A 162,987-nucleotide genomic window follows, 5' to 3' on the forward strand; every position below is an offset into this window, starting at 1 on the left:
CACCCGACCGGATCGCCGACCAGAACACCTGCTGCTGCTCGCGAAGAAACACCCCACGCCACCACCTCGAACTCAAGGTGTTGCAACCACCCCCTGACGCCAAGACCGGGGAATGCGACGTCTTCTGCTCCATCGTCGCTTCGGAACCGTGCCCGTCCCGGAGCCGCGCCCGTGCCGGAACCGCGCCTGCCGCGTGTCAGCGCCGGACGAGCACCGTCCCCGCGATGCGGTCGTGCGCACCCCGGCTGTCCCGGTCGATGATGAGCGCCGGCACCACGATGCACAGCAGCAGCGTCCGGACCACCGGGCGCCACACACCCACGTACCCGCCGCGGATCGGCACGACCCGCAGCCCGACGCACAGGTGCCCGAACGACCCCGAGAACGTGCAGATGAACAGCACCTGCAGGACCGCGAAGATGGCGAGCTGGATCCAGGTGTGCGTGATGTCCCCGGACCCTGCGACCGGCGACCAGACACCGGTCACGAACGCCACGAGGTCCGCGAGCACACCGTCGATGAGCAGCGCGACGATGCGTCGGCCGATGCGACCGACGCTCCGCGGCCCCTCCTCCGGCAGACCGAGGTCCTTCCCGGGCCACCCGTCCGGGTGCGCGCCACCGGCGTTCGGGGCGGCGGCGGAGGGCGGAGTGGTGCTGGGAGCCATGCCTCCAGCGTAGGCGACCCCCGGGACGTAACACGCGCGAAACAATGCAGTCATGTCCGGGAAACTCGGTGTCAATAGCCTCGTCGGAGGGTGCACCCGGTGGCACTCGAAGACATCCCCCATACCCCCAGGAGATCGACACACATGTTCAGCGATTCCTCCGAGGTGCTCGCCTTCATCAAGGACACGGACGTCAAGTTCCTCGACATCCGGTTCACGGACCTGCCCGGTGTCCAGCAGCACTTCAACATCCCGGCGTCGACGGTCGACGAGGACTTCTTCTCCGTCGGCCAGCTCTTCGATGGTTCGTCGATCCGCGGCTTCGCATCGATCCACGAGTCGGACATGCAGCTCATCCCGGACGTGACGACGGCGTACATCGACCAGTTCCGCGCCGAGCGCACGCTGATCATGATCTTCGACATCTACAACCCGCGGAACGGCGAGATCTACGGCCGTGACCCGCGCCAGGTCGCCAAGAAGGCCGAGAAGTACCTCGCCTCGACCGGCATCGCGGACACCGCGTTCTTCGCCCCCGAGGCCGAGTTCTACATCTTCGACGACGTCCGCTACTCGGTCACCCAGAACAAGTCGTTCTACTCGGTCGACTCCGAGGAGGGCGCCTGGAACACCGGCCGCGAGGAAGAGGGCGGCAACCTCGCCAACAAGACCCCGTACAAGGGCGGCTACTTCCCGGTCTCCCCGGTCGACAAGACCGCTGACCTGCGCGACGACATCACGCTCAAGCTGATCGAGGCGGGCTTCGAGCTCGAGCGCTCGCACCACGAGGTGGGCACCGGCGGCCAGCAGGAGATCAACTACAAGTTCGACACGATGGTCCACGCCGCGGACGACATCCTGAAGTTCAAGTACATCGTCAAGAACACGGCCGACCAGTGGGGCAAGGTCGCCACGTTCATGCCGAAGCCGCTCTTCGGCGACAACGGTTCGGGCATGCACACCCACCAGTCGCTCTGGAACGACGGCAAGCCGCTGTTCTACGACGAGAACGGCTACGGCGGCCTCTCCGACCTCGCACGCTGGTACATCGGTGGCATCCTCAAGCACGCCCCGGCGCTGCTCGCGTTCACCAACCCCTCGATCAACTCGTACCACCGCCTGGTGAAGGGCTTCGAGGCCCCGGTCAACCTGGTCTACTCGGCCGGCAACCGCTCCGCCGCGATCCGCATCCCGATCACGGGCACGAACCCGAAGGCCAAGCGCATCGAGTTCCGCGCGCCGGACGCCTCGGGCAACCCGTACCTCGCCTTCGCCGCGCAGCTGATGGCGGGCCTCGACGGCATCCAGAACCGCATCGAGCCGCACGAGCCGGTCGACAAGGACCTCTACGAGCTCCCCCCGGAGGAGGCCAAGGGCATCCCGCAGGTGCCGGGCTCCCTCGACGAGGCGCTCGAGGCGCTCGAGGCGGACCACGAGTTCCTCACGAAGGGCAACGTCTTCACCGAGGACCTCATCCAGACGTGGATCGACTACAAGCGCGAGAACGAGATCCTCCCGCTCGCGCAGCGTCCGCACCCGTTCGAGTACGAGCTGTACTTCGGCGTCTGATCCGCAGGTCCAAGGGCCCCGCACCGAGACTCGGTGCGGGGCCCTTCTGTGTGCCGGCGCTTACCGTCCGGCAGGTGGTACACGGAGGCGACCCAGCCTGGAGGCGCGGGGCGGCCTGGCGGACGCACGCCGCGCCTCCAGGCCGGTCGCCATGTGCGTTCCTGCCCATAGCACCCGTTATGGGATGCCGAATCGCGCATTGCAGGCCGGGAGGAACGACCCACCTTGCGCGGATCGGCCTCCCACGCGCGGAACGGCACCCGACGCGCGGGACGGCACCGCGCGCACCCCGCGCGCCGCGCGCGCCGCACGCACGCCAGCGCGCACGAAGACGGGGCCCGCGCCGGCCCGGCACGGGCCCCGTCTCGGGGCGGTGGACGCCTAGCGCGCCGTCGCCAGCACGTCGGCGGCACCCGCCGCGGGGCTCACGGGTGCACCCGTGACCGGCGTGGGACGTCCCAGGGAACGGACGGACCACCCCGCCTGGACCCAGTCGGCGACCGGGAGGCAGTTGCGGGCGTCGATGACCGCGCGACGGCCGACGAACGCGCCGAGGGCGACCGGGTCGGCGCCGGTGATGTCGTCCCACTCCGTCAGGACGAGGACGACGTCGGCACCCTCGACCGCGGCCTCCTTCGACCCGGCGTACGTCAGGGTCGGGAAGGAGCGGCGGGCGGTCTCGTTCGCCTCCGGGTCCCAGAGCGTGACCTGGGCGCCCCGCAGGTGCAGGGCGGCCGCCACGTTGAGTGCTGGCGAGTCGCGGACGTCGTCGGTGAGGGGCTTGAACGCCGCGCCGATGACCGCCACGCGACGGTTGAGGACGGACCCGCCGAGGGAGTCGATCGTCATGTCGATGACCCGCTCGCGCTGGCCCATGTTGATCTCGTCGACCTGCTGCATGAGGCCGACGACCCGGCCGGCACCGAGCTCGTTCGCGCGGTGCATGAGCGCGCGGATGTCCTTCGGCAGGCAGCCGCCACCGAAGCCGAGCCCGGCGTTCAGGAACTTCCGGCCGATGCGGGCGTCGTGGCCGAGGGCGTCCGCGAGCGTCGTCACGTCGGCGCCGGTGATGGCGCACATCTCGGAGATCGCGTTGATGAACGAGATCTTCGTCGCGAGGAACGCGTTGGCGCTGACCTTCACGAGCTCGGCGGTCGCGAGGTCGGTCGTGATGACCGGGGTGCCCTCGGCGATCGGTGCGGCGTAGACCTCGCGGATCACGGCGTCGGCCGCGGCGGAGGCACCACCCCAGACCAGGCGGTCCGGGTGCAGGGTGTCGTCGACGGCCTTGCCCTCGCGGAGGAACTCGGGGTTCCAGATGAGCTCGGCGTCGATCCCGCTGGGTGTGAACTCGCGGACGATGCCGCGCAGACGCTCGGCGGTGCCGACCGGGACGGTCGACTTGCCGACGATGAGCCCCGGGTGGGTGAGGTGCTCGGCGACGCCGCGGGTGGCGCTCTCGACGTAGGACAGGTTGGCGGCGTGCGAACCGGCCTTCTGCGGGGTGCCGACGCAGACGAAGTGGACGTCGGCGGCAGCGACGGCCTCGGCGATCGAGGCGGTGAAGCGGAGCTTGCCGGTGGCGACGTGCTTCGTGATGAGCTCGGGCAGGCCGGGCTCGTAGAACGGGACCTCGCCGGCGGACAGTGCCGCGAGCTTCGCGGGGTCGACGTCCACGCCGATGGTCTCGAAGCCCATCTCGGCCATGGCCGCCGCGTGGGTGGCGCCGAGGTACCCGGTGCCGATGACGCTGATCACCGGTGCGGGACGGGTGTCGGCGGACGGGGTGCTTTCCTTCTTCGGAGCGGTCACTTCGAGACCTCCTGCAGGTCGTAGTCGATGTCGTTGCGTGCGATGCCCTTGACGAACGTCGCGAGGCTGTCGGCGCGGGAGTCGAGGCGCCAGTCGTTGGTGGTCCTGGTGCCGTCGACGATGGTCGTGGCGACCTGGCTGAAGTACGCGAAGCCGATGATGTCCCGGTTCGCGGGGTCCGCCAGCGCGTCGAACAGCGAGGTGATCCACTGGGACTTCTGACTGTCGGTCACGGTGCCGCCGGTCTCGGTCGCGCCGATCTCGTTGAGGACGATGCCCTTGCCCGGGGCGATCTTCCGGATCTGCGCGAGCGTGGCACCGAAGGTCGTCTGGAACGTCGGCTGTTCGGTGGCGGTGCGGTAGTAGCCGGACATCCCGACCCAGTCGACGTACTGCGCGCCCGGGTAGTACTGCCCCATGTAGTCGAGCGTCTGGTACTTCGGGTTGCCGAGCTTGTCGATGCGCGAGGGCGACCAGTTCCAGATGACGTAGTCGTTCGCCCCGTTCGCCTGGAAGACGTTCCAGACGTGCTGCCACATCGCGACGTAGGAGCCGGCGGCGTTCTGTTGCTTCGTCCCCTCGGACCAGTTGTACCAGGAGCCGTTCATCTCGTGGTCGAGCCGGATGACGAGCGGCATCCCGTTCGCCTTGAGGTCCTGGGCGTACTTCGTCAGGTAGGCGTCGAACTTGCCGGAGACGACGTCCTGGTTCGTGTAGCCCGGCACGAAGGCCTGGTCGTTGCCGGTCTTCGCGGGGACGGTCTCCCACGTCATCATCGGCAGGCGGCCGTTCGCCCACGAGCGCTGGACCGCGGTCTGGTTGAAGTCCTGGTCGAAGCCCTGGAAGAACCCGACCATGTTCGTGGCCTTGCCGACCTCCTGCGAGACGCGGTCGTACTCGGACCAGTTGAACGGCGCCTGCGTCGTGTACAGCCCGTACCACCGGGACTGCTGCTCGAGGACCTGCGCCTTGGACGGGGTGCTGATCGGCTCGGTCGTCACCGGGTCCTTCGAGGGACCGGTGTTCGGCGCGGCGGCGTTCCCACCGTGCGCGCCGTCAGAACCGGAGCCGGAGCCGCCGGTCCCGGAGCCGGAGCCGGAGCCGCCCTTCTTCCCCGCAGCCGCAGCCTGAGCCGCTGCCGCGGCGGACCCGGCAGCGGCGCTCTTCGCAGCACCGAGGTCGGACTGCAGCGAGGCGATCTGCTGCTTGAGCTTCGCGATCTCCTCGGCGCGGGAGCCGGCCTGGGCGCTGGACGAGTCGAGCTTGCCCTGGAGCGCCCAGACCTGCTTCTGCGCTGCCGTGAGCTTCGTCTGCAGCTCGGTCGCGGAGACCTTCTTCGCGGCGGGCGGCGTGACACCGAGCGCCTCGCTGACGGCGGTGGAGACCGGACCGGAGGGCGACACCCACACGGTCCAGGTGATGAGACCGAGGACGAGGACGATCGCGGTCGTCCCGATCGCGGTGCGACGGGCGTGCTTGCTGGACTGGGCCCACCACGTGCTGGTGGATCGGATGAGGTCAGACAATGAGGAACGCCTCCAGGGCGAAGATCGCGAACCCGATGCAGTACGGGATCGCCGCGTAGGGGTTGTAGCGACGGGTCTTCGTCGGGGTGGGTCGGGCGGCGGACGACGCGGTACCGGCCGGAGCAGCGGCGGCGGCCGCGCGCCGGGTGGTCAGGACGGTCGCGGTCGACCCGGTGGCGGTGCCCGGGAGTGTTCCGGACCCCGTGGCACCGGACGCCGTCTCCGTGCCGAAGATCTCGTCGAAGGCTCGGTCGGCCGCGGCCTGGTCGGGGTCGACGGCCGCCGGCAGGGCCGCGTCCACGGGGCTCACCGGAGCAGAGCCGAGCGCGCCCTGGGGCTGCGCCGGGTCCTCCTCCATCGGCCCGCCGGCGTAGGCACCGGCCCGGGTCCCCCAGCCGGACGCGTGCGCCAGGCGGAAGAAGCCGATGAGCCGGATCGGCATGAGGAAGAACGTCGACACGATGATGAACATCGGCAGGCGGAAGAAGTCACTCGGCTTCTCGGCGAGGTGGCGCATCTGCCGGATCGCCATGCTCAACACGCTCGACACGACCATCAGGCCGGCGACGTAGAGGAAGCCCGTCGAGAAGCCGTACTGCTGCAGGATGCCCTGGTACAGGTTCTCGCCCTGCCCGGTCAGCCCGCGGTAGATCCAGCCGGCGATGACGCCGAACAGCATGAACGGCAGGATGATGTCGGTCAGGAAGAAGACCGCAAGGATCGGCGCGTGGCCGAGCATCCACGGCAGCATCCGCAGCGTGTTGTACTGCGAGCCGCGGGCCCAGCGGAGCTGCTGCTTGAAGAGCTTCTTCACCTGCAGCGGGGCGTCCGTGTACACGAGCGACGTGTACTGGTAGACGGTCCGGAAGCCCTCCTTGAGCGTCAGGTTCGTCAGCGTCCGGTCGTCGGACACCTCGAGGAACACGCCCATGAACTTCTCGTGCATGAACCGGTCCATGACCCGGACGAGGATGCTCCGGCGGAACGCGATGGTCCGTCCGGGCAGGCAGCCGATCTGGCCGAGGACGCTCTGCGCGGGCATCGAGTACAGCGCGCGGGAGTTCTCGAGCCAGTCCGCCCAGCGGGTGATCCACGAGCGCGTCGGTTCGAGGATGCGCTGGCGGGTGGTCACGCCACCGACCGAGTCGTCGGCGAAGGGCTTGAGGAGCTCCTCGAGCGTGCCGTCGGTCCAGACGGTGTCGGAGTCGACGAGCACGGTGATGTCGCCGGTGGACATCTCGGTGCCGACCTTGACCGCGTTGCGCTTGCCCGGGATGGGCGTGTGGGTCCAGCGGACGAGTGGGGCGAACTCGTCGCAGACCGCCTCGAGCGCGGCGTTCCGGGCGCCGTTGATCACGACGATGATCTCGCCGGGGCGCTGCTCGACCATGCGGCCGATCACGTCACGGAACAGGTCGATCGGCTCGTCCACCACGGGGACGACCACGCTGGTCGTGCCGGTGAAGGTGCCGGTGTAGGGGCGGTAGCGGGCGGACAGGACGACCTTGAGCAACCAGAGCAACCAGATCACCGCGGAGTACACGGCGAACAGGTAGAACTCGGGATGCCCTTCGACCATCTGCCGGATCTGCAGAATGAAGGTGAACATCGATCCCTGCTTCAACGTTCGAGGTGGGGATTCCGCTCCATCGAGGAACCTTGGGCCGGTTCGGGTGACCTCATTGAGACAGAACCTGGACGTCCTCGCAACGCGTCCCCCGTCCGGGGGCATTTCCGGCAGGTTACGGGGTACATGAATGTCCTCCTCTTGAGGTCGCACCCGTGTCCGCACTGCTGCTGACAGCAACAGGGTGGACCGGTCCACGCGGGCGGCACGTCACGACGTGGTCGCCAGACGACCGGGAGGCACGGTGCACCTCGACGAAGAACCCCCGGTCAGCAGGTGGTCACCCCTGTTCGGGGGTATCCGCGGGAACGTTCCCCGACACGGTCCGGACGACTCTGGTCACGGTGCGGTCACGATCCCCCCTGCGGGAGCTGACGGGGTACACCGCGGGCAACGACGGGGGACGTCGCGCGACATCGCGAATTCACTTTCGACGACACGTCACCTTGCGCCGAAACGTGTCGGCCCGGGCGTGTCGCGGTCGGTGCGACGCCGTGTCAGGCGCCGTAGAACTCGCGCTCGAAGACCTGGCGGGCCCGCCGGGTGACCCCGAGGTAGTCGTCCTCGAGCTGCGACGCCGAACCCGGCGGGTACTCCATGAGCCGCGCGACGCCCTCGAGCTGCACCCGGTCGACGGGCAGCACGTCGGTCGTCTTCCCCGACCAGAGCACCAGCGCGCTGCGGGTCCGCGACGCGAAGCGCCAGGCGGCCCCGAGGCGCTCGGCGTCCTCCGGCCCGATGAACCCGGCGTCCGTCGCGGCGGCCAGGGCCTCGAGCGTCGAGGTCGTCCGGAGCCCCGGGACGTCGGTCGCGTGCTGCAGCTGGAGGAGCTGCACGAACCACTCGACGTCACTGAGCGACCCGCGTCCGAGCTTGAGGTGGCGGGCCGGGTCCGCGCCCCGGGGCAGCCGCTCCGACTCCACGCGGGCCTTGATGCGGCGGACCTCGCGGACCTCGCGCTCGTCGATGCGCTGCGGGTAGCGAGTGCGGTCCGCGAGGTGCTCGAAGTCGCGGAGGAGCGCCGTGTCCCCCACGGATCCCCGGGCGCGGAGGAGCGCCTGGGCCTCCCACGTGAGCGACCAGCGGGCGTAGTAGGCGCCGTACGAGTCGAGCGTCCGGACGACCGGCCCGTTCTTGCCCTCCGGGCGCAGGTCGATGTCCAGGTCGAACGGGTGGATCGCGTCGTCGGTGAGTCGTGCGACCTCGCGCACGATCGCCTGCGCCGCGCGCGATGCCTGCTCGCTCGGCAGCGACTCGGGTGCCCGGTGGACGTAGAGCACGTCGGCGTCCGAGCCGAAGCCGAGCTCCCGGCCGCCGAAGCGACCCATCGCGATGATCCCGAACTCGAGCCCGTCGGGGGCGTCCCGGCGCGCCAGGGTCAGGGCGCCGGCGAGCGTGGCCTCGGTGACGTCGGTCAGCGCGGGTCCGAGGGCGTCGACGTCGAGGTGCCCGAGCACGGCGGCCATGCCGAGGCGCAGGGTCTCACGGCGGCGGGCGGAGCGGACGAGCGCCGCGGCACCGTCCACGTCGTCCCCGTGCCGGGCGGTCGTCGCGGTGACCTCGGCGAGCAGCGACTCGAGCGGCCGCGGGCGCAGGAGCGCCTCGGGTTCGTCGAGCCAGGCAACGGCCTCCGGGAAGCGTTCGAGCAGCCCGGCCAGGAACGCCGACTCGGACAGCACGGTCGTCAGGGAGTGTGCGGCGCCGGACGAGTCCCGGAGCATCCGGAGGAACCAGCTCGACTCCCCCAGGGTGTCGCTGAGCCGGCGGAAGGCCAGCAGCGCCCGGTCCGGTGCCGGACCCTCGGCCATCCAACGGAGGAGCACCGGGAGCAGGTTGCGCTGGATCGTGGCGCGCCGGCTCGTGCCCTGGGTGAGCGCGCGGATGTGCCCGAGCGCGCCGGCGGGGTCCGCGAACCCGATCGCCCCGAGCCGGTCGGCCGCCTGGTCGCTCGTCAGCACGATCTCGCCGTCGGTCGCGGCCACGGCGGACAGCAGCGGTCGGTAGAACAACCGCTCGTGCAGCCCTCGCACCTCGAGCTTGACGCCGCGCCAGCGCTGCTCGAGCGCGGCGGCCGAGGTCGCGAGGCCCGTCGACCGGGCGAGGACACGCAACTCCTCCTCGTCGCTCGGCATGAGGTGCGTGCGCTGGAGCCGCCGGAGCTGGATGCGGTGCTCGAGGAGCCGCAGCAGGGCGTAGTCGGGACCGAAGCGCGCGGCCTCGGGACGACCGACGTACCCGGCGGCCGTCAGGGCGTCCATCGCCTCGAGCGTCGAGCGCACCCGCACGCTCTCGTCGTCCCGCCCGTGCACGAGCTGCAGCAGCTGCACGGTGAACTCGACGTCGCGCAGGCCGCCGGGCCCGAGCTTCAGCTGCCGGTCGACCTCGGCGTCCGGGATGTGCTCGGTGACCCGCTCACGCATCCGCTGCACGGACTCGACGAACCCCGGTCGGCCGGCCGAGCTCCAGACGAACGGGGCGACGGAGGCGGCGTACCGCGCACCGAGGTCCCGGCTGCCCGCGATCGGCCGGGCCTTGAGGAGCGCCTGGAACTCCCACCCCTTCGCCCAGCGCTCGTAGTACGCCACGTGCGAGTCGAGCGTCCGGACGAGCGCGCCGTCCTTGCCCTCCGGGCGCAGGTTGGCGTCGACCTCCCACAGGGCCGGCTCGGCGGAGAGGTCGGTGATCGCGTGCGTCGCCGCGATCGCCAGCCGAGTCGCGATGAGCACCGCGCGGTCTGTCCCGACGCCGGTGTCCGCGTCGTCGTCGCGCGTGGGTTCGGTGACGAAGATGACGTCGACGTCGCTGACGTAGTTGAGCTCGCGCGCACCGGCCTTGCCCATCGCGATGACGGCGAGCGGGGTCGCGGCGACGTCGGCCGCGGGGAACGGGACCTCGCGCCGGGCGACGTCGACCGCCGTCTGCAGTGCGGCACCGGCCAGGTCCGCGAGTCCCGCCGCGACCGCCGGGAACGCCTCGGTCGGTGCAGGGTGCAGCACGTCGAAGAGCGCGATCTGGGCCAGGTGTCGGCGGTACCGGACGCGCAGCCGGAGTCGGGCGTCCTCCCCGATCGTGCCGTCGACGGCCTCGGCGAGGGACGCCTCGTACGCCTCCTGCGTCCACGGCGCCGTCACCGGGTCGAGCAGCAGCGCGGTCTCGGCCGGACGACGGAGCAGGAACTCCCCCAAGCCGACCGAGGCACCGAGGAGCCGGACCAGGCGCTCGGTCGCGGCCTCGTCGGCCAGGACCGGCCGGACCTGGTCCGGGGCACGCTCGAGCAGCCGCTCGAGCGCGCGCAGCGCGCCGTCCGGGTCGGCCGTCGACTCCCACAGGGCCGGGGCGTCGCTGACCGGCACCCGCACGTCGGGGCCGAACCGTGCCTCCAGGCCGGCGATCCGTTCCAGGCTCTCCGACAGCTCCGCGAAGCCCAACCGGGCCATCTCGGAACGGGACGTCCTCGTCCGACCGGTCATGTGGTGCTCCGGGTCGGGCTGCTAGAGCGCGCCGAGGTTGGTGTCGAGCTCGAAGGGCGTGACCTGGTCGCGGTACGCCTTCCACTCCTGGCGCTTGTTGAGCAGGACGTAGTTGAAGACCTGCTCGCCGAGCGTCTCCGCCACGAGCTCGGAGTCCTCCATGAGGCCGAGGGCGTGGTCGAGGCTCGCCGGGAGCTGCTTGTAGCCCAGGGCGCGGCGCTCGGCGTCGGACAGGCTCCAGACGTTGTCCTCGGCCTCCGGCGGGAGTTCGTAGCCCTCGTCGATGCCCTTGAGCCCGGCCGCGAGGAGCAGCGAGTACGCCAGGTACGGGTTCGCGGCGGAGTCGATGCCGCGGTACTCGACCCGGGCGGACTGGCCCTTGTTCGGCTTGTAGAGCGGCACGCGGAGCAGCGCCGACCGGTTGTTGTGGCCCCAGGTGACGAACGAGGGGGCCTCGTCGCCGCCCCAGAGGCGCTTGTACGAGTTCACGAACTGGTTCGTGACCGCGGTGATCTCCGGCGCGTGGCGGAGGACGCCCGCGATGAAGTGCTTCGCGGTCTGCGAGAGCTGGTACTCGCCGCCCGCTTCGTAGAACGCGTTCTGGTCGCCCTCGAACAGCGACACGTGCGTGTGCATGCCGGAGCCGGGCTGCCCGGAGATCGGCTTCGGCATGAACGTCGCGTAGACGCCCTGCTCGATCGCCACCTCCTTCACGACGGTGCGGAACGTCATGATGTTGTCCGCCATCGTCAGGGCGTCGGCGTACCGGAGGTCGATCTCGTTCTGACCGGGGCCGGCCTCGTGGTGGCTGAACTCGACCGAGATGCCGAGGTCCTCGAGCATCCGGACGGACCGGCGGCGGAAGTCGTGCGCGCTGCCGCCGGGGACGTTGTCGAAGTAGCCGGCGCGGTCGACGGGCTGCGGGCCGCCGTCCTTCCAGTCACGGCTCTTCAGCAGGTAGAACTCGATCTCGGGGTGCGTGTAGAACGTGAAGCCGCGGTCGCTCGCCTTCGCCAGCGTGCGCTTGAGAACGTTGCGGGGGTCGGCGACGGCGGGCTGCCCGTCGGGCGTCGTGATGTCGCAGAACATCCGCGCGGTCGGGTCGATCTCCCCGCGCCACGGCAGGATCTGGAACGTCGAGGGGTCCGGGTGCGCGAGCACGTCGGCCTCGTACGAGCGGGTCAGGCCCTCGATCGCGGAGCCGTCGAACCCGATGCCCTCGGCGAAGGCGCCCTCGACCTCGGCCGGGGCGATCGCCACTGACTTCAGCGTCCCGATGACGTCCGTGAACCAGAGTCGGATGAACTTGATGCCGCGCTCCTCGATGGTGCGGAGCACGAAGTCCGTCTGCTTGTCCATTGACGCCCTTTCCGTGGAGCAGTTGGGATGCTCAGCCTATTGGTCTTCGTCGTCCCAACGCTCGTTGTTCGCCTCGATGCGGTCGAGGGCGTGTTGCGCCTCCTCGCGCGTCTCGAACGGGCCGATGCGGTCGCGCTGCGGGGACTGCGGGCCCTGCTCGACGGCGTGCGTCTTCTCGTTGAACCACCACTGGGACTCGATGCGTTCGTCGCTCATGGCGCCACCGTACCCACGCGCGGCCCGGGTGGGCCGGGCGCGGCGGCGCGCGGCTGCGCGGCCGCGCGGCGCGGCTGCGCATGGCCTGGGGGGGGTTTCGGGCTGAGCGACACCTCACGCCGTCTGCGCGACGTGAGGTGTCGCTGCGCCCGTGAGGTCGGTGCCGCTCCGGCAGATCGGAGCGGCACCGCCGCGCCCCGCACCCACGGCGACCGCCTGGAGGCCCGGTGCCGGCCGGCCGGACCGGCACCGGGCCTCCAGGCGGTTGTGTCCCGACCACGCCGGTCGGGGGGGGCCGCGCGCGCTCGGATGGCCGTCCCGAGACGCGCGCTGGCGGACGGGACTCGCCTGTCGGAGCGCGAGTCCCGTCCGCCAGCACGAGTCTCACCCGGTCGCACGGCGGGCGCGACGGGCGCGGTGGGCGCGACGGGGGCGCGCCACGCGCGGATAGAGTGGTCGGCATGCCCCGGGACGCACACGGACACCTGACCCCCGGCCGGATCTCCCCGCAGCGGGCGGTGCCCCGGGAGATCGAGCGCCCCGAGTACGTCGGACGGGCCGAGCCGCACGAGCACGGCCTCGGCGACACGTACACCCCGGACGAGGTCGAGCGCATCCGTGTCGCCGGGCGGATCGCCTCGCAGGCGATCGACGCCGTCGGTGCGGCCATCCGCCCCGGCATCACCACCGACGAGCTCGACCGGATCGGCCACGAGTACGTCGTGTCGCACGGTGCGTACCCGTCGACGCTCGGGTACCGCGGGTACCCGAAGTCGCTCTGCTCGAGCCTCAACGAGGTCATCTGCCACGGCATCCCGGACGACACCGTGCTGCAGGAGGGCGACCTCGTCAACATCGACGTCACCGCCTACAAGGACGGCATGCACGGCGACACGAACCGCACGTTCATCGTCGGCGAGGGGTCGCAGGAGGTCCGCGACCTCGTCGACCGCACCCGCACCGCGCTCGAACGCGGCATCAAGGCCGTCGCCCCCGGCCGCCGGGTGAACGTGATCGGGCGGGCCATCGAGGCCTACGCGAAGCGCTTCGGCTACGGGGTCGTCCGCGACTACACGGGCCACGGGGTCGGACGCGCGTTCCACTCCGGCCTGATCATCCCGCACTACGACGCGCCCCACTACGACACGGTCATCGAGCCGGGCATGGTCTTCACGATCGAACCGATGCTCACGCTCGGCGGGATCGACGCGGACATCTGGTCGGACGACTGGACCGTGTCGACGCGCGACAAGTCCTGGACCGCCCAGTTCGAACACACCCTCGTCGTCACCGAGCGCGGCGCGGAACTCCTCACCGTCTCCTGAAAGGCACCATCCCCATGACCTCTCTCGCAGTCGGCGTCGACATCGGCGGTACGGGCATCAAGGGCGCGATCGTCGACGTGACGACCGGTGATCTCCAGACCGACCGGATCAAGAAGGCGACCCCTGAGGGCGGCAAGCCCCACGACATCGTCGCCGTGGCCAAGTCCATCCTCGACGAGCTCGCCCCCGGTGCGGACGTGCCGGTGGGGGTCTGCTTCCCGGCGATCGTCCGCGACGGCAAGACCATGTCGGCCGCCAACGTGTCGAAGAAGTGGATCGGGTTCGAGGCCGAGGCCCTCTTCGAGAAGGAGCTCGGCCGCTCCATCCACTTCGTCAACGACGCCGACGCCGCCGGGTTCGCCGAGCAGCAGTTCGGTGCCGCGAAGGGCAAGGAGGGCCTGGTGGTCGTCACGACGCTCGGCACCGGGATCGGCACGGCACTCATCAACGACGGCGTGCTCATCGTCAACTCCGAGCTCGGGCACCTGGAGATCGACGGGCACGACGCCGAGTCGCGGGCCTCGTTCGCGGCGAAGGAGCGGGACGAGCTGAGCTGGAAGCACTGGGCGAAGCGGCTGCAGAAGTACTACTCGACGCTCGAGGCGCTGCTCTCCCCCGAGCTCTTCGTCGTCGGCGGCGGGGTGTCGAAGCACCACGAGGAGTTCCTGCCCCTGCTCGACCTGCAGGCCGGGATCATCCCCGCGACCCTGCGCAACAACGCGGGCATCATCGGCGCTGCGACCCTGGCCGCGCGGTCGCAGCAGCGCTGAGCGCGGGCGCGGACGCGGGTCGCGCGCCGAACGCGCAGGACACGCCGCGCGTGGTGCGCCGAACGGGCGGTACCGGTCGGGGACGGGCGTCGAGCGCGACAGAAGTGGCACGCTCGGCGGCCCGGCGCAGGGACCGGCGCGCACGGCCGGTAGACTCGGAGGGCGAACGGGTCGGTGAGACGGTCGCGTCACTCCCCCGGGAGTGCCGAGGAACGTCCGGGCTCCACAGAGCAGGGCGGTGGGTAACACCCACCCGGAGCAATCCGCGAGACAGTGCCACAGAAAGCAGACCGCCGGCGGCGACGTCGGTAAGGGTGAAACGGTGGTGTAAGAGACCACCAGGGGTCCGGGTGACCGGATCCGCTCGGTAAACCTCGCCCGGAGCAAGGTCAGACAGAGGACGACGAGGCTGCTCGCTGAGTCCTCGGGTGGACCGCTGGAGGCCGACGGCAACGTCGGTCCGAGAGAGATGGCCGTCACCTCCGCGAGGAGGGACAGAACCCGGCGTACGGCCGGCCCGTTCGCACACAGACCACCGTTCGCACACAGACCACACAGGACGTGCGCATGCGCGCACATGACGGACGGGAGGCACGGTGCCCGCTGGCACCGTGCCTCCCGTCCGTCGCGTGGTCGCGCTGGCTACAGTCCCGACTCGGCGGTCCGCACCAGGATCGCGTCGCTGTCCGGGCAGAGCACGACGTCGTCGGGCGCGGCCTGACGGATGGTCTGCAGGTCCGAGTTGGTGAGCGTCACGCCGGACGCCGTGGACACGCCGCCCTGCAGCAGGGAGGCGCCGAAGCCGTAGCGTGCCCGCTGCCGGTCGTACAGGGCGAGCAGGTCGGCGGGGACCTTCGCAGCGACCGCGGCACGGCTCTGCACCGCGGCGTCGCGGTCGGCCTCGACGCGGGCGATCTCGGTGTCGCGCTCGGCGACCAGGGTGGCGCGCGAGGCCTCGACGTCGGCGAGCTGTGCCTCGATGTCGCCGACCCGGGCGCGGTGCACGTCGAGCTGCTCCATCACCTCGAGCTCGGCCGTCTCGAGGTCGCCGATGCGGCGCTGCAGCGACTCCATCTCGCTCTGCAGACCGGCGGCGTCCTTCGCGTTCGAGACGTTCTGCAGCATGGTGGTGTCGCGCGTCATCCGGGCCTGCGCGGTCGCGGTGTCCGACTCGAGCCGGGCGAGGTCGCGCTCGGCGTCCTCGACCCGGCCGGTCGCGGCGGCGAGCTCGGCGCGGAGTCCGGCGGCGGTGGTGCCGAGCTCGGTCAGCCGGTCACCCTTCTGCAGGGCGGTGATGCGGTGCGTCAGGCGCGTGACGTCGTTGTCCAGGCGCTGGAGGTCGAGGAGGACGACCTGGTCCTCGGGTGCTGCCTTCACGGTCGGTCTCCTTCGGGGGCGGGGGTGGTGGGGGCGACCGGGTCGGCCGCGGGCAGGACGGTGAAGTCCCACGGGTCGGTGCGGAGCTCGCTGACGGTGACGCGGACCCCGGCGGCGCGCCGAAGCTGCTCGGCGGCGACGTCGAGCCAGAGCCACTCGGTGGCCCAGTGCGAGGTGTCGACCAGGGCCGGACCGTCGCCGAGCAGTGCCTGTTCGCGGAACTCGGACGCGGGGTGGTGCCGGAGGTCGCTCGTGACGTAGACGTCGGCGGTCCGGACTGCGGGGTTGCCGAGCAGTGAGTCCCCCGCGCCGGCGCAGAGCGCGACGGTGCGCACCGGCCGGTCGAAGTCGCCGGAGACCCGGACACCGGTGGCGGTCGGCGGCAGCAGGTCGACGAGGGCGCGGGCGAGCGCACCGAGGGTCGTCGGCACGGGCAGGGTCCCGACGCGGCCGAGGCCCGTCGCGGGGTCGGCACCGGGTTCGAGCGGACGCTGGTCGACCAGTCCGAGTCGGTCGGCGAGCACCGCCGAGGTGCCGGTCGTCACGACGTCGGCGTTGGTGTGTGCCGCGAGCAGGGCCGTGCCGCCGCGGACGAGGGTCGCGAGGACGTTCCCCTTGACGGTCGACTCGTCGATGGTCGTCACGCCGCGCAGGAGCAGGGGGTGGTGCGTGAGGAGCAGGTCGGCGCCGGCCTCGACCGCCTCGTGCGCGGTCGCGGGCACGGCGTCGACGGCGAGGTGCACGTGCTCGATCGTCTGGTCGGCGCGGCCGGAGACGAGTCCGACGCTGTCCCAGGACTCCGCTCCCGCGGCGGGCCACAGGTCCTCGATCACAGCCTGGAGTTCGCGGAGCGTCGGCATCCCGTCAGTCTACCGAGCGCGCTGGCGGCCGAGCACCGGGACCCGGGCAGGCACGGGCGCCTGGGTCATCAGCGGCCGAACAGCCCGAGGAGCCGGGCGACGAACCGGGACCACCAGCCCGGGCGGGCGTCGGACGCCTGCTCGTCGACCGTGGCGTCGGACGCTTCCGGTGCGGCCGGCAGCGCGACCGCCTCGGGCAGGACGACGGGTGTGCTCGCCGTCGTGCCGGCGTGGGCCGTGAGCGCGGCAGCGAAGGCGGCGCGGTCGATCACGGTGGGACCGGTCGCGGGCTGGACGAGCGGGGTCGGGCGGGTGTTCGCGGACACCGGGCTGACCACGGGCAGCGACAGCACCGGGCGCACGGGCTCGGCTACCGCGGCGACCGACCGGCCGGTCGAGACGTGCGCGGACACGGTCGGCGCGACGACGGCTCGCGCGTCCGGACGGGCCGGGGCGTCGCGGAGGGGCGTCGGGACGGGCGCGGTCGCGGCGCGACGGGCGGCGGCGCGGTCACGGCGGTCTGCCTCGGCAGCGGCGTCGGCGAGCAGGTCGGCGAAGACGGTGTGCGCGAAGGCGCGGGCGGCCTCGACCTCGGCGTCGTCCAGGTGGGCGACGGTGGCCTCCCAGGCGGCGAGGCGGGCGAGGTCCTCGTCACGACGGCGGACCTCGTCCTCGAGCAGCACGATGCGCTCGACCGTGGTGCGTCCGGTGGCTGCGGAGAGCTCGACGGCCAGGTCCTCGATGCGCAGGGCGAGACGCTCCGGCGGCTCGGGGAACGACGGTGCGCAGGCGGCGACGTGGCGGGCACGGTCGCGGCGGCGGAAGGAGGTGGCTTCGGGTGCGACGGCAGCCTCGGCGGCGACGGTGGCCGGCGCCTCGTCGACCGGCTCCTCGTCGATCGGGTCGGGCTGGGTCGCCTCCGCGTCCGCCGGAGCCGTGTCGACCTCGATGTCCGGACGCTGCACGGGCCCGGTGACCGGCGGCACCACGAGGTCCGCGAGGTAGGGCGTGCGCGTCGTCGGCGCGTCCCGGAGCCACTCCTCGACCTCGCGACCGAAGGGGTCCACGAGGGGGGTGCGTGCGCCGGGCTGCGTCTCCATGTGACGAAGGATAGATATCACGCGGCCGTGAACGGCGGACATCCGCGGTGTGTCGCGGTTCACGGGCCTGCGGACGTGGTGTGCCAGCCCGGACGTGAGCGGCGTGTCGGAGCGCTCAGCAGCGCTCCTCGAACGCAGCCAGCAGCCGCCGGCCCTCGTCCCACCGACCGACGCCGCTCACGACGTTCACGTGCTGCCGGGCGCCCACCCGCAGCACCTCGGCACCGATGGCCGCCCCGAAGCCCGTCGCACGGTGCAGCGAGCAGTACGGGTCGTCGTCGCTCACGACGAGCGCGGTCGGCGTCGACACCCGGGCGGTCGGCGCCCGGAAGCCCGCGGCTGCAGCAGGGAAGGACGGTGCGTCGGGGTCCGGCGGCGCCACGAGGAAGGCCCCGGCGACGCGGTCGCCGTGCGTCACGAGCCAGTCGGCGACCGCGAGCACGCCGAGGCTGTGGGCGACGAGGACCGGCGGCCGACTCGTGGACGCCACGGCGCGCGACAGTGCCTGCGACCAGTCGGCCGGGTCCGGGTCCGACCACGACGTCGGCGCCGTGCGGACCGCCTCGACCCCGGGCTCGGCCTGCCATCGCGACTGCCAGTGTTCGGGGCCCGAGTCCCAGATGCCCGGGACGATCACCCACGGGTGCCGCTGCGGGCTGCCCTCGCTCCGGGCCGACGGCCGTGGTGCTGCGTTCACCCGGGCAGCGTAGCGAGACCCTGGGTCTCAGCGCTGGAGTGTGTCGCGCGGGTACTCGCCGAAGCGCTGGTGGTACGCGGCGGAGAACCGACCGAGGTGCGCGAAGCCCCAGCGCACGGCGACCTCGGCGACCGTCAGCTGCCCCGGGGCCCCGCGCAGCAGTTCCTCGCGGACGCGGTCCATCCGGACGCCGCGGAGCATCGCGTTCGGCGCCGTGCCGACCTGCCGCTGGAAGGCCTGCTGCAGGCCGCGGACGCTCAGCCCGACGTGCTCGGCGACGTCCGTGGTCGAGATCGGGGTGTGGGCGAACGCGTGCATGTACTCGATCGCCGTCCGGACACGGCTCGTCGCCCCCTGCGGCACGGGGACCTGCGGGGCCAGCTGCCGGTGCGGGAACGTGTGCAGCATGGCGAGTGCGGTCGCGCGGGCGGTCTCGGCCATCGCGATCGGCGACACCGGGCCGCTGCCGAGGATCGTCGATGCGGCGCGCTGCACCTGCGCGTTCCAGGTCTGCAGGTCCTCCCGCCGCGGACGCGCTGCCTGGTCGAAGACGAGAGGTCCGGCAGAACCGCCGTGGACCTCGGAGGCGACGCCCTCGAGGAACCGCTTGTCGAAGTGCACCAGGCTCTGCCGGACGTCCTGCAGGTCGAAGGCGAAGGGGCCGTCCGTCGGGAACACCACGGGCGTCCCGGGGCCGTAGCGGACCTCGTCCTGGCCGGAGCCGATGACGCCCCCACCCTCCGACGTCCAGACGACCACGTACTCGTCCCCGGACGATGCCTGCCCCGCCGCACGGGCGTCGAACACCGTCGAGCGGAAGGACATGACGTCGTCGCCCACGACCCGGAAGCGGTACGAGAACGGCCGGTCGGTGTGCCCGCCGACGAAACCGGCCCCCTCGTACGCCTGCCCGAACATGTCGAGTGCGGCACCGAGATCGGTGCCGGCGGTCTCGAACCGGGTGCGCGGGTCGATCGGGGTGTCGATGCTCATCGCGTCCACCGTCCCACCGGCACCGTCCGACGGCCCGCGTGGCGGCGACGGGTGCGCATGGCGGCTCCGCCGGTGCGCAAACCGGATGACCGGGTGCCGTCCGGACAGTCGGTCGAGGGTCGGGGCCGTCCGGGATCCGACAGTCAGGACCCCGTCGTCAGTGCCGGTCGCGCCGCGCGGTCCACCGGTTCTCGTCGCCGACCCGCTCGTAGCGCAGGTCCTCGACGACCATCTGGACGAGCGCGAGCCCGCGGCCGCTCTCGGCGAGCCCCTCGGGCAGGTGCGCCTTCGCCGGGTCGACCGGCACGGGGACCCCGTCGTCGGTCAGGTGGACACGGACCTCGGAGGGTTCCACGTCGAGCCGCAGGGAGCAGGTCACGGAGCGGCCCGCGGCACCGTGCTCGACGACGTTCGAGGCGAGCTCCACGAGCGCGAGCTCGAGCGCCATGCGGTCCTCCGCCGACACGTCGGGTTCGCTCGCCCAGACGTCGGCGAGGAAGGTGTGCACCGCCGTGACGTCGTCCGGCGGACATGCGAGGTCGAGGACGTGCCCGCGCATGGCCAGGGTCATGCCCAGTTCGTCACCGCGGCGTCCCCGTCCGGGTACGTCCGCAGGATCTTGTCGATGTTCGAGAGCTTCAGCACCATCTGGACCTGTTCCGACGGAGCCGCCAGCCGCAGGTCACCCCCGGCCTGCCGCGCGGTCTTCAGGCAGCCGACCAGGGCGCCGAGGCCGGACGAGTCCATGAACTCGACGCCGGACAGCTCGACGACCAGACGCGAACGCCCGCCCTCGACCACCTTGGCCACCGTCTCACGGAACGCACCGGCGCTCACCATGTTGAGCCGGCCGCTGCATTCGAGCACGGCGGTGTCCGCCGTTGCCTCGTGTACGACGATGTCCATGCAGGTGTCCCTCCTGATCACTGCGGGTGCAGCTTGCAACCTACCGGGTACCGTCCGTCAGGTGTTCCGGCCTCGCCGGGTGGCGACGACCTGGACGACGAGCGCGGCGGCGATGAGGACCGCCATCACCCCGCCCATCGCGAGCGCGGTCCCGCCGAGCACGCCGGCCAGCGGGGTCCCGAGCCCGCCGAGACCGAACGTCAGGCCGCCCTGCAGCGCCGCGGCCGTCCCGGGGTGCGCCGCACCGACGTGCTGCGTCCGCGTCATCGCCGCGGGCAGGACGAAGCCCCAGGCGCCGGTCACGACCGCGAGCCCGCACCACACCGGCACCGGCCCGGCACCGGTGAGCGCCGCGACGAGCACGACCGTGCTGCCGACGGTGCCGACGAGCAGCCCGACGGTCAGCAGGGTGTCCTCGGAGACACGGCCGACGACCCGGCGGAACACGAGCGTCGTGACGACCATCATCGTGGCGTTGGTCGCGAACACGAGGGTGTACAGCTGCTCGGAGAAGCCGTACTGCCGCTGGAAGACGAACGAGCTCGTCGCGATGTAGGCGAAGAACCCGATCGTCGAGAGCACCCCGGTCAGGACGTACGCGCGGAACCGCCCGATCGCGAGCAGGTCCCGGATCCGCCGGCCGTTGTCGCGGAAGCCGGTGCCCCCGCGGGACGCCGGGGGCAGCGTCTCGCCGAAGCGCAGCACGACGGCCGCCGCGAACCCCACCCCGAGCACCGCGAGCACGACGAACATGAGCCGCCACGACCCGACGGTGAGCACGGCTCCCCCGGCCAGCGGCGCGACGACCGGTCCGAGGGCGTTGATCGCCGCGAGGGTCCCGAACACCTTCGCCGTGCGGGCCCCGGTGGTGGTGTCCGACACCATCGCGCGTCCGGCCACCGCCGCCGCGGCCCCGGCGAGGCCCTGCAGGACCCGGGCAGCGACGAGCGTGCCGACGTCCGGCGCGACCGCGCAGCCGACCGACGCCAGGGCGAACGCCGTCGTCCCGACGAGCAGGAGCGGTCGCCGTCCGATCCCGTCACTGACCGGTCCGGCCAGGAGCTGCCCCACCGCGAACGCGACGAGGAACGCGGTGAGCGAGAGCTGCACGACACCGGGCGTCGTCCCGAGCTCGCGGGCGATCGCGGGGAGCGCCGGGATGTACATGTCCGTCGCGAACGGTGAGACGCCGACGATCAGCGCGAGCGGCACGATCGGCGGCAGCACCGCTCCGGTGGTCGGTCGGGTCCCCCTGCGCTCCGTCGTCACCCGCGCAACGCTACGCGCCCCGGATCGATTCGACAGTGCGACCGCGGCGGGTGGGTGGTGACCCCACGACGGACGGGAGGCACGTGGCGGGTCCGCCACGTGCCTCCCGTCCGTCAGGGGGTCGCGATCGCGACCCGCGGGGTCACCCGGTGTTCTGCAGGCCGGCGGCCACGCCGTTCACGGTGAGCAGGAGCAGCCGGTGGTCGGCGTCCGTCGGGTCGGTGCTGCCGGAGGTGCGGATCGCCCGCAGCGCGCGGAGCTGCAGGTGCGACAGGGCGTCGACGTACGGGCTGCGCAGGCGGACGGCGCGGGCGAGCACGGGCCGGTCCTCGAGGACGTCGCTCCCGCCCGAGACCCGGAGCACCCAGTCGCGGGTGCGGAGCATCTCGTCGAGGACCTTCGCGGCGAGGTCGTCACGGTCGGCGAGCTCGAGGTACCGTCGGGCGATCTGCTCGTCGGTCTTCGCGAGCGACATCTCGACGTTCTTGATCATCGCGCCGAACAGCGGCCACTCGGCGTACGCCGTCCGGAGCAGCTCGACGTCGCCGACCGCTTCGAGCGCGGAGCCGAGGCCGTACCAACCGGCGAGGTTGATCCGGGCCTGCGTCCACGAGAACACCCACGGGATGGCGCGGAGGTCCTCGAGCGACTCGACGCTCAGGCCACGGCGGGCCGGGCGGGAGCCGAGGGGCAGGAGGCCGATCTCCTCCATCGGGGTGACCCGGGCGAACCAGGGCGCGAAGCCGTCGGCCTTGACGAGGTCGTGGAACGCGGTCCGCGACACGTCGTCGAGCTGCTGCGCGAGGTCGGCGAACCGGGTCGCCGCGGCGGCGGTGCGGTCCTCGTTCGAGGGCGACGACGCGAACAGCGTGGCCGAGGCCATCTGCTCGAGGTGCCGCGCGGCGATGTCCTGGTCGCCGTACTGGGCGAAGATGACCTCGCCCTGCTCGGTGAGCTTGAGTCGACCGTCGATCGACCCCGGCGGCTGGGCGAGGACGGCTTCGTTCGCCGGTCCGCCGCCACGGCCGAGCGAGCCACCGCGGCCGTGGAACAGCGTCAGCTCGACGTCGTGGTCGCGTGCCCAGTCGGCGATGCGGGCCTGCGCGTCGTACAGCGCGAGGTTCGCCGAGACCGGGCCGACGTCCTTCGACGAGTCGGAGTAGCCGAGCATGACCTCGAGCTTCCTGCCCGTCGCGGCGAGCCGGCGCTCGAACGCCTCGGTGTGCACGGCCTCGTCGAGGATGTCGACGCTCGCGTGCAGGTCGGCGAACGTCTCGAAGAGCGGGATGACGTCGAGCACGGGTGCTGCCTCGACCGATCCGAGGGCCGCGACCGCGAGCTCGTGGACGTTCGCCAGGTCCTGGGCGGACTGCGTGAACGAGACGATGTAGCGGTGCGCCGAGCGGACGCCGTAGCGGCGCTGCAGGTCGGCGATGGTGCGGAAGACCGCGAGGACCTCTTCCGTGGTCTCGCTCAGCTCACCGCCGGCGCGGATCTCGGCGAGGGCCGTCCGGTGCACCTGCGAGTGCTGGCGGACCTCGAGCTCGGCGAGGTGGAACCCGAAGGTCTCGACCTGCCAGACGAGGTTCTGCAGCTCGCCGTTCGCGGTGCGGGCGGCACCGGCGGCGACGAGCGAGGCCTGGATGACGCGCAGGTCGGCGAGCAGTTCCTCGGGTCCGGCGTAGGCCATGCCGTCCTGACCACGGCGCGTGGCGCGGATGCGGGCGGCGACGAAGAGCAGCGCCCGACGGTGGGTCTCGTTCGGGGCGCGCACCCCGATGCGCTCGGCGACGGCGGGGTCGAGCGACTCCTGCGCGGCGACGAGGGCCTGGAGCCCGGCGTCCGCCGGGGTCTCGGCGGCGTCGAGCGTCAGCGCGGCGCCGATGCGGGTGGCGGCGCGGGCGAGCCCGAGCAGGATGTGCTCGGCGGCGATGTCCGCGGCCTGCCTGGTGACCTCGGCGGTGACGTGCGGGTTGCCGTCGCGGTCGCCGCCGATCCAGGTGCCGAACCGCACGAACGCCGGTGCCGTGACGGGCACGCTGCCGGCGTCCTCGCCGAGCAGCCGGTCGTCGAGCAGTCGGTAGACCTGCGGCACGATCTCGAACAGCGTCTGGTCGAACACGCTCATCGCCGTGCGGACCTCGTCGAGCGGGGTCGGCCGGGTCGTGCGGAGCGGCGAGGTGCGGAGGAGCGTCGTGATCTCCTCGAGCAACCGACGCTCGTTCTCGGCGCGGGCGGTGGCGTTGCGGGCCGCGTCGCGCTCGTCGATCAGGTCGGTGATGCGCCGGACGGCCGTGGTGACGGCGCGGCGGCGGGCCTCGGTCGGGTGGGCGGTGAGCACCGGGTGGAACCGGAGGTCACGGAGCCGCGCGGCTGCCTCGTCCGCGCCGACCTGCTCCACGAGGGACGCGTAGGTGGCGGGGAACGAGTCACCCGCGACACCGCCGTCGTCGCCACGGGCACGCAGCACGCGCACGCGGTGGTGCTCCTCGGCGAGGTTCGTCAGGTGGAAGTACGTCGTGAAGGCCTGGGCCACGGCCTCGGCACGCTCCGCCGACATCCCCGCGACGATCCGTTCGGCCCGGGCGGCACCGTCGGTGTCGGACCCCTCGTACGCGCCGATCACGGCGGCACGCAGGTCCTCCACGTCGTGCAGGAGTCCGTCTCCACCGGTCTCCCGCAGCACCCGCCCGAGCAGGTTGCCGAGGTACCGGACGTCCGCGCGCAGGTCGCTGTCGACCGCTCCGCTGACGTCGTCCCGTGCGCGCCCGTGGCGCGTCGATCCGTCGATCGCCGTCATGGGTTCCTCTCACGTCCGCCGGGAACGCGGCCCGGGTCCCCAGCAGCGTACCGGCGCGGACACGACCGTGACGACGACCGTCCGGACGGTCCCCGCGTCGGGCTCAGGCGGTCGCCGCGGGCAGGCCGTGGCCGATCGACCGGAGCACGGCGCGGTCGAGTGCGGCGGCCGTCTCGACCTCGGCCAGGACGGCGTCGCGCTCGGCGTCCGTCCACGGTGCGGCGTCGAGCTCGGCGCGGTAGGTCTCCTGGAACGCGGCCGGGTCGGCGACCTGGTCGAAGATCGTGAACAGGACGCCGTTCGTGTCGAAGCCGAACCGCTCCTCGAGCAGCGCGGCGAGGGTCGGACCCCCGCTGAGGTCGCCGAGGTAGCGCGTGTAGTGGTGCGCCACGAACCCGCCCGGCGAGGTCGCGGCGACCTCGTTGAGCCGCCGGACGTACGCGGTCGTCGCGGCGGTCGGGCAGCACAGCTCCGACCAGTCCGGACCGACGAGGTACTCCAGGTCCGCGGTGATCGCGGGCAGCCGGGTGAGCTGGTTCGTGACGAAGGGCGCCGCGACGGGGTGGTCGGCCATCCGCTCGGCGGCCCGTTCGAGGGCGGCGTAGACGTGGGCGTACTGGCCGAGCAGGTCGGCGTAGTCCGCGACGTCGCACTCCCCCGCGAACAGGCCCTGTGCGCCGGACGCAGCCGCCCCGGATGCGGCCGCGTCCGACCGGCCCGCCCGCCGCCGCAGCAGCTCGGAGAACGTCGTCACGGTCGCACCCATGAGGTAAGGCTAACCTCAGTGCTCGGAACGTCAAGCAGTCGACTGACAGGAAGTCCCCCGATGCACCCCAAGCCCCAGCGCCCGCAGCACGTCTTCGTGGTCGAGCGCACCGAGCGGCTCACGCCGCACATGGTCCGCGTGCACCTCGGCGGTCCGGCGTTCGCGGACTTCGTCGCCGCCGCCGACCCGGAGCGGCTCGCGTCGACGGACCGGTACGTGAAGCTGCTGCTCCCCGCACCCGGCTCCGACCTGCGGCCGCCGTACGACCTCGACGCACTCCGGGCGACGCTGCCGAAGCACGAGCTGCCCGCGCGCCGCACCTACACCGTGCGCGCGGTCGACCACGAGGCAGGCACCATCGCGGTCGACTTCGTGGTGCACGGCGACGAGGGGCGCGCCGGCCCCTGGGCCGCCACGGCGCGGCCGGGCGACCTGCTCGCGCTCTCCGGCCCCGGCGGCGGCTACGCGCCGTCCACGGACCCCGCCGTCACTAACGTGCTGCTCGGCGACGACAGCGCGCTCCCGGCGATCGGCTCCGCCCTGGAGGCGCTGCCCGCCGCCGCCACGGGCGTCGCCCTGGTCGAGGTGGCCGGTCCCGCCGACGAGCAGCCGCTCGCCCGTCCGGCCGGGCTCGACCTGCGGTGGCTGCACCGCGACGCCACCGGCGCCGAGCCGGGCACGCTCCTGCTCGCGGCGACCCGGGAGCTGCCCCGTGCCTCCCGGCCGGTCCAGGTGTTCGCGCACGGTGAGCGGACCGCGGTCAAGGCGATCCGTCGACTGCTGCAGGACGAGTGGGGACTCGAGAAGGCGGACCTGTCACTGTCGGCGTACTGGGCACTCGGGCGGGCGGAGGACCGGTTCCAGGAGGAGAAGCGCGAGCCGGTCGGGGTGATCTTCGACTGACCGGAGGCGCGGGCGGGCCGGCGGCCGCCGCCGGGGTCGGAGGCTGCCGGTAGCGTCCGGCGGGTGAGCTCCTCGTCTGCGGCCCGCTGCTGCGTCACCGGGTGCGGTCGCCCCACGGCACCCGGCACGCAGGGCGTGCTGCCGCTCTGTCCGGAGCACCTCGGGCTGGCGGCCGAAGCCGTCGAGGCCGGCGCTGCGTCCGGGCCCGCGTCCGGTTCGGTGTCCGGTGTGGAGGACGTGCTGCCGGGACCGTGCCCGGCGTGCGGTTCGCGGCTCGGCGTGCGGTACCCGTCGGGGATGCTGTGCGCCGTGTGCGAGTGGCGCTGGGGCGAGGTGCCCGACGGCGACCTCGCACCGCCGCGCGTGGACGTCGTCTACTACCTGCGGCAGCGCGACGACTTCGGCGACCGGATCAAGATCGGTACGACGGCGAACCCGCGGCAGCGACTCGCGGCGGTGCCGCACCAGGAGCTGCTCGCGTTCGAGCGCGGCGACCGGACGCTCGAACGGCGGCGGCACACGGCGTTCGCGGCGGACCGCTTCCCCGGGACCGAGTGGTTCCGGACCACGCCGGCGCTCCTCGACCACGTCGACGTCGTCGCCGCGGGCGTGCCGGACCCGTGGGTCCTCCACGCCCGTTGGCGGAGCGAGGCGCTGGCACTGCGGGGCTGAGGCAGCAGCCCGAGCCGATCCTCGGCCCCGGTGGCGGCGCGGGGTCAGGCCGCGGTGGCGGCGCTCCGGGCGCGGTCGGCGGCCGGGTCGTCGCGCAGGAACCGGTCGGCCGTGCGGAGCGAGAGCGCCATGATCGTCAGCGCCGGGTTCGCGATGACGGCGCTCGGGAACACCGAGTTGTCGCAGACCCACAGGTTCGGCACGTCCCACGAGCGCCCAGCCGGGTCGACGACCGAGCTCCCGGCGTCGAGGCCCATCCGCGCGGTGCCGATCGTGTGCGCGGTGCGCTCGAGCACCCGGACGTCGGTCCCGCCGGCCGCCTCGACGATCGCGGTCATCGTCCGGACGGCGTGCGCCCGGATGGCGTCCTCGTTCGCACCGGGCGAGAAGGTCACGCGCGCCCGCGGGACCCCGTGCTCGTCGAGCTCGTCGGACAGCACGAGCCGGTTGTCGTCGTACGGCAGGCACTCCGCGTTGATGCCGACGCCGGCCGTCCTCGGGTAGTCCCGCATCGCCCGGACGAGCTCGGCGCCGCGCAGCCCGCCGCCACGCACGAGCGTGGTGGCGAACGTGAGCGGCTGCACGCCGAGGGACTGGATGAGGTAGCCGCCGGCGAAGTCCGCGTCGGCGGGGCGGACGAAGTCCTCGGTGATGATCGACGACGGGTAGCCGCGGTACGAGCGCATCGATTCGTCGAAGGTCGCCCAGACCTGCGTCGCGCCGTGCGCGGTGAAGTTCCGCCCGACCTGGCCACTGCTGTTCGCGAGCCCGGTGTGGAGCAGGAGCCGCGGGGTCTCCACGCCGCCCGCAGCGAGCACCAGGGAACGGCACCGCTGCCGGCGCTCCTGACCGTCGCGGGTGTACAGCACCGCGCAGACCCGCCCCTCGGCGTCGAGCTCGATGCCGTGCACGAACGACTCGGGGCGGATCTCGGCCCCGAACGCCACGGCCGCGGGCAGGTACGTCGTGTCCATCGACACCTTCGACCCGTTCCGGCAGCCCTGGTGACACGAGCCGCACGACACGCAGGCCTGGCGGAGGCCGTGGTGCTCCTGGACGCGGTCCTCGGTCGTGAGTGCGACGGGGGCGTCGGTCGCGGTGATGCCGAGCGCCTCGGCGCCGCGGACCATCATGTCCGACGAGGCGTTCCGCGGCGGCGGACCCATCAGGTAGCGGCGCTCCGGGTCCCACGGGTAGTGCGCGGGACCCGCGACGCCGACCTCGTGCTCGACGCGCTCGATGTAGGCGGTGAGCTCGGCGTGGTCGACCGGCCAGTCCTCGCCCTGCCCGCTCTCGGTGCGCAGGCGCAGGTCGTGGACGCTCGGCCGGGGCGTGAAGGCACCCCAGTGCAGGGTCGACCCGCCGACGCCGGTGCCGCTGTTGTTCGGACCGAACGCGGTCGGTGCGGACCCGCCGCTGATCCGCTCGTCCATCCAGTTGATGTCCGCCGGGGCCTCGACCTCGTCGGGCAGGTGGTCCTCGGGCTCGGTGTTGCGGCCGGCCTCGAAGGCGACCGCGGTCAGGCCCTCGCGGGCGAGTCGGGCCAGGAGCGGGGCGCCACCGGCCCCCGTGCCGACCACGACCACGTCCACGACCTCGTCGTCCGGGTACCGGCGCTGTGCGTCGAGTCTCATCGTGCTGTTCCCTCCGGTTCCCATGCTTCCCGTTGCCCGGCTCCGAGCAACTGGAAGCCCTGCTTGCGGACGCCGTCGCCACCGTTGGCGAAGCCGTCGTAGTCGATGTCGGACATGGTCGCGGGGTGGGCGAGCCACTGCTTGACCAGGTCCACCCCGGCGTCCTCGAACCACGTCCGGAGCTGCCCGGCGTCGAGCGGACCGTCGGAGCGCAGTCGTCCGGCCGCGGCGTCCTCGAGCGCCGCGGGCAGGTCACCGGAGTCGGCGATCGGCGCGAGCACGTCGAGGGCGGCCCGGTAGGCGTCGGCGTCCGTCAGCATGCCGTCGGCGCGCCACCCGTCCCCCTGACCCGCGGCGAGCTGGGCGTCCAGGCGCAACGCGAGGTCGACCTGCTGCGGACCCGGCTGCGGGACGACGACGCGGGCGACCGCGCGGAGCGTGTCGAGCTGCCGGGCGGTCAGGGCGCGGGGTTCCGTCGCGGGGTCGTCCGGCAGTGCGCGGACGGCCAGGACCCCGCGTGTTCGGGCGCTCACCCGCGGCGACGCGAGCACCCGGGCGGTGTCGGCGGGGACGACCGGGGACGGCGCGACCCGGCGCGACCAGAACTCGCGGACGACGGCGGCCACCTCGACCGGGCGCTCCCACGGCAGCAGGTGGGCGGCGCCGTCGACGACGTGCAGCTCGGCGGCGGGCCAGTGCGGCATCGTCAGGCGTCGCTGGGCGTCGGCGTCCAGGTCGCCGTCCTCGGCACCGGCCAGGACGAGCGCCGGCGCGGGGTTGGGCTCGGCGTCGGTCGACCAGTCCTCACGGCTGCCGCGGAGCAGCCAGTCGCGCCAGGCCCGCGGGTCGGTGCGCTCGGCGTCGTGCACGGCCATCTCGTGCCGGTCCGGCGGCAGCGTGGACGCGGTGTTCGCGTCGACGAACTCGGCGGCGTGGTCGGGTCGGATGCGTCCGTGCTCGGCCCACGCGAGCATCGACTCCCGACGTTCCTCGGCCATCGGCTCGGGAGCGAGGGGCGAGGCCGCGAGGAGCACGACGGCGCGCAGCCCGAACAGGCCGTTCGCGCCGGAGAGCGTGCGGTCCGCGACCACCGTCGCGACCTTCCCGCCCATCGAGTGCCCCACCAGCGCCCACTCGGTGGCGCCGCTCGCGCCGATGGCCCGCTCGACCGCAACGGCCATCTCCTCGACGGTGGTCCCTGCGCTCGCGGGGCTGCGGCCGAAGCCGGGGAGGTCGATGCCGACCAGGTCGAGGTCGCCCGCGAGCTCGGAGCGGAGCAGCGCGAACTCCTCCGAACTCGACCCGAGGGCGTGGAGGCAGAACGCGGTCGCTGTCATCCTTCGTTCCTACCGGGGCGGAACGGCCGGACCCAGACTGGCGTACCCCGATCCTGTACCCCGTGCTGATCCTGTACCCCGCACTGGGTCCGGTCCCCGCGCTGGGTCCGGTCCCCGCGCTGGGTCCGGTCCCCGCGCCGGGCTGCGGTCAGTCGGTCGGGTCGCCCTCGTAGACCGACAGCAGCATCGCGGCGCCGAGGCGTGCCGCCCGTGCGGGCTGGGCGGAGCGCTGCACCGCCGACTCGACGCGGGCGCCCTCGACGAGGAGCGACAGGGCCTGAGCCACGTGGGCGGGCACCCCGGCGCGGGAGCAGAGCATCGTGAGGTGCGCCTCGACGTCGGCGAAGTGCTCCTGGGCGAGCGCGGCGATCGCCGGGTCCTGCCGCCCGAGCTCGGCGTGGCCGTTGATGAACGCGCAGCCGCGCCAGCCCTCGTCGGCGAAGCACTGCTCCAGGTAGCCGAACACCCCGAGGACCTCGTCCCGCGGGTCGTCGGAGGCCGCCGCGATCCCGTCGAGAGCGCGGCGCCAGGCTCCGTGCCACCGCTGCAGCACCGCGACGACGAGCGCACGCTTCGTCGGGTAGGCCGCGGTGAGCTCCGCACGGGTCAGCCCCGCCCGCTCCGCGACGTCGTCGAGGGTGACCGGGGTTACGCCGCGTTCGGTGAACAGGGCGTCGGCGGCACCGGAGGCCCGTCGCTGGACGGACGTCTCGCGGTCGGTCCGGACGAGGGTCGGGGTGACGGTGCTCATGCGCTCTCTGCTGGTCGACGGGGTTGGTTCGGGCGTTCGTGCGGGCTCGCCCGTGCGGTGAGCCTACTGACCGGGCACGCCCGACGTGTCGAGCGCCTCGGCGAGCAGGGCGCGCATGTCGATCGGCTGCGTCGCGGTGTCCGACGCCGCCGATCGACGCACCGGCAGCAGCGTGTCGGCGAGGGACCGGTCTGCCCCAGGGATCGCCCTGGTGCCCCGTGCGACCCGGGACCCGCGGATGCCGAGCTCGTTGCGGGGGATGCTCATGCGGAGACCCCGAGCAGGATCGCGGCCGACGCGGCCACCGTCACGGACACCAGCCCGGTCGTCACCGCGGCGACCTGCAGCCCGTGCTGCAGGCGGGCCTGACGGACCTCGGAGAAGGTGGTCCCCCGGCGGCTCGTCGACGAGACCGCGTGGCGGGCGCTCGTGGGTGCGGTGTCCAGGTCGGCGGCGATGGTCGTCACGGTGGCTTCCTCGTCTCGGGAGGTCCGGCTGGTCCGGACCCGTCGAGGACGACGCTAGGACGCCGTCCGCCGGGACGCGGTGCGGACGCCCGTGGTCGACGATTCCCGGACGTCCGAGCGCGACACCCGACGATCCGTGGACATCGACCGCGACCGCGGACCGGGCGGTCCACCCCCGGACCGGGGGCACGGCGATCCGGACAGGGCCGCGCGGAGCGGTCATCATGCACGAGACCCATGAACCCGACACCTCCGACCCGGATCGACGTGGACGAGCAGAGCTCGGACCTCGACGCCGCCCGCGACCTGCTCGCCACCACGTACGCGGGGAACGAGTGGCGCGCCGACGCGACCGCGATGCCGTTCGCGTTCCGGTTCGCGGCCGTCGGCGACACCGCGATGTCCCTCCGGACGATCCGCTTCGACGGGCACCTGCAGGGCGTGATGACCCCGTCCGAGGACTTCGTCGTGCAGTGGACGACCAGGGGGACCGCCACGATCGGCTCCGGGGACGTCCAGCTCCTGATGGAGCCCGGTCGGCCGCAGCTCTGGCCGCAGCAGGGCGCGGCGTTCTCGTACCGGGACTACGAGCAGAAGATCGTGCAGGTGAACCGGGCAGCGCTCGAGGAGGTCGCCGGCGAACGCGGGACGGCACCGGGGCAGCTCGTCCTGGACCACACCGTCCGCCCCGACGAGCGCGCCCTGCGGGTGTGGCGGAGCAGTGTGCAGCTCATCTCGCACACCGTGCTCGACCGGAAGGCGTCGCCGCTGCTGCAGGCCGAGATGGGACGGCTCGGCGCCCTCGCCCTGCTCGAGCTCTACCCGGTGGTCAGCGCGTCGCTCCCCGACGAGCTGCTGCTCCCCCGCAACGCCCACGTCCGACGGGCCGTCGAGTACGTGCACGAGCACGCGCACCTGCCGATCACGAGCACCGACCTGGCCCGGGTGGCCTCGCTGAGCCTCCGTGCGCTGCAGATCGCGTTCCAGCGGGCGTTCGAGCTCTCCCCCAACGCCTACATCCGGCAGGTCCGGCTCGACCGGGTGCGGGACGCGCTGCTGCAGGGCGACCCGGCGACGACGAGCATCGCCGAGGTCGCGAAGCAGTGGGGCTTCGCGCACGCCGGACGGTTCTCCGCGACGTACCAGCAGCGCCACGGCGAGTACCCGCGGGACACCCTGCGCCGACGAGCGTAGCGCCCGGCCGACGGGTCGGAACCCGGGCGTCAGCGCCCGTAGGCGTCGACGAACAGCGGGCCGCGGACCGTGCGGAGGGTGTCGACGAGCTGGTCGACCGTCCGCCGCGAGATGCCGGAGACCTCGAGGTCGTACGGCCCGAGTGCGGGGAGCCGACCCGTGCGGATCCGCACGACCTCCCACCCGACGGCCCGGACCGCGCGGTCCTTCCGGCGGTCCGTCTCCTGCCGCGGCCCGACGTGCTCGAGCCCGTGTCGCCCCGTGCTGTCGTACTCGATCGCGACGCGGAGCTCCGGCAGCACGATGTCCGGCCACGCCTCGACGTGGTCGAAGAACGGCCGGTCGAGGCGGATCGCGGTGTGGTCGAACGTCAGCGCGAACCGCTCCTGCAGGGCCGCCCGGAGTTCGGCCTCGACCGCTGAGGCCGTCGCGGGGGCGCACACGCTCGGGAAGGACTCCCCCGACGGCAGCCGGGGGGTCTTCGGGCAGATCGTCCGCGGGACGGGCGGTCGTGCGGCCGTCCGCCGTCCACCGCCGCCGGTCGCACCGGACCGCCCGGGTCGCGCACGGCTCGACGCCACGGCACCCGTCGGGACCGCCGTTGCTCCAGTCGGGCCCGCCACACGCGGCGACGGTCCCGCGCCACGCGACGGTGCCGCGCCGCGCGCCGGTGCCGCGGGCAGGGTCTGGCGACCGGTCACGCGCTCGGCCCGCTGCGGCGCGGGCACGGTCGCCGGCCAGTCCGCGGGCAGCACGGGCCAGCGGCGGGGCTGCGCCTGGAGCTGGCACTCCGGGCACCACACCGACCGACGACGCTCCCGGCCCGGCCGCGACCGCTGCTCGGCCGGCGTCGCGACGAAGACGTGGCCGACGTCGCACTCCCACGTGAGCAGGACCTCGGCCGTCGGGGGCACCTGGGTCAGGACGACGCCGTGGTTCCACTCCGGGTGGTACTGCCGGATCAGCACGGGGTAGGACGCCCACGCCGACCGGAACTCGCCGACGGCGTACGGAACCGCGACGCCGCGGGACCACTGCCGGCGGCGCCACCACGCATCGACGGGTTCGACCACCCCGCCACGGTAGGGACGGCCACCGACACCGCGGCCCGTCGACCGTCCGACCGTCCGCCCGTCCGGCCGCGCGACCGCCCGGTCGCGCGCGGCCCTGTCGTCAGTCCTGCGGGGGCGTCGCGAACGTGAAGCGCTCCGGCCCGGACTCCGACCCGTCGTCGAGCACCCGGATCCCGGCTTCGCGGCACGCCGTGACCCCGTCGCGGTGCACGCGCTCCGGACGCGGCCGCCGCGGGATGCCGGCCGCGCCGAACACCGCCCACGCGTTCGCCGCCGACGCGCTCGTGAACCGCGTGCTGTACCGCACCCCGGCGAAGCCCGCCGCGTCGAGGGCCCGTGCCCAGGCCTGCGGCACGCGGTAGTCCCCCATCGTCTGCAGCTCCGCGCCGACGCCCCACCGCACCGCCGCCGGGTGTGTGACGTCCGCGAAGCGACGGCCCCGCGAGGCCCGGGCCGCGACGACGACCATCTCGCGGGCGCGCGACGCGAACACCGTGTTCGTCGTCAGGACGTGGTGCGCGAGGCGCTCACGCACCGCGACCTCGACCGCGTCCGCCCAGTAGCAGGTGCCCCGCGGCACGGCGAGGTCGAACCGACCACCGTCGACCCCGTCGGCGTCCGGCTCCGTGCTCGCGAACCACCACGCGCCGCGGTCGTGCCGCTTCGCCCGGTAGAACGTGGTGCCGCGACTCTCCTCGGCGGGGAAGTCGGTCAGGTCGAGGTCGTCTCGCGGACGCTGCTGGGCGACGTCGGTGCGCCTGGGCGTCACGCGTCGGCCGCCCAGGCCGTGGCGGCACGACGGGCGGCGGCGAGGACCTGCTCGTGCCGGCCTTCGCGAAGCGCCTGCGCCGCGGTGGTGCCGCCGAACTCGTCCGCCACGGTGTGCAACCAGAGCGCGCTGCCCCACGGGTCGATCCGGTCGGGGTCGACGAGCGCGAGCACCTGCCGCAGGTGCGGCAGCGGCGTCCCGGACGCGCCGAACTGGAAGGACGGGAAGACGAGGCTGCCGTCGCCGATCTTCAGGCCGATCAGGTCGCGCTTCGCCACCGCCTTGCTGAGCGCCTGCCGGGTGACCCCACGCCAGGCCGCGAGCGTCGGGGTGTCGTAGAACGGCCCGATGAGCGCGTCGGCCTCGTGCTTGACGGAGGGCAGTGCGGCGAGCATCCGGTCGGCCAGGAGCTCCACGTCGACGCCGGACTCGAGCGCTCCGGCCGCGCGGCCGTCCGCGATCCGCCGGCGCAGTGCGTCGAGCAGGGCCGTCTCGTCCGCCGAGGGGCCGTCCGTCCCCCTGGGCTGCCGTGCGTGGGTCGTCGCTGCCATGGCACCTCCTGTCAACTGCGTCAACCGGATCCTACGCCGGCGCGACAACCGCGTCAACCACCGGCGCGCTGGCTCGGCGGCGCCGCGCTCAGCCGTCCAAGGCGCGCCGGGCGTACCCCACGAGCGCGTTGGCGTGACCGTGGCCGAGCCCGTGCTCCTCCTTGAGCCACGACACGACCTCCATGTGACGGTGGTCGTCGAGGCGGTCGGCGACCAGGTCGAGCCACTCCTGCACCGGCCGGCCGTAGGTCCGTTCGATGCTCGGGAAGTACGAGGCCGGGCCGGAGACCTTCGTGCCGTCGGCGGGCGGCTGCGGCGCGGGGACGCGGTGCGTGGTCACGGTGGTCAGGGTAGCTGCGCGAGGGTGGCACCGACAGGGGTCCCGTGCACGCCGCACCGTCACGCGGGGTCACCGGAGGTCACGCGCGCGACGCTCCGTGACGTCCCGTTCCGTCCCGTGGCGAAGTGTTGCGAGGACCCGTTGTCCGGGTCCGCCGGCCCTCCTACGGTCGCCCCATGACCGACACCACGGACCGCTCGACGCGCAGGTCCGCACCCCACGCGACCGCCCCGGCGACCGCAGCCGGCGCGCGCGACGGGAGCAGTGCCTCCCGTCCGCTCGCCCCGACCGTCGACGCGGCCGCACGCGCCGCGCTCGACCGTCCCGTCCTGCCGCTGCGCCACCCCGTGCGGTGGATCGCCGCCGCGGTCGTCCTGGTGCTCCTGCTGAACGGGGTCGAGACGCTCTTCACCAACCCGGCATGGGGCTGGCCCGCGGTCGGGAAGTGGCTGTTCAGCCCCGCGATCCTGACCGGACTGCAGTTGACGCTCGTCGCGACCGGGCTGAGCGCGGTGATCAGCTTCGCGGGCGGTGTCCTCGTGGCGCTGGCACGGCTGTCCCGCAACCCGGTGCTGTCCGGGCTGGCGTGGGGCTACGTCTGGCTGTTCCGATCGGTGCCGCTCATCCTGGTGCTCGTCTTCCTGTACAACCTCGGGTCGCTGTACCCGACGATCGGGATCGGGATCCCCTTCGGGCCGCAGCTCGAGGTACGGACGGCGAACGTGCTGGGCGACCTGGCGATCGGCGTCCTGGCGCTGAGCCTGAGCGAGATCGCCTACGCGTCGGAGATCGTCCGGGCGGGCGTCCTCGCGGTGGACCACGGTCAGCTCGAGGCGGCGCAGGCCCTCGGGCTCCCCCGCCGTCGGCAGTTCGTGCGGGTCGTACTGCCGCAGGCGCTCCGCTCGATCGTGCCGGCGTTCGTCAACCAGGTGGTCGGGTTGCTCAAGGCCTCGTCACTGCTGTTCTACGTCTCCCTGCTCGACCTGTTCGGCGTCGTCCAGAACCTGTCGAGCACCTACCCGACGGACATCATCCCGCTGCTCGTGGTCGCGACGATCTGGTACCTCGCGTTGACGAGTGCGGTCTCGGTCGTGCAGTACTACATCGAGCGGTGGACGTCGCGGGGGTCCGCGCGGGCGCTGCCGCCGACGCCCCTGCAACGGGTGCGGGCGGCGGTCCGGCGGGTGGGGGCTGTCCGGCCTGGAGGCACGGGTCGTGTCGCGCAGGTCGCCGGTGCCCAGCGGGTGGTCGCGTCGGGCACCAGGTCCGGTGCCGGCGCCGGCGCCGGAACCGTCGAGGTCGTCTCGTGAGCGCGGCCGTCGCGGTCGTCGGCGCGGTGAAGTCCTTCGGCGACCGGCGGGTCATCGACGGGGTCGACCTGGAGCTCGCCGCCGGGAGCGTCACCGTGGTCCTCGGGCCGTCCGGGTCCGGCAAGTCCACGCTGCTGCGCGCGATCAACCACCTCGAACCGCTCGACCGCGGCGTCGTGACGGTCGGCGGCGAGCCCGTCGGCGTGCGGTTGCGGACCGGGCGGGACGGTACGACCCGCTGGAAGGAGCTGCCAGAACGGGTGATCCTGCGGCAGCGGTCCCGGATCGGCTTCGTGTTCCAGCGATTCGAGCTGTTCCCGCACCTGACCGCGCTCGAGAACGTCGCCGAGGGGCCGATCGCCGCCGGAGTGGCTCGCCCGGTCGCGCTCCGTCGTGCCCAGGAGCTGCTCGAGCGCGTCGGGCTCGGCGACCGAGGGGCGTCCCGTCCACGGCAGTTGTCCGGCGGGCAGCAGCAGCGAGTGGCGATCGCCCGGGCGCTGGCGCTGGAGCCCGCGGTCGTGCTGCTCGACGAGCCGACCTCCGCGCTCGACCCCGAGCTCGTCGGCGAGGTCCTCGGCGTCATCCGGTCCCTGGCCGAGTCCGGCACGACCCTCGTCATCGTCACGCACGAGGTCGCGTTCGCCCGCGAGGTCGCCGACCACGTCGTCTTCCTCGACCACGGGCGCGTCGTCGAGCAGGGGCCGCCGCGCCAGGTCATCGATGCCCCGCAGCACCCCCGCACGCGCGACTTCCTGTCCCGCGTCCGCTGAGCCCTTCCTCCCGTTCCCCACCGTTCCCACCAGTCCCACCGTTCTCATCCGAGGAGTCCGCCTTGCCCACCACCGCTCTCTCCCGCTGGCGTCACCGCGCCGGAGCCCTCGTCCTCGCGGCCGGCGTCGTCGTCGCCCTGGCCGGGTGCGCCGCGAACGCCTCCGCCGCCGACGGCGCTGCCGGGTCCGCCGGGTCCGCTGACGGCACCGTGACGATCGGCGCCGCGTCCAACGGCGCCGCGACCGAGACGAAGGTCCGGGTCTCCGAGGACACGAAGCTGCACGACGCGCTCCCCGCCGACGTGAAGTCGTCCGGGAAGCTCACGATCGGCATCGGCGCGCTGCCTGCCGGATTCCCGCCGCTGGCCTTCACCGGGGACGACCAGAAGACGCTGACCGGTTCCGAGCCCGACCTCGGCCGGCTCGTCGCCGCGAAGCTCGGACTCCGGGCGGACGTGCAGAACGCCACCTGGGACAACCTGTTCGTCGGCATCGACGGCGGGAAGTACGACGCCGGGTTCTCGAACGTCACCGTGACCGAGCAGCGCAAGGAGAAGTACGACTTCGCGTCGTACCGGCAGGACAACCTCGCGCTCCAGGTGCTGAAGACCTCGAAGCTGACCTTCGACGGCGACCCGTCCGTGCTCGCCGGCAAGACGATCGCCGTGAGCTCCGGCACGAACCAGGAGAAGATCCTGCTCGAGTGGAAGGCCGACCTCGAGAAGGACGGCAAGACCATCGGCGTCAAGTACTACCCGGACGGCAACGCCGTGAAGCTCGCGCTCGACTCCGGCAAGATCGACGGCTACTTCGGCCCGAACCCGACCATCGCGTACGCGAACAAGCAGAGCGTGGAGAGCGCGCACCCGACGAGGACCGCGGGGACGTACTCCGGTGCCGGCTCGACCCTGCAGGGACTCATCGCGGCGACCACGAAGAAGGACAGCGGTCTCGCGAAGCCGATCGCCGACGCGATCAACGAGCTCATCGCGGACGGGACGTACGCGAAGTGGCTCAAGGCGTACAACCTGTCGAACGAGGCCGTGCAGACCTCGCAGGTGAACCCGGAGGGGCTGCCGCTCGACAACAGCTGAGCACGTCCCCTGTCCGTCGACACCCCTGTGACCGTCGTGGTCGCGGGGGTGTCCGGCGTGCGCGGTGCGGCTCGGTCGGCCGCGGTCACGTCTCGGCCGTGGCGCGGTGGCGGCGGCTCCGCGTCACGGTCGGCCGCGGACGCCCAGAGCGCAGGACACGCCGCGCGTCGCTCGCGCCGGGTGCACGACACGCCGTCCGGCAGCGCCGAGCGGGCCACATGTCGGCAACTCGGCGGGGCAACGCCGGCGCGCCCGACGCAGCGGGTCGCGTCGGCGCCTCCCCGCCCGACACGCCCGACCGCGGACGCCGAGAGCGCAGGACATGCCGCGCATCGCTCGCCCCGGGTGCACGACACGTCGTCCGGCAGCGCCGAGGGTGCCAGATGTCGGCATCTCGGCGAGGCGGCGCAGGCGGGGGCGGGCGCAGCGCGGCAGTGCGGCACGCCCGGGTCAGGCGGCCGGCGCCAGCGCCCGGCGCGCCCACTCGGCGGCGAGCAGCTCGTAGGAGCGGACGCGGGCGGCGTGGTCGTGCGTGATGGTCGTGACGAGCAGCTCGTCCGCCCCGGTCACACGGCGGAGCACCTCGAGCCGGTCGGCCACGTGCGCCGCGTCGCCGACGAACCGCGACACGAGCCGGTCCCGCACGGCGGCGACCGCCTCGTCGGGGAGCGGTGTCGCACGGGCCGCGTCGGGCGTCGGGTACGGGATCGCCCCGACACCGGAGCGGATCGAGTGCACCCACTGGCCGTACCCGAGGGCGAGCTCCTCGGCCTCGGCAGCGGACCGCCCGACGACGACGTCGGCCGAGACCACCACCCGCGGCGCATCGAGCACCCCCGGGCGGAACGACGCACGGTACGCCTCGACCGACGCCAGCACGGTGCCCGGCGACGAGTGGTAGTTCGCGCCGTACGGCAGCCCGAGGGACCCGGCGACGCGGGCGCTCTCGCCGCCGGTCGACCCGTGGATCCACAGTTCGACATCGGCGCCGGTCGCGGGCGGCGCCTCGACGACCTTCCCGCCGCGGGTCCAGGTGCCGGCGAAGAGGGCCCGGACGAGCGCGAGGTCGTCGTCGAAGCGCTCGACGTCGCCCGGCACGCGACCCAGCAGCTCGCCCTGCAGCGCGAACGTCGACCCCGGAGCGACCCGGAAGTCGAACGGTGCGGGGAGGAGCAGGCCGTCGACGACCTGGTCGGCACGAGGCGCGAGCGACGGCGGCTTCGGTGTCCCCGGCGCCGGGGCCCCGGACCGGCCGAGCCCGAGGTCGAACCGCGGTCCGTACAGCCCGGTGAGCGTCCCGAAGGTCTCCGCGATCTGCAAGCCGCGGACGTTCCCGACGAGCGTCGCGGCACTGCCGACCCGGATGCTGGACGTGACCGCGGCCACGGCACCGATCACCACGGTCGGCGCGCTGCCCGCGACGCCCGGGTTCAGGTGGTGCTCGGCGAGCCAGTAGCGGGCGTACCCGGCACGCTCGGCGGCGCGGGCCAGGTCGAGGGTGCGGTGCAGTGCGGTCGCCGACGACGACCCGGAGACGACCGGGACCAGGTCGAGGACCGAGAGCGGGACGGCGGTCACGCGGACACCGCCTGCCGGTCGCGGACGGCCCCGGAGAGGCCGAGGGTGTCGCGGAGCGTGGCGCCCTCGTCGTAGGACTCGCGGTACACCCCGCGCTCCTGCAGCAGCGGGACGACGCGGTCGACGAACTCGTCGAGGCCGTACGGGTTGGTGTGCGGGACGACGACGAACCCGTCCGACGCCCGCTCCTGCACGTACCGGTCGATCTCGGCGGCGATCGACGACGGCGTGCCGACGAACCCGCCGCGCGTCGAGACCTGGATGACGAGCTCGCGGATGGACAGGTGCTCGGCCGCGGCACGGTCGCGCCAGTCCTGCACCAGAGCGCGGGGGTCACGGACGTGGCGCACCCGTCCCCTGGTGATCGTCTCGGCGTCGACGTCCGGCTCGACGTCGGGCAGCGGACCGTCGACGTCGTACGACGACAGGTCCCGGTTCCAGACCTGCTCGAGGAACGCGATCGCCGTCGCCGGGCTGACCTGGGCGCGGCGGATCGCCCGCGAGTGCTCCTCGGCCTCGGCCTGGGTGTCCCCGAGCGTGAAGGTCGCCCCGGGCATCACGAGCAGTTCGGCCTCGGACCGTCCGACGCGCTCGAGCCGGGCGGTGACGTCGTCGTAGAAGGTGCGCGCGTCCTCGAACTCGGTGTGGAGCGAGAAGACCACCTCGGCGTGCCGGGCGGCGAGGTCGCGGCCCTCGTCGGAGTCCCCCGCCTGGACGACGACCGGGTGCCGCTGCGGGCTCCGCGGGACCGGGAACGTCCCGGTGACGTCGAACTGCGGTCCGTGGTGGTCGACGTCCCGGATGCGCGAGCGGTCGGCGAACCGTCCGGACGCCGTGTCCGCGACCACCGCGTCGGCGTCCCAGGAGTCCCAGAGCTCCCGCGCCGTCTCGACGAACTCCGCCGCCCGCGTGTACCGGTCGGCGTGGTCGAGGAACCCACCACGGCGGAAGTTCGCCCCGTGGAACGCGTCCGAGCTCGTCACGACGTTCCACCCGGCGCGGCCGTCGGTCAGGTGGTCGAGCGTCGCGAGCTGCTTCGCGAGCTCCACGGGCTCGTTGAAGGTGGTCTGCAGGGTGCCGACGAGACCGATGTGCGACGTGACCCCCGCCAGGGCCGCGAGGATCGCGAGGGTGTTCGGCCGCCCGACGACGTCGAGGTCGTGGATCCGTCCCTTCTGCTCGCGGAGCCGCAGTCCCTCGGCGAGGAACAGGTAGTCGAAGCACCCGCGCTCGGCGTTCCGGGCGAAGTGCTCGAAGGACGAGAACGCGATCTGGCTCTCGGCTCGCTCGTCGCTCCAGATCGTCGTGTTGTTGACGCCCGGGAAGTGGGCGGCGAGGTGGACCTGACGCTTCGTGCTCATGACGAGACCCCCTGGGTCGGGACGGCGTACCGGCTGACCGCCGGCGCGATGCCGAGCCGCGTGCGCAGGTCGACGGTGGGACGGGACGGCGGGTCGGCGCGCAGGCCGGCGGTGACGAGGGCGGGGACGAGCTGCCGGGCGATCGCCGTGCTGTCGGCGGGCGTCCGCAGCGGGCGGAGCCGGGCCCCGGCGTAGCCGATCGCGCGGAGGTCCGCGATCCTGTCGACGAGGCCCGTCGCGGTGGTGGCGAGCACGGCGGCGTCCGACGCTGCCGAGTACGGCGACCCGGACGCGGCGTCGAGGGCGGCGAGCTCGTCCTCGGCCTCGGCGACCGAGGACCCGAGGAGCACCGCGAGGTCCGCGAGGACCGGACGGACCCTGGCGGACCCGGCCGCCTGCTCGGCGTGACGGACGCGTGCCAGCGCGCCCCGCGCCTCCAGGCCGACACCGCCGACAGCGCTGACACCGCCGACAGCGCCGACACCGCGGACAGCACCCGACGGACCCGACGGACCTGACGAACCCGACGCGCCCGGTGTGACGAGCACCACGTCCGCCGTGTCGACGGCCAGGCGAGCCGCGTCGTCGTCGTGCGCGAGCGCGAACACGGGCGGCCGCCCCTGCGGCGACCGCGGGACGATCGACGCGCCGTGCACCGAGACGTGCTCGCCCACGAAGCGGGCGTCGTGGATCCGGTCGCGGTCGATGAAGCGGCCCGTCGCGACGTCGCGGATGATCGCGTCGTCGTCCCAGCTGTCCCAGAGACGGGAGACGACCTCGGCGACCTCGCGGGCCTCCGCGGCGAGCGTCACCGGGTCGTCGCCGCCGGGGCGGCGGCCGAAGAGCGCGGCCTCGCGGGTCGTCGGGCTCACCTGGATCCGCCACCCGGCTCGCCCCGCGGAGACGTGGTCCAGGGTCTGGAGGCCCGTGGCCACGTGGAACGGCTCGGTGTGCGTGACCGAGACGGCCGGCACCAACCCCACCGAGCGGGTCGCGGGTGCGACCGCGCTCGCGACCAGGAGGGCGTCGAGCCGCCCCACGACGGTCCGGGTGTCGAGGTCGCCGTCGGCGTCGAGGGGACCCGCGGTGAAGGCGTCCTCGAGCGTGACGGCGTCGACGCCGGCGCGGTCCTGCTCGACGACGACGCGGCGCCAGTGCGCGAGCCGGGTGGTGTCGCGGGCGGCTGCGGGGTCGGTGCGCCAGGCGGCCGGGTGCCAGCCGGCGCCCTGGAGGGCCGTGACGAGGATGGTTCGGTCGGGCATGGAGCCGACGCTACGGCCGGGACGGTCCGGCGACGACGGGTGTTGCGGAGGATGACCGGACGTTGCGTCGTGTGACGTCCGGCAGGCTCGTCGGATGGTGTCCTGCTTCCTGACCCACGCCGAGGTGGTCGTCGACCCGGAGGTCCCGATCGAGTCGTGGGGGCTGTCCGTCGCCGGTCGACGCCGTGCCGCAGCGGCCCACCGCCTCGCGTGGTCCCCCGAGGTCGGACGGATCGTCTCGAGCGCGGAGCGGAAGGCCGAGGAGACCGCGGCGGTGCTCGCCCGGGCCGTCGGGCGCGGACCGGACGTCGAGATCGAGATCGAGGTCGAGCCCGCGCTCGGCGAGATCGACCGCAGCGCGACGGGCTATCTGCCACCGGCCGAGTTCGAGGCCGTCGTCGTCGCGTTCTTCGCCCGTCCGGAGGAGTCCGTCCGAGGATGGGAACGTGCGGTGGACGCGCAGGCCCGGATCGTCGCGGCCGTCCGGGCGCTGACCCGGACCGGGGACGTGACGGTCGTGTCGCACGGTGCGGTCGGCGCGCTGCTCCTCGCCGATCTCCGCGGCGTGCCGATCAGTCGGGCGCTCGACCAGCCGGGGATGGGCAGCGTGTTCACGTTCGACCCGCGGCGGTGGCGCGCGTGCTCCGGGTGGGCGCGGGTCGGCTGACCGGGCGGGTGAAGCAGCCCGGCGCGGAGCGGGCGGCGGCGGCCGCGTGCCCGCCGTGGGGCGCACTGCCCCCGCGCAACCGGAAGCACGCCGCACCACGCGTTTCCGCGGTACGACGTGCTCCCGGTTGTGCAGAGCGCAGCACACCGCACCGCAGCACACCGCGGCGCAACACACCGCACCCCGGCGGGCGGCGCAGCCGCGTCAGGCAGGTAGGCGCTCCCCCGCCTCGACCGCGACGTCGAGCCGGTTCTCCCGCGGGGGCAGCGGGCAGGTCGCGTGCGCGGTGTAGGAACAGGGCAGGTTCGTCGCCCGGGTGAAGTCGAGCCGCACGCGGCCGTCCGCACCGGGCGCGGGCACGTCGAGACTCCGCGTGGCGGAGGTCGTCACGCCGCTCGTCCGGTCGGTGAACAGCACGTGCAGCCCGTCACCGTGCCCGTTGAACGCCAGGAGCGTCCGCGGTCCGTCGAGCTCGAACGACAGCGTGCCCCGCGCGGCGAACACGTGCTGCAGGCCGTCGACGACGGAGCCGACCGTGACCTCGCGCGGCACGTCGAAGGGCTCGAAGCGGGCCTCGACGACGAAGCGCTCGTCCGGCGCGAAAGTCGGGGTCCCGCGGTACGCCGTGCGCGTCGGGGCGGCCGGGTCGCGCGGACGGAGGAGGTCGCTGCCGCCGCGCCGGGCGACCTCGACGACGACGTCGCGGTCCTCGAGGTGCCAGACCACGCGGGGTTCTGGACGGTCCTGCAGCCTGCCGAAGCGGTGCGTCCCGGTCACGGTGGTGCCGTCGACCTCGAGGGACTCGTCGGGCGCGAGGGTGACGACGGGCCCGGCCTCGTCCGTCGACCACGCCCCGGGGAGGTCGTCGAACTGCTCAGGCGTCGGCGTGAGCCAGCGCATGCTCGTGATCGCGAGGAACCCGTGCTCGCTCGCCCGCGCGGCTTCGTGGGCGGCGTGCCACTCGGCCCACTCGGCGGCGGCGGTGCTGGCGGCGGGCCCGGTCGTCGTGCTCATGGTCCGACCGTACGGCCTCGGCGGACGTGGCCGGACGCAGCCGGACACGCGCCGTCACGCAAGCGGGCGGAACACGTCGCCCGGACGTGACCGGGGTGACCGAGATGGCCCGCTCGCGACGCCGGTGACGCGACGGGCCGCTCGCGGCGGCGGGTACCAGCGTGGCCAGGATCCGGACGGGAGGCACGGTGCGGGCTGGTGCCGTGCCTCCTGTCCGGCTCCTGCCGCCGACGCGACGTTCCTGCCCATGACACGCGCGATGGGAGGCAGGACCGCGCATGGCAGGCCGGGAGGAACGACCCACCACGAGCGGAACGGCATCCCACGAGCGGAACGGGCGGGGCGGGCGTCAGCGGCGGCGGAGCAGCACCGTGCCGACGAGCGCGGCGACGCCGGCCCAGAGCAGCGGGCGCGTGACCCGCCGGCGCTTCGCGACCCACCCGCCGTCGGTGGCGTTCGCGTGGTCCGCCGGGGCGTAGAGGTTGCCGTCGGTGGGGTCCTGGCGGCCGCGGAGGGCGAAGACCTCGACGGCGGGCCGGGTGATGCGGTGGAACAGCCACGGCACGACGAACTCGGCGGGCACGAGCGCGGCCTGCAGCCGCCCGACGTACCGGTTGCGCTTCGGGTGCAGGGCCTGGGCGACGACGGCCTTCGCGGCGCGCTGCACGGAGACGGTCGGCGGCAGCGGATGCGAGGCCTTGCCGGTGTAGTTCGCGCCGTTCTGGTAGATCGGGGTGTCGATCGTCGAGGGCAGCACGGCGCCGAAGCGGATCCGCGTGCCCTGGTGCTCGTCGGCGAGCACGTCCATCAGGCCGAGGGCCGCGTGCTTGCTCGTGACGTAGGCCGACTGGTACGGCGCGGACAGGAGCGACTGGATCGACCCGACGAGCACGTAGGTGCCCTCGCCCCGCTGCTGCCAGTGCGGGAGCAGGGCCTTCACGGCGTGGACGTGCCCGTGCAGGTTCGTGTCGACGACGCGCTTGAAGGCCTCGGTGGGCGTCTGTTCGAACAGGCCGTAGACGAACAGGGCCGCGTTGCCGACGAAGACGTCGATCCGGCCGTACCGTGCCGTCGTGGTGGCGACGAGGTCGGCGACCTGGTGCTCCTCGGCGACGTCGGTGGGGATCGCGACGGCCTCGGCACCGAGGTCCCGGCACTCCTGCGCCGCGTCCTCCAGGCTCTGGCGGCCCCGGGCGGCGAGCACGAGGGTCGCGCCCTGCCGGGCGAACTCGTGTGCGGCCGCCCTCCCGATGCCGCTCGATGCTCCGGTGACGACGACGATCTTCCCGCGGAACCGATGTGCCATGACCTCGGTGGTACCCGGACGCCGCTCCGCCGTCCCCCAGGCGTCGCGGTCCGCGGCCACGCCCGCACGCGTCGGACGTCGGGCCGAGGTGCCACGCTTCCGCGCGTCGGAGGGAGGTGCCACGATGGGCGCATGCCCCGTGACGACCTGACCGTCGAGGAAGCGACCGCGATCGCCGAGCACGCCCGCTCCGGTTCGCTGCCGCTCGACGACCCCGAGGTCCGCAAGGTCGTCGACCAGGCCAACCGGACCCTGGTGCGCGCGCAGATGTGGGGCGAGGACCGCAGCCCGAAGCTCCGACGGCGCCGGCGCATCATCGCGTTCGCCGCCCTGGCGATGGTCCTGGTCTGGGTCGTGGGGCTGCTCGGCCCGCTGCTGCTCCGGCTCGGTGTCTGAGCCGAAGCGCCTGAGCCGACGCGCCTGAGCCGACGCACCTGAGCCGACGCGCCTGAGCCGGAGCGCCTGAGCCGACGCGCCGCGGAAGCCGTACCAGTCCGACCTGCGCGACACCCCGGCGTCCGGAGTTGCCGAGTGATGCTCGAACCGGTTGACTCGGGCGGGTGACGAGCACCACCGACCGGAGCGGCGTGACGTCGTGGACGACCTCCGTCCGGGACGACACCGGACCGATCGTGCTGACCGGCGTCCGGGCCTCGTGGGAGCCCCTCGTCAAGCAGACCGTCGTCGCGGTCCTGGTCGTGGGCGCCGCGGTCGCGAGCGTCCTGACGCCCTGGCTCGAGGTCACCGACGCGCCGCTGATGTGGACCGCCGTCGGGCTCGTCCTCGTCGGGCTGCTCGGCGGCGGGCTGATGGCCCGCTGGCCGGCCGTCACCCGGGTGGAGCTCCTGCTCCCGGCCCTCGACTTCCTGGCCGTCGGCCTGCTCCGCTACGGCACCGGCGAGACGCGGTCGGTGTTCCTGGCGATCGTCGTCCTGCCGGTCATCTGGATGGCGACGAACCCCGGGCGCCGACACGTGGTCTACCCGCTGCTCGGCACCGCCGCGACGCTGCTCCTCCCCTACGTCCTGGACCCCGTGGCACCGCAGCCGAGCGAGCTGGTGCGGCTCGTGGTGGCGCTCCTCGTCTACGCCGCGGCCGCCGCGGTGACGAACGAGCTCGCCCGCCGTGCGGACCTGCAGCTGAACGCCGTGCAACGGAAGCGCCGGGTGGCCGAGGGTGAGATCGACCGCGCCGCGCTCGTCCAGCGCTCCCTGCTGCCGACGACGACCGCCGGGCTGCCGGACGAGCTGCGGGCCGTCGGGGTCTGCCTGCCGTCGCGGACGGTCGGCGGCGACTTCTACGACTGGTTCCCCACGGGCGAGGGCGCCGCCTTCACCCTCGGCGACGTGATGGGCAAGGGCGTCGGCGCCGGGATGATCGCGGCCGCCGTGCGGTCCCTGATCCGGAGCACCGTCGACGAGACCGACCCCGCGGTCGCCGTCCGCCGGGCGGCCTCCGGGCTCGCCACCGGCGGCTCGGACCTGACGAGCGGGCAGTTCACGACCTGCTTCCACATCCGGATCGACCGGGACGGGCACGCACGCTGGGTCGACGCCGGCCACGGCCTGACCGTCCTGCGTCGGGCGGACGGCTCCGTCCACCCGCTGCGCGCCGGGCACCTGCCGATCGGCGTGGGCACGACGTGGAGCGCGGTCACGACGTCCCTCGATCCCGGCGACGTGGTCGTGGCGGTGAGCGACGGTGTGCTCGACCTGTTCGGCGGCGACCTCGACGCGCTCGACCGGTTCGAGGCCTGGGTCGCCTCGCGCTCGCACGCGCAGGAGATCGTCGACGGGATCGCGGAGCTCGCCGCGTCGGGCGACCACCCGGACGACGTCACCGTCCTCTGCGTCGCGTACCGCCCCTGACCGAGGGACCGACGCGCACCCCGCCGGCCGTCCCCCGCAGGAGGGTCCGTCGAAGTGTGGACTGGTGTACGGTCCGCGTCCGGGCGATGATCCAGCGACCCGATCCGCCCGTACCCCAGGGACCACCCGATGCCCCAGCACCAGACCCCCGCTGCCGCGCGCCCGCTCGACCGGCGCCGTTTCCTCACCCTCGGCCTGACCGGGACCGCCGCCACCGCAGCCGCGGCGACCGCCGCCCTCGCCGCACCGGACGCCGCCGATGCCGCCACCCGCACCGCGGCCACCACGAGCACGACCACCCCGACCAGGCTGCTCGCCGCCGACGAGTTCGACGGCCCCGCCGGCAGCGCCCCGAACCCCGCGATCTGGCGTTTCGACACCGGTGCCGGCGGGTGGGGCAACCAGGAGCTCGAGACCTACACCGACTCCCGCCGGAACAGCGCCCTGAACGGCTCCGGCCAGCTCGCGATCACGGCGATCCGCGAGCCCGACGGCACCTTCACCTCGGCCCGGCTGAAGACCGAGAGCACCTTCACCGCACAGTACGGCCGCGTCGAGGCGCGCATCAGGATCCCTCGCGGGCAGGGCATCTGGCCCGCGTTCTGGATGCTCGGGGCCGACATCGGCCAGGTCGGCTGGCCCGCGTGCGGCGAGATCGACGTCATGGAGAACGTCGGGTACGAGCCGACCATCGTGCACGCCACGGTGCACGGCCCGGGCTACTCCGGCGCGAACGGCCTGTCCGCCGCGTGCACGAACCCGACCGGCGCCGCCTTCGCCGACGACTTCCACGTCTTCGGCGTCGACTGGCGCCCCGACTCGATCACCTGGCTGGTGGACGGTGTCGAACGCGGCACCGTCACCCGCGCCGCCGTGGGCACGAACCCGTGGGTGTTCGACAAGCCGTTCTTCGTCGTGCTGAACGTCGCCGTCGGGGGCACCTGGCCCGGGTCGCCGGACGCGACCACGCGGTTCCCGCAGCAGATGCTGGTCGACTGGGTACGCGTCTGGCAGCTGGGCTGACGCCGGTCGGGAGGCTCGTGGCGGGCGCCACCACCTGCCTTGTGTCCGGTGGTTGGTCGCGTCAGCGACGCTGGCGCGCCAGCAGCCAGAGGTAGGTGCTGTGCCCGGCGAGGGCCAGGCCGAAGAACACGGCGGCGACCGCGTAGACGCGGTCGAGCTTGCCCTGCCCGATCACGAGCATGACGACGCAGAAGACGACCGCAGCGGCGAGCACGCCCACCTGGATCGTCGACCAGATGCGGCGGAAACGGGGCATGCCGGAGTCGCTCACGTCTCCATCCTGCCCCAGTCCGGTCACTTCTCGGGGTCGTGGCCCCAGTTCATGAGCGAGTACCGCCACTTCGAGTCGTGCGTGTCGCCCTTCGGCTCCTGCTTGCCGTGCCGGGCGACGTACCCGACGACCTTCCGCATGTGGGCGTAGTCGTCGTCGGTGTAGTCGGCCTGCTTCTTCTCGAGGATCCGGACGATGTGCCGCCCGCTCTCGTGTCCGGTCGACTCGCCACCGCTCGCGGGCTTCTGGCCGACCTCCTTCGACTCGTCGGAGTCGAGCCACCGCTTCAGCTCCGACGCGGTCATGTTGACGGCGTCGGCGAAGTCGTCCCGGGTCTGCTGCTCGTCGTGCTGCTCGTCGCTCATGGCGGTCACGCAACCCGCGCCGCCTGGGCGCCGACGCAGGAGCGGTTGTCCCCCGAACCGGTGCGCACATCGGACGCCGCTGCAGGTGCTTCCAGGGCCGAACGGGTTGTGTGTCCCCCGAACCCACCACCGAGAAGGAAGCGAGAGCAGCATGCGCGCAGTGGTCTGGCACGGGATCGGCGACATCCGACTCGACGACGTCCCCGAGCCCACCGTCCAGCACCCGGAGGACGCGATCGTCCGGATCACCCGGAGTGCGATCTGCGGCACGGACCTGCACTTCGTGCGCGGGACCATGGCGCCGATGGAGGAGGGCACGATCCTCGGCCACGAGGCCGTCGGGGTCGTCACCGAGGTCGGCGACGCGGTGCGCGGCTTCAGCCCCGGTGACCGCGTGGTGATCAACTCGACGATCTCCTGCGGTGCCTGCCGGTACTGCCGGATGGGCAAGACCGCCCAGTGCGACGTCGCGAACCCGAACGGGCCGCAGGCCGGCACGAGCTTCTTCGGCGGCCCGCAGTCGACCGGCCCGGTCAACGGCCTGCAGGCCGAGTACGTCCGGGTCCCCTACGCGCGGAACACCATGCACCCGCTGCCCGAGAACGTCAGCGACGAGCAGGCGATCCTGCTGTCGGACATCTTCCCGACCGGCTGGTTCGGTGCCGAGCTCGCCGGGGTCACCCGCGGGGACGTCGTCGTGGTCTTCGGTGCCGGCATCGTCGGGCAGTTCGCCGCGGCGTCGGCGTACAAGCTCGGCGCCGGCCGCGTGATCGTCGTCGACGGGGACGAGACCCGGCTCGCGGCGGCCCTGGCGCAGCACTGCGAGGTCGTCGACTACAACCGCGAGGACCCGGTGCAGGCGATCATGGACCTGACGAACGGCATCGGCGCGGACGCCGTGATCGACGCCGTCGGGGTCGACGCCGAGCGCCCGAAGCGCGGCCCGGCAGCGGTGTCCGACGAGCAGGCCTCGCAGTTCGACGCCGAGGTCCAGCAGGTCGCGCCGGACGCGTCCCCGGACGGCTTCGGCGACCTCGAGCAGTGGAAGCCCGGCGACGGCCCGTCGCAGGTCGCGCAGTGGGCCGTTGCCTCGGTCGCGAAGTACGGCCGCATCGGCATCATCGGCGTGTACGGCCCGACGGCGGAGCGCTACCCGATCGGGCAGGCGATGAACAAGAACCTGACGATCCGGATGGGCAACTGCGACCACCACTCGGTGACGCCGCCGCTCATCGACCTCGTGGCGTCGGGGCAGTTCGACCCGACGGCGCTCATCACCGAGCACGAGCCGGTCGGTTCGGCGATCGAGGCGTACGAGGCCTTCGACCGTCGCGAGCCGGGCTGGGTCAAGGTCGAGCTGGAGGTCGCCGAGTGACCGGGCCGATCGACCAGTACGCGTTCGGGGACCCGCGGACGCGCTACCCGGACGTCTCCCCGGAGCCGCAGACCCAGGACGAGCCGGGTCTGCAGTCCGAGATGACCCCCGTGCCGGACCTCGGCGAGGACTCCTACCGGGGCACCGGACGCCTGGAGGGTCGGCGTGCGGTCATCACCGGCGGCGACTCCGGCATCGGTGCGGCCGTCGCGATCGCCTTCGCCCGCGAGGGTGCCGACGTCGTCCTGGCGTACCTGCCCGAGGAGCAGTCGGACGCCGACCACGTGGTCGAGCAGGTCGAGGCGGCCGGTCGTCGTGCCGTGACCGTCCCCGGTGACCTCCGCGACAAGGCGTACGCCGGGCAGCTCGTCGAGCGGGCGGTCGCGGAACTCGGCGGCATCGACACCGTCGTCAGCGTCGCGGGCAAGCAGCGCTGGCAGCCGGACCTGCTCGACATCACCGACGAGCAGTTCGAGACGACGTTCGACGTCAACGTGTTCGGGCTGTTCCGGCTCGTCAAGGCCGCACTGCCGCACCTCGAGCCCGGGTCGACGATCACGACGACCGCGTCGATGGAGGCGTACAAGCCCGCGCCGGACCGGCTCGACTACGCCGCGTCGAAGGGCGCCATCAACAACTTCTCGAAGGGGCTCTCGCAGCTCCTCGTGGAGCGCGGGATCCGCGTGAACGTCGTCGCTCCGGGACCCACCTGGACCGTCCTGCAGCCGAGCGGTGGTGTCGACCCCGAGTCGCTGCCGGAGTTCGGCAGCAGCGAGTCGCCGATGGGCCGCGCCGCGCAGCCCGCCGAGCTCGCCCCCGCCTACGTGTTCCTCGCCTCGCAGGAGTCGAGCTACGTCGTCGGCGAGACCCTCAACGTCAACGGCGGCATGGTCACCCCCTGACCGGGAATGCCGGAGCCGCCTCCGGCGTCGAACCATCCACCGACATGCGAAGGAGCACATCATGACCCTCGACCTCCACAAGGGGAACGGCGTCGACACCGAGCGCCGCTGGAACCCGACCACCACCACGCTGCGTGTGCTGCACGACGAGCCGCAGACGACCTTCGGTCGCTGGCTCGGCCAGATCAACGGACAGCACTGATCAACGGACGGGAGGCGCGGTGCCAGCTGGCACCGCGCCTCCCGTCCGTCTGCCGGTACCGCCTGCGGACCGGCGCGCGTCAGGCGGGGACGCCGCTGATGTCGACGAGCCAGGTGACCCCGAAGCGGTCGGTGAGCATCCCGAACGTGTCGCCCCACGGGGCATTCGTCAGCGGCTCGATGACGGTCGCACCGTCCGACAGGCCCTCCCAGTAGCCGGTGAGCCGGGCCTCGTCGTCGCCGCTCAGCGAGAGGGAGATGTTGCTCCCGGTCGGGGCGGGCATGCTCGACGGCGAGTCCGACGCCATGAGCGTCAGGTCGTCGGTTTCGATCTGGCCGTGCATGACCTTGTCGGCGTCCGCCGGGTCCTGGACCATGCCGCCCTCGGCGAAGGTCATCGTCTTCAGTTCGCCGCCGAAGACCGCGTGGTAGAAGCCGAGGGCGTCGCGGGCCTGGTCGTGGAAGCCGATGTACGGGTTGAGCGTGACGGACACGGGTGGTTCCCTCCGGGTCGGGCGGACGTCGTCGTCCGGTGGGCACCATGCTGGCAGGTCCCGGCCTGCCGCGGAAGTCTCTCGGGCAGCGCCGTCGGTCAGGCCGCGGCGGCGGTGACGTACGCGGAGGCGCCAGGGGTCGCCCACACACGGCCGTCCACCCCGAAGGCCAGGACGTCGACCGAGTCGTCTTCGGTCACCGAGCCGAGGTCGTGCTCGTCGCCCGCGAGGACCGCGGTGGCGAGGACGTCCGCGGTGACGATGTCCGACGCGACGAGGGTGACCTGCCGGAACACCGGCTCGGCCCGGCGCCAGACGTGTTCGCCGCGCTCGGCGGTGCCGGAGGTCGCGACCGCCCGACGGTCGTCGCCGAGCGGGACCACGCCGACGACTCGCGTGCGGTCGAGCGGATCGACGACGCCGACCTGCCAGGGGTCGTCGCCCTGCGTCCCGCTCGCGAGCACGTCGCCGCCGGCGGCGAGCATCCAGTCGGCGGACCCCGCCCGGGAGACGGCGTCGAGGACGGCTCCGGCGTCGCGGATCGCGAGGGCCTTCACGACCCCGGACAGGTCGAGTACGCCGTCCGGTCGGTGCGGGGTGAAGGCACCGTGCGTCCGCTCGCGCCAGTCGAGGGCGAGCGCGTAGGTGTCACGGACGTCCTGCGGTGCGGCCGCGAGCCGGAGCGTCCCGGCGGCGATCCGGCTGAGCGCGGAGTCCGGGTCGTACAGGCTGTACCGGCGGTCGTACGCGACGAAGACGTCCCGGACGGCGAGGGCGGTCGGGGCGTCGGCGCCGCGGAGGCTCACGACCGTGCCCATCGTCTCGAAGGTCCGCACGGCGGTGTCGGCCGCGGGCCCGTCGACGCGGCTCAAAGGCCCGCCTGGTCGAGGGCGGACTGCAGCGAGGTCGTGTAGCCCTCGCTCGTGTAGGTCGCACCGCTGACCGCCTGGATCGTCGCGGACTGCGCCTGCAGGGCCTCCTGCCGGAGGATCGGCGCGGCCTGCTGGCTGATCGCGACCGACCGGCCGTCCCGGTTCGTGAGCTGCAGGGCCTGGACGTCGGTCAGTTTCCCTCCGCTGACGGTCACCCGGACCTGCACGGGGCCGTAGCGGGTCTCGGCGGCGGTGCCGGTGTAGGTGCCGGACGCGCCGCTGCCGCCGGACGCGCTGCCGCCGCCGGCGGACGGGGCGGTGGTGGCCGGGGCGGTGGCGGTCGTGCCACCGGTCCCGGTGGCTCCCGTCGCGCTCGTCCCGCTCGTGCCGCTCGTGGTGCCGGAGTTCGTCCCGGCCGTGGTGCCCGACGCGGCGACCTGGGCGGGCTGGCCGCCGAGCTGCCACCCGATGGCGAGCACCGCGACCGAGGACAGCGCGCCGATGACGACCCCGCGGGTCCGCACGGCGGTCACGAGGCGAACCGTTCCTGGTGGATGCGGTGCTCGGGGACGCCGGCCGCGCGGGCCTCGGCCACGACGAGGTCCGTCCACACCTGCGGGCCGCAGACGTACAGGTCGGAGTCGAGCAGGTCCGGGAACACGCTCCGCAGGTGCACCCCGCGACGCAGGTCGTCCTCGGTCATCCAGCTCTCGACCGACCGGGCACGCGGCCCGACCATGCCGTACACACGACTGCCGGTACGACGGGCGAGCTCGGCGGTCTCCTCCCACAGGTACTGCTGGTCGCTGTCGGAGCCACGGAGGAGCACCGTCGCCTCGCCCGGACGCAGGTCGGCGTCCTCGAGCAGGGCGCGGATCGGGGTGATGCCGATGCCCGAGGCCACGAGCGCGAGCTTCGGCGCGGACCGAGCCTGCTTCGTGAAGACCCCGTACGGCCCCTCGAGCGAGACGGCCGTGCCCGGACGGATCCGACCGAGCCGCGCGGACCCCGCGCCGAGGTCGCGCACCGTGATGCGGGCGCCGTTCCGGCTCGGGACCGCGGAGAACGACACCGGGTGGGCGTGCCACCAGGTCTGCCGGCTCCAGAAGCGCCAGACGCCGTACTGGCCGCCGTGGGCACCGAGCGCGTCGAGGTCGCGACCGGCCATGTGGATGGAGACGACCCCCGGAGCGATCGGCTCGACGCCGACCACCCGGATGCGGTGCCGGAAGGTCACGACGACGGGCAGCACGAACCGGTACAGGGCGACGAGTCCGAACGCGGCGACGTACAGCGCGATCCAGTAGGCCCGCTGCCAGCTCCCCGCGCCGAGGACGCTGCCGGTGAGCATGTGCGGGAACGCGACGAGCACCGCCGCGTAGCTGAGCAGGTGGATCACGTGCCAGGCCTCGTACGGCAGCCGACGACGGACCGCGACGATCGAGGTGCCGACCACGACGACGAACAGGCCGATCGACAGGTACGCCAGCGGCATGTCCTGCGAGCCGAACAGCGCGACGGTCTCGGCGATCGGGCCCGTACCGTCGCCGATGCCGTACCCGAGCGTCAGCAGCGCACCGTGCGCGAGCAGCAGGTACAGGACCGGCTTGCCGAGCGCCCGGTGGTGCGCGATCGCCACGTCCTGCCCGATCAGGCGGTCGATGACCGGCACCCGCGCGGCCAGGACCAGCATGACGAGCACGAGGTCGGTCCCGATCAGCCCGGCGACGATCCCGCCCGCCTCGAGCCAGCCACCGATGCCGGCGACGGTGTGCGACCCCGGGGTCGCGAGCCAGAGCATGACCGCCACGGCCGCGGACAGCCAGGTCAGCACGGTCAGCAGGTCGACCCCGCGCAGGCGTCGACGGGTGGCGGCACGGCGGCGCTCGGCCGCGACGGGCAGCGGCTCCGGGGCCGGTGCTCGGTCGAGTGGTGTGCGGCGGGTGGTCGGCCGCGCGGTGTCGATCATCGGGTCGCTCCTGTCCAGCGGGGGTTCGGGTCCCTCACAGCATCGGAGCGCGACCTCGCAGGGACCTCGGAACGGGACCCGGACTTCGTTCGAGATCTCGAGTGCTCTGAGAACGGCTGTGGGTCGGAGCTCCTGGTCAGCGCCGCGGCAGCCGCACCTCGGCCTCGGCACCGCCGGTCTCCCGGTTGCGCAGTGTCGCCGAGCCGCCGGCGCGCTCGGCGGTGCCCCGGACGAGCGCGAGCCCGAGACCGCTGCCGCCCAGGGCGCTGTTCCGCGACGAGTCCGCCCGGGCGAACCGCTCGAAGGCGTGCGGCAGGAAGGCGTCCGGCACACCGGGCCCGTCGTCCACCACACGGAGCACGAGCTCGCCGTCCCGCTGCGCCAGGTCGACCTGGACCGCGCCTCCCGTCGCCGCGGCGAGGGCGTTCGCGGTGAGGTTGTCGACCACCCGGGCGAACGCCGACCGGCCGATCGCGTACCGGGCGTCGCCGACCGGGACCGCGGTGACGAAGTCGACCTCGGTGGTGACCGCCTCGGGCAGGGCGCGGGCGCGGTCCACGGACGCCATCAGCTCCGAGACCAGCTCGTCCGCCGTCGAGGTCACGTGGTCGTCGGCACCGTCGTCGAGCCGGCTGAGCTCGAGGAGCGACGCGGCGAGCGCCGACAGCCGGGCGGCATCCCGTTCGGCGGCGGTCAGGTCCCCCTCGAGGGCGGGCGCGTCACCGCTGTGCCGGTGGGCGAGCTCGAGTCGGGCGGTGAGGGCGGCGAGCGGCGTGCGGAGCTCGTGGGCGGCGTCGGAGACCATGCGGCGTTCCCGGGCGGCGTTCTCGTGCTGTCGGTCGACGAAGCGGTTGAGGGTCCGGGCGAGGGCGGCGAGTTCGTCCTCGGCGGGTCCGACGGGCAGGTGTCCGTCCGCTCCCCCGTCGCCGAGGTCCTCGGCGCGACGGCGCATCCGGGCGACCGGACGGAGGGCGAGTCCGGTGAGGAGCCAGGCGGTGCCGGCGAACGCGGCGACGGCGAGCAGGGTGCCGACGACGAGCGAACGGTCGACGCGGCGGATGGTCTCCTGCCCGGGGCGGGTGTCCCGTGCCGCCCAGACGACCGTGTCGCCGACCTGCTGCCCGGCGACGACGTAGGTGCGGCCGTCGGCGCGGACCTCGCGGGTCGCCGCGCGGTCGCCGTCCCCGTCTCCGGTGCTCTCCCGTCCGCCGTCCCGGTCCCGGTCCCGGTCACCGTCCCCGTCGCCATGGGACCGGCCGTCCGTGGGACCGGACGTGCCCGTGGTGGTGGGCAGCGCCTCCCGGACGGCACGCGGCAGGGTGTCGACCACCCAGCGGCCGTCGGCTCGGATGCCGACCAGCACACCGCGCGTGGGTTCGTCGGGGAGTTCGTCCGGGTTCTGACGCAGGTCCTGCACGAAGGGCGCCAGGTCGCTCGCGGCGAGCGAGCGGTCGGTGTCCTCGGTGGCGGTCTGGACCTGGTGGTGCAGCGCGACGGAGGCGGCTGACAGGACGACGAGGCCGACCGCGACGCTGCCCAGGGTGATGCGCGTGCGGATGCTGCGGCGGAGGAGCCAGCGCCTCACGGCTGCTGCACGTCCAGGGCGTAGCCGACACCGCGCACCGTGCGGATGGCGACGTCCGCGTCGGCGGCGGCGAGCTTCTTGCGGACGTAGCTGACGTACTGGTCGACGATCGTCGGGTCGAAGTGCTCGGCGCTCCCCCAGACCTCCTCGAGCACGGCCGTACGGCTCCGGGGTTCCGGGCTGCCCTGGATGAGGAACCGGAGCAGGGAGAACTCCTTGACGCTGAGGGGCAGGTCGCGGCCGCGCACGGTGGCGCGGACGGCGACGGTGTCGAGCCGGACGGCGCCGGCCTGCGCCACGGTGGGGGTGCCGGCGGCGCGGCGGCGCAGGTGGGCGCGGAGGCGGGCGTTCAGCTCGGCGATGGCGAACGGCTTGGTGAGGTAGTCGTCCGCGCCGGAGTCGAGCCCGAAGACGCGGTCGTCGACGGCGTCGCGGGCGGTGACGAGCACGACGGGCAGGTCCTTGCCGAGTTCCCGGAGTCGTCGGCACACCTCGAAGCCGCTCATCTCGGGGAGCATCACGTCGATGGCGGCGGCGTCGAAGTCCTCGGCGAGCGCCTGGCCGAGAGCGGCGTTGCCGTCCCGGACCAGGGTGACGTCGTGTCCTTCTCCGGTGAGGCCGCGTTCGACGAGCGTGCCCATCTCCGGATCGTCCTCGACGACCAGGATCTTCGCCATCGTGTGTCCTCTCCTGGTGTCCGTCAGGTGCGGTTCCGGCCGGCGGTGTCGGCCGGCGGTGTCGGTCGCCGTCGGCGCCGACGACGGTCGGTGTCGTGCGGCGCCGGGGTCAGACGACGCCGCTCGTGCCCAGGAGCGATCCGATCAGGAACGTGGCCGCCAGGGCGAGTGCCCCGCCGACGACGACGCGGATGGTCGCCCGGAGGACGGACCCCCCACCGATCTTCGCACCGAGTGCCCCGGTGAGCGCGAGCGCGAGGAGCACGACGACGAACGTGACCGGGACCCGGGCGGCGTCGGGCGGCAGCAGGATCGCGAGGAGCGGCAGGAGTGCGCCGACCGAGAACGCGACGGCCGAGGCGCCGGCTGCGTGCCAGGGACTGACGACCTCGTCCTCGTCGATGCCGAGCTCGGTGGTCAGGTGCGCGCGGAGGGCGTCCCGGTCGGTCAGCTCCGCGGCGACGCGCTCGGCGGTGTCCCGCTGGAGCCCGCGGTCCTGCCACAGGCGGGTGAGCTCCTCGAGCTCGGCGTCCGGGTCCTCGGCGAGCTCCCGGCGCTCCTGCTCGATCAGGGCGCGCTGGCTGTCGGACTGGCTGCTCACCGAGACGTACTCGCCGAGCGCCATCGACACCGCCCCTCCGACCAGGGCCGAGATGCCGGCGGTGGCGATCGCGGGAACCGAGGTCGACGCACCGGCGACACCCACGACGATGGACGCGGTCGAGACGATGCCGTCGTTCGCACCCAGGACGCCGGCGCGGAGCCAGTTCAGCCGCGACGACAGGTCGCCCGTGTGGGCCTCGCCGGGGTGCGGCTCGGCAGCCGATGACTCGGCGGCGCGGGACTCGGGTTCGCTCATGGGTCCGAGTGAACCAGGTCCGACAGCCCGCGTTCGTGTGTGGTTTCGAGTGATCCCGGAGTGCGCTGATCGGCCCGTCGTGCGGGCGGTGTGCGGACACAGCCGGTTGCCTGAGGGCGAGGCGTCGGACGGACCGGCGCGCGAACCGGAAGGCCCCCTCGTGAACTGGCAGTTCGACGGCGTCCCGCTGCACCCCCTCCTCGTCCACCTGACCACGATCTCGGTCCCGGTCGCCGCCCTGAGCGCCATCGTGGTCGCCGCGTGGCCCGTTGCCCGACGGTGGCTCGCGGTCGGTGCGCCGATCATCGCGCTCGTGGCCCTGGTGTCGGTGCCCCTGGCGACGTCGTCCGGCGAGTGGCTCGAGCACCGGGAGAAGGAGAGCGCCCTGCTCGAACGGCACACCGAGCTCGCGGACGGACTGCTGCCGTGGTCGATCGCGGTGTTCGTGCTCGTGACGCTGTGGTGGGGCTGGCACCGGTTCGCCGCACCGCGCGTGACGAACACCGGGTTCGTGCGGGCCGTCGGCGTCGTGGGTCCGGTGCTGCTCGTGGCCGCAGGGATCGGCTCGATCATCGAGGTCGTCGTGATCGGCCACGCCGGCGCCGTGTCGGTCTGGAAGGGCTGACCGCCACACGGCACGACCGGGGCGGTCTGGACGGCCTGACAGCCTCCGACCGCACCCCTCCCGTGCTCCTCCCAGGCGGGGAGCGAAGCGTGGCCACCGGCCCCCGCGTTCCGCGGACAGCATCGAACAGGAGCAGCGTTGAGCGAGAACAGCACGACCAGCAGCAACGGCGACGCGGACCACCGCAACGCCGGACACGGCGGCGCGGACCACCGCGACGCCGACGGCACCGACACCTGCAGCTTCCACATGGCCGGCTCCCTGCCGGCCGGCGGCGATCACCTGGGCGGCTCCTTCGGGCAGTCGCCGACCCTCGAGGCCTGGTACCCCCAGCGGCTCCGCGTCGAGCTCCTGCACCGCAACGGGGTGGACGCCGACCCGCTCGGTCCCGACTTCGACTACGCCGCGGCCTTCGCGACGATCGACCTCGAGGAACTCAAGCGCGACATCAAGACCCTCCTGACGACCTCGGTCGACTGGTGGCCCGCCGACTACGGCAACTACGGCCCGCAGATGATCCGGATGGCGTGGCACGCCGCCGGCACCTACCGCATCGCGGACGGCCGCGGTGGCGCGGGGACCGCGATGCAGCGGTTCGCGCCGATCGGCAGCTGGTGGGACAACGGCAACACCGACAAGTCCCGCCGCCTGCTCCAGCCGATCAAGCACAAGTACGGCAACGCCCTGTCGTGGGCGGACCTCATGGTCCTGACCGGCAACTGCTCCCTCGAGCTGATGGGGCTGCCGACGTACGGCTTCGGCGGCGGCCGGCTCGACGCGTGGGAGCCGGACGACGGCACCTGGTGGGGCCCCGAGGTCTGGGACCCGCACGCCGTGACGAGCATGGACGAGATGGTGAGCCGCGACGAGCGCTGGCACGGCCAGAACGGCGACGCCGACTACGACCTGCAGAGCCCGCTCGCCGCGTCGCACCAGGCGCTCATCTACGTGAACCCCGAGGGCCCGTACGCGAACGGTGACCCGCTCGGCTCCGCCCGGGACATCCGGATCACGTTCACCCGGATGGCGATGAACGACGAGGAGACCGTCGCCCTGATCGCCGGTGGCCACGCGTTCGGCAAGAGCCACGGCATGGTGCCCGCCGCGAAGATCGGCCCGTCGCCGGAACTCGCGCCGATCGAGTCGATGGGGCTCGGCTGGCACAACCCGCAGGGCGCCGGCAACGGCAAGGACACCTCGACGAACGGCATCGAGGGCAGCTGGACGCAGGACCCCACCCGCTGGGACAACAGCTACCTGGAGAACCTGTTCGGCCACGAGTGGGAGCAGACCCGCAGCCCCGCCGGCGCCCTGCAGTGGACGCCCGTCGACGCGGACGCCCCGCGCACGCCGGACGCCCACGTGCCCGGCGAGACCCACGCGCTCATGATGATGACGTCGGACCTCGCGCTGAAGGTCGACCCGGCCTACCGCGAGGTCTGCGAGCGGTTCCTCGCCGACTTCGACCTGTTCACGACCGCGTTCTCGAAGGCCTGGTACAAGCTGACGCACCGCGACATGGGGCCGAAGCACCGCTACCTCGGTCCGGAGACGACGATCTCCGACGAGCTGCTCTGGCAGGACCCGCTCCCCGACGCGACGGGCGCGCCCCTCGGCGAGGCCGACCTCGACACGCTCCGCCAGGCGGTCCGCGACACCGGGATCTCCGCCTCGGACCTCGTCGTCACCGCGTACTCCGCCGCGTCGACCTACCGCGACAGCGACAAGCGCGGCGGCGCGAACGGCGGCCGGATCGCCCTCGCCCCGCAGAAGGACTGGCCGGTGAACCGCCGGACCGTCCCCGTCGTCGAGGCGCTCCGCGGTGTGCAGGCCGACTTCGCCCGCGGCGGTGGCCACGTGTCCCTCGCCGACCTCGTCGTCCTCGCGGGCTGCGTCGGTGTCGAGGACGCCGCACGCGCCGCCGGTGTCGAGGTCACCGTGCCGTTCACCCCGGGCCGCGTCGACGCGACGCAGGAGCAGACCGACGTCGAGATGTTCGAGTGGCTCCGCCCGGTCGCGGACGGGTTCCGCAACCACGTCTCGGATCGCTTCGCGGACTTCGCCCCCGGGGTCGCACCGGAGGCCGTCTTCCTCGACCGCGCGAACCTCATGACGCTCACCGCACCCGAGTGGACGGTCCTGACGGGCGGACTCCGCGTCCTCGGGGCCAACTGGGACGGCTCGTCGACCGGCGTCCTGACCGACCGGGTCGGAGCGCTGACGACGGACTTCTTCGTGAACCTGACGGACACCGACCTGGTGTGGACGAAGACCGACGACACCGAGACGACCTTCACCGGCACGGTGCAGCGCACCGGCGAGGAGCGCTGGACCGCGTCCCGCGCCGACCTGCTGTTCGGCTCGAACGCGCAGCTGCGGTCGATCGTCGACGCCTACGCCGGCAGCGACGGGCACGAGCGGTTCGTCCGCGACTTCGTCGCGGCGTGGGACAAGGTCATGATGCTCGACCGGTACGACGTCAAGGGGCACCGTCGGTACGGACCGATGGCGGCGTGAGCCGTCGACGCAGCGGCGCGAGCCGCGCACGTGGCGCGACCGCGTGACGGACGGGAGGCGCGGTGCCAGCCGGCACCGCGCCTCCCGTCCGTCCGTCGGTCACCATCCACCGTCCGCACTCGCCCCCGGTGTGGGGCATCGACCGTCGGTGGAGACCGGCAGAATGTGGAGGGCATGCCCACCGATGCCGCGCTCCCGCACGACGTCGACCGCCGCAGTACCTCCATCGACGAGGCGGTCGCGTTCTACGAGCGCGTCTACGACAGCCCGGACATCAACGTCGGGCGCGCGGTGGGCGACGGCTTCTCCTGGCGGTACCGGGCGGTCGGCGACGACGAGGTCACCGTCGGCACCTCGTCCGTGGGCGCGAACCGCTGGGGCACGGTCGGCCAGGGGACCGGGTACGTGCTCGCCTGGGCGACGGCTCCCGGGCTGACGCTCGACTCGGAGTCCCGCGACCCCCTGCAGATGCAGCCCGGCGTCCCGGTGATGTACCCGGTCGGACGCGACTTCGCGTTCGAGGCACTGCCCACCACGCAGCACCTCATCCGGTTCGACAGCGACTTCCTCGAGTCCGTCGCCGCAGCCCGTCGCGCCACCGTGCCCGGACCCCTGACGTTCACCAGCACGACGGACGCCGCGCACCTTGCACACCTCCGTGGCCTGATCCGTGCCGCCGCGCCGGAGCTGCTCGACCCCGGCACCGACCGGGACCGCCGCGCGGCCCTCAACATCCTCGTCGCCGAGTCGGTCGTCGACGCGTACGACGCCGCCCCGACGGTCGACGTGGCCCTGTTCGAGGGGCCGGCGACGATGCGGTTCGCGCAGGAGTGGATGATCGCGAACGCGCACCGCCCGATCACGGGTACGGACGTCGCCCGCGCTGCCGGCGTCAAGGCCCGTGCCCTGCAGGCGACCTTCCAGCGGCACGCCGAAACCACGCCGATGGCGTTCCTCCGCCAGGTCCGCCTGCACCGGGTGCGGGCACAGCTGGTGGCCGGTGACCCGACGACCACGACGGTCGCGGCCACGGCGGGCGCGTGGGGGTTCGCGCACCTCGGTCGGTTCGCCGCGTTCTACGCGCAGTCGTTCGGGGAGCGCCCGTCCGAGACGCTCCGTCGGGGTCAGCGCCTGGGCTGACCGGGCTCCACGTCCTCCGGACGGTCGTCGTCGAGGGTCTCGACGGGCGCGAGCGAGTTCACGAACTCGTCCACGAACCGCTGGTGGTCGTGGTCGTGTGGTCCGGGCTGCTGGGAGTGCACCGTGCCACCCTAGGCCTGTTCGCTAGAGCGTCTAGCGATTCGTCCACCCGGCGCGGCGGGCGTGCTGCGCGTCGGGCGCGCTGCGCGTCGGAAGCGCTGCGTTCAGGGCGCGACGAAGAAGTCGCCGTACGTCGGTTCGACCGGCACGTCCTCGTGCAGACGCCGCAGGACCATCGCCGCGATCTCGTCCGGGTGGCTCATCCCGCGGCGGTGCCACTCGACGGCCTGCGACCGGGGGTCCTCGGCGTGCTCGTGTCCGGTCACGCCGGCACCAGGACGACGACGAGGACCGATGCGGCAGCGGTGGCCAGGGCGAGCCCGAGCGCTGTGGCACCCGCGGCGACCAGGCGCAGCCGAGGCAGGCCGCGGTGCGCGACGTGGATCGCGGGGATCGTCGTCGGCTGCATGTCGGACCGCCTCACTGGTGCGCCGGGGAGCGCTCGTCACCAGCATGACCCGTCGAGGTTAGTTTGCCTAACTACGTTCGGGAACCGGATGGCGGGCGACGCGGAGCGCAGGACCCGGACGGATCGGTGTCCCGCATCGCCGCCTACCGATCGGCCGGCGCCCGCACCGAGTCTCGGCCCCAGCGACGAGTTCCGCGTGCCCGGGCACGAGACTCGTCGCACCGCCCGAGACTCGGCCGGCGCCGGTCGCGCACCAGTGGGCCCTGCCGGGATCGAACCGACGACATCCACGGTGTAAACGTGGCGCTCTACCAGCTGAGCTAAAGGCCCCTGCCTCCGATCCTACCGGGACCGGTCAGCGCTGCCGACCCGTCAGGCGTCCCCGAACCGGTCGACGAGCTCCCGCTTGAGCACCTTCCCGCTCGGCCCGAGCGGCAGCGCGTCGAGGACGTGCACGACCCGCGGGTACTTGTAGACGGCGATCTCGTCAGCGACGAAGTGCATGAGCTCGTCCGTGGTGACGGTCGCTCCGTCACGCAGGACCACGGCCGCGGCGACCTCCTGCCCGTGCACCTCGTGCGGGATCCCGAACACGGCGGCCATGGTCACGTCGGGGTGCGACGCGAGGACCTCCTCGACCTGCCGCGGGTACACGTTGTAGCCGTTCCGGATGATCATGTCCTTCGTCCGGTCGACGATCGTCAGGTACCCGTCGTCGCCCTTCGTGCCGAGGTCTCCGGTGCGGAACCATCCGTCCACCATCACGGCGGCGGTGTCCTCCGGGCGGTTCAGGTACCCGTTCATCAGGTTGTGCCCGCGGATCACGAGCTCGCCGATCTCGCCGTTCGGCAGGAACCGGACGGCGTCGGTGACCTCGGGGTCGGCGATCTCGATGTCGACGCCCCAGATCGGCGTCCCGATCGTCCCGGGGTGCGGCGCGGTGCCGACGTGGTTGAAGGACGCGACGGGCGAGGTCTCGGTCAGGCCGTAGCCCTCGTGGATCGGCGCGTCGTACACCTGCTGGAACTTCTCGAGCACGGCGAGCGGGAGCGATGCGCCACCGGAGATCGCGTAGCGCAGGGCCGGGCGGGCCTCGCTGCGGGTGGCGGCGTCGAGCAGTGCCATGTACATCGTGGGGACGCCCATGAAGATCTCGCAGCCGTGCTCGACCATGGCGGCGAGCGCGGCGTCGCCGTCGAACTTCGGCAGCATCACGATCGTCGCACCGGCGCGGAAACCGGTGTTCATGGTGCAGGTCTGGCCGAAGGTGTGGAACAGCGGGAGCGCACCGAGCAGGACGTCGCCGCGGTGCATGTCGAACGTGCTCATCAGGTTCGTGTTGACCTGCTCGAGGAGCGCGAAGTGCGATCCCTCGGCGCCCTTGGGGCGCCCGGTCGTGCCGCTCGTGTAGAGGATCGTGGCCGAGTCGAACGGGTCCCGGGGCACGTACGTGGTGAGGGGCTCGCTCGACCCGGCCAGTGCCTCCAGTCGGTCGTGGCCGTCCGCGGAGTCCTCCGGCGCGAGCACGGTGACCACGTCGACACCCGCGAGGTCGGCGCCGGCGGCGCCCTCGGCGAGGAGCGGGGCGGCGCAGACGAGCAGTCGTGCGCCGCTGTCACGGAGCACGTACTCGATCTCCTTCCGCTTGAGCAGTGCGTGCACGGGGACGACGACCGCGCCGAGCGCGAGCGTGGCGTAGTAGACGCGGGCGAAGTCGGCGACGTTCGGGACGAGCATGGCGACGCGGTCGCCCTCGGCGACCCCTCGGGCGCGGAGCGCACCCGCGTAGCCGAGCGTCTCGGCCCACAGCTCGGCGTAGGTGGTCCGGCGGCCACCCACGACGACGGCGACGTCGTCGGGGTAGCGGCTCGCGGACTCGGCCAGGATCGCGGCGACGGATGCGGTCGCCTGCGTGGTGCGCGTTCCGGCGACGGTGCTGGACGCGGGGTGCTCGGTGGTGCTGGTCATGCTGACCTTCCGTCTCGTGTGACGACTGCTCACGACGGAGCCTACGTCCCGGCCGCGGGCGGCGTCCGTGCGCCCCGCCGGATGCGCCGCGCCGGAAGCACGTGCCGTGTGGGCGCCTTGGGCGCCCACACGAGTCCGGGCCGTCCCGCTCGGACGGTGCCGTGCGCCTGTACCCCGGTGCGGGCGCGGCCCCCGGTACTGTTCGGCGCACCGCAACAGGAGGTGTGATCGTGGCCGAAGGCGACACGTACGACGCGACGGGGTACTGGTACCCCGACCGGCCGTCCCGGTCCGGCGTCGAGGTCCTGACCCTGATGCGACGCTACCGCGCAGCCGAGGTCGCGATGCGCGAACGGACGCGGCGGTCGATGAAGATGAACGCCACGGACATGGAGGCGGTCCGTTTCCTCCTGCGCGCCGGCGAGCGTGACGAGCAGGTCCGCCCCGGCGACCTGGCGGCCCACCTCGGCATCACGTCCGCGTCGACCACCGCGGTGGTGAAGCGCCTGGTCGCCTCCGGGCACGCCGAGCGCCGACCGGACCCTGCGGACGGACGCGGCGCGCTGCTCGTCGCGACGGGGCACACGGACGAGGAGGTCCGGACCGAGCTCACCGACGTGCACGCCCGGATGATCGCCGCCGCCGAGCGGCTGTCACCCCAGACCGTCGACGAGATGGCCGGGTTCTTCACGGAGCTGATCGCCGCGATGGAGGCCGACGGGTCGGAGGCCCGTGATCCGCTGTCCCATATGCGTGCGCATTCAGATCAGTAGTTAGACAAACTAGAGAAACCGGCGCATGCTGGTCCCAGCCACCGCGACGGTGGTCTCCGACGACACGGAAGGGCCGGTCATGAGCACCATCGACGCGACACACTCGCAGTTCTCCGAGGTCCGCGAGGCAGCGAGGGGCCGACTGCTCGCCGCCGTCGCGACGAGTCTCGGCATCGTCGCCGTGACCGTCGCCACCGCTGCCGTGACCGTCGTCACCCTGGGGGCCTGAGAACGATGGTCCACCTCCGCGAACTCAGCGAGCTCCAGCGCCACCCGCACGAGTGGCACCGGCGCGGGATGCGCCACCCGGACGAGATCGACGCCCTCGTGCACCACCGCACGATCGGTGACGTGCCGCAGGAACCGTCGTACGGGGACTTCTTCCGCGCGGTCTGACACCGCGCCGGTCCGACGCCGCGCGGTCCGGCGCCGCGGCCCGCTCGGCTCAGCGCCGCGCGTTGGCTCAGCTCCGCCGGTCGTCCGCCTGACGGCCGACCGACCGCAGCTCCGGGAACTGCTCGTCCCGCCACTCCCCCGCCACCGGCACCCCGTCTGCCACGGCGCGCTCCTCGCGCTCCCGCAGCTCCACGCGCCGGATCTTCCCCGAGATCGTCTTCGGCAGCTCCGCGAACTCGACCCGGCGCACCCGGGCGTAGGCCGGCAGCGACGTCCGGGCGTGCTCGAGCACGGCGCGGGCGGTCTCGGCGGACGGCTCCCACCCGGCGGCGAGCGCCACGTAGGCCTTCACCACGGTGAGCCGGGCGTCGTCCGGAGCCGGGACGACCGCGCTCTCGGCGACCGCCGGGTGCTGCAGCAGGGCGCTCTCGACCTCGAACGGCGACACTTTGTAGTCGGAGGACTTGAACACGTCGTCGGTGCGCCCGATGAACGTCAGCTGTCCCTCGGCGTCCCGGCTCGCGATGTCGCCGGTGTGGAAGGACCCGTCGCGCATCGCGTCGTCGGTGCGGGCCGGGTCGCCGAGGTAGCCCGACATCAGGTTCGTCGGACGCTCGGCCAGGTCGAGGCAGACCTCACCCTCGTCACCCGGCTCGCCGGTGAGCGGGTCGAGCAGCACGACGGAGACGCCCGGCAGCGGCTGCCCCATCGCCCCCGGGGTGACCGGTGAGCCGGGGACGTTGCCGATGATCGCGGTCGTCTCGGTCTGCCCGTACCCGTCGCGGATGGTCAGCCCCCACGCCGCCTCGACCCGCGCGATGACCTCGGGGTTGAGCGGCTCACCCGCCGAGACGACCTCGCGCAGCGCCCGCGGCTTCGGCCCGAGGTCCGACTGCAGCAGCATCCGCCACGCGGTCGGCGGCGCGCAGAAGGTGTCGACGCCGTCCTGGTCGAGCCGGGCGAGGAGCCCCGCCGGGTCGAACCGCGGGGTGTCGTACACGTAGACGGTGGCCTCGGCGATCCAGGGCGAGAAGAAGCAGCTCCACGCGTGCTTGCCCCAGCCGGGCGAGCTGATCGCCAGGTGCACGTCACCAGGGCGCAGCCCCAGCCAGTGCATGGTGCTGAGGTGTCCGACCGGGTACGAGGTCTGCGAGTGCACGACCATCTTCGGCTTGGACGTCGTGCCCGAGGTGAAGTACACCAGGCACGGGTCGGTGGTCAGGGTCGTGACGGCCGGTCGCTGCTCGTCGGCCGGTGCGGGCTCGCCGAGGTCCGTCGGGTACGAGCGCCACCCGTCCACGTCGCCGCCGATCACGATGCGGGACTCCGCCCCGGTCACCCCGTCGAACTTCGGCGTCTCGCCGCGGTTCGTGACGACGTGTGCGACGTCGCCGCGGTCGACGCGGTCCTGCAGGTCCGCCGTGTCGAGCATGGTGGAGGTCGGCAGGATCACGGCGCCGAGCTTGATGACGGCGAGCATGGTCTCCCACAGCTCGAGCTGGTTGCCGAGCATGACGAGCACGTGGTCGCCCTTCCGGACGCCCCAGCGGTCCAGGTGCACCGCGAGCCGGTCCGACCGCGCAGCCATCTCGGCGTAGGTGGTGCGGGAACCGCCGTCCCCGTCGACGATCCACAGCGCCACCCGGTCGTTGTCCCGCGCGACCACGTCGAACCAGTCGGTCGCCCAGTTGAAGGTCGGGCCGAGGTCCGGCCACCGGAACGCACGGCGCGCGGCGTCGGCGCGGGCGGGGTCCTGCTCGTCGAGCACGGCGAGGAGCTCGTCCCGGGCGGCACGGTAGGCGGTGGTCGGGTTCGTGGTGGGCACCGGTCGATCATGCCCGATACGGGCGGGGATGCGCAGCGCTCCCGCACCGGACGAGGGTACGGTCGCTCGCGTGGACGGTGTCGGAGTGGTCGACGAGGCCGGGCGGCTGCGGCTTCTCGGTGCTGCCGTGGCGGGTGCCGCGTTCGGCGGGGTGCTCGCCGTGCTCCTCGCGTCGTCGTGGACGGCCGCGACCATCGGTCTGCTCGTCGGGGTCGGCGTCCCCGCGGGTGCGGTCGGCGCCGGGATCGGCGTGTGGTCGCAGCTCCGCAGTTGGCGCACCGCCGGCGGCTACGAGCAGAGCGTCCGCGCGCAGCGGTGGGTCGCCGACGGCGCCGTGCCGCCCGGTGTCCCCGCCGAGACCTGGGTGCCGCTGCTGCAGGCGCAGGCGGACCGCGAGGGGGCCGGCTGGAGCAAGATCGTGCTCTGCGTCCTGTGGAGCCTCATGACGTGGTCCGCCGAACCGCAGCACGGACCGGTCCTGACGGTCCTGCTCGTCGGCCTGTGGGTCGGCATCGGCGCCTGGTCGGCGCTCTGGGTGATCCCCCGGGCCCGCGCTGCGCGCGCGGTCCTCCGTCGCGGGGTCACCACCGTCCCCTGACCGGGTCGGCCTGGAGGCACGCCCCACCGCCGCCCCGCAGGTGCAGCCGCAGCATGGCCGGTCGGGTCAGCGCGGGGTCCGGGGCCGGACGCGCAGGCGAACCGCCCGCAGGACGAGACCGAGCAGGAGCACGACGGCCCCGGCGACCACCGAGGCGGTGGGCAGCGTCACGACGAGGACGACGCACCCGAGGACGCCGGCGGCTGCGAGGACCCGCGGAAACCGGCGGTGCGCACGGTCCTGTGTCCCCGCCGCGACGTTCGCGACCGCGTAGTAGAGCAGGACCCCGAACGCCGAGAACCCGATCGCACCGCGCAGGTCCGTGACGAGCACGAGCACCGCGACCACGACGCCGAGCAGCACCTCCGCACGGTGCGGGACGCGCGACCGAGGGTGCACGGCCGACAGCCACCCGGGCAGGTCGCCACCCCGCGCCATCGCGAGGCTCGTCCTGCCGATCCCCGCGACGATCGCGAGCAGCGCCCCGAGCGACGCCGCTGCGGCACCCACCCGCACCACGACCGGCCACGGTCCGCCGGGCAGTGCGGCGACGGCCGCGAGCGGCGCCGGCGTCGCCGCCGTCCCGAGCGGGCCGAGCGCGTGCAGGGTCGACACCGCGACCACCGCGTACACGACGAGTGCCGCACCGAGCGCGAGCGTCACGGCGCGCGGGATGGTCCGCGCAGGGTCGACGACCTCCTCGCCCATCGTCGCGATGCGTGCGTACCCGGCGAACGCGAAGAACAGGAACCCGGCGCCCTGCAGCACACCGAGCGGTGCCGCAGGGGGCACCGGGAGCGCGGTCGTCGGCGCGGTGTGCGTCAGCCCCACGACCACGACGGCGGCCAGGGCGACGAGCGACACGGTCACCAGGACGCGGGTGACGAGGGCGGTCCGCGTGACGCCGAGCAGGTTCACCGTGGTGAGCGCGACGACCGCGAGCACCCCGACCGGCTTCGTCCACGGACCCGGCGCGGCGTACGTGGCGAACGTCAGCGCCATCGCGGCGGCGCTCGCGGTCTTCCCGATGACGAAGCACCACCCCGCGGCGTACCCGGCCCACGGGCCCAGCCGCTCCCGCCCGTACACGTACGCGCCGCCGGAGGTCGGGTACTGGGCGGCGAGCTGCGCCGACGACGTGGCGTTGCAGAACGCGACGAACCCGGCGAACGCCAGGCTCAGCAGCAGCCAGCCGTGCGCGGCGGCCGCGGCGGGCGCGAACGCCGAGAACACCCCGGCGCCGACCATGGACCCCAGGCCGATCAGGACGGCGTCCGGCAGGGTCAGGCGGCGGGCGAGGGCGTCGGGTCGCGTGGGTCCGGGTCCGCTCACGGCACGATCCTGCCCTACCGCTCGGACGGACGCGCGGCGTGCCCCCTCGCGTCGGAGGAGATCGACTGGGATCGTCCGTCCGGGACGGCCGGACGGACACCGGGGGAACCGATCGCGGACGAGCGGACACACCAGGGCATGCAGGACGAACAGGACGACGCCGACTGGAGTCGCGCGCTCGGGGGCGACGGCGAGGCGTTCGGTCGGGTCTTCGACCGCCACCGGCACCGCGTGCTGCGCCACTGCCTCCGACTCGTGCCGGAGGGCTCCGATGCGGCGGACACCGTCGCCGTCGTGTTCCTCGAGGCGTGGCGCCTCCGCGAGCGGGTGCGCCTCGTGGAGGGCTCGGTCCTCCCGTGGCTGCTCCTCACCGCGACGAACACCGCGCGGAACCAGTCGCGGGCGGCTCGGCGGTACCGGGCGGCACTCGACCGGTTGCCGCCGCCGGAACCGGTCGCCGACCACGCCGAACGCGACCCGGACGGGCCGGCCGTCCGCGCCCTGCGCTCCCTGCCGCAGCGCGACCAGCAAGTCCTGGTCCTCGCCGTGCTCGAGGGCTACAGCGAACGCGAGGTGGCGACGGCGCTCGGCCTCCCGGCCGGGACCGTGAAGTCCCGGCTCTCCCGCGCGCGGAGGCGCCTCGCCGCAGCCCTCGACACCCCCACCACCCCGCGCACACGACCGAACGGAGCACGCTCATGACCAGCACCGGTGACGATGAGCCGACCACGAGCGAGCGCGACCACCCCACCTCGGCGCGGGATCAGGCGCTCCGGGCACTGCTCGTCCGGACTGTCGAGCAACCGTCGCGACGACGGCGCTGGCGCGCCGGGGCGATCGGCGGCGCGGTCCTCTCCGCGCTCGCCGGGGGCCTGGTCGGTGGCGCGGTGACGGCCGCCGCCGCCCCGGACCCGGAGGCCGCCGCCGCCCAGGCCGGGGCCCGCGCTGCGGTGCTCGGCGCCACACAGCCGTCCATGCACGTCGTCGGGGAACCCCGCGGCGTGATCGGGACCGGTGACGGCGCGCTCCGCGTCGGCTCCGTCCCCACCGGTGCCGAGCTGCTCGTGTGGTCACTGCGGTGCCGGTCGGACGGCGGCAGCACGAGCGTCGGTCCCGCCTCGTCACGGACGTCGGCGACGTGCACGACGGGACGCACCATCAACGGGTCGGTCCGGGTGGCGGACGTCGAGGGAGCCGACCTCACGGTCCGCACCGACGGCGGGACCGCGTGGACGCTCTCGGTCGGGTGGGTCCGGACGCCGCCGATGCCCGGGCCGAGTGCCGCGCAGCAGTACGAGCTCGCCGACGGTGTCGTCACCCGGTCCGAGTACCTCGCGGCCTTCCACCGCTTCCAGGGCTGCATGACCGCACGCGGCGACTCCCTCGGGGTCGTACCGGAGTCGTCGCTGTTCGTCGCCTACGGCGTGGACGACCAGGACGCCGGCGACCGGTGCGGCCGGGCCGAGTTCGACGAGGTCAGTGCCGCGTGGCAGGCGGAGCACCCGGCCCCGGCGGACGACGACGGCACCTGGGGCGCCCAGCCGTACGACCCGGCGGCCGATCCGCGGTACGCAGGATGAGCGGTCGGGGGACGGACAGACCGCGGCGACCCCACGGCGGCGTGACTACGCTCGGCAGCATGCAGAGTCGCACCCTCGGCCGTACCGGCCGCTCCGTGTCCGTCGTCGGTCTCGGCACCTGGCAGTTCGGCGGTGACTGGGGTCCCGTCAGCGAGCAGGACGCGAACGCCGTCATGGACGCCTCCGTCGAGGCCGGCGTCACCCTGTTCGACACCGCCGACGTGTACGGCGACGGGCGGAGCGAGCAGCTCATCGGCGCCTGGCGGCAGGACCACCCCGACGTCCCGCTGACCGTCACGACGAAGATGGGCCGCCGTGCCGAGCAGGTCCCGTCGAACTACGTCGCCGCGCACTTCCGCGAGTGGGTCGACCGCTCCCGGGCGAACCTGCGGCAGGACACCCTCGACCTGGTCCAGCTGCACTGCCCGCCGACGCCCGTCTACGAGGACGGCGCCGTGTACGACGCCCTCGACGCCCTCGTCGCCGACGGGTCCGTCGCCGCCTACGGTGTCTCCGTCGAGACCGCCGACCAGGCGCTCACGGCGATCGCCCGACCGAACGTGGCGACCGTGCAGGTCATCCTCAACGCCTTCCGTCTGAAGCCGCTGGACCGGGTGCTCCCCGCGGCGCGCGAGGCGGGCGTCGGCATCCTCGCCCGCGTCCCGCTCGCGTCGGGACTGCTCTCCGGCAAGTACACGACGGACACGACCTTCCCGGAGCAGGACCACCGCAACTACAACCGGCACGGCGAGGCCTTCGACCAGGGCGAGACCTTCAGCGGCGTCGACTTCGCCGACGGCGTGCAGGCCGCGCAGGCCTTCGCCACGGCGCTCCCGGAGGGCGTGTCGGTCCCGCAGGCCGCGCTCGCGTGGATCATCGCGCAGGACGGCGTCACCGCGGCGATCCCCGGGGCGCGCAACCCGGAGCAGGCCCGCTCGAACGCCGGCGCGGCGGACCTCGGCGAGGTGCCGGGGCTCGACGCCACGGTGCACGAGCTCTACGACCGGTGGTTCCGCGCCGCCGTGCACGACCGGTGGTGACGACCACACGGCCCGGCCGGGCCGGGGACCGCGCCCGAGGCGCCCGGCCGACGGCGCCCCGCGCCGTCGTCGTGACGCTCGTCGCGGCGGTCGCCGTCCTGCTGCTGGCCGTCTGCACGGCGCCGGCGGCGGGGACGACCCGCACCGTGCCTCCCTGGCCGGCGCCCACCGACCTGCAGACGCGAGCCGACGCGGCGGGCCTGCACGACGTGTGGGGCGAGCCGCTCGCGGAGCACGTGCACACGCACCTCACCATCCTGGACGGCGACGTGCCGGTGACGGTGCCGGCGAACGTCGGCCACTCCGACCGCGAACGGTTCGCCGCGGAGCTGCACACCCACGACACGTCGGGCATCCTGCACGTCGAGTCCCCCGAGCGACGGACGTTCACGCTCGGCCAGTTCTTCGACGAGTGGGACGTGTCGCTCGGCGCCGGGCACGTCGGCGGGCTGCGGGGCGAACTCACCGTCTGGGTCGACGGCCACCGATACCTCGGCAACCCGCGCTCGATCGCACTGACCGACCGCCGGCAGATCGTGCTCGCCGTGACCGGGATCGGGCAGGCCCCGCACCTGCCGCAACCGTTCGACTGGCCGCCGCAGTACCGCTGAACCGTCCAGGCAACCAGGGGTGCGCGCCCACGCCGTACGCTCGCACCGTGATGGCCATCCGCACCGGCACCGACCTCGCCGCCGTCGACGACGTCGTCGCGGCCGTCGCCGCACACGGCGAGCGCTACCTGTCCCGCGTCTTCACCGACCGGGAACGTGCCGATGCCGGGGACGACCCGGAACGCCTGACCGCCCGGTTCGCCGGGAAGGAGGCGGTGCTCAAGCTGCTCCGTCCCGCCCGCGACGAGGCGGTCCCGCTCCGCGACGTCGCGATCGTGCTCGACGCGGACGGCGCCCCCACGGTGGAGCTGTCCGGCCGGGCCGCGGCGCTCGCGGACACCATCGGCTGCGGTCCGATCGCGGTGTCGCTGTCCCACGAACGGGGACTCGCGGTCGCGACCGCGGTCGCCCTGACCGAGCGCTGACGACGACCACACCGGCGCCCGTCCCGAGCGGCCCCGCAGGCGTGCGGTTTCCCGCACCCGCACGGCGGCTTCCCGAGGCTCGCTCGTCCCTATGGTGGCGGGCATGGACCAGGACCCGAACCCCGTCGCCACCGCTGTCGCACCCGACGCCAGCGAGGTCGAGCAGGTCGTGCGCGGCGCCCTGGCGGACCACGGCCGGCTCGCCGTGGACGCCCGGGACGTCGCCTCGATCGCGGACCTCTACACGCTCGGTCTGACCTCGCACGCCTCGGTGACCGTGATGCTCGCGATCGAGGACGACCTCGACACCGAGTTCCCGGACGCGCTGCTGCACCGCTCCACCTTCGCCACGGTCGAGGCCCTCGTCGCCGCGGCCACCACGGCGCTCGTCGGCACCGGCACCCCGACGGGGGCGGCAGCGTGAGCGCCCCGGTGCTCGACCGCCCCGCCGGGTCGGGGCCAGCTGCCCCGGCCGCCGCGGTCGCACCGGCCGCCTCGGCCACTCCCGCCGCCGCGGTCGCAACGGCACCGGCCGTCGCGGACGCTCCGGCTCCTCCGGACCGCTTCGCCGAGCGCGCCGCCCGCGTCGCCGAGGTCGCCGCCCGCCACGCGGACGAGGTCGACCGGGACGCCCGACCCCCGCGCGAGGCCATCGTCGCGATGCGCGAGCACGGCCTGCTCGCCGCCGCGGTGCCCGTCCGGCTCGGTGGCGAGGGCGCGACCCTCGCCGAACTCTCCCGCATCGCGACCACCCTCGGCCGCTCGTGCGCCGCCACCGGCATGGTGTTCGCGATGCACCACGGCCAGGCGATGGCGCTCTGGCGACACGGCGGCCCCTCGAACGGGATCGCCCGCACGGTCGAAGCCGTCCGTGACGGGGCGCTCGTGGCGTCCGCGACCACCGAGCGCGGCGTCGGCGGCGACACCCGCCGCAGCACCTGCGCCGTCGAGACGTCCGCCGACGGCCGCGTGCACCTGCGCAAGGACGCGCCGGTGATCTCGTACGCCACCGAGGCCGACGCGGTCCTCGTCACCGCCCGCCGCTCCCCCGACGCGGCGCCGTCCGACCAGCGCCTGGTCGTCTGCCTGCCCTCGGACACCACGCTGACGCAGACGTCGACGTGGGACACCCTCGGCCTCCGCGGGACCTGCAGCCACGGCTGGGTGCTCGACGCCGCTACGGACGCCGACCTCGTGCTCCCGGAGGACTACGCCACGATCTCCGCGACGACGGTCCTCCCGGTCTCGCACGTCCTGTGGGCCTCGGTCTGGCTCGGCATCGCCGCCGACGCCGCCGACCGTGCCCGCGCGGCCGTCCGGAAGCAGGCCCGCGCCTCGCTCGGCACGACCCCGCCGTCCGCCCTGCGCCTCGCCGAGCTGCTCGTCGACCTGCAGGCGCTCGGCGACACCGTCCGCCGGTCGGCCGACCGCTTCGACGAGGCCGCCGACGACCCGGAGACCCTCGGATCACCCGCCCACGCCCTCGCCGCGAACGCGCTCAAGGTCGGCGCCTCCGAGCGCGTCACCGACCTCGTCACCCGGGCCCTCCGCATCGTCGGGATCGCCGGGTACGCCGCGAGCGGCCCGACCAGCCTCGGCCGCCACCTCCGCGACGCGCACGGCGCCGCGGTGATGGTGGCGAACGACCGACTCCTCGCCGCCGACGCCGACCTCGCCCTCATGACGGGAGCACTGCTGTGACCATCACCCAGCCCACCGAACAACAGCACACCGCCCAGGCCCCCACCGCGCTCGACGCCGCGCGCGCCGACCTCCGCGGGCGCCTGATCGCCGACGGGGTCCTGCTCGCCCTCGGCTCCCCCGGTCTCTACGGCCGCACGGGCGTCTTCGAGCGCGTGTACGCCGCCGTCGACGCCGCCGCGGTCCGGAGCCAGGCCGACCTCGACGCCGACGTCCTGCGCTTCCCGCCCGTCGAGCCCCTCGCCGCCTTCGAGCGCACCGACTACATCGCGTCCTTCCCGGACCTCGCGGCCGCGGTGTCGGGCTTCACGGGCGACGACCGCGCCCACCGCGCACTCCTGGCGGCCCGCGACCGTGGCGAGCGCTGGGAGTCGTTCCTCGAGCCGGCCGACCTCATGCTGACCCCGGCGGTCTGCCACCCCGTCTACGGGCTGATCGACGACGTCGTGCCCGCCGGCGGTCGGAACCTCGACGTCCTCGGGGACTCGTTCCGCCGCGAGCCGTCGCTCGACCCGATGCGTCTGCAGGCCTTCCACATGCACGAGTTCGTGCACGTCGGCACCCCGGCGTCCGCCCGGGCGCACCGTGACGACCGCATCCCGGGCATGCGCGCGCTGCTCGAGTCCTTCGGTCTCGGCATCGACGTCGTCCCCGCGAACGACCCGTTCTTCGGACGGGTGGGGCAGGTCCTCGCCCGCAACCAGGTCGAGCAGTCGCTCAAGTTCGAGTTCGTCACGCACGTGTACGGCCCGGACCTGCCCGAGACGGCGATCAGCTCGGCGAACCTGCACGAGGACCACTTCGGCACGTCGTTCGGCCTGCGGACCGAGGACGGCGCGGTCGCGCACAGCGCCTGCCTGGCCTTCGGTCTCGAGCGCATCACGATCGCCCTGTTCGCGCTGCACGGCACCGCTCCGGACCGCTGGGACGGCGACGTCCGCGCGGCCCTCGGCCTGTGAACACGTACCACGGTTGGTCCGGTCGTCCCGCGATGCGGGTCGCCGTCCAGCTCCCCGACGCCGCACGCGCCGGTGTCGTCCTCTGCCCGCCGCTCGGGCAGGAGGGCGTGATCGCGTACCGCACGCTCCGCCTGCTGGCGGACGGCCTGGAGGATCGTGGCGTGGCCTCGGTGCGCTACGACCCGTCCGGACGTGGCGACTCCGCCGACGACCCGGCACCCGACGCGCAGGTGCGGTCGGCCCGGCACGCGGCGGCGCTGCTCCGCCGCGCGGGCGTCGACCACATCGCCTTCGTCGGGCTCGCCTCGGCCGGGCTCGTCGCGGCGACCGCCGCGAGGGACGACGACGCGCTCGTCGTCTGGGACGCCCCGGCCTCGGGCCGAGCATGGCTCCGGGGCCAGCGTGCCCTCGCGGCCGTGTCGGTCAGCGGCGCACTCACGGTGGACGGGGTCGAGTCGCTCGTCGGGATCGACCTCCCGCCGGCCGAGGTCGCGGTCGTCGAGGCACTGACCTACCCGGCGCGGAGCGGTCCGACGATCGCGGTCGTCCGGCCCGGCTCCCGCGCGCCCCGGGCCCTCGGGTCGGCCGAGGTGCTCGAGGTCCCGGGCACCGCGGAGCTGCTCGACGGCACGAGCATCGACGCGCGGATCCCCGGGGCAGCGGTCGCCAGGATCGTCGACCGGCTGGACGCCTGGGCACCCGCGGTCGCGACGTCGACCACGGCGCCGGCGCTCGACGAGGTCCTGGACGTCGACGACCGCGTCGCCGAGCGCATCCTCCGGATCGGCCCGCACGGGCTGTTCGCCGTCGAGACGGTGTCGTCGGCGCAGGACGAGGACGCCCCCGTCGTCGTCCTGCACAACGGCGGCGCCGAACACCGCACGGGCGCCACCGACTACCAGGTCGACCTCGCCCGGGTCCTGGCCCGCGACGGCGTCCGGGTGGTCCGGGTCGACCGCCGTGGCACGGGCGAGAGCTCACCGGTGCACGCGGACGAGCAGGCGTTCCTGTTCGCCCAGGAGTGGCTGGACGACCAGCGAGCCGTCGTGGCCGCGTTGCGCGTGCCCGCCGAGCGACTGGCGATCGTCGGGATGTGCGCCGGCGCCTGGCTCGCCGGCCGGGCGGTCGAGGAGCACCCGCGGCTCGTCGTCGAGATCAGCCCGAACGACTACCGCCGCACCCCGGCCGCGCCGGGGTCGTACGCCGAGACCGCACAGGGGGTCGCGGACGCCTCCCCGCTGCGCCGCTGGCTGCGTGGTCCGTACAACCGCTGGGTCCCGGCCGGTCTCCGCGACCGCATCGCCCGTCGGGGTGCGCTGGGCAGTGTGGTCGGCCACCTCGGACCCGTCCTCGACCGTGGCACCGACGTCGTGGTCGTGGCCACCCCCGAGGACGTCGCACTGTTCGACCGGTTCGGCGGGCGCCGTGCGGTCCGACGGTGGGGCGCCCGGCTGACCGTCGTCGAGGTCCCGGACGGCGACCACGCGCTCTTCTCGCCCGGGATGCGACGGACCGTCGTCGCCGAGGTGCGGTCGCGGGTCGCCGAGACGTTCCCGGCGCGGGCGCTGTCCCGCTGAACGCGTCAGGACGTCCGTCAGGGGGTCGGCAGCAGCCCGGTGAACCGAGCGACGGCGGCGGGGTGCTCGACGTGCGCGAAGTGCCCGCAGTCCTCGAGCACCGCCGTGCGCACGGCGGGCAGGAGAGCGCGCAGGTCGGCGAGGTCCGACGGACGGGCGAACACGTCCCCGCGTCCGACGACCGCGGCGACCGGCACGCTGACCGTCCGCCAGCCGTCGACGTCGTACCCCGCGGCGGCGCGGGCGGTCAGGGCGAACAGCTCCGGGCGGAACTCCTGCACGAACGCATCGAGCACGCTCCGGTCGAGCCGCCGCACGTGGGCGAACACCGGGGCGGCCAGCAGCGGCAGCACCCCGACCCGGGCGAGCCCGCGGAGCATGCCCCGGGCGGCACCACCCGTGACGAGCACCCCCGCGCGGAGCAGCGTGAACGCCGGCAGCGTCCGGAGCGCGCACAGCGGGTGGGCGGCGGCGCGGACCGTCGCCGTCGTGGTCCCGGAGACCAGACCGAGCGAGCGCACCCGGTCGGGGGCCGTGCGGGCCAGGTGGAGCGCGACGAACGCGCCCATCGAGTGCCCGACGACGTCCGCGGTGGCCACCCCGAGCGCATCGAGCACGTCCACGACCACGCGGGCGCCCGCGTCGACGTCCACCGGGCGCTCCGGCGGCGGCGACGCGCCCCAGCCCGGCAGGTCGAGGAGCACCAGGCCCCGGTCGCCGACGCCGTCAGCGGCCCGGAGCACCGGCGTCCAGGTCGTCCACGACCCCGCGACGCCGTGCAGCAGCACGACGGGACGCGGACCCGGTCGGTGGTGCACCACGACCAGGCCGACGCCGGTCGACACGACCGTGCGCTGCAGCGACCACGTGGTCGGGTCGGCCGTCACCGGGTACGGCGCGTAGTGCTCGTCCAGGCGACCGGGGCGGAGGTTCAGCCGACCGGGACGGGCGCGGTGCACGCGGCGAGCCGGTCGAGCGCCGCGCGGTACTCGGCGACGTCGCGCTGCAGTCCGGGCTCGGTGATGATCGACGCCTTGATGCGGCCCTGCACGTCGATGACGAAGGTCGCGCGGGTGGCGAAGCCCTTCTTCTCGAGGAAGACGCCGTACTCCTTCGAGACGGCACCGTGCGGCCAGAAGTCGGCGAGGAGCTCGAAGTCGTACCCGTGCTGCTCCGCGAACGACCGCAGCGTGGCCTTCGAGTCGACGGAGACGCCGATGAGCTCGACCCGCTGGTCCTGGAACATCGCGATGTTGTCCTGCAGGGCGCACAGCTCGTTGGTGCAGCCCGACGAGAACGCGAGGGGGAAGAAGACGAGGGCGACCGGGCGGACGCCACGGAAATCGCTGAGGCGGACGTGCTCCCCGAACTGGTTCGGGAGTTCGAAGTCCGGCGCGATCGAGCCGATCTCCAGGGCCATCGGTGCGTGCTTCTTCCTCGGGCGTGGGGTGTGCCCGTGTCGCGTGCGCAGGCGCGGGTCGCGCGTGCACGATCGGCAATCGTACGCCGACGGCACCCGAATGCAAGCGCGTGTCCACCTGCGCGTCACCATCAGGCTGCCGGTCGGTGGTGGGGCCTAGAGTGGTGTGGGTTTCCCCGCCGGTCGCGACCCGACCCGACCCGAACGGGAACCACCATGTCCACCACCACGAGAACGAACGAGGTCAAGGGTGACGGTGAACGACCAGGACCCGCGCAGCACCGCAGGGACCGACCAGGACCCGGAGGAGACCGCAGAGTGGCGTGAATCGCTCGACGGTCTCGTCGCGACGCACGGCCACCAGCGGGCCCGCGAGATCATGCAGAGCCTGCTGAAGCGCTCGAACGAGCTGCACCTCGGCGTGCCGATGGTCCCGACGACCGACTACGTCAACACGATCGCGCCGGAGGACGAGCCGGAGTTCCCCGGCGACGAAGAACTCGAGCGCCGCTACCGCCGGTGGATCCGCTGGAACGCCGCGATCACCGTGCACCGCGCGCAGCGCCCCGGCATCGCCGTCGGCGGCCACATCTCGACCTACGCGTCGAGCGCCGCGATGTACGAGGTCGGCTACAACCACTTCTTCCGCGCGCAGGACCACGCGTCCGGCGGCGACCAGGTGTTCTTCCAGGGCCACGCCTCCCCCGGCATGTACGCCCGCGCCTACATGGAAGGCCGCCTCAGCGAGGACCAGCTCGACGGCTTCCGCCAGGAGAAGTCGCACGCCGGCGGCGGCCTGTCGTCGTACCCGCACCCGCGCCTCATGCCGCACTTCTGGCAGTTCCCGACCGTGTCGATGGGCATCGGCCCGATCAACGCGATCTACCAGGCCCAGCAGGCCAAGTACCTCACCAACCGCGGCATCAAGGACGCCGGCGACCAGCAGGTCTGGGCGTTCCTCGGCGACGGCGAGATGGACGAGGTCGAGTCGCGCGGTCAGCTGCAGGTCGCGGCGAACGACGGGCTCGACAACCTGAACTTCGTCATCAACTGCAACCTCCAGCGCCTCGACGGCCCGGTACGCGGCAACGGCAAGATCATCCAGGAGCTCGAGGCGTTCTTCCGCGGTGCCGGCTGGAACGTCATCAAGGTCGTCTGGGGCCGCGAGTGGGACGACCTGCTCGCCCGCGACACCGACGGCGCGCTGCTCAACCTCATGAACGCCACGCCGGACGGCGACTACCAGACGTACAAGGCCGAGAACGGCGCCTACGTGCGCGAGAACTTCTTCGGGCGCGACCCGAAGGCGCTCGAACTGGTCAAGGACTACTCGGACGACCAGATCTGGAACCTCAAGCGCGGTGGCCACGACTACCGCAAGGTCTACGCCGCGTTCAAGGCCGCGACCGAGCACAAGGGCCAGCCGACCGTCATCCTCGCGAAGACCGTCAAGGGCTACGGCCTCGGCCCGAGCTTCGAGGGCCGCAACGCGACTCACCAGATGAAGAAGCTCACGCTCGACAACCTCAAGCAGTTCCGCGACGAGATGCGCATCCCGATCTCCGACGCGCAGCTCGAGGAGAACCCCTACACGCCGCCGTACTACCACCCGGGCAATGACGACGAGGCGATCCAGTACATGCACGAGCGTCGTCGCGAGCTCGGCGGGTACGTGCCGGAGCGCCGGACGAAGTACACGCAGTTCACCCTGCCCGAGGACGCGAAGTACCAGGTCGTGAAGAAGGGCTCCGGCAAGCAGGAGGTCGCCACGACCATGGCGTTCGCGCGCCTGCTGAAGGACCTGCTCCGGTCCCCGGACTTCGGCGACCGCGTGGTCCCGATCATCCCGGACGAAGCACGCACGTTCGGCATGGACGCGTACTTCCCGACCGCGAAGATCTACAACCCGAACGGCCAGCACTACACGTCGGTCGACCGCGAGCTCCTCCTGGCCTACAAGGAGAGCCCGCAGGGCCAGATCGTGCACGTCGGCATCAACGAGGCGGGCGCCCTCGCGGCGTTCACCGCGGTCGGCACCTCGTACTCGACGCAGGGCGAACCGCTCATCCCGGTCTACGTCTTCTACTCGCAGTTCGGGTTCCAGCGCACCGGCGACGCGATCTGGGCCGCAGGCGACCAGATGGCCCGCGGCTTCATGATCGGCGCCACGGCCGGCCGCACCACGCTGACCGGCGAGGGCCTGCAGCACGCCGACGGCCACTCGTTGCTCCTCGCCGCGACGAACCCGGCGGTCGTGTCCTACGACCCGGCGTACGGCTACGAGATCGGGCACATCGTCCGCTCCGGCCTCGAGCGCATGTACGGCACGAACGAGGACGGCTCGCCGAAGCACGCCGACCCGAACGTCATGTACTACCTCACGGTCTACAACGAGCCGCTCGTGCAGCCGGCCGAGCCCGAGGGCGTCGACGTCGAGGGCATCGTGAAGGGCATGTACCTGCTCAAGCCGAGCGAGCACGACGGCCCGAAGGCCCAGCTGCTCGCGTCCGGTGTCGCGGTGCCGTGGATCCTCGAGGCGCAGCAGCTCCTCGCCGAGGACTGGGGCGTGTCCGCCGACGTCTGGAGCGTCACGAGCTGGGGTGAGCTGTACCGCGACGGTCTCGACGCGGAGCAGCACGCGTTCCTCAACCCGAACGAGCAGCCGCGCACCCCGTACGTGACCGAGCGCCTGCTCGGCACCGAGGGCCCGGTCGTCGCCGTGAGCGACTTCATGCACCAGGTCCAGGAGCAGATCCGCCCGTTCGTGCCGACCGACTACGCCACGCTCGGCGCCGACGGCTTCGGCTTCTCGGACACGCGTCCGGCCGCCCGCCGCTTCTTCCACATCGACGGCCCCTCGGTCGTCGTGCGGACGCTGCAGCAGCTCGCCCGCCAGGGCAAGGTCGACCAGGCCGTCGTCCAGCAGGCGATCGACCGCTACCGCCTGCACGACGTCACCGCCGGCACGACCGGCAGCGCTGGCGGCGAGAGCTGATCAGCAGGTGAGCACCCCCCGCACCGACACCGCCGTGGGCCGGGAGAGCGATCGCGACCGCGCGCTCTCCTGGCTCCGGCAGGTGTCGGGCGAACTCTCGACCGCGACGATCAAGCGGCTCGAGGACACCCTCCCGTGGTACAGCGAGATGCCCCCGGGGCGCCGCTCGGCCGTCGGGCTCGTGGCACAAGCCGGCATCACGTCGTTCATCTCGTGGCTCGAGGGCAGCGCGTCGACGCCGTGGATCGCAGCCGCCGACGTGTTCGGCTCCGCGCCGCGCGAGCTCCTCCGCTCGGTGAGCCTGCAGCAGACCCTGCAGCTCATCCGCGTGGTGGTCACCGTCGTCGAGGAACGCGCCAAGGACGACGAGATGCTGCAGGAGGCGATCCTGAAGTACTCGCGGGACATCGCCTTCGCCGCCGCCGACGTCTACGCCCGCGCGGCCGAGGCCCGTGGGCTCTGGGACGCGCGGCTCGAGGCCCTCGTCGTCGACTCCATCCTGTCCGGCGAGTACGACGACGAACTGCCCTCCCGCATCGCCGCGCTCGGCTGGCACGGCCACGGCGAGGTCGCGGTCCTCGTCGGCAACGCCCCGAAGCAGCTCGAGGTCGACCAGATCCGGCGGACCGCACGGCACATGGACGCCGACGTGCTCATCGGCGTGCAGGGATCGCGGCTCGTGGTCGTCATCGGCCGTGCCACCCCGCGGGACGACGTCCCCGAGGGCGAGGAACCCGTCTCCTTCACCGCCATCGCCCAGGCCCTCGAACCGTCGTTCGGCGAGGGCCACCTGGTCCTCGGCAACGAGGTCCCCGGGGTCGTCGACGCGTCGACCAGCGCGAAGGGCGCCCTCGCCGGGTTCGCCGTCGCGCGGGCCTGGCGCGGCGCCCCACGCCCGGCGCTGGCGGACGACCTGCTGCCCGAACGGGCCCTCGCCGGCGACCCGCTGGCCCGGTCCGCCCTCGTCCAGCGCATCTACGTGCCGCTCAAGGACCAGTCCACCGAGCTCCTCCAGACGCTCTGGTGCTACCTGGACACCGGTCGGTCGCTCGAGGCCACGGCCCGCGAGCTCTTCGTGCACCCGAACACCGTCCGCTACCGTCTCCGCCGCGTGGCCGACGTCATCGGGTGGGACGCCACGCACGCCCGCGACGCCCTGATCGTGCAGTCGGCGCTCATCCTCGGCGCGATGTCGGAGTCGAGCACCGGCCGACGTCGGCCCCCGACGCGACGATAGGGCGCGACGATAGGGATCGCACAAGGTCTCCGGCGGATCGCTGTCGGAAGTCCACACGCTCCTCGGCCGCCGCGGCAGGAAGGATCGATGGGTGATCGTCGTCGTCGCGCCCGGACAGGGCTCCCAGACCCCCGGCTTCCTCGCCCCCTGGCTCGAGGACGCCGCCGTCCGTGACCGCGTCGGTGCGTGGTCCGACGCGATCGGCGTCGATCTCGCGCACCACGGCACCGAGTCCGACGCCGACACCATCAAGGACACCGCGCTCGCGCAGCCGCTCATCGTGGCCGCGGGTCTGGTGACCGCCGACGCCCTGCTCGCCGACGGCCGCCGTGCCCTCGTCGGCGGGGTCGCCGGCCACTCGGTGGGCGAGTTCACCGCCGCAGCCGTCGCCGGGGTCCTCGAGCCGACCGACGCCGTGTCGCTCGTCGCCGAGCGCGGCCGGGCCATGGCCGACGCCGCCGCCCTCGAACCGACCTCGATGGCCGCCGTCCTCGGGGGCGACCCGGACGCGGTCGCCGCGGCGCTCGAGCAGCACGGCCTCGTCCCCGCGAACCACAACGGCGGCGGTCAGACCGTCGTCGCCGGTCCCGCCGACGGCATCGCCGCCCTCGCCGCCGAGCCGCCCGCCAAGGCCCGCGTCATCCCGCTCGCGGTCGCCGGCGCCTTCCACACGCGGTACATGGCCCCCGCCGTCGCCCGTGTCGCCCCGGTCGCGGCCGCCGCCTCCGCAGACGACCCGAGCCTGCCGATCTGGACGAACGCCGACGGCTCCCGCGTCGACGACGGCCGCCGCTTCGTCGACCTGATGGTCCAGCAGATCGAGAACCCCGTGCACTGGGACGCCGTGATGGAATCCTTCGCCGCCGCCGGCGTCACCGGCATCATCGAACTGGCCCCGGCCGGTGCCCTCGTCGGTCTCGCGAAGCGCGGCCTCCGCGGCACCCCGACCGTGGCGATCAAGACCCCCGACGACCTGCCCGCCGCCGTCGAGCTCCTGGAGCGCGACCGCGACCAGTCCGCAGGCCAGGAAGCAGACGCAACCGCATGACCGACGCGACCACGCCGTCCCCCGCGACCGACGGGACGGCCGTTCCCCGAGCCTCCCGTCCGCTGCTGCAGCAGCGTCGCGGCCACGAGTTCACCCGCATCCTCGCGTTCGGCGCCGCCCGCGGCGAGAACGTCGTGCCGAACGACGACCTCGTCGGCCCGATCGACTCCTCCGACGAGTGGATCCGGCAGCGCACCGGCATCGTGACCCGCAAGCGCGCGGGCGCAGACGTCGAAGCGGTCGACCTCGCCGAGGCCGCCGCGCGCGAGGCGATCGCGAAGGCCGGCATCGAGCCGTCGCAGATCGGCGTCGTGCTCGTCAGCACCGTCACGCACACCGTCGCGACCCCGTCGATGGCGTCCCTGCTCGCCGAGCGCATCGGCGCCACCCCGGCCGCGGCGTACGACGTCAGCGCCGCGTGCGCCGGCTACGCGTACGGCATCGCCCAGGCCGACTCGTTCATCAAGTCCGGTCTCGCCGACCACGTGCTCGTCGTCGGCGCCGAGAAGCTCAGCGACGTCGTCGACCCGACCGACCGTTCCATCTCGTTCCTCCTCGGTGACGGGGCGGGCGCGGCCGTGGTCGGCCCGAGCGACTTCCCCGGCATCGCCCCGACGATCTGGGGCTCGGACGGCTCGAAGTGGGACGCGATCGGCATGACCGCGACCTACAACGAGTGGGCCGCCGGCGCACCCCGACCGACCATGCGCCAGGCCGGACAAACGGTCTTCCGCTGGGCCGTGTGGGAGATGGTCAAGGTCGCCCGCCAGGCACTCGAGACCGCCGGGGTCCGCCCCGAGGACCTCGCCGCCTTCGTGCCGCACCAGGCGAACATCCGGATCATCGACGAGTTCGCCAAGCAGCTCGGCCTGCCGGACACGGTGACGATCGCCCGCGACATCACCACGACCGGCAACACCTCCGCCGCGAGCATCCCGCTCGCCACGCACCGCCTGCTCGAGGAGCACCCGGAACTGTCGGGCGGCCTCGCCCTGCAGATCGGCTTCGGCGCCGGACTCGTGTTCGGTGCCCAGGTGGTCGTCCTCCCCTAGTCCCCCGCGCCTCCGCGCACGGACCGAGCCCGTGCCCTAGGCTGTCCCACGGTCAAACGACACCCCCCTCAAGGAGAACCCTCATGGCCCTGTCCAACGAAGAAGTCCTCGCCGGCCTGGCCGAGCTGATCAACGACGAGACCGGCATCGCGACCGACACCGTCGCCGCCGACAAGTCGTTCACCGACGACCTCGACATCGACTCGATCTCGATGATGACCATCGTCGTGAACGCCGAGGAGAAGTTCGACGTGAAGATCCCGGACGAAGAGGTCAAGAACCTCAAGACCGTGGGCGACGCCGTCGACTTCATCGTCAAGGCGCAGGCCTGACGCGAGCTTCCTGAGCGCCGCGGCCCCGGCGGAACTGCCGCGGGCCGCGGCGCTCGTCTCGTCCACCCCCGGCTCCCCACGCGAGCCAGCTCGTCCAACGAAAGAACACGTCGTTCCATGACCAACAAGACCGTCGTCGTCACCGGGATCGGTGCCATCACGCCCCTCGCCGCGACCGCCCCGGAGACGTGGGAGGCGCTGCTCGCCGGCAAGTCCGGCATCACCCGCATCGAGGACCCGCGCTACGCCGAGCTCGAACTCCCCGTCGAGTTCGCCGGCCAGGGCCGCCGGTTCCTCACCGACCAGCTCACCCGCCCGGAGACGAAGCGCCTCGACCCGTCGTCGCAGCTGTCGCTCGTCGCCGCGCGCGAAGCCTGGGCCGACGCCGGCATCGACCCGGAGACCGTCGTCCCCGAGCGCCTCATCGTCGACTGGGCGACCGGCATCGGCGGCGTCAACACGCTGCTCGACGCCTGGGACACCCTGCGCGAGAAGGGCCCGCGCCGCGTCATGCCGATGACGGTGCCGATGCTCATGGCGAACGGCCCCGCCGCCGCCATCGAGATGGAGTTCGGCGCCCGCGGCGGAGCCCGCACGTACCTCTCGGCCTGCGCGTCCTCGACCGAGTCCCTCGCCGAGGCCTACCGCCACGTCGCGTCCGGCGAGGCCGACATCGTCATCACCGGTGGCGCCGAGGCCGCACTGCACCCGCTGCCCCTCGCCGCGTTCGCCGCGATGCAGGCGCTGTCGCGCCGCAACGACTCCCCCGAGACCGCCTCGCGGCCGTACGACGTCACGCGTGACGGCTTCGTCCTCGGTGACGGCGCCGCGGCGCTGATCCTCGAGACCAAGGAGCACGCCGAGGCCCGCGGCGCGAAGATCTACGCCGAGGTCGCCGGTGCCGGCATCACCTCGGACGCCTTCCACATCACCGCCCCGGACCCCGAGGGCAGCGCCGCCGCCCGCGCGGTCATCACGGCGCTCGAGCACGCCGGCGCCGCCCGCGAGGACGTCGTCCACGTCAACGCGCACGCCACCTCCACCCCGGTGGGCGACGTCGCCGAGTACCACGCCATGCGTCGCGTCTTCGGCGACCACCTGGACAACGTGGTCGTCTCGGCGACCAAGGCGTCCACGGGGCACCTGCTCGGCGGTGCCGGCGCGATCGAGGCCGCGTTCACCGTCCTCGCCCTGCACGAGCGCGTCGCCCCGCCGACGATCAACCTCACGCAGCAGGACCCGGAGATCGTCATGGACGTCGCCACCGCGCCGCGCGAGCTGCCGGCGGGCGACCTGCTCGCGGTCAGCAACTCGTTCGGCTTCGGCGGGCACAACGCCGTGGTCGCGTTCCGCTCCGTCTGATCCCCGGTCACGGCCTGGAGGCCCGTCCTGCGTCCGCAGGGCGGGCCTCCGCCGCGTCGTGGTCGGCCCCGGCACGCCCGTCGTACCCGACGCCGCTGCCGCGAGTTTCGGCCCCGCGGACACTTTCGCGGCTCTGACGCCGCGAAGGTGTCCGCCGGGGCGAGGCTCGTGCGGGTCTGGACAGATCGGCGCGGGCCGGTGGGCACCGGGAACGACGGACGCCCCCCGCTCCGGAGGGAGCGGACGGCGTCCGAGGTGCGGGAGGAACCGTTCGGGTCAGCCGACGCGGTGCAACCAGACGACGGGGTTGCCCTCGGCGGCGTGGCGGAACGGCTCGAGTTCGTCGTCCCAGGCCTGACCGAGCGCGAGGCGGAGCTCCCGGTGCAGCTCGAGGGCGTTGCTCCCGGCGAGCTCCATGGCGTAGCGGACCCGGTCCTCGGGGACGACCATGTTTCCGGACACGTCGGTCTGCGCGAAGAAGACGCCGAGGTCCGGCGTGTGCATCCACCGGCCGCCGTCGGACTCCGCCGTCGGTTCCTCGGTGACCTCGAAGCGCAGGTGCTCCCAGCCGCGCAGGGCAGAAGCGATCGCCGCGCCGGTGCCGACCTGTCCGGTCCAGGTGAACTCCGTCCGACGGGAGCCGTCGAGCGCGGGCTGGTCGAGCCACGAGAAGTTCACGGCGCGGCTCATCGCGCGACCTGCCGCCCATTCGACGTGCGGGCAGAGCGCGCGTGGTGAGGAGTGCACGTACAGCACCCCGGTCGTCGTTCCGTTCACGATTCCTCCGCTTCGTCAGGTGCGACTTCCCCATCGACCTGTGGTGCGGAGCCCCGGAACGGGACATCGGTATCCGATTGTGATGTCCTTGCGAACACGCCCATTATGCATGGCACCGGCTGCGAACGCCACACCCGGGCCGCAGGGATCCCGGCGACGTCAGTGCCCACCGTTCAGTGCAGGACGGCTCCGGTGGCGTCGACCGGGTGGCGCTCCCCCGCGCGGAGCGGGACCGGGATCCGGTTCTGCTCGGGTGGGATCGGGCAGGCGAACTGGTACGAGAACGCGCACGGCGGCAGGACGAGGCGGTCCCAGTCGAGGAGCACCTCGGCACCGGACCCATCGGCGCCGGGACCGTCGGCGCCGGGCGCATCGGCACCGGGGTCGTCGAGGTACAGGAAGCGGCCCATCGAGTACGAGCTGCCGGGGTCGTCCTCGGGCAGGGCGCTCGTGGCGTCCTGCACGATGAGCTGCAGGCGGGCGACCCCGTTGTGGACCGCCGAACGCACCGCCAGGAGCTCCAGCGGGACGCCGTCGATCACGGTCGAGACGGTGCCGGCGACCACGAGCGGATCGCCGGCGGCGTCGACGACGCTGCCACGGTCCTCCTGGCCGGTGGTCGCCCGGAACCTGCCGGAGGTGAGGTGTGTCGGGGACGCATCGAAGCGCGCGATCGTGTCGAAGCGGGTGAGCGCCTCGCTCGCCGGGTCCCAGACGCGCAGCGTGTGTCCGTGCACCGTGGCGGCCGTGCCGTCCGCGAACGCGACCGTCGAGGGGACGACCGCCCGGTCGCCGGCGACGAGCACCGCGCCGTCGACCGGGACGCCGTCGACGACGATGCCGTCCGCAGCGTCGGCCGTGACCGTCAGCCCACCGGGAGCCGGCGCCCACCGCCCCGGCACGGGCCAGACCGGCTGGGGCTGCTCGACGAGCTGCGTCGTCACCAGGGCGAGCGGTCCCCGCGCGCTGCGGGCCCAGCGGTCGCGCTCGGCGACGTGGTCCGCCAGGGACGGCTCGGTCACGACTGCTCCTGGCGGGGGTAGATGACCTTCTGGACGATGATGATCACCGACGCGGCGAACGGGACGGCCACGAGCGCGCCGAGGACACCGCCGATCGTGCCGCCGGCCACCGCCGCGATGACCACGAGGGCCCCGGGGACCTGCACCGCCCGGGACATGATGCGCGGCGAGATGAGGTACGCCTCGACCTGCATGTAGACGAGGTAGTAGATCGCCGCGGCCAGTGCGGTCGCGGGCGAGGCGAACAGGCAGAGCAGCGAGATGATGATCGCCGCGGCCAGCGTGCCGACGAGCGGGATGAGCGACCCGAGGAACGCGAAGGTCGCCAGGAGCACCGGCAGCGGCGCCCCGATGATGAGCAGGAACACCAGGCTGAGGATGCCGTTGATGAGCGCCTGGCTGATCTGCCCGACGACGTAGCGACCGACGGCCTGGGTGATCTGCTCACTGACGTCGATGAAGTTCTCGCGCCGCGTCGCCGGGACGAACCGGTACGCCATCGACTTGAGGCCGCGCATCGACGCCAGGAAGTACAGCATCAGGATGATGACGATCACGGCACCGGTGAGCCCGGAGAGGATCCCGCCGCCGACCGCCAGGATGCCGCCGCCCAGGCTGAGCAGGTTGCCCGGGTCCTCGACGAAGGACTGCAACGACTGCAGGGCGTGGTTGATGTCGAACGAGCCCGCGAACTGCTTCGACAGGTCCTGCACCCACTCCTGGCGCGAGATGTCCTGCACGATCTCGGGGAAGTTCTGGATGAGGTTCGTCGCCTGCTGGATGAGGATCGGGACGACCGCGAAGACGATCCCGGCGAAGGCCGCCAGGACCCCGACGACGACGATCGTGATCGCCGACCACCGCGGGATGTACCGCTCGAGGAACGACACCAGCGGGTCGATGCCGAGCGACAGGAACAGGGCGACACCGATGTAGACGAGCACCGTGCTCAGCTCGCTGACGATCGTGCCCACGAGCAGGGCGATCAGGACACCGAGCGCCCCCGTGAAGCCGATCCGGAAGGCGTTGACCCGGACGCCGGTGCCCGCCTGGGTCGTCTCGAACATCACGTTCGGGGTCGGGCCGTGCTCCTCCGACTCGTCGTGCTTGCGCTTGAACTGCATGGGAGACGGGTCAGCCTTCCTCGGGCGTTTCGCGTAGGGCGGGCGGGACTTGAACCCGCGGATCGTTCGGTTATGAGCCGACTGCCTTGACCAGCTTGGCTACCGCCCCTCGGAGACCGTTCAGGCCACCGCTTCCCCACGATACAGCGACTCGAACGTCGACAGCGTGCGGTTGATGTCGTGTGCCTCGATCATCGCCAGGCTGCGCTCGCGCATCGTCGTGTAGTCCTCGTCCGACGCGGTCAGGACCGTCGTGAGCTTCGCCGCGAGGTCGGCCGCGTCACCCGGGGTGAAGAGGTACCCGTTGCCGTCGATCAGGTGCGGGAGCGCCATCGAGTCGGCCGCCACGACGGGCAGCCCGGACGCCATCGCCTCGAGCGAGGAGATGCTCTGCAGCTCGGCCGTCGACGGCATCGCGAACACGGTGGCGTTCGTCAGCGCCTGCCGCTTCGCCTCGTCGGTGACGAAGCCCGCGAACCGGACCCGGTCGTCGAGGCCCAGCTCGTGCACGAGCGCCGTCAGCTTCGGGATCATCTCGCCGCCGCCGACGATGGTCAGGTGCGCCTGCAGCTCGGCGGGGAGCAGCGGGAGCGCCCGGACCAGGACGTCGAGGTTCTTCTCGGGGGCGACGCGGCCGACGAAGACGATCTCGTTCGTCGCCGGTCGTCCCGGTCGTGGCGTGTAGCGGGAGGCGTCGATGCCGCACGAGATCGCGAGGACCTGCTGCCCGGCGATCGCCTTGCGCAGGTAGTCGGCGGCGAGCACCGTCGGCGTCGTGATCGCGTCGGCCAGCCGGTAGGTCTTGGCCGCGTCGTTCCAGGCGATCTTGAGCGCGATCGGCAGGGTGAACCGACCGAACGGCGTGTACTCGAGCAGGTTCTCGGGCATGAAGTGGTTCGTGCCGACCACGCGGATGCCGCGCTCGTGGGCCTCCTGCACGATCCCGCGCCCGATGACGATGTGGGACTGGATGTGCACGACGTCGGGCTGCACGGCGTCGAGGATCGGGCCGGTCCACTTCCGGACGCTCCACGGCCAGACGAAGCGGAGCCACGCGTGCCACGGCCACTTGTACGACTTCAGGCGGTGCACCGTGAGGGTGACGCCGCGGTGCTCCTCGTCGAAGGTGCCGTGGTGGGCGCTCGAGGCCGGGGCGACGACGTGGACCTCGTGCCCGCGTTCGGCGAGGCCGACGGCGAGCTGCTCGGCGAACGTGGCGGCGCCGTTGACGTCCGGCGGGAAGGTGTCCGCCGCGATCAGGACACGGAGCGGTCGGGAGCCGCCCGTCGCACCCGTCGGTTCGGCGGTGGCGGTGGTGGCGTCCTCTGACACGGCTGGCGTCGTCCTCTCGTGGGCGGGTGCTGGTCGGTCCTCGACGGTACCGCACGGCTCCCGAGGGGTGCGTCCGCCTCGCGGCGGACCCGGGCGGTGGACAGGCGGGGCCGCCGAGCCGCAGCGCGCAGCACAGCGCCGCTGGTCAGCTGCGCGCAGCGACGCTGGTCAGCTGCGCACAGCGCCGCTGGTCAGCTGCGCACAGCGCCGCTGGTCAGCTGCGCACAGCGCCGCTGGTCAGCTGCGCACAGCGCCGCTGGTCAGCTGCGCGACTCGGGGTGGTGCTTTGCGAGCAGGAAGACCCCGGTGATCGCGACGACCGCGGCCACGAGGAACCCGAGCACGGCGAACCAGGGCGCCCCCTCGGCCTCGCCGAGCACCAGGACACCGATGCCGACCGCGACGATCGGGTCGATCACCGTGAGCCCGGCGATGACCAGGTCGGCCGAGCCGCTGGAGTACGCGTTCTGCACGAAGTACCCGCCGAGCGCCGCCGCGACGACGACCCCGACGATCGCGAGCACCGTGAGCCAGTCGAACGTGCCGGCGACGAACCGGTTGAGCACGACCTTCGCGAGCGTCGCGACGAAGCCGTAGAGGACGCCGGCCGCGACGATGTAGTACAGCGCGACCTGGTGCTTCGCGGCGAACCGGAACGAGACGAGCACGACCGCCAGCACCACGACCAGGATGAGCAGGATCGTCGTCAGCTGGGCGGCGTCGATCGCGCTCTCGCGACCGACGAAGGCCGCGATCGCGACGAAGATCCCCACGCCGACGATGCACGTCCAGACGGCACGACGGGCCTGCTGCCCGAGCGGCAGGCCGCTCGACCGGGACGAGAACCACGTCGTGATGACGAGGGCCACCGCCCCGAGCGGCTGCACGACGATGAGCGGCGCGTTCGTGATGCTGAAGAGCTGCAGGACGACCGCGAGCCCGAGCATGAGCGTGCCGAGCACCCAGTACCCGCTGCCGAGCAACGCGAGCACGTGCCGGACCGAGAGCCCCTTGGACTGCCGACCGAGCTTGGCTTCGACCCGCTGGACGCCGCGGCTCTGGAACTGCGCGCCGAGCGACAGGAAGACCGCACCGACGAGGGCGACGGGGATCATCAGGGCCTGGAAGGGTGTCAGGTTCACCGCATCCGGGATCGGGAGGTCCGTCGTCACGCAATGAGGCTACCGGTCGCCGCCGGATAACCTGGGTGAATGGCCGTTCTCCCCATCCGCATCACCGGCGAACCCGTCCTGCACGAGCGCGCAGCCGAGGTCACCGTCTTCGACGACGACCTGCGCACCCTGGTGGACGACATGTTCGAGACCATGGACCTGGCCCCCGGGGTGGGCGTGGCCGGTCCGCAGGTCGGTGTCGGGAAGCGGCTCTTCGTGTACGCATGGACCGATGATGACGAGGTCCTGCACCGCGGCGTCGCGGTGAACCCCGTGCTGTGGACGAGCCCGCTCGTGCCCGAGGCTGTGGAGGAGCTCGACGAGGACGACGAGTCCGAGGGCTGCCTCTCGATCCCGGGCGAGCGCTTCCCGCTGCGCCGCGCCGAGGGTGTCCTGCTCCGCGCCGTCGACGCCGAGGGCACCCCGTTCGAGGTCGAGGCCCACGGCTGGCTCGCCCGGATCTTCCAGCACGAGTACGACCACCTCGACGGCTACCTGTACGCCGACCGGCTCGTGCACCCGTACGCCAAGCAGGCGGCGAAGGCCGTCCGCAAGAGCAGCTGGGGCGTCCCCGGCAAGTCCTGGCTCCCCGGCCGCGACCACCCCGAGGGCTGACGCAGCACGGAGCGGTGCCGGTACGGCGCTCCCGCCGGGCCGGCCTGGAGGCGCGGCTCAGCTCCGGTGGGCGAGCAGCGCCTCCTGCAGACGGTCCCGTTCCGGGTGGCCGGGGCAGTACTCGAGGAGACCGGCGGCGACGCGCGCCTGGTCGTCCGTCTCGACGGCGGCCGTCCACGGTGCGACCCCGCGCTCCGCGCAGGTCGCCGCGAGGTCGCGCAGGTCGACTGCGTCGTCCGCTGCGCGGACCGCGGCCTGCTGCTGCGCGGACATCTCGGTCCCGGTGATCGGCTTCGCGGTGCAGTCCGTGCGGTCGGCCTCCCACGCGGCGGAGTAGGTCGTGTAGGTCTCCGTCGCGGTCCCCTGCCCCGTGCGGCACACGAACGCGAACACGATCGGCGCGCTGCCGGATGCCGCGACCTCGGCACCGGAGGTCGCGTCGACCGAACCGTCCAGTTCAGGCTCCACCCCGGCCGTGCACCCCGCCAGCCCGAGCGCCCCGGCGACGACGACCGTCGTTGCGATGGCGCGGCGCAGGGTGATCACCTGTGAACGCTAACAGGTTCCGTCCGGGCGCCACCTGCGAACCCGGCGCAGCCAGCCCGGCCCGGCCCCGCCCCGGCCGGCTGCCACGAGACTCGGCCCAGCGGACAAGTCTCGCGGCTCCCGACGCAAGTCTCGTCCGCCAGCGCGAGATTCGGCGCACGGGCCACGCGCACGCACGGGCCACGCACACGCACACGCGCATGCACACGCGCGCCGCCCCGGAACGCGAGAAGGCCCCCACCACGAACGGTGAGGGCCTGCCTGCTCCCCGAGTTGGACTCGAACCAACAACCTGCCGGTTAACAGCCGGCTGCTCTGCCAATTGAGCTATCGAGGATCACTGCCCGCCGAGGTGAACCCCCTGCGAACAACGGGTACCAGCATAGCAGGACGCAGCGCCCGCTCCGCGCATCCGCCGCGCATCCCGGGCGCGCCGCACCCGAACTCCGCGACGACCGCGCCCGGTCAGTACCCGGCGGCCGGGTCGACGACCCCGACGAACCCCTTGCCCGCACCGCCCAGGAACGCCGTCGTGTTCGCCCGCACGCGCTCGGCGAGGAGCGGCGCCACCATCTCCGGCGTGTCCGCCTGGTGCGGCGTGATGACGACCCCGGGTGTGGTCCACAGCGGGTGCCCGTCCGGCAGCGGCTCGGGGTCCGTGACGTCCAGCCCCGCGCCGGCGACCTCGCCGTCGTGCAGCGCGGCGACCAGGGCGTCGGTGTCGACCAGGCCGCCGCGGGCGATGTTCACGATCCGGGCGCTCGGCTTCATGCGGGCGAACTGCGGTGCCCCGAGGAGCTTCGCGGTGCCGCTCGTCATCGCCGCGGCGACCATCACGACGTCGGCGTCCAGCAGCACGGCGTCGAGCTCGTCGGTCGTCACGGTCCGGTCGGCGCCCGGGACCGGGTCGCTCGAGCGCCGCACCACGGTGACCGACACCTCGAACGGTGCGAGCAGTCGGATGAACTCGAGCGCGATGCCCCCGGCGCCGATCACCACGACGTTCCGGCCGTACAGGGAGACGCCCTCGGGTTCCGTCGCCCACGAGGTCGCCCGTGCACGCTTCGGCAGGACCCGCAGCGTCGCGAGCGTCAGGGCGAGGGCGTGCTCGGCGACGGGCTCGGCGTACGCACCCTTGGCCGAGGTGAAGAGCACCCGGTCCCCGTGCTCCTCGATGAGGTGGGCGAAAGCGTCCACCCCCGCGAACGGCAGCTGCACCCACCCGACGCCCGGCGCCCGGTCGAGCGCCGCGGCGAGTCCGTCGGGGTCGCGCGCGTCGAGCCAGACGACGGCGCGGGTGTCCTCGTCGAGCGGTGCGACCGTCCCGCCCGCGCCGGTGACCGCGGCGACGTGCAGGTCGGCCGGCGACGGCAGGATCGCGACCGGTCCGGCGGTGGGCGGCGCCACCGGCAGCGGTGCGCCGGCGTCGGTGACGACGGCACGGTGGCCTCGGGTGGAGGTCCCGGTGGTGGTCGTCATGCGCGCTCCTGTCGTTCGGTGCGGGGGCCGGTGCCGGCCGCGGCGACGGGCCGTCGAGGTGCGGCGGACCGGGCCCCGGAGGCCGTGGTGGGTCGACGCTTGACCGGCCGGGACGCCGTCGCCGCCAGGGTCTTGACGTAGGGGTCGACGGGGTTGTCGAGGACCTCGTCGAAGGTGCCGAGCCCGACCACGCGGCCGTCGGCCATCACGGCGACGCGGTCCGCCAGGGCACGGGCCTCGCGGAGGTCGCTCGAGACGACCACGGCGGAGAACTGCCGGCCCCGCTGCAGGTTCGTCAGTGCCTCGAGCACGGACTGCCGCACGAGCACGTCGACACCGCGGGCGGGCTCGTCGGCGACGAGGAGCTGCGGCTCGAGGACCAGCGCCCGGGCGAGGGCGACGCGCTGCCGCTGGCCGCTCGAGAGCTCCCACGTGTTCAGCCGCATGACGCCGAGCGGCAGGTGCACGGCGTCGACCAGGCGGGCCACGATGAGCCCGGCTTCCTTCCGGTCGAAGCGACGGTCGCGCACGTAGATCGGTTCGGCGATCGCCTCGCCGACGGTCAGGTCCGGGCTCAGCCGGTCGGCGCCGTCCTGCGGCAGGTACCCGATCCGGCCGGTCAGCCGGGCTGCCTTGCGCGACGTCGGCCGGAGCCCGCGGACCTTCTGCCCGAGCACGGTGAGCTCGCCACCGGTGATGTGCCGGCGGTGCGCCCCCTCGCCCTCGCCGGTCGCGCCGAGCTGTCCGGCGATCGCCGCGGCGAACGTGGACTTGCCCGAGCCGGACTCGCCGAGCACGGCGAGGATCTCCCCCTGACGGACGGTCAGGCTCACCCCGTCGACGGCCCGGATCGCGGCTGCGCCGCGAGCCCCCCGGTACTCGATCGAGACGTCGTCTGCGACGACCGCCGGGCCGTTGACCGCGATCATGGATCCCCTTCCGCGGCGCCCCTGACTGCGACCGCGCCTGTCGGTCGCGACGGTGCGGTCGCGACGTGGTGCGGTGGAGGTGACCGCCTGGAGGCGCGACCCGCGTCGCGGACGCGGGACGCGCCTCCAGGCTGGTCGCCACCGGATCAGGACCCGGCGTGCTCCAGTTCGACCAGCGTACGCCGTCGCTCGGCCTGTTCCGCCGGGTCCGGGACCGGCAGCGACGCGAGGAGCCGCTGCGTGTACGGGTGCTGCGGCGCCCCGAGCACCTCGGCGGTCGTGCCGGTCTCCACGAGGTCGCCGCGGTAGAGGACCGCGATGCGGTCCGACAGCGCGCCCACGACCGCCAGGTCGTGGCTGATGAACAGCGAGGCGAAGCCGAGGTCCTGCTGGAGCTCGAGGAACAGCTCGAGCACGCGGGCCTGCACGGACACGTCGAGCGCGCTCGTCGGCTCGTCGGCGATGAGCAGCTTCGGCCGGAGCGCGAGCGACCGGGCGAGCGACGCGCGCTGGCGCTGGCCGCCGGACAGCTCGTGCGGGTAGCGGTCGCCGTACGCGGCGGGCAGCTGCACCGCCTCGAGCAGCTCGTCGACGCGCTTCCGGGCGGCGCGGGGGTTCCGGACCTCGCCGTGCACGACGAGGGGCTCGGCGACGCACTCCGCGATCGTCAGCAGCGGGTTGAACGAGGTCGCCGGGTCCTGGAAGACGAACCCGATGTCCTTCCGGTGCCGCTTGAAGTCCCGCTCGCGGTACCCGAGCATCTCGGTCCCGAGGACGTTCAGCGACCCGCCCGTGATCCGGGTGAGTCCCGCGATGGCCCGGCCGATGGTGGTCTTGCCGGAGCCGGACTCCCCCACCAGGCCGAGGACCTCGCCGGGACGGATCGCCAGGTCGACGCCCTTGACCGCGCGGAACGCCGGCGAGCCGAGTCGGCCGGGGTACGCGATCTCCAGCCCGCGGGCCGACACGAGCGGCTCGACGTCCTCGGTGATCGCGGCACGACGGGCGCTCCCGGTCGACGCCTCGAGCCGGGGCACGGCGGCGAGGAGCTTCTTCGTGTAGTCGGCCTGCGGCGCCGCGAAGAGCTCGGCGACCGGGGCCTCCTCGACCACCTCGCCCTGGTACATCACGGCGACCCGGTCGGCCAGGTCGGCGACGACGCCCATGTTGTGCGTGATGATCACGATCGCCGCGCCGAACTCGTCACGGCAGCGGCGGAGCAGGTCGAGGATCTCCGCCTGCACCGTCACGTCGAGTGCGGTGGTCGGTTCGTCGGCGATGATGACGCTCGGTTCGAGGGCCAGGGCGGACGCGATGACGACGCGCTGCTTCTGGCCGCCGGAGAACTGGTGCGGGTAGTGGTCGACGCGCTGCTCCGGGTCGGGGATGCCCACCCGCCGCAGGTAGTCGATCGCCTTCGCCCGCGCCTCCTTCTTCGAGACGCCGCCGTGCGCCCGGAGGCCCTCGGCGATCTGCCACCCGACCGTGAAGACCGGGTTGAGCGCCGTGGACGGCTCCTGGAAGACCATCGCACCGGCGGTCCCGCGGAGCTCCCGCAGCTTCGCCGGGCCGACGGTGACGACGTCGGTCCCGTCGAGGTACACCGCGCCGCCGAGCGTCGCCGTCTCCGGCATGAGGCGGAGCATGCTCCGGGCCGTGACGGACTTGCCCGATCCGGACTCGCCGACCAGGGCCAGGACCTCGCCGGGACGGACGTCCAGGCTGACGCCCTTGACGGCGTCGACGGCGCCGCCGTCGGTCGCGAAGGTGACGGTCAGGTCGTCGACGACCGCGACGGGTGCGTGCTGCCGATCGTTCGCTGCGTCGGTCATGCCGTCGCCCCTTCCGTGCTGGCGGCCTGCTTGCGGGACACCAGCTGCTTCAGCCGGCGACGGGCGCGGAGCCGCGGGTCGGAGATGTCGTTCAGGCTCTCGCCGATGAAGGTCACGCCGAGGACGAGCACGACGATCGCGACGCCGGGGAACACGCCCGTCCACCAGACGCCGGAGGCGACGTCGGACAGCGCACGGCTGAGGTCGTAGCCCCACTCGGCGCCGGCGGTCGGGCCGATGCCGAACCCGAGGAAGCCGAGGCCCGCGAGCGTCAGGATCGCGTCGCTCGCGTTGAGCGTCAGGATGAGCGGGAGCGACCGCGTCGAGTTCCGGAGCACGTGGCGTGTCATGATCCGCCACGGGTTCGTGCCCACCACGCGGGCGGACTCGACGAAGGCCTCGTTCTTCAGCCGGACGGCCTCGGCACGGACGACGCGGAAGTACTGCGGCACGTACACGACCGTGATCGAGATCGCCGCGGCGACGATGCCGCCCGAGTAGCTCGAGTTGCCGCCGGAGATGACGATCGAGACGACGATCGCCAGGAGCAGCGACGGGAACGCGTAGATCGCGTCCGCCACCACGACGAGCACCCGGTCGAGCCAGCCGCCCAGGTAGCCGGACACCATGCCGAGGATCACACCGATCGTGATCGAGACGACCACGGCGACGATGACCACGAGCACCGCGGTCCGTGCGCCGAACACGACGCGGCTGAACACGTCGAACCCGCCGACCGTGGTGCCCCAGATGTGCTCGGCGCTCGGGGCACCGGTGCGCGGGAACCCCTGGCCGTCGGCGCCCTGCAGCTGGCCGAAGCCGTAAGGGGCGATGAGCGGCGCCGCGATCGCGACGATCAGGTACAGGGCGCAGATGACCACGCCGGTGACGAGCATGGCGCGCTGCCAGCCGGTGCTCCGGCGGAGCTGGACCACCACGGGCAGCCGCTTCCAGAGCGGCTCGTGGCGGTCGACGAGCGAGACGTCGGTCATCGCTAGAACCTCACTCTCGGGTCGATGAGCGCCGCGACGACGTCGACGACGAAGTTCGTCACGGCGACGATCACGGCGAGCATCGCGACGATGCCCTGGACCGCGACGAAGTCGCGGGCCGACAGGTACTGGTTGAGCTCGAAGCCGAGTCCCCGCCAACCGAAGGTGGTCTCGGTGAGCACCGAGCCGCCGAGCAGCATGGCGATCTGCAGACCCATCACGGTGATGATCGGGACCAGCGCCGGACGGAACGCGTGCGTCCGGACGAGGCGAGCCTCCTTGACGCCGCGCGAGCGGGCCGCGTCGACGTACTCGGAGCCGAGCGTGCCGATCATGTTGGCGCGCACCAGACGCAGGAAGATGCCGGCGGTGAGCAGCCCGAGCGTCAGCGCGGGCAGGACGGCGTGCGCCAGCACGTCCCCGATGATCTGCGCGTTGCCGGTGCGGAGCGCGTCGACGATGTAGATGCCCGTCGCGCCGGGGATGTTGTCGAGGACGAGCGACACCCGGGTCGACGCGCGGTCGCCGAGCGGCAGCCATCCGAGCCACACCGAGAAGACGAGCTTGAGCAGCAGACCGCCGAAGAAGACCGGCGTCGCGTAGGTCAGGATCGCGAGCGCGCGGAACAGCACGTCCGGCCACTTGTCGCGGACGTACGCGGCGAGCATGCCGAGCGGGATACCGAGGACGAGCGCCACGATGAGCGCCCAGAACACGAGCTCTGCGGTCGCGCCGCCGTAGGTGACGATGATCTCGGTGATCGGACGGTTGTCGGTCGACGTCGTGCCGAAGTCGCCGCGGACGATGTTGCCGAGGTACTCGAGGTACTGCACGATGACCGGCCGGTCGTACCCGGCGGCGTGCAGGCGCTCCTGGAGCTGCGCCGGCGTCAGGCGACCACCGACGGACGCGGTGATCGGGTTGCCGATGACGCGCATCAGGAAGAAGACGAGCGTGACCAGGATGAACACGGTCGGGAAGATGAGGAGGAAGCGGACCAGGATGTACCGGCCGAGCCCGCCGCCCTGCCCGCGGGCACGTCGCTGTGCCTGGGGCTTGGTGGGGTCGGTGGCCAGCTCCGAGGCCGCCTCCGGGGTGCTGAGGGTCACGAGGACGGGTGCCTTTCGGTGCCGTTCGGGACGCGCCCACGGGGGCGTTCCTCGTGGGAACGCCCCCGTGGGCCGACGCCGGTGTTACTTGGAGAGGGTGGCGTAGCGGAACTTGTACGAGGAGTCGAGGACCAGGCCCTTGACGTCCTTCGAGGCGACCGCGACCGACTTGCCCTGCAGCAGCGGCAGCGTCGAGATCTGGGTGGCCTCACGCTCCTGCGCCTGCTCGATCAGGTCGGCACGCTTGCTCTTGTCCGACTCCTGCTGCTCCTGCGAGATCAGGTCCTGGATAGTCGGGTCGTCGTAGTGGTTCTGCACGAAGTTCTCCTTCGTGAAGAACGGCGACAGGTAGTTGTCGGCGTCCGAGAAGTCCGGGAACCAACCGAGCTGGTACACCGGGTAGGCGTCCTTCGTGCGCTCCTGCGCGTACGTCGTGTAGACCGTCGACTGGATGTTCACGGTGAACAGGCCCGAGTTCTCGAGCTGCGTCTTGAGCTCGGCGTACTCGTCGTCCGAGGTCGAGCCGTAGTGGTCCGGCGCGTACTGGATGTCGAGCTGCACCTTGCCGGTGACGCCGGCCTTGGACAGCGTCTCCTTCGCCTTGTCGACGCTCGGGCCGCCGTTGCCGTCGCCGTACAGCTGCTCGAACGGCTTCGCGGCACCGGTCAGGCCCTCGGGGACCATCGAGTACAGCGGCGAGTACGTGTCGTTGTAGACGTCCTTGGCGAGCTTCTCGCGGTCGACAACGTCGGCGACGGCCTGACGGACGGCGAGGGCCTTCGTCTCGTCCTTGTCGGACTGGCTCGCGCCGAACGGCTGCGTGTTGAAGTTGAAGACCAGGTAACGGATCTCGCCGCCGGGGCCGTCGGTGACCTCGAGCTTGGAGTCCTTGCGGAGGTCGGCGATGTCGGTCGGCGTCAGGGAGCGGTACGCCACGTCGACGTCGCCCTTCTGCACGGCGAGCTTGAGGTCGGTCTCCTTGGTGTAGTAGCTGGCGGTGACCTCGTCGGTCTTCGCCTTGCCGAGGAGCCCGTCGTACTTCGGGTTCGCCTTGTACTGGATGGTGTCGTTCTCCTTGTACGAGGTGATCTCGTACTGCCCGGCGAACGCCTTGCCCTTGACGATGTCGGCCGCCGGCGTGAGCTTGTCGGCGGAGAACACCTGCTCGTCGACGATCGGGCCGGCGGGGCTCGAGAGCACCTGCGGCCAGGTCTGGTCGGCGTGGTCGAGGTTGAACACCACGGTCGTGTCGTCCGGGGTGTCGATGCTCTTGAGGTTGGCGAGCAGCGACTGCGGGCCGTTCTCGTTGTTGATCTTCAGCTCGCGCTCGAACGAGAACTTCACGTCGCTCGACGTGAGGTCGTGGCCGTTCGCGAACTGCAGGCCCTTCTTGAGCGTGACGGTGTACGTCGTCGGGTTCGTGAACTCGCCCTTGGTGGCGATGTCCGGCTTCACGTCCGGGCTGTTGACCGGGGTGTTCATCAGGAACGGGAACACCTGGTTCTGCACGGCGAAGGAGCCGTTGTCGTAGGAGCCCGCCGGGTCGAGGGACGTGATCTTGTCCGTCGTGCCGATGCTGATGCCGTTCAGGGCGGTGTCGGAGACGCTGCTGCTCGCGCAGCCCGTGAGCACCAGCGCCGTCGCTGCTGCCCCGGCGCCGAGCGCGAGACCGCGCTTGCCCCACTTGGTCACGGATGCCATGTCCGCTCTCTCTCTGGTGATGGTTGCAAGGGTCCTGGGCAGGGCGGTGGTTCGACTGTGTGCCCGGCCAGGAACGCTCATTGGTACCACCCTGACACGGAATCTCCGGCGCCGGAGGGCATTTGTTTACACCCTTGTAATGCAGGACCGCGTCGCATGGCGCATGATGCGCGCGTGCTCGCTCGGCGTGTCACGCACGATTGTTGCGTTCGGCAACGGAGCGCGCGGGCGCTCCCGGGCGTGCCACTTGTGGCCCGCTCGGCGGTCCGACCCGACACTCATCGACCGCTCGACGTCGAGCACGCGGCCTGTCCTGCCCGTTCGGCGGAGGGCAGACAGCGGGCATACCGGGCAGCGGGCACGCCGGGCGGCGGACATGCCGGACAACCGGCACGCCGGACAGCGGACATGCCGGACAGCGGGCACGCCGGCCAGCGGGCACGCCGGCCAGCGGGCACGCCGGACGAGGCGGACGACGAGTCCCTACGCGGACGCCTCGCCGTCGGCACGGAGCCGCATGCGCTGTGCGTCGAGCTCCACGAGCTCCCGCTGGATCTCCGCGCGGCGGTCGCCCTGCTCGTGCGGGTCGGCACGCTGCAGCTGCCCGAGGAGCGCTGCCTTGCGGGCGAGCAGGTCACGCTCGACCAGGGCCTGCACGATGCTCCGGGCGTAGAGCGCGAGGTCCTCGTCGGTGCGGGCCGGGATCGGCGCGAGCGCGAGCTCTTGCACGAGGCCGCGGAACGGCGCCGGCACGTCCTGCAGCAGCCGGTCGAGCCAGTCCCCCGCCCCGATGGCGTCGACGTTGGCCACGACGGCGTCACGGACGACCGACAGCATCGGCGCCGAGAACGTCGCCGAGGCCGCCAGCCAGATCAGCGGGGTCCCGACGTACCCGGGCTGCTGCACCATCGCCATCACGGCGTCCCGCTCCATCCGGGTCACCGGGTCGTTCGGCAGCAGGCGCAGGCCGGCCACGGGCTCCTCCGCAGGGGTGACCAGCTCGCCACCGGGGCCCGCCTGCCCGACCGGCACCGAGCCTCCTGGCTGGTCGTGGCGAGTCGATCCCTGCCGCTGCCGCGCGTTCTCGACCGCCCGCCGGACCTCCGGGATGTCGATCCCGAGCCACTTGGCGGTCTCGCGCACGTAGGCGCTGGCGAGGGTGCGGTCGCGGATGCCGGCCACGACCGGCGCGGCGTCGCGGAGCCCGGCGACGCGCCCCTCGGCGGTCTCGATGTCGTGGGACGCCAACCGGCGACGGATCATGAACTCGAACATCGGGCGCTTGGTCTCGACGAGCCGCTCGATCGCGGCGTCGCCGCGCGTCAGCCGGAGGTCGCACGGGTCGAGGCCACCGGGCGCGACCGCGACGTAGGTCTGCGAGGCGAACCGGCTCTCCTCGGCGAAGGCGCGTGCCGCGGCACGCTGCCCGGCCTCGTCCGGGTCGAACGTGAAGACGATGTCGCCGAGCTGCGACAGGTGCGCCCCAGCGGAGTCGCCGAGCATCGGCCGCAGGACCTTGATGTGGTCGACCCCGAACGACGTGCCGCACGTCGCGACCGCGGTGGTCACCCCGGCGAGGTGACACGCCATCACGTCGGTGTAGCCCTCGACGATGACGACCTGCTTCTGCTTCGAGATGTCCCGGCGGGCGAGGTCGAGCCCGTAGAGCACCTGGCTCTTGTGGTAGATCGGCGTCTCGGGGGTGTTGAGGTACTTCGGCCCCTTGTCGTCGTCGAGCAGACGACGCGCGCCGAAGCCGATCGTCGCGCCGGTGACGTCGCGGATCGGCCACATCAGGCGTCCGCGGAAGCGGTCGTACGGCGACCGGTCGCCCTGGCCGGCGAGCCCGGCGGCGAGGATCTCGTCCATCGAGAAGCCGCGGCCGCGTAGGTGCTCGCGCGTCGCGTCGTACGACTGCGGCGCGAAGCCGACCCCGAAGTGCTGCGCCGCCGCGGGGTCGAACCCGCGCTCCCCGAGGAATCGGCGGGCGGGTTCGGCGCCCGCGGTCGTGAGCTGCGCCTGGTAGAACGCCAGCGCGGCTTCGTTCACGGCGATCAGCCGCGCGCGCTGGTTGTAGTCGGTGCGGGGCCCGTCGCCTTCTTCGTAGTGAAGGGTGAAGCCGATCTTCGCGGCCATCCGCTCGACGGCTTCCTGGAAGGTCGTGTGGTCCTGCTTGATGATGAACTCGAAGACGTCGCCGTCCTCACCGCACCCGAAGCAGTGGTACCGCCCCACCTGGGGCCGCACGTGGAAGGACGGGGAACGCTCGTCGTGGAACGGGCAGAGGCCCTTGAGCGACCCGACGCCGGCGGACTTCAGCGTGACGTAGTCGCCGACGACGTCGGCGATGTTGACACGCGAGCGGACCTCGTCGATGTCGTTCCGCGCGATCCTGCCAGCCACCCCTCGATCCTAGTTCGTGCCGGTGACCCCGGCGGACGGTCTCGCCCGCCTGTGGACGAGCGTCCGCCTGTGGACGGGTGACGGCCTGGAGGCACGGCGCACGTCCGGCACGACGGCTGCGGTCGCGGGGTGGGCCAGCCCTGAGGCGTCGGCGGCCGCGGCTGCGTCCGCGTCCGTGTCCGGTTCGCCGAGACGGTCCGTTCGTGCCGAGACGGTCCGGTTGCGCCGAGACGGACGCGTGCCACCGAGACGGTTCCGGATTCGGCGGCGTCTCGCGGATTCGGCGGCGTCTCGCGCGCACGAGGGCGTCCCGCGCAGCCGGCGGCGTCTCGCGGAGCCGGCACCGGCACCGGACTCAGACCGGGATGTGCGTCGTCGCCCGCTCGCCGACGACGAGCCGCTTGTGCCACGCCAGGGCCCCCTGGTCGGTCAGGCTCGCCACCTGGTCGACCACGGCCCGCAGCCGCCCGGCGTCGTCGGACGCCGCACGCCAGTCCGCCGCGAAGCCCGGCTCGAGGTCCGCGCTCCCCGTGGCCGCGAGGGCGTCGAGCAGCTCGGTGAGGACGCGACGCTGGTCCTCGTACACCGGCTGGCGGTCGCCCTGGGTCATCACGAAGGCCGCGACGATGCCCTTGAGCACCGCGATCTCGCCGATGATCTCGGGCGGGGTGACGACGGACGCCGCGAACCGCACGAGTGACCCGGACGCGTAGGACTCCCGCGTCGCCGCCGTCGCCGTGCGCGCGAAGCGCCCGATGAGCTGCGACGTCAGGTTCTTCAGCCGCGCCATGTCCCGCCGCGACCCGTCGTACGAGGTCATCCACAGCGGCAGGGAGCGCAGCCGGTCGAAGGCCTCGAGCAGCTCGTCGCGGCTGAGGTCGGACCCCACCCACGCGTGCATCGCCGTGACGATGTCGTTCTCACCGACCCGGTCGCCGAGCGCCGCCACGTCGATGAAGCCCGCGACGACCGCGTCCTCGAAGTCGTGCACCGAGTACGCGATGTCGTCGGACAGGTCCATGACCTGTGCCTCGATGCACCGCTGCCGGCGGGGAGCCCCCGCACGGAGCCACTCGAACGCGTCGTGGTCGTCGTCGTAGAAGCCGAACTTCGTGCGTCCGGACGACGCCTCGGCCACGCCCTGCGCCGCCGGCCACGGGTACTTGCAGCTCGCGTCGAGGGAGGCCCGGGTCAGGTTGAGCCCGTACGGACGGTCGTCGTCCGGCCCGACGCCGTAGACCTTCGGCTCGAGTCGCGTGAGCAGGCGCAGGGTCTGCGCGTTGCCCTCGAACCCGCCGATCCCGGCAGCCCAGGCGTTCACGGCCGTCTCGCCGTTGTGGCCGAACGGCGGGTGGCCGATGTCGTGCGCCAGGCACGCCGTGTCGACGACGTCGGGGTCGAGCCCGAGCGAGTCGGCGAGCTCGCGGCCGACCTGCGCGACCTCGAGCGAGTGCGTCAGACGGTTCCGCGCGAAGTCGAGCCCCGTGGTCGGGCTGAGCACCTGGGTCTTCGCGGCGAGCCGCCGGAGCGCGCTCGAGTGCAGCAGTCGGGCACGGTCGCGGGCGAAGTCGGACCGACGGTTGCCGTGGGTCTCGGGCAGCCAGCGCTCGGCGTCGGCGGGCCCGTACGAGGCGGTGGCGCTCATCCGCCGCTGTGGTGCAGCTCGGCGGCGGCGAGGACCTTCCGGAACGCCTCGTCGACGTCGCGGGACTCGAGCCAGCGGTCCGGCAGGGCCGTGCGCTTCGGGTGCCCGGCGCGACCGCGGGGCCCCTCGACGTCGGCGCCCGGGTACGGGGCCGTCCAGTCGAGCTGCCCCAGCAGGTCGTCGATCTCCTGCAGGCTCGACGCCATCGACAGCGCCGAGCGGACGTCGCCGCCGATCGGGTAGCCCTTGAAGTACCAGGAGACGTGCTTGCGGGCGTCACGGCAGCCGTGGTCCTCGGACCCGAAGAACTCCACGAGCAGCTCGGCGTGCCGACGGAACGCGGTCGCGACGTCGCCGAGGGACGGCATCGCACGGACGTCCTCGCCGCGGAACGCCGCCGCGAGGTCGCCGAACAGCCACGGACGCCCCAGGCACCCGCGGCCGACGACGACGCCGTCGCAGCCGGTCTCGTCGACCATGCGCAGCGCGTCGGCGGCGGACCAGATGTCCCCGTTGCCGAGCACCGGGATGTCCGTGATCGCTTCCTTGAGCGTCGCGATCGCCGACCAGTCCGCGTGCCCGGAGTAGTGCTCGTTCGCGGTGCGGGCGTGCAGCGAGATCGCGGCGACGCCGGCGTCCCGGGCGATGCGCGCCGCGTCGAGGTACGTGAGGTGGTCCGCGTCGATGCCCTTGCGCATCTTGACGGTCACCGGGACGTCGCCGGCGGCCTTGACGGTCTTCTCGACCAGGTCCTTGAACAGATCGAGCTTCCACGGCAGGGCCGCTCCCCCGCCCTTCCGCGTGACCTTGGGCACCGGGCACCCGAAGTTCAGGTCGATGTGGTCGGCCCGGTCCTCGCCCACCAGGATCGTCGCGGCCTCGGCCACGGTGTTCGGCTCGACGCCGTACAGCTGGATCGACCGGGGCGTCTCCGACTCGTGGTGCTGGATGAGCTGCATCGAGACGGGGGTCCGCTCGACCAGGGCGCGCGAGGTGATCATCTCGCAGACGTAGAGCCCCGCGCCGTACTCGCGGCAGAGTCGGCGGTAGGCCATGTTCGTGATGCCCGCCATCGGGGCGAGCACCACGGGCGCGTCGACCTCGATGGGGCCGATGCGCAGGGGCTTCGCCGGTCGGGTCGCCGTCCGGGGCGCGTCAGTGATCGTCATACGTCGTCCATTCTCCCATGCCCGTTCCGCGCCGGTAGCGTTCTCCACATGTCCGACACCGCCATCGCCCGCTTCGACGCCGATGCAGCAGCCAGGGGGCTCGACGTCGAGGTCGTGGAACGCCCCGCGGCCGACTCGCTCGAGCAGGCCGCCGCACTGCTCGGGATCACCCCGGGCGACATCGTCAAGACCCTCGTCGTCAAGCGGCACGACGGCGGCTTCCTGCTCGCGCTCGTGCCGGGCGGGCGGAGCATCGCGTGGAAGAAGCTCCGCGCGGTCGTCGGCGTCAACAAGCTCTCGATGCCCGACGCTTCCACCGCGCTCGAGGCCTCGGGCTACGAACGCGGCACGATCACCCCGATCGGTGCGACGGGTGACCTGCCGGTCGTCGCCGACGAGCGCGTGCTCGGCCGTCGGGTCGCGCTCGGCGCCGGGCGGCACGGCGCGAGCGCGTTCGTCGACGCGGACGCCCTGGTCGCCGCCTACGACGCGACGGTCGCGGACATCACCGACGAGGAAGCCGTCCGGGCCTGACCCGAGCGCCGTCCCGTCAGTCCGGGACCTCGGTCCAGTTCCCCTCGGCACCGGGCACGAAGCAGCTGTCACCTTCGCAGACCGGCGCACCGCCGGAGACGGGGAACGTCAGCAGTGCGGGTCCCGTCGACGGGGTCACTCCGGCCTGGAGGCGCGGTGCGGCCCCGGCGGTCGTCGTCACGTCGCTCACCGGGTCACCGCCGCGTCCGCTGCCGCGTCGTCCTCGGCGCGCTGCTGCTCCGCCGCGAGCTCCTCGGGCGTGGACGAGCGCAGCGCCACGACCTGGCGGAGCACCTGCTCGAAGGCCGCCGGGTCCTGGGCCCCGGAGACGCCGTACTTGCCGTCGATGACGAAGAACGGGACGCCGTTGATGCCGAACGCCTGCGCTTGGGCCTGGTCGGCACGGACGGCTGCGAGCTGGCCGTCGTCGCGCAGGGTCGCCAGGACCTCGTCGCGGTCGAGTCCGACCTCGGCGGCCAGGTCCGCGAGGGACTCGTCCTGCCCGACGTGCTCACCCCGCTCGAAGTAGGCGGTGAAGAGCCGTTCGACCATGTCGAGCTGCTTGCCGTGCTGCTTGGCGAGGTGGATGACCTGGTGTGCCTTCACCGTGTTGGTGTGGTGCATCGCGTCGAAGTCGTAGTCCAGGCCGACGCCCTCGGCGATGCCGGCGACGTGCTGCAGCATCTGCTGCGCCTGCTCGACGGGCATGCCCTTGTGACCGGAGAGGAACTCGGCCTCGGGCCCCTCGAAGTCGACCGGGGTGTCCGGGCTGAGCTCGAACGAGTGGTACTCGACCTCGACCGGCGCGGCGTCGGGGCCGGCGCCGAACGCCGCGGCTCCCGCCTCGAACTTGCGCTTGCCGATGTAGCACCAGGGGCATGCGATGTCGGACCAGACATCGACCTTCACGGAGTCGTTCACGCGGACCTCAACACGGCAGCGGCCCGGGTATTCCCGGGCCGCTGCCGTGTGTGTCTTCCGTGGGTCGGGCGGGCGGTGCTACGCGCCGAGCAGCCGCTGCGCCAGGTAGCCCTGCAGCTGGTCGAGGGACACGCGCTCCTGCGCCATGGTGTCGCGCTCGCGGACCGTCACGGCCCGGTCGTCGAGCGTGTCGAAGTCGACCGTGATGCAGAACGGCGTACCGATCTCGTCGTGGCGACGGTAGCGACGACCGATGGCACCGGCGTCGTCGAAGTCGACGTTCCAGTGCTTGCGGAGGTCGTCGGCGAGCCCACGGGCAACCGGCGAGAGCTGCTCGTTGCGCGACAGCGGCAGGACAGCGGCCTTGACGGGGGCGAGCCGCGGGTCCAGGCGCAGGACGGTGCGCTTGTCGACGCCGCCCTTCGCGTTCGGGGCCTCGTCCTCGTGGTAGGCGTCGAGCAGGAACGCCATGAGCGCACGGGTGAGGCCGAACGACGGCTCGATGACGTACGGCACGTACTTCTCGTTGGCGGCCTGGTCGAAGAACCGGAGGTCCTTGCCCGAGGACTCGATGTGGTTGTTGAGGTCGAAGTCGGTGCGGTTCGCGACGCCCATGAGCTCGCCCCACTCGGACCCGGCGAAGCCGAAGCGGTACTCGATGTCGGCCGTGGCGTCGGAGTAGTGCGCGCGCTCCCCGTCCGGCACGTCGAACCGGCGGAGGTTCTCCGGGTCGATGCCGAGGTCGGTGAAGAACGCGACCGAGTCGGCGATCCACTGCTCGTAGTGCGTGTCGACGTCGGCCGGCGGCACGAAGTACTCGATCTCCATCTGCTCGAACTCGCGGGTCCGGAAGATGAAGTTGCCGGGCGTGATCTCGTTGCGGAACGCCTTGCCGACCTGGCCGATGCCGAACGGGGGCTTCATGCGGCTCGTCGTGACGACCTGCGCGAAGTCGACGAAGATGCCCTGCGCGGTCTCGGGGCGCAGGAAGTTCAGGCCTTCTTCGGACTCGACCGGGCCGAGGTACGTCTTGAGCATCCCGGAGAACTCACGGGGCTCGGTCCACTCGCCGCGCGTGCCGCAGTTCGGGCAGGCGATCTCCGCCATGCCGCCCTCGGGGTCGCGGCCCTTCTTGGCGACGAAGGCCTCGACCAGGTGGTCCTCGCGGAAGCGGTGGTGGCAGTGCAGGCACTCGACGAGCGGGTCCGTGAAGGTCGCGACGTGGCCGGAGGCCTCCCACACCTTGCGGGGCAGGATGACGGCCGAGTCCAGGCCGACCATGTCGCCGCGGCCGCGGACGAACCGCTGCCACCACTGGCGCTTGATGTTCTCCTTGAGCTCGACACCGAGGGGCCCGTAGTCCCACGCGGAGCGCGATCCGCCGTAGATCTCCCCCGACTGGAAGACGAAGCCGCGGCCCTTGGCCAGGGCGATGACGCTGTCGAGACGGGAGGACGGTGCCAAGAGGGACTCCTGTGGTCGCCGGACTGGGTGCCCGGGTCGGAACGGTACCCGGCAAGCGTACCGGCCCGTCGAGTGGGGGCGGACGGGCTACCGCACGCTGTGGACGACCGGCCGCTCCACCGGTCGGAAGCTGCGATGTCCCCCGAGCACCGCGACGACCCGGTCGACGTCCTCGGTGTCGTTCCACAGGTGGAAGGCGAGCCGCAGCCGCCCGGCCCGGCCGCTCGCGGTGACCCCGGCGTCCGCCAGTGCGCGGAGCGCCGTGCCGTCAGGGTCCGGGAACGTCGTGATCGCCTGCCCGGGTCGGGACGTGCCGAGCGCGTCGGCGAGCCGGTCCGCGAGACCGGTGGCGTGCCTCCAGGCCGAGGCCGCGTCGACGGACGCGAGGTGCCGCAGGGCGGCGACCGCCCCGGGCCAGGCCTGCCAGGCCGGGGAGACGTCGAAGCGACGGGCGTCGTCGGCGAGCCGCATGTCGGGTCCGTAGCACGAGGACCACACGTCGGCGCCCGCGTACCAGCCCGCCTGCACGGGGCGGAGCTCCGCGAGCGCGCGGTCCGAGAACGTCGCGAACGCGACCCCGCGCGGTGCGCAGAGCCACTTGTAGGCGTGCGTCACGGTGACGTCGAAGGGTGCCGCGTCGACGGGGAGCACCCCGGCGGCCTGCGTGAGGTCGCAGAGCGTCAGCGCGCCGACCGCCCGGGCCGCGGCGAGCACGGGCTCCGGGTCGGTCACCACACCGGAGGCGGACTGCACGGCGGACCAGGCCACCAGCCCGGTGCCCGGGCGCACGGCGTCGGCGAGTGCCGGGAGCGGGACGCTCCGCACCCGGACGCCGCGGTGGGCCTGGGCGAGGAACGGGAAGACGACCGAGCTGAAGTCACCGTCGGGGACGACGACCTCGGCGCCGTCGGGCAGCGAGGCCGCGACGACGGCGACCATCGCCGAGGTCTGCGAGCCGGTGGCGACCCGCGCCGGGTCGACGCCGACGATGTCTGCGAACAGTGCGCGTCCCTGTTCGACGAGGGCGCCGTAGCCGGTCGGGGTCGTGGCCGCCCGGGACCACGCGTCGAGGTCCGCGCGCTGGGCGGCGAGCGTGCCGAGGGTCGGCAGCCCGGCGGTGCAGGCGGCGAGGTACCCGGAGCCGTCGACGAAGGAGTCCATGCGTCCAGGGTCGACGGCAGGCGGTCATCACACCAGGGCAGTTTCCTTCGGCACCCCATAACATCGTGTTATGGAAGACCTCGATCCCCAGCTGCTCCGTGTGCTCCGCGCCGTCCGGGACGCCGGGTCGATCAGCCGCGCCGCGAACGTCCTCGGGTACAGCCAGCCGGCCGTCAGCCAACTGCTGGCGCGGGCCGAACGTCGGCTGGGCCACGAGCTCGTGCTGCGCGGCGGGACCCGTGGCAGCGGCGGGACCGGTGGCAGCGCCGGGACCGCCGTCGGCGGCCGGGGCGGGCCCGCCGGTCGTGGTGGGCGCGGCGCCACGCTCACCGAGGCCGGCGCGGTGCTCGCCGACCACGCCCAGGCGGTCGAGTCCGCACTGGCCGCCGCCCGCGAGGACCTGGACGCCGTCGGCGGACTCGCCCGCGGACGGGTGCGGTTCGCCGGGTTCCCGAGTGCCTCGTCCACCCTGGTGCCCGCCGTGCTCGCCACGCTCGCGGCGGACCACCCCGGGGTCGTGACCTCGTATGTGGAGGCCGAACCGCCCGAGGCCGTCGAGCTCGTCCGCCGCGGCGAGGTCGACGTCGCCCTGGTCTTCTCGCACGCCTTCGTCGGGCCCGCCGACGACACCACCACGGACCCGACGCTCCGCACCCGGGCGCTCGGACGCGACCCGCTCGCACTCGTGACGCCGAGTCCGGACGGCGGCGAGGGAGCACTGCCGGTCGACTGGTCCGGCGGGAGCGTCGCGGACCTCGCCGACCACCGCGAGGCGCGCTGGATCGGCGGCTGCCCGCGCTGCCGTGGGCACCTGCTCGCCTCGTGCGCCGCCTCCGGGTTCACCCCGGAGATCGTGCTCGAGACCGACAACGCGGCGGCGGTCGTCGGGCTCGTCGCGGCCGGCCTCGGGGTGGCGCTCCTGCCCCGGCTCGCACTCGTGTCGACCGTCATCCCCGCCGGTGTCGCCGTCACCCCCGCCGAGGACGACCTCGCCAGGCGGGTCGAGGTGGTCGTCGCGCGCGGGGCGGACCGGGTGCCGAGTGTGCGTGCCGCACTGGACGCGGTCCGCGGGGCGGCGCACCTGCTCGACTGACGGGGTCGGCCCGTTCCTGGCTGTGGCCGATGCGGGTCGGTCCGCGCCGTTCCGCGTCGGTCCGCGCCGCTCCGCGTCGGTCCGTGTTCGTGCGTGTCGGTCCGTGTCGGACGGGAGGATCGTGGCGGCGCCTGCCACGCGCCTCCGGTCAGGCGGTGGGTGCGTCGACGGCGCCGCCGTACCGGCGGTCCCGGCTCGCGTACTCCTCGATCGCGCCCCAGAGGTCCGTCCGCCGGAAGTCCGGCCAGAGCCGGTCGAGGAACACCATCTCGGCGTAGGCCGACTGCCAGAGCATGAAGTTCGAGGTGCGCTGCTCCCCCGAGCTCCTGAGGAACAGGTCGACGTCCGGCAGCTCCGGCACGTACAGGCGCTTCGCCAGGGCCTTCTCGGTGACCTGGCTCGGCTTCATCCGCCCGGCGGCGACGTCCTCGGCCATGCTGCGGACGGCGTCGACGATCTCGTTCCGGCCGCCGTAGTTCACGCACATCGTCAGCGTGCAGACGTCATTGCGAGCCGTCATGCGCTCGGCGGTCTGCAGTTCGTCGACCACGCTCCGCCAGAGCCGCGGGCGCCGTCCGGCCCACCGCACCCGGACGCCCCAGGCGTGCAGCTGGTCGCGTCGGCGGTGGATGACCTCGCGGTTGAAGCCCATCAGGAAGCGGACCTCGTCCGGGGAGCGCTTCCAGTTCTCGGTCGAGAACGCGTACGCCGAGACGTGCTTGACGCCGATCTGGATGGCGCCGGCGACGACGTCGAGGAGCGAGGCCTCGCCCGCCTTGTGCCCCTCGACCCGGGTCAGTCCGCGCTGGTTCGCCCACCGTCCGTTGCCGTCCATCACGATCGCGACGTGCTCGGGCACGAACTGCGCGGGGATCGCGGGCGGCTGCTCGCCCGTCCAGTCGACGGGCTTCATCGGCTCGGACGCTGCTGACCGGCGTGGGCTCATGCAGGGGCTCCTTCGGGATCGGACGGCACGGTGTCGGTCGGGACGGGGACCGCGGGCGACGGTGTCGCGGCGACCGCGGCGGGGACCCCACCCGGCGTCGGTGCGACCGGTGCCGGCTGCTCGCTGCGGTCGACGTGCGGCAGGGACCGGAGCGATCGTTCCAGGTGCCACTGGGCGTACGCCGCCACCACGCCGGAGGCCCGGGAGCGCGTTCGTTCGTCCGCGACGTCCACGGTCGCCCAGTCGCCCGCGAGCAGCGCTCCGAGCAGGCCGAGCGTGTCGGTGTCCAGGCGCGGGGTGCCGGGCGGCGCCGCCCGGTCGGCCACGACGCCGCCGAGCTGCACGACGAAGGCGGTGTGCGGCCCGGGCTCCCCGGTCACCGCGCAGTCACCGAACGACGGCGCCCAGCCCGCGATGCTCATCGCCCGGAGCAGGTAGGAGTCGAGCGTCGCGCTCGTGACGTGCTCGCGGCGGGACAGCGAGCGCAACGCCCCGACGAGGAGCAGGTACTGCTGCAGGCCGGCGTCCGCCTCGCTCAGGCGGTCGGCGGTCTCGACCATCGCACTCGCGGCCGTGTACGCGCCGTAGTCCGCGACGATCTGGGCGCCGTACGACCCGAGGCTCTCGGCCTGCGTGACGATGTCGAGCGAGCGGCCCTCGTAGAACTGCGCGTCGACGACCATGAACGGCTCGAGCCGAGACCCGAACTTCGACGCGGTACGCCGGACGCCCTTCGCGACGGCCCGGATCTTGCCGTGCTGCCGGGAGAGCATCGTGACGATGCGGTCGGCTTCACCGAGCTTGTGGGTGCGCAACACGACGCACTCGTCCCGGTACAGCGGCATCGCACCAGTATCCCCCGCCCCGCCGACAGCGGGGTGCGGGGGGGCGACCGTTCCGCGCGTCGGAGACCGATCCGCGCGTCGGAGACCGATCCGCGCGTCGGAGACCGATCCGCGCGTCGGAGACCGCGAGTTCCGTCCTCCCATGCGCGATCCGTCCTCCCATCTCGGGCGCGATGGGACGGAACGCACCACGCGACGGCGGGCGCGACGGGTAGGGACGGGACGGCACCACGGACGGGAGGCGCGGTGCGGGTCGGACCCGCACCGCGCCTCCCGTCAGGTGGTCGCGCTGAGCGCGCGGTCAGGCGGAGACCAGCTCCGGCGCGCCGGACGCGGCCCCGGCGCGGACTGCGCGGTTCACCGCCGAGACGATCGCCTTGAGCGAGGCCGTCGCGATGTCCGCGTCGATGCCGACGCCCCACAGGCGGACGCCGTCGACGTCGAGCTCGACGTACGAGGCGGCCTGCGCGTCACCCGAGGCGCTCATCGTGTGCTCCGAGTAGTCGTACAGCGTGACGGCGACGCCCTGGTCGCGCATCACCGACAGGAACGCGTCGATCGGCCCGGTCCCGACCGCCTGCGCCTCGACCGACCCCTCGTCGACGCGCATCGCGACCGAGAGCTTCGTCGTGCCGTCGAAGTCGCTCGACGTCGCCGTCTTCGTGATCTCGTAGCGACCCCACTTGTCCTCGTCCGTGGTCGCGGGCAGGTACTCGTCGCGGAACAGGTCCCAGATGCGCTCAGACGAGAACTCGCCGCCCTCGGAGTCGGTGCGCTGCTGCACGACACCGGAGAACTCGATCTGCAGCTTGCGGGGCAGGTCGATCGCGTGGTCGGTCTTGAGCAGGTACGCGACACCGCCCTTGCCGGACTGCGAGTTGACGCGGATGACCGCCTCGTACGAGCGGCCGATGTCCTTCGGGTCGACCGGCAGGTACGGCACCGCCCAGGCGATCTCGTCGACGGTCGTCCCGGCCGCTTCGGCCTTCGCCTGCATGGCGTCGAAGCCCTTCTTGATGGCGTCCTGGTGCGACCCGCTGAACGCGGTGTACACGAGGTCGCCCGCCCAGGGCTGGCGCTCGGGCACCGGTAGCTGGTTGCAGTACTCGACCGTCCGCTTCACCTGGTCGATGTCGCTGAAGTCGATCTCCGGGTCGATGCCCTGCGTGAACAGGTTCATGCCGAGGGCGACGAGGTCGACGTTGCCGGTGCGCTCCCCGTTGCCGAACAGGCAGCCCTCGATGCGGTCAGCGCCGGCCATGTAACCGAGCTCCGCCGCGGCGACGGCCGTCCCGCGGTCGTTGTGCGGGTGCAGCGAGAGGATGACGTCCTCACGGTGGTCGAGGTTCCGCGACATCCACTCGATCGAGTCGGCGTAGACGTTCGGCGTCGCCATCTCGACCGTGGCGGGCAGGTTGATGATGACCTTGCGATCAGGGGTCGGCTCGAAGACCTCGAGCACGGCGTTGCAGATCCGGACCGCCACCTCGAGCTCGGTGCCCGTGTAGGACTCCGGTGAGTACTCGTAGAACACCGTCGTGTCGTGCTGCAGCGCCGCCTCGGCCGCCTTGCACATCCGCGCGCCCTCGACCGCGATGTCCACGACGCCCTGCACGTCCGTCCGGAAGACGACCTCGCGCTGCACGATCGACGTCGAGTTGTACAGGTGCACGATCGCCTGCTTCGCACCGTCGATCGCCTCGTAGGTGCGGTTGATGAGGTGCTCGCGGGCCTGCGTCAGGACCTGGATCGTGACGTCGTCGGGGATGGCTCCGTCGTCGATGAGCGACCGGACGAAGTCGAAGTCGGTCTGCGAGGCGCTCGGGAACCCGACCTCGATCTCCTTGTAGCCCATCCGGACGAGCAGGTCGAACATCGCCCGCTTGCGCTCGGAGTCCATCGGGTCGATCAGGGCCTGGTTGCCGTCCCGGAGGTCGACCGCGCACCACCGCGGTGCACGGTCGATGCGCTTCGTCGGCCAGGTGCGGTCGGGCAGCTCGACCGCGATCTGCTCGTGGAACGGGACGTACTTGTGGATGGGCATCCCGGAGGGGCGCTGCGTGTTCTGCATCGGTTCGTCGCTTTCGTCGTCAGGTGTGTGTCAGGCCACGACGGACTCCGCGACGAGGTGGGCCGTTGTGTCAGGCCTCGTCGCGGCAGCGAAGGAGGAGGAGTGCCGGGTACATCACCGCCACCGTAGCACTGGTACACCAGCGCGGTGCAAGTGCGTGACGCTGCCGGCGCCCGGGCCTGGGTGCTGCAGTCCTGGCCCGGGCGCTGCTGTCCGGGCACTGCTGCCCGGGCCAGGTGCCGTGCTCAGTCGACGGCGAGCGCCTCGGTCGGCGGGACCCGCATCGCGCGGCGGACCGGAGCGACGGTCGCGACCACCGCCAGGACGAGTGCGCCGACGACGACCACGGCGACGGTGCCGAGCGGCAGCACGGGCGGCACGACGGTGCCGATCGAGCCGAGGAGCGTCTGCCCGCCGACCCAGCCGTAGCAGGTGCCGAGCACGAGTCCGGTCACGACCGCCGCGACGACCATCTGCACGGCCTCGGTCACGATCATCCGCCGGACCTGCGCCCCGGTGAGCCCGAGCACACGGAGCAGACCGAGCTCACGGCGACGTTGGAGCACGCCGAGGGCGAGGGCGTTCACGACCCCGACCGCGGCGATCACGGCGGAGAACCCGACGATCACGCCCACGACGGTGTTGAGCTGCACGAAGAAGTCGCGCTGCGCCTGCAGGACCTCGGGCGTCATCGTGCCGTCGTCCATCGCGGAGAGCTGCTGCTCGAGCACGTGCTGCATGATCCCGAGCGCGACCGCGAACGTCACGAGGAGCGTCACGCCGATGACGAGTCCGATCGTGGCACGCGAGGCCCGCCCGGGCGCCCGCATCGCGTTCCGACCGGCGAGGAGCACCACGGGGTCGCGGGAGCCGATCCGTCCGATCAGCTGCAGGACCGGCGGCATCACGATGGTCGCTCCGACGGCGACGCCCGCGAAGGACACGAAGCCGCCGAGGGCAGCAGGCAGGACCGCGAACGGCGAGCTCACGCTGACGCCCAGCCCGAGCAGCATCAGCAGCGCGCCCGCGGCCATGAGCAGGATCGCCCACACCTTCCGCGCAGTGCCGGACCGGACGTCCTCGTGCGCGGGTTCGACACTCGACGACAGCGCCTGGAGCGGGGTCACCGTCAGGACGCGCCGCGACCCGGCGGCGAAGGCACCCCAGGTCGCGAGGACGACGGCGACGAGCGGCAGGACGAGCTCCCACGGGACGAGGGTGTACGCCGTGTCCGGCAGGAAGCCGTTCCCGCGCAGCACCGCGACGAACACGACCGACAGCCCGGTCCCCACGACGACACCGATCGCACCGCCGAGCGCGCCGACGAGCAGCCCGGTCCGGGTGATGCGGGCGCGGAGCGTGGCGCCCGTGGCACCGACGAGCCGCTGCAGCGCGATGATGCGCGTCTGGCCGGCGATGAGGGTGGCGCAGGTGTTGGCCGTGACGATCGCCCCGACGTACAGGGCGATGCCGAGGAAGAGCCAGCCGATCACCGCGAGGATCGCCCTGACCGGACCGAGGTCGCTCAACCCCGCCGCGGCCATCGCCTGGGTCACGACGCCCGGTGCGATCACGAGCGCCGAGCCGAAGGTGGTGCCGAGCGCCGCGACGAGCACGGTGGGCGCGAAGGCGCGGAGGCCGCTCATGCTGCCGCCTCCATCCCGAGCATCGTGGCGGAGATGTCCGACGCGGTCATCGCCGGACGGTCGTCCACGATGCGGCCGTCGGCGAGGAACAGGATGCGGTCGGCGTTCGCCGCCGCGACGGGGTCGTGCGTGACCATGACGACGCTCTGCCCCCACTCCTGCACGGCGCCACGGAGGATCCCGAGCACGTCGCGCCCGGTCCGCGAGTCGAGGGCTCCGGTCGGCTCGTCAGCGACGACGACGGCCGGACGCGAGGCCAGCGCCCGCGCGATCGCGACCCGCTGCTGCTGTCCGCCGGAGAGCTGGTGGGGACGGTGGCCCAGGCGGTTCCCGAGGCCGAGCATCTCGACCAGCCGGTCGATCCACGCCGACTCGTCCCGCGTGGGCTTCTGCCCACCGAGCAGGAACGGCAGGCGGATGTTCTCTGCGACGTCCAGGGTGGGCACGAGGTTGAACGACTGGAACACGAAGCCGAGACGGCGCCGACGCAGCTCGGTGAGCTCGCGGTCCGCCAGCCCGGTGGTCTCGACCCCGTCGATGCTGATCCGCCCCGACGACACCGCGTCGAGTCCCGCGGCGACGTGCATCAGTGTCGACTTGCCGGAGCCGGACGGACCCATCACGGCGGTGAACTCCCCCGCACCGATGTCGACGCTGACGTCGTCGAGGGCGGTGACCCGGCGCGCGGCGTCGCCGTAGTGCTTGGAGACGTGGTCGAGTCGGATGATCGGCGTCTGGTTGGTGGTCATGGCACCACCATCCCGGTCGGGAGGCACGCCCCGCGTCGGTCCGTCGTCTCCTGTGGATCGTCCGTTCGGCTCGGTTCCCTGTGAAGGGGTCATCCTGTCGGATGACGGTCGGTCACTCCGCCTTCGGCACCAGCCCGTGCTCGTGCGCGAACACCACGAGCCGCACGCGGTCCCGGAGGTCGAGCTTCGTCAGCACGCGCGAGATGTGCGTCTTCACGGTCGCCTCGCTGACGTACTCGTGCTGGGCGATCTCGCTGTTGCTGAACCCACGGGCCGCGAGGTCGAAGATCTCGCGCTCGCGCGGGGTCAGCTCGGCGAACGACGGCGGGACCGGCGCGGACTGCCCGGCGGTGTCGTCGTACCGGCGCAGGAGCTCGCGGGTGGCCGACGCGGCGAACACCGCCGTGCCGGCGTGCACCGTACGGACGGCGGCGAGCAGGAACTCGGGGTCGGCGTCCTTGAGGACGAAGCCGCTGGCCCCCGCGCGGATCGCCTTCGCCGCGGCCTCGTCGAAGTCGAACGTGGTCAGGACGAGCACCTTCGCGGCGTCCGGACCACCCTGCTCGACGATGCGGGACGTCGCGGTGATGCCGTCCATCACGGGCATCCGCACGTCCATGAGCACGACGTCCGCCCGGGTCCGGCGGACGAGCTCGACGCCCGCAGCTCCGTCGCCCGCCTCGCCGACGAAGAGGAGGTCCGGCTGCGAGTCGACGAGCATCCGGATGCCCGTGCGGAAGAGCGCCTGGTCGTCGACGAGCGCGACACGGATCTGGGGGGCGGTGGCCGCGGTGGTGGTCATCGGGTGGTGCGCTCCTGCTGGGTCGAGGTGATCCGGTCGCGGGGCATCTGCCCGCTGGCCGGGACGGCGGGCATCCGGACGGCCACCGTGAAGTCGTCGCCGCGGGGTCCTGCGGTCATCGTGCCGCCGGTCATCGTCGCCCGTTCGCGCATCCCGACGAGCCCGTGCCCGGTGCCCGGGCCGCGGGTGCCGTCGTCGGCGCGCCGGTTCACCACGGTGATCTCGACGGTGTCCGGACGGTACGTCAGCGACGCGTGCACGGGGGCTCCGGGCTGGCCGTGCTTCCACGCGTTCGTCAGGCTCTCCTGGACGATGCGGTAGACCGCGAGCTGCGTGGTGGTGGGGAGCCGTCCGGGGTCGCCCTCGCGGTCGACGCGGACGTCCAGCCCGACGTCGCGCATCTCGCCGACGAGCTTCTCGATGTCGTCGACCTCCGGCGTCGGGGCGGTCCCCTGCTCGTGCCGGAGTGCCCCGAGGAGCTCACGGACGTCGCCGAGGGCTCCGCGCGCCGTGCTCGAGATGGTGCCGAGGGCCTGGTCCGCGATCGCGGGGTCGGCCTTGAGCGCGTACCGCGCCCCGTCCGCCTGGGCGATCACCACCGCGAGCGAGTGCGCCACGATGTCGTGCATGTCCCGGGCGATCCGGACCCGCTCCTGCTCGACGGCGACGGCGCGGTCGGCCCGGGCTGCGTCCCGCTCGGCGACGAGCTGCGCTTCGCGGCTCATGCTGGCGGACCGGCGCGTCCGGACCACGAGGCCGGCGAGCCACGGCAGCAGGAGGAGCAGGAGCGTGACGGCGAAGAACGAGATCGTCACCTGCAGGGACTCCTGCAGCGGCGTCGTCGCCGTGGCCTCGCCGACCCGCACCCCGTAGTCCGTGACCCCCTCGTAGAGCGCGGCCGTGACCGACCCGCCGATGGCGGACGCCAGCCCGAGGCCCCGGACCCGCGGACTGCCGTACGCGCTCGTCGTGTACATGATCGGCGCGATGAACAGGTTCGCGATGCTCGGCGTCTGGCCCGTGACCATCTGGAACGCCGCGAAGACCCATGCGATACCGAGGGCGAGCCCCGGGGAGAGTCGGCGGAACGCCAGCGCGGCGGTCAGTCCGACCACCGTCAGCCAGCTGACCGGGCCGTCCACCCCGCGCGTCGACACCACGAGCACGAGCAGCCCGAGCACCGACGCCGTGACGACGTCGGTGACGATCTGCGAGCGCAGCATGGGACGGAACACCACCCCACGGTACGTCCGGCCGGCCACGAGCGCGTCCGTCCGGCGGATGACGCGGGTCAGAACCCCAGGCGCCCGAGCTGCTTCGGGTCGCGCTGCCACTCCTTCGCGACCTTCACCCGGATGTTCAGGTACACGTGCCGGCCGCCCAGCAGGGACTCGATCTCGGCCCGGGCACGCGACCCGACGTCCTTGAGCCGCTCGCCGCCCCGGCCGATCACGATCGCCTTCTGGCTGTCCCGCTCGACGAACAGGTTCGCGAAGATGCGCAGCGGCCCGTCCGGGTCGTCCTCGTCGTCGGGTTCCACGACGTCCTCGACCACGACGGCCAGCGAGTGCGGTAGCTCGTCGCGGACGCCCTCGAGCGCGGCTTCCCGGATGAGCTCGGCGATGCGGTCCTCGTCGGTCTCCTCGGTGACGGTCGCGTCGTCGTAGAGCTGCGGCGACTCGGGCAGCAGCGAGGTGATCTCCCCGAGGAGCGCCTCGAGCTGCAGGCCCTTCGTGCCCGAGGTCGGGACGATGGCGTCCCAGTCGCGCAGCTTCGAGACCGCCAGGAGCTGCTCCCCCACGGTGTCCTTCGCGGTGCGGTCGATCTTCGTCACGATCGCGATCTTCTTCGCGCGCGGGTACTGGTCGAGCGACTCGTTGATCCAGCGGTCGCCGGGGCCGATCGGTTCGTTCGCCGGCACGCAGAACCCGATCACGTCGACGTCGCCGAGCGTGGACTGCACGAGGTCGTTCAGTCGCTCGCCGAGGAGCGTCCGTGGCCGGTGCACGCCGGGGGTGTCGACGATGATGACCTGGCCGTCGGGTCGGTGCACGATGCCGCGGATCGCGCGCCGCGTGGTCTGCGGCTTCGACGACGTGATCGCCACCTTCTCGCCGACGAGCGCGTTGGTGAGCGTCGACTTGCCGACGTTCGGGCGACCGACGAACGACACGAAGCCGGCGCGGTAGGGGCGCTCGGGGGTGGTCGGTCCGGTCTCGGTGTCGGTCATGCGTTCGTGGTTCCCGTCGTGGTCGGTGTCGTGTCGTCGAGGGCGTCCTCGGCGTCCTGCAGCGCGGCGGTCCGCTCCGCGAGGACGGTGACCAGGTGGCGGCGCTTGCCCTCCACCCGGTCGGCGGTGAGCAGCAGACCGGACACGCTGACCTGCTCGCCGCTCACCGGCAGTCGGCCGAGTTCCTTGGTGAGGAGTCCGCCGGCGGTGTCGACGTCGTCGTCCTCGAGCTCGATGCCGAACAGGTCGCCGAGCTCGTCGATCGGCAGCCGGGCCGCGATGCGCCAGACGCCGGGCTCGACCTCGGTGCGGTCGACGACGGTGCGGTCGTACTCGTCGGAGATGTCCCCGACGAGCTCCTCGATGAGGTCCTCCATCGTGACGAGCCCGGCGACGCCGCCGTACTCGTCGACGACCAGGACCAGGTGGTTCTTCGCGAGCTGCATGTGCCGGAGGGTGTCGTCGGCGTGCTTCGACTCCGGCACGAACTCGGCCGGACGCAGCAGCGTCGTCACGGGTTCCTGCCCCGCACCCTGCCGTTCGTACAGCGCGCGGGACACATCGCGCAGGTACAGCACCCCGAGGACGTCGTCGCTGTCCTTGCCGGTCACGGGCATGCGCGACACCCCGGCGACGAGGAACTGCTCCATCCCGGCCGCGAGGGTGTCGTCCCCGTCGACGGTGAGCATGTCGGTGCGCGGCACCATGACCTCGCGCACGAGGGTGTCGCTGAACTCGAAGACCGAGTGGATGAGCTCCCGGTCGTCCTGCTCGAGCACGTTGCTCTCGGTCGCTTCGTCGACGAGCGACAGCAGCTGCTCCTCGCTCGACACCGTCGACGCGCTGCGACCGCGTCCGGGCGTGACCCGGTCACCGATCGCGACGAGCAGCCCGGCGAGCGGACCGAGCACGATCCGGACACCGCGGACGAGCCCGCCGGTCGCGGCGATGAAGCGCTCGGCGTGCGCCCGCCCGACGCTGCGCGGACTGGACCCGACGAGCACGAACGAGACAGCGGTCATGATCGCCGCGGACACGATGAGCGCCACCCACCAGGTGTCGAACACCGTGACGAGTGCGATGGTCACGAGCACCGCGGCGGCGGTCTCGGCCAGGACGCGGACGAAGTTCAGGGCGTTGACGTGCGCGCCGACGTCGTCCGCGATCGCCTCGATCGCCCGACGGCGGCTGCTGTCCTTCGCGATCTCGTCGAGGTCGGCGCGGGACAGCACCGTGAGCGCTGCGTCGGACGCGGCCAGCAGACCACCGACGACGACGAGCACGAACGCCACCGCGAGCAGGACGGCGACGAGCACCATCAGGTCACCGCCCGCGCTGCTGGGCGGCGAACGCGGAGAGGATCTCGCCCTGGAGTCCGAACATCTCGGCCTTCTCCTCCGGCTCGGCGTGGTCGAACCCGAGCAGGTGCAGGATGCCGTGGCAGGTGAGGAGCAGCATCTCGTCGGTGCTCGTGTGCCCGGCGGTCTTCGCCTGCTCCGCCGCGACCTGCGGGCAGACGACGATGTCCCCGAGGAGTCCGGCGGGCGTCGGCTCGTCCTCGGTCCCTGGTCGCAGCTCGTCCATCGGGAAGCTCAGCACGTCGGTCGGGCCGGGCTCGTCCATCCACCGGACGTGGAGCTGCTCCATGGCGCCCTCGTCGACGAGCACGATCGCGAGCTCCGCGTCCGCGTGGACGTGCATCGCGTCGAGCGCGAAGGCGGCGAGGCGCTGGATGGCTGCCTCGTCGACCTCGACGCCGGACTCGTTGTTGAGCTCGATGCTCACCGGTTGCCTCCTCGGGCGTCGTTCTGGGGGTACGGGGACTGCTGCCGGTCCTGCGGCGGCCGTCCCCGACGCTCGGCGCGGTTCGCTCCGGCGGGGTTGCCGGCGGGCGCGGTGCCCCGACCGCCGGGGCGGTGTCCGGCCTGCTCGGCGAGACGTTCCTCGTCGTAGACGGTGTAGGCGTCGACGATCCGGCCGACGAGCGTGTGGCGGACGACGTCCTCGCTGCCGAGCCGGGCGAAGTGGATGTCCTCGACGTCGCCGAGGATCCGCGTCACGAGCCGGAGCCCGGACAGGTTGCCGGGCAGGTCGACCTGGGTGATGTCGCCCGTGACGACCATCTTCGACCCGAAGCCCAGGCGCGTCAGGAACATCTTCATCTGCTCGGGCGTGGTGTTCTGCGCCTCGTCGAGGATCACGAACGAGTCGTTGAGCGTCCGGCCGCGCATGTAGGCGAGCGGAGCGACCTCGACCGTGCCGGCGGCGAGGAGCTTCGGGACCAGCTCCGGGTCCATCATCTCGTTCAGCGCGTCGTACAGCGGGCGCAGGTAGGGGTCGATCTTGTCGGTCAGCGTGCCCGGCAGGAACCCGAGCCGCTCGCCGGCCTCGACCGCGGGGCGGGTCAGGATGATCCGGTTCACCTCGCGCCGCTGCAGGGCCTGGACCGCCTTGGCCATCGCCAGGTAGGTCTTGCCGGTACCGGCCGGACCGATGCCGAACGTGATGGTGTGCTCGTCGATGGCGTCGACGTAGGCACGCTGCCCGTCCGTCTTCGGACGCACCGACTTGCCGCGGCTCGAGACGATCGGGGTGCCGAACGTGTCCGAGGGCTTGCGGTCGTCGTCGAGCATCCGTGCGGAGACCGGGATGTCGGACGGCCCGATGTCCTGGCCGCGCCGGACCATCCCGACGAGCTCGTCGACGAGCGCGTGGGCGCGGGCGACGTCCCGCTCCGGGCCGGTCAGTGTCACCTCGTTGCCGCGGACCAGGACCCGCACGCCCGGGTACTGCCGTTCGACGGTCTTGAGCAGGCGGTCCTGGGGGCCGAGGAGCTGGACCATCGCGATGCCGTCGACCTGGATGTCGACGGTGACGTCCGACGGTTCGGCGTCGTGGTGGGCGGTCGTGTCAACCGGCAAGGAGGTTCCCTTCGTGCAGTTCGCCCGCGAGCACGTGCGCGTGCACGTGGAAGACGGTCTGGCCGGCGGCTTCGCCGGTGTTGAAGACGAGTCGGTACTGCCCACCCGCGCGCTCGTCGGCGATGCGCTGGGCGGTGGCGACGACGTGGGCCAACAGGTCCGGGTCGCCCGCGGCGAGGGCGCCGACGTCGCGGTACTGCTCGGTCTTCGGGATCACGAGCACGTGCACCGGGGCCTGCGGCGCGATGTCCTCGATCGCGATCACGCGGTCGTCCTCGGCCACGACGGTGGCGGGGATCTCGCGCGCGATGATCTTCGAGAAGACGCTCGGGGTGCTGGTGCTCATTGGTCCATCGTAGAACGCGGGTCCGACGCCGGGCCTTCCCGGTCCACCGCTACCAGCGTCCGAGCCGCGTCTGGAGGACGGCCAGGGCCGCCGGGCCCGCGGTGGAGGTGCGCAGCACCGTGTCGCCGAGCCGTACCCGCACCGCACCGGCGTGCTCGAGCCGGTCGAACTCGGCGCTGTCGATCCCGCCCTCCGGGCCGACCACCAGGACGATCTCGTCGACGTCCGCCGGCGGTTCCCACGCCGACAGCCGCACCGCGCCCACCGGGTCCAGCACGACCAGCGCACGCCGAACCTCCTGGCCGACACCCGACGACGGGCCGACACCCGACGACGGGCCGACACCCGACGACGGGCCGACACCCGACGACGATGCCAGCTGCGCCGTCGTCACCGGCGCGTCCACCTCGGGCACGCGCGACCGGACGGCCTGCTTGGCGGCTTCCTGCGCGATCGCGGCCCAGCGGGTCCGGCCCTTCTCGACCTTCGCGCCGTCCCACCGGGACACGCTCCGCGCCGCTGCCCACGGGACGATGCGGTCCACCCCGATCTCGGTCGCCGCCTGCACCGCCATCTCGTCACGGCCGCCCTTCGCGAGCGCCTGCACGAGCACGAGCGCCGGTCGGGACGCCGACTCGACCGTGACGGCGTCGACGACGAGCGTCAGCTCGTCGCGACCCGTCGAGGCGACCGTCCCGGCCACCACGGTGCCGCGGCCGTCGGCGATGCGCAGGGCCTCGCCGACCCGGACCCGCGCGACCGACACGGCGTGCCGGCCCTCGGGTCCGTCGAGCGTGACGGTGTCACCGACCCCGACGCCGTCGAGAGCGCCGGGGTCGACCAGGTGCAGGGACGCCATCAGAAGTGCAGGAAGCGGTCGCGCAGCTTGCCGAACATGCCCTGCTGGAACCGGGCGAGCTGCGGCTTCGCGGCCTTGTGCGACTTCGCGAGCTGCTCGACGAGCTGGCGTTCCTTGTGCGACAGCTTGGTCGGGGTGACGACCTGCACGCCGACGCGCAGGTCACCGCGACCGTTGCCACGGAGCTTGGTGACGCCTCGGTCCTTGATCACGAGCACGTCCGCGCTCTGCACGCCCGCGCGGAGTTCGAGCTCGACCGGCCCGTCCAGACCGTCGATCGTGGTGTGCGCGCCGAGGATCGCGTCGGTCATCTGGACCTCGAGCGTCGCGAGCAGGTCGTCGCCGTCGCGGCTGAAGACGTCGTGGTGGCGGACCTTCACCTCGAGGTACAGGTCGCCCGAGGGACCGCCGGCCGGGCCGACCTCGCCCTGACCGGGCATCTGCAGCCGGAGTCCGGTCTCGACGCCGGCGGGGACGTCGACCGGGATCGTGCGTCGGGCACGGACGCGGCCCTGGCCCTGGCAGGTCGGGCAGGGACTCGGGATGACGGTGCCGTAGCCGCGGCAGGTGCCGCACGGGGCGCTCGTCACCACGTTGCCGAGGAGCGAGCGGACCTGGCGCTGGATGTGGCCGCTGCCACCGCAGATGTCGCACGTGCGCGGGCTCGTGCCCGGTGCGCAGCACGAACCGTTGCAGGTCTCGCAGACGACGGCCGTGTCGACCTCGACGTCCTTGTGGGTGCCGAAGACGACCTCGTCGAGGTCGACCTCGATCCGCAGCAGGGCGTCCTGGCCGCGCTCGGCGCGGCTGCGCGGGCCGTTGCCCCGGCCGCCACCACCGCCGCCGCCGAAGAACGCGTCGAAGATGTCGCTGAACCCGCCGGCACCGCCGCCGAAGGGGCTGTCCGCCTGCGGTCCGGCGTCGTACCGCCGCCGCTGCTCGGGGTCGCTCAGCACGTCGTACGCGTGCGTCACGTCCTTGAAGCGCTCGGCCGCGTCCGGGCTCGGGTTCACGTCCGGGTGCAGCTCGCGCGCGAGCCGGCGGTACGCCTTCTTGATGTCGGCATCGGAGGCGTCCTGCTGGACGCCGAGGACGTCGTAGTGGTCTGCCACGTATCCCTCAGTCGGTTCGGTCGGTGCGGCGTTCGCCGCCGGTCAGGTCGGTCTGGAGGCACGGATCACCCGGTCGGGGCGTCGTGCGCCCGTCGGGGGCCGGCTCCGTCAATGGTCGCCCAGGAGCTTGGACAGGTACCGAGCGACGGCGCGCACCGCGGCCATGTTCGTGCCGTAGTCCATCCGCGTCGGCCCGAGCACCCCGAGCCGCGCGACCTCGCCACCGCCGGCCAGGTAGCCGCCGGCGACGATGCTCGTGGCGTCGAGCCCGTACTCGGCGTTCTCGGCGCCGATGCTCGCGGCGACCGCGACGTCGTCCACCTGCATCTCGCCGAACAGCCGGAGCAGCGTGACCTGCTCCTCGATCGCCTCGAGCACGGGGAACAGGCCGCCGGAGAAGTCCCGTTCGCTCTTCGCGAGGTTCGCCGCCCCGGCCATCACCAGGCGGTCCTGACGGTTCGCCGCGACCTGCTCGATGAGCGTCGCGACGACGACACCGGCGAGTGTCTGGGCGTCGGGGCGGAGCTGCTGCGGGACCGCCCGGAGCGCTCGGGGCACGTCGTGCAGGAGCAGCCCGACGGACGCACCGTTGAGCACGGAGCGCAGTTCGCCGAGCGCGGCTTCGTCGAGCGCGACGTCGGTCTCGACGACGCGCTGCTCGACCCGGGCGGTGTCGGTGATGAGCACCACCATGAGCCGGGTGTCGCCGAGCCGGACGAGTTCGATGTGCTGCACCCGGGCGCGCACCATCGACGGGTACTGGACGAGTGCGACCTGGTTCGTGAGCTGGCTGAGCAGCCGGACGGTGCGCCCGAGCACCTCGTCGAGGTCGTTCGGGGTGCCGAGGAACGTCTCGATCGCGTGCCGTTGCGCACTGGACAGCGGGCGGGCGGCTGCGAGGTGGTCGACGAAGACCCGGTACCCCTTGTCGGTCGGCACCCGGCCGGACGAGGTGTGCGGGGCCACGATGAGCTGTTCGTCCTCGAGCAGGGCCATGTCGTTCCGGATCGTCGCAGCGCTCACCCCGAAGGCGTGGCGGTCGACGATCGACTTCGAACCGACGGGCTCTCGGGACGCGACGTAGTCCCGCACGATGGCCTTGAGGACCTCGAGGGAGCGTTCGCTGACCATCCGGACCCCTTCCGTTCGATGCTGGCACTCGGACGTCTCGACTGCTGATCCTACGCCCGACCGCCGACGGACCGGGACCCGGGCGGGCCCCTCCCGCTACGCTCTGGGCATGAGCTACGGACAGCAGCCCGGAGGGCCCTACGACCAGCAGCCCGGGGGGCCGGCGAACCCCGGCGGACCGCAGTACCCGCAGGGGTACCAGGTCCCGCAGCCGATGTCGCCGGAGGACCAGCGTCTGTGGGCGACCCTGACGCACGTCGGCGGCATCTTCTTCAACTTCCTCGTGCCGTTGATCGCCTACCTGGTGCTCCGCGACCGTGGGTCGTTCATCAAGGAGCACACCCGCACGGCGCTGAACTTCCACATCACGGCGGCCATCGCGTACATCGTCTCGGGACTGCTCTGCATCGTGCTGATCGGCTTCGTGCTGCTCCCGATCATCGGGGTGCTCGTCATCGTCTTCGCGATCATGGCGGCGATCGCGGCCAACCGTGGCGACCTCTACAAGTACCCGCTCACGATCGAGTTCATCAAGAACTAGGTCACTCGAGCAGCTCGCGGACCACTGCGTCCGCGAGCAGTCGGCCCTGGAGCGTCAGCTCGAGTCGACCTTGCACCGCGGCCGGACCGTCCACGAGTCCGCGCGCGATGAGCCCGGCGACGCGCTCACGTGCCGACGATCGGAGCTCCGCCGTGGTCAGCTCGCCGCGGACCCGCGCGGCGAGCAGGACGCGCTCGACGTACCGGGTCTCGTCGTCGAGCGTCTCGCGGCCGGCTGCAGGTGACTCCCCTGCGAGCACCCGGTTCGCGTACGCGGCCGGGTGCTTCACGTTCCACCAGCGGGTGCCGGCCACGGCCGAGTGCGCGCCCGGTCCGATCCCCCACCAGTCGTGTCCCTTCCAGTACGACAGGTTGTGCCGGCTCGCGTGCTGCGCCGGACCGCCGTCCGCGTCCGCACTGGCCCAGTTCGAGACCTCGTACCAGGCGTAGCCGGCGTCGCCGAGGACCCGGTCCGCCAGCTCGTACATGTCGGCGGCGACGTCGTCGTCCGGCGCCGGGAGCTCGCCGCGGGACACCGCGCGGCCCATCGCCGTGCCGTCCTCGACAATGAGCGAGTAGGCCGAGACGTGGTCGGGTCGGCACGCCAGCGCCGCGTCGAGCGAGGCCCGCCAGTCGTCCAGCGACTCGCCGGGCGTCGAGTAGATGAGGTCGAGCGAGACGTCGAGCCCGTGTTGCTTCGCGAGGTCGACGACGACGGGCACGCGCTCGGGGTCGTGCGTCCGGTCGAGCGTCGCGAGGACGTGCGGCACCGCGGACTGCATGCCGTAGCTCATCCGCGTGAAGCCCGCGCGCTGCAGGGTGCCGATCGCGTCCGCGTCGACGGAGTCCGGGTTCGCCTCGGTCGTGACCTCTGCACCGGGCAGGATCCCCCACGTGTCGTCGATCGCCCGCAGGATCATCGCCAGGTCCGACGCCGGGAGCATGGTCGGGGTACCGCCGCCGAAGAACACCGTGGAGACCGGTCGGCGCGGGACACCGGAGCGGTCGAGCACCTCGGCCGCCCAGGCGATCTCCTGCACCGCGTGGCCGGCGTAGTCGTCGCGGCGGACCCCGCGGAGCTCGGATGCCGTGTAGGTGTTGAAGTCGCAGTAGCCGCAGCGCACCCGGCAGAACGGCACGTGCACGTACACGCCGAAGGGGACGTCGCCCGCTCCGGGCCCGGGGGTGACCAGGCCGTCCGACGGCGCGGGGTCGACGATCGGCAGAGCACTCGGCATGGACTCCATTGTCGGTCATGATGGAGGGCATGGAGCACCACACCGTCCCCACCACGGTGCTGTGGGACATCGACGGCACCCTCGTGTTGAACGCCGTCTCGCCCGGCAACCTGTACCACCTCGCGCTCGAACGGGCCGTCGGTCGCGACCTCGCCCTGCGCGTCGGACACCAGCACGGGCGCACCGACGCGGGACTCATCGCCGAGCACGTCCGGGCGCACCACCTCGACGACGCGCTCATCCCCACCGTCACCGGGCACCTGCGGGACCTGACCGACGAGCGGCACCGGCGGGGTGACCGTCGTTCGCCCGCGCCGGGGGCGACCGCGCTCGTGCAGCGGTTCGCCGCCCTCGGCTGGCGGAACGGGCTGCTCACCGGCAACTCCGAGCACCGGGCGCGCGTGAAGCTCGCCGGCGCCGGGTTCGCCGTGGAGGCCTTCGACTGGGAGCACTCGTTCTTCGGTGACGAGGAGGTCGACCGCTCCGGCGTGACCTCCAGGGCCGCCGCCGCACTGGCGGGCACCCGCGCCGTGATCGTCGGGGACACGCCGCGGGACGGGGAGGCCGCGGACACCGCTGGCATCCCGTTCCTCGCCGTCGCGACCGGGGTCTACGACGTCGACGCCCTCCGCGCGACCAACGCCGTCACGGTCGCGCGGGACTGCGTGCAGGACGCCGGGCTGATCGAGGACGCGATCGCCGCGCTCCCCCCGCTGCGGTAACGCATCCGGCGCGGAGCGGAGCGTCAGTCGCCGCGCAGCGCCTCGAGGTACTTCGCCGCCATGACCTTCTGCTGCCGCTTGAGCAGCGGCGCCAGGAAGCGCCACTTCGGGCTCGCCGGCTGCGAGAACTGCCGGACCTGCAGCCACACCGACCCGTCGGCGGTGCGCTCGACCACGAACGACTCCTCGCCGGACAGCGGATGCCCCTCGAGGGTGCCGTAGGCGAAGCCCTTGCGGTCGGTCTCGTCGATGATCGACACGACCCGGACCGGCGCGTGCACGGTCTGGCCGAACGCGTGCATCTCGAGCGTGGCCGTCGTGCCGGCGGTCAGCAGCGGCGTGCCGTCGGCCGCGAACTTCTCGACGCGCGGCGTCCCGATCGATGCCGGTGCGATCGGCACGCCCCGCTCGTCGAAGGTGACCGGGTTGTACCGCACCTCGTCGTCGTCGGGCTGGTCCTCGACGCGCACCCGGATGCCGCTGCGCTCCTGGATCTGCCAGGACAGCGTCTGTGTGACGGCGGTCTCGAAGCGCTGGTCGCCGTGCCCGATCCGGGCCCGTGACTCCGCCGGGACGAAGCCCTCGGGCGGGTAGGTCATGAGGTCCGCCGCCTGGGTCGCGCCCACGGCGCCGTACGTCAGGGCGGTCCGGTAGCTGCCGCGGGAACTCATGCGGCAAGCCTACCCGGGCGGCTCGGGCGCACCCGCCCGGGCTCCGCGCTACTTCTTCTTCTCTTCGACGTCACCCGAGAGCGCAGCGATGAAGGCTTCCTGCGGGACCTCGACGCGACCCACCATCTTCATGCGCTTCTTGCCCTCCTTCTGCTTCTCGAGGAGCTTGCGCTTGCGGGTGATGTCACCGCCGTAGCACTTCGCGAGGACGTCCTTGCGCATCGCCCGGATGCTCTCGCGGGCGATGATGCGCGCACCGATGGCCGCCTGGATCGGGACCTCGAACTGCTGGCGCGGGATCAGCTTGCGGAGGCGCTCGGTCATGAGCGTGCCGTACGCGTACGCCTTGTCGCGGTGCACGATCGCGCTGAACGCGTCGACCTGCTCGCCCTGCAGCAGGATGTCGACCTTCACGAGGTCGGCCGCCTGGTCGCCGGTGGGCTCGTAGTCGAGGGAGGCGTAGCCCTGCGTCTTGCTCTTGAGCTGGTCGAAGAAGTCGAAGACGATCTCGCCGAGGGGCATCTCGTAGCGGATCTCCACGCGGTCCTCGCCGAGGTACTCCATGCCGAGCAGGGAGCCGCGGCGCGACTGGCAGAGCTCCATGATCGCGCCGACGTAGTCCTTCGGTGCGAGGATCGCGGCACGGACCATGGGCTCGCGGACCTCGACGATGCGGCCGCCGGGGAACTCGGACGGGTTCGTGACCTCGGTCACGGTGTTGTCCTCGTTCGTGACCTCGTAGATCACGCTCGGCGCGGTGGTGATGAGGTCGAGCCCGAACTCGCGGGACAGCCGCTCGGTGATGATCTCGAGGTGGAGCAGACCGAGGAAGCCGCAGCGGAAGCCGAAGCCGAGCGCGACCGAGGTCTCCGGCTCGTAGACCAGCGCCGCGTCGGACAGCTTGAGCTTGTCGAGCGCTTCGCGGAGGTCCGGGTAGTCGGAGCCGTCGATCGGGTACAGGCCCGAGAACACCATCGGCTTCGGGTCGGTGTAGCCCGCCAGCGCTTCGGTCGCGGGCTTCTGCGCGGTCGTGACGGTGTCGCCGACCTTCGACTGGCGGACGTCCTTCACGCCGGTGATCAGGTAGCCGACCTCGCCGACGCTGAGGCCCTTCGTCGGCTTCGGCTCGGGCGAGGACACCCCGATCTCGAGGATCTCGTGCGTCGTCCCCGTCGACATCATCTGGACCTTCTCGCGCGGCTTGATCGTGCCGTCGACCATCCGGACGTAGGTCACGACGCCGCGGTAGCTGTCGTAGACGGAGTCGAAGATCATCGCGCGGGGCGATGCGTCGACGGTCCCCACGGGCGGGGGCACGGAGCCGACGACACGGTCGAGCAGCTCGGGCACGCCGACGCCGGTCTTGCCGGAGACGCGCAGGACGTCCTCCGGCTTGCCGCCGATGAGCTGCGCGAGCTCTGCGGCGTACTTGTCCGGGTCCGCGGCGGGCAGGTCGATCTTGTTGAGGACCGGGATGATCTCGAGGTCGTTCTCGAGCGCCAGGTACAGGTTGGCGAGCGTCTGCGCCTCGATCCCCTGGGCGGCGTCGACGAGCAGGATCGCGCCTTCGCACGCGGCGAGGGACCGGGAGACCTCGTACGAGAAGTCGACGTGCCCCGGGGTGTCGATCATGTTGAGCGCGAAGGTCTGCCCGTCGAGCTCCCACGGCATGCGGACTGCCTGCGACTTGATCGTGATGCCACGCTCGCGCTCGATGTCCATGCGGTCGAGGTACTGCGCGCGCATCGCACGGTCCTCGACGATGCCGGTGATCTGCAGCATGCGGTCGGCCAGCGTGGACTTGCCGTGGTCGATGTGCGCGATGATGCAGAAGTTGCGGATCGACCCGGCCGGGGTCGCGGCGGGCTCGAGTGGCGCGGATGCTTGTGGGCTCACGGTTCCTCAGGGGTCGGGACGGTCGAACGATTGTCCCACGGTTGTGCGCGCGGAGCGCGCAGCGACGGCCGACCTGTGGACGGTGCGCTCCGCACCGGGTGGTGTGGAGGACGGACGGGAGGCCCGTGGCGGGGTCGCCCCGCGCCTCCAGTCCGTCAGACGGCCACCCTGGCGGGGGCGGGCAGCGCGCCGAGGCCGCGGCGGAGGTCGTCCGCGGTGGCGGCGAGGCAGACGCGGATCCAGCCCTCGCCGGAGCGGCCGAAGGCGCTGCCGGGCGCGACCGCGACGTGCTCGCGGTGCAGGAACGCGAGGGCCCACTCCGCGACGTCACCGGCGGCGGCGTGCGACACGTCGACCCAGAGGTAGAACGCCCCTCGGGGGTCGAGGTAGCGGATGCCGGCGGCGTCGAGGACCTCCTTCGCGACGGCGAGGTTCGCGCGGTAGTGCTCGCGGGCGTCCTGCACGGACTGGTGGTCGCCGACGATCGCGGCCAGCGCCGCCCACTGGTCCGGCTCGGCGACGCAGCTGATCATCGCCTCCTGCGTGGTCCGCATCGTCGCGCCGAGGCCCTTCGGTGTCACGAGGTAGCCGACGCGGACACCGGTCATCGCGTAGGTCTTGCTCAGGGAGAAGGCGCTGAAGACGCGGTCGTCCTCGTCGAGGGCGGCGATGCTGACGTGGCGGGTGCCGTAGGTGAAGTACTCGTAGACCTCGTCGCTGATCACCCAGAGGTCGTGCCGCTTCGCGAGGGCGAGCAGGGCGCGCAGGGTGTCCTCGCCGAAGACCGAGCCGAGCGGGTTGGACGGAGAGTTCACGACGAGCGCCCGGGTCCGCTCGGTGATGCTCGCCTCGAGCGCGTCGAGGTCCGGCTCGAAGCCGTGCTGCGGCTCGAGCCGGTACGGCACCGGGGTCGCGCCGAGGATGTGCGCGTTCATCGTGAAGGTCGTGTACCCGGGGTCTGGCACGAGCACCTCGTCGCCCGGGCTGAGGACGAGGGTCATCGCCTGGAACAGGGCCTGCGTCGCGCCGATCGTCATCCAGACCTGCTCGAGGTCGACCTCGATCCGGTTCTCGCGGCGCAGCTTCTCCTGGATCGCGACACGGAGCGGGGCGATCCCGCCGTTCGGTGTGTAGTCGGTGCGGTCCTCGGACCAGGCACGGCGCGCCGCCTCGCCGACGTGCGGGGCCACCGGGACGTCCGGCTCGCCGATCACGAGCATCGCCACGTCGGTGCCGTCGGCCTGGAGCAGGGCGGCCTGCTCGTACACCCGGCGGATGCCGGAGGCGGGGACGGTGTCGATCCGGGGCGCGAGGGAGGGCATGCCGTCACGGTAGCGGCTGCGTGTTGCCGGGCGGTTTCCGACCGCGACGCTCCGGTCTTTGGTGGGACCCCGTCCTGCTGGTAGAGTTGGTGGCTGGCTTCCGCGTTCCCCGCCCACGGGTGGAACGCGATGCGACGGAGGGCCCCTCTACCCAGACGTCGCGACCACCCGGAGAGACGACAAGGAGCAACACGCATGGCGAACATCAAGTCGCAGATCAAGCGCATCAAGACCAACCTGAAGGCCCAGGAGCGCAACAAAACCTACCGCTCGGAGCTCAAGACGGTCATCCGTCACACCAACGAGGCCGTCGCCGCCGGCGACAAGGACAAGGCCACCGCGGCCCTCGTCCTCGCCTCGAAGAAGCTCGACAAGGCCGTGAGCAAGGGCGTCATCCACAAGAACCAGGCGGCGAACCGCAAGTCGGCCATCGCCAAGAAGGTCTCTGCTCTCTGAGATCATGCTCTCTGAGATCCGGCGCTCTGATCTCCTGAGTGCCGCACGAAGGCCCCGCACCGATCGGTGCGGGGCCTTCGTCGTTGCCGGGCTGCGCGGTCGATCGGGCCGGCGGGGGGGCGTGTGTACGAGCCGCGGGCGGGCACGACGCGGCACAGGCGGAAGCACGACGCGCCACGGAAGTGCGCGGTTCGGCGTGCTTCCGGTTGTGCGACCGCACGACGCGCCACGCACAGGCGCCAGCGCCGCGCGGACGAGCGGGCGCGCGCCGTCGCGTCAGCGGGCCTCGCCGCGCCGGGCGATCGTGCGGACCATGACCTCGAGCGCGTAGTGCGCGTCCCGCGAGCCGCCCTTCACCGCGGTGTCCGCCTCGGCGATGCTCGTGATCGCGTTCGCGAGTCCGGCCTCGCTCCACCCGGCGACGTCCCGCTGCGCGCGCTGGACCTGCCACGGCGCCATGCCGAGGGCGGACGCCGCCTGGCCGCTCGTGCCGCGGAAGGAGCTGACCTTCGCCATCGTGCGGATCTTGCTCGCGAACGCCGCGACGATCGGGACCGGGGCCTCCCCCGTCGCCAGGGCGTGCCGCAGCTCGACGATCGCCGGGGCCGAGCGCCCCGCGAGTGCGATGTCGGCGACCTTGAACGCGTTCGTCTCGACACGCCCGCCGTAGTACTTGTCGACGACCTTGTCGGTGATCTCCTCGGCCTCGTCCGCCAGGAGCTGCCGGCACGCGGCAGCGAGCTCCGCCAGGTCGTCGGAGAACGCCGCCACGAGCGTGCGCACGGCCGAGGGCGCGACCTTGCGTCGGGCTGCACGGAACTCAGCGTTCACGAAGTCGATCTTGTCGGTGTCGCGCTTGAGCTCGTCGCACTGGACCTCGACGCCACCGCCGACCCCGCTGCGGATCGTGTCGAGGAGCTTCTTGCCACGGACCCCGCCGCCGTGCCGCAGGACGAGCGTGACGTCGTCCGCCGGACCCTGCAGGTACGAGATGGTCTCGGTGATGAAGGCGTCCGTGCACTTCTCGACGTTGGTGACCCGCACGAGTCGGGGCTCGCCGAACAGCGACGGACTCGCGAGCGTCGCGAGCAGCCCCGGCGCGTACTGGTCGGCTTCGAGGTCGTGCACCTCGAGCGCAGGGTCCTCGCCCACGAGCAGGTCACGCAGGACGCCGATCGCGCGCTCCGCGAGGAACGTCTCCGGCCCGGTGACCAGCACCACGGGCGCGGGGCGGATCCCCGACCACGGCACCTGGTCGATCGCGGCGGAGGCGCGCGAGGGTTTCTTGGCGGGCATGCGGTCCTTCCGTCGCGGGCTGGTCGGGGATCGACGACGCGGTCGGCGGTGTGGTCGATCGGGACCCGCGACGATCCTACGGCCCGCCGCCGACTGCCCGGCGCGCACTTCCCCGGTCGGTCCCGCAGGTGCGCCGTCGTCCGGGTGCTCCGTCCAGACCCGGAGCGCCCCGGAGCGGTCACGGGAGACGACGACCGTCCCCTGCCGGTCGGTCCGGAACGCCGTCGTCCCCGCGGCCCGCAGCAGGTCGAGCGTCCGCTGCGTGGGGTGGCCGTACGTGTTCTCCTCCCCGACGCCGATCAGCCCCACCGGCGCCGCCAGCTGTCGGTAGAGCCCCGGGTCCTGGTCGGCCGATCCGTGGTGCGCGACCTTGACGACGTCGGGGTGGACGTCGAGGTGCGGACGGAGCCGCCGCTGTGCCCGCTCGCCGAGGTCCCCGAGGAAGACGCCGGACACGCAGGTCCCGCACCCGGCGCCCGCGGCCGTCGTGAGCACGACACTCGCGTCGTTGCCCGCCTCGCCCGACCCCGACGGCGGCCACACGGCCCGCCACCCCAGGGCGCCGAGCGTGCCCCCGGTCGTGTCGTCCGCCGTGCCGACCCGCGCGCCGGCGCGGCGCAGGTCCTCGACGACCCGGGCGTCCTCGGCGCGCCCGACCGGTCCGACGAGCGCACGGTCGACCAGCCCCGCGACGGCGGGCAGCGCGCCCACGTGGTCCCGGTCGAAGTGCGTCAGGACGAGCAGCGCCAGCCGGTCCACCCCGAGCAGGTCGAGGCACGCGAGCAGGCGCGGTTGGTCGTCCCCGGTGTCGACGAGTGCGATCGGGCCGTCCGGCGCCCGGACGAGCACCGCGTCCCCTTGTCCGACGTCGCACATGGCCACCGACCAGTCGGCCGGCACGCTCGTCCGCAGGACCGCACGGGGCACCGCGACCGCGCCGACGCCCAGCGCGAGCGCGACCACACCGACGAGGAGCACCGGGACCCGGAGCCGCTCGCGGACGAGCACGGCCCCCGCGACGGCTCCGCTCACGACGACCGCGGCGACGATCCCCGTCCCGCCGGCGGGCCACCCGATCGACGCCGCGGGGAGCGCGGCTGCGGTGTGCGCCACCCACGCGATCGCGGCGGCCGGCGCCCAGGCGACGCCGGCCAGGACCGCCGCCGCCGCGGGCCACGCCGGTGCCACCGTGCACGCGGCGAGGCCGAGGACCGTGACGACCGGCGCGAGCGGCTCGGTGAGCAGGTTGGCCGGCACCGCGTAGGTCGGGAACACCGGGGCGAGCACGATCGTCACCGGCCAGCAGGCCGCCTGCGCCGCGACCGGGACCGCCACCGCGGCGGCCACCGGTGGCCAGAGTCGCCGCGCGAGCAGCTCGGTGAGCGGTGGCGCGAGCACGAGGATGCCGCCGGTCGCGAGCACCGAGAGCGCGAACGCGATCGCCCGCCCGGTCCAGGGGTCGACGACGAGCATCCCGAGCACGGCCAGGGCGACGAGGGGCACGCCGCGGACCGGCCGTCCGGTCAGGCGGACGACGAGCACGACGACGGCCATCACCGTCGCCCGCAGGATGGACGGGTCCGGGCGGACGAGCACGACGAAGGCGACGAGGAGCACCACCGCCGCGACGGCGCGCACGCACCTGGGCGCGCCGAGCCCGCGGCCGACCGCCACCACGAGTGCGACCACCACCGCGCAGTTCGAGCCGGACACCGCCGTCAGGTGGGTGAGCGCCGACGTCTCCATCGCGGCTTCCGTCCCGGGGTCGAGCCCGCTGCGGTCGCCGATCGCGAGACCGCGGAGGAGGGCGGCACCCGGTTCCGGCAGGTCCGCCGTGACGGCGACGAAGGCCCGGCGGACCTCGGCCGTCGCCGCCAGCGCGCCGGTCGGTGGCTCCCGCTCGGGCTCGCCGCGCAGGAACAGCACCGCCGCGGTCGGCGAGCCCGGGTCGTCCGGCTCGACGGTCGCGCGCCCGGTGAGCACGGTCCCCGCGGGCAGCACCGTGTCGGAGGTCGTGACCACCCGCACCGGCACGGCCCCGACACCGCGCCCGTCCACCACGCGGAGCGCTCCGACCACCGAGCGGTCGCCCGGCGCGAGGTCGCGGCGCAGGTCGACCACGGCCCTGGTGCCGTGCCCGACCGCTTGCTGCAGGGCCTCGGGGTCGCGGTGCACCTGCCCGACCGCGATCGACACCGCGACGAGCACGCAGCACGCCCCCGCGGTCAGCACGACGGCGCCGACGGCCCGCACCCGCGGACGGAGCGCCTGGTGCCCGGTGATGACCCCGCCGAGCACGGCGACTCCGGCGGCGACCGCCGCGACGAGGATCGCGGACCCGGGCTGCGCGACCAGGAGCACCGCGACCACCCACGCCACGGCGACCGGGCCGGCGAACCGCAGGTCCGTGAGGACCGGACGGAGGTCGACGGCCCTCACACCCGGACCCGCTCCCGGAGCTCCGCGAACCGGGTGTCGCCGATGCCGCTGACGTCGAGCAGGTCCTCGACCGTGGTGAAGCCGCCGTGCTCGTCCCGCCAGGAGATGATCCGCGCGGCGAGGGCCGGCCCGATCCCAGGCAGGGTCTCGAGCGTCGCCTGGTCCGCCCGGTTCAGGTCGACGACGTCCCCCGCGCCGCCGGCACCGGCAGCCGAGCCGCCACCGGCGCCAGCCCCGGCACCACCGCCGGCGCCGCCCGCCACGTCCGGACCGAGCGCCGCCGGCACCTCGGTCTCGCCCACCGCGGGCACGTACAGCCGCTCACCGTCGACCACCCGGCGCGCCAGGTTCACCCGCGTCAGGTCCGCGACGTCGGTCGCCCCGCCCGCTCGTTCGATCGCGGCCTGCACGCGGGAGCCGTCCGGCAGCTCGACGACCCCCGCGCGAGCGACCGCGCCGACCACGTACACGGAGACGAGCGCCGCCGTCGGTGACGGAGCCGGCCCACCTGTCGGACGCGCGTCGAGCGACCGGGGCGCCCCCGTGCCTCCAGGCCGACCGTCCGTCCCGGCGGACGCGGCCCCGGACGCCGACCCAGACCCCGCGACCGACCCGGCCGGCCCACCGGACACCGTGACCTGCCCCGAGCGCTCCCCCACGGCACCCACGCCGACGATCGCGAGCGCGACCGCGACGACCACCGCCCCGAGCGCCACCGCCGTCCGCGGCGTCAGCGTCCAGCGTCGCCAGCGGGCGTCGGGGACCGGGTCAACAGGAGCCATGCCGGCACGTTAGGAACGCCGGACCGACGACGACGGCCCGGCGTCCGCCCCTGTGGAGGGCGACGCCGGGCCGATGCCTGTGGAGGAGGGCCTCAGCCCTTGATCGCGATGTTCACGAGCTTCGGCGCCCGCACGATGACCTTCACGATCTCGCGCTCGCCGATGTACCGCTGCACGTTCGCCGACGCACGCGCGAGCTGCTCGAGCTCGTCCGCCTCGATCGACTTCGACACCTCGAACGAGTCCCGGACCTTGCCGTTGACCTGCACGACCGCCGTCAGCGTGTCCTGCACGAGCAGCGTCGGGTCGGCCTTCCGCCAGCCGTACGTCGCGACGGTGGCCTCGTAGCCCAGCTTCTCCCACATCTCCTCGCCGGTGTACGGCGCGAACACGGCGAGGGCCAGTGCGACGGTCTCGACGGCCTCGCGCACGGCGGGGTCACCGGCGCCGGGGCCGCTGTCGATGGCCTTGCGGGTGACGTTCACCAGGTCCATGAGCCGCGCGATCACGACGTTGAACTTGAACGACTCCATGAGGCCGGGGGCGTCCGCCAGGAAGCGGTGCGTGACCTGCCGGAGTGCACGGTCGCCGTCGGCCCACACGGCGTCGGGCGACGACGTGACGTCGGTCGCCAGGCGGTAGGCACGGGCGAGGAAGCGCGCGGACGCCGACGGAGAGACGTCCTCCCAGTTGATGTCGTCCTCCGGCGGGCCGGCGAAGCCCATCACCAGGCGGATCGCGTCGACACCGTTCGCGTCGAGCTCGTCGCCGAGCGAGACGCCGCCCTTCGACTTCGACATCTTCGAACCGCCGGACAGCACCATGCCCTGGTTGAGCAGCGCCGAGAACGGCTCGGTGAAGTCGAGGTACCCGAGGTCGAACAGGACCTTCGTGACGAAGCGGGCGTAGAGCAGGTGCAGGATCGCGTGCTCGATGCCGCCGATGTACTGGTCGACCGGGGCCCACTTGCGCGCGACTGCCGGGTCGAACGCCTGCGTGTCGTCGTTCGCGGCCAGGAAGCGCAGGAAGTACCACGACGAGTCGACGAACGTGTCCATCGTGTCGGTGTCGCGCAGCGCCGGCGAGCCGTCCACCGGGTTCGGCACGTTCACCCAGTCGGTGGCGCCGCCGAGGGGCGAGGTGCCCTTCGGCTTCAGGTCGAGGCCCTCGGTCGACGGCAGGCGCACCGGCAGCTGGTCGAACGGCACCGGGTGCTCGGTGCCGTCGGCACCGTGGATGATCGGGATCGGGGTGCCCCAGAAGCGCTGGCGCGAGATGAGCCAGTCGCGCAGGCGGTAGGTCTTCGCGGCACGACCGGTGCCGCGCTCCTCGAGCAGGCCGATCGCGGCGGTGATCGCGTGCTGCTTCGACATGCCGTCGAGCGGGCCGGAGTTGATCATCCGTCCCTGGCCGGTCAGCGCCTCGCCCGTGGACACCGGGTCGAGGGCGGGCAGGTCCTCGAGCGTCGCACCCTCGGGGATCACCGGGATCGCGCCGGTGACGGCGGCGTTGGTGTCGACGACGACCTTGACGGGCAGGTCGAACGCCCGCGCGAAGTCGAGGTCGCGCTGGTCATGCGCCGGGACGGCCATGACCGCACCGTGGCCGTAGTCGGCGAGCACGTAGTCGGCGGCCCAGATCGGCAGACGCTCGCCCGTCAGCGGGTGGATCGCGAAGCGGCCGAGCGGGACGCCCGTCTTCGGACGGTCGGCGTTCTGCCGATCGATCTCGGAGGTCTTCTGCGTCGCCGTCAGGTACTCGTCGAACGCGTCGCGCACCGCGGGCTCAGCGGAGGAGACCAGCGACGCCGCCAGGTCGGAGTCCGGCGCCACGACCAGGAACGTCACGCCGTGGATCGTGTCCGGGCGCGTGGTGAAGACGGTGACCGGCTCGTCGCGACCCTCGATGACGAAGTCGACGTCGGCACCGACCGAGCGGCCGATCCAGTTGCGCTGCTGGGCGATGACCTTCGCCGGCCAGCGGCCCTCGAGCTGGTTGAGGTCGTCGAGCAGGCGGTCGGCGTACTTCGTGATCGCGAAGTACCACTGCGTCAGCTTCTTCTTGACGACGACGGCGCCGGAGCGGTCCGAGGTGCCGTCGGGCAGCACCTGCTCGTTCGCGAGCACGGTCTGGTCCACCGGGTCCCAGTTGACCCAGCTGTCCTTCCGGTACGCCAGGCCCTTCTCGTACATCTTGAGGAACAGCCACTGGTTCCACTTGTAGTACTCGGGGTCCGAGGTGTGGATCTCGGTCGTCCAGTCGAAGGACGGCGCGTAGCGCTTGAACGACGCCTTCTGCTGCTCGATGTTCGCGTAGGTCCACTCACGCGGGTCGACCCCGCGCTTGATGGCGGCGTTCTCGGCGGGCAGCCCGAACGAGTCCCAGCCGATCGGGTGCAGCACGTTGAAGCCCTGCTGCCGCCAGTAGCGCGCCACGAAGTCGCCCAGCGCCCAGTTCTCGGCGTGGCCCATGTGCAGGTCGCCGGACGGGTACGGGAACATCTCGAGGATGTACTTGCGCGGGCGGCTGTCGTCGAGGTCGGTGGTGAAGAGTCCGAGCTCCTCCCACCGCGGCTGCCACTTCTCCTGGATGCGCCGGAAGTCGTAGGCGTCGGGGTCGACGGGTGCCTGCTCGGTGGGGTGCTCGGTGGTCACGGTCACCCAGCGTACAAGGCCTGGAGGCACGGCTCGGCCCCGCCCCGCACCGTCGCTCCCGCCACCGGGTCGCGCCCACCCCGGACCGCGGGCCACATCCGTCACGACGCCCGTCCGGCCCCGCCTCCGGCCCGCGGCTCACGCCGAGACGAGCCGCCCGTCCCGCATCCGCAGCGTCCGGTCCACGAGGTCGGCCGGCACCGGTACGTGCGACACGACGAGCACCGTCCGTCCGGCCGACCGCGCCGCCCCGACGAGGTCGCGCAGCACGGCGTCGCCGAGGTCCGGGTCGACGTCCGCGGTCGGCTCGTCGAGCACGAGCACCGGGAACGCGTGGAGCAACGCCCGCGCCAGGGCGAGCCGGTGCGCCTGGCCGCCGGACAGCAGCGTGCCGCGCTCCCCCGCGGGTGCGTCGAGTCCGCCGCGTCGGGCGAGCCAGCCGCCCAGGCCGACCCGTTCGAGGGCGTCGACGAGCTCGGCGTCGGTCGCGGTGTCGCGGGCGAAGAGCAGGTTCTGCCGCACGGTCTGGTCGAACACGAACGGGTCCTGCTCGACGAGTCCGACCCGGGCGCGCACGGCGTCCGGGTGCAGCCGTCGCGCCTCGACGCCGTCGAGCGTGTACGAGCCCTCGTGGTCGACGAACCGGACCAGGGCGTCGACGAGCGTGGACTTCCCCGCACCGCTCGGCCCCGCGAGGACGACGACCTCGCCGGGTCGCAGGTCGAGGTCGACCCGGTCGACCGCGGGTGTCCCGGCACCGGGCCACCGCACCGTCAGGTCGCGGAGGGCCACGGTCACCGGCCCGTCGACGGTGAGCTCGTCCACGGTCGCGGGCTCGTCCGGCTCGGGGACGATGCCGGCCGGCACCGCTGCCGGGACGACCTGGTCCACCCGCTCGGCCGCCGCTCGGACCCGACGGAGCGTCAGGACGGCGAGCGGCACACCGCCGACGACCTCGAACAGGGCCAGCGGCACGAACACCGCGAGCGCCCACAGCGGTCCGTCGAGCGCCCCGCGGACGACGGCGGGCGCGCCGACGGCCAGGGTGCCGACGACCGCACCGCCGCCGAGCAGCCCGACGATCGCCCCGACGAGCGACTCGACCCTCGCGCGGCGCCGCACCGCCCGCGTGACCCGGTCGTCGAGCGCCGCGATCGTCGCGAGGCGGTCCGGCAGCGTGCCGTAGGCGGCGAAGACGTCGAGCGTGCGCACGGTGTCGAGCACGAGGTCCGCGACGCGGCCGCGCTCCGCGGCGGTCTCGCGGTCGGACCGCCGGGCGACCGCGAGCGTCACGACGGTTCCGAGCAGCGCAGCGGCGCCGAGGGCGAGGAGCAGCACGAGCGCGGCCGGCCACCAGACGAGCGCGACGGCGACCACGGACAGCACGGCGACGACCCCCGCCGACACGAGCGGCCCGACGACGCGGATCGGCAGGTCCTGCAGGCGGTCGGTGTCGGTCACGAGCCGCGTGAGCAGGTCGCCGCGACCGGTGCGGCCGAGCCCGGCCGGGGCGACCGACGCGAGCCGGCGGTACATCTCCGTCCGGACGACCGCGAGCTGCCGGAACGACGCGTCGTGCCCGGCGAGCCGGTCGACGTAGCGCAGGGCGGCCCGACCGAGGGCGAACGCCCGGACGCCGACCATCACGAGCGTCAGGTACAGGATGGGCGGCTGCTCGGCGGCCCGAGTGATCAGGTAGCCGCTCGCCGCGAGGAGCGCGACCGCGCAGAGCGCGCTGGTCGTGCCGGCGGCGACCGCCTTCGCCCAACCCGCACCGTGCGGCAGGGCGAGCCGCAGGACCGACGTGCGCCGTGCCTCCCGGATCATGCCTGCACCGCCCGTCGGGCCGTCACGGTCGTGGCGCCGTCCGCGTGCAGGTCGACGCGCACGTCGGCCGCGGCGAGCACGGCCGGGCGGTGGCTGGCGACCACGACGACCGCCCCGTCGTCCGCGAGGGCGCGCAGGGCGCGCACGACGGTCTGCTCGGCCTCGGCGTCGAGCGCCGACGTCGGCTCGTCGAGCAGGACGAGCGGCGTCCGCTCGCGCCGTGCGCGGTACAGCGCGCGGGCCACCGCGACGCGTTGCGCCTGGCCACCGGAGAGGCCGGCTCCGCCGGGTCCGACCGGGAGGCCCGGGTCGAGTCCCAGCCCCGCCTCGCCCAGGGCGCGGCGCACGTCGGCCGTGTCGGGTCGCGAGTGCAGGGCGACGTTCTCGGCGACCGCGCCCCGGACGAGGCGCGGCCGCTGGTCGGCCCACGTGGTGCGCTCGGCGACCGACCGCGTCGTCGGGACCGTCCGGTCGGTCCCGGCCGGCACGGTGACCGTGCCGGCGTGCGGGAGCACGCCGCGGATCGCGGCGACGAGGCTCGACTTGCCGGAGCCGCTCGGGCCGGCCAGCGCGACGACCGTGCCGGGGGCGGCGCGCAGGTCGAGCGGGCCGATGACGGTGTCGGGGCGGGTCACCGTGAGGCCGGTGAGGACCAGGTCGGTCCCGGGGTCCGCCGGCTCGTCGTGGTCGGGCACGCGGGGGACGACGCCGTGGTCTGCTGCGCGGTCGTCTGCTGCGCGGTGGTCTGCTGCGCGGTCGTCGAGGACGTCGAGGACGGCTGCGGACGCCTCGACGCCGTCCTGGGCTGCGTGGAAGTCGGCGCCGACCTGCCGGATCGGTGCGAAGGCCTCCGGTGCGAGGACGAGCACGAACATCGCGGCGCCCAGGCCGAGCGAGCCGTCGACGAGCCGGACGCCGATCGACACCGCGACGAGCGCGACGGACAGGCTCGCGGCGAGCTCGAGCGCGAAGCCGCTGACGAACGACAGGCGCAGGACCCCGAGGGTGCCGCGCCGGTACTCGTCGGTGACGTCGCCGATCCGGCCGACCTGCCGGCGGGCGCGTCCGAACACCTTGAGCGTCGCCAGGCCCTCGACGGCCTCGCTGAACGCGCTCCCGAGACGGGCGAGGGCATCGGCCTGCCGGCGCTGCAGTGACTGGGTCGCGAGCCCGATGAGCACCATGAACACCGGGATCACCGGCATCGCGAGCACGATGATGATCGCGCTCGTCAGGTCACCGGCCCCGATCGCGAGGAGCAGGACCGGGGTCGCCACGGCGGTGAGGGCGAGCTGCGGCAGGTACCGGCCGAAGTAGGCGTCGAGCGCGTCGAGCCCGGGACCGAGCGTCGTCGCGAACCCGGCGCTCGACCGGTCCTGCAGCCACGCCGGTCCGAGTTCCGCCGCGCGCGCCAGGACGGTCGCCCGGAGCTCGCTCTTCACCCGCGCGCCCGCCCGCGCCGCGAGGTCGTCGGTCGCCCACGCGGCGACCGCCCGCACGACGAACGCCGCGCCGAGCAGGGCGAGCGTGGGCGTGAGCGCGGTCGGGACGACACGGTCGCGCACGCCGTCGACGCCGAGGGTCACGGCGGTGGCGACGCCCCAGGCGATCGCGACGGTGGCGAGCGTCCGGACCAGTCCGGTGGCCGCCGACGCCGCGACGGCCCCGCGCGCCGTGCGCGACAGGCGGAGCAGTCGGGGGTCGAGCGGCTTCACGGCGGTGCCCTCCTAGTGCGCGGCCTGCGCGATGTGGGCCCGGGAGACGCGCTTGCGGAACACCCAGTACGTCCAGGCCTGGTAGGCGAGCACGAGCGGCACGAAGATCAGCGCCACCCAGCTCATGACGGTCAACGTGTAGTTCCCGCTCGACGCGTTGTACACGTTCAGGCTGTTCGCCGGGTCGTTCGACGCGGGCATGACGTCAGGGAAGATCGCGGTGAACATCGCCAGCACGAACGCGGCGATCGTGACGGCCATGAGCGTGAACGCCCGGCCCTCCTTCCCCCACGCCGAGCAGAGCACCGCGAGCACGAGGGCCACCGCCGCGACGACCGAGAGCACGAGGCTCGCCGGGGTCGCACGGACGAACGCCATCGCGACGAGGAACGCCGCACCGACGACGATCGTCAGCACGCCCGCCCGGGTCGCGAGGCGCTTCGCCCGCTCGCGGATCTCGCCCTCGGTCTTCAGCGCGACGAACACCACGCCGTGCGTGAAGAACACCAGCAGGGTCGCGAGTCCGGTCAGGAGCGCGAAGGGGTTGAGCAGGTCGAGGAAGGTGCCCGTGTAGTTGTGCCCGGCGTCCATCGGGATGCCCCGGACGACGTTGCCGAACGCGACACCCCACAGGAACGACGGGACCGCGCTGCCGACGACGATCATCAGGTCGAACCGGCGCTTCCACGCCAGGTGCTTCTCCTGGTGCCGGTACTCGAACGAGACGCCGCGGGCGATGAGCGCCGCGAGGATCAGGAGCAGCGCCAGGTAGAACCCGGAGAACATCGTCGCGTACCACTCGGGGAACGCCGCGAACAGGCACGCCCCCGCGACGATGACCCAGGTCTCGTTGAGGTCCCAGACCGGGCCGATCGTGTTGATGAGCACGCGGCGGTCGGTGTCGTCCCTGCCGAGGAACGGCAGCGACATCCCGACGCCGAAGTCGAACCCGTCGAGCACGAAGTACCCGACGAAGAACAGTCCGACGATCGCGAACCAGAGAACGGGGAGGTCCATCTCAGACAGTTTCCATTTCTAGTAGACCGTCACTTCGTGCTTGACCGCGCCGGTCTCCTCGTCGACCTCCGCCGGGGCGGCGGGGCCCTCCTGCGCGACCTTCTTGATGAGGCGGAACTCGACGACCGCGAGCGCGCCGTAGATGAGCGTGAACACGACGAGCGAGATGAGGACCTCGACCCCGGTCACGTTCGGGGAGACCCCGTCGGCGGTCTTGAGCAACCCGAACACGAGCCACGGCTGGCGGCCCATCTCGGTGAAGACCCAGCCCATGATCATCGCGGCCATCGGCAGCGGCACCGACCAGGTCGCCACGCGCCACACCCACCGCTGCGTCGGGAACCGGCCCTTGCGGGTCAGCCAGAGCCCGACGAGGGACACGAGCACCGCGCCGACACCGAGCGCGATCATCCACCGGAACGACCAGTACGTCACCCAGATGATCGGCTTGTAGTCGCCAGGGCCGTAGACCTGCGAGTACTGCGCCTGCAGGTCGTTGATGCCCTCGACCGTGCCGGTGAACGTGTGGGTCGACAGGAACGACAGCAGGTACGGGATGCGGATCGAGAAGAGCTCGTGCACGCCGTCCGGTGTGCCCAGCGTGAAGATCGAGAAGGACGCGTCCTTGCCGGTCGAGGTGTTGTAGAGCGCCTCGGCCGCGGCCATCTTCATCGGCTGCGTGTCGACCATCGTGAGCCCGAGCTGGTCGCCGGACAGCACCGTGAGCGCACCCGACGCGAGCATCGTCCACATGCCGAACTTCAGCGCCGGCAGCATGGTCTCGAGGTGCTGGTTCCGGGCCAGGTGGTACGCCGCCACCGCGACGATGACCGAGGCGGCGACCATGAACGCGCCGAACAGCGTGTGCGGGAAGGCGGCGAGGGCGACCTTGTTCGTCAGGACGGCCCAGATGTCGGTGAGCTCCGCGCGGCCCTTGGCCTCGTTGATCGCGAAGCCGACGGGGTGCTGCATGAACGCGTTCGCCGCGAGGATGAAGTACGCCGACAGCATCGTGCCGACGCTGACGCACCAGATGCTCGCCAGGTGCACGGCCTTCGGCAGGCGGTCCCACCCGAAGATCCAGATGCCGATGAACGCGGCCTCGAAGAAGAACGCCAGGATGCCCTCGAGCGCGAGCGGGGCGCCGAAGACGTCACCGACGAACCGTGAGTAGTTCGACCAGTTCATGCCGAACTGGAACTCCTGCACGATGCCGGTGACCACGCCCATCGCGAAGTTGATGAGGAAGATCCGCCCGAAGAACCGCGTGAGCTGCAGGTAGTGTGCCCGGCCGGTGCGGACCCAGGCGGACTGGAACACAGCCACGACGAGGGCCATGCCGATCGTCAGCGGGACGAAGAGGAAGTGGTAGATCGTCGTGAGGCCGAACTGCCACCGCGACAGGATCAGGGGGTCGAGGATGTCGTTCATGCGGCGCGTCCATGCCGGGTCGCCGCGCGCTGGTGCTGCACGTCAGTTGCTTCCTGTGGAAGGGGGACTTCTGCTGTCACTGGCCGTTGGGACACCTCCACGTTACCGGCCGGACACCTGCTTCGACAAGTTGTAGAGGGCTGAACTGCACGAACGTGCAGGGGCCGTGATCGGCACGACCGTGCGGAACATCGGTGCTGCGTGGACCCTTCCGGAACGACGACAGGCGCCGGGCTCGATGCCCGACGCCTGTCGTCTCCCGACGCTGAGGAACCCCTAGAGGAGGCCCTTCGAAGAGAGGAAGTCCTTCGCGATCTGCGACGCCTTCTCCTTGTCGACGGTGCTCTTCGAGTTGACCTCGATGAGCGCGTCCTCGGTGAGCACCTTGTTCACCTTGTCGATGTCCGCCGCAGCCTTGTCGTCGACCTTCTTCGAGACGACCGGGATGACGTTCTGCGGCAGGATCAGGTTCTCCGGGTCCTTGAGCGAGACGAGGTCGTTCGCCTTGATGCTCGGGTCCGCGGTGTAGATGTCGGCGAGCTGGACGGTGCCGTCCTTCAGCGCCTTGACGGTGAGGGCGCCGCCGGAGTCCTCGATCGCCTTGAAGTCGACGTCCACGCCGTAGACCGACTTCAGGCCCTCGGGGCCGTACGGGCGGGTCTGGAACTCGGAGTTCGCGCCGACGGTGAGCTTGTCGCTGACGTTCTTCAGGTCGGCCAGGCTCGTGACGTCGTTCTTCTCGGAGAACTCCTTCGTCACGGTGTAGCTGTCCTGGTCGGTGGCCTCGGCGGCATCGAGGACCCGCAGCCCGGACGGGAGCGCCTTGGACAGGCCCTCGTCGATCTGGCTGGCGGTCTTCGCCGTCGACTCCTTGTCGAAGTACTGCAGCAGGTTGCCGCTGTACTCGGGCATGACGTCGATCGCGCCCTTCTCGAGCTGCGGGATGTAGATCTCACGCTGGCCGATGTTGAAGTTCCGCTTCACCGTGAAGCCGTCCTTCTCGAGCACCTGCGCGTACATCTCGGCGATGATCTCGTTCGAGTAGTACTGCTGCGAACCGATGACGATGGTCTTCGAGTCGCTCGACGCGCTCGAGCCGCTGTCGAGCGGGTTGCTCGACGCGCAGCCGGTCAGGGCGGCGGCGACGCCCAGTGCCAGCGCTGCTGCGACGCCGGCACGGATCTTTGCTGTGATCACGATGGATTTCCTTCCGGGATGGGATTGCGGGAGCGCTCGCGCGACCCCTGGTGCCGCCGGGCCGACGGGTCGACGGTGCCCTTCGGCACCGCCGCCCGCTGGAGAGCGGCGAACACGATCTCGAACGCGATCGCGAGGGCGATCACGAGGATGGAGGCGCCGAGCATCTCGGCGTAGTCCTGGGTCTTGAGCCCGAGGAAGAAGTAGCCGCCCAGACCACCGGCGCCGACGTACGCGGCGAGCGTGGCGGTCGCGACGACCTGCAGGACCGCGGCGCGGAGGCCGCCGATCAGGAGCGGCAGCCCGAGCGGGATCTCGACCTTCCACAGGATCTGCCACCCGGTCATCCCCTGCGCCTTCGCCGCGTCGACCGTCACCGGGTCGACCGACTCGATGCCCGAGTACGCGCCGGCGAGGACCGACGGGATCGCCAGGATGACGAGGGCCAGGAGCGGTGCCTGCAGCCCGATGCCGAGCAGGAGCCCGAACAGCGAGAGCACGCCGAGCGTGGGGAGGGCCCGGATGCCGCCGGACAGCGCGATCGAGATACCCCGCGCGCGCCCGGTGTGGCCGATCGCGTACCCGATGGGGACCGCGACCACCGCGGCGATGAGGACGGCGAGCAGCGTGATCCAGACGTGCTCCCACACACGACCGGGGATGGCGTTGAAGCCCGTGTAGTTCTGCGGGTCGAAGACCCACCCGAACGCCTGCGCGATGATCACGACGCCACCTCCGCACGCTGCAGCACGCGCCGGGCGGCACGGCGGCTCCGGGGTGCACGACGGGTCCACGGCATGACGAGCCGGCCGAGCAGTACCAGGAGCCCGTCGAGCGCGAAGGCCAGGACGAGCACCATCACGATGCCCGACAGGATCTCCTCGTAGATGCCACGACCGAGGCCGTCCGTGAAGAGCGACCCGAGGCTCTGGATGCCGAGCACCGCGCCGACGGTCGTGAGCGAGATCGTCGACACCGCCACGACCCGCAGCCCCGCGAGCAGGACGGGGCCGGCGAGCGGGAGCTCCACGCGGAAGAAGCGCTGCAGGCCCGAGTACCCCATGGCGGTCGCGGCGGCCTTCGTCCCGGCGTCGACCGAGGTGAGCGCGTCGACGGTCGAGCGCACCATGAGCGCGAGGCCGTAGAGCGTCAGGCTGATGATGAGGTTGACCGGGTCCTGCAGGCCCGTGCCGATCACGGCGGGCAGGGCGACGAAGAGCGCGAGGGACGGGATCGCGTAGAGCAGTCCGGCCAGGGTCACGATGCCGGTGCCGACACCCGCCGCGACCCGGGAACCCCCGGGACGCTGGAGCCGGACGACGAGCCAGCCGATCGGGATCGACAGCAGGAACGCGATGAAGATCGGTGGGATCGCGATCGCGAGGTGCGCGAGCGTGGCGTCACTGATCGTGTCGAGGTTCGACAGGACCCACTTCACCGGGGTCCCCCACCCTGCGCCGGAGCACCCGGGGCGGTGTCACGCGCCCCGGCCTCTGCACCCTGCGGCACGGCGGCTGCCGCGTCCACCACCGTCACCGGACCGGTGAGCACGCCGGCCGCGCGGCCGTCGCCGTCCACCACGATCGGGCCGGTCGGGGTCTGCTCCACCCGGAGCGCCCGCCGACCACGGCCGACGCCGATGAAGTTCGCCACGAACTCGTCCGCCGGCTCGGCGAGGATCTCGGCCGGGGTCCCGAGCTGGGCGATCTCGCCGCCCTTCTTGAGGATGACGACCTGGTCGCCGAGCTTGAAGGCCTCGTCGATGTCGTGCGTGACGAAGACCACCGTCTTGCCGAGCTCGCGCTGCAGCCGGATGAGCTCGTCCTGCAGGTCGTTGCGGACGAGCGGGTCGACGGCGCCGAACGGCTCGTCCATGAGCAGGACGTTCGGGTCCACCGCGAGGCCGCGGGCCACACCGACGCGCTGCTGCTGGCCGCCGGAGAGCTGCGACGGGTACCGGTCCGCGAAGGCCCGGTCGAGCCCGACCGTGTCCATGAGCTCGAGGGCGCGCGCTCGGGCGTCGCCCTTCGAGACACCGGTCAGGAGCGGCACGGTCGCGATGTTGTCGACGACCTTCCGGTGCGGCAGGAGCCCGGCGTTCTGCATCACGTACCCGATGCGCCGCCGGAGCTGCACGGGGTCGACACCGGCGACGTCCTCGTCGTCGATCGACACGGTGCCCGAACTCGGGTCGACCATGCGGTTGATCATGCGGAGGAGGGTGGTCTTGCCGCAGCCGCTGGACCCGACGAAGACCGTCGTGGTGCGGGAGGGGATGACGAGGCTGAAGTCGTCGACCGCCGTCGTGCCGTCCGGGTACGTCTTGCGCACCGAGCGGAACTCGATCATGTGGGTGCCCTTCTGTCCGGAGGTAGCCCGACTCCGACCGAGCGTACACACGCGGTCATCGTCCGGTCCGCGCGGTGACGGCCCATGACGGCTCGCGGACAGCGCGCCCTCCGGACACGACGACGCCCGCGGCTCCTCTTCGGAGCGCGGGCGTCGGCAGGTGGGTCGGCCGGTCGGCCGGGCGGGTCGCGCGCGGCGGCGGGGCCGGGATCCGGTCAGGAGGCGGCGGCCACCGCTTCGAGGTGCGCCCGGCTCATCGTGCGGTACTCCTCGATCAGCGCGGTGTCGGGCTCCGCCCGGTCACGCACGGCGCGCGCGATGACGGCGTGCGCGGACTCCGCGAGGACGACCCACGTGCGCTCGACGCGCTCCCCCGTCGGGAAGTCGAACCGGTCGTGCAGGACCTGCGCGACGGCCGCCCCCAGCGCGGCCATCCGGTCCTCGGCGTCCCCGGTCCCGGTGTCGGCCGGGTCACCGAAGCGGATCGCCCGGAAGCCCGGCTCGGTGCGGTACATCTCGACGGTCGCGTCGATGAGTGCGTCGCAGGCGTCCTGCCAGGTCGTCGCGTCGCTCTCGTCGAGCGCCGTGAGGAACCGCTCGGCGAGCCGCTGCGTGCTCCGGATCGCGAGGGCCTCGACCACGGCGATGCGGTCCGGGAAGTACCGGTAGACCGTGCCGATGGACGCACCGGCGCGCTCCGCGACCATGGCGGTCGTCAGGCGCTCGAAGCCGATCTCGTCGATGACGGCCGCAGCCGCGTCGAGGAGTCCCGCGAGGCGCGCCGAACTGCGGGCTTGGACCGGCTCGTTCCTGAGCAGTGATGATCCCCCCGGCAGTGCGTTCGATACCTCGGTGACGAGCACGTGTTCTCCTCTTGCGCCCGGACGGACGCGGTCATGTGGGATGTGACGGGGCAACTCTCGCAGAGACCGGCTGGAACATCGCTGCGACTCACCACAGCCTCCGACAGCGTGGGATAGTGGACGAATGCCCGACTGGACGCCCCACGAGCCGTCGTTGGCCGAGCCGATCCTGCACCGAGCAGCCCGCATCGAGGACGCCGTACAGGAGTTCCGGGAGCACCGTGCCCGTCGTCGTGGGCTCGTGCCGACCGTCATCCCCTACACCGGGTACGGCGCTCCCGGTTGGATCCGCGTGCTCTGCCGCGTCCTGCTCACCCGGCGGGGGCTCGCCTCGGACGCCTCGTACTACGGCGTGCGCGGCTGGAAGAGCTTCACGAGCGTCGCGGTCGACGACGCCGAGGTCACGGTGACCGCCGGCGGCACGACCCATGTGGTGCAGTCCGACCGCGGCGGCGTCGTCGACGTGAAGGTCCCGATCGACCTCGAACCGGGGTGGCAGACCGTGCGGCTTTCGGCCGGTGGGATGCGCGACGTCGAGGCGGACGTGTTCATCGTCGACCCGGCGACGCGCTTCGGACTCCTGTCGGACATCGACGACACCGTGATGGTGACCTCGCTCCCCCGCCCGATGCTGGCCGCGTGGAACTCGTTCGTGCTCACCGAGCACGCCCGCCGCCCGGTGCCGGGGATGTCCGTGCTCTACGAGCGCATCCTCGCGCAGCACCCCGGCGCCCCCACCGTCTACCTGTCGACCGGGGCGTGGAACGTTGCGCCGACCCTGCAGCGCTTCCTGACCCGCAACATGTACCCGGACGGCACGATGCTGCTCACCGACTGGGGTCCCACCCACGACCGCTTCTTCCGCAGTGGTCAGCAGCACAAGCGCGACAACCTCCGCCGTCTGGCCCGGGACTTCCCCGACGTGCAGTGGCTGCTCGTCGGTGACGACGGACAGCACGACGAGTCCCTGTACGGCGACTTCGCCCGCGAGCACCCGGACAACGTCGCCGGCGTCGCGATCCGGCAGCTCTCCACGAGCGAGGCCGTGCTCGCCGGTGGGCGATCCCGCGCGCAGGAGCGCTCTCGCGACACCGCGGCGCCGTGGGTCTACGCGCCGGACGGTGCCGGGCTCTGGTCCGAGCTCGCCCGGGTCGGTGTCGCCGACGCGGATCCGCAGGCGCCCCTGCCCGGGCCTGAGCCCCGCGCCTGAGCGCTCCTTCAGCGGTCCCCCCGCCGCGGACTGGTGGCGGTGGTTCGATGTGCGCATGAGCACCGCGACGCCGCGCAACCGCATCGAGGACCACGCCCTGATCGGCGACACCTACACCGCAGCCCTCGTCGGCCGGGACGGGACGATCGACTGGGCGTGCCTCCCCCGCTTCGACAGTCCGTCCACCTTCGCCTCGCTGCTGGGGACCGAGGACCACGGACACTGGACGCTCCGACCGAGCGACCCGCACGCGACCGCCGTCCGGCACCACCACCGCGACACCCTCGTGCTCTCGACCGTGTGGACCACGGCGACCGGCGTGGTCGAGGTGACCGAGTTCATGCCGGTCGGCGCGCACCGGGCCGCGATCGTGCGACGGGTCCGTGGCCTGCAGGGCTCGGTCGAGGTCGAGCAGACGCTCCGGATCCGCTTCGACTACGCGCGAGCGCTGCCCTGGGTCCGGCAGATCGGCGGCGACGAGGACCCGGCGCTCCTGGCGACCGCCGGCCCGGGATCGGTGGTCGTCCGCGGCGTCCGCTTCCGCGCGGACGACCACCGGCACACGAACACGACCACCGTGCACGACGGCGAGGTCCTCGACACCGTCCTGACCTGGTACCCGTCCCACCGTGAACCGCCGGCGCCGCTCGACGTCGACACGGCACTGCACCGGGCGGAGCAGTGGTGGCGGGACTGGATGGCGACGGCGCACACCGAGGGGCAGTACGCCGAGGCGAGCCGACGCTCCCTGCTGCTCCTGCGCGCGATGACCCACGGCGAGACCGGCGGCGTCGTGGCGGCCGCGACCACGAGCCTCCCGGAGGACCCCGGCGGAGAACGCAACTGGGACTACCGCTACGTGTGGCTGCGCGACGCGTCGCTCGCCCTGGCGACCCTGATCGCCCACGGCTACCGCGACGAGGCCGCGCACTGGCGCGGCTGGCTGCTCCGCGCGATCGCGGGCGACCCCGCGGACGTGCAGATCATGTACGGCATCGCCGGGGAGCGCGAGCTGCCGGAGCGCACGCTCGAGGAGCTTCCCGGCTACCTCGACTCGACCCCGGTCCGACTCGGCAACGGCGCCTCGACCCAGTACCAGGGCGACGTGTTCGGCGAGGTCCTGGCCGCCCTCCACGACGCCCGTGAGCTCGGCGTCGAGGAGAACGCGGACTCGTGGGCGCTCCAGCGTGCCCTGCTCGGCTACGTCGAGGAGCACTGGCAGGAGCCCGACAACGGGATCTGGGAGATGCGTGGGCCGCGTCGGCACTTCACGCACTCGCGGGCCATGATCTGGGCGGCGTTCGACCGAGGCGTCGCCGCCGTCGAGGAGTTCGGGCTCGAGGGTCCCGTCGACCGCTGGCGGACGCTCCGTGACCAGGTCCGCGCCGAGATCGAGGAACACGGATGGAACGCCGACCGGGGGGCCTTCCGCCAGCACTACGACACCGACGAGGTCGACGCCAGCCTGCTCGTCCTGCCCCAGATCGGGTTCTGCCGTGCCGACGACCCGCGCATGACGGGCACGGTGGCCGCGATCGAGCAGGACCTGCGCGTCGGGGACCACGGCCTCGTCCTGCGCTACCGGACGAGCGCCGGCTTCGACGGGCTCTCCGGCAGCGAGCACCCGTTCCTGGCATGCTCGTTCTGGCTCGTCGAGCAGTACGCGGCCTCCGGGCGGGTCGACGACGCCGAACGCCTGATGGACGTGCTCGTCGGCTACGCGAACGACGTCGGCATGCTCTCCGAGGAGATCGACGTCGCCACCGGGCACCACATCGGCAACACCCCGCAGGTGCTGTCCCACCTGACGCTCGTGTCCGCGGCGGACGCGATCGCGCGGGCCCGCGGCGAGGCGTCCGGGCACCGCACGCGGCTCGCCGTGCACGACGGCGGCACGCGCTCGTGGACGGGCGGCGGCCGCCGGGCCGGCTCGCCCTCCTGACCCGGGCCGCCCCGCACCGGGTCGTTCCGGGCGTACCTGGTGGCCTGTTCCCACCAGGTACGCCCGGTTCCGCTCTGCACATCACTCGCTCTGGGAAGGAACGGGCGGACAGACGGACGGGAGGCGCGGTGCCAGCTGGCACCGCGCCTCCCGTCCGTCAGGGGATGGCGTCCGTCAGGACGTTCGGTCCGTCAGGACGACGAGACCCACTCCGCCGGGCCGCGGGAGCCCGCGCGGTACTCCTCGAGCGGGACCGCACCGGACTTCCAGGCCTCGACGACCGGCTCCACGATCTCCCAGCAGCGCTCCGCGACGTCGCCGCGGATGGAGAGCAGCGGGTCGTCGTGGAAGATGCCGTTGAGGACCTCGCCGTAGGGGGTCAGCTCGCCGTCGTCGAACGTCGACGAGAGCGTGACCTGCCCCATCTCGAACGGGTTGCCGCCGCCGTTCGCCGACACCGACAGCTCGATCTCGTCCGGGTTGAGGACGATGCGCAGCGTGTCCGCCTTCGGCCGACCGGACAGGCCGGAGGGCAGGCGCGTCACGGGCTTGAAGGTGATGAGGACCTCCTTGCGGCTGGCGCCGAGCGCCTTGCCGGAGCGGAGGGTGAACGGGACGCCCTTCCAGCGCGCCGTGTCGACCTCGACCTCGATCTCGGCCAGGGTCTCGGTGCCGCGCGACTTGTCGACCCCGTCCTCGTCCTGGTACGACGGCAGCTCCTTGCCGTCGATGGTGCCCGCCGTGTAGACGGCGCGGCGGGAGGCGATCGTCGCGTCGCCGCCCTTCAGCTCGGTCGACCGGAGCACGCGAGCGAGGGACGAACGGAACTCGACCGCGTCGATGTCCGCCGGAGCGTCCATGGTCACGATGCCGAGGATCTGGAGCAGGTGCGACTGGATCATGTCGACCATCGCGCCGGCCTCGTCGTAGTACTGCGCGCGGTTCTCGAGACCGAGGGTCTCGTCGTAGAAGATGTCGACCTTCTCGATGTTGTCCGCGTTCCAGATCGGTTCGAACAGGCGGTTCGCGAAGCGCAGACCGATGATGTTCAGGACCGTGGTGCGGCCGAGGAAGTGGTCCGTGCGGTGCACGCGCTCCTCGGGGACGAGCTTGAGCACCGTCTCGTTGAGGGCCTTCGCGCTCGCGACGTCGGTGCCGAACGGCTTCTCGAACGCCAGGGTCGTGCCCGCGGGGAGCTCGACCTCCTGCAGCGCCTCGCAGATGTCGGACGCGATCTGCGGCGGCAGGGCGAAGTACAGGATGGGCTCGGCGTCGGCCGCGGCCAGGAGCGCCTCGAGGTGATTCGGGTCGGTCGGGTCGCCCTGGATGAACTGCGTCGACGCGAGGGTGGCGTCGACCTCCTCACCCTTGACGTCCTGCGAGGCGAAGGACTTCGTGACGACGTCCTTCCACTGGTCCTCGCTGCGGGCGCTGCGACCGGTACCGATGAGCTGGACGGGAACCGCTCGACCGCTCTGCAGGAACGTGCCGAGGCCCGGCAGCAGCAGGCGGGAGGCGAGGTCGCCCGTCGCGCCGAAGATGATGAGGGTGCGCTTGTCGGTCACCGGAGGTGAGTCCTTTCGCTGTGGTGGAGGGGGTCCGCTCGAGGCCAAGCCGTGAGCGGGCCGGTTGATTCCCGATCGGTACCGGTTCTGCGCGGATCGATACGGGAGGTCGAGGGGGTACCTACGAGTCTGCTCGGACCAGCTTGCTCGCGTACGGCTGGCCCCGAACGCACTTCGGGCGGCACCGGTGGTGGTGCCGCCCGAAGGTGTCAGGTGCGGTGGGCCGCAGCCCGCCGGGACTCAGTGCCCGAAGTTGCCGCGGTAGTACTCGTAGACCCAGCCCACGAGCGTCACGGTGACGAGCGCGAGCCCGATCGGGACGATCCACAGGCCGGCCGCGAGGCCGAGGAAGCAGACGGCGGTGGAGCCGGCCAGCAGGATCGGCCACCACGACCACGGGCTGAAGTGCCCGAGCTCGGCGTCGCCGTCCTCGATGTTGGCGTCGGCGCGGTCCTCCGGGAGGACTCCGCCCTGCGACGACATGACCTTGCCGAGGTAGAACGCGATGAACGCGCTCATGATGCCGGTGAGGCCGATCGCGACCGTGCCCACCCACTCCGGGCGCCCGTAGTAGAGCATCGCCCAGATGGTGTACGCGGCGTCCGCGAGGATGAAGAACCCGAAGAGGATCCAGAACAGGTTGACGTTGGCGCGCATCGCCTTACTTCACCTCGCCCTTCGCGGCGTCGTAGGTCGGAGCGTCCGGTGCGTCCTTCGCAGGACCCACACCGATCGGCACACCCGCTTCGGGGTGGTTCAGGTCGAACGCCGGGGACTCGGAACGGATCCGCGGGATCGACGTGAAGTTGTGCCGCGGCGGCGGGCAGCTGGTCGCCCACTCGAGCGAGCGGCCGTAGCCCCACGGGTCGTTCACGGCGACCTTGGGTGCGTTCCGGGCGGTGACGTAGACGTTGAAGATGAACGGCAGGAACGAGATCGCGAGGATCATCGAGCCGATCGTCGACAGCTGGTTCATCCAGGTGAACCCGTCGTTCGGCAGGTAGGTCGCGTAGCGACGCGGCATGCCGATGACGCCCAGCCAGTGCTGGATGAGGAACGTCGTGTGGAAGCCGATGAACAGGAGCCAGAAGTGGATCTTGCCGAGACGCTCGTTGAGCATCTTGCCGGTCCACTTCGGCCACCAGAAGTAGAAGCCCGAGAACATCGCGAACACGACGGTGCCGAAGACCACGTAGTGGAAGTGCGCGACGACGAAGTACGAGTCGGACACGTGGAAGTCGAGCGGCGGCGACGCCAGGATCACACCGGTGAGACCACCGAACGTGAAGGTGATGAGGAAGCCGACGGCCCACAGGAGCGGCGTCTCGAACGTGACCGAACCGCGCCACATCGTGCCGACCCAGTTGAAGATCTTCACGCCGGTCGGGACCGCGATGAGCATCGTCATGAGCGAGAACCACGGGAGCAGGACGCCACCGGTGACGTACATGTGGTGCGCCCACACCGTGACCGAGAGGGCCGCGATGGAGATGGTCGCGTAGACGAGGGTCTTGTACCCGAAGATCGGCTTGCGGCTGAAGACCGGGAAGACCTCGGACACGATGCCGAAGAACGGCAGCGCGATGATGTACACCTCGGGGTGCCCGAAGAACCAGAACAGGTGCTGCCAGAGCAGTGCCCCGCCGTTGGCCGGGTTGTAGATCTGAGCGTCGAACACACGGTCGAGACCGAGGCCGAACAGCGCGGCGGCGAGGACCGGGAAGGCCATCAGCACGAGCAGCGAGGTCACGAGGGTGTTCCACGTGAAGATCGACATGCGGAACATCGTCATGCCGGGCGCACGCATCGTGATGATCGTCGTGATGAAGTTCACCGCGCCGAGGATCGTCGAGAAGCCCGTCATGCCGAGGCCGAAGACCCAGAGCGTGCCACCGAGACCCGGTGTGAACGTCGTGTCGCTCAGTGGCGCGTAGGCGAACCACCCGAAGGACGCGGCGCCCTGCGGGGTGAGGAAGCCACCGACCGCGATGAGCGAGCCGAACAGGTAGAGCCAGAAGGCGAACCCGTTCAGACGCGGGAAGGCGACGTCCGGCGCACCGATCTGCAGCGGCATGATCGCGTTCGCGAAGCCCGAGAAGAGCGGCGTCGCGAACATCAGCAGCATGATCGTGCCGTGCATCGTGAAGAGCTGGTTGTACTGCTCCTTCGTCGCGACCACGTGCAGGCCGGGCTCGAAGAGCTGGGCACGGATGACCAGCGCCATCACACCCGCGAGCAGGAAGAAGACGAACGAGGCGATCAGGTACATGTACCCGATGGTCTTGTGGTCGGTGGAGGTGATCCACCGGACGATGATGTTGCCCTTCCGCCCGACCTTCGACGCCTGGAAGTCCGGCGTCGAGGGCCTGGTCGGCTGGCCGACGAGTGACGTTGTCATCAGACGAGCCCCTACTTGTTCTCGCTCGACGCCTCGACCGGCGCCTTGTTGTTCGGTTCGTTCGTGTTGGTGTCGTACTCGTTGCCGAGCAGACCGACCTTGCCCTGCTCGCGCAGCGTGCCGAGGTACTTCTCGTAGTCCGAGTCGGACACGACCTTGACCTGGAAGAGCATCAGCGAGTGGTACTCACCGCAGAGCTCCGCGCACTTGCCCTGGTACGTGCCGATCTTCTGCGGGATGAAGTACTCGTAGTTCGTCTTGCCCGGGAGCATGTCCTTCTTGTAGAGGAAGTCGATGATCCAGAACGAGTGGTCGACGTCGCGCGAGCTGAGCTCGATCTTGACCTTCTTGTCGACCGGCAGGTACAGCGTCGGCAGCTGGGACTCGTCGATCGAGCCGTTGCCGTTCTCTTCTTCCTGGGCCTGGATGCCCTGGTAGTAGACGCTGTCCTCGGGGTTGTCCTTGTCGATGTAGTTGAAGTCCCACGCCCAGCGCTTGCCGTAGACGTGGATCGTCGCGTCGGGGTCCGTGAAGGGCTTCTCGATCGCGGACTGGTCCTTGGCGGTGAAGGCGAAGAAGCCGAGCACCAGGATGAGCGGCACGATCGTGTAGAAGATCTCGAGCGGCATGTTGTACCGCATCTGCACCGGGAGGCCCGTCTGGCCCTTGCGGCGGCGGTAGACGATCGCGGCCCAGATGATGAGGCCCCAAACGATGAGACCCACCGCGAGCAGGACGACCCAGCTGGTGGTCCACAGGCCGACGATGCGGCTCGTGTGGTTCGTGACGTCCTTCGTCTCCTCCGTGCCGGGGAGCCACCCGTTCAGCTGCTGCTGCGAGCAACCAGCCAGTGCGATGACCAGACCGACGGCCACCGGGACGGCCGCCCAACGTATACGGCGATTCGAACGCACTGTTACCTCTCGGAAGACGTGGCAGGGAACCGAGCGCGCCAAGGCGGCTCATTGCTGGTTCCCAGCTTGGTTGGAACACTCCTAGCTTACTCGCAGCTCGCCGACACTCGTGCACACGGGGCCCGCTCGGCGGTCGATCCGGGGCCCGGACTCGCACGCCGGACACCGATCTCCGCGCGGCTTTCCCCCGGTCCCGCGCGCCGACACCCCCCACGGACGACGAGCGGGGAGCGACCAGATCGGTCGCTCCCCGCTCGCGTGTCGATCACGGGTGTTGGACACCCGGAACCGACGACGCCGGTCCCGACAGCGTCAGTGGAAGCTGTCGCCGCACGCGCAGCTGCCCTGCGCGTTGGGGTTGTCGATGGTGAAGCCCTGCTTCTGGATGGTGTCCTCGAAGTCGATGGTTGCGCCATCGAGGTACGGGACGCTCATCTTGTCGACGACGACCTCGACCCCGCTGCCGAACTCGGCCGTGGCGTCGCCGTCGAGCAGGCGCTCGTCGAAGTAGAGCTGGTAGATCAGGCCCGAGCACCCGCCGGGCTGGACCGCCAGGCGCAGGCGGAGGTCGTCGCGGCCCTCTTGCTCGAGCAGGCTCGCCACCTTCGCCGCGGCCGTGTCGCTGAGCGCGACGCCGTGCGAGCGTGCGTCCGTCGCCGGTGCGTTGTCGATGATGGTGTCGCTCATCGCGCGTCTCCCTCCGGGCGGTGACGATCACCGCGCCTGGTCACGATTGTAAGCACGCCGGCCGACAGCGCGAGCATCGCTCCACAGTCCGGCTCGCGAGCCGGCGACGGACGGACGGGAGGCACGTGGCGGGCCCGCCACGTGCCTCCCGTCCGGTGCGGCGTCAGCCGCGCGACGCCAGTCGCGCCAGCAGGATCGTCTCGGACGCGATCGCGCGGTGCAGGACGCCGAGGTGCTGCGACTCGTTCGGGCTGTGCGCACGGGTGTCCGGGTCCTCGACGCCGGTCACGAGGATCTGCGCGTCCGGGAACTCCGCGGCCAGGTCGGACACGAACGGGATCGAGCCGCCGATGCCCTGCTCGACGGCGGGGTTGCCCCAGCCCTCCTGCATGGCCGTGCGGGCTTCCTGCACGGCCCAGCCGGCGGTGTCGACGAGGAAGCCGTCGCCCGTGTCGACCTCGGTGAGCTCGAGCCGTGCACCGAACGGCACGTGCGCGCGGAGGTGGCGCTCGACGGCTGCGTACGCGTCGGTGGCCGACTGCCCGGGGGCGACGCGGACCGAGACCCGTGCGGAGACCGTCGGCAGGAGGGTGTTCGAGGCGTTCGCGACGCTCGGGACGTCCAGGCCGGTGACCGTGATCGACGGCTGGAACCACATGCGGGACAGCACCGGGCCGGTGCCGACCGGCTGCACGCCCTCGAGGAGCGCGGCGTCGGAGGCGAGCTCGGCGTCGGAGCGCTCGGGGACGTCGGCCTCGTACGCCGTGAGTCCCTCGACCGCGACCGAACCGGCGTCGTCGTGCAGCGAGGCGAGCAGGCGGGCCATCGGGATCATCGCGTCGGGGGCCGCTCCCCCGAACATGCCGCTGTGGCTGGCGTGCTCGAGCGTGGTCAGGGTGAGCTTGAACGTGACGTTGCCGCGCAGCGAGACCGTGATGGAGGGGACCTCGGCCGACCAGTTGTCGCTGTCCGCCACGACGATGACGTCGGCGGCGAGGTGCTCCTTCTGCTCGCGCAGGAACGTGCGGAACGACCGGGAGCCGAACTCCTCCTCGCCCTCGACGAACAGCACGACGCCGAGGTCGAGGTCGTCGCCGAACTGCGCGTGCAGGGCCCGGAGCGAGGCGATGTGGGTCATCACGCCGGCCTTGTCGTCCGAGGCGCCGCGGCCGTAGAGGCGGTCGCCGCGGAGGGTCGGCTCGAAGGGCGGGGTCTCCCAGAGTGCGTCGTCGCCCTGGGGCTGCACGTCGTGGTGCGCGTAGAGCATCACGGTGGGCTTGCCGTTCCGGGCCGGGCGGACCGCGAGGACCGCGGGCTGGCCGAGTTCGACGTCTGCGGCGCCGTCGGCGGCTGCGGTGCCGGTGGCGGCGTCGTTGTCGGTGGTCGGGGTGTCCGCGCTCGGGGTGTCGCCCTCGACGGCCGAGCGGACGATGCGGACGGCGTCGTCGGCGAAGACCCCGGTGGAGCGCGCCAGGTCCGCGACGGCCTCGGCGCTCGCCTGCACGTTCGCCGGGTCGAAGGCCGACCAGGAAACCGACGGCAGCCGGACCAGGGCGGAGAGGTCCGCGATCGTGGTCGGCAGCGCCCCCTGGACGTGTTCGCGCAGGGCGTCGAGGAGCGCGGGGTCGGTCGCGGTGCTGTGCTGGTCGGTGTCGGTCATGTCCCGTAATCTAGAGGACGATCCAGCACGCAACCGCAGTCAGGAACGCACCGTGGCGAAGGCAGCCCCCAAGACCAACACGACCGTCAACCCCTCCGAGGAAGAACTCCTCGTCGAGCAGGGCAAGGGTCGCCCGACGCCGTCGCGTCGCGAGCGTGAGGCAGCCAACCGCCGTCCCCTCGTCGGCAACAGCCCGCAGGACAAGAAGGCCGCGCGCGCCCGGCTGAACACCGAGCGCGAGAAGGCCCGCGTCGGCATGGCCAACGGCGAGGAACGGTACCTGCCCGCCAAGGACAAGGGCGAGCAGCGCCGGTTCGTGCGCGACTGGATCGATGCGCGCTGGAACGTGGGCGAGGTCATGATGCCCGTGCTCGTGCTCTTCCTGATCCTCGGCTTCGCCGCTGCGCAGACCGTGATCGCGTCGTACGCGCTCCTGATGGTCTGGGCGTTCGTGGCGCTGTTCGTGCTCGACTGCATCGTGCTCTGGCTGTCCCTGCGCAAGAAGCTCACCGCGAAGTTCGGCGAGATGCAGCGCGGGACCTTCCTCTACATCCTGACCCGGGCGTGGCAGCTGCGCTTCCTGCGCCTGCCGAAGCCGCAGGTGCGCCGCGGGCAGTACCCCGCGCTGTAGTACGAGCCGCTCCCTCGAAGCGCCGTCCGGTCCACCGGACGGCGCTTCGTCGTTCCCGGGGCGAGGTTGTTTCGGCGTCCGGTGCGTCGATGGAGCAGAAGACGTCGCATTCCCCGGTCTTGGCGTCAGGGGGTGGTTGCAACACCTTGAGTTCGAGGTGGTGGCGTGGGGTGTTTCTTCGCGAGCAGCAGCAGGTGTTCTGGTCGGCGATCCGGTCGGGTG

Annotated in this window: 151 protein-coding genes, 3 tRNA genes, 1 other RNA gene and 1 pseudogene; 48 read left to right on the top strand and 108 right to left on the bottom strand. The window is 72.5% G+C overall.

The genetic code is table 11. The features are described from left to right. Positions 1-196 precede the first annotated feature (196 nt). The gene (locus tag DEU32_RS12770) at positions 197-667 is read right to left on the bottom strand and encodes an RDD family protein (protein WP_114850892.1); all 471 of its coding nucleotides are present in this window, start codon (positions 665-667) and stop codon (positions 197-199) included. A gap of 144 nt (positions 668-811) precedes the next feature. On the opposite strand from DEU32_RS12770, the gene glnA reads away from it, so the two are divergent. Next, positions 812-2,236 carry a type I glutamate--ammonia ligase gene (gene glnA / locus DEU32_RS12775; protein WP_058741323.1) on the top strand — a complete coding sequence of 475 codons (1,425 nt, stop codon included), beginning with the start codon at positions 812-814 and terminating at the stop codon, positions 2,234-2,236. A gap of 381 nt (positions 2,237-2,617) precedes the next feature. Here the strand turns inward: glnA and DEU32_RS12780 are convergent, their stop codons facing one another. The 6 genes from DEU32_RS12780 to DEU32_RS12805 form a co-directional block, all read right to left on the bottom strand. Further along, positions 2,618-4,048: a UDP-glucose/GDP-mannose dehydrogenase family protein gene (locus tag DEU32_RS12780; RefSeq protein ID WP_114850893.1), complete on the bottom strand. Its 1,431-nt coding sequence runs from the start codon at positions 4,046-4,048 to the stop codon at positions 2,618-2,620. After that, the gene (locus DEU32_RS12785; RefSeq protein ID WP_181819289.1) at positions 4,045-5,574 is read right to left on the bottom strand and encodes a glycoside hydrolase family 26 protein; all 1,530 of its coding nucleotides are present in this window, start codon (positions 5,572-5,574) and stop codon (positions 4,045-4,047) included. The genes DEU32_RS12780 and DEU32_RS12785 overlap by 4 nt, the downstream gene beginning before the upstream one ends. Beyond that, positions 5,567-7,183 (bottom strand): glycosyltransferase family 2 protein, encoded by a 1,617-nt coding sequence (locus DEU32_RS12790; RefSeq protein WP_114850895.1) that lies wholly within the window; start codon positions 7,181-7,183, stop codon positions 5,567-5,569. The genes DEU32_RS12785 and DEU32_RS12790 overlap by 8 nt, the downstream gene beginning before the upstream one ends. A gap of 515 nt (positions 7,184-7,698) precedes the next feature. Then, on the bottom strand, positions 7,699-10,671 hold the full coding sequence (locus DEU32_RS12795; protein WP_114850896.1) for a bifunctional [glutamine synthetase] adenylyltransferase/[glutamine synthetase]-adenylyl-L-tyrosine phosphorylase: 2,973 nt from the start codon (positions 10,669-10,671) through the stop codon (positions 7,699-7,701). Positions 10,672-10,692: 21 nt separating this feature from the next. Then, positions 10,693-12,030, bottom strand: a complete 1,338-nt coding sequence (locus DEU32_RS12800; RefSeq protein ID WP_058741328.1) for a glutamine synthetase family protein — start codon at positions 12,028-12,030, stop codon at positions 10,693-10,695. A 36-nt stretch (positions 12,031-12,066) separates the two neighbouring features. Then, positions 12,067-12,246, bottom strand: coding sequence for an SPOR domain-containing protein (locus DEU32_RS12805; protein ID WP_114850897.1), 180 nt, complete (start codon positions 12,244-12,246; stop codon positions 12,067-12,069). 461 nt (positions 12,247-12,707) lie between these two features. On the opposite strand from DEU32_RS12805, the gene map reads away from it, so the two are divergent. From map to rnpB, 3 genes are all read left to right on the top strand, one after another. Further along, positions 12,708-13,571 (top strand): type I methionyl aminopeptidase, encoded by an 864-nt coding sequence (gene map, locus DEU32_RS12810; RefSeq protein WP_114850996.1) that lies wholly within the window; start codon positions 12,708-12,710, stop codon positions 13,569-13,571. A 14-nt stretch (positions 13,572-13,585) separates the two neighbouring features. Further along, on the top strand, positions 13,586-14,341 hold the full coding sequence (ppgK, locus tag DEU32_RS12815; RefSeq protein ID WP_114850898.1) for a polyphosphate--glucose phosphotransferase: 756 nt from the start codon (positions 13,586-13,588) through the stop codon (positions 14,339-14,341). Between the two features lie 167 nt (positions 14,342-14,508). Next, positions 14,509-14,865: RNase P RNA component class A (gene rnpB, locus DEU32_RS12820), an RNA gene on the top strand. Between the two features lie 118 nt (positions 14,866-14,983). Here the strand turns inward: rnpB and DEU32_RS12825 are convergent. From DEU32_RS12825 to DEU32_RS12870, 10 genes are all read right to left on the bottom strand, one after another. Continuing rightward, positions 14,984-15,718 (bottom strand): zinc ribbon domain-containing protein, encoded by a 735-nt coding sequence (locus DEU32_RS12825; protein ID WP_114850899.1) that lies wholly within the window; start codon positions 15,716-15,718, stop codon positions 14,984-14,986. Continuing rightward, on the bottom strand, positions 15,715-16,578 hold the full coding sequence (locus tag DEU32_RS12830) for a Nif3-like dinuclear metal center hexameric protein (RefSeq protein WP_114850900.1): 864 nt from the start codon (positions 16,576-16,578) through the stop codon (positions 15,715-15,717). The genes DEU32_RS12825 and DEU32_RS12830 overlap by 4 nt, the downstream gene beginning before the upstream one ends. Before the next feature lie 68 nt (positions 16,579-16,646). Continuing rightward, positions 16,647-17,678 carry a hypothetical protein gene (locus tag DEU32_RS12835; RefSeq protein ID WP_114850901.1) on the bottom strand — a complete coding sequence of 344 codons (1,032 nt, stop codon included), beginning with the start codon at positions 17,676-17,678 and terminating at the stop codon, positions 16,647-16,649. A 115-nt stretch (positions 17,679-17,793) separates the two neighbouring features. Beyond that, positions 17,794-18,375, bottom strand: coding sequence for an alpha/beta hydrolase (locus tag DEU32_RS12840; RefSeq protein WP_208738904.1), 582 nt, complete (start codon positions 18,373-18,375; stop codon positions 17,794-17,796). A 27-nt stretch (positions 18,376-18,402) separates the two neighbouring features. After that, on the bottom strand, positions 18,403-19,368 hold the full coding sequence (locus DEU32_RS17220; RefSeq protein ID WP_141861326.1) for an AraC family transcriptional regulator: 966 nt from the start codon (positions 19,366-19,368) through the stop codon (positions 18,403-18,405). Between the two features lie 157 nt (positions 19,369-19,525). Then, a complete protein-coding gene (locus tag DEU32_RS12850; RefSeq protein ID WP_229666715.1) occupies positions 19,526-19,939 on the bottom strand; it encodes an ATP-binding protein in 414 nt (137 codons plus the stop codon). After that, positions 19,936-20,274 (bottom strand): STAS domain-containing protein, encoded by a 339-nt coding sequence (locus DEU32_RS12855; RefSeq protein ID WP_114850903.1) that lies wholly within the window; start codon positions 20,272-20,274, stop codon positions 19,936-19,938. Before DEU32_RS12855 ends, DEU32_RS12850 begins: the two co-directional genes overlap by 4 nt. A gap of 57 nt (positions 20,275-20,331) precedes the next feature. Continuing rightward, positions 20,332-21,543 carry a multidrug effflux MFS transporter gene (locus tag DEU32_RS12860; protein ID WP_254631525.1) on the bottom strand — a complete coding sequence of 404 codons (1,212 nt, stop codon included), beginning with the start codon at positions 21,541-21,543 and terminating at the stop codon, positions 20,332-20,334. A gap of 142 nt (positions 21,544-21,685) precedes the next feature. Continuing rightward, positions 21,686-24,343 carry a phosphoenolpyruvate carboxylase gene (locus DEU32_RS12865; protein ID WP_114850904.1) on the bottom strand — a complete coding sequence of 886 codons (2,658 nt, stop codon included), beginning with the start codon at positions 24,341-24,343 and terminating at the stop codon, positions 21,686-21,688. A gap of 103 nt (positions 24,344-24,446) precedes the next feature. Continuing rightward, complete coding sequence (locus tag DEU32_RS12870) at positions 24,447-25,109, bottom strand: heme oxygenase (biliverdin-producing) (protein WP_114850905.1); 663 nt, start codon at positions 25,107-25,109, stop codon at positions 24,447-24,449. A 60-nt stretch (positions 25,110-25,169) separates the two neighbouring features. Here DEU32_RS12870 and DEU32_RS12875 point away from each other — a divergent pair, with 60 nt between their 5' ends. Together DEU32_RS12875 and DEU32_RS12880 are read left to right on the top strand one after the other, a co-directional pair. Then, positions 25,170-26,012, top strand: coding sequence for a siderophore-interacting protein (locus DEU32_RS12875; protein ID WP_114850906.1), 843 nt, complete (start codon positions 25,170-25,172; stop codon positions 26,010-26,012). Between the two features lie 63 nt (positions 26,013-26,075). Continuing rightward, positions 26,076-26,684 carry a GIY-YIG nuclease family protein gene (locus DEU32_RS12880; protein WP_373286837.1) on the top strand — a complete coding sequence of 203 codons (609 nt, stop codon included), beginning with the start codon at positions 26,076-26,078 and terminating at the stop codon, positions 26,682-26,684. Positions 26,685-26,728: 44 nt separating this feature from the next. Here the strand turns inward: DEU32_RS12880 and DEU32_RS12885 are convergent, their stop codons facing one another. From DEU32_RS12885 to DEU32_RS12905, 5 genes are all read right to left on the bottom strand, one after another. Beyond that, positions 26,729-28,318, bottom strand: a complete 1,590-nt coding sequence (locus tag DEU32_RS12885) for a GMC family oxidoreductase (RefSeq protein WP_114850907.1) — start codon at positions 28,316-28,318, stop codon at positions 26,729-26,731. Then, positions 28,315-29,655, bottom strand: coding sequence for an alpha/beta fold hydrolase (locus tag DEU32_RS12890; RefSeq protein ID WP_114850908.1), 1,341 nt, complete (start codon positions 29,653-29,655; stop codon positions 28,315-28,317). Before DEU32_RS12890 ends, DEU32_RS12885 begins: the two co-directional genes overlap by 4 nt. Positions 29,656-29,803: 148 nt before the next feature. Beyond that, complete coding sequence (locus tag DEU32_RS12895) at positions 29,804-30,406, bottom strand: TetR/AcrR family transcriptional regulator (protein WP_058743146.1); 603 nt, start codon at positions 30,404-30,406, stop codon at positions 29,804-29,806. 63 nt (positions 30,407-30,469) lie between these two features. After that, a complete protein-coding gene (locus DEU32_RS12900) occupies positions 30,470-30,673 on the bottom strand; it encodes a hypothetical protein (RefSeq protein ID WP_114850909.1) in 204 nt (67 codons plus the stop codon). After that, a complete protein-coding gene (locus DEU32_RS12905; protein WP_114850910.1) occupies positions 30,670-30,873 on the bottom strand; it encodes a hypothetical protein in 204 nt (67 codons plus the stop codon). Before DEU32_RS12905 ends, DEU32_RS12900 begins: the two co-directional genes overlap by 4 nt. Before the next feature lie 237 nt (positions 30,874-31,110). Between DEU32_RS12905 and DEU32_RS12910 the strand changes: the two genes are divergently transcribed. Further along, positions 31,111-32,067, top strand: coding sequence for a helix-turn-helix transcriptional regulator (locus DEU32_RS12910; RefSeq protein ID WP_114850911.1), 957 nt, complete (start codon positions 31,111-31,113; stop codon positions 32,065-32,067). Between the two features lie 29 nt (positions 32,068-32,096). Here the strand turns inward: DEU32_RS12910 and DEU32_RS12915 are convergent, their stop codons facing one another. The 4 genes from DEU32_RS12915 to DEU32_RS12930 form a co-directional block, all read right to left on the bottom strand. Further along, a complete protein-coding gene (locus DEU32_RS12915; protein ID WP_114850912.1) occupies positions 32,097-33,140 on the bottom strand; it encodes a hypothetical protein in 1,044 nt (347 codons plus the stop codon). Between the two features lie 100 nt (positions 33,141-33,240). Beyond that, positions 33,241-33,909: an RES family NAD+ phosphorylase gene (locus DEU32_RS12920; protein WP_058743151.1), complete on the bottom strand. Its 669-nt coding sequence runs from the start codon at positions 33,907-33,909 to the stop codon at positions 33,241-33,243. Continuing rightward, positions 33,906-34,460, bottom strand: a complete 555-nt coding sequence (locus DEU32_RS12925) for a hypothetical protein (RefSeq protein WP_114850913.1) — start codon at positions 34,458-34,460, stop codon at positions 33,906-33,908. Before DEU32_RS12925 ends, DEU32_RS12920 begins: the two co-directional genes overlap by 4 nt. Before the next feature lie 88 nt (positions 34,461-34,548). Next, positions 34,549-34,800, bottom strand: coding sequence for a DUF4287 domain-containing protein (locus DEU32_RS12930; protein WP_114850914.1), 252 nt, complete (start codon positions 34,798-34,800; stop codon positions 34,549-34,551). Positions 34,801-34,976: 176 nt separating this feature from the next. Between DEU32_RS12930 and DEU32_RS12935 the strand changes: the two genes are divergently transcribed. From DEU32_RS12935 to DEU32_RS12945, 3 genes are all read left to right on the top strand, one after another. Beyond that, positions 34,977-36,110, top strand: coding sequence for an amino acid ABC transporter permease (locus DEU32_RS12935; protein WP_114850915.1), 1,134 nt, complete (start codon positions 34,977-34,979; stop codon positions 36,108-36,110). Beyond that, complete coding sequence (locus DEU32_RS12940) at positions 36,107-36,880, top strand: amino acid ABC transporter ATP-binding protein (protein WP_114850916.1); 774 nt, start codon at positions 36,107-36,109, stop codon at positions 36,878-36,880. The genes DEU32_RS12935 and DEU32_RS12940 overlap by 4 nt, the downstream gene beginning before the upstream one ends. A gap of 62 nt (positions 36,881-36,942) precedes the next feature. Beyond that, positions 36,943-37,974 (top strand): ABC transporter substrate-binding protein, encoded by a 1,032-nt coding sequence (locus DEU32_RS12945; protein ID WP_114850917.1) that lies wholly within the window; start codon positions 36,943-36,945, stop codon positions 37,972-37,974. Positions 37,975-38,424: 450 nt separating this feature from the next. Here the strand turns inward: DEU32_RS12945 and DEU32_RS12950 are convergent, their stop codons facing one another. The 3 genes from DEU32_RS12950 to DEU32_RS12960 are packed head-to-tail and all read right to left on the bottom strand — an operon-like array spanning position 38,425 to position 42,175. Then, positions 38,425-39,552: an LLM class flavin-dependent oxidoreductase gene (locus tag DEU32_RS12950; protein WP_114850918.1), complete on the bottom strand. Its 1,128-nt coding sequence runs from the start codon at positions 39,550-39,552 to the stop codon at positions 38,425-38,427. After that, positions 39,549-40,913: an NtaA/DmoA family FMN-dependent monooxygenase gene (locus DEU32_RS12955; RefSeq protein WP_114850919.1), complete on the bottom strand. Its 1,365-nt coding sequence runs from the start codon at positions 40,911-40,913 to the stop codon at positions 39,549-39,551. The genes DEU32_RS12950 and DEU32_RS12955 overlap by 4 nt, the downstream gene beginning before the upstream one ends. Beyond that, complete coding sequence (locus tag DEU32_RS12960) at positions 40,910-42,175, bottom strand: LLM class flavin-dependent oxidoreductase (RefSeq protein ID WP_114850920.1); 1,266 nt, start codon at positions 42,173-42,175, stop codon at positions 40,910-40,912. Before DEU32_RS12960 ends, DEU32_RS12955 begins: the two co-directional genes overlap by 4 nt. Before the next feature lie 94 nt (positions 42,176-42,269). Between DEU32_RS12960 and DEU32_RS12965 the strand changes: the two genes are divergently transcribed. Further along, positions 42,270-42,842 (top strand): histidine phosphatase family protein, encoded by a 573-nt coding sequence (locus tag DEU32_RS12965; RefSeq protein ID WP_114850921.1) that lies wholly within the window; start codon positions 42,270-42,272, stop codon positions 42,840-42,842. A 204-nt stretch (positions 42,843-43,046) separates the two neighbouring features. Here the strand turns inward: DEU32_RS12965 and DEU32_RS12970 are convergent, their stop codons facing one another. Both DEU32_RS12970 and DEU32_RS12975 read right to left on the bottom strand, forming a co-directional pair. Beyond that, positions 43,047-43,856: a DUF1684 domain-containing protein gene (locus DEU32_RS12970; RefSeq protein ID WP_114850922.1), complete on the bottom strand. Its 810-nt coding sequence runs from the start codon at positions 43,854-43,856 to the stop codon at positions 43,047-43,049. Between the two features lie 349 nt (positions 43,857-44,205). Next, positions 44,206-45,162, bottom strand: coding sequence for an SDR family NAD(P)-dependent oxidoreductase (locus DEU32_RS12975; protein ID WP_147281472.1), 957 nt, complete (start codon positions 45,160-45,162; stop codon positions 44,206-44,208). Between the two features lie 132 nt (positions 45,163-45,294). On the opposite strand from DEU32_RS12975, the gene DEU32_RS12980 reads away from it, so the two are divergent. From DEU32_RS12980 to DEU32_RS12990, 3 genes are all read left to right on the top strand, one after another. Continuing rightward, positions 45,295-45,558 (top strand): hypothetical protein, encoded by a 264-nt coding sequence (locus tag DEU32_RS12980; protein ID WP_058743194.1) that lies wholly within the window; start codon positions 45,295-45,297, stop codon positions 45,556-45,558. A 164-nt stretch (positions 45,559-45,722) separates the two neighbouring features. Continuing rightward, positions 45,723-47,030, top strand: a complete 1,308-nt coding sequence (locus tag DEU32_RS12985) for a PP2C family protein-serine/threonine phosphatase (protein ID WP_114850924.1) — start codon at positions 45,723-45,725, stop codon at positions 47,028-47,030. A 129-nt stretch (positions 47,031-47,159) separates the two neighbouring features. Then, positions 47,160-48,053, top strand: a complete 894-nt coding sequence (locus DEU32_RS12990; protein WP_114850925.1) for a family 16 glycosylhydrolase — start codon at positions 47,160-47,162, stop codon at positions 48,051-48,053. A gap of 61 nt (positions 48,054-48,114) precedes the next feature. Here the strand turns inward: DEU32_RS12990 and DEU32_RS12995 are convergent, their stop codons facing one another. Both DEU32_RS12995 and DEU32_RS13000 read right to left on the bottom strand, forming a co-directional pair. After that, complete coding sequence (locus tag DEU32_RS12995) at positions 48,115-48,324, bottom strand: hypothetical protein (protein WP_114850926.1); 210 nt, start codon at positions 48,322-48,324, stop codon at positions 48,115-48,117. A gap of 23 nt (positions 48,325-48,347) precedes the next feature. Continuing rightward, on the bottom strand, positions 48,348-48,689 hold the full coding sequence (locus tag DEU32_RS13000) for a DUF3140 domain-containing protein (RefSeq protein WP_114851001.1): 342 nt from the start codon (positions 48,687-48,689) through the stop codon (positions 48,348-48,350). 151 nt (positions 48,690-48,840) lie between these two features. Between DEU32_RS13000 and DEU32_RS13005 the strand changes: the two genes are divergently transcribed. The 3 genes from DEU32_RS13005 (at position 48,841) to DEU32_RS17225 (ending at position 51,168) form a co-directional block, all read left to right on the top strand. Next, positions 48,841-50,064, top strand: coding sequence for a zinc-dependent alcohol dehydrogenase (locus DEU32_RS13005; protein WP_114850927.1), 1,224 nt, complete (start codon positions 48,841-48,843; stop codon positions 50,062-50,064). Then, the gene (locus tag DEU32_RS13010) at positions 50,061-50,966 is read left to right on the top strand and encodes an SDR family oxidoreductase (RefSeq protein WP_258554872.1); all 906 of its coding nucleotides are present in this window, start codon (positions 50,061-50,063) and stop codon (positions 50,964-50,966) included. Before DEU32_RS13005 ends, DEU32_RS13010 begins: the two co-directional genes overlap by 4 nt. A gap of 61 nt (positions 50,967-51,027) precedes the next feature. Then, positions 51,028-51,168 (top strand): hypothetical protein, encoded by a 141-nt coding sequence (locus tag DEU32_RS17225; protein WP_167510052.1) that lies wholly within the window; start codon positions 51,028-51,030, stop codon positions 51,166-51,168. Positions 51,169-51,247: 79 nt separating this feature from the next. Here the strand turns inward: DEU32_RS17225 and DEU32_RS13015 are convergent, their stop codons facing one another. The 7 genes from DEU32_RS13015 to DEU32_RS13045 form a co-directional block, all read right to left on the bottom strand. Beyond that, complete coding sequence (locus DEU32_RS13015; protein ID WP_114850928.1) at positions 51,248-51,661, bottom strand: VOC family protein; 414 nt, start codon at positions 51,659-51,661, stop codon at positions 51,248-51,250. 98 nt (positions 51,662-51,759) lie between these two features. Beyond that, on the bottom strand, positions 51,760-52,533 hold the full coding sequence (locus DEU32_RS13020) for an FAD:protein FMN transferase (protein WP_258554873.1): 774 nt from the start codon (positions 52,531-52,533) through the stop codon (positions 51,760-51,762). Next, positions 52,530-53,066 (bottom strand): FMN-binding protein, encoded by a 537-nt coding sequence (locus DEU32_RS13025; protein ID WP_258554874.1) that lies wholly within the window; start codon positions 53,064-53,066, stop codon positions 52,530-52,532. Before DEU32_RS13025 ends, DEU32_RS13020 begins: the two co-directional genes overlap by 4 nt. Beyond that, complete coding sequence (locus DEU32_RS13030; RefSeq protein WP_114850929.1) at positions 53,063-54,502, bottom strand: ferric reductase-like transmembrane domain-containing protein; 1,440 nt, start codon at positions 54,500-54,502, stop codon at positions 53,063-53,065. Before DEU32_RS13030 ends, DEU32_RS13025 begins: the two co-directional genes overlap by 4 nt. A gap of 136 nt (positions 54,503-54,638) precedes the next feature. Continuing rightward, positions 54,639-56,087 carry an ATP-binding protein gene (locus DEU32_RS13035; RefSeq protein ID WP_114850930.1) on the bottom strand — a complete coding sequence of 483 codons (1,449 nt, stop codon included), beginning with the start codon at positions 56,085-56,087 and terminating at the stop codon, positions 54,639-54,641. Further along, the gene (locus tag DEU32_RS13040; protein WP_114850931.1) at positions 56,084-56,764 is read right to left on the bottom strand and encodes a response regulator transcription factor; all 681 of its coding nucleotides are present in this window, start codon (positions 56,762-56,764) and stop codon (positions 56,084-56,086) included. The genes DEU32_RS13035 and DEU32_RS13040 overlap by 4 nt, the downstream gene beginning before the upstream one ends. Positions 56,765-56,873: 109 nt before the next feature. Next, positions 56,874-57,623 (bottom strand): VIT family protein, encoded by a 750-nt coding sequence (locus DEU32_RS13045; RefSeq protein WP_114850932.1) that lies wholly within the window; start codon positions 57,621-57,623, stop codon positions 56,874-56,876. Between the two features lie 160 nt (positions 57,624-57,783). On the opposite strand from DEU32_RS13045, the gene DEU32_RS13050 reads away from it, so the two are divergent. From DEU32_RS13050 to DEU32_RS13060, 3 genes are all read left to right on the top strand, one after another. Beyond that, positions 57,784-58,248, top strand: coding sequence for a hypothetical protein (locus DEU32_RS13050; protein WP_114850933.1), 465 nt, complete (start codon positions 57,784-57,786; stop codon positions 58,246-58,248). A gap of 138 nt (positions 58,249-58,386) precedes the next feature. Continuing rightward, positions 58,387-60,765, top strand: a complete 2,379-nt coding sequence (gene katG / locus DEU32_RS13055) for a catalase/peroxidase HPI (protein ID WP_258554875.1) — start codon at positions 58,387-58,389, stop codon at positions 60,763-60,765. A gap of 174 nt (positions 60,766-60,939) precedes the next feature. Beyond that, positions 60,940-61,905 (top strand): helix-turn-helix domain-containing protein, encoded by a 966-nt coding sequence (locus tag DEU32_RS13060; protein ID WP_114850934.1) that lies wholly within the window; start codon positions 60,940-60,942, stop codon positions 61,903-61,905. Here DEU32_RS13060 and DEU32_RS17230 read toward each other — a convergent pair. The 5 genes from DEU32_RS17230 to DEU32_RS13070 form a co-directional block, all read right to left on the bottom strand. Beyond that, a complete protein-coding gene (locus DEU32_RS17230) occupies positions 61,890-62,027 on the bottom strand; it encodes a hypothetical protein (protein WP_181819290.1) in 138 nt (45 codons plus the stop codon). The genes DEU32_RS13060 and DEU32_RS17230 overlap by 16 nt on opposite strands. A 102-nt stretch (positions 62,028-62,129) precedes the next feature. Continuing rightward, positions 62,130-62,291 (bottom strand): hypothetical protein, encoded by a 162-nt coding sequence (locus DEU32_RS17235; RefSeq protein ID WP_181819291.1) that lies wholly within the window; start codon positions 62,289-62,291, stop codon positions 62,130-62,132. Further along, positions 62,288-62,434, bottom strand: a complete 147-nt coding sequence (locus DEU32_RS17240) for a hypothetical protein (RefSeq protein ID WP_181819292.1) — start codon at positions 62,432-62,434, stop codon at positions 62,288-62,290. The genes DEU32_RS17235 and DEU32_RS17240 overlap by 4 nt, the downstream gene beginning before the upstream one ends. Positions 62,435-62,691: 257 nt before the next feature. Further along, positions 62,692-62,764 (bottom strand) — tRNA-Val (locus tag DEU32_RS13065). Positions 62,765-62,806: 42 nt separating this feature from the next. After that, positions 62,807-64,402, bottom strand: a complete 1,596-nt coding sequence (locus DEU32_RS13070; protein WP_114850935.1) for a long-chain fatty acid--CoA ligase — start codon at positions 64,400-64,402, stop codon at positions 62,807-62,809. 230 nt (positions 64,403-64,632) lie between these two features. Here DEU32_RS13070 and DEU32_RS13075 point away from each other — a divergent pair, with 230 nt between their 5' ends. The 3 genes from DEU32_RS13075 to DEU32_RS17250 all read left to right on the top strand — a co-directional run bounded on the left by DEU32_RS13075 (position 64,633) and on the right by DEU32_RS17250 (position 65,571). Next, positions 64,633-65,175: a MarR family winged helix-turn-helix transcriptional regulator gene (locus DEU32_RS13075; RefSeq protein ID WP_147281473.1), complete on the top strand. Its 543-nt coding sequence runs from the start codon at positions 64,633-64,635 to the stop codon at positions 65,173-65,175. Between the two features lie 79 nt (positions 65,176-65,254). Beyond that, complete coding sequence (locus DEU32_RS17245; RefSeq protein WP_167510048.1) at positions 65,255-65,404, top strand: hypothetical protein; 150 nt, start codon at positions 65,255-65,257, stop codon at positions 65,402-65,404. A gap of 5 nt (positions 65,405-65,409) precedes the next feature. After that, positions 65,410-65,571, top strand: coding sequence for a hypothetical protein (locus tag DEU32_RS17250; RefSeq protein WP_174778368.1), 162 nt, complete (start codon positions 65,410-65,412; stop codon positions 65,569-65,571). Positions 65,572-65,638: 67 nt separating this feature from the next. On the opposite strand, the gene DEU32_RS13085 is transcribed toward DEU32_RS17250, so the two are convergent. Beyond that, on the bottom strand, positions 65,639-67,396 hold the full coding sequence (locus DEU32_RS13085) for an AMP-binding protein (RefSeq protein ID WP_114850938.1): 1,758 nt from the start codon (positions 67,394-67,396) through the stop codon (positions 65,639-65,641). 70 nt (positions 67,397-67,466) lie between these two features. On the opposite strand from DEU32_RS13085, the gene DEU32_RS13090 reads away from it, so the two are divergent. Continuing rightward, on the top strand, positions 67,467-67,994 hold the full coding sequence (locus tag DEU32_RS13090) for a hypothetical protein (protein WP_114850939.1): 528 nt from the start codon (positions 67,467-67,469) through the stop codon (positions 67,992-67,994). Between the two features lie 66 nt (positions 67,995-68,060). Here the strand turns inward: DEU32_RS13090 and DEU32_RS13095 are convergent, their stop codons facing one another. Further along, positions 68,061-69,326, bottom strand: a complete 1,266-nt coding sequence (locus tag DEU32_RS13095; protein WP_309473793.1) for an APC family permease — start codon at positions 69,324-69,326, stop codon at positions 68,061-68,063. 138 nt (positions 69,327-69,464) lie between these two features. On the opposite strand from DEU32_RS13095, the gene DEU32_RS13100 reads away from it, so the two are divergent. The 9 genes from DEU32_RS13100 (at position 69,465) to DEU32_RS13140 (ending at position 77,219) form a co-directional block, all read left to right on the top strand. After that, positions 69,465-70,028 carry an RNA polymerase sigma factor gene (locus DEU32_RS13100; RefSeq protein WP_114851006.1) on the top strand — a complete coding sequence of 188 codons (564 nt, stop codon included), beginning with the start codon at positions 69,465-69,467 and terminating at the stop codon, positions 70,026-70,028. Beyond that, entirely contained in the window at positions 70,025-70,906 is an 882-nt protein-coding gene (locus tag DEU32_RS13105; protein WP_114850941.1) for a hypothetical protein, read from the top strand. The genes DEU32_RS13100 and DEU32_RS13105 overlap by 4 nt, the downstream gene beginning before the upstream one ends. A gap of 59 nt (positions 70,907-70,965) precedes the next feature. Continuing rightward, the gene (locus tag DEU32_RS13110; protein ID WP_114851007.1) at positions 70,966-71,946 is read left to right on the top strand and encodes an aldo/keto reductase; all 981 of its coding nucleotides are present in this window, start codon (positions 70,966-70,968) and stop codon (positions 71,944-71,946) included. Then, positions 71,943-72,557, top strand: a complete 615-nt coding sequence (locus DEU32_RS13115) for a hypothetical protein (protein WP_147281474.1) — start codon at positions 71,943-71,945, stop codon at positions 72,555-72,557. The genes DEU32_RS13110 and DEU32_RS13115 overlap by 4 nt, the downstream gene beginning before the upstream one ends. 50 nt (positions 72,558-72,607) lie before the next feature. Continuing rightward, a complete protein-coding gene (locus tag DEU32_RS13120) occupies positions 72,608-72,982 on the top strand; it encodes a holo-ACP synthase (RefSeq protein ID WP_114850943.1) in 375 nt (124 codons plus the stop codon). A gap of 103 nt (positions 72,983-73,085) precedes the next feature. Continuing rightward, a complete protein-coding gene (locus DEU32_RS13125) occupies positions 73,086-73,406 on the top strand; it encodes an acyl carrier protein (RefSeq protein ID WP_114851008.1) in 321 nt (106 codons plus the stop codon). Next, entirely contained in the window at positions 73,403-74,683 is a 1,281-nt protein-coding gene (locus tag DEU32_RS13130; RefSeq protein ID WP_220152787.1) for an acyl-CoA dehydrogenase family protein, read from the top strand. The genes DEU32_RS13125 and DEU32_RS13130 overlap by 4 nt, the downstream gene beginning before the upstream one ends. After that, on the top strand, positions 74,680-75,642 hold the full coding sequence (locus tag DEU32_RS13135; protein WP_220152788.1) for an amino acid--[acyl-carrier-protein] ligase: 963 nt from the start codon (positions 74,680-74,682) through the stop codon (positions 75,640-75,642). Before DEU32_RS13130 ends, DEU32_RS13135 begins: the two co-directional genes overlap by 4 nt. After that, positions 75,639-77,219, top strand: a complete 1,581-nt coding sequence (locus DEU32_RS13140; protein ID WP_114850944.1) for an alpha/beta fold hydrolase — start codon at positions 75,639-75,641, stop codon at positions 77,217-77,219. The genes DEU32_RS13135 and DEU32_RS13140 overlap by 4 nt, the downstream gene beginning before the upstream one ends. A 17-nt stretch (positions 77,220-77,236) precedes the next feature. Here the strand turns inward: DEU32_RS13140 and DEU32_RS13145 are convergent, their stop codons facing one another. After that, entirely contained in the window at positions 77,237-78,178 is a 942-nt protein-coding gene (locus DEU32_RS13145; protein WP_114850945.1) for an alpha/beta fold hydrolase, read from the bottom strand. Next, positions 78,151-78,639, bottom strand: coding sequence for a peroxiredoxin (locus DEU32_RS13150; protein WP_114850946.1), 489 nt, complete (start codon positions 78,637-78,639; stop codon positions 78,151-78,153). The genes DEU32_RS13145 and DEU32_RS13150 overlap by 28 nt, the downstream gene beginning before the upstream one ends. Before the next feature lie 250 nt (positions 78,640-78,889). Here DEU32_RS13150 and aceE point away from each other — a divergent pair, with 250 nt between their 5' ends. The 6 genes from aceE to DEU32_RS13180 all read left to right on the top strand — a co-directional run bounded on the left by aceE (position 78,890) and on the right by DEU32_RS13180 (position 86,665). After that, the gene (gene aceE / locus DEU32_RS13155) at positions 78,890-81,634 is read left to right on the top strand and encodes a pyruvate dehydrogenase (acetyl-transferring), homodimeric type (protein WP_114850947.1); all 2,745 of its coding nucleotides are present in this window, start codon (positions 78,890-78,892) and stop codon (positions 81,632-81,634) included. A 7-nt stretch (positions 81,635-81,641) separates the two neighbouring features. Continuing rightward, entirely contained in the window at positions 81,642-82,871 is a 1,230-nt protein-coding gene (locus tag DEU32_RS13160) for a CdaR family transcriptional regulator (protein WP_114850948.1), read from the top strand. Positions 82,872-82,962: 91 nt separating this feature from the next. Further along, positions 82,963-83,919: an ACP S-malonyltransferase gene (locus DEU32_RS13165; protein WP_114850949.1), complete on the top strand. Its 957-nt coding sequence runs from the start codon at positions 82,963-82,965 to the stop codon at positions 83,917-83,919. After that, positions 83,916-84,971 (top strand): beta-ketoacyl-ACP synthase III, encoded by a 1,056-nt coding sequence (locus DEU32_RS13170; RefSeq protein WP_258554876.1) that lies wholly within the window; start codon positions 83,916-83,918, stop codon positions 84,969-84,971. Before DEU32_RS13165 ends, DEU32_RS13170 begins: the two co-directional genes overlap by 4 nt. 83 nt (positions 84,972-85,054) lie before the next feature. Further along, the gene (locus DEU32_RS13175; protein WP_058741348.1) at positions 85,055-85,303 is read left to right on the top strand and encodes an acyl carrier protein; all 249 of its coding nucleotides are present in this window, start codon (positions 85,055-85,057) and stop codon (positions 85,301-85,303) included. 117 nt (positions 85,304-85,420) lie between these two features. Further along, positions 85,421-86,665: a beta-ketoacyl synthase gene (locus DEU32_RS13180; protein ID WP_114850950.1), complete on the top strand. Its 1,245-nt coding sequence runs from the start codon at positions 85,421-85,423 to the stop codon at positions 86,663-86,665. Positions 86,666-86,941: 276 nt separating this feature from the next. Here the strand turns inward: DEU32_RS13180 and DEU32_RS13185 are convergent, their stop codons facing one another. The 6 genes from DEU32_RS13185 to DEU32_RS13210 form a co-directional block, all read right to left on the bottom strand. After that, a complete protein-coding gene (locus DEU32_RS13185) occupies positions 86,942-87,442 on the bottom strand; it encodes a DUF3145 domain-containing protein (protein ID WP_058741346.1) in 501 nt (166 codons plus the stop codon). Positions 87,443-87,615: 173 nt separating this feature from the next. Next, entirely contained in the window at positions 87,616-88,464 is an 849-nt protein-coding gene (locus tag DEU32_RS13190) for a DUF1684 domain-containing protein (RefSeq protein ID WP_114850951.1), read from the bottom strand. Next, complete coding sequence (locus DEU32_RS13195; protein WP_114850952.1) at positions 88,461-89,588, bottom strand: AI-2E family transporter; 1,128 nt, start codon at positions 89,586-89,588, stop codon at positions 88,461-88,463. The genes DEU32_RS13190 and DEU32_RS13195 overlap by 4 nt, the downstream gene beginning before the upstream one ends. A 34-nt stretch (positions 89,589-89,622) precedes the next feature. Continuing rightward, positions 89,623-89,697 (bottom strand) — tRNA-Ile (locus DEU32_RS13200). An 11-nt stretch (positions 89,698-89,708) separates the two neighbouring features. Beyond that, positions 89,709-90,920 (bottom strand): glycosyltransferase, encoded by a 1,212-nt coding sequence (locus DEU32_RS13205; protein WP_114850953.1) that lies wholly within the window; start codon positions 90,918-90,920, stop codon positions 89,709-89,711. A 260-nt stretch (positions 90,921-91,180) separates the two neighbouring features. Then, the gene (locus DEU32_RS13210; RefSeq protein ID WP_181819293.1) at positions 91,181-92,092 is read right to left on the bottom strand and encodes a multidrug DMT transporter permease; all 912 of its coding nucleotides are present in this window, start codon (positions 92,090-92,092) and stop codon (positions 91,181-91,183) included. A 39-nt stretch (positions 92,093-92,131) separates the two neighbouring features. Between DEU32_RS13210 and def the strand changes: the two genes are divergently transcribed. Beyond that, on the top strand, positions 92,132-92,707 hold the full coding sequence (def, locus tag DEU32_RS13215; RefSeq protein WP_114850954.1) for a peptide deformylase: 576 nt from the start codon (positions 92,132-92,134) through the stop codon (positions 92,705-92,707). Positions 92,708-92,764: 57 nt separating this feature from the next. On the opposite strand, the gene DEU32_RS13220 is transcribed toward def, so the two are convergent. The 11 genes from DEU32_RS13220 to dusB form a co-directional block, all read right to left on the bottom strand. After that, positions 92,765-93,253 carry a hypothetical protein gene (locus DEU32_RS13220; RefSeq protein ID WP_114850955.1) on the bottom strand — a complete coding sequence of 163 codons (489 nt, stop codon included), beginning with the start codon at positions 93,251-93,253 and terminating at the stop codon, positions 92,765-92,767. 264 nt (positions 93,254-93,517) lie between these two features. After that, positions 93,518-93,590 (bottom strand) — tRNA-Asn (locus DEU32_RS13225). 128 nt (positions 93,591-93,718) lie between these two features. Further along, a complete protein-coding gene (locus DEU32_RS13230) occupies positions 93,719-94,732 on the bottom strand; it encodes a D-isomer specific 2-hydroxyacid dehydrogenase family protein (RefSeq protein WP_114850956.1) in 1,014 nt (337 codons plus the stop codon). Next, a complete protein-coding gene (locus DEU32_RS13235; protein WP_114850957.1) occupies positions 94,729-95,661 on the bottom strand; it encodes an ATP-binding cassette domain-containing protein in 933 nt (310 codons plus the stop codon). Before DEU32_RS13235 ends, DEU32_RS13230 begins: the two co-directional genes overlap by 4 nt. A gap of 146 nt (positions 95,662-95,807) precedes the next feature. After that, positions 95,808-97,493: an ABC transporter ATP-binding protein gene (locus tag DEU32_RS13240; RefSeq protein ID WP_114850958.1), complete on the bottom strand. Its 1,686-nt coding sequence runs from the start codon at positions 97,491-97,493 to the stop codon at positions 95,808-95,810. After that, entirely contained in the window at positions 97,490-98,485 is a 996-nt protein-coding gene (locus tag DEU32_RS13245) for an ABC transporter permease (RefSeq protein ID WP_114850959.1), read from the bottom strand. The genes DEU32_RS13240 and DEU32_RS13245 overlap by 4 nt, the downstream gene beginning before the upstream one ends. Positions 98,486-98,487: 2 nt before the next feature. Further along, positions 98,488-99,594: an ABC transporter permease gene (locus DEU32_RS13250; RefSeq protein ID WP_181819294.1), complete on the bottom strand. Its 1,107-nt coding sequence runs from the start codon at positions 99,592-99,594 to the stop codon at positions 98,488-98,490. A gap of 84 nt (positions 99,595-99,678) precedes the next feature. Continuing rightward, a complete protein-coding gene (locus DEU32_RS13255) occupies positions 99,679-101,295 on the bottom strand; it encodes an ABC transporter substrate-binding protein (RefSeq protein WP_058742429.1) in 1,617 nt (538 codons plus the stop codon). 483 nt (positions 101,296-101,778) lie between these two features. Further along, positions 101,779-103,698, bottom strand: a complete 1,920-nt coding sequence (gene dnaG, locus DEU32_RS13260; protein WP_114850960.1) for a DNA primase — start codon at positions 103,696-103,698, stop codon at positions 101,779-101,781. Positions 103,699-104,053: 355 nt separating this feature from the next. Next, a complete protein-coding gene (locus DEU32_RS13265) occupies positions 104,054-105,343 on the bottom strand; it encodes a deoxyguanosinetriphosphate triphosphohydrolase (protein WP_114850961.1) in 1,290 nt (429 codons plus the stop codon). Continuing rightward, entirely contained in the window at positions 105,340-106,512 is a 1,173-nt protein-coding gene (dusB, locus tag DEU32_RS13270) for a tRNA dihydrouridine synthase DusB (protein ID WP_114850962.1), read from the bottom strand. The genes DEU32_RS13265 and dusB overlap by 4 nt, the downstream gene beginning before the upstream one ends. 48 nt (positions 106,513-106,560) lie before the next feature. On the opposite strand from dusB, the gene DEU32_RS13275 reads away from it, so the two are divergent. Beyond that, entirely contained in the window at positions 106,561-107,046 is a 486-nt protein-coding gene (locus DEU32_RS13275) for an aminoacyl-tRNA deacylase (protein ID WP_114850963.1), read from the top strand. A gap of 16 nt (positions 107,047-107,062) precedes the next feature. Here the strand turns inward: DEU32_RS13275 and DEU32_RS17255 are convergent, their stop codons facing one another. The 4 genes from DEU32_RS17255 to DEU32_RS13290 all read right to left on the bottom strand — a co-directional run bounded on the left by DEU32_RS17255 (position 107,063) and on the right by DEU32_RS13290 (position 110,592). Further along, positions 107,063-107,236 carry a hypothetical protein gene (locus DEU32_RS17255; protein WP_181819295.1) on the bottom strand — a complete coding sequence of 58 codons (174 nt, stop codon included), beginning with the start codon at positions 107,234-107,236 and terminating at the stop codon, positions 107,063-107,065. Beyond that, a complete protein-coding gene (locus DEU32_RS13280) occupies positions 107,233-107,967 on the bottom strand; it encodes a DsbA family protein (protein WP_114850964.1) in 735 nt (244 codons plus the stop codon). Before DEU32_RS13280 ends, DEU32_RS17255 begins: the two co-directional genes overlap by 4 nt. 78 nt (positions 107,968-108,045) lie before the next feature. Beyond that, entirely contained in the window at positions 108,046-109,431 is a 1,386-nt protein-coding gene (locus tag DEU32_RS13285; protein WP_058742435.1) for a glycine--tRNA ligase, read from the bottom strand. Positions 109,432-109,518: 87 nt separating this feature from the next. Next, positions 109,519-110,592, bottom strand: coding sequence for an aminotransferase class V-fold PLP-dependent enzyme (locus DEU32_RS13290; protein ID WP_114850965.1), 1,074 nt, complete (start codon positions 110,590-110,592; stop codon positions 109,519-109,521). 70 nt (positions 110,593-110,662) lie between these two features. On the opposite strand from DEU32_RS13290, the gene DEU32_RS13295 reads away from it, so the two are divergent. Further along, a complete protein-coding gene (locus DEU32_RS13295; protein WP_114850966.1) occupies positions 110,663-111,685 on the top strand; it encodes a LysR family transcriptional regulator in 1,023 nt (340 codons plus the stop codon). A 148-nt stretch (positions 111,686-111,833) separates the two neighbouring features. On the opposite strand, the gene DEU32_RS13300 is transcribed toward DEU32_RS13295, so the two are convergent. From DEU32_RS13300 to hrcA, 15 genes are all read right to left on the bottom strand, one after another. Continuing rightward, on the bottom strand, positions 111,834-112,631 hold the full coding sequence (locus tag DEU32_RS13300; protein WP_114850967.1) for an isoprenyl transferase: 798 nt from the start codon (positions 112,629-112,631) through the stop codon (positions 111,834-111,836). Beyond that, positions 112,628-113,476 carry a DNA repair protein RecO gene (recO, locus tag DEU32_RS13305; RefSeq protein WP_114850968.1) on the bottom strand — a complete coding sequence of 283 codons (849 nt, stop codon included), beginning with the start codon at positions 113,474-113,476 and terminating at the stop codon, positions 112,628-112,630. The genes DEU32_RS13300 and recO overlap by 4 nt, the downstream gene beginning before the upstream one ends. 301 nt (positions 113,477-113,777) lie before the next feature. After that, positions 113,778-115,547 (bottom strand): 2-isopropylmalate synthase, encoded by a 1,770-nt coding sequence (gene leuA, locus DEU32_RS13310; protein ID WP_114850969.1) that lies wholly within the window; start codon positions 115,545-115,547, stop codon positions 113,778-113,780. A gap of 245 nt (positions 115,548-115,792) precedes the next feature. Then, positions 115,793-117,193 (bottom strand): ABC transporter permease, encoded by a 1,401-nt coding sequence (locus DEU32_RS13315; protein WP_114850970.1) that lies wholly within the window; start codon positions 117,191-117,193, stop codon positions 115,793-115,795. Beyond that, positions 117,190-117,942: an ABC transporter ATP-binding protein gene (locus DEU32_RS13320; RefSeq protein WP_114850971.1), complete on the bottom strand. Its 753-nt coding sequence runs from the start codon at positions 117,940-117,942 to the stop codon at positions 117,190-117,192. Before DEU32_RS13320 ends, DEU32_RS13315 begins: the two co-directional genes overlap by 4 nt. Before the next feature lie 112 nt (positions 117,943-118,054). Continuing rightward, complete coding sequence (locus tag DEU32_RS13325; protein ID WP_058742443.1) at positions 118,055-118,744, bottom strand: response regulator transcription factor; 690 nt, start codon at positions 118,742-118,744, stop codon at positions 118,055-118,057. Then, positions 118,741-119,979: a sensor histidine kinase gene (locus DEU32_RS13330; RefSeq protein ID WP_141861199.1), complete on the bottom strand. Its 1,239-nt coding sequence runs from the start codon at positions 119,977-119,979 to the stop codon at positions 118,741-118,743. The genes DEU32_RS13325 and DEU32_RS13330 overlap by 4 nt, the downstream gene beginning before the upstream one ends. Positions 119,980-120,035: 56 nt before the next feature. Next, on the bottom strand, positions 120,036-120,974 hold the full coding sequence (gene era / locus DEU32_RS13335; RefSeq protein ID WP_058742445.1) for a GTPase Era: 939 nt from the start codon (positions 120,972-120,974) through the stop codon (positions 120,036-120,038). Further along, positions 120,971-122,293, bottom strand: coding sequence for a hemolysin family protein (locus DEU32_RS13340; RefSeq protein ID WP_114850972.1), 1,323 nt, complete (start codon positions 122,291-122,293; stop codon positions 120,971-120,973). The genes era and DEU32_RS13340 overlap by 4 nt, the downstream gene beginning before the upstream one ends. A 4-nt stretch (positions 122,294-122,297) precedes the next feature. Further along, positions 122,298-122,759, bottom strand: a complete 462-nt coding sequence (ybeY, locus tag DEU32_RS13345; RefSeq protein ID WP_058742447.1) for an rRNA maturation RNase YbeY — start codon at positions 122,757-122,759, stop codon at positions 122,298-122,300. Continuing rightward, positions 122,756-123,817 carry a PhoH family protein gene (locus tag DEU32_RS13350; protein WP_229666903.1) on the bottom strand — a complete coding sequence of 354 codons (1,062 nt, stop codon included), beginning with the start codon at positions 123,815-123,817 and terminating at the stop codon, positions 122,756-122,758. The genes ybeY and DEU32_RS13350 overlap by 4 nt, the downstream gene beginning before the upstream one ends. Positions 123,818-123,884: 67 nt before the next feature. After that, a complete protein-coding gene (locus DEU32_RS13355) occupies positions 123,885-124,241 on the bottom strand; it encodes a histidine triad nucleotide-binding protein (protein ID WP_058742449.1) in 357 nt (118 codons plus the stop codon). Positions 124,242-124,290: 49 nt separating this feature from the next. Continuing rightward, positions 124,291-125,100 carry a 16S rRNA (uracil(1498)-N(3))-methyltransferase gene (locus DEU32_RS13360; RefSeq protein WP_114850973.1) on the bottom strand — a complete coding sequence of 270 codons (810 nt, stop codon included), beginning with the start codon at positions 125,098-125,100 and terminating at the stop codon, positions 124,291-124,293. Then, positions 125,100-126,212: a molecular chaperone DnaJ gene (dnaJ, locus tag DEU32_RS13365; protein WP_114850974.1), complete on the bottom strand. Its 1,113-nt coding sequence runs from the start codon at positions 126,210-126,212 to the stop codon at positions 125,100-125,102. Before dnaJ ends, DEU32_RS13360 begins: the two co-directional genes overlap by 1 nt. A 108-nt stretch (positions 126,213-126,320) precedes the next feature. After that, positions 126,321-127,343, bottom strand: coding sequence for a heat-inducible transcriptional repressor HrcA (hrcA, locus tag DEU32_RS13370; RefSeq protein WP_114850975.1), 1,023 nt, complete (start codon positions 127,341-127,343; stop codon positions 126,321-126,323). Between the two features lie 109 nt (positions 127,344-127,452). Here hrcA and DEU32_RS13375 point away from each other — a divergent pair, with 109 nt between their 5' ends. Then, complete coding sequence (locus DEU32_RS13375) at positions 127,453-127,884, top strand: DUF4870 domain-containing protein (RefSeq protein ID WP_258554877.1); 432 nt, start codon at positions 127,453-127,455, stop codon at positions 127,882-127,884. A 1-nt stretch (position 127,885) separates the two neighbouring features. On the opposite strand, the gene hemW is transcribed toward DEU32_RS13375, so the two are convergent. Continuing rightward, positions 127,886-129,121: a radical SAM family heme chaperone HemW gene (gene hemW, locus DEU32_RS13380; RefSeq protein WP_114851015.1), complete on the bottom strand. Its 1,236-nt coding sequence runs from the start codon at positions 129,119-129,121 to the stop codon at positions 127,886-127,888. 29 nt (positions 129,122-129,150) lie between these two features. Here hemW and DEU32_RS13385 point away from each other — a divergent pair, with 29 nt between their 5' ends. Further along, positions 129,151-129,843, top strand: coding sequence for an HAD family hydrolase (locus DEU32_RS13385; protein WP_181819296.1), 693 nt, complete (start codon positions 129,151-129,153; stop codon positions 129,841-129,843). 23 nt (positions 129,844-129,866) lie between these two features. Here DEU32_RS13385 and DEU32_RS13390 read toward each other — a convergent pair whose 3' ends face one another. From DEU32_RS13390 to DEU32_RS13400, 3 genes are all read right to left on the bottom strand, one after another. Then, positions 129,867-130,514 (bottom strand): DUF1990 family protein, encoded by a 648-nt coding sequence (locus DEU32_RS13390; protein ID WP_114850977.1) that lies wholly within the window; start codon positions 130,512-130,514, stop codon positions 129,867-129,869. A gap of 48 nt (positions 130,515-130,562) precedes the next feature. Next, a complete protein-coding gene (gene lepA / locus DEU32_RS13395) occupies positions 130,563-132,410 on the bottom strand; it encodes a translation elongation factor 4 (RefSeq protein WP_114850978.1) in 1,848 nt (615 codons plus the stop codon). 155 nt (positions 132,411-132,565) lie between these two features. Continuing rightward, on the bottom strand, positions 132,566-133,732 hold the full coding sequence (locus tag DEU32_RS13400; protein WP_114850979.1) for a pyridoxal phosphate-dependent aminotransferase: 1,167 nt from the start codon (positions 133,730-133,732) through the stop codon (positions 132,566-132,568). A gap of 195 nt (positions 133,733-133,927) precedes the next feature. Between DEU32_RS13400 and rpsT the strand changes: the two genes are divergently transcribed. Next, positions 133,928-134,188: a 30S ribosomal protein S20 gene (gene rpsT / locus DEU32_RS13405; protein ID WP_114850980.1), complete on the top strand. Its 261-nt coding sequence runs from the start codon at positions 133,928-133,930 to the stop codon at positions 134,186-134,188. Positions 134,189-134,464: 276 nt separating this feature from the next. Here rpsT and holA read toward each other — a convergent pair whose 3' ends face one another. The 13 genes and pseudogenes from holA to DEU32_RS16950 form a co-directional block, all read right to left on the bottom strand. Next, a complete protein-coding gene (holA, locus tag DEU32_RS17565) occupies positions 134,465-135,484 on the bottom strand; it encodes a DNA polymerase III subunit delta (RefSeq protein ID WP_258554878.1) in 1,020 nt (339 codons plus the stop codon). Between the two features lie 693 nt (positions 135,485-136,177). Further along, positions 136,178-137,923: pseudogene (locus tag DEU32_RS17570) on the bottom strand (ComEC/Rec2 family competence protein); the annotation flags it as partial. Then, complete coding sequence (locus DEU32_RS13415) at positions 137,920-138,705, bottom strand: ComEA family DNA-binding protein (protein WP_114850982.1); 786 nt, start codon at positions 138,703-138,705, stop codon at positions 137,920-137,922. The pseudogene DEU32_RS17570 and the gene DEU32_RS13415, both read right to left, overlap by 4 nt. 92 nt (positions 138,706-138,797) lie before the next feature. After that, the gene (leuS, locus tag DEU32_RS13420) at positions 138,798-141,359 is read right to left on the bottom strand and encodes a leucine--tRNA ligase (protein WP_114851016.1); all 2,562 of its coding nucleotides are present in this window, start codon (positions 141,357-141,359) and stop codon (positions 138,798-138,800) included. A gap of 138 nt (positions 141,360-141,497) precedes the next feature. Then, on the bottom strand, positions 141,498-143,186 hold the full coding sequence (cydC, locus tag DEU32_RS13425; RefSeq protein WP_114850983.1) for a thiol reductant ABC exporter subunit CydC: 1,689 nt from the start codon (positions 143,184-143,186) through the stop codon (positions 141,498-141,500). After that, the gene (gene cydD, locus DEU32_RS13430; RefSeq protein WP_114850984.1) at positions 143,183-144,901 is read right to left on the bottom strand and encodes a thiol reductant ABC exporter subunit CydD; all 1,719 of its coding nucleotides are present in this window, start codon (positions 144,899-144,901) and stop codon (positions 143,183-143,185) included. Before cydD ends, cydC begins: the two co-directional genes overlap by 4 nt. 12 nt (positions 144,902-144,913) lie before the next feature. After that, positions 144,914-145,918 carry a cytochrome d ubiquinol oxidase subunit II gene (gene cydB / locus DEU32_RS13435; RefSeq protein WP_114850985.1) on the bottom strand — a complete coding sequence of 335 codons (1,005 nt, stop codon included), beginning with the start codon at positions 145,916-145,918 and terminating at the stop codon, positions 144,914-144,916. A gap of 18 nt (positions 145,919-145,936) precedes the next feature. Further along, positions 145,937-147,349 carry a cytochrome ubiquinol oxidase subunit I gene (locus DEU32_RS13440; protein WP_058741682.1) on the bottom strand — a complete coding sequence of 471 codons (1,413 nt, stop codon included), beginning with the start codon at positions 147,347-147,349 and terminating at the stop codon, positions 145,937-145,939. Positions 147,350-147,625: 276 nt separating this feature from the next. After that, positions 147,626-148,546 (bottom strand): ABC transporter substrate-binding protein, encoded by a 921-nt coding sequence (locus DEU32_RS13445; protein WP_114850986.1) that lies wholly within the window; start codon positions 148,544-148,546, stop codon positions 147,626-147,628. Next, a complete protein-coding gene (locus DEU32_RS13450; protein ID WP_114850987.1) occupies positions 148,543-149,271 on the bottom strand; it encodes an ABC transporter permease in 729 nt (242 codons plus the stop codon). Before DEU32_RS13450 ends, DEU32_RS13445 begins: the two co-directional genes overlap by 4 nt. Beyond that, entirely contained in the window at positions 149,268-149,984 is a 717-nt protein-coding gene (locus tag DEU32_RS13455; RefSeq protein ID WP_114850988.1) for an ABC transporter permease, read from the bottom strand. Before DEU32_RS13455 ends, DEU32_RS13450 begins: the two co-directional genes overlap by 4 nt. Continuing rightward, on the bottom strand, positions 149,981-150,895 hold the full coding sequence (locus tag DEU32_RS13460) for an ABC transporter ATP-binding protein (protein WP_114850989.1): 915 nt from the start codon (positions 150,893-150,895) through the stop codon (positions 149,981-149,983). Before DEU32_RS13460 ends, DEU32_RS13455 begins: the two co-directional genes overlap by 4 nt. Positions 150,896-151,110: 215 nt before the next feature. Then, positions 151,111-151,758, bottom strand: coding sequence for a TetR/AcrR family transcriptional regulator (locus tag DEU32_RS16950; RefSeq protein WP_058741686.1), 648 nt, complete (start codon positions 151,756-151,758; stop codon positions 151,111-151,113). Positions 151,759-151,882: 124 nt separating this feature from the next. Between DEU32_RS16950 and DEU32_RS13475 the strand changes: the two genes are divergently transcribed. Then, on the top strand, positions 151,883-152,968 hold the full coding sequence (locus DEU32_RS13475) for an App1 family protein (RefSeq protein ID WP_114850990.1): 1,086 nt from the start codon (positions 151,883-151,885) through the stop codon (positions 152,966-152,968). 55 nt (positions 152,969-153,023) lie between these two features. Next, positions 153,024-154,910 carry a glycoside hydrolase family 15 protein gene (locus DEU32_RS13480; protein ID WP_114850991.1) on the top strand — a complete coding sequence of 629 codons (1,887 nt, stop codon included), beginning with the start codon at positions 153,024-153,026 and terminating at the stop codon, positions 154,908-154,910. A gap of 191 nt (positions 154,911-155,101) precedes the next feature. On the opposite strand, the gene DEU32_RS13485 is transcribed toward DEU32_RS13480, so the two are convergent. From DEU32_RS13485 to DEU32_RS13510, 6 genes are all read right to left on the bottom strand, one after another. Then, the gene (locus DEU32_RS13485) at positions 155,102-156,475 is read right to left on the bottom strand and encodes a glucose-6-phosphate dehydrogenase (RefSeq protein ID WP_114850992.1); all 1,374 of its coding nucleotides are present in this window, start codon (positions 156,473-156,475) and stop codon (positions 155,102-155,104) included. A 240-nt stretch (positions 156,476-156,715) separates the two neighbouring features. Further along, the gene (locus tag DEU32_RS13490; RefSeq protein WP_058741690.1) at positions 156,716-157,132 is read right to left on the bottom strand and encodes a cytochrome c oxidase subunit 4; all 417 of its coding nucleotides are present in this window, start codon (positions 157,130-157,132) and stop codon (positions 156,716-156,718) included. Between the two features lie 4 nt (positions 157,133-157,136). Further along, positions 157,137-158,873, bottom strand: a complete 1,737-nt coding sequence (ctaD, locus tag DEU32_RS13495; protein WP_058741691.1) for a cytochrome c oxidase subunit I — start codon at positions 158,871-158,873, stop codon at positions 157,137-157,139. Between the two features lie 11 nt (positions 158,874-158,884). Beyond that, positions 158,885-159,787, bottom strand: coding sequence for a cytochrome c oxidase subunit II (gene coxB, locus DEU32_RS13500; RefSeq protein WP_114850993.1), 903 nt, complete (start codon positions 159,785-159,787; stop codon positions 158,885-158,887). A 312-nt stretch (positions 159,788-160,099) separates the two neighbouring features. Next, positions 160,100-160,474 (bottom strand): iron-sulfur cluster assembly accessory protein, encoded by a 375-nt coding sequence (locus DEU32_RS13505; RefSeq protein ID WP_058741693.1) that lies wholly within the window; start codon positions 160,472-160,474, stop codon positions 160,100-160,102. A gap of 163 nt (positions 160,475-160,637) precedes the next feature. Next, positions 160,638-162,134 carry a dipeptidase gene (locus DEU32_RS13510; RefSeq protein WP_114850994.1) on the bottom strand — a complete coding sequence of 499 codons (1,497 nt, stop codon included), beginning with the start codon at positions 162,132-162,134 and terminating at the stop codon, positions 160,638-160,640. Positions 162,135-162,186: 52 nt separating this feature from the next. On the opposite strand from DEU32_RS13510, the gene DEU32_RS13515 reads away from it, so the two are divergent. Further along, positions 162,187-162,765, top strand: coding sequence for a DUF3043 domain-containing protein (locus DEU32_RS13515; RefSeq protein WP_229666892.1), 579 nt, complete (start codon positions 162,187-162,189; stop codon positions 162,763-162,765). Positions 162,766-162,987: the final 222 nt, after the last annotated feature.

This window comes from Curtobacterium sp. AG1037, from assembly GCF_003349855.1.
In the GTDB taxonomy this organism is placed as follows: domain Bacteria; phylum Actinomycetota; class Actinomycetes; order Actinomycetales; family Microbacteriaceae; genus Curtobacterium; species Curtobacterium citreum.

Coding starts and splice junctions, on each gene's coding strand:
- DEU32_RS12770 (WP_114850892.1), bottom strand. CDS start 667: ATGGCTCCCAGCACCACTCCGCCCTCCGCCGCCGCCCCGAACGCCGGT.
- glnA (WP_058741323.1), top strand. CDS start 812: ATGTTCAGCGATTCCTCCGAGGTGCTCGCCTTCATCAAGGACACGGAC.
- DEU32_RS12790 (WP_114850895.1), bottom strand. CDS start 7,183: ATGTTCACCTTCATTCTGCAGATCCGGCAGATGGTCGAAGGGCATCCC.
- DEU32_RS12795 (WP_114850896.1), bottom strand. CDS start 10,671: ATGACCGGTCGGACGAGGACGTCCCGTTCCGAGATGGCCCGGTTGGGC.
- DEU32_RS12800 (WP_058741328.1), bottom strand. CDS start 12,030: ATGGACAAGCAGACGGACTTCGTGCTCCGCACCATCGAGGAGCGCGGC.
- DEU32_RS12805 (WP_114850897.1), bottom strand. CDS start 12,246: ATGAGCGACGAACGCATCGAGTCCCAGTGGTGGTTCAACGAGAAGACG.
- map (WP_114850996.1), top strand. CDS start 12,708: ATGCCCCGGGACGCACACGGACACCTGACCCCCGGCCGGATCTCCCCG.
- ppgK (WP_114850898.1), top strand. CDS start 13,586: ATGACCTCTCTCGCAGTCGGCGTCGACATCGGCGGTACGGGCATCAAG.
- DEU32_RS12830 (WP_114850900.1), bottom strand. CDS start 16,578: ATGCCGACGCTCCGCGAACTCCAGGCTGTGATCGAGGACCTGTGGCCC.
- DEU32_RS12835 (WP_114850901.1), bottom strand. CDS start 17,678: ATGGAGACGCAGCCCGGCGCACGCACCCCCCTCGTGGACCCCTTCGGT.
- DEU32_RS17220 (WP_141861326.1), bottom strand. CDS start 19,368: ATGAGCATCGACACCCCGATCGACCCGCGCACCCGGTTCGAGACCGCC.
- DEU32_RS12850 (WP_229666715.1), bottom strand. CDS start 19,939: ATGACCCTGGCCATGCGCGGGCACGTCCTCGACCTCGCATGTCCGCCG.
- DEU32_RS12855 (WP_114850903.1), bottom strand. CDS start 20,274: ATGGACATCGTCGTACACGAGGCAACGGCGGACACCGCCGTGCTCGAA.
- DEU32_RS12865 (WP_114850904.1), bottom strand. CDS start 24,343: ATGACGGCGATCGACGGATCGACGCGCCACGGGCGCGCACGGGACGAC.
- DEU32_RS12870 (WP_114850905.1), bottom strand. CDS start 25,109: ATGGGTGCGACCGTGACGACGTTCTCCGAGCTGCTGCGGCGGCGGGCG.
- DEU32_RS12875 (WP_114850906.1), top strand. CDS start 25,170: ATGCACCCCAAGCCCCAGCGCCCGCAGCACGTCTTCGTGGTCGAGCGC.
- DEU32_RS12885 (WP_114850907.1), bottom strand. CDS start 28,318: ATGAGACTCGACGCACAGCGCCGGTACCCGGACGACGAGGTCGTGGAC.
- DEU32_RS12890 (WP_114850908.1), bottom strand. CDS start 29,655: ATGACAGCGACCGCGTTCTGCCTCCACGCCCTCGGGTCGAGTTCGGAG.
- DEU32_RS12895 (WP_058743146.1), bottom strand. CDS start 30,406: ATGAGCACCGTCACCCCGACCCTCGTCCGGACCGACCGCGAGACGTCC.
- DEU32_RS12900 (WP_114850909.1), bottom strand. CDS start 30,673: ATGAGCATCCCCCGCAACGAGCTCGGCATCCGCGGGTCCCGGGTCGCA.
- DEU32_RS12910 (WP_114850911.1), top strand. CDS start 31,111: ATGAACCCGACACCTCCGACCCGGATCGACGTGGACGAGCAGAGCTCG.
- DEU32_RS12925 (WP_114850913.1), bottom strand. CDS start 34,460: ATGGCAGCGACGACCCACGCACGGCAGCCCAGGGGGACGGACGGCCCC.
- DEU32_RS12935 (WP_114850915.1), top strand. CDS start 34,977: ATGACCGACACCACGGACCGCTCGACGCGCAGGTCCGCACCCCACGCG.
- DEU32_RS12955 (WP_114850919.1), bottom strand. CDS start 40,913: ATGAGCACGAAGCGTCAGGTCCACCTCGCCGCCCACTTCCCGGGCGTC.
- DEU32_RS12960 (WP_114850920.1), bottom strand. CDS start 42,175: ATGCCCGACCGAACCATCCTCGTCACGGCCCTCCAGGGCGCCGGCTGG.
- DEU32_RS12965 (WP_114850921.1), top strand. CDS start 42,270: ATGGTGTCCTGCTTCCTGACCCACGCCGAGGTGGTCGTCGACCCGGAG.
- DEU32_RS12970 (WP_114850922.1), bottom strand. CDS start 43,856: ATGAGCACGACGACCGGGCCCGCCGCCAGCACCGCCGCCGCCGAGTGG.
- DEU32_RS12975 (WP_147281472.1), bottom strand. CDS start 45,162: ATGGCACATCGGTTCCGCGGGAAGATCGTCGTCGTCACCGGAGCATCG.
- DEU32_RS12980 (WP_058743194.1), top strand. CDS start 45,295: ATGCCCCGTGACGACCTGACCGTCGAGGAAGCGACCGCGATCGCCGAG.
- DEU32_RS12990 (WP_114850925.1), top strand. CDS start 47,160: ATGCCCCAGCACCAGACCCCCGCTGCCGCGCGCCCGCTCGACCGGCGC.
- DEU32_RS13000 (WP_114851001.1), bottom strand. CDS start 48,689: ATGAGCGACGAGCAGCACGACGAGCAGCAGACCCGGGACGACTTCGCC.
- DEU32_RS13005 (WP_114850927.1), top strand. CDS start 48,841: ATGCGCGCAGTGGTCTGGCACGGGATCGGCGACATCCGACTCGACGAC.
- DEU32_RS17225 (WP_167510052.1), top strand. CDS start 51,028: ATGACCCTCGACCTCCACAAGGGGAACGGCGTCGACACCGAGCGCCGC.
- DEU32_RS13030 (WP_114850929.1), bottom strand. CDS start 54,502: ATGATCGACACCGCGCGGCCGACCACCCGCCGCACACCACTCGACCGA.
- DEU32_RS13040 (WP_114850931.1), bottom strand. CDS start 56,764: ATGGCGAAGATCCTGGTCGTCGAGGACGATCCGGAGATGGGCACGCTC.
- DEU32_RS13045 (WP_114850932.1), bottom strand. CDS start 57,623: ATGAGCGAACCCGAGTCCCGCGCCGCCGAGTCATCGGCTGCCGAGCCG.
- DEU32_RS13060 (WP_114850934.1), top strand. CDS start 60,940: ATGCCCACCGATGCCGCGCTCCCGCACGACGTCGACCGCCGCAGTACC.
- DEU32_RS17240 (WP_181819292.1), bottom strand. CDS start 62,434: ATGCAGCCGACGACGATCCCCGCGATCCACGTCGCGCACCGCGGCCTG.
- DEU32_RS13070 (WP_114850935.1), bottom strand. CDS start 64,402: ATGACCAGCACCACCGAGCACCCCGCGTCCAGCACCGTCGCCGGAACG.
- DEU32_RS17245 (WP_167510048.1), top strand. CDS start 65,255: ATGAGCACCATCGACGCGACACACTCGCAGTTCTCCGAGGTCCGCGAG.
- DEU32_RS17250 (WP_174778368.1), top strand. CDS start 65,410: ATGGTCCACCTCCGCGAACTCAGCGAGCTCCAGCGCCACCCGCACGAG.
- DEU32_RS13100 (WP_114851006.1), top strand. CDS start 69,465: ATGCAGGACGAACAGGACGACGCCGACTGGAGTCGCGCGCTCGGGGGC.
- DEU32_RS13105 (WP_114850941.1), top strand. CDS start 70,025: ATGACCAGCACCGGTGACGATGAGCCGACCACGAGCGAGCGCGACCAC.
- DEU32_RS13110 (WP_114851007.1), top strand. CDS start 70,966: ATGCAGAGTCGCACCCTCGGCCGTACCGGCCGCTCCGTGTCCGTCGTC.
- DEU32_RS13120 (WP_114850943.1), top strand. CDS start 72,608: ATGGCCATCCGCACCGGCACCGACCTCGCCGCCGTCGACGACGTCGTC.
- DEU32_RS13125 (WP_114851008.1), top strand. CDS start 73,086: ATGGACCAGGACCCGAACCCCGTCGCCACCGCTGTCGCACCCGACGCC.
- DEU32_RS13150 (WP_114850946.1), bottom strand. CDS start 78,639: ATGGCCCTGGAGATCGGCTCGATCGCGCCGGACTTCGAACTCCCGAAC.
- DEU32_RS13170 (WP_258554876.1), top strand. CDS start 83,916: ATGACCGACGCGACCACGCCGTCCCCCGCGACCGACGGGACGGCCGTT.
- DEU32_RS13175 (WP_058741348.1), top strand. CDS start 85,055: ATGGCCCTGTCCAACGAAGAAGTCCTCGCCGGCCTGGCCGAGCTGATC.
- DEU32_RS13180 (WP_114850950.1), top strand. CDS start 85,421: ATGACCAACAAGACCGTCGTCGTCACCGGGATCGGTGCCATCACGCCC.
- DEU32_RS13195 (WP_114850952.1), bottom strand. CDS start 89,588: ATGCAGTTCAAGCGCAAGCACGACGAGTCGGAGGAGCACGGCCCGACC.
- def (WP_114850954.1), top strand. CDS start 92,132: ATGGCCGTTCTCCCCATCCGCATCACCGGCGAACCCGTCCTGCACGAG.
- DEU32_RS13230 (WP_114850956.1), bottom strand. CDS start 94,732: ATGACGACCACCACCGGGACCTCCACCCGAGGCCACCGTGCCGTCGTC.
- DEU32_RS13235 (WP_114850957.1), bottom strand. CDS start 95,661: ATGATCGCGGTCAACGGCCCGGCGGTCGTCGCAGACGACGTCTCGATC.
- DEU32_RS13240 (WP_114850958.1), bottom strand. CDS start 97,493: ATGACCGACGCAGCGAACGATCGGCAGCACGCACCCGTCGCGGTCGTC.
- DEU32_RS13245 (WP_114850959.1), bottom strand. CDS start 98,485: ATGACCGACGTCTCGCTCGTCGACCGCCACGAGCCGCTCTGGAAGCGG.
- DEU32_RS13255 (WP_058742429.1), bottom strand. CDS start 101,295: ATGGCATCCGTGACCAAGTGGGGCAAGCGCGGTCTCGCGCTCGGCGCC.
- DEU32_RS13265 (WP_114850961.1), bottom strand. CDS start 105,343: ATGAGCGCCACCGCCTCGTACGGGCCCGCCGACGCCGAGCGCTGGCTG.
- dusB (WP_114850962.1), bottom strand. CDS start 106,512: ATGACGATCACTGACGCGCCCCGGACGGCGACCCGACCGGCGAAGCCC.
- DEU32_RS13275 (WP_114850963.1), top strand. CDS start 106,561: ATGTCCGACACCGCCATCGCCCGCTTCGACGCCGATGCAGCAGCCAGG.
- DEU32_RS13290 (WP_114850965.1), bottom strand. CDS start 110,592: ATGGACTCCTTCGTCGACGGCTCCGGGTACCTCGCCGCCTGCACCGCC.
- DEU32_RS13295 (WP_114850966.1), top strand. CDS start 110,663: ATGGAAGACCTCGATCCCCAGCTGCTCCGTGTGCTCCGCGCCGTCCGG.
- DEU32_RS13300 (WP_114850967.1), bottom strand. CDS start 112,631: ATGAGCCCACGCCGGTCAGCAGCGTCCGAGCCGATGAAGCCCGTCGAC.
- recO (WP_114850968.1), bottom strand. CDS start 113,476: ATGCCGCTGTACCGGGACGAGTGCGTCGTGTTGCGCACCCACAAGCTC.
- leuA (WP_114850969.1), bottom strand. CDS start 115,547: ATGCAGAACACGCAGCGCCCCTCCGGGATGCCCATCCACAAGTACGTC.
- DEU32_RS13315 (WP_114850970.1), bottom strand. CDS start 117,193: ATGAGCGGCCTCCGCGCCTTCGCGCCCACCGTGCTCGTCGCGGCGCTC.
- DEU32_RS13320 (WP_114850971.1), bottom strand. CDS start 117,942: ATGACCACCAACCAGACGCCGATCATCCGACTCGACCACGTCTCCAAG.
- DEU32_RS13325 (WP_058742443.1), bottom strand. CDS start 118,744: ATGACCACCACCGCGGCCACCGCCCCCCAGATCCGTGTCGCGCTCGTC.
- era (WP_058742445.1), bottom strand. CDS start 120,974: ATGACCGACACCGAGACCGGACCGACCACCCCCGAGCGCCCCTACCGC.
- DEU32_RS13340 (WP_114850972.1), bottom strand. CDS start 122,293: ATGGTGCTCGTCGCCGTCCTGCTCGCGGTGGCGTTCGTGCTCGTCGTC.
- DEU32_RS13350 (WP_229666903.1), bottom strand. CDS start 123,817: ATGGTCCAGCTCCTCGGCCCCCAGGACCGCCTGCTCAAGACCGTCGAA.
- DEU32_RS13355 (WP_058742449.1), bottom strand. CDS start 124,241: ATGAGCACCAGCACCCCGAGCGTCTTCTCGAAGATCATCGCGCGCGAG.
- DEU32_RS13360 (WP_114850973.1), bottom strand. CDS start 125,100: ATGGCGTCCCTGCACCTGGTCGACCCCGGCGCTCTCGACGGCGTCGGG.
- hrcA (WP_114850975.1), bottom strand. CDS start 127,343: ATGGTCAGCGAACGCTCCCTCGAGGTCCTCAAGGCCATCGTGCGGGAC.
- DEU32_RS13375 (WP_258554877.1), top strand. CDS start 127,453: ATGAGCTACGGACAGCAGCCCGGAGGGCCCTACGACCAGCAGCCCGGG.
- hemW (WP_114851015.1), bottom strand. CDS start 129,121: ATGCCGAGTGCTCTGCCGATCGTCGACCCCGCGCCGTCGGACGGCCTG.
- DEU32_RS13385 (WP_181819296.1), top strand. CDS start 129,151: ATGGAGCACCACACCGTCCCCACCACGGTGCTGTGGGACATCGACGGC.
- DEU32_RS13390 (WP_114850977.1), bottom strand. CDS start 130,514: ATGAGTTCCCGCGGCAGCTACCGGACCGCCCTGACGTACGGCGCCGTG.
- DEU32_RS13400 (WP_114850979.1), bottom strand. CDS start 133,732: ATGCCCTCCCTCGCGCCCCGGATCGACACCGTCCCCGCCTCCGGCATC.
- rpsT (WP_114850980.1), top strand. CDS start 133,928: ATGGCGAACATCAAGTCGCAGATCAAGCGCATCAAGACCAACCTGAAG.
- holA (WP_258554878.1), bottom strand. CDS start 135,484: ATGCCCGCCAAGAAACCCTCGCGCGCCTCCGCCGCGATCGACCAGGTG.
- DEU32_RS13415 (WP_114850982.1), bottom strand. CDS start 138,705: ATGGCTCCTGTTGACCCGGTCCCCGACGCCCGCTGGCGACGCTGGACG.
- cydC (WP_114850983.1), bottom strand. CDS start 143,186: ATGATCCGGGAGGCACGGCGCACGTCGGTCCTGCGGCTCGCCCTGCCG.
- cydB (WP_114850985.1), bottom strand. CDS start 145,918: ATGGACCTCCCCGTTCTCTGGTTCGCGATCGTCGGACTGTTCTTCGTC.
- DEU32_RS13440 (WP_058741682.1), bottom strand. CDS start 147,349: ATGAACGACATCCTCGACCCCCTGATCCTGTCGCGGTGGCAGTTCGGC.
- DEU32_RS13460 (WP_114850989.1), bottom strand. CDS start 150,895: ATGATCGAGTTCCGCTCGGTGCGCAAGACGTACCCGGACGGCACGACG.
- DEU32_RS13475 (WP_114850990.1), top strand. CDS start 151,883: ATGCCCGACTGGACGCCCCACGAGCCGTCGTTGGCCGAGCCGATCCTG.
- DEU32_RS13480 (WP_114850991.1), top strand. CDS start 153,024: ATGAGCACCGCGACGCCGCGCAACCGCATCGAGGACCACGCCCTGATC.
- DEU32_RS13490 (WP_058741690.1), bottom strand. CDS start 157,132: ATGCGCGCCAACGTCAACCTGTTCTGGATCCTCTTCGGGTTCTTCATC.
- ctaD (WP_058741691.1), bottom strand. CDS start 158,873: ATGACAACGTCACTCGTCGGCCAGCCGACCAGGCCCTCGACGCCGGAC.
- DEU32_RS13505 (WP_058741693.1), bottom strand. CDS start 160,474: ATGAGCGACACCATCATCGACAACGCACCGGCGACGGACGCACGCTCG.
- DEU32_RS13510 (WP_114850994.1), bottom strand. CDS start 162,134: ATGACCGACACCGACCAGCACAGCACCGCGACCGACCCCGCGCTCCTC.